Source organism: Bacillus sp. BS98 (assembly GCF_008432245.1).
GTDB lineage: Bacteria > Bacillota > Bacilli > Bacillales > Bacillaceae_G > Bacillus_A > Bacillus_A toyonensis.
The window spans coordinates 4214547-4445232 of the sequence record NZ_CP043830.1 but is presented as its reverse complement, the minus strand read 5'-3'; the positions used below and the strand labels follow the sequence as shown (position 1 = coordinate 4445232).

Below are 230686 nucleotides of genomic sequence, written 5' to 3'. Positions count from 1 at the left end.
TGGAATGTTACTTGCGCTACTTGGTGTTGTTTTTGTGCTTACACAAGGCTCGTTTACCGCACTACAACATTTATCATTTTCTAAAGGGGATTTTTATATTATACTAGGGAATATTTGTTGGGCGTTATACGGTGTACTAGGCAGAAGATTTATTAAAGCTGGTAGCCCAATACAAACGACGACATATACGATGACGATTGGTGCGCTTGCCTTTATTATGATATCTTCCACGCAAAAAAGTATAGTACCCGTTTCGGAGGTTCCTTTATTAGCTTGGGGAGCGATTCTCTTCATGGCAATGGGAATGAGTGTGCTTGGTTACTTATGGTGGAATAATGGAATTGTTCAAATTGGTGCAGCGAGAACATCTTTATTTTTTAATTTAGTGCCTGTTGTTACAATGCTTATTTCTTTTATAGAAGGAGTAAATATAACACCCGCACAATGTATAGGGATGATATTAGTTGTTACGGGAGTATTGTATTCTTCCGGTTTTATACAAATAAAATCAAAAGAAAGTGTGAATATTTAACATTTTTTATTTTGAGATGTTAGAATAATAAGAAAAATAAAAAGGGGTTAAAAAACATGTTCACACTCAGAGTAGATGATGAAATTGAACTACAACTATTAGAAAAACATCATAAAGAGGAATTATATGAATTATTAGATCAAAATCGTAACCATTTAAGAAGATGGCTCCCTTGGGTAGATGGAACGAAATCTGCTGATGCTTATGATGAGATTTTTCCGATGTGGTTAAAGAAATTTGCAGAGGGAAACGGTTTTGAAAGTGGTATACGTTACAAAGGAAAGCTCGTTGGAATGGTAGGAATTCATCCGGTAAGCTGGGGGAAGAAAGCGACGAGTCTTGGATATTATCTTACAGAAGATGCTGGTGGGAAAGGCATTATGACGCGTAGCGTAAAGGCTGTACTTCATTATGCATTTGAAAATTTAAAGCTGAATAAAGTTGAAATCAGGTGCGGTGTTGAAAATGTGAAAAGCCGCGCGATTCCAGAACGTTTAGGGTTTACATTAGATGGTATTTTAAGAGATGATGAATGGATATATGATCATTTTCATGATATCGCTGTATATAGTTTACTAGCTTCAGAATGGAAGGATATTCGATGAACGAGAAGATTCGTATTATTCCGTATGAAAGTACGTTTCAAGAGGAAGTAGTAGATCTTATCGTTCATATTCAGCAAAAAGAGTATAATGTTCCCATTACGAAAGAAGAGCAACCTGATTTACTTGAAATAGAAACATTCTATCAAAAGGATCACGGAAACTTTTGGGTAGCAATTTATGATGGTAAAGTAGTTGGAACAGTAGCTTTATTAGATATTGAGAATCATCAAGTAGCGCTAAGAAAAATGTTCGTACAAAAAGAGTTTCGTGGAAAAGAATGGGGCGCCTCACATATGTTGCTTCAAAAAGCAATTTCATGGGCTGAGGATAAAAAATTGAAGGATATTTACTTAGGAACAACAGTGAAATTTTTAGCTGCACATCGTTTTTATGAAAAGAATGGTTTTCAAAGTGTGAGTATAGACAAGTTGCCGAAAAACTTTCCAGTGTTACAGGTAGATAAGAAATTTTATAGGTACATTGTGAAAAAGGTCATGTAGAAATGGCCTTTTTTATGAACTAAAATGGAAAAAAATGTTATAATTTAAGTTAGGGGGTGCGTGTATGAACATTCCGATTCAAAGAAGTAAGTCGGTAGTAATTTTCGTTTGTCTCACGTTAGTTTTTATGTTCGTATATCCACTTGTCATGCTTTTCGCAAATAAAGAGCAGTGGATGTCAGCATTAATTGGGATGGGTTTATGCTTTATTGTAAATGTACCACTCGTTTGGGAAGTATTTATTAAAAAACATAAAGTAGAAAATGGCGTGCTAAAGTACGGTATTTTAAATGATGATATCGTATTGAAAGAGATAAGAATAATTCGTCAAGTTGGGAAGTCCCTTGAAATTACGACGAATGCATACAAAGTACATATGATTGCGATGCCGCAAGATATGACGCAGTTTGTATCACTTGTAGAAAAAGAAAATCCAAATGTGAAAATAGAAATGGTAGGGAAGAAATGAAATATGTAAAACCTTTGTTTTGCTTGGAAATTTTGTTCGTGATTGTTGGCTGCACTAGAGTATATATGAAATGGGATCTGCCTTTATATGTTCCGATATTGATTGGTACTATTGCAGTGGCGCTTTTGTATTATTTTCACTTCCAGCAAACAAAAAGGGAGAAAAGTAGCTCAATATAGAGTGAAGATAAAAAAACGCTCGGAAAAAATCCCGAGCGTTTTTATTATTATTTTAAGTTCTCAGGATTTAAAGCTTCTAGTTCAGATACAACGAAGCGTCCATCTTTACGGATTAGTACGTCGTCGAAGTAAATTTCGCCGCCGCCATATTCAGGGCGCTGGATGCATACTAAATCCCAGTGGATGTTAGAGTTGTTGCCGTTCCATGCATCGTCGTAAGCTTGTCCAGGAGTGAAATGGAAGCTACCATCGATTTTTTCATCGAATAGGATGTCTCCCATTGGATGTAAGATGTATGGGTTTACGCCAATTGCGAATTCACCAACGTAGCGTGCACCTTCGTCTGTATCAAAGATTTTGTTAATGCGCTCTGAATCGTTTGCAGTTGCTTCAACGATTTGGCCGTTCTCAAACTTAAGTTGTACATTTTCAAATGTATAACCGTTGTAAGGAGATGGTGTGTTGTAAGAAACTGTACCGTTAACAGAATCACGAACTGGTGCAGAGTATACTTCACCGTCTGGAATGTTTAAATGACCTGAGCATTTAATAGCTGGAATGTCTTTAATAGAGAATGTTAAGTCAGTTCCAGGACCAGTTAGGCGAACTTTATCTGTTTTATTCATTAATGTAACAAGGCTATCCATCGCCTTATCCATTTTACCGTAGTCTAAGTTACATACTTCGAAGTAGAAGTCTTCGAAAGCTTCTGTGCTCATTTTAGCAAGCTGTGCCATAGAAGCATTTGGGTAGCGAAGAACAACCCAGCGTGTTTTCGGAACACGGATGTCTCTATGAACTTTTTTACCAACTGTTTGACCGTGAACTTTCATGCGCTCACTTGGAACGTCAGCTTGTTCGTTAATGTTGTCGCCAGAGCGAAGCCCGATATAAGCGTCCATATCTTTCATTACGCTCGCTTCATATGCGGCGATTTGTTCAAAATGTTCTTCAGTAGCACCCATTAATAAAGAGCGATCTACTTGATGATCTTTTAAAGAAACGAATGGGAAACCACCAGCTGCATATGCTTCTTTTACAAGTGCAGTTACAAGTTCTTTTTGTAAGCCAAAGTTTTCAATTAATACTTTCTCGCCTTTTTGTAAGCGAATAGAGTAGTTAATTAAATTGTATGCTAACTTTTCAATGCGTGGATCTTTCATATGTAAAGCCTCCCTACTAATTATGTATCCTTTCTTATTGTAACCTACTTAGTGGAATTTGTTGAATCATTTATGTTAAAGTTAACGAATAAGTATGAAAATTCTAATGAAAAGATAGGGATTAGAATGAAACGGAAAATGATTGTATAATAGGATAAAGTATGAAAAAAGATAAAGGAAGTGATGAAATGCAAGTTCTTTTATATGTAAGTGCGGCTATTATCGCGGTTGCTTTTGCTGTGTTAGTAGTGTATGTATGTAGAACGTTGTTATCGGTTCAGAAGACGTTAGAAAACGTTGCGAGCACGTTAGAAGGTTTAGAAAAGCAAATGCAAGGAATTAGTGTAGAGACGGAGCAATTATTACATAAAACAAATGCGTTAGCTGATGATATTCAACAGAAGTCGCAATCATTAAATAAAGTGGTAGCAGGTGTAGATGGAATTGGAACAACAATCCATTCTTTAAATACGAAACTTCGTAATGTATCAGAGTCTGTTACGGACGAAATTGAAAATAATGCAGATAAAGTAGCGCAAGTTGTACAGTGGAGTAGTGCGGCGATTGAAGTATACAATCATTACCGTGCATCGAGACAAGAGAAGAAGGTTGAAAAAGAAGAGCGTAAATTAGAAAAAATTGAGAAAAAAGCTGAAAAGAACGAGAAGCGCTCTAGATTTCGTATGAGAGGTGAATCTTGATGAATATGACAAAACTTGAAACAATTGAAGAGCTTGAAGTCTTAGTAGAAAAGAACGAGCCTTATGTTCTTTTTAAACATAGTACGACATGTCCGATTAGTCATGGTGCATACACAGAGTTTCAAGCGTACTGCAATGAAGAAAGAGAAGTACCAGCGTATTACTTATACGTGCAAGATGCGAGAGATGTTTCGAATCGTGTTGCAGAACAGTACAGTATTAAGCACGAATCACCACAAGTGTTATACATAAAAGATGGGCTAGTAGTATGGAATACTTCTCATTGGAATATTAAAAAAGATGCTTTAGAAGAGAATATAAAGTAAAAAGAAGCAAGCTAAAGGTGCTTGCTTCTTTTTTTTGTTTTTGTTGAAATATATTTAATGGTACACTATGAATAGTTCAAACTAAATAATTAGATTGTTGAAAGTGGGTTTTAAGTAATGAAGAAAATGGCATTATCCTTCGCAGTCGTAAGCTTATTACTGGGAGCTTGTAGTAATAATACGATTAGCAAGAAGGATGAAGTTATACAAAAAGATACAAAAGAAAAAAGTATGATTCCGAGAACTGCTGTTTCTAAAGATTATTATAGAACTGTTATTCCTTTAAAAGAACAAAAGGTTATTAATACAGCTAATATAAAAACAAATTCTAAATTAGATTTAGCAGAGTATGAAAATGGTTTAATGAATATTGCAATGCAACAATTTGATACAGAAAATCACGTATTACAATTAAATCAGTATATTCCAGAGAAGTTAATTGATGAACTAGTCGCGAAAGTAGAAGCACCAGTTTTAACGAATATTATAGAACAAGACTATTTCGGGAAACAGAATTCAAATGAATTAAGTTTATCTGGTGTCATGATTGGTTTATCTATGTCTACAAGTGTATCAAATGAAGAAGCCATTTCTAAAGGTACTGAAGTTGCTAAACAACTTATAGAAGCTATTAATAAAAATGATAAATATAACAAATCTCCAATTACGTTTGCTATTTTTAAACAAGAAAGTACAAGTTCGTTAAAAAATGGTACGTATATTGCTAGTGCTACCGTTCAAAAAAATGATACGAACCTTGGAAGTTGGAATACAATCGATGAAAAAGCGTATTCATATCCTTCTGATGAATTTACACAAGCACATGGAGAAGATAATACAAAAATAAGTGAATTTGGTAAGGCAATAAAAGAGTTTTCTCCTGGAGATTTTATCCCAGTTAATGCTAAAGTTACTTATAAGAAAAATCAAATGGATACATTAAATATGAATATTGTTATTAAATATAATGGTAAAACAGAATTAATGGCTCTTACTCAAATGGCTGCTCAAGGTATGTTAGAGAAATTGCCTAAAGATGCGAAAGTACAATTACAAATAAAGTCCGAGAGTAAAATCGAGGCAGTTATTGTAAAAGAGAAAAACAGCGATAAACCGTTTGTTTCCTTCTTGTAAAAAAAGACAGTTTTAAACTGTCTTTTTTTATTGTGAGTGAAAATGTTCGATGTTTTTTTATAGTAATTCATTGCGGTATATCGTGTGATAATTGTATATGTACCAGCTATAATAAGTTGTCTTTATGTGAACAAGGTATTCGCACGTATGAAAGAGCGACGTGTAATACGCTTAATATCTCCGCTGTATCGATTTTAAAGAAAGAAACACATTTACCTATCGTTGTCGATGTTACGCATTCTACAGGGCAACGTGACCTTCTGCCACCAGCTGCAAAAGCAGCGATGGCAATTGGTGCAGATGCAGCGCAGTAAATGAATATCTCACAGTTCAATGACTTTATGAAAGAATTAAAAGTATTTGGAAGTAAATCACAAAAAAGAAATAAGCATTCCAAAAAACATTTTGGAACAGTTTCCTCTCTATTATATAGTGCCTGTTGTGTTCGATTTTTGTTGGTAAATCGATATGTTTAAAAAATTGTTCATATAATTTGAGTTGTAATCGATATATGCGAAAAATCGCTCATATAATTTGAGTTGTGGTCGAAATATGCGGATAATCGCCGATATAATTTGAGGTGTGGTCAATATATTTGAAAAATCGCTCATATCAATTTCATTTACTATCGTACGGTTTAAAATACGGTTTCTACTTATGAAACATCTATATTTTTACAAAAAATACCCTTTTTTTCATAAAAAATACGAAAATACGAGAAAAGAAGCGAATTTTTTCGAAACTTTTGCGGGAAAATATTGTATGAGCCTGCGTTTTTATCGTATCATTAGTAAAAGGAAGAACTCGGGACGATTGGTGGCATCTGCAAATAGAGTTGATGTCTTTTTTTCATTCAAGTAACCGATACATAAAAATAGATAACAAAAATAGAAGGAGTGTGCGATGAGATGAACGTAACAATCTATGATGTAGCGCGCGAAGCGAACGTTTCAATGGCTACCGTATCTCGCGTTGTGAACGGTAACCCAAATGTAAAGCCTACAACAAGAAAGAAAGTATTAGAAGCAATTGATCGTTTAGGATACCGCCCAAATGCGGTAGCACGTGGACTAGCAAGTAAGAAGACAACTACAGTGGGTGTTATTATTCCTGATATCTCAAATACGTTTTATGCAGAACTTGCTCGTGGAATTGAAGATATCGCAACAATGTACAAATATAACATCATTTTAAGTAACTCTGACCAAAACAAAGAGAAAGAGTTCCATTTATTAAATACGATGCTTGGAAAACAAGTAGACGGAATTGTTTTCATGGGTGAAGATATTACAGACATTCACATTGAAGAATTTAAAAAGTCTCCAGTACCGATTGTATTAGCAGCATCATTTGATGAGCAAAATGAAACGCCATCAGTAAATATTGATTATACACAAGCAGCTTACGATGCAATGAAGCACTTTATTGAGCAAGGACATAAACGTATCGGTTTCGTCTCTGGTCCTTTCATTGATAAAGCGGGAAGCGCTAAAAAGTTACAAGGTTATAAAAAAGCTTTAGAAGAAGCAAGTATTTCATATGATGAAAATCTTGTAATCGATGGAGATTACACATATGATTCAGGTATCGAAGCATTCGAAAAGCTTTGGAGTATGGATGAAAAGCCAACAGCTATCTTCGTATCTTCTGATGAAATGGCACTAGGTGTAATCCACGCAGCTCAAGATGCTGGATTAAACGTACCAACTGATATAGAAGTACTTGGTTTCGATAATACACGCCTTGCACTAATGGTACGCCCGCAGCTTTCAACAGTTGTACAGCCAATGTATGATATCGGTGCAGTAGCAATGCGTTTATTAACAAAGTATATGAACAAAGAAAAAGTGGAAGATCACACTGTTATCTTACCTCACCGTATCCAATTTAGAGATTCAACGAAGTAAGTATAAAAAAGCTCACAGCGATTGCTGTGAGCTTTTATTCATATTCAGGATAGTATTTTTTAACTACTGTATCTACAGTTTCATTTTTCTTAACGTGTAAAAATCTTGCGTACAATTCTTTTCCTGTTTCAAATGGCGTTTCATCTAACTCAAAAACATGAAGTACTTTTTGAAACTTCCATGTTACTTGTTGATCGTATACATTATCGTACGTATTTTCTGATTGTATAGCGATCTTTTTCCCTAGATCATGAGCTTCCTCTAAACTGTTCGCTTTAACGAGAATGATACTTTCTTCAAAAAGCGTATCGTGATTCTCTTCATAATGCTCATCTATCTTACTAGGATTAGGCTCACCTGAATGAACAGATTCAAACAATAATTTTACAGCGTACATTTGGGAAATCTCCTTATGCCGAATGTTTCACTTTATAAACAATACTTGCTACAAGTGAAGCTGGTATTGTAAATACGTTACTTTGATAATGGTAATGTACTTGGGATTCTTCATAAGACATTTTGTCGTATAGTTCATTTTGTGCGACATTCATTTTTTGCTGTTTTTCTTTGAACATCTTAATGTAGTTATACTGTATTGGGACGAGAATGATGAAATAGGCTAATACGATTAGTGAAATCCATATCATTATGAACACTCCCTTACAAAGAATATTTCTATATAACAATTATATCAACAAAAGGGAAAAACAACCATTTATTTGTAACGAAAATCGATTTTCTTCCTGCAATGTTATTCTAGGCTATAATATAGAATAGGATCCCTTGTTATATGTCACATAAGTGCAAATTCAACTATTATAGGGCAATGTCATGTATAATAGAAAGAAAAGGTTTGTGAGGGGGGAGAAAAGATGATCATTCTTTGGATAATTACGCTTTGCACGACTGCTTTTTTTGCATATATGACGTTAAAACAAAATGGCTTAAAGCGATTTGTTCCAGGAAGTATTCTTGCAGGAATTGCCCTTATCACGTATGTAATTTCTATTTTTACTGAAAGTGTATCAGTGGACATGAGCACAAGTTTAATGTTCATCGGTATTACACTATTTGCAGGTAGTATTATGGTACTTATGGTTGCTGGTATTATTTTATTTATTCATATGAATTCGGAAACGTTATAACATATAAAAAAGGCATGTCCCGAGAGGGGCATGCCTTTTTATCCGTTCAATTATGCTCTATCTTTAGAAGAATTTTGTTGTTTTAATAAGTCGCGAATTTCGCCAAGAAGTTCTTCTTCTTTTGTTGGTTCTGGAATTTCTTCTGTTTTTTCTTCTTCTCTTTTAGAAGTTAGTTTGTTGAATACTTTAACAAACATAAAGATAGCTGCTGCAATAATTAAGAAGTCAAAAATTGTTTGGATGAAGTTACCATACATAATAGATGACTTACCAAATGTGATTTTTAAATCTGTAAAGTCAACGCCACCTAATACCATACCAAGTAATGGTGTGATGATATCTTTTACTAAAGAACTAACGATTTTACCGAATGCAGCACCGATTACAACCCCGACAGCTAAATCAATTACATTCCCTTTGAAAGCGAACTTTTTAAACTCGTTCCACATGTGTTAATCCCATCCTTTCCACGTTTCATTATGAAATTTATAATTCCTATCAACATATTCTATAGAAATTTACGAGAGAAATAAAGGGGAAATGGGAATGAAAGTAAATTCTGAAAAATGTATCCGTTTTAATTTTTATTTACTTTGTCAAGTAGAGTTTGTAGCATTTGTTGCGTTTTTAATCCTTCTAATCCATCTACAACAGGCTTCGTATCTCCGTGTACACATTCAATAAAATGATGAACAGCATCTTCAAAACCACGCTGCTTTAACGTCGTTTCCCATGAGGGAGAACCGCTTTGTGAAACGGAATTTTCCTGTTCGATTTCAAATGTATTCATATTTTTTACGCGAATGATTTTTCCTGCTGTTACAAGTTCAATTTGTTCTAAATTTGTACCAGCATGGCGGTGCATTGCTGTTGAAAGTAATAGTCCGTTTGTTGTTGTATATGTATGATGGCCGTAAAGAAGTTCATTTTTCTCATTTATTTGCATCATATTATGAACGACGTTAAGGTCATCATTAGCTAACCAGCGAGCAGTATCTACAATATGCAAATAATCATCTAACATAGTAAAGTCGTACGTATTTGGCCCCACTTTATTTGTACGGTGTTTTTCAATTCGAATCCATGAAATAGCATTAGCCTGTTCTTTTGCAGCAACGTACATAGGAACGAAGCGGCGGTTAAATCCGACCATTAATTTTCGATTGTATTTTTCGCTCAATTCGACTAGTTTTTCAGCTTGTTCTACTGTAGCTGCTAACGGCTTATCTACATAAACATCGATTCCTTTTTTCAGAAGTTCAGAAACGATTTCATAATGTGTAGCAGTGGAACTATGAACGAAAACTGCATCACATTCTGAAGCTAACGTTTCAATAGAATGAAAGTCTTGAATACGGTATTGCTGACAAATTTGTTTTCTTTTTTCCGCGTTAGGTGTAAATGCCCCAACAAAATGCCAATCTAATTCTTTCGTAAGTGTTGGAAGATATGCCTTTTGTGCAATACTTCCAAGTCCAATCATCCCAATTTTAGGTTTATTCATTTGTATTCCCACCCTATCAATATTGATGTAACGGGTTAAATGTAGCATAGGGTGGGGGAGGAAGGCAAAAGTTAGCTTTTTACTTACGTCCTTCTACTAGAATCTTCTCTATCTCTTCAAAATTATGAGCACGAGCATGCTCTAGTGGGGTGACACCATCATTATCGGGAATGTTTACATCTGCGCCGTGTTCAATGAGCAGGCGAATGACTTGTTGTTGTGTTTCATCGCCGTTACTTAGTACGATAGCTTCCATTAAAGCTGTCCATCCGAGATTATTGACATGGTTTACATCGATATTTGTTCGCGTGAGGAGTTCTTTTATAACAGTAATATAGCCATGTTCTGAGGCTGGGATAAGAGCTGTTCCACCGTAACGATTCGTAAGTGCTGGATCCGCACCAGCATCAATTGTTAGTTTTAAAATGTCTAAGTAACCTTCCGCACCGGCGTATAGAAATGGATTGTTTTTTATATTATCTTGGATATTTACATCGGCGCCAGCATCGATAAGAGCTTTCGCGGTCTTTATATCATTTTTGTATGTGGCAATCATAAGCGGGGTGCGTCCTTGACTATCCGTTGCATTTATATTTGCTCCTTGTTTTAATAAAGATATAACAGTGTTCGTTTCGTTTTTTTCAGTAGCTGCTAGTAGTGCAGTCTCCATGTTTGTCATCTCCTTTTTTACTTCTTGTTCTTGCGAGCATCCTTGTAAAAAAATTACACAACATATCATGCTTAATGTTTTTTTGAACATGGAATTTCAACCTCCTAATTTCAACTGTAAAATAAGAACATTAAATTTTTATAAACTGACGCTAAAATTACTATAAAATCGCTTGAGTAATTGAACATATATTTTTATGCTTATGAATATGAAAGTTGAATCAATCGGGCGTTTACGGGTAGCCCGACTTTCATCTAACTTTTTGTTTTAACCGAATTTTGAGGTGGAAGTCTTACTGCCCACAAATAGCGTGATAAAGTGAGGATGTAAATGATGTCTATTAAAACAAGATTTTTATTTTCTTATATCGCTGTTATTCTCGTCTCCATTACGCTTATTTTAGTTGCGGGATTTTTAATTGTATTTTCCATAACAGGTGACTTGGAAGCAGTGAAAAATTTTTATAAAAGTTCTTATATTCAAAAGCCGCTGACTCCAGAAGAAGAGAATGCGTATCTTGAATTGAAAGGAGCGGCAAAGCAACATCAATATCAACTATTAGATGAATCGTTCGTTGCATCACTTGAAAAAGAAGGTGTGAAAATAGTTGTAAGAAAGGGAGAAACCATTTCTTATGCTACAAAGGGTTTTGAAAGTTCGACTGTAACAGAAGCCCTTCCGAAATTTGAAGCAGCAAATATTAATAGTCGTGGTACAACGGAACTAGGCGATACATTTTATCGGTATGTAAAATTTGATTTTTCTTTTCAAAATAATGAAGAAGGGAGTATATTTGTACTAAAAAAGCAAAGTTCGTTTGTAGATCTTACACAAAAATTATTTCCGATTTTGTTCGTAGCACTTTTACTGTTAGCCATTTTGCTCATTGGGTTAGTAAGCTATTTCGTCTCAAAAAGTGTGATAAAACCAATCTTTGTATTGAAAGATGCGACGGAGAGAATTAAAGAAGGGAATTTAGAATTTCAAATTCCAGTTACATCACATGATGAAATAGGTCAATTGAATCAAGGGTTTGAGGAAATGAGGAAGAAGTTAAAAGAGTCGATTGAAGTACAAACGCAGTATGAAGAAAATCGAAAAGAGCTCATTTCAAACATCTCCCATGATTTGAAAACACCGATTACATCTATTATCGGATATGTGGAAGGAATAAAGGACGGGGTAGCAAATACCCCGGAAAAAATGGATAAGTATTTAACAACGATTCATACGAAAGCAAAACATATGGATACACTCATTGATGAACTATTTTTATTTTCGAAGCTCGATTTGAATCGAGTCCCATTCCAGTTTGAAACGGTTGAATTAAATATGTTTATGCAGGAATTAATAGAAGAGATGCAGATGGATTTAAGTGAAGAAGGTATAGAAGTGTACTTACAATTACATCCATCACCACTATATGTAACGGCTGATTGCGAAAAGATAAATAGAGTGATATCAAATTTAATTCATAATAGTGTGAAATACATGGATAAAGAAGAGAAAAAAATTGCTGTAACAGTATCGAGTGATAACGATAAAGTTATTGTGAAAGTGATGGACAATGGATCAGGTATAGAATCTGATACACTTCCTTATATTTTTGAACGGTTTTATCGTGCAGAGCAATCTCGAAACTCTAGCACAGGTGGAAGTGGACTTGGTTTAGCGATTGCGAAGCAAATTGTGGAAGAACATGGCGGAGAAATTTGGGCGGAAAGTGAGCCTAGAGAAGGCACAAGCATTTTCTTCTCATTGGAAAAAGTAGAGAAATGTGGTGAGTAAATTGAAAAGAATCTTACTAATAGAAGATGAAGTAAGTATTGCAGAATTACAGCGAGATTATTTAGAAATTAGTGATTTTCAAGTTGATGTAGAGCATTCTGGAGAAATAGGCTTACAAATGGCTCTGCAAGAAGACTATGATTTAATTATTTTAGATATTATGCTTCCGAAAATGAATGGATTCGAAATTTGTAAACAAATACGTGCTATAAAAGATATTCCGATTTTACTTGTTTCAGCCAAAAAAGAAGATATAGATAAAATTCGCGGACTCGGATTAGGAGCGGATGATTATATAACGAAACCGTTTAGCCCAAGTGAATTAGTCGCAAGGGTAAAGGCACATATTTCTCGTTATGAAAGATTATCAGGAAATGTAAGTAAGCAACGTGATACGTTATATATTCATGGAATCTCTATCGATCAACGAGCGAGGAAAGTTTTTATAAACAATGAAGAAATCGCGTTTACAACGAAGGAATTTGATTTATTAACATTCTTTGTAACGCACCCAAACCAAGTATTAAATAAAGAACAGTTATTTGAACGTATTTGGGGATTAGATTCTGCTGGCGATTTAGCTACTGTTGTCGTTCACATTAGAAAGTTACGTGAAAAAATTGAAAGAGATCCTGCCCACCCGCAATATATTGAAACGGTATGGGGAGCTGGTTATCGTTTTAATGTGTAGTAAACCTGTCAAAGTGTTGACAGGTTTTTTATATGCGTAATAGTGTATTACACTTATGATTTGAATTTTAAAGGGAATATTAGGTAATTCGTGTTAAAATATAAAGAGAAATAAAACGCAGGATGGTTTGAGAGGAAGTGTTAGGTTTTGGGGGATGTACGAAAGAATATTAAATCAAACAAGGCTTTAAAGATTGGGACTAATATCATACTTATTTTATTAATTATTGGTGCAATACAAATGTTTTATGATAAAGATTATACAAATGACCATTTAGGTGGATTATTTTTGGTGGCTTTTTGGATGGTTAGAAGTATGTTTGGTATTACGATCAGCGTAAAAGAAGGAGATAAAAAGTCAGTATTTATTGATTTAGGTTTAGTCCTTTTTTCTTTTTATCTTTTATTTTATTATAGTATGAAGTTTTTCTTCTAAAAAATAAAGCTCAAAGTCATATAGAGACTTTGAGCTTTTATTAGTACATTAGTCTGTGAATTCATATGTTATTTATTTAGATTTTTTTAATAGTAACTGAACTCAAAACTGGATTTTCCCTGTTATAACGTTTTGTAAAATTCTTGTGTGATAGAAATAAAGTGGGTAGCCTCTTCTAAAAAAGGATAATGGTTACTGTCCTCAAATGGAATAAAGATAGAATTACGTATACCCTCATGCATCTCGATAGAATATTGAATTGGGCACTGCACATCGTGTCGTCCGCACATAATAAGTGTCTTTGTTTTAATAGAAGGTAAAGACTCTCTTAAATCAAATGAAGAATATTCATGAGCGAAAGCGTTCATGCGGCTGGTGGACATTGTTTTTTTGATCGGTCTACAAAAATAAAAGTTATAGTTTTCTGGTTTATACAATGATAATTTTGTTCTCTTAGTAGATAGTTCCTTTCGCTCTTCATTTGTAAGATGAGGGTTTTTCAAGTTCTCGATTAGTTCTTGCATATAATGAAATTGTGGATGGTAGGAATGGTAAATACAGTTTGATGTTTTCGTATAATCACTTGCTGCAGCTCCGGTTACGACTAATGATTGTAAGGAATTCGGATATGTAATCGCATACAAAATTCCAAGCATACCACCTGTTGAATGACCGGCGAAATGCCATGTTGGAAGTTGTAATGCTTCTCGTATTGCTTCTAAGTCGTGGATTGTCTCAATCATGCTTAATTTGTTTTCTGACTGGGCGGTTACAGAGCTACCGGCATCTCGTAAATTAATGAGAAATACACGATGCGTAGCAGTAAAAACATCCGCAAAGTAATCACCAGTTTCATTAAATTGTGAATAATGGTGTGTAACACAAAGCGGTTCACCATTCCCTTTTGTAAAGAGTTCAAATGTACCACGTTTCGTGCGGAGCATTTGTCGTTTCCACATAATATCACGACCTTTTCTCGTAAAAGTTGGGCCAGGCTGTTATGAAATGAAAATATATCAGCGATTATTAGAATATATCGGCGCAACTCGAAATATATCAGCGATTATTAAAATATATCGACTTACTGACAGAAACCGACAATAAATAAAAGGAGGCTATTAAAAAACGAGCCTCCTTTTCGTTTAGTACAAAGATTTTGTCATATTATTCCGAATAATTTCAAGGGATTTCGCTACAGTTAATGCATTCTTTTCTTCAATTTCTGGTTTACGGGGGATAGGTTTATACATGTTGTCTGGATCTTCCCATGTGAGGGGAAGTTCTGTTTCTGCTTGTCCTTTCCAAGCGTCAATCCATTCTGGAGGGAGATAACCTGAGATGTTTTGGATGTTGTTCATTTCGAGCCAAATGAGCGCCCACGCTCTTGGGACGACGCGCCAGTGGTCATAGCCACCGCCGCCGACAGCGATCCAGCGACCGTCGCAATATTCATTAGCGATTTCGCGAGCGAGCTTCGGTATTTCACGGTAAATATTCATCGTTGCACAAAGGTGTGTAAGTGGATCGTAATAATGCGCATCTGCACCGTTTTGCGTTAAAATAATATCCGGTTTAAAGTATGCGGCAACTTCTTTTACGACAGTTCGATATGATTCTAGAAACGATTCATCTTCTGTAAAAGCATCGAGTGGAACGTTAAAAGAATAACTATAGCCATTACCTTGTCCACGTTCATTTACAGCGCCAGTTCCAGGGAATAAATAACGTCCGGTTTCGTGTAATGAAATGGTGCATACGTTAGGATCATCGTAAAATGACCACTGTACACCATCACCGTGATGAGCATCTGTATCAATATATAAAACACGTAAACCGTATTTCTTTTGAATGTATTTCATTGCGATGGAACTATCGTTATAAATACAAAAACCAGATGCCTTGCCACGGAAGCCGTGATGTAAGCCGCCGCCTAAATTAAGTGCGTGTTTTACTTTTCCAGAAAGAACAGCATCGACAGCTGTTAACGTACCGCCAACGAGCAGTGCACTTGCCTCGTGCATATTTGGAAACATCGGTGTATCTTCTGTTCCGAGTCCATATGTCATCGCAATTGATTTTTCTAACTTTCCTTCTCCAGCACGTTTTACCGCATGTATGTACTCCTCTGTATGAACGTAGGCAATCTCTTCATCTGTAGCCATCCGTGGTGAGATGATTTGAGAGGGAGAGATGAAACCGCCCTTTTGTAATAAATCATACGTAAGTGTGACGCGCAGTTGGTTAAAAGGATGATCAGGGCTAAATGAATAGCCCCGAAAGTCATCCGAATAAATAAACGCGCTACTCATGCTTGCATCCCCATGATGTTTGGCCATAATACGCGGTAGCCTTCTGCTTCAAGTGCATCAATCACTTTTAGCGGATTCATCGTTTGAATGCGGAAAACAAGTACTTTATCATTCTCATCTTTTGCTGGATAGACGAGAACGCTCACGATATTTATTTGTAAATCACTAAAAATAGCAACGACTTTTCCAAGAATACCAGGTTCATTTTTTACTTGAATTTCAATTTGTGAACTTGGTTGATGTGCTCCTGTTAATTTTACTAACGTGTGCAGTACTGTAGATTCTGAGATGATACCAACTAACTTACCAGCCTTTGTAACAGGAAGGCAGCCAATTTTATTTTCAAAAAATAAAGTAGCAATTTCCTCAACGAAATCGAGAGGGTGGCAAGTCATTACAGGATGTTTCATAATAAGTTCGAGCGGTTGCTTCAGCATATCGAGTGAAACTTGTTCATCTAGAATAGACGGACTTGCATCTCTTACATCCCGATCAGAAATAATGCCTACGACGTGATTATTTTGATCGACAATTGGAATGTGCCGAATTCCTTTCGTGCGAATCGTTCGGATTGCTGTTTCGATTGTATCGTTTGGATGTAGCGTAACTACATTTTGATTCATAATTTCTTCTACAATCATTCCAGTTGCCCCCTTTATTAATACATAAAACGATTGTGAAAACGTAGACGGTCAAATGCTTGAATAGAATCCGTATCGACGCGATTACCGATGCGGACCATTAAACAGTTGGCAGGATGTGAACAAATTTCAGGATCATCTGTAGCCATCCATTGTAAACCACCAGCATTCATCATCTTTTCCATTACTTTTCGGTACTCCCAAACATTTAAACCTGTTTGTTTTAAATCCCAGTGCCAATAATATTCAGTCGTCAATATAATGTAATCTTCCATATAATCGTCCATCATAGACACTTCTAATAAGTTCTTTCCGACAGAGCACCCACGGAAGGCTGGGACGACTTCAATTGCCCCGAGCTCAATTAAGTTTTCCATTTTTCCTTCTGACCATCGTTCGAGCGGATCGGGATACAAATATGTAACATATCCAACAATCGTTTGGTCATGTCTAGCAATAATGAGACGTGCTTCTGGTAATTTAGAAATTTCGACAATTGCTTTATATTGCTGCTCGGCAGGACGAAACGCAATTAAATCTGGATGGAATTCATACATTTCAAGATTATGGGTAGAGACAGGACCTTCAATAATTAAAGTGCCTTTCGCTGTTTTCAAGTTTCTAGCATTATATATTTTTTTATGAATCAATGTATTGCTCACCACCTTGAGGGTTTGTGAATCTATTAATATCGTACTTTATAATATATGCGATGTGAATCGAATTTTGTCATTAAAAATTTGTCTAAAAATCAACAAATATACTGAAAATTTTAAATAATATCATTATAATAGATAATAGAATACATAGGAGGGGGATGTAAAGTATGAAAGTAGAAACGCTTCCTGTCATTAAAGGAGAAAATAATTTGCCGAATTATGAAGAGGCATACGCGAATTTTAACTGGGAAGAGGTTAATAAAAATTTTACTTGGAATGAGACAGGCCGAGTAAATATGGCGTATGAAGCAATTGATAAGCATGCGAAATCTGATCGAAAAAATAAAGTAGCCCTTTATTATCAAGATGGATCGCGAAAAGAGAAATATACATTTAAGGAAATGAAGGATTTTTCTAATAAAGCAGGAAACGTCCTAAAAAATTATGGCGATGTTGAAAAAGGCGATCGCGTTTTTATTTTTATGCCACGTTCTCCAGAATTATATTTCGCGCTTTTAGGTGCAGTGAAATTAGGAGCAATTGTTGGACCGCTATTTGAAGCATTTATGGAAGGCGCAGTTCGTGATCGTTTAGAAGATAGCGAAGCAAAGGTGTTAATTACAACTCCTGAATTGTTAGAGCGTATACCATTAAATGATTTACCAGCTTTAAAAACAGTCTTTCTTGTTGGAGATAATGTAGAAGAAGGCGGTAAAACAGTAGCGTTCAATCCTTTATTTGAACAAGCTTCAAAAGAATTACATATCGAATGGTTAGGCCGCGAAGACGGTTTAATTCTTCACTATACGTCTGGTTCTACTGGTAAGCCAAAAGGTGTTCTCCATGCGCAAAATGCAATGGTTCAGCACTATCAAACGGCGAAATGGGTATTAGATTTAAAAGAAGATGACGTATATTGGTGTACTGCTGACCCGGGCTGGGTAACGGGAACTGCTTACGGCATTTTTGCACCGTGGTTAGTCGGAGCATCAAATGTTATTTTAGGTGGACGATTTAGTCCAGATGCATGGTATGAAGCACTGCAAGATTACGGTGTAACAGTTTGGTATAGTGCACCGACAGCGTTCCGTATGTTAATGGGAGCTGGACAAGATGCAATTAAAAAATACGACTTATCACAAGTACGCCACGTATTAAGCGTAGGTGAGCCATTAAATCCAGAAGTAATTCGCTGGGGTATGAATGCATTTGGACTTCGTATTCATGATACGTGGTGGATGACAGAAACAGGTGGACAAGTTATTTGTAACTATCCTTGTATGGAAATCCGTCCAGGTTCAATGGGTAAACCAATTCCAGGTGTGAAAGCAGCGATTGTTGATAATGAAGGAAATGAAGTGCCTCCATACACAATGGGTAACTTAGCAATTGGTAAAGGTTGGCCAGCTATGATGCGTGGAATCTGGAATAACCAGCAAAAATATGAGTCATACTTTATGCCGGGAGACTGGTATGTATCAGGTGATTCAGCTTATATGGATGAAGACGGATACTTCTGGTTCCAAGGACGTATTGACGATGTAATTATGACGTCAGGTGAGCGAGTTGGACCGTTTGAAGTAGAAAGTAAACTAATCGAGCATGCTGCTGTTGCAGAAGCTGGTGTAATTGGTATTCCTGATCCGGTGCGCGGCGAAATTATTAAAGCGTTTATCGCGCTGCGTGCGGGATATGAACCATCTGATGAATTAAAAGAAGAGATTCGTCAATTTGTAAAAAAAGGCCTAGCAGCTCATGCAGCGCCAAGACAAATTGAATTTAGAGATAAATTACCGAAAACGAGAAGTGGTAAAATTATGCGCCGCGTATTAAAAGCGTGGGAGTTAAACTTACCAACAGGTGACTTATCAACGATGGAAGATTAAGAGAGAAAGGTCTGAACGAAAAATGTTCAGGCCTTTCTTTTTTATGATATCATGAACTTATATATATAAGTTGAAGGGGATAGTATGATGAAAACAGAAAAAGAAAAGATGATACTAGGAGAAATGTACATACCGGCTGATCCAGTTTTAGTACAAGAAAGAGAGCAAGCACGTATATTAACGAGAAAATTAAATGATACGCCAGAAGAGCAATTGAAAGAGCGTAGCGAAATCGTAAAAGAATTATTCGGAACGACAGGAGATAATATTCATCTTGAATCTTCTTTTAGATGTGATTACGGCTATAACATTCATATCGGCGAAAATTTTTACGCGAACTTTGACTGTACGATTTTAGACGTATGCCCAGTAACAATGGGAGTGAACTGTATGTTAGCTCCAGGTGTTCACATTTATACAGCAACGCACCCACTCGATCCAATTGAGCGTATAAGCGGATCAGAATACGGAAAACCAGTTACAATTGGCGATAACGTATGGATTGGCGGAAGAGCAATTATTAATCCAGGTGTAACAATTGGAGACAATGCGGTGATTGCATCTGGTGCTGTCGTAACGAAAGATGTGCCTAATAATGTAGTAGTTGGCGGGAATCCTGCAAAGATTATAAAAAAACTAAAATAATATTTGAACGAAGTGCCTTCCTCGTCTGTATACATTTATGAAAGAATAGATGAGGGAGGCTTTTATATGTCTAATAAATTACTTCTTGCTTTTGCTTTAATTGGAATTATAGTTGTATTTTCTTGTGGTCTTTTCTTACCGATACCAATTGGATATAGAGTATCAATGATTACAGCTGGAGTTATAATGGGTGTTCTGTTTTCAATCATTATTCCATTTGATAGAAAACATATAGTACGGAAAAATGGATATAAAATTGATTTTATAAAAACAAAAGTGTATTTTCGCTGGAATGTATTTGATACTATTTCTGTCTGCCTTGCGTTGTATGCATGCATATGTGTGCAAGCGTTAAATATTTTAGTTGCAATGGGATTTACGATTCAAAACCCATATGTTCAATTTTTTACAAATCAATCACAATTGTGGATTTTTATTGCGATTGCATATTTAATTTCCCGTATTTCATTAACGTTAAAAGGAATAAAGGAGATCAAAAATCATGGCGCAAATTGGGATTGAGGAGGAGCTCATGCTTGCGTATCAAAGTGGAGATAAACAAGCGGGAGAAAGACTATATGTTTTAATCAAACCAGCGCTATACACATTTTTATATCGATTTAACCGAGATGAACAATTAAGTATCGATCTTGTGCAAGATACGTTTTTGACGCTAGAGCGTAAGAAACATATGTATGAACTTGAAAAAGGTAAAATAAAAACGTATTTATTTCAAATTGGTTATCGTCTTATGATTAATAAATTAAATAGGAGAAAAAAGTGGCGTACGCTTTTGCCATTTTTAGTGCCGATTCCGGAAAAAGAATTTTCTCACGAAGATCGGCTCACAGTAAGAGAAGCAATTTTGAAAGTTCCAGAAGAGCAAAGAGCGGTCCTAATCCTTTCTTATTATCATGACATGCAGCAAAAAGAAATTGCAGAGATATTAAACATCCCGATTGGAACGGTGAAATCGAGACTTCATAACGGGATAAAGAAATTGAAACAATTGCTGGAGGTGGACGAAATTGAGCGAAAATCCCTTTAAGAGTGAATATAAGTTAAAGCAATATTTAGATAGTGATCATGTAGAAATACCAGACTTTCCAAAAACGGTAAGTCGATTCGATCGATTAATCGGGTTTCTTGGTTCCCCGGCGAAAGATCCTGTGGAGGCGACCATTGGGAATGATTTATCGGTTGTGTTTCATGTATCGTTATTAGTTGGAGTTCCAATTCTTTCTCTTATTACGATACTCTTTATGGCGTTGTAAAGGATTGACAAGAAGAGAAATCCTGCCCTTATTTGACACGCCTATATAAATGATGGTATAAAGAAAAGTATATGAATAATTGAGCGTGGAAAGGGAGAAGTAGTGATCATTTCCCTGTTTTAGAGAGCTGATGGTCGGTGGAAATCAGCACATAGATGATCGCGAATTACGCCCCTAGAGCATCTTTTTTCGATTGAATTGTATTCAAAAGGGAAAAGACGGTGCTAAGCCGTTATGTAAATAAGGTGGTAGGCTTTTTTGCCTGCAACTAGGGTGGTAACGCGATAATCAAAATCGTCCCTTATTTGAAGGGGCGATTTTTTTATGTTTTCAACCTTCACGCCAGTAATGAACTTAAAGGAGAGTATGTAGGATATGGGTATTTTACAAGATCTTGAATTTCGCGGTCTAATTAATCAGCAAACAGATGCTGAGGGCCTTGAGCAATTATTAGAAAAAGAAAGTGTTAAATTATACTGTGGTTTCGACCCGACAGCGGATAGCTTACACATCGGTCATATGTTACCAGTATTAATGTTACGTCGTTTCCAATTAGCTGGTCACCAACCAATCGCACTTGTTGGCGGTGGTACTGGTATGATCGGTGACCCCAGTGGTAAAAAAGCAGAGCGTACATTAAATACGAAAGATACAGTTGCTTACTACACAGAAAGCATTAAAAACCAACTTTCAAACTTCTTAGAGTTCGAAAACGTGGAAAACCCAGCAACAATGGCTAATAACTATGATTGGCTTGGTAACTTAGATGTAATTTCATTCTTACGCGATATCGGTAAAAACTTCGGTTTAAACTATATGTTAGCAAAAGATACAGTAGCATCTCGTTTAGAGACGGGTATTTCATTCACTGAGTTTAGTTACATGATCTTACAATCATACGACTTCTTAAACTTATACCAACACCATAATTGCCGCCTACAAATCGGTGGTAGTGACCAATGGGGTAACATTACAGCTGGTCTTGAATTAATCCGTAAATCAGAAGAAGATGCGAAAGCATTCGGTTTAACAATTCCACTTGTTACAAAATCTGACGGTACGAAGTTTGGTAAAACAGAAGGCGGCGCAATTTGGTTAGATCCAGAGAAAACAACTCCTTACGAGTTCTACCAATTCTGGATTAACACAGATGACCGCGACGTTGTTAAATACTTAAAATACTTCACATTCTTATCTCATGAAGAAATTCTTGAGCTTGAAAAGCAAGTAGCTGAAGCGCCAGAAAAACGTGCAGCACAAAAAGCGTTAGGTTCTGAAATGACAAAACTTGTTCACGGTGAAGAAGCATTAGAGCAAGCGATTAAAATTTCAGCTGCACTATTCAGCGGTTCTGTAGCAGAACTGACTGCAAATGAAATCGAACAAGGATTCAAAGACGTACCATCTGTAGAACGTACTGCAGAAGATACAGTATTAATCGACTTACTTGTAGAAAGCAAAATCTCTCCATCAAAACGTCAAGCACGTGAAGATGTAACGAACGGTGCAATCTACGTAAACGGTGAGCGTACACAAGCATTAGACTATGTTGTAACAGAAAACGACCGCATCGAAGGTAAATTCACAATCATTCGCCGCGGTAAGAAGAAATATTTCTTAATTCGTTACTAATCAGAAACGAATATAAACAAATAGTACCCCGGATTGTAGGCTGAAAGGTTTATGATTCGGGGTTTTTATGTATGAATTTAGATTACCTTACGAGTTCTTGTAAATAGAATATGAAGAATTAATACGAGCATATAAAGTAAGCTAATGAGCATAACAATAAATGCTGTTGGATAAAATTTTGCTGCATATATAAAGAAATCGATTTGATAAATATCTTGGTAATTTGAAACGGTGCCTTTAAAATAATTCGTAAACTTAGCGCTATATTTCCATTCATCAGGATAATCTATTAAATTACTCCCCTGATACCAACTCATAAGTGTTGAAGTAATAAAAAGCATACATGCACTGCCCAATTGAACCATTTGGTTTATCGTCAAAAGAAATCAACCTCCTATTTTATGGTTATTATAGCGTGCATTCGTATCCCTGTAACCTTTTTGTTGTAATCTCCTTTTCGAGTTCATACGGAAATCACATGTAAGCGGTATGATAAACGTATAACAAATAGAAAGGAGTGGTAAAACAAAATGTCACTAGAAGCGCTCATTATTTTTTCTTTGCTAAATGCGGGTCAGCTTGCAGAGAATTCGAAGGTTGATATACATAAAGAGCAAAAAGATGCTTATGTATATGTTCAAAAAGAGGAAAATAAATAATTTTATTTTATATATAAATGACAAAAAGCCAATCCAGAGGATTGGCTTTTTGTCATTGTGTTGGAAAAAGAGGGGAAATCCCTCTTTTTAAACATTAGCTAAAATTTGATCATAGCATGAAATAATAAGTGGTTCCAAATCTTTTAAATCATTAACATTATCAATGAAAATTCTACTTACTCCCTGTGATTTTGGGGCTTGCTCAACAACGAAATTAGGGCATAGCTGTTTAGTAGCTTCTAGATCTAGTCTTATAACTAAGGATTTTGCATCTCCATCAAGGAAGAGACGTATAAACCATTTTGTGATTACACGATTCATGATGCAAAAATAACTAATAGTATCTTTATATTTGAGGTCACTGATGTCTCTTTGATTTTCAGTTAATATTTCTTTAACAATGTTAAAGGCAGTCAGTTCATCTTCGGTAGTGAAAACTCTATCTGTTTTGTCTTCTTTGCTAATGTCTTCCATTATTTCGGCAGAAGCGGCTGCAACTAGGCTTGTTTCTATTTTCTCCGTTATTTTTGTTTCTTTTGGTGTTAAACCATCACTGATTATTTCTAATAGTGTTCGATTAATTGCTTTTTTAACAATTGGTCGGAACCGCTCTAAAACGTTATTTGTAATTCTAGTTGAGCTAAAGTCTTTAATTAGAAAACGAAGGAAGTCATCTGAAGGATTTTTAAATAACTCTTTAATTGTGGAGTTTAAATTGGTCATATAAATAAGTTCTTCGGCATATTTTACGATCTCTTCAGCTTCAAAATTCTCTTTTGTAAAAGTTTCAATCGTTTCAATATCTAAATTACTTAAATTATCCATACTGAATGTGAAGAAAGGTTTTTCATCCATTAAATTGTCATTTGTTAAATCAGTATAAAATTTGTATTCTATACCATTAGTTAGTACCCCTACTTTGACATCAGGTAAGGCATTGAAATACCTAGATAGTTGCGCATCGTGTTTAAGGAGGTTTTCTGTTACAGGTTTTGCCTCAATTAAAATAATTGGAACTCCATTTTTGAAAACCGCATAATCGACTTTTTCCCCCTTTTTAGTTCCAAAGTCTGCAATATACTCAGGTCTAACTTCTAAAGGGCTAAAAACGTCATAACCTAGCTTTTGAAGAAAAGGAATAATTAAGGATTGCTTGGTCATTTCTTCATTAGTTATGTACTCTTTTCGTTCTAAAATTTGGTTAGCTATTTTGTTTATGTCATTTCTGAATTCCATATCAACGTCTCCTCGTTATAAAGTTTAAACTTAATATTAATACTATTATTTAAAAATTCATAATATAACATAAGTTATGTATGGAAATAGGAAGGTTATTTTTATATTTGAATTTGATTAGATTAGATAAAAAATATTTGTTTTAGGTGGGAGTATAGAGTATTGGGATTTTTATGTTACGTGGGATATAAAAAATTATGGTGAGAATTGAAAAAAGCCAATCCAGAGGATTGGCTTTTTGTCATTAACGAGAGTAGAACTCTACGATTAATGCTTCGTTGATTTCAGCTGCTAACTCAGAACGCTCAGCGTGACGAGTGTAAGTAGCTTCTAATTTATCAGCATCGAAAGTTAAGTATTCTGGTACGAAGTTGTTAACTTCGATCGCTTCTTTAACAACAACAAGGCTGTTAGATTTTTCGCGAACGCTGATAGTTTGACCAGGTTTAACGCGGTAAGATGGGATATCTACGCGAGCGCCATCAACCATGATGTGACCGTGGTTTACTAATTGGCGAGCTGCACGACGAGTGCGAGCTAAGCCCATACGGTAAACTAAGTTGTCAAGACGAGCTTCAAGAAGGATCATGAAGTTTTCGCCGTGCTTACCAGGCATTTTACCTGCTTGGTCAAATGTGCGACGGAATTGACGCTCAGTCATGCCGTACATGTGACGAAGTTTTTGTTTCTCTTGTAATTGTAAACCGTATTCTGAAAGTTTCTTACGTTGGTTAGGACCGTGAGGACCTGGTGCGTAAGGGCGTTTTTCTAATTCTTTTCCTGTGCCGCTTAGAGAGATTCCAAGACGACGAGACAGTTTCCAAGCTGGACCTGTATAACGAGCCATAGTTGACTCCTCCTTTAAAAATGTTTTTATTTACGTAAAATAAAAACAGACGTAATCGATATTTACGGGCATTTTGTTTTCATGTACCTTCGCTCCAGCAGCAGGGAGTTACGAGATACACCTCCGTAGAGGAACAAAATACAAACGATAAACTCACATTACAAGGCTGCCTTTTTATTTTACACAAACGCTATTATATCTTTTACCCAGAGTTTCGTCAAGCGAGTACGTTTTTGTTTTATGCATATAAATTTTGGAAATTAATATAAGAAGGAATTTAAAACAATATAAAAGAAGAGATAGAAACACAAATGAAACGCTTACATAAAATGTAGTAAAAACATTCATCAGTTTTTTAATGGTGAATATGCGGGATAAAAACATAAAGGGGATGTTTTTATGAAAAAGAAGCATATGGAGACAGCGTTAATTCATCACGGTTATACATCTGAGGAACATAAAGGAAGTTTAACACCACCGTTATTTCAAACGTCTACATTTACATTTGAGACTGCGCAGCAAGGAGAGGCGAGTTTTGCGGGAGTAGATCCGTCTTATATTTACTCAAGACTTGGAAATCCAACTGTAAAATTATTTGAAGAGCGCATGGCTGTGTTAGAAGGGGGAGAAGAAGCACTTGCTTTCGGATCCGGAATGGCAGCTATTTCAGCAACGTTAATTGGCTTTCTAAAAGCTGGAGATCATATTATTTGTTCAAACGGATTATATGGGTGCACGTACGGATTTTTAGAAGTGTTAGAAGAGAAATTTATGATTACACATTCGTTTTGTGATATGGAGACAGAGACTGATATTGAAAATAAGATTCGCCCAAATACAAAGCTCATTTTCGTTGAAACACCGATTAATCCAACGATGAAATTAATCGATTTAAAACAAGTGATTCGAGTTGCGAAGCGAAATGGCCTACTCGTCATTGTTGATAATACGTTTTGTTCACCTTATTTACAAAGACCGCTTGAGCTTGGTTGTGATGCTGTTGTGCATAGTGCGACAAAATATATTGGTGGCCATGGTGATGTTGTAGCGGGTGTAACAATTTGTAAAACGAAAGTGTTAGCTGAAAAAATTCGTCCGATGCGAAAAGATATCGGCGGTATTATGGCGCCGTTTGATGCGTGGTTATTATTACGCGGATTAAAGACGTTAGCAGTAAGAATGGATCGTCATTGTGATAATGCAGAAAAAATTGTATCGTTCCTAAAAAATCATGATGTAGTAGAAGGGGTTTGGTACCCAGAAGGGGAGTTAGCATCTCGCCAAATGAAACGGGGCGGTGGCGTTATTTCTTTTTCTGTCAAAGGCGGGAAAGAGGAAACGCAAGCGTTTATCAATGACCTTCACTTTATTACGATCGCGGTAAGTTTAGGTGATACAGAAACGTTAATTCAGCATCCAGCAACGATGACGCATGCTGCGATTCCAGCGGAACTAAGAAAAGAAATGGGTATTTTCGATAATTTAATACGTTTATCTGTCGGTTTAGAATCGTGGGAGGATATCGTTTCTGATTTGGAGCAAGCGTTAAAGAAAATATCTACTGTTAGTAATCAATAAAAAAGAGTGAGCTATCGGTTTCGTACATTACGTACTTAATCGATAACTCACTCTTTTTCTTATATATGTTTTAACAGTGTTTCCACAAACTTTTCTAAATAGTGCTGATCTACTTCATCGAAACGATTTTTTTCAGGACTATCAATATCCAGTACACCAATGACATTTCCGTCTTTTATAATCGGTACAACGATTTCCGAATTAGAGGCACTATCGCAAGCGATATGTCCTGGGAATTGGTGAACGTCCGCTACAAGTTGCGTTGTTTTCGTTTCAGCTGCTACGCCGCAAACGCCGCGCCCAAATGGAATACGTACGCATGCTGGCATTCCTTGGAATGGCCCGAGAACGAGCTGATTTCCTTCTGTTACATAAAAGCCAACCCAATTAACGCGATCTAAAAATTGGTTTAATAATGCGGACGCATTTGATAAGTTTGCGACTACGTTTAATTCGCCAGTTAATAATGCATCCAGTTGTTTAATTACTGTCTCATACTGCTTTTCACGAGAACCTGCATAACTTTCTTTTGTAAACATGGAAACAACTCCCTTTTTATCGAGATGTGTAAAATATTAGCAAAATACGATGTATTTCACATGACTTTGTCGATAGAAAATTAAAGGAATTTGTCTTAAAAGTCAAGAAATTTAAACTATAGCTGTTCAGTGAGAGGAAGTGAGCGCATGAAGCAGACGAAACAAAAAGTAATTGATGCGGCAATATCGTTGTTTAATACGAAAGGTTATGACGGGACATCAGTGCGAGACATTGCAAAGCGAGCGGATGTGAATGTAGCGAATATTTCATACTATTTTGCTGGAAAGCAAGGCCTATTAGAGCAGCTTATTACTGATTTTTTAGAAGGATATATTCATGTGATTGAAACGTCCTTTGAACAGAGAGAGTATTTGTCGGCTAAAGATGTGATGGTGCAAATGGTGCGCGGGATTTTACGATATCAATTTGAAAATAGGGAACTGACACGTTTTTTTTATAGAGAGCTTTCGCTTGATACGACATTAATTCGTGAAGTGATGACCGTTTATTTTTCTAAAGAAAGATATTATATCGAACAAATCATTAGAGAAGGACAAATGAAGAAAGAGTTTCGAAAGGTATCTTTTACAATGTTTATGACGCAATTAAAAGGCATGATAAATATGCCGTTTTTATATCCACAGTATATATCAGAAGTATTACATTCTTTTCCATCCGAAACATTTTTCTTAGAAATGTATACGAAGGAAATTGAGCAATGGATGGAACAAGCATTATGTAAAACGAATATGTATCAGGAATGGCCAAGAGCTGTTCATATGTGAAAAATCCCCACCTAACGAACCGAGGTGGGGATTCTTGTAGTTTCTTTTCTTTGCCATAAATTGTTACATAATAGCGCAATAATTGTTAATGAGGCTCCGGCAATTTCGATTTTGTCGACCGTATAACCTCGAAATATGGAACCGATAAGTGCAAGGACAGGAACTAAATTCATAAATAATATGCCGTTAATAGATGAAATATAGCGATTCCCCATATTCCAGCAAAACACAGCGATAACACCTGCAATAATCGACATATAAAAGAGTTCAAAACGAACGCTCACAATTGTGCGTAATGATGGTACAGTAATGACGTTTGTGTAAGTTAATAAAGTGACAATAACGATGAGTGACATTGAACCGAACAAACAAGTTAACGTTGTATATCGAAGTGGTGACCAAGATTGAAAACGAGCACCGCCATTTGTATAAATGACCCAGCAAGTAACGCCGCATAACATCAATATATTCGTAGATAAGTGACTTGCAGCTCCAAATAATAAGTGAATATTTCCTTTTGAAATGACAAGCATAACACCGAGTAATGCAACGAACATACAAAGGAAAGTGTAGTTTTGTGGACGCTTATTTTTTGTTATCCATTGTAATGACAAGGCAATTAGTGGCATGAGAGACTGAATCATCGCTGCATGGATTGCTCCAGAAGGTCCGGCAAGTTGTTGTCCGTAGAAAACGAGAAAACCATATCCAGCGAAACCGACTGTTCCGTAAAAGAATAAAGAAAGTGTTCGTTTTTCTAAGCGGAGCGAATGTGTCCCTTCAGTGATCAATAGCAAAATAAGAAAAATAATAGCTGCAGATCCGTAGCGGATAGTTGTGAAAAAGAACGGATCGATAAATTGTAAGGCATTTGCCATTACAGGAAACATAAATCCCCAGGCAGTTACGGCAAGTAAGCATAGGAGGGATCCGAAGAGCATTTGTTTTTTGTTCAAGAGTACCATTCTCCTTTACATTTCGTTATAGTAAGTTGATGAAATAAGTATAAAGATTAATGATTTATAGAAGGAAATATCGATTTTTTATAACAGTTATAACTTTTTGTTAGAGGTGTATATGATGGATTTAGAGGCAGTACGATCGTTTATGGAAGTAAAGCATACGCGCAGTTTATCAAAGGCAAGTAAGCTTTTACATATTTCACAACCAGCGCTTAGTAAACAAATTCAAAGATTAGAAGCGGATTTAGAGGTTACTTTACTCAAGCGTTCTGCTCAAGGAGTGGAGTTAACAGAGGCTGGTGAGATATTTATAGCAAGAATGTTACCGATTTTGGAACGAATACATGAAGTGAAAACGGAAATGAAGAAATATCAAGAAAAACGGAAAATCTCTATAGGTATATTGCCAAGTTTAGCGGCGCGTTACATATCGGAATGCAAAGATATATTAAGTGATGGATTCGAAATAGAATGGAAAATTGAGCATACGAAAGTATTAATGGAATTGTTTAAAGAGCGGAAGATTGAAGCGATGTTCATTGATTCAGTAGTAGAAGGCGCTACATATATAAAAGAAATGCGGGAGGAAAAAATTGTTTGTGTAGTTTCAAATGATCATCCTTATAAAGAGAAAACAATAATCCGAATGGAAGGTTTGGAACATGAGAAATTAATTGTGTACCCAGAAATATGTGATGTAAGGAAAATGATTATGAAAATGTTTCAAGGTATAGGTGCGAAACCAATCATTGCGTTTGAAACTTCTTATGCAGAACCGATGCTTGCGATGGTCGGAGCTGGACTTGGTATCACTTTACTTCCAGAAATGTCAGTGGAGCAAGCGGTAAAGCAGGGGAATGTGCATGTGATTTCTGTTGAACCCCCACTCATGCGCAAAATCTATTTCGTATCTCATATGAAAGAGTGCCCGTTATGGCAATCATTTGAGGATAGGTAGTGAAGCGGGCGGAAGATTAAGAAAGATTACAATTGCATTTAAAGAAACATGAAATTTTAAAAAAAACTAGGTCAAAAACACGTCATTACATGGTATGATTAGTACATTGTTAGTTGTTAAATATAGGGGAATTCCCTTTTTATACATAATGCCTTCCATTTCATAAACGGAACGGACAAAAAAAGAGATATAACTAGGAGGCTTTTTTGCATGGATTCTATCCTGACGATCGTTATCATTGTAGTAAGCTCTATTCTAGTGCTGCTCATGATAGAGCTTGTGATAAGAAATCGTTCATATAAAGATATTGAAGCACTGGAGCAGTGGAAACAAGAAATAAAAGATAAACCTGTAGCAGATGAACTAAAGCGAGTAAAAGATTTGAACATGACAGGTCAAACAGAAGAACTGTTTGGTAAATGGCGTGAAGAGTGGGATGAAATCGTATCAACAACTCTTCCAAAAGCTGAAAAAGATTTAGGGCAAGCGCGAAAATTCGCCTCGCAATTCTCCTTCCGCAAAGCAAAGCATGCGATGAACGAATCCATAAGTGGTTTAGATGACGCTGATAATCGTATTACAGACATTTTAAATGAATTACAGCAACTGTTAGAAAGCCATGAAAAAAATAGCTCGGAAATTGAAGGGTTACGTGATACATATCGTAGTATGAAAAAGAGTGTTCTTGCCCATCGACACATGTATGGAGCAGCTGAGCAGAGAATTGAAGAGATGCTAGATGCCGAATCTAATAAATTTAATAGTTTTGAAGAAGCAACAAATAATGGCGACTATTTAAAAGCGAGAGAAATTGTTATTAGTTTGGAAGAAGGTTTAGCTAATTTAGAAATCATTATTCACCAAATTCCAGATTTATTGGTAGAGTGTCAAGCAACGTTACCAGTTCAACTGGAAGATTTATTACACGGACATAATGATATGGTAAGACAAGGTTATGTATTAGATTACCTGGAAATCCCTAAAGAAGTCCGCGATATGACGACACAACTACAAACATGTTTAATGGATATACAGGAGCTTCATATAACGGAAGCGGCTGAAAAAGTAGAAAAATTAAAAACTCGTTTAGACGGTTTTTATGATCAACTAGAACAAGAAGTGCATGCGAGACATTATGTAGAGCAAAAAACACTTTCTGTTTATGAAGATTTAGAAGAACTTCGTGAAGAAACAATTGAAACGAAAGCAGAAACGCAACTTGTGAAACAAAGCTATCAGTTACAAGATAAGGATATTGAGTCTCAAAAAGTAATTGAAAAGCAAATGCACATTTTAATGAAACGTTTTGAAGTGATGCAATTACGCGTTGCTGAACAAGATATTGCATTCTCTATAATTCGTGAGGAATTAGAAGAGGTTTATGAGCAATGTGAAACTTTAAAAGTACTTCATGCAGAATATAAAGAAATGCTACAAACGATGCGTAAAGAAGAATTTGAAGCGCGTGAGAAGTTGCAGGAAATGCGCAATACAATTTTTGAAACGAAACGCTTTATGCAAAAGTCGAATTTGCCAGGTCTTCCAGAGAGTATTATGGAAGATTTACAAAGAGGGCAAATGGCAATGCAAGCTGTATATGAGCAATTAGAAATAAAACCGTTAAATATGCATGCTGTAAATAGCAGTTTAGAAGAAGCATACACAACTGTTAACGGTGTAGCTGAAATGACAGAAGAGTTAATTGGACAAGCGTATTTAGTTGAAAAATTAATTCAATACGGAAACCGTTACCGCAGTCATGATGAAAATCTTGCAGAAAGCTTAAATTATGCAGAGAAATTATTCCGTGAATATCAATACGATGCAGCTTTAGAACAAGCGGCTTCTGTACTAGAGCAACTTGAACCTGGCGTTGTTCAAAAAATAGCTGAATATGTAGACAATGAACAAACCCTTTCATAAAGGGTTTGTTTTTTTGTGTAATTTTGAAGGCGATGTTGCTATAATGAATAGCGGAATACAGTAAGGTTATTCGTTTCAAAATAAAGTGAAACTGTAATCAGTGGGGGGGATTCATCCCCCACTGATTACTAGCCTTCACCAATCGGGATAAAACGGAACCTTTGTGTAGTCTTAGCGTAATTACACGTATTTATGATATGATTATATGATGTGATAGCGCTGAAAGGGGAAGAACGATGATCTATTTTGATAATAGTGCGACGACAAAGCCATATCCAGAAGCCCTTCAATCGTACGTAACGGTTGCTGGGAAATATTTTGGAAATCCTTCTTCTATTCATTCGCTTGGAGGAGAGGCAGAGCGTCTATTAACACAATCAAGAACGATTGCAGCGCAGCTTCTTCACGTAAAACCTTCTGAAATTATTTTCACATCGGGTGGAACGGAAGGGAATAACCTTGCGATTAAAGGGATAGCGATGAGGAATCGTTCGCGCGGCAAACATATCATTACAACAAATATTGAACACGCGTCTGTGTTTGAGGCATATAAGCAATTAGAAGAACTCGGGTTTGATGTAACATATTTACCGGTTAACGAGCATGGTGTTGTATCGGTAGAGGATGTGAAGCGAGTGCTTCGTGAAGATACAATTCTTGTTTCAATTATTCATGTGAACAACGAAACTGGAGCAATTCAGCCCGTTGCTGAAATTGGAACGTTATTATCGAATTATCCGAAAATAAGATTCCATGTGGACCATGTACAAGGGATAGGAAAAGTACCGCTTAATTTATATGCTTCGCATATTGACCTTTGCTCAATATCTGGACATAAATTCCACAGTGTAAAAGGAACAGGTCTTCTTTACGTGCGTGATGGCGTAAGATTAGATCCGATTTTATCAGGTGGTCAACAAGAGCTTAAGTATCGCTCTGGTACAGAGAACTTACCTGGCATTGTAGCGATGGTGAAAGCACTTCGCATGACAATGGAACAAGTGAAAGAAAAGATAGCTCATTTGCAAAGTTTACAAACAGAGCTTGTACGTTTCTTTAAAGAAATGGAAGATGTAACAATTAATACGTCGCTTGCATATGCAGCACCACACATTTTAAATGTGTCGTTTGTCGGTTTAAAACCGGAAGTGGTCGTTCATGCTTTAGAAGAACACGGTGTATATGTATCAACGAAGTCTGCTTGTTCTTCAAAAGCGAATGAAGTGAGCAGAGTGTTAGTGTCAATGGGAGTACCGCATGCAGCTGCTGCAAGCGCTATTCGTATTAGTCTAGCACCAGACAACACGATGGAAGAAGTAAAACAATTTGAAGGTATTGTAAAAGAGACAATGCCAAAATTATATGAAGTGATGAGGTAAAGAAATATGATGACATATGAATATATTTTAGTACGTTACGGAGAAATGACGACAAAAGGTAAGAACCGTTCTAAATTTGTAAGCACATTAAAAGATAACGTTAAGTTCAAACTGAAAAAATTCCCAAACATTAAAATCGATGCAACACATGACCGTATGTACATTCAGTTAAATGGCGAAGACCATGAAGCGATTGCTGAAAGATTGAAAGATGTATTTGGTATTCATAAGTTTAATTTAGCGATGAAAGTACCATCAGAATTAGAAGATATTAAAAAAGGTGCATTAGCAGCTTTCTTACAAGTAAAAGATGATGTGAAAACATTTAAAATTACAGTGCACCGTTCTGATAAACGTTTCCCAATGAAGACGATGGAGTTACTTCCAGAAATTGGCGGGCACATTTTAGAAAATACAGAGGATATCACAGTAGACGTCCATAATCCAGATGTGAATGTACGTGTAGAAATTCGCAGTGGTTACAGCTATATTATGTGTGGTGAGCACATGGGAGCTGGCGGTTTACCAGTTGGCGTTGGCGGAAAAGTAATGGTACTTCTTTCTGGTGGTATTGATAGCCCAGTAGCAGCGTACTTAACGATGAAACGCGGCGTATCTGTGGAGGCAGTTCACTTCCATAGTCCACCTTTTACAAGTGAGCGTGCGAAACAAAAAGTAATCGATTTAGCACAAGAGTTAACGAAATACTGTAAACGTGTAACACTTCACCTTGTTCCATTTACTGAAGTGCAAAAAACGATTAATAAAGAAATTCCATCTAGTTATTCTATGACAGTAATGCGTCGTATGATGATGCGTATTACAGAGCAGATTGCAGAGGAGCGTAATGCACTTGCAATTACGACTGGTGAAAGTCTTGGACAAGTAGCGAGCCAAACGTTAGATAGTATGCATACGATTAATGAAGTGACAAACTATCCTGTTATTCGTCCGCTTATTACGATGGATAAATTAGAAATTATTAAAATCGCTGAAGAAATCGGCACATATGATATCTCAATTCGTCCATACGAAGATTGCTGTACAGTATTCACACCAGCAAGCCCAGCGACGAAGCCGAAGCGTGAAAAAGCGAATCGTTTTGAAGCGAAATATGATTTCACACCATTAATCGAAGAAGCTGTAGCAAACAAAGAAACAATGGTATTACAAACGGTAGAAGTAGTAGCGGAAGAAGAAAAATTCGAAGAACTTTTCTAAAACCATAAATTACCATATCTAAAATGTGTATGAAGTCATGTTATTTATCACACTCTATACTCACAAGGAGGTGATATAACATGGCACGTAGCACAAATAAATTAGCGGTTCCTGGTGCTGAATCAGCATTAGACCAAATGAAATACGAAATCGCTCAAGAGTTTGGTGTTCAACTTGGAGCGGATGCAACATCTCGCGCTAACGGTTCTGTTGGTGGCGAAATTACGAAACGTCTAGTTTCACTAGCTGAGCAACAATTAGGCGGTTTCCAAAAATAATTCCATATACAATGGCTTAGAAAGAGCGGGTTCTCCCCGCTCTTTCTTTTTGTTGTTCGTATTAGTATAAATTCATTTCGACAAAAGCATAAAAAAATTGTCAAAAGAAGAGGGTTCAAAATTTACTGAAAATTCTTTATTATATAAGGGAGGCATAAAGAAAAAGGAGGATGTTTATGAAGAGAGAGGAATTGTTGGCACCACCATCTTATAATTTAGTTTCAGAAATAGAGAAATATACAGACGATAAAGAGAAGCTTGCTTTAATTTGGCAAGATGATAAAGGGAATAGACGAGAAGTTACATATTTTGAATTAATGCAAGGTGCAAATAAAATTGGAAACGCTTTTATAAAAAGTGGCTTACAAAAAGGGGACAAGCTCCTTATTATGATGCCGCGTTTAATTGAAGCTTACATGACGTATATCGCTGCGATTAAAGCAGGATTTGTCGTAATTCCGAGTTCGGAAATGTTGCGTAAAAAAGATATTGAATACCGCATTGGACACGGAGAAGTAAAAGCGATTGTAAGTTATGAACCATATATCGGACAGTTTGATAACATAGGGGCGATGGAATCTCTTCAAAAGTTCGTTCTGAGCGAGCAGTCAGTAGACGGATGGATCAATTTAAAAACAGCATTAGAAACAGAAAGTGACATGTTAGAAATGGCGAAAACAGATAAAGAAGATATGGTCTTTTTATCTTATACGTCAGGGACGACAGGAAACCCGAAAGGAGTTGTTCATACGCATGCGTGGGCATACGCTCATTTACGTACGAGCGCCCCAAATTGGCTCGGAATTGAAGAGAATGATGTTGTATGGGCAACGGCTAGCCCAGGGTGGCAAAAGTGGATTTGGAGCCCGTTTTTAGCCACTCTCGGTTCAGGGGCAACAGGATTTGTATACAACGGTAAGTTTGAACCGAAAACGTATTTAAATTTATTAGACGATAATAAGGTGAATGTGCTTTGTTGTACACCGACTGAGTATAGATTAATGGCAAAGGTAGAAGACTTGACTGAGTACAATTTAGAAGCGTTACATAGCGCTGTATCCGCAGGTGAGCCGTTAAATAGAGAAGTCATTGAAACGTTCCAAAAGCACTTTGATATTACAGTAAGAGATGGCTATGGGCAAACGGAAAATACATTACTTGTTGGCGTAATGAAAGGGATGGATATTAGACCGGGATCAATGGGGAAACCAACGCCAGGAAACCATGTTGATATCGTTAATGAAGAAGGAATCCCAGTGCAGGTAGGAGAAGTTGGCGATATTGCAGTTCATATTGAAACACCAGCCCTCTTTAAGCAATATTATAAAGATGATGAACGCACAGCGATGCAATTCCGTGGTGATTATTATATTACGGGTGATAAAGCGAAAAAAGATGAAGACGGCTATTTCTGGTTTGAAGGGCGCGGAGATGATATTATCATTAGCTCTGGTTACACAATCGGGCCGTTCGAAGTTGAAGATGCACTTGTAAAACATCCTTACGTAAGAGAATGTGCGGTTGTCGCAAGTCCGGATGAAATTCGAGGGAGTGTCGTGAAGGCATTTATCGTATTAAGAGAGAATATAGAAAAGAACGAAGAAACATTAATTCCAGTGCTCCAACAACACGTGAAAGAACTCACTGCACCATATAAATATCCTCGCAAAATTGAATTTGTAGATGAACTACCAAAAACGATTTCCGGAAAAATTCGTCGTATTGAACTTAGAAAACAAGAGATGGAGCTCCCTTCCAAATAATTTTGAAAATAGACAAGTAAATAGTTGAATGAAATGTAAAACGATGATATTATAAAAACGAACACAAGTTCGATTTTATAAACTAAAAAAAGAGGTGTCCGTATGATTTTAGGTATTAATCCGTACTTAGTTTTAGATGGTAGTGGGCAAGAAGCTGTACAGTTTTACAAAGAGGCATTAGACGCAAAAGTAGAAGTAATGCAAACTTTTGGTGACATGCCTGAAAATCCAGAATACCCGATTCCAGCTGAAGCGAAAGAGCGCGTTTTACATGCTACTTTAAAAGTTGGTAATACGGACCTTATGATTTCTGATACATTCCCAGGTCAAGGGCATGCAATCGGATCTCAAGTAACAATCGCAATTCAAATTAGTAATGCAGAAAAAGCAAAAGAAGTATTCGAAAAGTTACAAGAGGGTGGAGAAGTTATTATGCCACTTCAAGAAACGTTCTGGAGCCCAGCATACGGACAACTAAAAGATAAATTTAGCATTGAATGGCAAATTACAACGTCTACTACTGAACAAAAATAATTTTGGGAAAGCACCATTTTTAATTCAAATGGTGCTTTTTTTATACGGATTAATCTCGTAGACTAAAGGGAAAAAGGGGATGAGCATATGGGAGAAATTTGGTATGGCGGCACCATTTACACGATGCGAGAAGAGAATGAAAAAGTAGACGCTGTTTATGTTGAAAACGGTGTGATCGTTGATGTCGGGAGTAAAGAAGAGTTAGAAGACCGATATGCTACTACGGTTAAATTGCACGATTTAGAAGGCAAAACGATGATTCCAGGTCTCGTTGATAGTCATATGCATCTTATTGGGCATGGAGAGAGGTTACTCCGTCTAGATTTATCAAATTGTACATCTTATGGCGAAGTACTTACTCTTGTTCAGAAGCAAGTAGAAGACGCGCCAAAAGGTTGTTGGATTATCGGAGAAGGCTGGAATGAAAATAACTTTACAGATACGAAAGATGTTCACGCACGTGATTTAGATGCAATTTCGAAAGAACATCCCATTTTATTAAAACGAGTTTGTCGTCATGTTACATGGGTGAATTCATACATACTGCAAGAAGCGAACATAACAGAAGAGACGCAAGATCCGAAAGGCGGGAAAATTGGCCGGGATGCATCAAATAAGTTAACAGGGCTTTTATATGAACAAGGACAAGAATTAATGAAACACGTTCAGCCTGAAATTGATGAAGCTTATTTACAAAGAGCTTTGCAAACAGCGATTAAAGACTGCTGGCAATACGGAATCGTTGGTGGGCATACGGAAGATTTAAATTATTATGGTGGTTTTAGAAAAACGTATAATGCGTTTTCTTACGTTATAAAAGAAATGCCATTTAAAGCGCATTTACTCGTTCATCATGAAGTAGCAAATGAAAGAAAAGAATATGAAAATGAGCACTATATTGAATTTGGTGCGATGAAAATTTTCTCTGACGGTTCTTTTGGCGGAAGAACTGCTTTATTAAGTGAACCGTATGAAGATGCGAAGGAAACAAATGGAGTTGCGATTTTCTCACGTGAAGAGCTTGCATGTTTAGTGAAAAAAGCACGTGATTTACATATGTCAGTTGCCATTCATACTATAGGTGACTTATCGCTTGAATATGTCATTGATGCACTCGAATTATATCCACCAGCAGAAGGGGTGCGTGACCGTATTATTCATTGCCAGCTAGCTCGTGAAGAGTTGATTGAAAGAGTGAAACACTTGCCAGCTATTATTGATATTCAACCGGTCTTTGTTTCATCAGATTTTCCATCAGTCATTGAAAAACTAGGCGAGCGTCGTCTTCGTTACGCGTATGCTTGGAAGACGTTACTGGACGCAGGCTTACATTGCAACGGTGGTTCAGATGCTCCTATTGAACAAGTGAATCCGTTTTTAGGCATATATAGCGCTGTTACACGTAGAAGTTTTATTGACAGTGTATGCTATATGCCTGAGGAAAGATTAACGGCATATGAGGCTGTTTCTTTATTTACGACAGGAAGTGCTTATGCAATAGGAAAAGAAGCGAAGCGAGGACAAATTATAAAAGGATATGAAGCAGACTTTACGATATTAGATCGAAACATATTTGAAATAGAGGCAGAAGAAATAAAAGAAGTACAAGCGGAAATGACCGTCATTGATGGCCAGGTTGCCTATAGAAAAGATGCGTAAAAATATATCAGCGATTTTCGGAATATATCGACTTACCGACAAAAACTGACAAGAATAGCGACCGGATAGCGAGAGATTGTTGGCCGCGCCAATCGGGATAAATAAATAACCGCAAAATTATGGGATCCCCATAATTTTGCGGTTATTTTAATACTATAAAAATGTTCTCTGTACTTTTTCCCAGAAGGAATTGTTTTTTAATTTTACTGTTTTAATTTGTTTATCGCTTAAGCGTACAACAGCTTTTTCAACTTGTTTAATGCTAAGCGCTTCGTTATCCATGCCGATAACAGGATAATCGTTACCGTCTGGTTTAAGTTTTAAAGTTAGTGTACGTTCGTGGTTTAAGATGAACGGTGAACCGAGCGTACGGTATGTGTTGTTATTTAAAGATGCTAGTTCGCTTACTTGGAAACATGGGATAAGCGGATCGACAACGGCACCATGTAATGATTTATTGTAAGCTGTACTTCCTGTTGGGGTAGAAACAACTAAACCGTCACCTCTAAATGTTTCGAAATATAAATCATCAACGTGAACATCTACAACGAATGTTTTAATAATGCTAGAACGTAATGAGAATTCATTTAAACAATGGAAAGATGTACCGTGATCTACATCTACCTGAATTGTTGGATATTTTCGCACTTCAATTTCATTTTTTGTAATTTCTTGAAGGGCTGTATCAACGTGATCAATGTGGAAATCACAGTAGAAAGAAATTTCATCTTTCGTAGAAATCCCTGCGTATAAGCAATCTTCTCTAAAACCAGTTTTACGAACGGCTTGTAAGAAAGTTGCATCATCTCCAACACTGACGATAGCGTTTGCATTTTTTGGTTGATCTAATATGGTAAATCCATTCTCTTCTAAAATGCGATAGATTGGTTTCATCTTTTCAACGAGCGTTGCTTTGTCATCACCATAAAAGAAAAATAAATTGCGACGATCTGCCATTATGTATCCCTCCACTGCAGTTAAATTTTCTGTTTTTCGTGCTACATATCATTAGAGTCCGTTCCCTGATGATATGTTCAAATAATATATTTCGATATAAATTGTCAAAATACCTTTTTATTTTTAGAAAAATTTTTATATTCAATCTTACGGAACTCTGTTTAATGATGAATAAACTTGTCGATAATGGGTACGGAGTGAAAGGATGATACGTATGAAGTGGCTCGTAATTGGAATAATAATTCTTCTCCTTTTTATTTTGCTTATACTATTGTCGAAAATAAAGCTTAAAGTGACATTTTTATATTCAGAAATGGAAAAGCAATGTTTGTTTCAAGTGAAAATATGGATGATTCGATATACATTTGATGTGTTGGAAAGAATTGAAAAACAGCAGAAAAAGACAGGACAGAAAATCGAAAAAGCTGAGAAGGACGGCGGAATAGATAATAAAATTATGGCGCAACTTGACAGCATCGGGGAACTGATAAAAAGGCTTCAAAAAGTTCATACTATCGTTAAAGATTTTCTCAAACGAGTGAAAATCAATGGTTGGAAATGGCATACGCAAATTGGAGCAGGCGACGCAGCTAGTACTGGAATTGTCACTGGATATGCATGGGGGACAAAAGGAATGGCTGCTGGAGTTATAGGACAATATATGCATATTGTCGATGTACCAGAATTTGAAATTATCCCTGTTTTTCAAGGGAAGGGATTTGCATCAAGGTGCGAGTTAACAGCATCTTTTCGTATATTTCGTGCTATAAAAACAGGATTCAAATTACTCATGTTTATGAGAAAGCAAAAATCTGGTATGACAGAAAAATCTGTTCAAGCATAGGGGGGATATAGAGTGGACCATCCAATTCAAGGTTTAATGACAACCGCAATGCAGCATTTAAAACAAATGACTGATGTAAATACAATTGTTGGTGATCCAATTAAAGCAGCAGATGGAAGTGTAATTCTTACTGTTTCGAAAGTAAGCTTTGGTTTTGCTGCTGGTGGAAGTGAATTTGGTAAAGTAGAACATTCAGGTCGTCATCCATTTGGCGGGGGAAGTGGTGGAGGAGTTTCTATTAATCCTGTTGCCTTTCTTGTTATAAATGGAGATGGTGTGAAAGTATTACACTTAGATAAGCAGACACACGTCATTGATAAAATAATTGAATTAGCACCACAAGCTGTTGATAAAGTGAAAGAAATGATGGATAAACGAAAAGAAGATGATCCTGAATTTCAAATTTAACGAATAAAGAAGCTAATCAATGGATTAGCTTCTTTAATTTTTTTGTAAATAAAGCGATTTTATTTGCATTATCGATGGGGACAAACTATCATTTACATTGTACATATTTTGTTTAAATAAGGGAGGATTTTCAAGTGGCAAACGTAACTTTTAAAGGTAATCCAATGACTTTAGTTGGAACAGAAGTTAAAGTTGGCGATCAAGCGCCAAACTTCCAAGTATTAGCAAACGACTTATCTCCAGTAAGTTTAGAAACATACAAAGGCGAAGTAAAATTAATTAGTGTTGTACCTTCAATCGACACAGGTGTATGTGATGCACAAACACGTCGTTTTAACCAAGATGCAGCAGGTATTGAAAACGCGAAAGTATTAACAATTAGCGCTGACTTACCATTCGCTCAAAAACGCTGGTGTGCAGCAAACGGTTTAGAAAATGTTGTAACACTTTCTGATCACCGTGACCTTTCATTCGGTGAAGCTTACGGCTTAGTAATGAAAGAACTTCGTTTACTTGCTCGTGCAGTATTCGTAGTAGATAGCAATGACAAAGTAGTTTACGCAGAATACGTAAGCGAAGGTACAAGCCATCCAAACTATGAAGCAGCATTAGAAGCAGCTAAATCTGCAAAGTAATAGGAAGGAAATGACCTCTTATAAAGAGGTCGTTTTTTCTCATCTATTGCTGCGAATGGTAACGATAGATGAGAAAAAATGTTATATCATACATAACTTGAAAGGGAGCTCTTTACAGGAGGTCGCTTTTTCTTTTTGGAAAAAATCACTTTGTGGTATGATATAAGTTATGTGTAAAAGAGAGAAGGAGGAATGTACGTGAGTCAGACAGTGGAAACATTATTTTCTATTTTTGATTCTTCTACGGTAGTTTTACGTAAAGAATTAGATGTAACATATTTAGAGGCGCTTGTAGAAACAGGTGATAACTTGTTTGAAGGTGCGATTTTACAAGAGGAATTATCCGAATCAACAATTGAAAGGTTGAATCGTGAATATAGTACGTTTAATGAAGAAACATATAAAGGTGAAGAAATTCGTAAAGCATTTCAGCTAGCCATTTTAAAAGGAATGAAAGAGGGCGTACAAGCAAATCACGAAATGACGCCAGATGCAGTTGGAATGTTCATGAGCTACTTATTCCATAAATTTATGCAAGGCAAAACAGAAATTACTGTTTTAGATCCTGCAATTGGAACAGGTAATTTAATGACTACAGTATTTAATAGCGCTAAAGAAGAGCTAGCAATGAGTGGATTTGGTGTAGAAGTGGATGAAGTGCTAATTAAACTTGCTTTAGTAAATGCAAATTTACAAAAGCATGGAATCGAATTCTTCCATCAAGATGGACTAGCACCACTTTATATTGATCCAGTTGATGCAGTCGTTTCAGATTTACCAATTGGTTATTATCCAAACGAAATCAGTGCGAGTGAATATAAGTTAAAAGCAGATCAAGGAATGTCATATGCGCATCACTTATTTATTGAACAAAGTGTGAAACATACGAAAGAAGGCGGGTATTTATTCTTCTTAGTACCAAACTTTATTTTTGAAAGTGATCAAGCGCCGAAACTACATGCATTTATTAAAGAAACATGCTTTATTCAAGGTTTGTTACAGCTACCTGTTTCCATGTTTAAAAACGAGAAAAATGCAAAAAGTATATTTGTTCTCCAAAAGAAAGGCCAAGGTGTAACAATGCCGAAACAGGCACTACTAGTGGAATTACCTAAATTCTCTAATATGAAGGCTATGGAGAACATTATGGATCAATTAAATACTTGGTTTGCAACACAAAAGTAACACCATATATATGTAACAGGGTTAGTGATTAATGTAGTACAGTTGTATAGAATATGTCATATTTTTTAATATATACAAGATTTAACTGAATTTTTTTGAAATCTGTAATATATTTTTTTTCTTGGTGTTACAATTTTTTCACTTGAAATATATGTCGGACGATGTTTAAATTAAAATCGTGAGTATAAAATTTACTGATGATGAAACGTTTTCATAGTGAGTGAATTTAATTAGATAAAATCGAGCGGTTTGTGGAATGATCCACACAACTACCAAGAGAAAAAGGGGCGAAAGACTAGATGTCAAAAATCATCGCGATTAACGCAGGAAGCTCTTCCTTAAAATTCCAATTATTTGAAATGCCAAGTGAAACAGTATTAACAAAAGGTTTAGTAGAACGTATCGGTTTAGAAGATAGTATCTTCACTATTACTGTAGATGGCGAAAAACAAAAAGAAATTACAAACATCCCAGATCACGCAGTAGCAGTTAACATGCTTCTTAGCAAATTAACTGAAAATGGAATCGTAAAATCTCTTGATGAGATTGGCGGTATCGGTCACCGTGTTGTACACGGCGGCGAAAAATTTGCGGATTCTGTTTTAATTACTGATGAAGTATTAGCGGAAATCGAAGAATTAAGCGATTTAGCACCACTTCACAACCCAGCAAACCTTGTTGGTATTAAAGCATTCCAAGAAGTATTACCAAACGTACCAGCAGTAGCAGTATTCGATACAGCATTCCACCAAACAATGCCGGAATCTGCATTCCTATACAGCTTACCGTATGAGTACTATGAGAAATTTGGTATCCGTAAATACGGTTTCCACGGAACTTCTCATAAATACGTAACTGAGCGTGCGGCTGAATTATTAGGTCGTCCAATTGAAAGCTTAAGCCTACTTTCTTGTCACTTAGGTAACGGTGCAAGTATCGCAGCAGTAGAAGGCGGTAAGTCTATCGATACTTCTATGGGCTTCACTCCACTTGCTGGTGTAACAATGGGTACACGTTCTGGTAACATTGACCCTGCGTTAATTCCATACATCATGGAAAAAACAGGCCAAACTGTAGAAGAAGTAGTTAACGTATTAAACAAGAAGAGTGGTATGTTAGGTCTTACTGGTTACTCTAGTGACCTACGTGACATCATTGCGAAAGAAGAAGAAGGCGACCACCGTGCGAAAGTAGCACTTGACGTGTTCGTAAGCCGTATCCATAAATACATTGGTTCTTACACAGCTCGTATGAAAGGCGTTGACGCTATCATCTTTACAGCTGGTGTAGGTGAAAACAGTGCAATTATTCGTGAGCGCGTATTAGAAGGCCTTGAGTACATGGGCGTATACTTCGACGCAAAACGCAATAACGTATTCGGTGAAGAAGCATTCATCAGCTTCCCTCACTCTCCAGTAAAAATTATCGTAATTCCAACTGACGAAGAAGTTATGATTGCTCGTGACGTACTACGTCTTGGAGATATTGGTTAATATATGAAAAGAAAGACGAGATCCTATAGGATTTCGTCTTTTTTCTTTTTAATATATTTTAAAATTCCATCTGGATATAATAATTTTTCCTTCTGAATGAATGCAGTAATGGGAACCCATTTTGCATATGACGCCGTTTGCTCATCTTGTATATTCACTATTTCCATTTCATATAGTGATCTATCTAATAAACGCAAAGAATATAGTTGAATAATCTCATGACCAATTTCCTCATCTAGATGAAAGATGTTTTCTAAGCAACCTAAATAATCGATAATTTCTACTTCTGTATGAAGCTCTTCATTAAACTCTCGAATAACTGTTTCATCTGATTTTTCTCCGAGTTCAATTGATCCACCAAGAGGACGGTAATAGGTTTCATTGTCTATATTATATTCTTGTAGTAGAAGTCGATTGTGATGTATAACAATACCAAAGGATTTTGCACGTGGGTACATGAATATGATCGCTCCTTATTCATTTATATGTGGATAATTATAAGTTGAAATATAGAGAAAATCACCTTTTTATTTCACGTTGTTGAGCTAATTGTAATACCGTCTAATAGTTCTTTCCAAAATGCTTCATTGTACTGGTATATATCCATCACTGGGCATTTTATAACGCAAATGTTTTGTAATCCCCAATCTTCTTCAGTGATAGTTGGTACATCGGCAGGAAGTAATAAAAGGACGGAGAAGTTATGCTTGACCATTTGAGATAAAATTTGTTCAAGAAAAAGTGCTTCTTCATATGTTCCCCCGGTTCGAATAAACAATATGGATTCTTCCATTTCTACTGTAGTTAGAAAACGATTAATCCGATGCTCATAATTTAATTTAATATCTGTATAAGAAGGCCAAGAAGTTGGTGTATTTACATCTGTTTTAAAGTCATGGCAGGAGTCAATTTCATAAATGTTGTCTCGTAGTCTTAATTTCGCATCATCATCCCAAAATGAGATGAAGGACAAATTTTCTAATTCTAAAAAACGGTGAAAGCGATTTTGTAATAATAAATTTACTTTCTCTAATGAAGGACTTAGCATAAAATCAATAACGCCAAAAAATGGAGATAATCCTAGTTGATATAAAGCCCAAGCAGGCCAGCAGTTTTGTCCTAAGCTAAATACAGCATTATACTTTTGTTTTATATTGGATAGATTCATGTGATTCATCTCATCCTTTTTGCTAATATTTTATGTCATTAAAAAATGGTATGTGAATGGAGATAGACAAGCATATTTGCAAAGAATAAGCAGAAATATGTTACAATAGAAAAAAATCGAACGAGGTGGTTGTTACGATGCGATCGAAGCGAGAACAAGCCATTTTAGACAATATAAAGGAATGGGAAGCGCAATTAGTTGAGCAAGAAGCGACCGATTTTCAAAAAGTGTTTGATAAATGGTTACATACTACAGTTGCGAAATTACCTGAGAAAAAACGAAAAGAATTCTTTACGAAAGCAGATGGATGGCTTTTTCATTTGCATGCACTGATTCAAAGTTCACAATCACAATTAGATGCACGTAATCGTATTTTAGGAACATCAAGATTATTTAATGAATCAATTGAACAACTTGAAGATTTGAAAGCATTATCTATTGATCAGTTAACATACATAGCAGAGCAACAAACAGCACGTCATCGTCTATATTCATTCGTGCAAGGCGGAGCAACGGGTGCTGGAGGATTATTATTATTGACAGCTGATTTTCCGGTTATGATTGCGTTAAATGTGAAGGCTGTCCAACTTATTGCAACATCGTTTGGGCATGATGTGAACAAGCCTTATGAAATGATGCTGGCGTTAAAGGTGTTTCATGCGTCATTATTGCCAGGAAGACTTCAGCAATACGCTTGGTACAACTTGCTACGAGAGCTGGAGCAAGAAGATTCGTTCTTTTATGAAGGAGACGAAGCAGTGTTACAAACAGCCTCTACCGAAGTTTTGTTAAAGCAAATTTTGAAAACATTTTCAATTTATGCTCTTCGTCGTAAATTATTCCAAGGTATCCCAGTCATCGGAATGGCAATTGGATCTACAGTAAATTATCGTTTAACAAGAAATGTTACTGAATTTGCCAATCGATTTTATCAAGTGCGCCACATAATGGAGAAAGAAAAAAAATCATAAAAAAAGCGAGAGGCCGAAGCCTTTCGCTTTTTTAATTTGTTGCATGTTTTTTGGTCATTGGAATAGATACTGGTTGCTTTTCTGCTGCTTTTTCTGCTTTTGGATAATAAATTAAATCCAATGTTTTTGCCTGTACGGCAATTGAAAGAATAGTAAAAGCAATTTCTGTCCAATTTAAATAATATAATGAAAGCGCAAGAACAATCGCGTCAAAGACGAAGAAAATTTGCCCAATTGTAAAACGAGTTCGTTTACTTAATACAATTGTTAAAATATCGTCTCCACCGGTTGCACCGCCAAATCGCAATATAAAACCGAGTCCAATACCAGCTAAAGCACCGCCAACTATTGCAGCTATAAATAAATTGTTTGATAAATCTACCGTAAATGGAGAATAATTTTCCATAAGGGAATAAAATACTCCGAATGAAATTGAACCTAAAAATGAATAGCCAACCATTTTTTTACCTAAAAATGAAGCGCACAGTAAAATAATTGGGATATCCATTATTACAGTTGAAATAGATGGTGAAATATCATAAAAATTTTGGATGAATAGTGCAATACCTACAAATCCACCTTCTGTTAAGTGGTTTTGGAAGTGAATGTGATATAGCGCTGCCGCTAAAATAAATGAACCGATTAAAACCATAAAAACTTCTTTAATAATTTGTCGACTTTGGATGTTCCTCATCGTTATTCCTTCTTTCCGTAGTTAGTAGTCCTTTTTGTGTTGTAAACTAACTACGAGCTCACATGTAGCTTTCAGTTAGTTTACGAAAAAACTAACTACGCTATATGTCGCTGAAGAAATAACGAATAATCCTCTCGTCCATCAATTCTCCCTACCTTCGTTTTAGTTTAAGTCTTAAAACGACTAAACAAAACGTGGAGTAGGATTCGTCATTTAGCAATCCTGCTCTTCTTTGTTTTGTTTAGCTAATAACAATTAAGTCCTAAACAAAACGCTACGTGTAAGAAGAGTCTTTTTTTTGCCAAATTATCCTTCGGGCAATCATAATTTCCCCACTCTCGTATTTTTTTCGCTAGACTAAAGTATCTGAGCTGAAAAATACGCTACGTGTATGATTCGTCAATACGATGCCACATGCTCCTTCGAGCGATCATGATATCAAAATCCCTTCCTTCAAGATTTATATTATTATATCATACTTTCAAAAAATGTATGCGGATGGAAACCGACAATAAACGGAGGGAATCTACAAAAATTGTTATGTTTAAATATTTTTGTAGAAAAGCCTAAGTTATTTTGTAGGATTGGACAGTTTTTAGAAGTTTGTCCAATAAGTAAGCAAAGATGGTTTTTTATTCAGTTGTATTGTTTTCGTCACCTTTATCTTTAAAAAATGCATCCCAGCTAATCACACTTAAAAATGTTAAAGCGATAATAATGAAAGCTCGCATCATTTTGAGGCCTCCTTTTGTACATAGTATATGAATATCTTACTTTGTAATGTGTCATTTTTTTACATATTATATTAATATAGATAGATGAAAGGGAGAGTGGAGATATGCTAAAAGACATGTTTAAAAGAAGAGAATTAAAATGCGTTTCATGTCAGAAAAAGATTGAATATGAAGAAGAGCTAGTTGCTTTTGTGAAGTTGCCGAAAGAAAGAAGTATATTAGTAGGTCCGTTTGATGTATGTTTAGCAAAAACGGCGCAAGAAATATATTGCAAAGCTTGTTACGACAAAAAAGCATGACCCAAAGTGAATGAGGGGCATGCTTTTTTCATTGGTGTGCTTTTCCCTCAGATACATTTTGGGTGAGGCGATACCAAAGCCAAAGGTCGTTAATAATAGAGGCTAAATCAGCTATTTCAGAATTAAGCCTACAGGAAATTTCAAAATTATCTTCGTTATTTAAACGATGTTGTTTTTGATTAATGTAATGTTCAAGCTCTTTTATACGATCAGGTATTTTTCCGCGAATTTGCTCCCATTTTAATAAAATACCATGCTGTGTTTTTTCAGAGATGTCTTCCCATTCTTCTTGTATGTTTGGCACTGCAATTCCTAGATGTTCATTGTATATAAAATACTTTTCCATAGACACACCTCCAATTTCCTGCCTCTATTTTACATAAAAAAAGAAAGAAATTCGACGAAATTGTTTGAAAAAAATTATGAATTCCCCTTGATTCATTTTATGAAAGGTGTTAAAGTTTGAATTATTATAAGAAATAATGAATATTTATTCTTTAGGGGGATGTAAAATGGAGAAGAAAAAAGTTGTATTAGCATATTCCGGAGGTCTTGATACTTCCGTTGCAATTAAATGGTTACAAGAGAAGAATTATGATATTATCGCGCTTTGTTTAGATTTAGGGGAAGGAAAAGACTTAGCGTTTGTAAAAGAAAAAGCACTTTCAGTAGGTGCAATTAAATCGTATATGATTGATGTTCAAGAAGAATTCGCGAATGAATATGCATTGATGGCGATGCAAGCACACACGTTATACGAAGGGAAATATCCTCTTGTCTCTGCATTATCTCGTCCACTTATTGCGAAAAAATTAGTAGAAATCGCAGTACAAGAAGGCGCAACTGCAGTTGCACACGGATGTACAGGGAAAGGGAATGACCAAGTTCGTTTTGAAGTTTCTATTCAAGCATTGAATCCATATTTAGAAGTGATTGCGCCTGTACGTGAATGGAAGTGGTCACGTGAAGAAGAAATTGCATATGCAAAAGAAAACGATGTACCAATTCCAATTAATTTAGATAGCCCATTCTCAATCGATCAAAACTTATGGGGACGCAGCAACGAATGTGGAATTTTAGAAGATCCATGGGCAGCGCCGCCAGAAGATGCATACGAAATGACATTAGCATTAGAAGATACACCGAATAAACCAGAGTTTGTAGAAATTGGATTTGAAGCAGGAGTACCGACGACTTTAAATGGCACTTCATATTTACTGTCAGAACTAATTAAAACGTTAAATGCCCTTGCTGGAAAACATGGCGTTGGACGTATCGATCACGTAGAAAATCGTCTTGTCGGTATTAAATCTCGTGAAGTATACGAATGCCCAGCAGCAATGACGTTAATTACAGCGCATAAAGAGTTGGAAGATTTAACACACGTGAAAGAAGTAGCACATTTTAAACCGGTGATTGAACAGAAAATAACGGAACTTATTTATAATGGCTTATGGTTCTCTCCTTTAAAACAAGCGCTTCATGCATTTTTACAAGAAACGCAAAAGCATGTAACAGGTACAGTGCGTGTGAAATTATTTAAAGGTCATGCGATTGTAGAAGGGCGTAAATCTGAATACTCGTTATATGATGAGAAATTAGCTACGTATACTGCCCAGGATGAATTTAATCATGATGCAGCAGTTGGATTCATTTCATTATTCGGTTTACCGACGAAAGTATACAGTCAAGTGAATCAAAAGAAGGTGGAAGCGTGAGCAAACTTTGGGGCGGACGTTTTACAGAAGAAGCGGAAGCGTGGGTTGAAGAGTTTGGAGCGTCCATCTCCTTCGATCAACAATTAGTCAATCAAGATATAAATGGGAGTATTGCACACGTAACGATGCTAGCAAAGCAAGGGATCGTTACGAAAGAAGAAGCCGAGAAAATAAAGCTAGGTCTTCAATATTTATTAGAAGAAGCGAAACAAAATAAGTTACATTTCTCAGTTGAAGCTGAGGACATTCATTTAAACATTGAAAAGATGTTAATTGAAAAAATCGGTGAAGTGGGAGGGAAACTTCATACAGGCCGAAGCCGTAACGACCAAGTGGCAACAGATATGCATTTGTATATAAAAGAAAAGGTAGAAGATATTATAAAAGCTACAAAACAATTGCAAACTGTTCTTGTTCATCAAGCAGAAAATAATATTGAAACAATTATGCCTGGCTATACGCACTTGCAACGTGCGCAGCCTATATCATTTGCACATCATATTCTTGCTTACTTTTGGATGTTAGAGCGTGATGTGAATCGTTATGAAGATTCGTTAAAGCGTATTAACATTTCGCCATTAGGAGCAGGAGCGTTAGCTGGGACAACATTCCCGATTGATCGTGAATATAGTGCGGAGCTTCTTGGATTTAATGGAATCTATGAAAATAGTTTAGATGCAGTAAGCGATCGTGATTTCATATTGGAGTTCCTAAGTAACTCATCTATGCTCATGATGCACTTATCACGCTTTTGCGAAGAACTTATTTTATGGAGTAGCCAAGAGTTTCAATTTATTGAAATGAGCGATCAATACGCAACGGGAAGCAGTATTATGCCGCAAAAGAAAAATCCGGATATGGCGGAACTAATCCGCGGTAAAACAGGCAGAGTATACGGTAATTTATTCAGTTTACTTACAGTAATGAAAGGATTACCGCTCGCGTACAATAAAGACTTACAAGAAGATAAAGAAGGAATGTTTGATACAGTAAAAACAGTAGAAGGATGCCTTCATATTATGGCAGGCATGCTGGAAACGATGACTGTAAACAAAGAAAAAATGGGGCAAGCTGTGACCCAAGATTTCTCTAACGCAACAGAAATTGCGGACTACTTAGCGAACAAAGGACTACCATTCCGTCAAGCTCATGAAATTGTTGGGAAGTTAGTTCTACATTGCACACAAAAAGGAATTTATTTATTAGATGTCCCACTTGAAACATATAAAGAAATGAGCTCTTTATTTGAAGAAGATTTGTATGAAGTTCTTTCACCATATGCGGCTGTAAAGCGCCGTAATAGTGCTGGTGGGACAGGGTTTGAGCAAATCAAAAACGCTTTGGAGAAGGCGAAGGGGTTAACGAAAGAAGTTATTAAGAATTGAGTTGGGAAGTACGCCAGTCTATTAAAGTCTGGCGTACTTTATTTTTTACTAGCATTTAAGTTACAATGTAGTAAAAAATAACAATTTAGGGGGAATCTATGAAGAAATAGTGTTTATCATTGTATTGTTAATTAGCTTAATTGCAAATGCTAAAGTGTTTCTTTTGGACAAATATATGTATGTTGGTGAAAAAGAAAAGCGAGAAGAAGCAATTATCGCAATGATGTGGCATTTGCAAGATAAAGGATATAAAGAAAGTGATATTTTATATATAAAACCGGCCTTTTATAGCAAAATGGATTCGTATGGTATGAATGTGCAGTTTAAAGATGAACCAAATGAATCATATACATATAGAGTTTTAAAAGATGCGAAAACAAATAAACTAACTGTACACCAAGATAGCAATGAGCCAGGTGGTATGGGCGGGAAGCATCAAGAGCTTAAATAAAGAAAGAAAACGACTGATGGCATTCGCCTGCAGTCGTTTTTCTTTTAATCATACTTATGTCGATCTTCCGTAATTCGAATATACTCAATATCCATCAAATCTCGCAGTAATGCACCGTTACTTAGTTCAATTCCATGTGTCTCTTTAAAATGTGTACGAATCGTATCTAACATTTCGATTTCTTTCCCATTCACATCTAAAATAATACGTTCAGAATCATCCATGTAGCATCCTCCTTTTTTATATATATTTTGTCCGTCTATTTCTAAAAAATGTATGTTAACGTAATGTTAGGAAATAAGAAAGGGATGGAAAATGAGACGTATTTATTTTATAGGGCTAATTTTGTACACATTAATTGTATTACATGTTGCATTCCCAAATATCTTTTCATTTGAGGATGTAGAAACAGTACACGTTGTGATATTTATTTTTGCTCTATTTGTAGTAGATTGCTTTATTTCTATATGGCTTTCGAAAAGAAAAGATATACAAGGCAAAAAAGAAATGGAACGGAAAAAGAGAAAACGTTCATTTTGGATGATGACGTACTGTTTGTCTTTAGTGCTTACTGCTGCTTTTTTTAGTGAACATATTCCATTAGAAAGATTAAATATTGGATTTGGAGCGTTCGTATTCGCATATTATTTTTTTATGCACTTTCTTCCTTATATGAAAGAACAGCGAGGAGAAGAGGAAGTCCCGCTTGTAGAAGAAGTGAGAGAACAAGAGAGTAAGAAAATTGAAGGGGATATAAAGAAACTTGGAGAACAAAAGTGGTATTTAAAATCAAAAATCATATACGTTCTTTGCTTTATTACGCCGCCAATTGGCTATTTGTACGTTTTCTTACTTCGTAAAAAAATGACAGAAGATGCAAAGCAAGCGTACTTAACGATTGCGACAATCATGATGGCGTTATGGTCTTTGAAGTTTCTTCCGCCTTATGTGTTGGCAGTAGCTGTTGTAGTGGTTGTTTGTCTTGTATTTATAGTGAAGTATGTGAAATGAAGAAAAACAAGAGCCTATGTTATTAAACTAACAGATAGATTAAAGTAAGAAATGTTATACTATAATTTGCTTATTCAGTAATAATAGGAGGGATAATAATGGTTCAATCAATAGTTCATATCGCATTAGTAGTAAAAGACTACGATGAGGCAATAGAGTTCTATACAAAGAAACTAAATTTCACACTAGTCCAAGATATATATCAGCCAGAGCAAAACAAGAGATGGGTAGTGGTATCACCTCCTGGTTCAGTCGGCACCACAATATTACTGGCTAGAGCATCTAAACTGGAGCAAGATTCTTTTATTGGTAACCAGTCAGGCGGCAGAGTTTTTCTTTTCTTAAATACTGACGATTTTTGGAGAGATTATAATGAAATGATTTCAAGAGGAATAGAATTTGTAAGAGAGCCGAAAGAGCAAGAATATGGAATAGTTGCAGTATTCAAGGATTTATACGGGAATTTATGGGATTTGTTGCAACTAAAAGACGACCATCCAATTGCTCAAAGAATTAAGTAGAATACAGTGTAAACTTGATTAAACAATCAATTAAAAAATGAGGATTTTAAAATCCATGCAAGAATAGAGAAAAAACAGAGCAGACTTATTCCTATGAATAAAGGCATGTCGTGAAAAAAAAGGAGTGGATTACCCACTCCTTTTTCGTTTATTATCATTGTTTAACAACATGTATTTATTGTTCATTCGGGCCTCGAACTTAATTTTCCGTATCCTTCGGTAAAACATGTGGACTCGGTGTTTTATTTATGAATTAAAGATCACCTTGCTCCTCATCACCACGAACAACAAGGACATCGCATTTCGCATAGCGAATAATATGTTCAGAGACGCTACCGATTAAGAAACGCTCAACAGCATTTAAACCAGTCGCACCACACATAATTAAATCTACTTTATGGTTTGGAGCGATTTCTTTTGAAATTTTTGATTTAGGATTACCAAACTCTAATACAGTTTCAATATTTTCAAGACCAGCTTCAAGCGCAGTTTTTTTGTAGTCTTCTAATAAGTCTTCTGCAAATAGATTTGCACGTTCAGCAATTGCGCGGCTATAAGCTTCTACTGCTGAGTATGCTTTTACATCAACGATATGAGCAATTGTTAATGTTGCATTGTTTCGTTTTGCGACTTGAATTGCTTTTTTAAAGGCTTTTTCTGCTTCTTTAGAACCGTCCACCGCGATTAAAATATTTGTATATGTATTATTCATAGTAAATTCCTCCCAATCATTTTTATTACCTTTTACAACTTTATTATAAAACAAATTTTGGTGATGTGCTTGTCGGAAACGTTACAGAATTTTGAAAACTTTGTTTTAATTCATTTTAGTTGTAATTGGTGCGAGAACTTGTTACATATGAACTATAGCAATTTAAAAGGGGGCAGTTTTGTGAGACATGCGCTCATTACAGCCGGTACGAAAGGTTTAGGAAAGCAAGTAACAGAAAAATTATTGGCTAAAGGCTATTCAGTAACAGTAACATATCATAGCGATATAACGGCTATGGAAACGATGAAAGAAACATATAAAAATATGGAAGAGCGTCTACAATTCGTGCAAGCGGATGTCACGAAAAAGGAAGATTTACATAAAATAGTAGAAGAAGCGATGAGCCGTTTTGGCAAAATTGACTTTTTAATTAATAATGCTGGTCCATATGTATTTGAACGGAAAAAGTTAGTCGATTATGAAGAAGAAGAATGGAATGAAATGATTCAGGGCAATTTAACAGCGGTATTTCATTTATTAAAACTTGTCGTTCCGGTCATGAGAAAACAGAACTTTGGCCGTATTATTAATTACGGATTTCAAGGGGCAGATAGTGCACCGGGATGGATTTATCGCTCAGCTTTCGCGGCAGCAAAAGTAGGACTTGTTTCATTAACGAAAACAGTTGCTTACGAAGAAGCGGAATACGGTATTACTGCGAACATGGTATGTCCTGGTGATATTATTGGTGAAATGAAAGAGGCGACAATTCAAGAAGCACGCCAGCTGAAAAGTCATAACACACCAATTGGTAGATCTGGAACAGGTGAAGATATCGCAAGAACGATTTCGTTTTTATGTGAGGACGATTCCGATATGATTACCGGTACAATTATTGAAGTGACTGGTGCAGTGGATGTTATTCATAGACATCGATAGAACAAAATAAAATGGAGTTTTAAATAATTGGACAGTTTATCCTTCATACTGAGAGATGCGGATAATACTGTCCTTTCATGTAATATTAAATCTATCGGAAAACTTGTGTTATTTTTTTGTCAAATATTGAGATATTATGTTAGAATATAAGGGCGTAGAAAGCGCTTTAAAAAATGATTCAGGGGTCATTTCATAACTCAAGGGGGAACTAATAATGCGTATCGGTATTCCAACAGAAATTAAAAACAATGAAAACCGTGTGGCAATGACGCCAGCGGGAGCAGTACATTTAGTACAAAATGGTCATGAAGTTTTTGTTCAAAAAGGAGCAGGTTTAGGATCTGGCTTTACAGATGAAGAATATGTACAAGCTGGTGCGAAACTTGTTGAAACTGCTGAAGAAGCATGGAACCAAGATATGGTTATGAAGGTAAAAGAGCCAGTTGCAAGTGAATACGGTAATTTCCGCGAAGGTTTAATTTTATTCACATACTTACACTTAGCTCCAGAACCAGAATTAACGAAAGCATTAATTGATAACAAAGTGGTATCAATTGCATACGAAACAGTACAATTAGACAATCGTTCTTTACCATTACTTGCACCTATGAGTGAAGTAGCTGGTCGTATGTCTGCACAAATCGGTGCACAGTTCCTTGAGAAAAACAAAGGTGGTAAAGGTATTTTACTTGCAGGCGTTCCAGGGGTGAAACGCGGCAAAGTAACAGTTATCGGTGGTGGTCAAGCTGGTACAAACGCAGCGAAGATTGCAGTAGGTTTAGGTGCAGATGTAACAATCATCGACTTAAGTGCAGAACGTCTTCGTCAATTAGATGACATTTTCGGTAACCAAGTAAAAACTTTAATGTCTAATCCTTACAACATTGCAGAAGCAGTAAGAGAATCTGATCTTGTTATTGGTGCGGTATTAATTCCAGGTGCAAAAGCGCCAAAACTTGTAACAGAAGAAATGATTCAATCAATGGAACCAGGTTCTGTCGTTGTAGATATTGCGATTGACCAAGGTGGTATTTTCGAAACAACTGACCGTATTACAACTCATGACAACCCAACTTACGAAAAACATGGCGTTGTTCATTATGCAGTTGCAAATATGCCAGGTGCGGTTCCACGTACATCAACTCTTGCATTAACAAACGTAACAGTACCATATGCATTACAAATTGCTAACAAAGGCTATAAAGACGCTTGCTTAGGCAATTCTGCATTACTAAAAGGTATTAACACATTAGATGGATATGTAACATTCGAAGCAGTTGCAGAAGCACACGGCTTACAATACGCTGATGCAAAAGAGCTTCTTGAAAAAGCTCCTGCTTTATCATAATAGAGATACATTAGAGACCTTCCTCTTATGAGGAGGGTCTTTTTTTAGGGAATAATATGTAAAAAATTGTTACTTATTGATGTTAATAGATATTAGTTGTGATAATTTAGAATTATAAAATAAAAAGAGGGGATTCAATGGGGAGAAAAAATAAGAAGAAAAAGCAAGCTAAGAGACAAAAATATATAAAGAAAAAACAGGAACAGAACATTCCAACTTCAAAAAAAATAGTCATTATGATAGAAAAAACGTTTCGGTATGTTTGTATGGTTCTGTATGTGATTTTGTGTATGGGTTCATTTGGGGTGCTTTACAGTTTTGGGATAACCCCGAATATTATTGAGAGTATTTTAGAGGTTATACTTGCCGTAATAGAATTAGTTTTATTCGTTATATTCTTTGATACAGTATGGCCTAGTCATGAACGTAAGAGAGATAGGAAAAGAAAAAAGAGAAAGAAATCTTCATACGCTTCAAGTTCATCAAGTGGATTTGGTGACTACAGTAGCAACGATTGTAGCAGCTCAAGTGATGGTGGAGGAGATTGCGGAGGTGGAGGAGACTAAGTTGTTTTTTCAGAAGAACGACTAATGAAAGGATGAGACGAAAGATGGAAACTGTGAATTTAATCGAATTAACAAAGGGCATTCAAGATCAACATAAAAACTTCGTCGTTTCAAATGTAAATAGTCATTGCTTACGAATCGCTGTATTTACTGGTGAATATGATTGGCACTATCATTCTAATTCGGATGAGTTATTTATTGTGTTAGAGGGAGAATTACTTATCGATTTTCAAGACGGAGAAACAGCGGTTTTAAAGCCGAATGATTCTATCTTAATTCCAGCATGTACGATTCATAGAACGAGAGCATTCAAGAGAACTATAAATCTTTGTTTTGAAAATATAGAGGCTGATACGATTATAGTGGAGCAATTATGAGGGAATTATCTGTAGCCCAGTATAGAAAAATACTTTCGATTTTAGAAAGTAATACAAGAACCACAACTTTTGCTTATGCAGTATGTGATCAAACGATAGATGGTAGGGTTTTTGCAAACGAGGAGTTAACAGCAGGACTAATTATGACAGCTAATGGCATTTATTATTTATTTGGTAATACGCAAGAGAAAAGTTATAACGAAGATGTATTTTCGTATATAAAAACGGCCATTGAAAAAACAGAGAAGAGATTTACATTGTTCACTTCGAGTGAAGAATGGGAAATGATGTTAGAAGAGCGTTTTAGTAATGTGCTTCGGAAAATTCCGCGAATGAAATTTCAAAGAGTAACCTTTGAAGAGAGAAAGCGAGATTGTAACAAAAATACATATGAAGTGAAGCGTATTGATAGAAGAGATATAGAACGAAGTAATGAATTTACACAGGCGTATTATAAAGAATATTGGGGATCAAATGAAGCATTTTTGAATGATGGTTTTGGATTTTGTATAGAACAAAATGGGATGACTGTAGCGGAATGTGTTTCGATATTTAGTGGGAATGGATTTGCTGAAATTGATATCGTGACGCATGAAGCGTATCAAGGGAAAGGGTTAGCTCAAGCTGTCGCAACACGTTTCATTGAACATTGTATACAAAATGATATTACACCGTGTTGGGATTGTTATGTAGACAATATTCCTTCGCAAAAATTAGCTAGTAAATTAAGTTTTCATCATCCAATAGAATATGGTTTGTTTGTACGTAAGAGAATGGGGGAATGAAAATGAATGTGGAGTTAACGAGATTTAAAGTGAAACAAGGTAAAAGTCATCGTGTAGATGAATGGATGCAGCTTCTTAATGACAATATGAAAGAAGTGCTGTTGACACTAAACGACGAGAAAATGTACGTAGAGACAATTTTCCGGGAAATAAGAGATGGAGAAGAATACTTATATTGGTATTCTGTGCAAGGAGAAGGCGGGGCTCTTGTCGAAAATTCTCATCATGAAATTGATAAAAAGCATGTAGCGTTTTGGTATGAGTGTATTGATGAAGAAGCACCGTCTGTTGATATGAAAACAGAAGTTGTTATGATTCAAGATGTTGTGAAGGAAGCGATTAAATAATAGAATAGTGTTTTTTGGAGAAGCACATTAAAATAGATGTGCTTTTTATTATGCAAAATTTTAAAAAAGAAAAGCTGTATTTAGATATTTTTAAGTGAAAATAAAGGGGGATTTCAAGAGCATTTTAGGACAAACTATAATGAAAAGACCTACCAATATACGGTGTAGTCGTAACAGGAAAAATAGAGGATTTACAAAGTTTACAAGGGTTACCGTATATTAAGGTTGCTGTTAGAGGTGTAACAGTTGAGAAATATTGATTACGAGTAATTAATGTGAATAATCAGAAAATTTATGTTATAATATGGGAAAAGGAGGTTTATATGAGGCAAATACATGGAGCAATTTATATTTACATAACAATGTTTTTCGTGGCGATATCCTATGGATTGGGGCACGTGTATTCGCATCCTATACTAACTTTTTTAAGCGGAGCATGTATGGCGTTTGCGCTTCTTGTCCACCTTTTCTCAGTTTGGATCGTAAAATTTCAATTAAATATTAGTGAAATAGAAGAAGGCACTTTTTAAAGGGCCTTCTTTTTTAGTAATATTGGCGAAGTCCTTGTAGTAATTTTTCAATTTCGTATTCAGTTTCCTTACATATAGATATTGTACGTAATCTGAAAAATAAGCTACGTAAGAAAGCTTTTATATTTCCGTATAGAAATTCGTATGATTCAATATGTAGTGTTGATTTTTGAACTTGTAATTGAGTTGCTAAATCACGAAGGGCTAATATGAGTACTTCTTCCTTTAGGCCATTTTGCAGCATTGCGACAATTGGATAAACGAGACGCTCATCTTCTTCGTATTTGTAATAGATGGAATGAACACAAACTTTGTTTAATAAAGTTTGTAATATTTCTTCGTAATATAAATTTTCCAGTTTAGGACTATTCACAAGCGCTTCAAATGTATCGGAAGCATGAGCGACACTATGCGCCCAGCCACGTTCTTGGACATAGCCTCGTAAGTCGTGCTCTTTGTTCATATATAAAATTAATTGATCTTTTACATTTAATATATCAGTCTGTGATAAGAAATTATGATTTGTATCCGCATCAATAATGAGCGCAATTAATAATGTCGTAAATGCACGGGTAAATACCGCATCTTCGTCATCCGAATGAATCTTATACAATAAATATTTATCACTGATGCTTTCTAATAATAGTTTCTGCAAGTGTGAGTGTGAAATATAGCCCTTCTTGATGAGATGATAAAAAGTAGAGTAAATAAGTTTATCCCTTAAATAACTATCAGTAACACCGATATGTTCAAGCATATTGGAACTTAAAGAATCAATATGAATTGTGTTGTCCAGTATGTAATTATTATTACGAATTTCTTCTAACTGTTGTTGTAACATATAAACCTCCTATTTTAGAAAATTCTGCATTTTAATAATATAATAAAAGGAAGAAATAGACAATAAAGTGAAGCTTTAATCAGTGGGGGGGTCATCCCCCAACTAACTTCTTTGCTTTCACCGAATTTTGAGGTTGGGGTCTTACTGCCCGTTACTGCGGGATAAATAAGTGCTTTTGAATGGAGGGCATTATGAAGAGAACATTATTCTTTTTTATAAATATTTTCTTTTTAGGAAGTTGTTCGATTTCGTATGTTACTTTTTCTAGCGAGAGCAAAAGTTGGACGGGGCAATATAAAGGGCATATTAAGGATGACAGTGAAGATGGAATATTTACGTTTCAGTATAAGGGCGGAGATGGAAATACAGAATTTAAAAATTTGGAGATTTCTATTCATGGGACCTTTAGTACAATGACAGAAACGTCAGAAGTTCATAAAGGAGCAAGGATTGAAATGAAATCTTTTTGTGTAAGTTGTGCGCCTCTATCTAAAGATGAACCGATAGAGATTGTGATTAAATGGGATGATAAGTATGAAGAGAAGATGGTTTTAAAGCGGAAATAGCAAACATAGAGTGAGGGATAAAAATGAGTAGGAATATGAGAGTTTCTATGTATATATTTTTTAGTGTATTTCTAATCATATTATCAGCGTGTACTACAAAACAAGTAGAGGTAAAAAAAGTACCTGAAGAAGGGTATGTCATAGTAAGAAATGAAACGGTATTTTTTGCCGATGATAAAACGTTTGAAACAAAAGTAGAGTTACAAAATTATAAACAACAAATGAATAAAGAACATCCATCAGATATAGTGTTGAGCTTTCAGGAGAAAAACGCATCTAATCAATTAAAAACAGGAGATAAAATAAAAGTATGGTCTTCTCACATACTTGAAAGTTACCCAGGACAAATGATTGTAGAGAAATTTAAAGTAGTAGAAAAATAGAAAAAGGCAGCAATTAAGCTGCCTTTTTCTTATTTTACAAATTGTAATTCTTTCGGGAATTTCGTTAAAATTTCTGATCCGTCTTTTGTGATGTAAATATCATCTTCAATACGAACGCCACCTACGTTTGGTACGTAAATACCTGGTTCGATTGTGAAGACCATACCTTCTTTTAATAGAGAATCGTTGCCTTCTTTTACATCTGGATATTCGTGAACGCTAATTCCAAGTCCGTGACCAAGTCGGTGCGGGAAGAAGTCTCCGTAACCTGCATCCGCGATAACAGAACGAGCAGCATTATCAATTGCGCCAAGTGTAACGCCTGGTTTACATGCTTCAACTGCTTGTAGTTGTCCAGCAAGTACAGTGTTGTAAATGCGAGTTTGTTCTTCAGAAAGTTCACCGAATGCTACTGTACGTGTAATATCAGAGCAATAACCGTCAATAATTACGCCTAAATCAAATAGTACGAAATCGCCGCGCTTCATTTTGTTAGCACCTGGAATACCGTGTGGAAGAGCAGAGTTAGCACCTGCTAATACCATCGTATCAAATGACATTTTATGTATGCCTTTTGTTTTTAATTCGTGTTCAATAATTGCTAATACTTCTAGTTCGCTACGGTTTTCTTTAATTGCATTTACCCCAACTTCAACAGCATAGTCTGCCATTTTAGCTGCTTCACGTAAAATAGAAAGTTCTTTTTCATCCTTAATTAAACGAAGCTCGCGAACTTTTTCCTCTGCTGATTTGAAAGCTGCATTTGGGAATAATTTTGTTAATTCTTCGTAACGTTCTACGTTTAAATGTTCTTTTTCAATTGCAACTGCATTTGCATTGATGCCACGGTCTTTAATTGCTTTTGCAATCATATCCCATGGTCTGTCAGTATCAGTGAATCCGATAATTTCATGTGCCCATCCAGCGTTACGTGCTTGGCCTTCTTCCATTTTAGGGCAAATTAAAATAGGCTCTTTTTCTTGGAATACAAACATACCAAGTAGTCTTTCGTGTGGTTCACAGTGGAAGTTTGTCATGTAGAAAACGTTTGGTGTAGAAGTTAAGAACGCGGCTTCTACGTTTTTTTCTTTTAGCCATTGCATTAAATTTTCTAATCTAGCATTCATCGATTGGCACCCCCGAGATATTTAATTACAAATATAACTTTACCTCGGAAGAAAGCGTTATGACAAGTAAATAGATGTTAGAAAAGACAGGGAATTGAAAAATCATGTAGAATAAAAAGTGAGAATGTGAATAGGGGAGGAATGTAATAATGAAAGTATCTTATCATGGGCATTCAGTTGTAAGGATTGAAACGAATGGAAAAGTGATTTTAATTGATCCATTTTTAACGGGAAATCCGAAAACAGATTTAAAGGCTGAAGATGTAAAAGTAGATGCAATTCTTTTATCGCACGGTCATGGTGATCATGTTGGAGATACAGTAGAGCTTGCGAAGAAAAATAATGCAGTTGTTGTGGCGCCATTTGAACTAGCGACATTTTTAAGTTGGCAAGGTGTAGAAACACATCCGATGCATATTGGTGGTTCACATGAATTTGACTTCGGAAAAGTGAAGTTTACACAAGCATTCCACGGCTCTAGTTATATTGATGAAGAAAATAAGACGATTACATATACAGGTATGCCAGCGGGTATTTTATTTACAGCAGAAGAGAAAACGGTTTACCATGCAGGGGATACGGCTCTATTCTCTGATATGAAGTTAATTGGGGAACTGAATGATATAGATATAGCGTTTTTACCAATTGGTGATAATTTCACAATGGGACCAGAAGATGCTGTTTTAGCAGCAAAATGGATTCATGCGAAAACTGTTGTACCGATGCATTACAATACGTTCCCAGTTATTGAACAGGATCCATATCAATTTGTAGAAAAACTACAAAATTGTACAGGGAAAGTATTAGAAGTTGGAGAAAGTATTACGCTATAAAACAGATACCCTTCATTTGAAAAGACAAGTGAAGGGCTTTTTATGCGTGTAGTACAGCTTTTAAAGTCTGTATTTGTTTAGTTGACTCTTCTCTTTTTGAACGCGGCTGTTCAGGAGTTTCATTCAAATCCATTGCAACTTTTTTCCCATCTAAACAAGCTAAAAATACTGCGCCTATAACCTCTAAAATTTTTTTCATCATGTATTCGCTCCTTTGTTTCATTTCTTGTCTTAATTGTATATGGAAGTGTGTGGACGAACTATCGAACGAGATGACAATAGCATTACATTGTTGTAATGGAATGACTAGTGGAATGCAAGGGTCATTTTGTTATAAAAAAAATAGTACAGATATACAAAGAGAGAGTGTAACAGTTTTGAAAATATAGTATACTGGGAATACAACACATGAAGAATTTAGGGAAAAGAAAGTATGGTGAAACCATTTGGCTACCAAACATAATCAAATTTTAGAACATATTAATAGCCTACCGGTAGGGCATAAAATTTCTGTAAGGCAAATTGCGAAAGATTTGAGTGTAAGTGAAGGGACAGCTTACCGTGCGATTAAAGATGCAGAAAATAAAGGATATGTTAGTACAATTGAACGTGTCGGAACAATTCGAATTGAACAAAAGAAGAAAGAGAATATCGAAAAACTAACATATGCAGAAGTCGTTAACATTGTTGATGGTCAAGTACTTGGAGGCAGAGAAGGACTACATAAAACATTAAATAAATTCGTAATCGGGGCTATGAAATTAGAAGCGATGATGCGCTATACAGAAGCGGGGAACTTGCTTATCATCGGGAACCGTACGAATGCACATCAATTAGCATTAGAAACAGGGGCCGCTGTATTAATTACAGGTGGATTTGATACAGAAGAGCATGTGAAAAAGTTAGCAGACGAATTGAAGTTGCCGATTATTTCCAGTAGCTATGATACATTTACGGTCGCAACGTTAATTAACCGCGCGATTTATGATCAACTTATTAAGAAAGAAATTGTACTCGTTGAAGATATTTTAACACCGATTGAAGAAACACTATATTTAAAGCCTAGTGATATCGTGCAGAAATGGCATGAGTACAATGAAGAGACGATGCATGGACGTTATCCAATTGTGGATGAAAATAAAAAGGTGTTAGGTATCGTAACTTCGAAAGATATGATTGGTGTTGCGAAAGATACACCAATTGATAAAGTGATGACGAAACACCCTATTACGGTAAATGGAAAGATGTCTGTCGCAGCTGCAGCGCGTATGATGGTATGGGAAGGTATTGAATTACTTCCTGTTGTGGAAGATGGAAATAAATTGCAAGGTATCATTAGTCGTCAAGATGTACTTCAGGCATTACAGATGATTCAGCGTCAACCACAAGTTGGTGAAACGATTGATGATATTGTAACGAATCAATTTATGACGCCGAAAGAAGCAAAAAATGAGCATTTGTATCAATTTTCAGTGACACCACAAATGACGAATTCAATCGGAACATTATCTTACGGTGTATTTACAACAATTGTGACAGAAGCAACAAACCGTGTCATTCGTGCTCAGAAGAAGAGTGATTCAATTGTTGAGAACTTAACAATTTATTTTGTAAAGCCGGTTCAGATTGATAATGTTGTATCCGTTCATCCGAAAGTATTAGAAATTGGCCGTAAATTTGGTAAGGTTGATGTAGAAGTACACCATGAAGGTAATGTTGTTGGAAAAGCATTACTTATGGTGCAATTGATTGATAAATAAAAAGATGGAACAAATCGTTTTGATTTGTTCCATCTTTTTTTTTTTTGTAGAGAGTGATTTATATAATGTTAAATGACAGAATATTAATTTATTTAGATGGTAGACTATGTTACAATTATATTGTAAGAAAATGGATTTTGAGGAGGCGGTATGCAATATGTCATCAGAAATAATCTTCTTTGGTGGTATCGCACTATTTTACTTTCTTGTAATGATACCGATCCAATATTTATATTTACAAGGTTTACATGAAAAAAGGAAACGTACAGGATTATCTCAGCGAGAACTATATGAAAAAATGTCTTTTGAAGAGGAACAATTACATTTTCATGTGCAAGGCAACCTATTTAATATACCTTCTGCGTTTGTTGCATATATGATTTTAAAAAGTAGAGGACGTAAAAAAGCATCACAATGGTGATGCTTTTTTACGTTGCTTCATATGCTTCTGCTTCTTTAACTGCTAATGGAAAGAAATGTTTATATTGGCGAAATCCATTAAATGCACTCGCACTACCAAATAGAACGAATAAAACACCGACGATCATACGAGCGGTTGAAAGTTCTAAAAAGAATTGGTTTATCCCGAAGAATAAGACGAATGAACCGAGTGCCATTGCGGATTTTCCTGAGAGCCAACCTTTTTCCATTGGGCGGTTTGTACGAAAGTATTTTGTTTTGTAGAAGAGGTACAACATAAATGAGACGATAATACAGAAGACTAATACTGGCATAATGCACACTCCCATCGCTTTGTGAAAATTATAGTGAAGAAAAAAGAAATATCTAAACTTTCTAATTTTTATTATAAAGCAATTGTTCGCATGTATGAAATACTTTCCGTTATAATGGAGGATAAAGTGAAGAAGTTGAATAAAAAGGAGATTATACATATGCATGAGCAAATTTTAGGAGTAATTAAAGAATTTGAGACAATTATTATTCATCGTCATGTGCGTCCGGATCCAGATGCGTTAGGTTCACAAGGCGGTCTTGGTACGATTTTGCAAGAATCGTTTCCAGAGAAAAATATTTATACGGTTGGGTACAATGAACCGTCACTAGCATACTTACGAGTAATGGATAATATTGAAGATAGCGTATACGAAAATGCACTTGTTATCGTTTGTGATACTGCGAACCAAGAACGTGTTGACGATCAACGCTATACAAAAGGGAAGATGTTAATCAAAATTGATCATCATCCAAATGAAGATCCGTACGGAGATATTACGTGGGTAGATACGACAGCAAGTTCTACAAGTGAAATGATTTATGAGTTTTATAACTATGGAAAAGATAAAGGATTAAAAATAACAAAAGAAGCAGCTCGCCTTATTTTAGCAGGGATTGTTGGAGATACAGGTCGTTTCTTATTCCCGAATACAACAGCAAAAACACTCCTTTACGTAAGTGAGCTTGTTGATATGGGTGTGAAATTCACAGATTTATACAATGAAATGTATAAGACAAAAGAAAAAATCGCTCGTTTAAACGGTTATATTTTACAAAACTTTACGATGGTAGAAGAAGGAGCAGCTTACATTAAATTAACGAAAGAAGTATTAGAAGAATTTGATGTACTTCCTTCTGAAGCATCTGGTGTTGTTGGAGCGCTTGGTAATATTGACGGATTAAAGGCATGGGTTCTATTTTTAGAGGAAGACGATGTAATTCGTGTTCGCCTTCGTTCAAAAGGGCCAGTTATAAATAAATTAGCAATGCAATATAACGGCGGAGGACATCCGATGGCTTCTGGTGCAAAAGCATCTTCTTGGGAAGAAGCGGATCGTCTGTTTGCTGATTTACGTGATATTTGTAAATAAGAGAGTATATGTTAAAACGAAAAGAAGGAGCGGCACTTAAGCCCTCCTTCTTTATTTTTCTTTCTCTATATCAATACTAATTTCAAGTACAGTATCAAAAGAAATTGTATCGACTTTAAAGCGGTATATACGATCGTAATGTTTGTACGTTTTGTTTTCGATTGCTTTTTTGAGTAGGTCTTTATTTTTTGCGATACTTTGAATGTTTTTCGTTAAAAGATGTTGGAGGTCATTATGGATAGAAGTGGTCATATTTTCGAGTGTTAGATTGTCTAAATCATATTTTTCTCGATTTATTATTTTTATTTTAATCTCTTGAATTGTTAAGAGGCGTTTATTTTCTGTGTTCAACTTTTCTTGATCTTCGAGAAGGACGTGGAGCTTTGCTTCTTGTTTTTCTATAATTTCTCGTTGCTCTGCTATTTTACTAGATTGTTCTTCTTGAAAAACACCGTATATGTACAAAAAAATAAACCAGCTCAACACGCCTCCAACAGCAGCGCCAGCTAAAACTAAGTACCATCTTTTTGCTGTATTGGCACTTGGCACTCTCATACATGTTCCTGCGTTAGCCATTTAATAATAATAAGACCTGTTTGCATACCGCCAGTTGCGAAAAAAATAAGGAGAATTTGTTTTACGATATCTTTCATATCTCCGCCAAAGAAGCTTCTTTCAAAGCTATAAAAGGTATCAAATGTTCCGCCGATTGCTGCAACGAGTGCCCAAATTCTTAAATTTTGGGCGAATTGATTAATGTAAGTTAGAGCTGGTTTTCCGATAAGAAACGCACCAAATCCACCAATTAATGAACCGCCAAGTATAACCCCAAAGGCAATAAAATAACTAATAATAAGCAGAGAGAAAAAAGTATGTTCTCTTACATCCATCGTCATTCCCCTTTCTTCTTCATATATATGGACAAAGTATGAGAAGTATGTTTTGATTTCCGCTTTCCTCATCACCTATAATGAAAGTAGTCAAATAGGTAAAGAGAGGGTACAACAGTGAAGTTTGTGCATTTACAATGTCAAACCGTTTTTAGTTTATTAAAAAGTGCTTGTAAAATTGATGAGCTTGTAGTCAGGGCGAAAGAGCTTGGTTTTTCATCGTTGGCTATTACGGATGAAAATGTTATGTATGGCGTTATTCCGTTTTATAAAGCATGTAAGAAACATGGTATACAGCCTATTATCGGCTTAACAGCTTCTATTTTTAGTGAAGAAGAAGAGAAGTCTTATCCGCTCGTCTTACTTGCTGAAGATGAAATAGGCTATCAAAATTTATTAAAGATTTCTAGTAGCATTATGACGAAGTCAAAAGAGGGTATTCCGAAGAAGTGGCTTGCGCATTATGCGAAAGGATTAATTGCTATTTCACCAGGTAAAGATGGGGAAATTGAACAATTATTATTAGAAGACAAAGAGGATCAGGCGGAAGAAGTAGCTTGTACATATCAAAATATGTTCGATAATTTTTATATGAGTTTGCAGCATCATGCGATTCAAGATGAACTGCTCCTGCAAGAAAAATTACCTGAATTTATTAGTAAGGTAAATGTCCCAGTCGTTGCAACAAATGATGTGCGCTATATCAATCAAAGTGACGCGCTCGTTCACGAATGTTTACTATCAGTTGAAAGTGGAACGAAAATGACTGATCCAGACAGGCCAAGGCTCAAAACGGATCAATATTATTTAAAGTCATCGGATGAAATGGAAGCACTATTTTCTCACACGGAAGAGGCGATTTACAACACTGTAAAAATTGCAGAACGTTGTAAAGTAGAAATACCGTTTCATGTAAATCAATTACCGAAATTTCCTGTTCCATCTAACGAGACGAATGATACTTACTTACGCCGTGCTTGTGAAGAAGGCTTGCATAAACGTTATGGTACGCCAAAAGAAGTGCATATAAAGCGTTTGAATCATGAACTAAACGTCATTTCTAGTATGGGATTTAGTGATTATTTTCTCATCGTATGGGACTTTATGAAGTATGCACATGAAAATCATATTTTAACAGGACCAGGCCGTGGATCGGCAGCTGGCTCACTCGTTTCGTACGTATTAGAAATTACAGATATTGATCCGATTGAATACGATTTGTTATTTGAAAGATTTTTAAATCCCGAACGTGTGACCCTTCCGGACATTGATATCGATTTTCCAGATATAAGACGTGATGAGATGATCCGATATGTGAAAGATAAGTATGGTCAGCTCCGCGTGGCGCAAATTGTAACGTTTGGGACGCTTGCAGCGAAAGCAGCAATTAGAGATATTGCTCGTGTAATGGGACTTCCGCCGCGAGACATTGACATATTTTCAAAACTTATTCCATCAAAGCTTGGTATAACGTTAAAAGATGCATATGAAGAATCACAATCACTCCGTGAGTTTATACAAGGGAATCTTCTTCATGAGCGTGTGTTTGAAATTGCAAAACGTGTAGAAGGCTTACCTCGTCATACGTCTATTCATGCCGCTGGCGTTATTATGAGTCAAGAACCGTTAACGGGTAGTGTAGCAATTCAAGAAGGACATAACGATGTTTATGTTACGCAATATCCTGCTGATGCATTAGAAGAACTCGGGTTGCTCAAGATGGACTTTTTAGGCTTACGTAATTTAACGTTACTTGAAAATATTATAAAGTTCATTGTGAAAAAAACGGGGAAAGAAATTGATATAAGGAATTTACCTCTCCAAGATGAAAAGACGTTCCAATTGCTAGGGAGAGGGGATACAACGGGGGTATTCCAGCTTGAATCAGGTGGTATGCGAAATGTACTTCGCGGATTAAAACCGAATGAGTTTGAAGACATTGTCGCTGTTAACTCGTTATACAGACCAGGACCGATGGAGCAAATCCCAACCTTTATTGAATCGAAGCACGGAAAAAGAAAAATTGAATATTTACATCCGGATTTAAAGCCGATTTTAGAAAGAACATACGGTGTAATTGTATACCAAGAACAAATTATGCAAATTGCATCGAAGTTAGCAGGATTTTCGCTCGGAGAAGCGGATTTATTACGCCGAGCAGTGAGTAAAAAAAATCGTGATATTTTAGATCAGGAACGTCAGCATTTCGTGCAAGGTTGTTTGCGAAACGGATACGATGAGACATCAGCAGATAAAATTTACGATTTGATTGTAAGATTTGCGAATTACGGTTTTAACCGAAGTCACGCTGTAGCTTACAGTATGATCGGATATCAGCTTGCCTACTTAAAAGCGAATTATACGTTGGAATTTATGACAGCATTATTATCAAGTGCAATTGGAAATGAAGATAAGATTGTGCAGTATATACGAGAAACGAAGCGGAAAGGTTTCCACGTTTTGCCACCGTCACTTCAGAAGAGTGGTTACAACTTCCAAATAGAAGGGAATGCGATACGTTACAGCTTACTTTCAATTCGAAATATCGGAATGGCTACAGTGACGGCATTGTTAGAAGAACGAGAGAGCAAAATGTTTGAGGATTTATTTGAATTTTGTCTTCGTATGCCAGCGAAGTTTGTAACAGAACGAAATTTAGAGGCGTTCGTCTGGTCGGGATGTTTTGACGATTTTGGTATTTCGAGAACGAATTTATGGAAAAGCCTTAAAGGAGCGTTAGAGTACGCAAATCTTGCCCGTGATTTAGGGGATGCTGTTCCAAAATCAAAATATGTACAAGGAGAAGAGCTCTCTTTTATTGAACAGTTAAATAAAGAAAAGGAAGCACTTGGCTTTTATTTATCAAGCTATCCGACAGCGCAGTATGTGAAGTTAGCAAAAGAATTAGAAATTCCATCTCTCGCTCAGGCGATGCGAAATAAGAAAAAAGTACAAAGGGCTATCGTGTATATAACAAGTGTGAGAGTCATTCGTACGAAAAAATTGCAAAAGATGGCGTTTATTACATTCTGTGATCAAAATGATGAAATGGAAGCGGTTGTTTTCCCGGACACGTATATACATTTCTCAGACAAGTTACAAGAAGGGGCAATTGTTTTAGTTGACGGTACGATTGAGCTAAGAAATCATAAGCTGCAATGGATTGTAAACGGACTATATCCGTTAGAAGAAATGGATGTTTATGAAGAAAAGAAAGATGCATCTGTTTACGTGAAATTGCCGTCTCAGTATGAAAAAAAGCTTTTGAATCAGGTTACAAAAATATTGTTTGACTATTCGGGTTTTGCGAAAGTACTAATTTATTATGAAAAGGAACATAAAATGGTACAATTATCTCGAAGTTTATCGATTCATCCAAGTGAAAAATGCTTAGGAACACTTCGTGAAATTGTCGGGGAAGAGAATGTAGTTGTGAAAATATAATGGACAATTTCCCTACACTTCGATTATTATAGTAGTAGTGTTCGTGGTCAGACCACTTGGAGAAATTGATACCAGCTAGAATAATTTGAGGAGAGTGGATAGTTTGTCAACACTTCGTGAAGAAGCACTTCACATGCATAAAGTGCATCAAGGAAAATTAGAAACTGTATCAAAAGTAAAAGTAGAAAATGCAAAAGATTTAAGTCTTGCATATTCTCCAGGGGTTGCAGAGCCTTGTAAAGAAATTTATGACGATAAAAGTAAGGTATATGAATATACGATGAAGGGAAATATGGTAGCAGTTGTGACGGATGGAACGGCTGTACTTGGTCTTGGTAACATTGGACCTGAAGCATCTCTTCCAGTAATGGAAGGTAAAGCTGTATTATTCAAGAGCTTTGCTGGTGTAGATGCATTCCCAATCGCCTTAAATACAAACGATGTAGATAAAATTGTTGAAACTGTAAAATTAATGGAGCCAACTTTTGGCGGCGTTAACTTAGAAGATATCGCAGCACCAAACTGCTTCATTATTGAAGAACGTTTGAAGAAAGAAACAAATATTCCTATCTTCCATGATGATCAACACGGAACAGCTATCGTAACAGTAGCGGGCCTTGTGAATGCGCTGAAATTAGTTGGAAAGAAAATGTCTGACATTAAAGTTGTCGCAAATGGCGCAGGTGCAGCAGGTATTGCAATTATTAAACTTTTATATCGCTATGGAGTACGCGACATTATTATGTGTGACCGTAAAGGTGCAATCTATGATGGTCGTCCTACTGGTATGAATCCAGTGAAAGATGAAGTTGCAAAATATACAAATAAGAATCGTATAGAAGGTTCTTTAGCTGATGTTGTACAAGGTGCGGACGTATTCATTGGTGTATCTGCAGAAGGTGCATTAACAGAAGAGATGGTTCGTACAATGAATGACAATGCGATTATTTTTGCAATGGCGAATCCGGTTCCGGAAATTATGCCAGAATTGGCAAAAGCAGCGGGCGCAGCTGTTGTTGGAACAGGTCGTTCTGACTTCCCGAACCAAGTAAATAATGTACTAGCGTTCCCTGGTATTTTCCGCGGTGCACTTGACGTACATGCGACACAAATTAACGAAGAAATGAAGATGGCAGCTGTACAGGCTATTGCTGAGCTTGTAGCAGAAGATGAGTTGAATGCAGACTATATCATTCCGGCACCGTTTGACGCGCGTGTAGCGCCTCGAGTGGCAGCTTACGTTGCGAAAGCAGCAATGGAGACAGGAGTAGCTCGTCGTCAAGTAGATCCAAATGAAGTTGCTGAGAAAACAAAACAATTAGCGCTGATTGGTAAAGAATAAGCGAGGAATTTCCATTGACATCATCAAATACAAAAGTATATCTCGAAATTGTAAAAAAAATCCGTTCCATTATGGAAGAGGATGGATTGGTAGCAGGGGATCGTTTGCCGTCTGAGCGGGAGCTAAGTTCACGCTTAAACGTAGGACGCTCATCTGTAAGAGAAGCATTGCGTGCTTTAGAACTGGTAGGGTTAATTGAAACGAGACGGGGTGAAGGGACGTTTATTCGAAACTTTTACGATAACGGTCTTGTACAACTAATTGCTCCGTTTCTATTGCAAGATGAGAAAACAATTCGTGATTTATTACAAACAAAACGATTGCTTGAGAAAGATATGATTCGAATTGTATGTAATTTACCGAAAGAAACATTTTCTAAAGTGCTAAGTAGATTACAGAAAGTGCTTGAAGAAAATGAAAGTTCGATTCCAATGCTTCACCAAACGTTCTTTAAAACACTAATTGAACAAGTCGATAATTATTTACTATATCGCATTTGGATGATCGTAAATGATTACGTAGCAACTCTTTCTTGTAAAGTTTCAGGAGATTCTATCGATATGTATAGAAAGCTTTATGCTACTTTGGAAGAAAAACAAGAAAATGATGCACTAAAAATTTACGATGAATTAGTAGAGAATATACAGTTTCACTCGTAATGTATAAAATTTGTCGAAATGACCATGACACGTTATGACAAACATTCTACCGCATAGCGGTTAAAGTTAAACGTAAAGAGAGAGGTTATTAGACAGATTGAGAAGATAAGGCTAACATCAAACATTGGTGTTAGCCCCATTTTCTTCTTACGCTAACCTTAGCTCTCAACGAAGGGGGTCAAATTGTGCTAAGAGATTTATTCGTGAAAAAGAAAAAGTATGCTGCAATACCTTCAGAACAAGTACGAAAAGATGTACCAGATGGCGTTATGACAAAATGTCCGAAATGTAAAAAAATCATGTATACGAAAGAACTTCTGAAAAATTTAAAAGTATGTGTGAACTGTGGATATCATCATCCTATGAATGCATGGGAGCGCCTTGATAGTATATTGGACGAAGGGTCATTCCGTGAGTATGACAAAGAAATGGTTTCATTAAATCCACTCGAGTTTCCGGGATATGAAGAGAAATTAGAGAACGATCGTAAGAAGACTGAATTGAATGAAGCGGTTGTAACTGGTGAAGGAACAATTGATGACATGCTTGTTGTTGTTGCAGTAATGGATTCTCGTTTTCGAATGGGGAGCATGGGCTCTGTTGTAGGAGAAAAAATTGCCCGTGCGGTTGAAAAGGCATACGACTTACAAGTTCCATTTATTATCTTTACTGCTTCGGGTGGTGCCCGTATGCAAGAAGGTATATTAAGTTTAATGCAAATGGCAAAAACAAGCGTAGCTTTGAAAAAGCATAGTAATGCAGGAGGGTTATTTATTTCTGTTATGACTCACCCAACGACGGGCGGGGTTTCAGCGAGTTTTGCTTCACTTGGTGATTATAATCTTGCAGAGCCAGGTGCACTTATCGGATTTGCTGGTAGACGTGTAATTGAACAAACAGTGCGTGAGAAACTACCGGAAGATTTCCAAACGGCAGAATTTTTACTAGACCATGGTCAATTAGATGCGGTTGTGCATCGTGATGATATGAAAGAATCACTTCGTAAGATTTTAGAAGTTCATCAAGGAGGGGAAATGGCTGTATGGCAGAGCTAGAATTTGAAAAACCAGTTGTTGAGCTAAGAAATAAGATCCGTGAACTGAAAGACTATACGAAAAACAGCCAGATGGACTTCAGTGAGGAGATTCGTATTTTGGAAGACAAGCTAGAAAATTTAGAGGAAGATATATACGGCAATATGAAAGTATGGGACCGTGTGCAAATTGCTCGTCATGCAGAACGACCGACAACGCTCGATTATATTGAGCACTTATTTACTGATTTTTTTGAATGTCATGGAGATCGCCTATTTGGCGATGATGCAGCGATTGTCGGCGGCATTGCGAAATATAAGGGGATGCCTGTAACTGTAATTGGGCATCAGCGCGGAAAAGATACGAAAGAAAATATTCGTCGTAATTTTGGGATGCCTCATCCAGAAGGATATCGAAAAGCACTGCGTCTCATGAAACAAGCGGAAAAGTTTAATCGTCCTATTATTTGTTTCATCGATACGAAGGGAGCTTATCCTGGTAAAGCAGCTGAAGAACGTGGACAAAGTGAAGCTATTGCCCGCAATCTATTTGAGATGGCAGGTTTAACGGTACCAGTTATTTGTATCGTTATCGGTGAAGGCGGTAGTGGTGGTGCGCTAGGTCTTGGAGTAGGAGATTACATTCATATGCTAGAAAATTCCACTTATTCTGTTATTACACCAGAGGGTGCAGCGGCAATTCTTTGGAAAGATGCAGGAAAAGCGAAGGAAGCTGCAGAAGCAATGAAAATTACAGCAGCAGATTTGAAAGAATTAGGTGTAATTGATGAAATTATTCCAGAGGCAAAAGGTGGAGCTCACCGTAATCTTTTAAAACAGTCAGAAAATATAGACTTAATGATTAGAAAAACTTTTGAACAATTAAACGGAATTTCGAAAGATGAATTAATCGAAAAACGTTATGAAAAATATATGAAAATTGGGCAAGTTTCGTTTTCAAACGCTTCCATTGGGATAAAATAAGAAAAGCGTGCGTTCCTCTTCGCGAATGCACGTTTTTATTATGAAAAGACACATCTTCTCCATTGTGTTTTTATATTTTTTCGTGTTATTTTATTATAAGGCAAATAATCTTTATGAGGTGAGTACAAATGAAACGTATTGGTGTATTAACAAGTGGTGGAGATTCACCTGGTATGAATGCTGCCATTCGTGCAGTTGTTCGTAAAGCGATTTTCCATGATATTGAAGTATATGGTATTTACCATGGATACGCTGGATTAATTTCTGGTCACATTGAAAAATTAGAACTTGGTTCTGTTGGCGATATTATCCACCGCGGTGGTACGAAATTATATACAGCAAGATGTCCTGAGTTTAAAGACCCAGAAGTACGACTAAAAGGTATCGAGCAATTAAAGAAACACGGTATCGAAGGACTTGTTGTTATTGGTGGAGATGGCTCTTACCAAGGTGCTAAAAAATTAACTGAACAAGGATTCCCATGTGTTGGTGTACCAGGTACAATCGACAATGATATTCCTGGAACAGACTTCACAATTGGTTTCGATACAGCTTTAAATACTGTTATTGATGCAATTGATAAAATCCGTGACACAGCTACATCTCATGAACGTACATATGTTATCGAAGTAATGGGACGTCATGCTGGAGACATCGCATTATGGGCTGGTTTAGCTGATGGTGCAGAAACGATCTTAATTCCAGAAGAAGAGTATGACATGGATGATGTAATCGCTCGTCTAAAACGCGGTAGCGAACGTGGGAAAAAACACAGTATTATCATTGTAGCTGAAGGTGTTGGAAGTGCAATTGACATCGGTAAGCATATTGAAGAAGCAACAAACTTTGATACTCGTGTAACTGTATTAGGTCACGTACAACGTGGTGGATCACCAAGTGCACAAGACCGTGTATTAGCAAGTCGTCTTGGCGCAAGAGCAGTTGAGTTGTTAATTGCTGGTAAAGGTGGACGCTGTGTAGGTATTCAAGATAATAAACTTGTTGATCATGACATTATCGAAGCGTTAGCTCAAAAGCATACAATCGATAAAGATATGTATCAATTATCTAAAGAATTATCCATCTAATCGGCGTAATGTCGGATATTTGGGAACGGTTTCATAATTTTCGGAGGTGCAATATGCGTAAAACTAAAATTGTATGTACAATAGGTCCTGCTAGTGAAAGTATTGAGAAATTAGAACAATTAATGGAAGCGGGTATGAACGTTGCTCGTTTAAACTTCTCTCATGGTAGCCATGAAGAGCACGGCGCTCGTATTAAAAACATTCGTGAAGCTTCAAAGAAAACTGGTAAAACAGTTGGTATCTTACTTGATACAAAAGGTCCAGAAATCCGTACTCACGACTTCGTAGACGGACAAGCTGAACTTGTAACAGGTGCAGAAGTAGTTCTTTCTACTGAACAAGTATTAGGTACTGCAGAGAAGTTCTCTGTATCTTATGCTGGTCTTTATGATGATGTAGACCCAGGTTCTCGCATTCTAATCGATGACGGTCTTATCGAGCTAGAAGTAATCGAAAAAGCTGACGGGAATATCCGTACAAAAGTTTTAAACAGTGGAACTGTAAAAAATAAAAAAGGTGTTAACGTACCAAACGTAAGCATTAAGCTTCCTGGTATCACTGAAAAAGACGTAAAAGATATCATCTTTGGTATCGAGCAAAAAGTTGATTTCATCGCAGCATCTTTCGTTCGTAAAGCATCTGACGTATTAGAAATCCGTGAATTACTAGAAGAGCATAATGCTCAATACATCCAAATCGTACCGAAAATCGAAAACCAAGAAGGTATCGACAATATCGATTCAATCTTAGAAGTTTCTGACGGTTTAATGGTAGCTCGTGGTGATATGGGTGTGGAAATTCCACCAGAAGAAGTACCTTTAGTGCAAAAACGTTTAATCAAAAAATGTAACGTATTAGGTAAACCAGTTATTACTGCAACGCAAATGTTAGATTCTATGCAACGTAACCCACGTCCAACTCGTGCGGAAGCAAGTGACGTAGCTAACGCAATCTTCGATGGTACGGATGCAATCATGCTTTCAGGTGAAACTGCTGCTGGTCAATATCCAGTAGAAGCGGTAACAATGATGGCTAACATTGCAGTACGTGTTGAAAAATCATTACAATACGAAGATATGTTCAAAAAACGTATTAAAGAGTTCACTCCAACAATTACAGATGCAATTAGCCAATCTGTTGCGCATACAGCACTTGCTCTTGATGTAGCTGCGATCGTAGCTCCAACAGAAAGTGGACATACTGCGAAAATGATCTCTAAATATCGTCCGAAATCTCCAATCGTAGCTGTAACATCTGACGAGCAAGTAGGACGTCGTCTTGCACTTGTTTGGGGTGTACAAGCATTTATGGCTGGGAAACGTGCAGCGTCTACTGACGAAATGTTAGATACTGCGATTCAAACAGGTATGGATGCAGGTCTAATCGGACTTGGAGACACTGTAGTAATCACTGCGGGTGTTCCAGTTGCTGAAACTGGTACAACAAACTTAATGAAAATCCATGTTGTTGGTGAAGAAGTTGCTAAAGGACAAGGAATCGGTCGTAAAGCTGCAAAAGGTAAAGTAGTTGTAGCGAAAACAGCTGCTGAAGCTGTAGCGAACGTAAACGAAGGTGATATCCTTGTTACAATAAGCACTGATAAAGATATGATTTCTGCAATCGAAAAAGCTGCTGCTTTAGTTGTAGAAGAAGGTGGCTTAACTAGCCATGCAGCTGTTGTAGGCGTATCAATCGGTATTCCTGTTATCGTTGGTGTAAACGGCGTAACAGCAACTTTAAAAAATGGCCAAGAAGTAACAGTTGATGCGGCACGCGGAATTGTTTATAATGGACATGCGGAAGTGCTATAAGAAGTAATACGGAGAGAAGGAGCGGAGTCCTTCTCTTTTTTTTACACAAAAACATGATAGAACTATTTTAAAACGTCTAAATTTGCTTTTACAAGCTGCTTGTTATGAAGTTTAATGTGAATGGATGTCTTACTTCTGTTTAGTCTATATGAGCGTTTTAGGGGTCTTTAAAGCGATTTGTGAAAGGGGTGCAGAACTGTGAAATGGTTGTTATTCTTGTTGATTTTAATACCGGCGGTTGAGATTACGGTATTAATTGGGTCGAGTCATGTAATAGGGTTATGGTCTACGTTCGCTATGATTGTATTTACTGGTGTTGTAGGTGTATATTTGGCGAAAAGGCAAGGGTTTAAAGTGCTTAGAGAGATTCAATCTAAGTTGAATAGAGGAGAAATGCCAGGCGAGGCAGTACTAGATGGTATTTTTGTATTTGTAGGAGGTATTTTTTTAGTGCTTCCTGGATATGTGACGGATGTAATGGGGTTTATTTTTGTTGTCCCTTTTACTAGGGCTTTATTGAAGCCGCTTGTTATGAAGTGGATGGAATGGAAGTTTAGAAAGAGATCTACTATTATTATTCAGAAGTAGTGCTTAGATTATAGCGATCTAAGCACTACTTTTTTATTCTGCAAAAAGCCTGATTGGTACGGGTTAATAATTAGTGGGGGATGAACAAAACCTGATTGATTAAAGTTTCACTTTATTGTGTAGGATATATATTTCTGATTGAACATGTAAATTGGATACTATTTGTTCTTAATGAATAGGATGTAGAAAAAATCCGCTATATTGAAGTTTTATTTTTGTGTATGAAGGATCGAGGAACGTAATGAAATCTGATAAAAGCAGGGGAATCGTTAGTTGAAGCCTTATCTTATACTGATTTGTATATTTATTCATTTACATAAAAAGTAATAAATGTAAGTAATAATTATAAAATAAATAGAATAAAAATGTATTTTAGGTTGAAAAATCCGTTTTTATATGCAAAAAAACAAGAGAATTATCCTTTTTTGGGCAATTCTCTTTTTGCATGTAGTTAGTATGAAAAAGAAGTACAAGGAATAATGAGTGGGAAATTGCACTCATTATTCCTTAAGTTTTTTGTGTGAATTAGAAATTATTGTTTTGAAGAGGGTGAACCTTTAATGTATTTCCACAAGTCATGGAAGACATGAGCTTTGTGTAATGTATTAAGTAGTACTAATGTGACTGGACCGATGATTAATCCTAAGAAACCGAAGAGCTTAAAGCCGATAAATAGAGCGACTAGTGTCGCTAATGGATCAAGACCAATATTAGATGAAAGTACTTTAGGTTCCATAATTTGTCTTTGGACAATCACGACGATGTATAGAATGAGAAGACCGATGGCGAATGCGGTGTCGCCAGTGAAAAATACGTATATAACCCAAGGGACGAAGACGGCTCCGGTCCCTAAGTATGGGAGTAAATCTACAACACCTGTAATAATCGCGATAGTAATGGCGTATGGTACGCGTAATATTAAAAGTCCGATTAGTACAATAACGGTTGTCATAGATACGAGTGTAAGTTGCGCTTTAACAAAACCGAACAAAGCTTTTCTTAAATCGACAAAAATAGTTTTTCCGTAGCCATGTACACGATTCGGTAGAAGTTTTCTTGCTTTTTGAGCAAGACGGTGCCAATCGTAACTAATGAAGAAAGTGGCTAATAAAATGAATACAAGAACAGTTAGAGTTGTTGGTAATGCACTAATGAAATTTGTTAATCCACTTATAATAGCTGTTAAAAGTTCTTTCATTTGTGTTGTTGCTTCAGTTCCTAAGTTTTGGATGTTTTGTGTAATTGTATAACGCTGCGGTTCTCCAAGATGATTAAATTTAGAAATTAAATCGTCATAGAGAGGCATAATATGATTAAGTGCAAATTGCTCTGCGAATTTAACGATATCCGGAAACTTTACTGTAACAAGTTGTAGTAAGTATGTTGTGGCAGATATTGCTTCTGTTACAAGGTATGTAACAAGCCCGACGATAGCTCCGAATACGAGAATTAAGCTAACGAGTACTGCTAGTGCGCGAGGGAATTGTAGTTTTTGATTAAGGAAATTGACGACAGGATTAATCAAATAAGCAAATGCAAAAGCGATAATAAAAGGATAGATAAGTCCTGACATGTATAGTAATACATAGAACCCAGCTACCGTTGCTACAATGACAAATATGAGTCGCAATATCATATATAGTAAGTTTCGGTTCAAAGATGTATACCTCCCATTCCAATTTGTATTAGCCTAATTCGTTCAACTTATAACGAGTAGCATTCACTGATTAAAGTTTCACTTTTATGTTATAGTGGAATGATGGATTTTCCCTGCTTTTTCAGTACATGAACGACTGTAAAAGCTTGTTGATGATGCTTCTACTATATGGTAAAAACTTCATTTTCTCTTCTTTTTATTTTACCTGTTTCTTGTTAGAAAAGAAAGGAGAGACCATCGTTTTCAAAAATGTATATATGCTTTGATTTTTTTGGGTTACAGTCTCGTTTTGTAAGTTAAAAATGCATACAAAAATGAAATTGTTGGCTTATTCTCATTGGCAAATAGACATCGATATGACATGTATAACGATAGGTTTAAAGGTATTTTTGTTTGGAAGCGAGTTCATTATTTTCAGAAAGGAAGTGCAAACATGATTAGTCAGTCAACGTTATTTTTATTCATACTACTTATTATAGGACTGATTGCTAAAAACCAATCGCTTACTGTAGCCATTGGAGTGTTATTCTTATTGAAGTTTACGTTTTTAGGAGATAAAGTCTTTCCTTATTTACAAACGAAAGGGATTAACCTTGGTGTAACAGTCATTACAATAGCAGTGCTCGTACCGATTGCGACAGGGGAAATAGGCTTTAAACAACTCGGAGAAGCAGCGAAATCATATTATGCATGGATTGCTTTAGCCTCAGGTGTGGCGGTCGCTTTGTTAGCGAAAGGCGGCGTACAATTATTGACGACGGACCCTCATATTACAACTGCGCTTGTTTTTGGGACGATTATAGCGGTTGCCTTATTTAATGGGGTGGCTGTAGGCCCGTTAATTGGGGCTGGAATTGCCTATGCAGTTATGAGTATTATACAAATGTTTAAATAAGGAATTTTATAGTAATATAAAATTTTTGAATTCTTTCTGTTCACAAAAGTCAGATAATTGTTTATAATAGAATTAGAAACTTTGAAAAGTTACATAACAGCAGAGACTTTACACCAGATAAAATAAAAACAACATAAAACAATTTTATAATGATATTGTTTTATGTTGTTTTTATCATAAAACTCTTCGGAATTCATTTTCCTCACTAACTTGTTGTTCTGAGCGTGAGGATTCGGGGAGACATTCACGCTCATGCTTTCCATGTAAGCAATGGACATTAAGAGGGGAACATCGCAACAAATGTGCATGATCGTGCATTTTGCTTGCCTAAAGAGTGAACGGGCGTTCATAATTCATAAGGGGAGCAAATAGATATAAGGAGCAAGGTTGGGAGAATTTTTCAGGAAAAGGAGAGAATGTCATGACTGTTATTCGAGGTTTAGAAGGGGTAGTAGCAACAACATCATCTGTGAGCTCTATTATTGATGATACATTAACTTATGTTGGGTATAATATTGATGATTTAGCTGAGAATGCTACATTTGAAGAAGTAGTGTACTTATTATGGCACCGTAAGCTTCCTAACGAACAAGAACTAGCGGAATTTAATGAAACTGTATCAGAATACTATAAAGTGCCAGGTGAAATTTTAACATATTTGAAACAAGTAGATTTAAAGATCGCACATCCTATGTCTGTTTTACGAACTGCAATTTCCATGCTATCATTATACGATGAGAGCGCTGAAATTATGGATGAAAAGTCCAATTATTTGAAAGCGGTTAAATTACAAGCTCAAGTGGGAACTTTAATTGCCGCTTATGCAAGAATCCGTAAAGGTTTAGATATTGTTGAACCGAGAAAAGATTTATCATTAGCTGCAAACTTCTTGTACATGTTAAATGATCGTGAGCCAAATGAAGTTGAAATTGAAGCTTTTGATAAGGCGCTTGTACTTCATGCAGATCATGAGTTAAACGCTTCTACATTTACTGCACGTGTTTGCGTAGCTACACTTTCAGATGTATATTCTGGTATTACTGCAGCAATCGGTGCGTTAAAAGGTCCTCTTCACGGCGGGGCAAATGAAAATGTAATGAAGATGTTAACTGAAATTGGCGAAGAAGCAAATGTAGAATCATATATTCATAATGCTCTTCAAAATAAAGTGAAAATCATGGGCTTTGGTCATCGTGTGTATGAGCAAGGTGATCCACGTGCAAAACATTTACGTGAAATGTCTAAGAGATTATGCGTGCTTTTAGGAGAAGAGAAATGGTATAATATGTCTATCAAAATTGAAGACATTGTAACAAAAGAAAAAGGTCTTCCACCAAATGTTGATTTCTATTCAGCTTCTGTATACCATTGTTTAGGAATTGACCATGACTTATTTACACCTATCTTTGCAATTAGCCGTATGTCAGGCTGGTTAGCTCATATTCTAGAACAATATGAAAACAACCGTTTAATCCGTCCGCGTGCTGATTATAATGGACCAACACATCAAGTATATGTTCCAATTGCACAACGATAAGCGAAAAACACTATTTCGATAGTAAAAATACGCTTTCAAAAGTCTGATTTTTTTGGGAAGATGTAATGATTAGAATATTTTAATTTGACTAACGGTTTGAACTGAGGGGTTATTCCCTCAGTTTCATACATATGAAATTTCAAACATGGGGGTTATCACATTGACGACAGGTGAAAAAATTACTGTAACTAATGGTGTTATGAATGTACCAAACAATCCGATTATTCCATTTATCGAAGGAGATGGAATTGGTCCTGATATTTGGGAAGCTGCATCTCGCGTACTAGAAGCAGCAGTAGAAAAAGCTTATGATGGTGAGAAGAAAATCGTTTGGAAAGAAGTGCTTGCAGGGGAAAAAGCATTCAACCAAACAGGCGAGTGGTTACCAGAAGAGACTTTAAATTTAATCCGTGAATATTTAATCGCAATTAAAGGTCCACTTACAACTCCAGTTGGCGGTGGTATTCGTTCTCTAAACGTAGCGCTTCGTCAAGAATTAGATTTATACGTATGTCTACGTCCAGTTCGTTATTTTGAAGGTGTTCCTTCACCTGTAAAACGTCCGGAAGATACTGATATGGTTATTTTCCGTGAAAATACAGAAGACATCTATGCTGGAATTGAATATGCACAAGGATCTCCAGAAGCAGAAAAAGTTCTTGCTTTCTTAAAAGAAGCAATGGGTGTTAATAAAATCCGCTTCCCAGAAACATCTGGTATTGGTATTAAACCAATTTCAGAAGAAGGGACAAAGCGTCTTGTTCGTGCTGCAATTCAATATGCAATTAACGAAAAACGCTCTTCTGTTACATTAGTTCATAAAGGAAACATTATGAAATTTACAGAAGGTGCTTTCAAAAACTGGGGTTATGAAGTTGCGGAACAAGAATTTGGCGATAAAGTATTTACTTGGGCTGAATATGATCGCATCGTTGAAAAAGATGGCAAAGATGCAGCGAATAAAGCGATGGCAGACGCAGAAGTGGCTGGAAAAATCATCGTAAAAGATTCTATTGCAGATATCTTCTTACAACAAATTTTAACTCGTCCACGTGAGTTCGATGTTGTTGCAACAATGAACTTAAATGGTGACTATATCTCTGATGCACTTGCTGCACAAGTAGGTGGAATTGGTATTGCACCTGGTGCAAACATTAACTATGTGACTGGACATGCTATCTTTGAAGCTACACATGGTACAGCTCCAAAATATGCAGGTTTAGACAAAGTAAACCCATCTTCTGTTCTTCTTTCTGGTGTATTATTACTAGAACATTTAGGATGGAATGAAGCTGCGAAATTAGTAACTGATTCAGTTGAGAAAACAATTGCATCAAAAGTAGTAACATACGACTTCGCTCGTCTAATGGAAGGCGCAACAGAAGTGAAATGTTCTGAATTTGCTAATGAGCTTATTAAAAACATGGATGTAGCGATAATCAAAAACGCATAATTAAAGTGGGGGGTAAATTATGACAATCAAACGCAAGAAAGTTTCAGTCATCGGTGCAGGATTTACAGGAGCAACAACAGCATTCTTATTAGCACAAAAAGAACTTGCAGATGTTGTATTAGTGGACATTCCACAACTGGAAAATCCAACAAAAGGGAAAGCGTTAGATATGTTAGAAGCGAGCCCAGTACAAGGTTTTGATGCTAACATTATTGGAACATCTGATTACGCAGATACTGCTGATTCTGACGTTGTCGTTATTACAGCAGGTATTGCACGTAAGCCTGGTATGAGCCGTGATGACTTAGTAGCAACAAACTCTAAAATTATGAAAAGTATTACGCGCGACATTGCAAAACATTCACCAAATGCGATTATTGTTGTATTAACAAATCCAGTTGATGCAATGACATATTCTGTATTTAAAGAAGCAGGATTCCCGAAAGAGCGTGTTATCGGGCAATCGGGCGTATTAGATACAGCTCGTTTCCGTACATTCATTGCACAAGAATTAAATTTTTCTGTGAAAGACATTACAGGATTTGTTCTTGGTGGACACGGTGACGACATGGTACCTCTTGTACGTTATTCCTATGCGGGTGGCATTCCGTTAGAAACGTTAATTCCGAAAGAGCGTTTAGAGGCAATTGTAGAACGTACACGTAAGGGTGGCGGAGAGATTGTAGGCTTATTAGGAAACGGTAGTGCATATTACGCACCAGCGGCTTCTTTAGTTGAAATGACAGAAGCAATCTTAAAAGATCAACGCCGTGTATTACCGGCTATTGCGTATCTTGAAGGTGAATATGGTTATAGTGACCTTTACTTAGGGGTACCAGTAATTCTAGGTGGTAACGGAATTGAAAAAATTATTGAATTAGAACTTCTTGCAGAGGAAAAAGAAGCGTTAGATCGCTCTGTAGAATCTGTACGTAACGTTATGAAAGTTCTTGTTTAATAATTAAATATAAGCGGAAAAAGATTCGGGGCCCCGAATCTTTTTCTACTATTTAATGAAATGTTTTTTTGGAATAATATGAAAACGCTATCATTTGTAGTATCCTATAATGAAACTGTAGATTTATACTATACATTGCCCTCATCATAGTAAATTTCGGATAAGGTATCGCTTTTAGTAGGATAATAAGGTGAAAAAATCGGAGGGGGTTGTAACATGTTAAAGAAAAAAGTTCAAATTGGTCGTAAAATGGATGAAATTACAGTAGGAGAGAAACTATCTATCACTGAAAAAATTGAGGATAAAGATTTGTTATTGTATTTAGGGCTAACGAATGATGCCAATCCATTATATATTCAGCATGATTACGCATCCCAAACTCCGTATGAAAAGCCGATTGTACCAAGCATTATGCTAACGGGAATGATTACAACGGCGGTTACGAAATATTTACCAGGTCCAGGTAGTCATATTATTAGGAAGGACCTTACGTTCGTGAAGCATGTTCACCATTATGAAACGTTACAAATCCACTTTGAAGTTGTGGCTGTTTCTGAGGAGGCACATACAATTGATATGCTTGTATCTGCTCATGATGAAAAAGGAGAAACGGTTGTTAAAGGTTCATTAACGGTAACGCCACCTTTTAAATCTGTTTCCATTATGGAAAAAGCATTAGATAATTTTTAAAACATGAAAATATGAATAGCGCTAGCATACCTTTAATAAGGGAGCTAGCGCTATTTTTAGTTGAAGAATCCTTCAGCGAACCCTGCAGCAAAATCTGAACAACCCGTTTTAATCGTATCCCAGCTTGGAGCGTTAAAAGTAAGAATACATGTTACTACTAAAGTTAGAATAGGTAGTACTAGTCGCATAATAGAACCTCCGTATATATAACATTCATATATATTAATTATTATATGAAATTATCACATACTTTAATAACTGAAGTCAATTGAAGGAGGGATTTTTTAAGTGAGATGGAAAAGGGAAGACGTTATTTTTGAAACGATAAGAGAAGCTGAAGTGTGGGCAGACGGGATCGCGAATGAAATATACGGAAGGGTATTTGATGGATATGAAACACCGGACTATAAAATAGCGTATGTTCTATCTTTTTTCTTAGCACAAAATCGAGAATTCAATGTTCATACGGAAGTAGAATGTAATGAGAATATAGAATTGTATAAAGTGTGGATAGTAACACGTTAATTGAGCCGAGTGTAATTGTTTTTAGAGATAACGAGGGCATAATCTGAATCCATGAATAGACAATTATATTGAGGGGGGACCTGTTTTCTAGTATGATGAGAATAACGGGGAAAATACTAGGATGAAGAAGGTTTCAAGTCTATAACTTGGAGGAAAAGAATGAACAATCGTATTTTAGTAGTTGATGATGAGGAATTTATCTTAACTTTAATTGAATTTAATTTACAACAAGCTGGTTTTGAAGTTATAACAGCGATGGATGGAGAAATGGCGCTTCAAAAAGCGACAACAGAACGTCCGGATTTAATTATATTAGATTTAATGCTTCCAAAAATGGATGGTATGGAAGTTTGTAAAGAATTACGATTGCAGCGTGTTATGACGCCGATTTTAATGTTAACAGCAAAAGATGATGAATTTGATAAGGTGCTAGGTCTTGAACTTGGGGCGGATGATTATATGACGAAGCCATTTAGTCCAAGGGAAGTTGTTGCTCGTGTGAAGGCGATTTTACGTCGTACGAAATTACAGCAAGAAGAGCAAGTTGCAGAAGCGCCAGATGAAGATAGCATCCTAATTGCAGACCTTAAAATTTTACCGGAGTTTTATGAGGCTTATTTCCAAGGAAGAAAGCTTGAATTAACCCCAAAAGAATTTGAACTACTTGTTTATCTTGCGAAAAATAAAAGTCGCGTGTTGACGCGTGATCAATTATTAAGTGCTGTATGGAATTATGATTTTGCTGGTGATACACGAATTGTTGATGTTCATATTAGCCACTTGCGCGATAAAATTGAAAAAAATACGAAAAAACCGACGTACATTAAAACGATACGTGGTTTAGGATATAAATTAGAGGAGCCAAAAGGGGATGAATAAATTTCGTTCCAGGCTTCTTTTTACATTTGTTTCTCTTATTGTGTTTATTTTAGTTGGACTAGGTTTACTGTTAGAAACCGTGTTTGAAAACTATTATATAGATCATGCGAAAGAGAGAATGGTAAAAGAAACAGGATATGTTGCGGTATTAGCAGAAGAACAAGGTTTTGAGGATGTTTTAAAAAGGCCGTATGTATTTGAAAAGTTAGAAGAAAAAATACCAGCTTCTATTATATTTGTAGATGAAAAAAAGAAAGTTCAATATGGCAAAGGGCAACAATCTGCATTTAGTCAAGAGATGATTAAAGAACTTTCTGCCGAAACAGCGAAACAACGAAATAAAGTCATTACGAAAGAAACGGATCAGAAGAATGAATTTTATCATGCGGTGTTCGTTCAAGATGTAACAGGGAAACAAGGATACATTTTGGTGAAAAGTACAATTGAGCCTTTGAAAGATGTTCATCAAAAAACGTGGGGATTATTAATTATCGGATTTGTTATCGCTTGTCTTGTAGTCGTGTTTTTAGGTATGAAAATTACAGGGCAATATATTAGGCCAATTGAATCAGTTACGAAAGTTGCGATTGAATTAGCGAAGGGAAATTATAAAGCACGTGCTTATGAAAGTCATTCGGATGAAACAGGAATGCTGAGTAAAGCGATTAATATTTTAGCTCGTAATTTACAAGAGATGACACTCGAACAAGAAATGCAACAAGATCGTCTGCATACGTTAATCGAAAATATGGGAAGTGGAATGATTTTAATTGATAGCCGCGGTTATATAAACCTTGTAAACCGTTCTTATAAAGAGACTTTCCACGTAACAGATGAAGAGTATTTAGATCGCTTATATTATGAATCGTTCCATCATACAGAAATTATTGAGCTTGTGGAAGAAATCTTTATGACAGAAGTGAAAGTGCGTAAACAAATGCTATTGCCACTTGGAATTGAGCGAAAGCATTTCGAAGTATATGGAGCGCCGATTATCGGGACGAACCATGAATGGAAAGGGATTGTTCTCGTATTCCATGACATAACAGAGTTAAAGAGATTAGAACAAATGAGAAAAGACTTTTTAGCCAATGTTTCTCATGAACTAAAGACGCCAATTACTTCTATTAAAGGTTTTTCAGAAACGCTCTTGGATGGAGCGATGGATAATAAGAAATTCTGCGAACATTTCTTACACATTATTTTAAAAGAAAGTGAACGCATGCAAGGGTTAATTGAAGATTTATTAGATTTGTCAAAGATCGAGCAACAAGGGTTTAAATTAAATATGGAAACCGTTGATATGAAGGGAATTCTTGAAGATATTCATATGGTGCTTGACAATAAAGCAGGCGAAAAAGAAATCTCTTTACAAGTGAATGTATTAAAACGTGTCTCTGTCATTGGAGATCCTGGTCGTTTGAAACAAATCTTTATTAATTTAATTAATAATGCAATCGTATATACACCGGCTGGAGGCGTTGTTTCTGTTGAATTAGCAGAAGATAAATACAATGCTTATATAAAAGTATCTGATACTGGAATTGGCATTAGTAAAGATGAAATCCCACGTATTTTTGAACGTTTTTACCGAGTGGATAAAGCGAGAAGTAGAAATACTGGTGGTACAGGTCTTGGATTATCGATTGTAAAGCATTTAGTTGAGGCACATCACGGTACAATTACTGTGGATAGTGAAGTTGGGGAAGGGACAACATTTACAGTTGTTTTACCGAAATCGGCAACTGAAAAATAGGATGAAGGATATTTACAATATATTAACAATGGCTTAATTAAATATTAATAAAGCTCTGTTAATATAATACATGAAAACCCCTTCATCCAAGGAGTAATTTTGGACGAGAATAGTTATGCTGTTCTCGTCACTTCCCTTTATGCCAATATAAGTTTGATATATATGAAAGAAAAAACCGTTATTTTTCTTCTCTCTATTAGTCATGTTAATATAGAGAGAGGAAAGGAACGGTTTTTTTCTATGTGAAAATCGTTTCAAATTTGTATGGGGAGGTTTCTATTGTGGAAAAAAAAGTCGTATTAGTAGATGGTAATAATATCGCGTATCGTGCTTTCTTTGCACTACCGCTTTTAAATAACGACAAAGGTATACATACGAACGCAATTTACGGTTTTACAATGATGTTAATGAGAATATTAGAGGAAGAAAAGCCAACGCATATGCTTGTTGCGTTTGATGCAGGAAAAACGACATTCCGTCATAAAACGTATAGCGAGTATAAAGGAGGACGTCAAAAGACTCCACCTGAGTTATCAGAACAATTCCCGTTTATTCGTGAGATGCTTGATGCATTTAATGTACCGCGTTATGAACTAGAAAATTATGAAGCGGATGACATTATGGGGACGTTAGCGAAAGAAGCGAGTGAGCAAGGGTTTCATGTTAAGGTTATTTCAGGAGATAAAGATTTACTTCAACTTGTTTCTGATAATACGCTTGTATGTATACCTCGAAAAGGGATTACAGAAGTAGATGAATATACGAAAGAAGCTTTATTTGAGAAATACAGTTTATCACCAAAGCAAATTATCGATATGAAAGGTTTAATGGGGGACCAGTCAGATAATATTCCGGGTGTACCAGGAGTTGGTGAAAAAACTGCAATTAAATTGTTAACGCAATTTGAAACGGTTGAAGCAGTGTATGAAAATATCGATCAAGTAAGCGGGAAGAAATTAAAAGAAAAACTAGAAGCGAATAAAGAACAAGCTCTTATGAGTAAAGATCTTGCAACTATTATTACAGATGCGCCGATTACAGTGCATGTGGATGATATGGAGTATAAAGGATATGAAGCAAGTGATGTGATTCCAATGTTCGAGAATTTAGGATTTACATCTCTTTTGAATAAATTAGGTGTTACGCCAGAAGAAACAGCTCCAGCTGAATTAGATGATATTACATTTGATATTGTGGAAGAAGTTACAGAAGAAATACTTCAGCAAGATAGTGCACTTATTGTAGAAGTACAAGAAGATAACTATCATAAAGCGGACATTCAAGGTTTTGGTATTCAAAATGAAAATGGTTGCTACTTTATTCAGACAGACATAGCTCTTGCATCCGAGGCTTTCAAAGCATGGCTTGCAAATGGAGAAATGAGAAAGCATACATTTGATGCGAAGCGAGCTATCGTTGCACTCAAATGGAAGGGTATAGATATTCAAGGAATCGACTTTGATTTATTAATTGCTGCTTATTTACTTGATCCAGCTGATACGGATAAAGATTTCCGTACTGTAGCGAAAATGAAAGAAACGCATGCCGTGAAATCGGATGAAGAAGTTTATGGAAAAGGTGCGAAGCGTGCTGTTCCAGAGCTAGAAGTAGTAGCGGAGCATGTAGCTCGAAAAGTGCATGTATTATATGATGTAAAGCAAACGTTCTTGGAAGAATTAAAAAAGAACGAGCAATATGAATTGTTTACAGAGTTAGAATTACCACTTGCACGTGTACTAGCTGATATGGAAGTAAAAGGTGTAAAAGTTGATACGGAGCGCCTTCGTAATATGGGAGAAGAACTTGCGGGTAGATTAAAGGAAATGGAACAGGAAATTTATAAGCTTGCGGGAACAGAATTTAATATTAATTCACCGAAGCAACTTGGGGTTATTCTGTTTGAGAATTTAAACTTACCAGTTATTAAAAAGACGAAAACAGGTTATTCTACGTCAGCTGATGTACTAGATAAACTTATGAATCATCATGAAATTATTCCAAACATTTTACATTATCGTCAGTTAGGGAAATTAAATTCAACTTACATTGAAGGTTTACTAAAAGTTGTACATGAAGATTCATCGAAAATTCATACTCGCTTTAATCAAGTTTTAACACAAACAGGTCGATTAAGTTCAACAGATCCGAACTTGCAAAATATACCGATTCGATTAGAAGAAGGAAGAAAGATTCGTCAGGCATTTGTTCCATCAGAAGAAGGATGGATTATGTATGCGGCCGATTATTCACAAATTGAACTTCGTGTATTAGCTCATATTGCAAATGATAAAGGGCTAGTTGAAGCGTTCCAACATGATATGGATATTCATACGAAAACAGCTATGGACGTATTCGGTGTTGGAAAAGATGAAGTAACTTCGAATATGAGACGACAAGCGAAAGCTGTTAACTTCGGAATTGTGTATGGTATTAGTGATTACGGTCTTTCACAAAACTTAGGAATTACAAGAAAAGCAGCAGCGGAATTTATTGAAAAGTATTTAGAAAGTTTCCCTGGTGTACAAGAATATATGGATGACATCGTAAAAGATGCGAAACAAAAAGGGTATGTGGCTACCTTATTAAATCGTCGCCGTTACATTCCGGAAATTACGAGTCGTAATTTCAATTTACGTAGCTTTGCTGAGCGTACAGCTATGAATACACCAATTCAAGGTAGTGCTGCAGATATTATAAAGATAGCTATGATTATTATGGCAGATCGTTTAGAAGAAGAAGGATTACAAGCGCGTCTTCTTCTGCAAGTACACGATGAATTAATCTTTGAAGCACCAAAAGAAGAAATTGAAAAATTAGAGAAGCTTGTACCAGAAGTAATGGAGCATGCAATTGAACTCGCAGTTCCACTGAAAGTTGATTATTCTTACGGTCCAACTTGGTACGACGCAAAATAAGGAAGTGATGAAATGCCTGAATTACCAGAGGTTGAAAATGTCAGACGGACACTCGAAAATCTTGTAACAGGAAAAACGATTGAAGATGTTATTGTTACGTATCCAAAAATAGTAAAACGACCAGATGATGCGGAAATCTTTAAAGAAATGCTCAGAGGCGAGAAAATTGAAACGATAAAGCGAAGAGGTAAGTTTTTGCTTTTATATGTAACGAATTATGTTATCGTTTCACATTTGCGTATGGAAGGAAAGTTTTTACTGCATCAAGAGGATGAGCCAATTGATAAGCATACGCACGTCCGTTTCTTATTTACAGATGGAACTGAATTACATTATAAAGATGTGAGAAAGTTTGGTACGATGCATCTCTTTAAAAAAGGTGAAGAGTTAAATCAAATGCCTCTTGTTGACTTAGGTCCAGAGCCATTTGATGCTGAATTGACACCACAGTATTTACAAGAAAAATTGCAAAAGACAAATCGTAAAATAAAAGTCGTATTATTAGATCAGCGTCTTTTAGTAGGGCTTGGAAATATATATGTAGATGAAGTTTTATTCCGTTCTCATATCCATCCAGAGCGAGAAGCTGCATCTTTAACGCAAGAAGAAATCGAAAGAATTTACGAAGCAATTGTTACAACGCTAGGCGAAGCAGTGAAGCGAGGCGGAAGCACAATTAGAACGTATATGAATTCGCAAGGGCAAATTGGTTCATTCCAAGAACTTTTAAATGTATATGGGAAAAAGGGAGAACCATGTGTAACTTGTGGCACGATATTAGAAAAAACAGTTGTTGGCGGAAGAGGGACGCATTATTGCCCAATTTGTCAGCCTAGAATATAGAAAAGAGATAACATCGGATAGGCATTTGTCATATACATACAGCAGAGCTATGTATAAGGGAGGAGCTTACCGATGTACCTTTATTTATCTCTTATTTTATTAGCTTTTACATTAAGCTTAGATAGCTGTAGTGTAGGGCTGACATATGGTTTGAGAAGCGTAAGAATTCCACTAAGATCAATTATAATTATCGGAATCTGTTCAGCGGCTGTTATGCTTGTTTCAATGGGAATTGGACATATGATTGCGAAAATATTTTCACCTGTTATCGCAACGCGTATCGGTGGGCTTGTTCTTATTGGAATAGGGATTTGGGTATTATATCAATTTTTTCGGAGTGATAAAAAGGAAGAACCGAAGCAAGAAGAGAAGGTTTGGAAACTAGAAATTGCTTCACTTGGGTTAGTAATTCAAATTTTACGGAAACCGACTGTTGCAGATTTTGATAAATCGGGAACTATTTCTGCAGGAGAAGCGCTACTTCTTGGTATCGCACTTTCCGTGGATTCGTTTGGTGCTGGAATTGGTGCATCTTTATTAGGTTATGCACCCGCTATGATGGCAATATTAGTTGCAGTTATGAGTTCTTTATTTTTGTTTATTGGAATGAAGCTGGGTACAGTTTTATCGAATATGAAATGGTTACAAAAATTTACATTCCTGCCTGGGGTATTACTCATTATTATTGGAATTTGGAAAATGTAAGTATGGGCGTGGAACATTAGTTTCGCGCCTTTTATTATGAGGAGGAGAAGTATTATGACAGTGGTAATTGGATTAACGGGAGGAATTGCAAGCGGAAAAAGTACGGTATCAGAAATGTTTCGTGGGCTAAGTATACCGGTTATTGACGCAGATGTTATTGCAAGAGAAGTTGTAGAACGAGGAAAACCAGCATATAACAAAATAGTAGAAGTATTTGGAACGGAAGTGTTACAAAAAGATGGAGAACTGGATCGGCCGAAATTAGGAAATGTTGTTTTCTATAATGAAGAAAAACGATTGCAGTTAAATAAAATTGTTCATCCTGCAGTACGTGAGGAAATGAATGCACAAAAGGAAATGTACATAAAAGAAAGTATGCAAGCGGTTGTGTTAGATATCCCTCTTTTGTTTGAAAGTAAATTAACAAGTCTCGTTGACCGCGTTTTAGTTGTAGCTGTCACGCCTGATACGCAATTAAAACGTTTAATGGAGCGAAATAATTTTTCGGAAGAAGAAGCAAAAGCACGTATACAATCGCAAATGCCGTTAGAAGAAAAAGTGAAGCATGCGGATGAAGTAATAAATAATGATGGCACAATTATGGGAACGAAAACACAATTACAGGGAATTTTAAAGAAATGGAACATTATTGACTAAAAAATTGTGAAATTAATGAAAATGCTTAGTGACATATCCCCTTTTTGTGTTATACTATTATTGGGATTGGAGATAAATAGTATAACGCATTCAAGGGGGATAACATATTATGACTCGTGTGGCAATTAATGGATTTGGACGTATTGGGAGAATGGTATTTCGTCAGGCAATAAAAGAAAGCGCATTCGAAATTGTAGCAATCAATGCAAGCTATCCATCTGAAACGTTAGCACATTTAATTAAATATGATACAGTTCACGGCAAGTTTGACGGAACAGTAGAAGCATTTGAAGATCACTTATTAGTTGATGGGAAAATGATTCGCCTTTTAAACAACCGCGATCCAAAGGAATTGCCTTGGACAGATCTAGGTGTTGAAGTTGTAATTGAAGCAACTGGTAAATTTAATTCAAAAGAAAAAGCAATTCTTCACGTTGAAGCTGGAGCGAAAAAAGTTATTTTAACAGCGCCTGGTAAAAATGAAGATGTAACAATTGTAGTTGGTGTGAACGAAGACCAATTAGATATTACAAAACATACCGTTATTTCAAATGCATCTTGTACAACAAACTGTTTAGCGCCTGTTGTGAAGGTGTTAGATGAGCAGTTTGGAATTGAAAACGGTTTAATGACGACTGTTCACGCTTATACAAATGACCAAAAAAATATTGATAATCCACATAAAGATTTAAGAAGAGCACGTGCTTGCGGACAATCAATCATTCCGACAACGACAGGTGCTGCGAAAGCGCTAGCAAAAGTTCTTCCGCATTTAAACGGAAAACTTCATGGTATGGCACTTCGTGTACCAACACCAAACGTGTCTCTTGTTGACTTAGTAGTAGATGTAAAACGTGATGTGACAGTTGAAGCTATTAACGATGCATTCAAAACTGTAGCAAACGGTGCGTTAAAAGGTATTGTAGAATTTAGCGAAGAGCCTTTAGTATCTATTGACTTTAATACAAATACACACTCAGCTATTATTGATGGCTTATCTACAATGGTAATGGGTGATCGTAAAGTAAAAGTACTTGCTTGGTATGATAACGAGTGGGGCTACTCTCGTCGTGTTGTAGATCTTGTAACGTTAGTTGTTGACGAATTAGCGAAACAAAAAAATGTGCAACATATTTAAGTGAATAGGGGAGAGGGCAAGTGAATATTGCCCTCTCTTTTTTTATTTTTTTCTGAAAAGGAAAAAAATTATATGAGAATATTTTGGAAAGTGGACATACCACGAAGCGTTGTTATTACTGTATTTGTGAATCATTTCTTTTTTTTAGGGAAAAGTAAAGAGGAAAATATGACAGAAAATCGAAAAAACTGTTGTTGCAAAATGAAAATAAACAAAGTATACTAACACTCGTAAACTTAAGAGCTGAGGTACGTAGTCACTACTTAAAGGGTTAGGACCTCTCTGGACTAACTTTCCCCCGTGGTAGTGGAGCAAGCCAAATTGCAAATTAGTTTTCAATTCGAACAGTTAGAATAAATTTACAAGGGGGAACTGTAGAATGGATACTATGGATACGATGGGTCGTCACGTGATCGCTGAACTTTGGGATTGCGATTTCGACAAGCTTAATGACATGCCGTATATTGAACAATTATTTGTGGATGCAGCACTAAGAGCTGGTGCTGAAGTGCGTGAGGTTGCTTTCCATAAATTTGCACCACAAGGTGTAAGTGGAGTAGTAATTATCTCGGAATCACATTTAACAATTCATAGCTTTCCGGAGCACGGTTACGCAAGTATTGATGTTTATACTTGTGGGGATCGTATTGATCCAAATGTTGCTGCAGAATATATTGCAGAAGGTTTAAACGCGAAAACGCGTGAGAGTATCGAGCTTCCTCGAGGCACTGGTAGCTTCGAAATTAAGCAGAGAGAAACAAAAGCTCTTTAAAAAAGAACATAATTGATTTAAAATGTAAAGAGGTGTGTAATGCACCTCTTTTTTAGTTTATAAAAAAGGAAAAACATAACGTGTTCATTAGTTAGTTAAATGGAGCTCTCACACATAAGTTAGTGCTACATCTACCATCTTATTTTGTTGGGAAAATAGATGATGAAATCATGTATTTAAACTTAGAGTGGTAAGAGCATTAGAATGAGTTATATAATATTGTATATATATTTTTACGTGAATGAAGTAGAGAAAAATAAAAATCAAATTGTAAGGGAGTGAATGAATTGCGTTGTCCATCCTGTTCTCATAATGGCACAAGAGTGTTAGATTCGCGTCCGGTAGACGAAGGGCGCTCTATTCGAAGAAGGAGAGAGTGTGAAAGTTGTTTAAGTCGCTTTACGACATTTGAAAGAGTAGAAGAGTCACCTCTGATCGTTGTTAAAAAAGAAGGCACACGAGAAGAGTTTAATAAAGAAAAGATTTTACGCGGTTTAATTAAAGCATGTGAGAAAAGACCAGTATCTTTAAGACAATTAGAGGAAGTAACACAAAGTGTGGAACGTGAACTTCGTAATTTAGGTATATCAGAAGTGAAAAGTGATATGATTGGTGAAATTGTTATGGAAGAACTTCGTGATATCGATGATGTTGCTTACGTACGCTTTGCTTCTGTATATCGTCAATTTAAAGATTTAAATGTATTTATTGAAGAATTAAAAGATATACTGCAAAAAGAAAGAGAATAGAAGCTGTATTCAATTCTCTTTACATACTGTAAGTAATGAGGTAAGAGAGCTAGAAGCGTAAGCTAATAGCTCTTTTTCGCTAATAATCATTGGGGATTTTGTTCATCCCAAAATGATTATTAGCCTTCACCAATCGGGCATTTACGGGAAGGTATCTCCTGCCAAACTTCCGTGCATTCGCCGAATTTTGATGCGGGAGTCTTACTGCCCGCAAATAGCGAGATAAAATATATAATGAAGATAGAACGAATGAATTAGAGGATAGATTGGATGAGAGAAAGGAAAAGCAAGAATGCAAAAACAGTCATGGATGGAGCTATTGCCGATTGATCGTTATAAAGTAAGTACGAAAGGACTACTACATAATTACGACCGAAAAGTGTTAACGATGTTGTATCAGCCGTTAATAGGTAGTAGAGCTTTTAGCTTGTACATGACGCTATGGGGGGCATTAGAGCAAGATCGTGTATTTGGAAAAGAGAATACACATCATTCCCTTATGGTGACCATGCAAATGCAACTTCCCGAAATATATGAGGAACGAGTAAAGCTAGAGGCAATTGGGCTTTTAAAGGTATATATTAAGAAAGAAAAAGATATTCGAATGTTTATATACGAATTGCAACCACCTTTATCTCCAAAGCAGTTTTTTGATGATATTGTTTTAAGTATCTTTTTATACAATCGATTGAGTCGGACAAAATATAATCAAGTAAAACAATATTTCTTAGAAGAAGAATTTGATTTTGCTTCTTATGAAAATATTACACGTTCTTTTAATGAGGTGTTTGATTCGTTTAATCCAGGACAGCTTGAGCATGCGCAAGAAGAACTCCGTATTCCAAAAGCGACAATGATGCCAAATAATGAAAAGGGAGATGCTCCTAAAGTTTGGAACGATTTCTTTGATTTCTCCTTATTTGTAGACGGATTGTCCGCTCTTGTTCCTAAAAAGGCGATTACAGATCAAGTGCGAGAATGTGTCATTACACTTGCTTACGTGTATGGTGTGGATGTGTTATCGATGCAAAATATCGTTCTTGGTGCGGTGACAGAGATGCAAACAATTGATATGGAAAGGCTTAGAAAAGGAGCGCGCGATTGGTACCAATTCGAAAATGGTCAAGCGTTACCAATATTAAGTGAAAGAGTACAGCCACACGCTGCACGTACGATGAAAGAGAAAGAGCCTTCATCGCAAGAAGAGATGCTTATAAAACAATTAGAAGAAATCTCACCAAAACAACTATTGAAAGAGATTTCTGGTGGTGCAGAGGCGACGAAAGCGGACTTGCAAATTGTTGAGGATGTTATGATCAATCAAAAATTAACGCCAGGAGTTGTGAATGTACTTATTTATTACGTTATGCTACGCTCAGATATGAAACTTGCGAAAACGTATGTGGAGAAGATTGCTGGGCATTGGGCTCGTAAAAAGGTCGGTACAGTAGCTGAAGCAATGGCGCTAGCAAAAGAAGAAAACCGTCAATACCAAGAATGGGCTGAGACGAAGAAAAAAGGTCGTACAGCGAAGAAAACAGTACGAAAAGAAATGGTACCAGATTGGTTGAAAGAAGAGCCGAAAGAAAAAGAAACTGTGAAAAATGATGTAGGTGCGGAAAAAGATACAAGTACGTTAGAAGATGAACGAAAACGACTAGAAGAAGTGTTGAAAAAATATAAGCGTGATTAATAGAAGAGAATGAACGCTCTTTGAGGTGAGAAAATGGAGCATATTCAAAATTCATTTACAAAATTAATGGAAAATGAAAATTTTAAAAACAGATATGAAGTATTAAAGGCGGAAGTGATGGCACATCCGCGTGTGAAAGAATTTATAGACGAGCATAAAGGCGAAGTAACGACTTCTATGATTGAGCGCAGTCTTGTGAAGCTATATGAATATATTGGACAATGTGTAGGTTGTTCAGATTGTCCGGATCTAGGGACATGTAAAAATATGCTGCAAGGATATGAACCGAAGCTCGTTATCCAAGGTAAGATGATTGATATTCAATACGATCGTTGCATTAGAAAAGTAGCATATGATGAGAGAAAAAAATATGAAAAACTCGTTCAAAGTGTATATATGCCAACGGATATTTTACAGGCGACTATGGAAAATTTAGACCCTTCAGAGTTAAATGCACGTATTGATGCAATTGGTGCAGCGAATGAATTTTTAAGCACATATGAACCGGGTAAAAAAGTACAGGGGCTATATCTTTACGGTAAATTTGGTGTAGGGAAAACATATCTTTTAGGGGCGATTGCGAATGAGCTTGCTCGAAAGAAAATAAGTTCCATGCTCGTATACTTCCCAGAATTTTTACGTGAAATTAAAAGTTCGATTCAAGATAATTCAATTGGAGAAAAGATTGATGCGGTTAAACGGGTACAAGTTTTAATGTTAGATGATATCGGAGCGGAAGCGATGTCTAGTTTCGTACGTGACGATGTACTCGGTGCAATCTTACAATTCCGTATGCTAGAAAACTTACCAACGTTCTTTACGTCTAATTTTGATTTCAAACAGTTGGAACATCACTTAACGTATACACAGCGCGGTGAAGCAGAAGAAATGAAAGCGGCCCGTATTATGGAACGAATTAAATATTTAGCGAAACCAATTACAATCGGTGGGAAAAACCGCCGTCATAAGTAAAGAGCAAGCTGAGAAGCTTGTTCTTTTTTTGTTTTGAATGCTTTTCAGCGTAGTCGAATTGTAAAACGAACAGTTCTTATGGAAAATTCATAGTAGCTTGTATCATTTTTTTCTCCCTCCCTTAATATATATAAAATTAGCAAGCCATATCGAGTGGATTTTCTAACGAAAGGAAATGCAATTCTACTAAGAGTGAACTTCCACGGGCCAAACTCTTATAGGATTTGTAACGTATAGATACAATCCTTTAGAGCGGGGATAAAAGGGGGGACAAAAGTGATTGAAATTTGCTTCGAAGAAAAAAATGATGCTATGCACGTATATAAACAACTACTGAAAAGGGCGGAAGTGTTATATAAAGAAACGAGTGTATATTTACAGGAACAAAAAGTTGTAATTCACATACCAGTATGTGAATCACACTATATTGAAAAGATTTTATTGCCAGTCATGGTATATTTCATTGTGAATGTGAAACAAAATGAGTGGATTTATACAATTTTAAAAGAAAAGTTTTTTTATGAAGAACAAGAAGAGTGTCATCAAATATTGCATATAGCACAAGAAGTTTTAAAGGGAAGAAGAAAAGGGGTTGCTCGTGAGTTAACACGTTACACATTTGAATCGTATATTAAGTCTTCTTTAAATAATTGGCTTTGTGATCCGCTCTCATTCTCGTTTTCATCATATGTTCGTTTTCGTCTTCGTACATATAGGGAAATGGTAGCTAAGCTTACTGAAGTGGCAATTGATGAGTATAAGATGGAACAAGAATATCAAATGTTCATTGAGACGCTCCGGCAACAAGTTAGTAATCGAAAGTCACGTTTGTCCTGTATGCATCTTATTTTTGATGAAAGTTTTATTTTCTATGATGATAAAGGTAGACGTTTAAAACAGGAGAAATTGGTCCAATATATAGATGAAGATTTGCTAAAGCAAAAAGATGTATATATTGATACAAAAGTAATTGCACCACTTCTTTCTATTTCACCGAAAAAAATCTATTTGTATACGAAAGAACAAGACCATAATATGATTATTACTTTGCGAAACGTATTTCAAGAACGGATACAAATACACGGATTACATGAGTTTGAACGCAATGTGAAAAATTTAAAAAATAAAGGTAACGCCCTTGATTTTCTAAGTTTTTGAGCATATAATTACCTACATAAATGAAATATATTGAAATGTCATGATGAGGACATGAGTAGTTTTCTACGATTTTCAGAGAGGGAAGCCTTAGGGTGTGAGCTTCCTAGTACGGGATTATTACTTACCACCTCTAAACTTTAGCAGTGAACGATTTTTTTAGTAATTGCTAACGGACAACACCGTTATGTTGAACTTGAGCAATTAACAATCATGTTAATTAGAACAAGGGTGGAACCACGAATTCAACACTCGTCCCTTTTTACGGGATGAGTGTTTTTTATTTTGAGAAAAAGAGGAGTGACCAGTGATGGCAGATGTAGTTAAAATTACTTTCCCTGATGGAGCTGTGAAGGAGTTTCCAAAAGGCGTAACAACTGAAGAAATCGCAGCTTCTATTAGCCCAGGCTTAAAGAAAAAAGCTGTGGCTGGAAAATTAAACGATGAGATGATTGATCTTGTTACACCAATCGAAGAAGATGGTGCAGTTTCTATTATTACATTAGATTCTGAAGATGGCTTATACATTTTACGCCATTCAACAGCCCACCTTTTAGCACAAGCGTTAAAACGTTTATATAAAGATGTTAAACTTGAGCTTGGCATTGGCCCAGTAATCGAAAATGGCTTCTACTACGATATTGATATGGAAGAAGCAATTACAGTTGAAGACTTCAAGAAAATCGAAAAAGAAATGCAAAAAATCGTGAACGAGAACTTAGAAATCGTTCGTCATGAAGTACCACGTGCAGAAGCACTTCGTCGCTTGGAAGAAATCGGCGATGAGTTAAAATTAGATTTAATTAACGATCTTCCAGAAGATGCAGTTATTTCAATCTATGAGCAAGGCGAATTCTTCGACCTTTGCCGCGGTGTTCACCTTCCATCTACAGGGAAAATTAAAGTGTTTAAATTATTAAGCGTTGCAGGTGCTTACTGGCGCGGCGATAGCAATAATAAAATGCTACAACGTATTTACGGTACTGCATTTGTTAAGAAAGCAGAATTAGATGAGCATTTACGTATGCTTGAAGAAGCGAAAGAGCGCGATCACCGTAAATTAGGTAAAGAATTAAAACTATTTACTAATAGCCAAAAAGTAGGACAAGGTTTACCACTTTGGTTACCAAAAGGTGCAACGATCCGTCGTATTATCGAGCGTTACATCGTTGATAAAGAAGCAAGCTTAGGCTATGATCACGTATACACTCCAGTACTAGGAAGCAGAGAGCTATATGAAACTTCTGGTCACTGGAATCACTACCGTGATGGTATGTTCCCATCAATGGAAATGGATAATGAAGAGTTAGTTCTTCGTCCAATGAACTGCCCTCACCACATGATGGTTTATAAAAACGATATTCACAGCTACCGTGAATTACCAATCCGTATTGCGGAACTTGGAACAATGCACCGCTATGAAATGTCAGGTGCGTTATCTGGATTACAACGTGTACGCGGAATGACTTTAAACGATGCGCACATTTTCGTACGCCCAGATCAAATTAAAGAAGAGTTAAAACGTGTTGTAAACTTAACTCTAGAAGTGTACAAAGATTTTGGTTTAGAGAACTATTCATTCCGTCTATCTTATCGTGACCCAGCAGATACTAAAAAGTACTATGCTGATGATGAGATGTGGGAAAAAGCACAAGGTATGTTAAAAGAAGCTATGGATGAAATGGGTCTTGATTACTACGAAGCTGAAGGTGAAGCGGCGTTCTACGGTCCAAAACTTGACGTTCAAGTTCGTACTGCTCTTGGAAAAGACGAAACACTTTCAACTGTACAATTAGACTTCTTACTTCCAGAACGCTTTGAATTAGCTTACGTTGGTGAAGATGGAAAACAACATCGTCCAGTTGTAATTCACCGTGGTGTTGTATCAACTATGGAACGTTTCGTAGCATTCTTAATTGAAGAATACAAAGGTGCATTCCCAACTTGGTTAGCTCCAGTTCAAGCGCAAGTAATTCCAGTTTCTCCGCAAGTGCATTTAGACTATGCGAAGAAAGTACAAGATGAATTGCGCCGTGCTGGTATTCGTGTTGAATTAGATACTCGCGAAGAGAAAATTGGTTACAAAATCCGTGAAGCACAAATGCAAAAAATTCCGTACATGCTTGTAGTAGGTGACAATGAAGTAACTGAAAATGGCGTAAACGTACGTAAATATGGTGAACAAAAATCAGAAACAATCGCATTAGATGCTTTTGTTGACATGATTAAAGTAGAAGGAAAAAGATAAGAAAGAGCCGCGGTATACCGCGGCTTTTCTTTTTAATATAAAAGAGAAAAACTAGAAAAAATAACCATGTAACTCTTATCATAAAAAAGTATTGCATGTATGCTAGTTGTTTGTTACAATATTTCTTGTTGTTAGTAAAACACATCGCGTCTTCTTGACAGACGTCATGTCCTATGATAAACTCATCAAGGATAATAGAATATTGTTTTGTGGAACAAGTAGAAGCACCCGCTTCTCACCTGATGGACGCATTCGCAGTTAGCAGGTAAATGTATTTCTTACTTAAGATTTTACAAGTGTGGGTGTCGTATGCCCGCACTTTTTTTGTCGGGTTCTATGACTACAAAATATGTTCTGAGAAAACCTTGGAGGTGGCTTACTATTAGCAAGGATATGATGATTAACGAGCAAATTCGTGCACGTGAAGTACGTTTAGTTGGCGCAAATGGCGATCAACTTGGAATCAAGTCTCGTAATGACGCTTTAGACTTAGCTGCAAATCTTAATCTTGATTTAGTATTAGTTGCTCCAAATGCGAAACCGCCAGTATGCCGCATTATGGACTACGGTAAATTCCGCTTTGAGCAACAGAAGAAAGAAAAAGAACAGCGCAAAAATCAAAAAGTAATTAGCATGAAAGAAGTTCGTTTAAGTCCAACAATTGATGAACACGACTTTAACACAAAACTTCGTAATGCTATCAAGTTTTTAGAGAAAGGCGACAAGGTTAAAGCGTCAATTCGCTTTAAAGGACGTGCCATTACTCATAAAGAAATCGGTCAACGTGTTTTAGATCGCTTCTCAGAAGCTTGTGCTGAAGTTAGTACAATTGAATCTAAGCCTAAAATGGAAGGACGTAGTATGTTCTTAGTTTTAGCACCGAAAAACGATAAGTAATAGATAGAGGAGGAAATACCTATGCCTAAACAAAAAACTCATCGCGGCGCTGCAAAGCGTTTCAAAAAGACTGGATCAGGTAAACTGAAACGTTCTCACGCTTACACAAGCCATTTATTCGCTAACAAATCTACAAAAGCTAAACGTAAACTACGTAAAGCTGGTGTAGTAAGCGCTGGTGACTTCAAACGCATTCGTCAAATGCTTGACAACTTAAAATAAGTTCGGCTGATATATAGAACAATTAGGAGGTAATATTATGCCAAGAGTAAAAGGTGGTACAGTTACTCGTCAACGTCGTAAAAAAGTTATAAAATTAGCAAAAGGTTACTACGGTTCTAAAAATACATTATTCAAGGTTGCTAACCAACAGGTTATGAAATCTCTAATGTATGCATTCCGTGACCGTCGTCAAAAGAAACGTGACTTCCGTAAATTATGGATCACACGTATCAACGCAGCAGCTCGTATGAATGGTCTTTCTTACAGCCGCTTAATGCACGGTTTAAAAAATGCTGGCATCGAAGTTAACCGCAAGATGCTTGCTGACTTAGCTGTTCATGACGAAAAAGCTTTCGCTGAATTAGCAACAGTTGCAAAAAACAACATTAACTAATTAATTAGTTGAAACCTTAGAAGAATTTTCTTCTAAGGTTTTTTGTTTGTTTTCAAAGAGAAGTTTGAAGTGAATGAAGCTCTAAAGATTTATGGACGCATCGTTATCGATATGACAAAATCAACATAAAAACTATAGCGATATAGAAGAATATGCATATGAAGTCAGGAGAATTCTCCTGGCTTTTTTCAATTATGCTCGTTTGGAAAGAAGAGTATCTTTCCTAGCCGAAACGACACTGCTATAATGGAAAGATGATATGGAACTTTCATCAGATGAACAATATACGAGCGATGACTGAAACGTATTTGTAAATTAAGGACAAGCTATTTTATAAAGAGGTAGATAGCTGACTTATTCATAAGAACTGAAACATAATAATGAACTTTGAGATGAAACAACATTGTTGCATAAAATGCGATGTTGGAGGAGGACAATAGAATGGACTTACTACAACTATTTAAATTACAAAAAGAATTAGATGACCGTATTGCAAAAGAACATGACTTACAACCGAAAAAGTTGTTAAAAGAAAAAATGCTAGCTCTTCTTGTAGAAATTGGAGAACTTGCAAATGAAACACGCTGTTTTAAATATTGGAGCAATAAACCAGCATCAGAACGTGAAGTAATATTAGAAGAATACGTAGATGGTTTGCATTTTATTTTATCAATCGGAATCGATTTAGGTATTGATAAAAACTTCTTATTCTATAAATGTGCACAAACGAATAAAACACAAGTGGAAATTTTCTTAGACACATATGCGAAAGTAATTCGTTTTACAGATCAACCATCTATCACGAACTATATTGAATTATTTACAAGCTATCTTCGACTTGGACAAGCACTTGAATTTGAACAAGAAGAAATTGAAAAAGCGTATTTAGATAAAAATGAAGTAAATCATCAGCGTCAAACACAAGGATACTAATTTAATTTTTGAATATTTCAATTTCCTTTTGTATAATAAGGTGACTGAAGAAAAAGGAGGGTGTTGGCAATGACAAAATTAGACGCGACATTGACAATGCTAAAAGAGTTAACAGATGCACGTGGTATTGCTGGTAACGAGCGTGAACCACGTGAAGTAATGAAGAAATATATTGAGCCGTTTGCGGACGAACTTTCTACTGATAATTTAGGAAGTTTAGTTGCGAAAAAAGTTGGGGAAGAAAACGGCCCGAAAATTATGGTTGCAGGTCATTTAGATGAAGTTGGCTTTATGATTACGCAAATTGATGACAAAGGCTTCCTTCGTTTTCAAACAGTTGGTGGCTGGTGGTCACAAGTTATGCTTGCACAGCGCGTGACAATTGTAACGCGTAAAGGAGATGTAACAGGTGTAATTGGTTCAAAACCACCACACATTTTACCTCCAGAAGCTCGTAAAAAGCCAGTTGATATTAAAGACATGTTTATCGATATTGGTGCTTCTAGCCAAGAAGAGGCAATGGAGTGGGGCGTACGACCAGGAGATCAAGTTGTACCTTACTTTGAATTCCAAGTGATGAAGAATGAAAAAATGTTACTCGCAAAAGCATGGGATAACCGAATCGGCTGTGCGATTGCAATTGACGTATTAAAACAATTAAAAGATGAAAAACATCCAAACGTTGTATACGGCGTTGGAACTGTACAAGAAGAGGTTGGTCTTCGTGGTGCAAAAACATCTGCGAATTATATCAAACCAGATATCGCGTTCGCAGTAGATGTTGGTATCGCTGGAGATACACCGGGTGTAACGTCAAAAGAGGCGCAAAGTAAAATGGGCGATGGACCGCAGATTATTTTATATGATGCTTCTGTTATTGGACATACAGGTTTACGTGATTTCGTAGTTGATGTTGCTGACGAACTACAAATTCCATACCAATATGATTCAGTAGCTGGCGGGGGAACAGATGCAGGTGCGATTCACATTTCTGTAAATGGTATTCCGTCTATGGCAATTACGATTGCGACACGCTACATCCATTCGCATGCGGCAATGTTACACCGTGATGATTATGAAAATGCAGTGAAGTTAATTGTAGAAGTTATTAAACGTCTTGATAAAGAGGCTGTACATAACATTACATTTAATTAATAGAAAAAAGCGAAGGAGAATCTCCTTCGCTTTTTTATGTGTTAAAAAGGTCTTTCTAATCCTGCGGCAGTATGGGCCCCTAAAATAATTAAACGAGTTAATTGCATGGCCATAAAATGCGGGGTATATATCATCCCCCTTTTTAACCATGACATAATCATCCCGATGTGAGCCCCTGTCACATAACTAATTAGAATATCACGAGGAACCATAAGATCTTTATCATCTGGTTGTGAAATTGATAAGCTTAATGTTAAATGCGTTTGTATTGTTTTCATCATTTTATAAGAGTAGTTTCCTGCAGCTTTATCCCCGAGCATAACATTATAGAAGTTCACGTTTTCTGCGATGTGTTCGAACAGAGCCAAAAATGTTGGATGTGGTGAATCGAATGTAAGTTGAAAATCCTCTTTATTTTTATTTTTCGGTTTGATTACTTCTGCTAGCTTCTCTAACATTTCTTCAATGCTTTTGTCTAATAAGTCGTATTTATCATGGTAATGGCTATAAAATGTAGCGCGATTTACAGGAGCGCGTTCTGCGATATGTTGAACAGTTACATTTTCAAACCCTTTTTCGCCTACTAAAGCGACAAAAGCATCCTGTATGAGTTGTCTCGTCCGCTTTACACGTGGATCATTTGTATTTTTAATAGACATTTTACTTCTCCTCGTTTCATTTTATACACTTAAACAACAAATCGTTATTATATTGTTGTTTAAGCGACATTTCATACTTAAATTGTCGGTTGTAGATTCGAAATAATTATTTATAATTATAAACGATAGTCCTTTAGAAATCAGCACCACTCGCAGGTAGACGAAATCCGGTTTATGCTGCTGAAGGTGTGCTTTTTTTGTTTAAAGGTTAATATAATTAACAATTAAACTGTATAAACAATAAGGATGTAAATAGTTTAGAAAAAAATTATATGCGATATAAGGAGAGGAATGCAATGAATCAGTTTCGAAGAATGGTGATTATCAACATTATCACATTAATTGTACTAGTTGGCGGCGGCATTGGCGGTTATTACTATTACAATCAAGCGGAAAACTATTTAAAAACAGAAAATGCGAAAATTGATGGAAAGGTAATTCCAATTGCTTCACCAGCAGCAGGTAAATTGACTGACTGGAAAGCTGAAGTAGGAAAAAACTACAATGAGAACGATAAATTAGGTGCTGTCACTGTAGCTGGAGCAAATGGGGAGCAAACAGTAGACGTAACAATTCCGCAAAACGCGACAGTTGTACAATCAAACGCAACGACAAATGCTTTCGTTGGAGCTGGTAGCCCAATTGCTTATGCATTTGATATGAACAATTTATGGGTAACAGCAAATATTGAAGAAACAGATGTTGACGATGTGCAAAAAGGTCAAGATGTAGACGTGTATGTAGATGCATACCCAGACACGACGTTATCAGGAAAAGTAGAGCAAGTTGGATTAACAACAGCGAATACATTCTCTATGTTACCATCAAGCAACGCAACAGCGAACTATACGAAAGTAACACAAGTGGTACCAGTTAAAATTTCTTTAGATCATAGTAAATCAGTAAATATTGTTCCTGGCATGAATGTGACAGTTCGTATTCATAAGTAAGGGGGAGATGAGATGTCCTCAATTGCAATTGCAGGATATGCACTATTTTGTATAATCGTCTTCTTCCTTGTAAATCGTCTTTTACGAAAGAAAAAAACGAACGTGGGAGAAGAACAAGTCCCAGCCGTAAGTAAAATAGAAGTAAGTAAGGTAGAAACAGAAGAAAAAGAAATTGAACGAAAGCAAGAAACAGAAATTTCTAATGTAGTTGAGTTAGAAACAGGTAAGCAAGAAGAAGTAAAACAAGAAAAAGAAATGCCGAAAAAACAAACGTCTATGCCTATAGAGAATGTGAACGTAAAAGCAGTTGTAACAGTATTAATTCTCGGGATGTTCGTTTCTATTTTAAACCAAACGATCATTAACGTTGCATTGCCTCCGTTAATGAATGAATTTAATGTATCAACTTCAACAGCACAATGGTTAATTACAGGCTTCATGCTCGTAAATGGTATTTTAGTACCGATTAGTGCCTTTTTAGTTTCACGATTTACGTATCGTAAATTGTTCGTAGCGGCAATGTTATTCTTCACGGTAGGATCTATCATTTGTGCTACTTCAGGAAACTTTACAATGATGATGACGGGCCGAGTGATTCAAGCGGTTGGAGCGGGTATTTTAATGCCGGTTGGTATGAATATTTTCATGACATTATTCCCGCCTCATAAGCGAGGAGCAGCTATGGGATTACTAGGGGTAGCGATGATTTTAGCACCAGCTATCGGACCAACTGTAACAGGATGGGTAATTGAAAACTATAGCTGGAACTTAATGTTCTACGGAATGTTTGTGATTGGTTTAATTATTACTTTCCTATCTTTAAAATTCTTTACACTAGCTCAGCCGGTATCTAACACAAAGCTAGATGTATTCGGTGTTATTAGTTCAAGTATTGGACTAGGTAGCTTATTGTATGGATTTAGTGAAGCGGGAAATAATAGCTGGACTAGTGCAGAGGTTGTGATATCACTTATCATTGGTGTAGTAGGTATTGCAGTATTTATTTGGAGAGAGCTAACAACGGACAATAAAATGCTTGATTTACAAGTGTTTAAATATCCAGTATTTACTTTTACTTTAGTAATTAACGCAATCGTAACGATGGCATTATTCGGAGGTATGTTATTACTTCCAGTATATCTACAAAATATTCGTGGCTTTACGCCAATTGAATCTGGTTTACTACTTCTTCCAGGATCATTAATTATGGGGATCATGGGACCAGTAGCAGGTAAATTATTCGATAAATATGGCATTCGTCCATTAGCGATAATTGGATTGGCAATTACAACTTATGCGACATATGAATTTACAAAATTATCGATGGATACACCGTATAGCGTTATTATGACGGATTATATTATACGTTCAATTGGTATGTCATTCATTATGATGCCAATTATGACAGCTGGTATGAACGCGCTGCCGATGAAATTAATTTCTCACGGTACAGCAACGCAAAATACGTCAAGACAAGTAGCTGGTTCAATTGGAACAGCGATCTTAATCACACTTATGACGCAACAAACGACTGCTCACGTAGCGGATTATGGCAACATGTTAACAACGTCAAATCCAATTTTAGTTGATAAAGTACATGGTATGGGCCAAAGCTTAGCGGCTTTAGCTGGATCAGCTCAAGCGGGAGATGCGATGAGCACGCAACTATTATTCGGACAAATCTCAAAGCTATCTGCAATTAACGGTATTAACGATGCCTTCTTAATTGCAACAATACTCGCAGGTATTGCTTGGGTGTTATCGTTCTTCTTGCCATCAGGCAATAAACCAAATAGAAAAGCAGGGAATTAATTTCCCTGCTTTTTTGTGTTTTTTATGTAGTTAGATATAAAAGATGATAACTAGTTACAGAGCATAATCCTGTTATAACCAAAATCGTCCCCATAGAACGAATACTTGATATTTGTCTGCCACTTATAATAGCTACTAGTCCAGCTAATGAGAAGAAGCACCAATATAAAGTTCCCGAAATTGGAACCATTCCCTCTAAATCTATTCCATAACCTATACAAATGATAGGAACAACGATAAGTGATATGCTAATTAAACCAGTTATAACGATAAGTGATTTTCGATATTTAATTCCGGCAGCAATTAAATAAATGCCAACGATGCCTTCACATAATAACAAAATAGGGGCTAAGATAAGCCAAATAAATAAACCAGTAGATTCCATATGTAATAACTCCTTAATGAATAAAATATGAATCAGGCATGGACAATAGCTGCAAACAGTCCTATTGAGAAAATAATGAGTCCCATGTTGCGTATACTCTTAATTTTTGAATGTACCCCATTCAATCCTGCTAATAAACCAGCTAGAGAGAAAAGCATCCAATATAGGACAGGTGGAATGTGGAGAACGTTCTCTCCATTGATACCTTTGTTTAAAAAAAGTAAAAGGCATTATAACGAATGAAAAGCAAATAATCCCCATTAAGGTAACAAGTAATTTCCGATGTTTAATTTCTGTTACCATTAAAAAATACCACCAGCAATCCCGCATAGTAAGAGAAGTGGCGTAAAAAGCATCCAAATAATACTGAACATATGTAAACTCTTTTATGTGAATTAAGTTATATTTTACTACATGAGGTTTATTTTGGATATTATTAATAAAATCGAAAAATAGTTATTGGCGATTTGAAAAGCTAGAGGATAGTGTAACAAAAATTATACTGACGCCTGTCCTAACTTCTGGTGAAGAAGGAGAAAAGAAAACGAATTATCGAAAAGTGCTAACGGAAGAAGAGTTTGAAGTTGTTATAAAAGAGTAAAAAGAGGTATCGCGATGATACCTCTTTTTAACTTAAGAATGCTAACATATTATTCATAATATGAAATAACATAGCTGGAATAATGGATTTTGTTTTCTTGCATAAAATAGCCATTAATAATCCCGTGAAGAAAGTAATTACCATTACTCCGAGTGAGTATGTATGAGCGATACCAAAGAAGAAACTTGTTAAGACTGCTGCAATCCAAAATGGAAAGCGTTCAGAGAAAAAGTGGAGTAAAAAACCACGGAAAATAAGTTCTTCAAAAATTGGGGTGAGTATCGCAAAGCCGATAAGTAATAATATTTGATACTGTTCAAATACGTCTAAGTTTAGTGCAGAAGCTTGTTGCTTTGTTGCGTCTTGGAACACATATTTTAAAAAGATATAATTGAGCACGATGCTTATAGCGAAGAAAAGAAGTAAGTATAAGTATGTGCGCCATTCTTTCAGTGCTTTAAAATTAAAAGATTTTAATAGTAAATTTTTTGCGGGTTCGAATTTAAAAATGAAGAATAACAACACGGTTAGTTGTAATCCGATACTTGCAGTATTTGCAATAGATTCATACAGGGCAATTTGTTTTTTATTTTCGAGTCCGGCTGTATAAATTGTTAAGGGCATTGCGAGGAACACAGTAATGAGTCCAGTTCCGAAAAAAGCAAATAAAACGGAGCTAATGAATTGTCCCCATGACATAGAGTATTTCTGTTCATAAGGAAGTTGTGTAGTGGGTTGCATATGTAGAATCACCTCTTTATATTTATATATTTAATTATAAAGTGTTTTATTTTTATATGTAACATTTAAATATTACATATAAAGGTGTATTTTCCATAAAATAATAAAAGAGGTATCACCCTATAGTGATGCCTCTTTCTCATTGATAACTATGTTCTGCCTTGTTATTTGATTTTGATTGCTCTATTTGCAATTCACGCTCTACCAATCGATCTAACTGCTGAATTGCTTTTAGTGCTTTTTCATAAGAGATAGTTCGATAGTGGTGTGCGCCGCCTGGTTCTTCGTCTGCTTCATCTGCCCACTTAATAGTGTTTTGTAGAGGTGTTCTTTCAAGTGATTGTTCTACTAGGAAAGAATCAGTATGCAATAGAATTGCAACAGAAATTTCTTTGGCTTGCTTCGGATGTTCGCCTAATCGGATTAATAACTTATGAGCTCTTTCCGCTCCTTTAATTGCATGTATATCATTCTTTTTATATAAGTCATAGTCCCATTCGCCGCCTGTGTACCATGTATGATGTCCGATATCGTGAAGGAAACCGGCTTTTGTCGCAGCATCGACTGAGGCGTGATGCTTTTTGGCTAAGTGAAACGCATGGTAAGCGACAGCAATCGCGTGGACCATTCCAGAACGGTTCACATATTTTTGGGTAATGTGGTGTTTAAAAACTTGTTCAAGCGTAATACGTTGCATAAAACATTCACTCCTTTTATCTAATGATGTATATGAAGAAAAATCGATCGGTTTAAATGTATTTTGAACATTGTACTCCATCAATCAGCGTTAGTAAAGTAGAAATGTTTAGGAGAAGAAAAATTTTATAGACATAAAAGGTCACCTTAGTTTTTTCTAAGGTGACCTTTTATTGTTTATTTTTTTAATCCTTGTTCTAGTGTTTCTAACATTTCGTGTTTTTCATTTTCATCAGCGTTTTTCCAAATGACTTCGAATAAAACACCAAGACCTGGAAGCATTTTTTCTTCACCGCTTTGAATTGCATCGACAATCGTTTCTTGTAATTGATCTTGTGAATTTCCAGATACATTTGCTAATACAGCACCACGTAAATTAAAACTCATTGCTTTCACCTCTTCTTCAGAATTGAAACTGACGTTAGTTTTTGTTCTTTTTTATGTAAATATGTATGAAAAATAGGCTATAATGATAAGACAAGAAGAGAGGGAAATACATATTATGAAAAACATTGATTCAGTACAAAATCCGCGTGTGAAGCAGTGGAAAAAGCTGCAAACGAAAAAAGAACGCGATAAAAAAGGGTTGTTCTTTGTTGAAGGATTCCACTTAGTGGAGGAAGCTTTAAAGGCAGGAGTTGTAACAGAACTTATCGTTTCAGATCAAACAGACCTTCCGAAAGATTGGACAGTGAATGATGTTGAAATGTATATCGTGCCTGAAGCGATTGTAAAAATACTTCGTGAAACAGAAACGACACAAGGTGTATTTGCTGTCTGTGAAAAGCATGAGAAAGAAGTAGCTCTTACTGATGGGAAATTTCTTTTATTAGACGGCCTTCAAGACCCAGGTAATTTAGGAACGATTATTCGTACAGCTGATGCAGCTGGTATTCATGCCGTTGTGCTTGGAGAAGGTTGTGTTGATGTTTACAATAGTAAAGTACTGCGCTCTACACAAGGTTCTATTTTCCACTTACCGATTGTAAAAGGGAATTTAGAAGAATGGGTAGACAAGTTAAAAGAAAATAGTGTTCCTGTATATGGAACAGCTCTTGAAAATGGAGCTCCTTACGGTGAAGTAACACCAGCCGGAAGTTTTGCATTAATTGTAGGGAATGAAGGAAGCGGCGTACGCCAAGAAATTCTTGCGAAAACGGATCAAAACTTGTATATTCCGATTTATGGCGGGGCAGAATCATTAAATGTTGCGGTTGCAGCAGGGATTTTAACGTATTATTTACAAAGCCCGGTTGCGAACAAATAAAAAACTTCTTATAATAAGTTGAAGTACATGTTCGTAATGAACATATAATAAAAGTTAAATAACGAAAAACGTTGATAGAGAAGAGTAGCTGACAAAATCGCCATATAGGGAGAGAATGCCGTAGACTGAAAGCATTCTTATGGTAGACGGAAGTGAATTCACCTCTGGAGTTGACGCCAGGACCATGTATATGTAAAGGCGTTCCGGTCAGAATTGATCGTTATAACTAATGAGTGGGCAGACTTGTTCTGTCAATTTAGGGTGGTACCGCGAATTTACCTCGTCCCTTTTTGGGAGCGAGGTTTTTTTATTTTTAAAATTAGGAGGGTTCCAAATGGAAGCACGTTTAAAAGAGCTAAAGCAAAAAGCGTTAGAGCTTATTGAAGAAGCGAAAGAGCTAAAGGGCTTAAATGACGTACGCGTAGCGTATTTAGGGAAAAAAGGCCCAATTACAGAAGTATTACGCGGCATGGGAAAATTATCAGCGGAAGAGCGTCCACGTATGGGAGCATTAGTAAATGAAGTACGTGAAGCGATTCAAACGCGTTTAGATGACAAAATTGGTAACTTAGAAAAAGCAGTAATTGAAGCGAAATTAGCTACTGAAACAATTGATGTTACCTTGCCAGGTCGTCCTGTTGAAACAGGTTGTCACCATCCGTTAACAGCTGTTGTTGAACAAATTGAAGATGTATTCATCGGTATGGGTTACGAAGTAGCTGAAGGAACAGAAGTAGAAAAAGACTACTACAACTTCGAAGCATTAAACTTACCGAAAGATCATCCAGCGCGTGATATGCAAGATACATTCTACATTACAGAAGAAACGTTACTACGTACGCATACATCTTCTGTGCAAGCACGCACGATGGAAAATAACAAAGAAAAAGGCCCAATCAAAATTATTTGTCCTGGTAAAGTGTATCGCCGCGATGACGATGATGCGACGCATTCACACCAATTCATGCAAATTGAAGGTCTTGTAATTGATAAAAACATTCGTATGAGTGACTTAAAAGGTACACTGCAAGTATTCGTGAAAAAGATGTTCGGTGAAGACCGTGAAATCCGTCTTCGTCCAAGTTTCTTCCCATTCACAGAGCCATCTGTAGAGATGGATATTTCGTGTATGATGTGTCACGGTAAAGGTTGTGGCACTTGTAAAGGAACTGGCTGGATTGAAATTTTAGGCGCAGGTATGGTTCACCCGAACGTACTTGAAATGGCTGGTTATGATTCAAAAGAATATCAAGGTTTCGCATTCGGTATGGGCGCAGAACGTATCGCAATGTTGAAATACGGCGTAGATGACATTCGTCATTTCTATACAAATGACGTACGTTTCTTACAACAATTCAAACGAGCGTAAGGGAAGGAGAGGATAAATATGTTCGTATCATATCGTTGGTTACAAGAGTATGTAGATATTAAAGATGTAACAGCACAAGAACTAGCAGACAAAATCACGAAAAGTGGTATTGAAGTAGAAGGTGTTGAAGTATTAAATAAAGGTGTAAAAGGTGTTGTAGTTGGTCACGTATTAGAGTGTGAAAAACACCCAGAAGCTGATAAGTTAAGCAAATGCTTAATCGATATCGGTGAAGAAGAACCAGTTCAAATTATTTGTGGTGCTGCTAACATTGCAAAAGGTTTAAAAGTACCAGTTGCAAAAGTTGGCGCTGTACTTCCTGGTAACTTCAAAATTAAAAAAGCAAAACTACGCGGTGAAGCTTCTCATGGTATGGTTTGTGCTCTTCAAGAGCTTGGCATTGATGGAAAGTTAGTTTCAAAAGAATACGCAGATGGTATCTTCATCTTCCCAAGTGACGCTGAAGTTGGTGCAGATGCACTTGAAATTTTAAACTTACATGATGAAGTACTTGAGCTTGGTTTAACACCAAACCGTGCAGATTGCTTAAACATGTTAGGTGTTGCATATGAAGTAGCTGCTATTTACGGCCGTGAAGTAAAACTTCCAGCTATCGACTTACAAGAAACAGCAGAAAAAACTTCTGACTACATTTCTGTAAGTGTAGAAGCGAAAGAAGAAAACCCATTATATATTGCAAAAATGGTGAAGAACGTAAAGATTGGTCCATCACCAATGTGGATGCAAACGCGCCTTATGGCAGCTGGCATTCGTCCAATTAGCAATGTAGTTGATATTACAAACTACATTTTAATGGAATACGGTCAACCGTTACATGCATTCGATTACGATAAATTAGGTTCAAAAGAAATCGTTGTTCGTCTTGCAAAAGAAGGCGAAAAAATTGAAACGTTAGATGATCAAGAGCGTACGTTACAAGAACATCATCTTGTAATTACAAACGGCACAAAAGCTTTAGCGGTTGCTGGTGTAATGGGCGGAGCTGATTCTGAAGTTACAAATGAGACGGTAAACGTTTTAATCGAGTCTGCATACTTTGCAGGTCAAACAGTGCGCCGTACATCAAAAGACTTAGGTCTTCGCAGTGAATCAAGTGCACGTTTTGAAAAAGGAATTGATCCAACACGTACGTTTGAAGCAATTCAACACGCAGCTGCTTTAATGGCGAAATATGCTGGCGGAGAAGCACTTGAAGGTGTAGTAGAAGCTGATAACTTACAAGTACAAGAGCGTACAGTATCTGTTACGGCTGAAAAAGTAAACCGTGTATTAGGTACAGATATTTCTGCAAGTGAAATGGGTACAATGTTCACAAACTTGAAATTCCCATTCACAGAAGTAGAAGGAACATTCCATGTAAATGTACCAGCACGTCGTCCTGATATTACAATTTCAGAAGACCTAGTAGAAGAAGTGGGTCGTCTGTATGGGTATGATCACATTCCAGTTACATTACCTTCTGGAACGATGACACGTGGTAAATTAACATCAGCACAAACGAAACGTCGTAAAGTACGTCGCTTCTTAGAAGGTGCTGGTTTATATGAAGCAATCACATATTCATTAACAAGCGCTGACAAAGCGAAACAATATATGGTTGAGCCGAACGAAAAAGCTCCTGTAAATCTTGCGCTTCCAATGAGTGAAGAGCGTAGTCAACTTCGTTTAAGCTTAGTGCCACAATTGTTAGAAGCAGTTTCATACAATGTTGCACGTAAAAACGACAGTGTTGCTCTATACGAAGTAGGTTCTATCTTCTTACCGACAGAAGCAGGAGAACTTCCGAAAGAAGAACAACATCTTGCGGGTGTTATGACAGGTCTTGCTCTTCACCATGCATGGCAAGGCGAGAAGAAAGTAGTAGACTTCTTCGTTATGAAAGGTGTGCTAGAAGGATTATTCGACGTACTTGGCGTTGCAAACCAAATCGCATATGCACCAGCAAAACGTGAAGGTATGCACCCAGGCCGTACAGCTGACATTGTATTAGATGGCGAAGTAATTGGATTCATCGGTCAATTGCATCCAGAATCGCAAAAACAATTGGATGTGAAAGATACATTCGTATTCGAACTATCTCTTGTAAAAGTATTCGGTGCAGACGTGGAAGAAACTTACTACTTACCAATCCCACGTTTCCCATCGATGACACGTGATATGGCTGTTGTTGTAACGAAAGAAACAAAAGCTGGCGGAATGAAGCAAGTCATTGCTGAAGCTGGTGGAGAACTTCTGAAAGACGTAACACTATTCGACTTATACGAAGGTGAAAAAATGGAAGAAGGCAAGAAATCACTTGCATTCTCTATGACTTACTTCGATGCAGAACGTACGTTAACAGACGAAGAAGTAACAGAAGCACATAACCGTGTATTAACAACGGTAGAAGAGAAATTTGGTGCGGAGTTACGTAAGTAATAAGAAATTGCCGGATCTATTCCGGCAATTTTTTTTATGATGCGATTGTCGATATATTATAAAAATTGCCGATATATTTGAAGTTACGGTCGATATATTGCGAAAATCGCTGATATATTTTCTGGTGTCTTGCATCTTTCCCTCGAATGTAGTACATTAATTTTAGTTTAACAAAATGAAAGACGATGATAAGGAAAAGTAGTATATACTATAATCCATAGCGAGTCAGGGACGGTGAGAGCCTGATGAGGCGGTATATGTGAAGAACACCTTGGAGTTGCTAACCGAAATTGAATCTTGTATTCAAGAGTAGACTTAGACGGGAATCCGGCCTGTTACAAACCGGGAAGTATGTATTACATACGAGTTAAAGTTGGTCTTTATGACAAATTGGGTGGTACCGCGAAGTTTAACCTTTCGTCCCTTTATGGATGAAAGGTTTTTTTGTATTTAAATATATCAGCAAAGGAGAATTTCACTATGGAAAACACATTAGTAAAAAGTCTGTATAGAGATACAGAAAAGTATGCAGATCAAACAGTACAAGTATCAGGGTGGATTCGTAACTTACGTGATTCAAAAGCATTTGGTTTCATCGAATTAAACGACGGTAGCTTCTTCAAAAGCGTTCAAATCGTTTTCGATACAGAATTAGAGAACTTCAAAGAAATTGCAAAACTTCCACTTAGCTCTTCAGTTAAAGTAGAAGGTAAAGTAATTGCAACGCCTGGAGCGAAGCAACCATTTGAAATTAAAGCAGAAAAAATTGATATCGAGGGCTTATCAGATTCTGATTACCCACTTCAAAAGAAGCGTCATACGTTTGAATACTTACGTACAATCGCTCACTTACGCCCAAGAACAAATGCATTCTCTGCAACGTTCCGCGTACGTTCTATCGCAGCATTTGCGATTCACCAATTCTTCCAAGAGCGTGGATTCGTACATGTTCACACACCGATCATTACTGGTAGTGATACAGAAGGTGCTGGCGAAATGTTCCGTGTAACAACGCAAGATTTAAACAACGTATCAAAAGGTGAAGACGGACAAGTTGATGAATCAAAAGACTTCTTCGGTAAAGAAACAAACTTAACAGTAAGTGGACAGCTGAACGCTGAAGCTTATGCATTAGCATTCCGTGATGTATACACATTCGGACCTACATTCCGTGCGGAGAACTCAAACACAACTCGCCATGCAGCTGAGTTCTGGATGGTTGAGCCTGAGATTGCATTTGCTGAATTAGGCGATGTAATGGATCTTACAGAAGATATGCTGAAATATGCAATGAAATATGTATTAGAACATGCACCAGAAGAAATGGACTTCTTCAACAGCTTCGTTGATAAAACAGTTCTAGAGCGCATGAACAATGTGATTAACTCTGACTTCGGTCGTATCACTTATACAGAAGCAATTAAAGTACTTCAAGAATCAGGTGCTGACTTTAAATACCCAGTAGAATGGGGTATTGACTTACAAACAGAGCATGAAAGATACTTATCAGAAGAAATCTTCAAACGCCCTGTATTCGTAACAGACTATCCAAAAGACATTAAAGCGTTCTATATGCGTATGAATGAAGACGGTAAAACAGTAGCTGCTACTGACCTTCTAGTTCCTGGCATCGGCGAATTAATTGGCGGAAGTCAACGTGAAGAAAGAATGGACGTTTTAGTAGAAAGAATTAAAGAACTAGGCATGAACGAAGAGGACTACTGGTGGTACTTAGAACTTAGAAAATACGGCGGTACAAAACACGCTGGATTCGGTCTAGGTTTCGAGCGCTTCCTAATGTACATTACTGGTATGGCTAACATCCGTGACGTAATTCCATTCCCAAGAACTCCAGGTTCTTCTGAGTTTTAAGATATAAAAAAAGCGAGAGCAACTGCTCTCGCTTTTTTTATTGAGAAAGGTTGTAATTGCAACCTGAACTTTATAAAGTATTTCACGACTAGAAAAGATGTTATTCATAGTTCAATTCCCACTTCATATATAAGTAAAACGAATGCGACATTTATATAGGGAAGGGGTTTTTATACAATGGGGGAAATTCCAAGTCATACAAAGTGGACATTGCGTGACAAGTATATAGTAATCACTGGTGCAACAAGTGGTATTGGATTAGCGGCAGCTAAGGTGTTTGCAAAAAGCGGTGCTAAGCTAGGAATCATTGCACGTAATGAAGCAAAAGCGAATGATGTTATGACTCAACTTGAAAATATAACGGATGGGAATGCAGTGGTAGATATATTTTTCGCTGATATGTCTTCCCAACAATCTATACGCCAGGTAGCTACCAATATTTTAGAAAGATGTCCGAGAATTGATATATTAGTAAATAATGCGGGTGCTTTATTTCAAACAAGGCAAATTACAGAAGACGGTTTGGAGATGACCTGGGCGGTAAACCATTTAGGTCCATTCTTACTTACAGATTTGTTGTTGGAGCGTTTAAAAGAAAGTGCTCCTGCTCGCGTCATTACCACTGCATCTCACGGTCACAAAATGGCTAAAAAGGGAATTGATTTCGATGATCTAGATGCAGAACAACTGTATCGCGGTATTAAGAAGTTCATGGGCGGTCCTACAATGCGTTATGCACAAACAAAACTAGCTAACATTTTATTCACCTCTGAATTGGCACAGCGGTTGGAGGGAACGGGTGTTAGTGCTTATAGCTTTGACCCGGGGCTAGTGAATACGAATTTTAACCAGGATAATGGTCTAGCTGCTCGCTTAACTATGGCAGCAATGAAACCTTTCTCCCGTACGCCGGAGAAAGGTGCTGAAACTTTAGTATGGCTAGCAGAATCAACTGGATTTACTAATCAGAGTGGTTATTACTATGCCGATAAACAAGTAGGGGAAATGTCTGAAGCTGCCTTGGATAAGGATGCAGCAAAGCGTCTATGGGACATAAGCGAAAACCAAACACGAGAGTAAAAGAGTAGCGAGTATATGTTCAGATTATTATGTTGAATAGTTTTTTACCCTTAAGTAAAAAGTAACCTTGGGGGTGAGTGCAATGAGTAAAAAAGTGAAAAAAGACCATTCAAGATCAATCCTAGGTTCTCCAGAAGTGGAAGGGCAAGGGACAACAACACATGAAACTGGTTCTCATAAAGTATCTTCATCAAATAAGAAGCAGAAACGAAGCTAATATAAAAAAGGGAGAGTCTTGGCGGCTCTCCTTTTTTATAGGGGAATTACTAAAAATGAGTTAATTTAGCGATATAGTTAGGAGAGGAAAATAGTAAATGCAATTACATTGAATCGAGAACACATGAAACAAAAAACAGGAGTTTGTAAGCCCCTGTTTTTGTCGATACTATTTCAATAAGCGAAACGCTTTCTCTGTATTAGCAAAATGCAGTTTTACAAACTCAGGTAATCTTTCTTTACCTACTTTTTGAATTAATTTAGCAGCGGCAATATCAACTTGTTTACCAGCACCTTTTGGAAGTAGCATACCAGCTTTTTTACTTAGTTCATCAAATTGTTTTACGAATGAGTAACGAGCTAAAATGGAAGCGGCGGCAACAGCTAAATGAACACTTTCACCTTTCGTAGCGAAGTAAACATTTTCACGCTGTACCTGTTTTTGTTTTGCTAAATACTTATAGTATGTATCAGGTTGCGTAAATTGGTCGATTAAGATGCCTTCTGGTGTTGTAGGAGCAATTTTCGCTAATAAGTTTGTAATGGCTTTATTGTGTAGTAAAGCTTTTAGCTTACCTTGATTATTTCCTTTATCAAATAGCTCGTTATATTTTTCATTATGAAGAACGAGAGAGCTGTAAGGAACAACGTGAAGTAGTTGTTTTGCAATAGCGGTAATTTGAGCATCGTTTAAGTTTTTGGAGTCTTTTACACCAAGTTCTTTTAAAAGTGGAATTTGTTTTGCGTCCACATATACAGCAACTACTGTCATCGGTCCGAAGTAATCACCAGTACCTACTTCATCTGATCCTGCTATAGACATTGTACCGATGGAAGCAGGCGGTGCAAAACGATGAGAATCGACCGATTTTTTTACAGTTGTTTTCGGTGTTTGAGAGACAGTTTGCCAACGAGAAGCTTCTGCTTCAGCACGTCCACCTTGGAACATTACTTTTCCAGATTTATATGCTGTAATCGTGCAAGATGGCACCTTTGCCATAAAGATACCGCCTTGCGGAATTTTTGAGCTAAGTGCTTGTTTATATTGTTGTTTCATGTCTTCAATTACTGTAGAACTTGTTTGTATTACGATAGAATTTGACAAAATGGTCGCTCCTTTTTTATATTGTTATTTTTATCATATCGGATTGTTCTTTCTGTTTCCATATTATGATGGTTCATGGTATGATAAACTTTAGGATTCTGTACGTGATTGGAGGCCGGTGAGTTGTCACAACAAAAGGGAAATAAAAGTCGAATTAATGTAGAAATATATGGCCAACAGTATTCAGTTGTTGGCGATGAAAGTACAAGTCATATCCGCATGGTAGCAGCGATTGTGGATGATAAAATGCGCGAACTCAATGCCAAGAATCCTTCGCTTGATACGAGTAGACTAGCGGTATTGACGGCGGTAAACGTCATACACGATTACATAAAATTAAAAGAAGAACATGAGAAGTTGAAAGAAAGTATGACAAAAAAAGGAATGGAATAAACATGATTGATATTATTATCATTTTACTGCTTGTTATGGGATTTTTCCTCGGATTACGCAGAGGTTTTATCTTACAACTTGTAAAGTTAACAAGCTTTATTATCGCATACCTTGTTGCATACTGGTACTGTAAAGATTTAGCGCCAGCACTTGCGAAATTTATTCCGTATCCATTTGATAAAAATGTATCTGTTCCAGAATGGATTGATGCAAATAATATTGAGACAGTATTTTATCAAGCAATTGCGTTTATCGTATTATTTATTATTACAAAAATCGCACTTTCATTACTTGGTAATTTGTTAAATATGTTTGCAGAAATACCGGTGTTAAAGCAAGTAAATGCGTTTGCGGGGGCAATCCTCGGATTTTTAGAAGTATATATTATTTTGTTTGTTTTAATTATTGTTGGAAATATTCTTCCGATTGAACAAATACAAACACCATTACAAAAATCATCAATTAGCAAAATAATTGTAGACGATACACCGATTCTCTCTGAAAAGGTGAAGGAGCTATGGCAGACAGGTAGCAGAGTATAACTTCTCTTTTTTCGGAAAGAGAAGTTTTTTTCTATGAAAGAAAGGCGGGGCAATGATGAAAGTAAATAAAAAACAAGTTATTAAATTACTAAAGACAATCGGGCTTTTTATGGAATTAAAGGGTGCGAATCCATTTAAAATATCTGCATTTCGTAAAGCAGCAGCAGCACTAGAAAGTGATGATCGTAGTCTTTCTGAAATTGAAGATTTCACAAAGATTCCAGGTATCGGAAAAGGAACGGCAGCAGTTATTCAAGAATATATAGAATCGGGAACATCTGAAGTATTACAAGAACTTGAAAAAGAAGTGCCAAGCAGTTTGTTACCTTTATTAAAACTTCCGGGCCTTGGTGGTAAAAAGGTAGCTAAGTTATACAAAGAACTTGGTGTTGTGGATATGGAATCGTTAAAAGCTGTTTGTGAGGAAAATAAAGTACAAGCTTTAGCAGGTTTCGGTAAGAAAACAGAAGAGAAGATATTAGAAGCAATTGATCAAGTAGGATCTCGTCCAGAACGTTTACCGATTGCGATGATATTACCTATTGCCGGGGAAATAGAGGAGAAGTTGTCGAATATTACCGAAGTAATTCGTTTTTCTCGCGCTGGTAGCTTACGCCGTGTTCGTGAGACAGTGAAGGATTTAGATTTCATTATTGCAACGACAGAACCAGCAGCAGTACGTGAACATTTATTGCAATTCGATAATATGATTGAAGTAATTGCAAGTGGAGATACGAAAGTTTCTGTTCGTCTTCAATACGAATATGATATTTCAATCGATTTCCGTTTAGTAAAACCAGAAGAGTTTATTACAACGCTTCATCATTTCACAGGATCAAAAGACCATAACGTAAAAATGCGCCAAATTGCAAAAGATAAAGGCGAAAAAATTAGTGAGTACGGTGTAGAGAAATTGGAAACAGGTGAAGTAAAAACATTCGAGACTGAGGAAGAATTTTTTGCTCATTTCGGTCTTCCATTTATCCCACCAGAAGTGCGTGAAGATGGAAAAGAAATTGAATTAATTAAAGAGTATCCAAACTTAATTCAGTTTTCTGATATACAAGGTGATTTACATATGCATACAACGTGGAGTGACGGTGCTTTTTCTATTGAAGAAATGGTACAGGCATGTCGTGCCCGTGGATATAAGTTTATGGCGATTACTGATCACTCACAATACTTGAAAGTAGCGAACGGTTTAACGAAAGAGCGTCTTCGTGAACAAGCGAAAGAAATTGAACGCATGAATGAAAAGTATTCAGACATTACAATTTTACGCGGAATTGAAATGGACATTTTACCGGATGCATCACTTGATTTTGATGATGAAGTATTAGCAGAATTAGATTATGTTATTGGAGCTATCCACTCTAGCTTCTCACAAGACCGTGAAACGATTATGAAGCGTCTTCGCGCTGCACTTGAGAATAAACATGTTACAATGATTGCTCACCCGACAGGACGCCTTCTTGGACGTCGCGAGGGTTACGATGTAGACACAGATTTATTAATTGAACTCGCAAAAGAAACAAATACAGTTTTAGAATTAAATGCAAATCCAAACCGTCTAGATTTAAGCGCGAAATTATTAAAACAAGCACAAGATGCTGGTGTAAAAGTAGCGATTAATACGGATGCTCATACACTTGAAATGTTAGAAGACATGGAAACAGGTGTAGCAGCAGCACGTAAAGGTTGGATTCAAAAAGATAACGTGATTAACACGTGGGATATTGAACGTTTATTAGACTATATTAAACGTAATAAGTAACACAAGGGGGACCTGCAACATGTTAGAAAGAACGTTGCGTGTATTAGAATACAATAAAGTAAAAGAACAATTACTTGAACATACAGCCTCTTCACTTGGTCGTGACAAAGTGAAGAATTTAGTACCGAGCACTGATTTTGAAGAAATTGTAGAACTACAAGATACGACGGATGAAGCGGCGAAAGTCATTCGTTTAAAAGGGAGTGCGCCATTAGGTGGTATTACTGATGTTCGCTCAAATGTGAAGCGTGCAAAAATCGGAAGTATGTTAAGCCCAAATGAACTACTTGATATTGCAAATACGATGTATGGTAGTCGCAATATGAAACGTTTTATCGAAGATATGGTTGATAATGGTGTCGAGCTTCCGATTTTAGAAACTCACGTCGCTCAAATTGTATCTTTATATGACTTAGAAAAGAAAATTACAAATTGTATCGGTGATGGCGGTGAAGTAGTCGATAGCGCAAGTGATAAACTACGTGGTATTCGTAACCAAATTCGTACTGCGGAAAGCCGTATTCGTGAAAAGTTAGAGAATATGACGCGTTCTTCAAACGCACAAAAGATGTTATCTGATGCGATTGTAACGATCCGTAACGAACGTTACGTAATCCCGGTAAAACAAGAATACCGCGGTGTATATGGTGGTATTGTTCACGATCAATCTGCTTCTGGACAAACGTTATTTATTGAACCACAAGTAATTGTAGAATTAAATAACGCACTTCAAGAAGCACGTGTGAAAGAAAAACAAGAAATCGAACGCATCTTATTAATGTTAACAGAAGAAGTGGCAGTAGAAGCTGATATTGTTTTGTCTAACGTAGAAGTAGTTGCAAATCTTGACTTCATTTTTGCAAAAGCTTTTTATGCGAAGCGAATTAAAGCAACGAAGCCAATCGTAAATAACGAGCGCTACATGGATTTAAGACAAGCGCGTCATCCGCTTATTGATCCGGAAATTATTGTGCCAAATAACATTATGCTCGGTAAAGATTTCACAACAATTGTAATTACAGGACCGAATACAGGTGGTAAAACAGTTACGCTGAAAACGGTTGGTATTTGTGTATTAATGGCGCAATCTGGTCTTCATATTCCAGTAATGGATGAGTCAGAGATTTGTGTATTTAAAAATATTTTCGCTGATATCGGTGATGAGCAATCGATTGAACAAAGTTTAAGTACGTTCTCCTCACATATGGTGAACATTGTAGATATTTTAGAAAAAGCTGATTTTGAAAGCTTAGTTTTATTCGATGAATTAGGTGCTGGAACAGACCCGCAAGAAGGGGCTGCACTAGCAATTTCAATTTTAGATGAAGTATGTAATCGTGGTGCTCGCGTTGTTGCAACGACGCATTACCCGGAATTAAAAGCATACGGATATAACCGTGAGCAAGTTATTAATGCGAGTGTTGAGTTCGATGTGAACACATTAAGCCCAACGTATAAATTATTAATCGGTGTACCAGGACGTAGTAACGCCTTTGAAATTTCGAAGCGCCTTGGATTATCTGATCGCGTTATTGATCAAGCGCGTAACCATATTAGTACGGATACAAATAAAATTGAAAATATGATTGCGAAGTTAGAAGAAAGTCAAAAGAACGCAGAGCGTGACTGGAACGAAGCAGAAGCGCTTCGTAAGCAATCTGAAAAACTTCATCGTGAATTACAGCGTCAAATTATTGAATTTAACGAAGAGCGTGATGAAAAATTATTAAAAGCGCAAAAAGAAGGGGAAGAAAAAGTCGAAGCTGCGAAGAAAGAAGCAGAGGGCATTATTCACGAACTTCGTCAATTGCGCAAAGCGCAGCTTGTAAACGTGAAAGATCACGAGCTTATTGAAGCGAAGAGCCGCCTAGAAGGTGCAGCGCCAGAGCTTGTGAAAAAACAAAAAGTGAATGTGAAAAACACAGCGCCAAAACAACAATTACGTGCAGGCGATGAAGTAAAAGTATTAACGTTCGGTCAAAAAGGTCAATTACTTGAAAAAGTAAGTGATACAGAGTGGAGCGTACAAATTGGTATTCTGAAGATGAAAGTGAAAGAATCCAATATGGAATACATTAATACACCGAAGCAAACAGAGAAAAAAGCAGTCGCAAGTGTGAAGGGTAGAGATTATCACGTGTCGTTAGAGCTTGACCTTCGCGGTGAGCGTTACGAAGATGCAATGATGCGCGTTGAAAAATATTTAGACGATGCACAGCTTGCAAGCTATCCTCGTGTGTCAATCATTCACGGTAAAGGAACAGGAGCGCTTCGCCAAGGTGTACAAGATTACTTGAAAAAACATCGCGGCGTGAAAAACTACCGTTACGGTGACATGGGCGAGGGAGGCCTAGGCGTAACAGTTGTCGAATTAAAATAGCAAACAACGAAACGAAGGGGAAACCATTATATGTTTATGGACAAACTTGCAAAAGCATTGTTAGCTTGTTGTGGAATATTTTTGGTGATTGGGGTTATTTATTTAGTTGTTTTTGCGAAGTGAAGGAGCGTCAATCGTGGCATAATGATATTGCCATAGATTGACGCTTTTAATATACGAAAAGGAACAAAATATGAAAATCAACCAATACATAAGCGAAGCAAAATCCTGCTCAAGACGCGAAACAGATCGTCTTATTAAAGCTGGATGCGTGGCTATTAACGGCGAAATTTGTACGCACGGTGCTCTCGTGAGCGATGATGATGTTGTAACGATTGATGGGCAGGTTATTGCAAAAGAAGAGAAAGAAAAGGTGTATATCGCTTTTCATAAACCAGTTGGAATTACTTGTACAGCAGCCGATCATATTGAAGATAATATTATTGATTATATCAATTACCCAGAGCGAATCTTTCCCGTTGGACGATTAGATAAAGCATCGGAAGGACTTATTTTATTAACGAATGATGGCGCGATTGCGAATCAAATTTTACACGGAGATCACGAGCATGAGAAAGAATACGTTGTGACGGTAGATAAACCTTTTACAGATTGGTTTATTGATGAGATGTCCAGCGGTGTAAAGATTAAAGATGGAATGACGAAGCCATGCAAAGTGACGAGAGTCGGCCAATCTACATTTCGCATCGTTTTAACACAAGGAATGAACAGGCAAATTCGTAGAATGAGCCGTGCTTTCGGGTTTACTGTAACAAAGCTAAAGCGAGTGCGCATTATGAATATAGAATTACATGAGCTTGAAGTGGGAAAGTGGCGGAGCGTTACAGCTGAAGAGTTAGAAATTTTAATAGGGCAGTTATAGGGAGGAAAAATTTTCTCCCTATATTTTTTTGTCAGAAAAAATAAAACTATTGATTTTTTAAAAAATAGCCCATATAATAAAAAACAACAAGTTTCGACAAGATATTTTATAAAAGTAATGATGAGGACATGAGTTGTTTTCTACGATTCTCAGAGAGGGAAGCCTTAGGCTGTGAGCTTCCTAATACGAAAAGACAATCTTACCACCTCTAAACTTCAAGAGTGAACTGCATGCATGATGCATTGTAATTCTTGGCGGATAAAACCGTTATCAATTTACACGAGCTATAAAATGAGCTTATTTCGTTATAAATTCATTTTATTAGAATAAGGGTGGAACCACGATTTCAACACTCGTCCCTTTGTTAGGGACGGGTGTTTTTTGCGTTCTTTTACGGGGAAGTATGCTTGAAAGAGGAGATTTGACGGATTTTAATTCAGAATATTTTGTCAATTAATTATTTAGGAGGTTAGTAGAAATGAAATCATCTTTAAAATTTTCTGAGATGTTTGCAATAAGTTTAATGTTATTTGCACTATTTTTCGGTGCAGGTAATATGATTTTTCCACCAGCGTTAGGACAAGGTGCTGGAACAGATGTATGGATCGCGTTATTTGGTTTTATCGTAACAGGTGTTGGATTGCCTTTATTAGGGGTAATCGTTATAGCTCTAAAGGGAGATATTAATGAGCTAGCAGGACGTGTGCATCCTATCTTCGCACTTGTTTTTATCACTGCAATTTATTTATGCTTAGGCGTATTCGTAAGCGTTCCGCGTACAGGGACAGTTGCTTATGAAATGAGTGTTGCACCATTTTTACCAAGTGAGATAGCTAGCCAATCCTATCCACTTGTTATCTTTACATTTATTTTCTTTGCGGTAACTTTCTATTTAGCTTTAAATCCTTCAAAATTAGTGGGACGCATCGGTAAAGTGTTAACTCCAATTTTATTAGCTGTTATTGCAATTATTGTAGGTAAAGCACTTATTACACCAATTGGAGAATTTGGTTCACCGACAGAAGCGTATAGTGCTCCTCTTTTCAAAGGTTTTATTGACGGATATTTAACTTTAGATGGACTGGCAGCACTTGTTTTCGGAAATGTTGTCATTAATGCTTTAAAAGCAAAAGGTGTTACAAATAAGAATAGCATTGCGAAAGTAACAATCTTTGCAGGATTTATTGCAGCACTTGGTTTACTACTTGTGTATTTAGCGCTTGCGTATCTTGGAGCTTCTAGTGTATCGCTTGGAATGGGCGCAAACGGAGGCATTATTTTAACAAACGTTGTAAATCATTTATTTGGTAGTTACGGAACATTATTACTAGGTATCGCAATTACAGCAGCATGTTTAACAACTTCTGTAGGTATTGTTGCAGCTTGTGGAGAATATTTCTCTTCCTTATTACCAAAGCTTTCATATCAAAAAGTCGTTTTCATTTTCTGTGTACTAGCATTTATGGTAGCCAATCTTGGTTTAACGCAGTTAAACGCATTAGCATTACCAATCTTAATCGCCATTTATCCAATTGGAATCGTTCTTATCGTATTATCACTTGTTGAAAACTACGTTCGTCTTCCATTAGCGATGTATGTGGGTGGTATTGTAGGAGCGTTCGCAATTAGTTTCTTTGATGGATTACACAATGCAAACCTTCAAATTGCAGCATTAGCACCTATTTTAGATAAAATTCCATTATATAGTGTAGGAATTGGTTGGTTAGTTCCAGGCATAATCGGTATAGGATTTGGTTATATAGTTTCTAAGTTTCAAAAGCAGGAAATTGCTGTAGAAAAATAGAGAAAAGAGGCTTTCTATAATAGAAAGTCTCTTTTTTTTGTAGAAAAAGCCACATATAGAGAAATTCAGATATTAAAAATTTTATACGTAATATAGTTGACAAAAAATTTATGAGTAGGCTAAGATTGACTTAGTTGTGGAAATATTGGAAGGGAAGTGAAGGAAAGGGGTTTCTATAACTATAGTGTTGTTATGGGAAGAGGTGAAAGAAGAGGAAAAGGGATAGTTTATTTTTTTTGATTTATATTGAGAATGATAATCAATGAATAAGTTTTATAATTTTTTCTCAGTTTCTATGCCTTCGTATAAGGAATAGGGTGAGATATTATTTTTAATATTCAATGAGAATGATAATCAATAATACTTATGTTACATAAAAGAATGCTAATTAAATATAGGTGGAAAAGGTTATTTTTTTCTTATAAATTGAGAATAATTATCATTTTTAAAAAGTGAAATGCAAGATAAACAAGGAGGAAACAAGAAAAATGAAAAAGTTTTCTGTATTACCCGCTTTTATTATGACATTTGTATGTATGCTAGCTTTTCTTGTAGTGCCGTTCGGACAAGCTTCAGCAAAATTAGCTGACGGTACGTATGATATTAACTACGTAATACAAAAAGCGGAAAACGAGTCAGCTTCAATGGCAAATGATTATTTTGAAAAGCCAGCTAAGTTAGTTGTAAAAAATGGTGAGATGAAAGTTCAAGTTCCAATGAACCATAGTGCTTGGATTACAGAATTTAAAGCACCGGAGAATGGAAATTTTGTTGATGCAAAAGTAGTGAGTAAGGACGAAGGGGCTGATAAAAGAACGGTTGAATTTAAAGTTGATGATCTATCAAAGCCGTTGGGAGTAAAAATTCATGTTGTTGTACCAAGTGCAAACTATGACCACCACTATACAATTCGTTTTGCGTTTGATGCAAATGTAAAAGCTGTAGGTGGCGATAACGGTGTAGTTGCTGCAACAAAAAATAATGACCAAGCGAAAACAGATACACAAGTAAAAGAAGAAAAAACGAAAGTAGAGAATAAAGAAGCGAATAAAGAAACAAATGAGAGTGGAAAAGCTGAAAAAACAGATAATCCAAAAACGGGAGACGAAGCACGTATCGGATTCTTTGCAGCGTTACTTCTTGTTTCAGGTGTTTTCTTAATTCGTAAAGCGAAGCTAAACAAATAAATATTTCGAAGGGTGATGAATATATGTTTAAACAATTTAAAATGATTATTGCCGTATTTGCTGTTTTATTTACGTTTATCGCAACACTAGGTTCACAAGATGCAAAGGCTGCTACAAAACTAGCTGATGGGAAATATAATATTGCTTTTACTGTATGGAAAGGCGATAAAGATGAATCATCTAGAATGAATAGTTATTTTGAAAGCCCAGCAACATTAACAGTTAAAAATGGAAAACAATATGTTTCATTTAAAGTGAAAGATAGTTCTTCTATTAAAAGTTTCCAAGTAGAAAAAGATGGTCAATTTATAGAAACAACCGTGTTAAGTGAAAACAAAACAGATAATACTAGAGTTGTAGAATTTGAAGTTGCTGACTTGTCAAAAAAACTAAACGGCAAGGTGAAAATTAATATCCCAATTATTAATTACAATGCTTCATATGATATTCGCTTTGTATTTGATGGGAACAGTGTTAAATAATTAATTTTTTATAAAGGAGCGTTATTTCATTGAACAAGTATCTTAAGATTGTTGTTGCAATGTGTCTAATGATATTTACATTTGTATCAACATTACAACCACTTGCAGTTCAAGCAGCTACCAAGTTAGCTGACGGTGAATATTCAATTGGCTTCAAAGTTTTAAAAGATACATCAGATGAAGAATCGATGATGAATCAATATTCAGTAAGCCCGGGAACTTTAAAAGTGAAGGATGGGAAAAAGAAAGTATCCTTTACATTAACGAATAGTTCATGGATTACGAAGTTTGAAACAGAAAAAGCAGGCCAACTTGTTGAGACAAATGTAATTAGTGAAGATAAAGAAAAAGATACAAGAGTAGTAGAATTTGATGTGGAAGATGTAGAGAAGGTATTAAATGCAAAAGTAAAAGTAGATATTGATTTTTTAAATTATCATCATGACTATGATGTACGCATTGTCTTTGATCAAAATAGTATTAAACCCGTTCATGTAGAAAAGCCAAATGAAAAAGAGGACCCAGCTAATAAGCCAGATCCAAATGAAAAACCTGATCCGAGTCAGAAGCCCGACCAAAAGCCTGACCCAGATCAACAACCAAATTCTAACACAATTACAGATGGTGAGTACAGCATTCCATTTAAAGTGTTCAAAGATCAAACAGATGAAGAATCCAAGATGAATAGTTACATGGTAAATCCAGGAGTATTAAAAGTAGAAAATGGTAAGAAAAAAGCCGTTATAACACTAAAAAGTAGCTCATTAATTAAAAATTTCCAAACGGAAAAAGATGGTGCATTTGTTGATGCAAAAGTAGTGAGTGAGGATAAGGAAAAAGATACAAGAGTAGTAGAGTTTGAAGTAAACGATTTATCTAAAAAACTAAATACAAAAGTATTTATCGAAATGGCATCAAAAAATTATAAGCAAACGCATGATGTACAACTTTTATTTGAACAAGATAAACTTGAAAAAATTAAAAATGAAGAGAAAAAACCAGAAGTAGAAAAACCAGAAGTAGAAAAACCAGACGATAATAAAAATCCAGATGCTGAAACAATTAAAGATGGTGAATACAGCATCAATTTTAAAACATTAAAAGATCAAACAGAAGAAATTTCAATGATGAACACATATACAAAAAGTCCAGGTGTGTTAAAAGTAAAAGATGGTAAGAAGTATGTATCCTTTACGTTAACGAATAGTGCTTGGATTACAAAGTTTGAATTTGAGAAAAATAGTTCGTTTGTTGATGCAAATGTAATAAGTGAAGATAAAAAAGCTGATACACGCGTAGTGGAAGTAGAAGTACCGGATTTATCGGAAAAGTTAAATGCAAAAGTAAAAGTAGATATCGATTCAATGAATTATCACCATTTTTACGATATTCAATTTGCATTTGATAAAGGTAGCATTAAGCCGTTAAATAACCAAGGCGGAAACGACAACCAAGGCGGAAACGACAAGCAAGGCGGAAACGACAACCAAGGCGGAAACGACAAGCAAGGCGGAAACGACAACCAAGGCGGAAACAATAACCAAGGTGGAAACGACAAGCAAGGCGGAAACAATAACCAAGGTGGAAACGACAAGCAAGGCGGAAACGACAACCAAGGTGGAAACAATAACCAAGGCGGAAACAACAACCAAGATAATAACACAACAATTGATCCAAAAGCTCTTAAAGATGGTGAATACAGCATTGGCTTTAAAGTGTTAAAAAATCAAACAGATGAAATCTCAATGATGAACACATACACAAAAAGTCCAGGTGTATTAAAAGTAAAAGATGGTAAGAAATATGTATCGTTTACATTAACAAATAGTACATGGATTACGAAATTTGAATTTGAGAAGAATGGTTCTTTCGTTAATACAAAAGTGTTAAGTGAAAATAAAGAACAAAATACAAGAGTAGTAGAAGTAGAAGTAAACGATTTGTCTAAAAAATTAAATGCAAAAGTAAAAGTAGATATTGATTCAATGAATTATCACCATGTCTACGATGTTCAATTTGTATTTGATCAAGATAGTATTAAAGCTTTAGGGAATCAAGGTGGAAGCGACAAGCAAGGCGGAAACAACAACCAAGGCGGAAACAATAACCAAGGTGGAAACGACAAGCAAGGCGGAAATGATAACCAAGGTGGAAATAATAAACCGAAAGTAATAGTTGATCCGAAAAATTTAGTAGACGGTCAATATGATATTACATTTAAAGTATTAAAAGATAAAACAGATGAGATTTCAAAGATGCATGACTATGTTGTAAATCCAGCGAAATTAATCGTAAAAGATGGTAAAAAATACATTGAGATGACGCTGAAAAATAGCGTGTGGATTACGAAATTCCAAACGGAAAACAATGAGCTATTCGCTGATGCGAAAGTAATAAGCGAAGATAAAAATGCAAATACGCGAGTAGTACAGTTTGAAGTAGAAGATCTATTTAAAAAATTAAACGCAAAAGTAAAGGTAGACATCGATGAGATGAACTACCATCATTTCTACGATGTACAAATTCAATTTGATACAAATAATATCGGTGCGTTAGGAACTATTAAAGAGGATCCAAAAAATGAACCAAAAAATCCAGTGACTACACCGAAAGTAGATAATGTAAAAACAGTAGGTAATCCTGATTTTAATCGAAATGCAGATGATAAGAAGAAAAACAACGCTACAGATAATGATGCAAAAAAAGAGAAAAACTCAAAAACTGCAGATACAGCACAACTTGGTTTATACATGGTGTTACTGCTAGGTTCACTTGCTTTACTAGTTCGTAAATATAGAGCGGGTAGATTGTAATTTTTGGAGTCTTGATGCATGTTCGCGTGCATCAAGACTTGTTTCATATTGTATGGAAAGGAGTGGTGATTGAGAGTGAAGAAAATTGCAAGTGTACTAATGGCTATCATTTTGTTAATGAGTATAGCCGGGTGCTCATCACCAAAAAAAGAAACAGCAAAGCAGGTAAAGAGTGAGAGTAAAGAGCGCATTGTTGCAACAACAGTGGCTGTTACTGAAATTATGGATGCGTTAGAAGTAGATTTAGTCGGCGTTCCAACAAGTTCTAAAACTTTACCAAAGCGATATAAAGGTTTACCTGAAGTTGGGAATCCAATGAGTCCAGATATGGAAAAGGTAAAATCATTAAAGCCGTCAGAAGTATTATCTGTGACAACACTTGAATATGAATTAAAGCCAGTTTTTGATGGTGTGGGTATGAAAGCAAACTTTTTAGATTTAACAAGCTTGAAAAATATGCAAAATTCTATTAGCGATTTAGGTAAGAAATATGGACGTGAAAAGCAGGCTGAAGAAGTTGTAACTAAGTTAGATAAAAAGGTTGCTAGCATTCAAAAAGAAGTAAAAGGAAAGAAAGAACCGACAGTACTTATTTTGTTAGGTGTGCCAGGAAGTTATTTAGTAGCAACAGAGCATTCTTATATTGGAGATTTAGTGAAACAACTAGGTGGTAAAAACATTGTACAAGGTGAACGAGTAGAGTATTTAGCTTCTAATACAGAGTACTTAAAGAAAGCTGATCCAGATATTATTTTACGAGCAGCTCATGGTATGCCTGATGAAGTTGTAAAAATGTTCGATAAAGAATTTAAAACGAATGACATTTGGAAGCACTTCGCTGCAGTTAAAAATACCCGTGTTTACGATTTAGAAGAGCGTTTATTTGGAACGACAGGCAATTTAGCAGCAATTGAAGCGTTAGATGAATTGAAAAAAATTATGTATCCGTGATGCATTTTAATATAAAGGAAGAGTGGAATGAATAAAAAAACTTGGAGTTTCCTCATTGTTACTGCATTGCTTATTGTTATGACATCATTGTCAGCGATGAAAGGGAGTTTAGAAGTAGGTATTGTTGAGCTTGTACAAGGGATATTTACAGGGGGAAATGAAGATGTTGAAGTGATTAAAGATTTACGTTTCCCACGTATTATTATTGCACTATTTACTGGAGCAGCTCTGGCTGTTTCAGGTGTGCTTTTTCAAGCTGTTATGAAAAATCCACTTGCTGATGCTGGTGTAATCGGGATATCTTCTGGAGCAAGTTTTATGACACTCGTTATTATTACGTTGTTTCCACAATTCTTTTTCTGGACACCAGTATTCGCATTTTTAGGCGGTGCGCTTGCGTGTTATCTCGTTTACTCTTTTTCATGGAAGTCTGGATTAAGTCCACTCCGCATTATTTTAATTGGTATTGCTATTAATGCAATGTTTACTGGATTAAATGAATCATTCGTTACGATTTGTGGATATTTTATTAAGAGTATTAAGCAAACGACGACTTCTAACATAACAATGAAGACGTGGGGCGATGTAGAAATAATGGTGACTTATGGAACGATTGGTCTTATTCTTGCTCTGTTCGTAGGAGCTTGGTGTAACTTATTATCGCTACAAGATAAGACTGCGAAAAACTTAGGCTTGCACGTGACGAGAGTTCGTCTTATTATTTCTGCCATTGCAGTACTCTTAGCGGCAGTATCAACAGCGATTGCAGGTGTTATTGCTTTTGTAGGATTACTCGTTCCGCATATTTCAAGACAATTAGTCGGTTCAGACCATAAAGTATTAATTCCATTTTCTGCTCTTGCAGGGGCGTTATTAATTTTGACGGCAGATACAATTGGAAGGTTAATTGTGCCACCTAATGAAATTCCAGCAGCAACAATTATGGCAGTTATTGGTGGTCCATTCTTAATATTCTTGCTTAGAAAGAGTGATAAAGTTCATGGAAATTAAAAATGTAACCTTTTCATACGATAACGTAACAAATCGTTTAAAGTCTGTTAGTAGTGAAATAGAAATTGGGAAAATTACAACAATTATTGGCCCAAATGGATGTGGGAAATCAACATTACTTAGTGTTATGTCTAGAAATCACGCTCCTAGCAGTGGAGAAGTAATACTTGATGGGAAAGCGATTAGTGAATATAAACCGAAAGAGTTTGCTAGAAAGTTAGCTGTTGTCCATCAACAAAATGAGGCTCCAGCAGATATTACAGTGGAAAATCTAATAAGCTTTGGGCGTATGCCATATAAAAATATTTTCTCTCCGCAAACAGATGAAGATAGAGAAGCAATTGAGCGTGCACTAGTATGTACGAATTTACAAAGTAAGCGTGATAAGCCAATTTATGCTTTATCAGGCGGAGAGAGACAGCGAGTTTGGATTGCAATGACATTAGCTCAAAATACACCAATGCTTTTCTTAGATGAGCCGACAACATATTTAGATATTTATTATCAGATAGAAATATTAGAGTTAGTGAAAGAGTTAAATGAAGTGTATGGACTAACGATTGTAATGGTATTACATGATATTAATCAAGCCATTCGTTACAGTGATCATATTATCGTTATGAAAGATGGAGAGATTGTTACGAAAGGTAATCCTAATGATGTAATAACAGAAGAAATGGTTAAAGCAATATATGGTGTAGATGTCGTTGTAAAGCAGGATGAAGATACAGGACTATACATGGTACCAATGGGAATCTAAAGGCTGAGCATAATCCGTTTTGAGGTGATAATTTGAATAGTAAGAAAGAACGGAAAAAGAATTCATTTTTTCAACGCATACTTACCATTGTGTTTTTAGGAATCTTTTTCTATTCAATGTATGAATTGGGTGGGATTTTCATGGATTATTATGAAAATCGTAAAGTAATGGCTGAAGCGCAACATATTTATAAGAGAAGTCCAATGGAAGAAAAATCAGAGGGTGGGGAAGTACGTAAGCAGTTTCAAGCTCTCCAAAAAATTAATCCGGAGATAGTTGGATGGATTACGATGGATGATACACAAATTAATTATCCAATCGTTCAAGCAAAGGATAATGATTACTATTTATTTCGTAATTACAAAGGTGAAGATATGAGAGCAGGAAGCATTTTTATGGACCATCGTAATGATGTGAAATCTCAAAATCGAAATACGATTTTATATGGCCATCGTATGAAAGACGGTTCTATGTTTGGTAGTTTAAAAAAAATGTTGGATGAAGAATTCTTCATGTCCCATCGTAAATTATATTACGATACATTATTTGAAGGATACGATGTTGAAGTTTTTTCAGTATATACGACAACAACGGACTTTTATTACATTGAAACGGATTTTGAAAATGATGCAGCATATACATCGTTCTTAAAGGAAATTCAAGAAAAATCACTGTACAAAACGGATACGGAATTGACGGCTAATGATGAAATTGTAACACTTTCTACATGTGACTATGCGCTTGATCCAGAGGCTGGAAGGCTAGTTGTACATGCAAAATTAGTGAAAAGAAATTAAAGAAAAAGTATAGAATATGAGAAGTGATAGCGCTCCTCATATTCTATACTTAAAAAATAACTGTTTTTACTGTGCTGCAGCCATTGGCATACGTACAACTTTTACATCATAGTAAGCAATTTTATTATCAAGAATATATTCTGGCATTCCGCCTTGATGTGAGTGAGCATCTTTAAATGCTGAGCTCTTTGTCCAACCTTGGAAATCTTCTTTTGCATTCCAGCGAGTGCTAATTGTTACTTCATCATAATCAACTGTATTTTGCGTTAAAAGAACTTCTAATCCTAAAAATCCTGGCATCGTTTCAACTTTACCTACTTTATTAAAACGCTCAATTAATTTATGTCCATTTCCCTTTGTAATTTTAGCTGTATTTGTAACAATAATCATGTGTATTCCTCCTATAAATCTAGCTATATTTTCAAGAACTCATATACATTAAATGATAATGAAAATCATTATCATTGTCAATGGCAATAATGAAATATATAAATTTTTTTTGAAAGTATGATGTTTATTTCATAAGTTAGTAAATATATTGCGATTAGGTGTAAGGCTGAGCGGGTTGTACTAGCAAAGCGATAATATGGTATAGTGAAACGAGGCTGTTTTTCGGCCTCGTTTTTTACATGCTTCCTACTAATAGAAAGCATTCAAATGGAAAGGAAGACATTACATGCGATCTGAAGTAACTATAAAAATAAAACCGAAATTTATAAAAGAAATTAAAAGTGGATATCCGCTTATTTTAAAAGATGCAATTCAAAATTTAAACGATATTCGTGAAGAAGGGACAATCATCAAAGTAGTAGATGAGAAGAACCAATTTATCGGAAAAGGCTATTATGGAAAACAAAATAAAGGATACGGCTGGATTTTAACGAGAAAAGAGAGTGAACAAATTAATCAATCTTTCTTTGAAAGTAAAATCAAATCTGCCTTACATAAACGAAAACAGTTTTACAAATCAAATGATACGACAGCATTCCGTGTCCTAAATGGTGAAGGTGATGGTCTTGGCGGCTTAATCATCGATTATTATGACGGTTATTACGTAGTGAGCTGGTATAGTGAAGGGATTTATACTTTTAGAGATGAAATCATAGCGGCACTTCAAAAAGTAGCAAACTTTAAAGGTATTTATGAGAAAAAGCGTTTTGATACGAAAGGGAAATACATTGAAGGCGATGATTTCGTAGCAGGAGAGCGCGGTGAGTTCCCACTTATCGTAAAAGAGAATGGTGTGAACTTTGCGGTTTATTTAAATGACGGAGCAATGGTTGGTGTATTTTTAGATCAGCGTAACGTTCGAAAACAAATTCGTGATACATATGCACAAGGAAGAACTGTGTTAAATATGTTCTCTTATACAGGTGCTTTCTCTGTATTTGCAGCACTTGGTGGAGCGACTAAAACAACGAGTGTGGACCTTGCAAATCGTAGTTTAAGTAAAACGATTGAACAATTTAGTGTCAACGAAATTGATTACGAAGCACAAGATATTATTGTAGAAGATGTATTCCTTTACTTTAAATATGCTGCGAAGAAAAAAATGAAGTTCGATATGGTTGTATTAGATCCTCCAAGCTTTGCACGTTCTAAAAAGTATACATTTAGCGCAGCGAAAGATTATAAAAACTTATTAAAAGAAACGATCGCGATTACAGAAAATAACGGTATTATCGTTGCTTCTACAAATTGTAGCGCATTTGATATGAAAAAGTTTAAAGGCTTTATCGATACTGCATTTAAAGAAATGAACGGTAAATACAAAATATTAGAAGAACATTCTTTACCAGAAGATTTTCGTACAATTGATCAATTTAAAGAGGGAGACTACTTAAAAGTAGTTTTCATCGAAAAAATTAAAGGCTAATAAAGAAAAAGGAGCTCGGGTTTACTTGAGCTCCTTTTCTTATTGAACGATATTTTGTACTCTACCGACTTGCCCGTCCTGCAATCGCACTTTAATGCCATGCGGATGGGAAGGGGAGTTTGTTAAAATATCTTTTACAATTCCACGTGTTAATTTGCCTGTTCGTTGATCTTGTTTTAATACAATATCAACTTCAAGACCGGGTGCGATATTAGAACGTTTTTGTCCGTTCATTTATACACCTGTACGTCTACGTTGGTTGTTTGTTTTTTTCGTTTGTTGGTTTTGTAATTTTTTCGTTTCTTGGCTTTGACTTTTTGCATTTTGGCCATTTCCATTTCCTTGCTTTTTCTTAGCAAGTTGTTCGCGCATTAAATCAGCTAAGCTTACTTTTTTATTCTCTGACATGATAAGTCTCCTTTATATAAAGTTAATTATGAACAATCGTAGTGAATTTCATCATATCATTGTTAAGGAAGGAAGGGAAGTTGGTTTGAAAATTCATATAATTGTTTCCAGTCTGTAGTAGTTACGATACAATTGAATTGTTAACGTTTGTAAAAAGGGGATAGAAATATGTCACATCATATTTTATTAGTTGAAGATGATATCTCAATTCAAGAGATGGTGGAAAAGTATTTAATAAAAGAGGGCTTTCAAGTTACAATCGCGTCTGATGGAGAAGAGGGAGTAAATACATATTTAAAAGGTTCATTTGATTTGATTATCCTCGACATTATGATGCCAAAGCTAGATGGCTTAGAGGTTGTACGAATCATTCGAGAAAAAAGTGCCGTTCCAATTTTAATGATGTCAGCAAAAGATACAGATGTTGATAAAGCTGTTGGATTAGGACTTGGGGCAGATGATTACATTTGTAAGCCATTTTCTATGATTGAATTAGCTGCACGTGTAAAAGCGGGTATTCGGAGGTTTACAAAATATTCGACTACGGAAACAACAGAAAAGATGATTCAGATTGGTGATTTAACAATCGATCCAATTAATTTTACTGTAGAAAAAAACGGGAACCCTCTCAAACTTACTTTAAAAGAATTTGAGATTTTAAAACTGTTCGTAAAGAATCAAAATCGTGTATTTACAAAAGCACAAATCTATACGTTAGTTTGGAATGAAGAGTATTACGGTGATGATAACGTTATTAATGTTCATATGAGAAGATTGCGTGAGAAAATTGAAAGTGATCCATCTAATCCAGAATATATTAAAACGTTATGGGGCATCGGCTATAAGTTGGAAGTGATGTAATATGACCAATCTGTTAATGGGCATTATTTTTATATTGTTATGTATCATTTACATACAATATAAGATGAGAAAAAATAGTAGCAAAAACTTAAGATACACATATGAAAAATTAGAAAGTATTGTAAATGAAAAAACAGGCGAGACGTTACTCGTTATGACAGATGATCTAGAATTGCAAAAATTATTAGTGGCAATTAATCAATTATTAGATGCAAAACAGAAAACGAATGCAGATCATGCAAAAGTAGAAATTTCGATGAGAAAAATGCTTTCAAATATTTCGCATGACTTGAAAACACCACTAACAGTTATTCTTGGATATACAGAAATGTTAAATGAGGATAAAACGATAAATGAAGAAGAACAGAAAATATTACTTGAAAAGGTTCATATAAAAACGCTGGAAGTGATGGAACTAATTCATAAGTTCTTTGATTTAGCAAAATTAGAATCTGGTGACAAGGCAATAGAGATAACAAAAGTAAATATGAATGAAGTTTGCCGTGAGAAGATTTTATCTTTTTATGATTTAGTGACGACGAAAGGATTTCATGTTCATATTGATATACCTGAAAGAAATATATATGCACTTGGAAATACAGAAGTATTAGGCAGAGTGTTAAATAATTTAATATCAAATGCAATTACATATGGAGAGGCTGGAAAAACACTCGGTATGACGCTAAGAGATGATGAAACGAGTGTGTATATAGACGTATGGGATAAAGGAAAAGGAATTGATGAATCTCATATTGATAAAGTGTTTGAGCGTATGTATACACTTGAAGACTCAAGAAATAAATTGTACCAAGGAAGCGGCCTGGGATTAACGATTACGAAAAGGCTTGTGGAAGCGATGGATGGAAAGATTCATCTTTCTAGTAAGCCATATGAAAAAACGATTTTTACAGTTGTATTAACAAAGATGAAGTTTTAGCTTGTAGAGAAGTAAATTCTACAAGCTTTTTTTTCAGCGTAAGGAATTTGTAAGGAACGAGTAAGAAAAAAGAGATTTCCGTTGTCTATTATAGAAATATAGAGCAGCGCGAAAGGGGAAAATGACATGACATATATATTAAAAACGAACCAGTTAACGAAAGTGTTTAAAGGAAAAGAAGTTATTTCTAGCGTTAACATGCATGTGAAAAAAGGAGAGATATACGGTTTCTTAGGACCGAATGGTGCTGGTAAAACAACAATTATGAAAATGATTGCAAATTTAATAAAACCGACGAGCGGCGATATTGAAATTTTCGGTGAGAAGTTAACAGACACATCTTATGAAGTATTAAAAAGAATGGGAACAATTATCGAATATCCAATCTTTTATGATAAATTAACGGCGAAGGAAAACCTAGAATTACATTGTGAATATATGGGCTATTACGATAAAAACGGCATTGATCATGCTTTACATTTAGTGAAACTACACGGCATAGACAATAAAAAAATAAAAGATTTTTCATTAGGGATGAAACAACGACTCGGTATTGCAAGGGCAATCGTGACAAAGCCAGAATTGCTCATTTTAGATGAACCAATTAACGGTTTAGATCCAATTGGTATTAAAGAGTTACGAGACTTATTTAAAATGCTCTGCAAAGAATATGGCATTACATTATTAGTTTCTAGTCATATTTTAGGTGAGATGGAACTAATGGCGGATACAATTGGTGTAATTCAAAATGGAAAACTAATAAAAGAAGTTTCAATGAAGAGTATTAACGGAAAACAAACAGAGTATATTGAAATCACTGTTCCTGATGTGAAACGTGCAGCTTATATTTTAGAAGATAAACTTGGTATAAAAAACTACAAAATAATGAGTGGAAATATGGTTCGTGTGTATGAATTGAAGGTGACGCAGCAAGCCATTTCAAAAGCACTTATTATGAACGATGTGGAAATTGAAAGTATTAATAAGAAACATAGTTCCTTAGAGGAATATTTCTTAAATGTAATGGATGGAGAGGGCATTCATGCTTAATGAATTGTGGCTGAACCTGGTAAGTGGATTAATCGTAATGTTTATAAGTGGAATTTTATATTATAGGAAACCAGAGCGGAAATGGTTGTTAATTCTACTAGTGATAGGAATGTTAAGCGTAGTTACTGCTGGAATTAGAATGTTAGCAGTGTAGAGACAGGTATATAAAGAATGGAGGCGTGGTTTATATGTTTAAATTAATGAAGCTCGAATGGAAGAAACATCAATTATCTAGTTACTTTAAAAGTGTAGCAATTTGTATTATAGCAATTTTCGCTGCAGTAAGCCTTATGGCATTGGGAATGAAAGCCGAGGGAGACGTGCTCTTCTCTGACTTCACACAGAACATGGCTTTAGCAAATATTTTTATTAGGATAACATTCATTATTTTTAGTTCGGTCATTTTATCACGTTTAGTAATTGATGAGTATAAGAACAAAACGATACAACTATCATTTATGTATCCGCTACAAAGGAAAATGCTAATGAGTGCGAAATTAACAATTGTTTTTTGTTTTTGTTTTGTGAGCACGATTATCGCGACTTTCATTATTAGTTTGCTCGTATATTTTGTGAGTCCAATGATGGGACTGATTGAAACACCTGCTACGATAGGTGAAATAATAGCTATCGTTCCAGGTACTATTATAAGTGCATTTATGATATCTGGGATAAGTTTAATTCCTTTGTTTTTTGGAATGAGAAAGAAATCGACACCGACAACGATTACTTCGGCAGTAATAATTGGTATGCTGATTAGTGGTAACTTTGGTTCTGGAAACGGTCAAGTAAGTATGTTTGATTTTATAGCTATCCCAATCGTGCTCTGTTTATTAGGAATTTTCATTAGTTATCTATCGTTTCGTAAAATCGACAAGATCGATGTGGCGTGAAGCAAGCCTAAAACAAAAAACGAACTGGGGTATGAATGGTGAAAAAAATAATAGTAATTGCAATATTATTCATTACAATTGCTAGTATAGTTTTTGGTATTAAGGTATTTCAGGGGAAAGATTTTAAGAAAGAAAAGTCTTTTGAAATCAATAATATAAAAGAAATAGAAGTAGACAATGAAAACTGGGATATTGAATTCAAAAGTACAGACGCTAATAAAATAGTAATTTCCGCTCAAGGTGAACAAGCAGATAAAGAGATAGATCCCGTCAAAATAGAAAATGATGAAAATAAACTTGTGATTAAGCAAAAACAAAAGGTGAACAGATTTTTTTATGGTTTTACGTTTAGGAAGAAAAATAGTATATCTATAGCTATTCCGAAGAAAGAAATAGATAAAATTGTATTAAATAATAAATCGGGTGATGTGAAAATAAACGATATAGTAGTAAAAAGCATCGTGACAAGAGGCAAATCTGGAGATGGAATGATTACAGGACTATCGGCAGAGAAGGGTGAATTTACATCCGAAAGCGGGGATTTAATGTTAAAAGATAGTTCATTACAAGAAGTAAATATAACTTCCACTACTGGTGATAATTATGTAAAAAATGTAAAAAACGAAAATATGAACATCACTTCAACATCTGGGGAAGTATTACTGAAAGATATGACAGAAGGAAAATCATTATTTGTAGAAACAAAATCAGGGGATATTGGCGTACGGTATAAAGGTGTCCCGGCATCATTGAAGCTTATGGCTAAAAGTAATTCGGCTGACGTAATAGTGGATTTAAAAGGATTTAAGAAAGATAAAAGTACAGAAAAAATAAAAGAAGGAACTATTGGTGAGGCAAAAAATGAAGCGAAGATTTTAAATGAAACAGGAGTCATTTATATTGATTAAATCTTAGGAGGAAGGAGGATACTATCATGCTACATTTAATGAAGCTAGAATTGAAAAAGTTTAAGCTTGGTTGGTACGTGAAGAGAGCAATTATTGCAAATATTGTTATACTGGCATTAATGATCTTTGTGAGCATCATCGCTCAAGTAGAAGGTGATGCAGAAATAAGGAATCCAGAGACGATATTGTTAATGGCTAGCACAATAGTAAGAGCAACGTTTATTGTTTTTGGTAGTGTATTAATCGCAAGGCTAATAATTGGTGAATATAAAAATAAAACAATACTACTTATGTTTTCTTATCCTATTAATCGGAAGAAATTGATGATTAGTAAGTTGGCTATTGCAGCAATAGTAACATTTATAACAGTTATTGTATCTAACATTTTAGTAGTAGGAGTTTTCTTTGGTATAGATAGTTATTTTTCAATTCTTCCTAATTCATTTACAGTAGATCAATTGATGCAAGAAGGAATAAAACTGGTTCCTTTAGCCGTTGCAACTGCGGGAATGAGTTTAATCCCATTATATTTTGGAATGCGTAAACGTTCAGTGCCAACTACAATTGTTTCATCTCTTATCGTTGTATCAATTGCAATGAATGGCAACCCAATGTTTCCTATAGCAACTTTTCTTCCCCTTCAACTAGCACTCGCAGCAATTGGAGTTGTGATTGCATATTACGGAATTAAAAATATAGAGAAGGAAGATATAACTGTATGACAAGAATAAGAAAAAAGAGTTGGCGTTACACCAACTCTTTTTTGTATATGTATGCTTCGTTACTACTCTGTAAATTTAGAGTGTGTGCTTAAATACTCTTGCACTCCTGGAGAAATGTTAAAGTTATTAGGACTTTTATATTCGACAGTAAACTCTCCGTCGGTACTTGTTTCAAAGGAGATTGCATAGCTATTCATTTTAGCATCGTAAGAAGTATTTTTGACTTCTGCATCTAGATTAAAATATTTTGTAATATATTCTTTTGATTCCGTAATTGCTGCTTGTTTTCCCCAAGGGGTACCATAATAGGTGAAATAAAGAGATACACTAATCACTCCAATAATAGAAGTTAGTAAAATAGTTCCCATAGCTATTTTTTTATTTTTTGTATTCAATTTGGTTACTCCTCTTCGTAATATGTATTCATTTTAATCTATCTTTTCCATAAAACAACCATTTAGAAAAAATAGTTTCACATGAAACAAGTTACAGAAAAAGACAAGATGTGTAAATACCTTGTCTTTTTTTGTTTTTACATTTTAGGAACTTCCATTCCAGCGGCAGCCCATTCTTCTTTTGCAGGACCATATACGCCAGGAACTGTTAAGCCAGCTTGCCTCATTAAAACCGTCATTTGTCCGCGGTGGTGATTTTGATGATTAATAAGTGTCATTAAAAATATAGAATTCGGCATAGGACGACCAAAGAAATCATTAATAGTTGCTAAATCTTTATCATTCCATTCGCTTTGAAGTGCTTCAACGAAAGCTGCATTCACTTTATGGTATTCATTTGCAATTTTTTTTGCAGAAGTTGGAACAGGATAATCTTTCGTTTCTCCTTCAAACTTTAGGCCTGTGCCAGATAGTATAACAGGAATTGCCGTTACGATATGCCAAGCAACTCTTCCTAATGTCCAATGCCCAGGCGCAATTTCTTGTGATAAAGATGCATCGGTTAATGAATTAAGCATTTTCTGAGTAGACTCTGCTTCGTATGTCCATGATTGAAAGAAGCCTTCAATTGTTTGGTACATTGTTATCCCTCCTATTTTTGTTCATAGATTAAATTCGTGAGAGATAATATAATCCCTGTTCCACAAGAAATAATTAATTAAGTATTTGCTACAATATGAAAATAATTAGAAAATATTTGTAAAAGTGTCAGGAAACGAATGTGTTCATTCGTATATATAATGAATAAAGAATGGGATAAAGAGTGGTGATAAGGGTGAAGGATATAGAAATAGTAGAAGGTCTTCGAAAACAAGACATGTTAGCATTACATACAGCAATTGATCGATATGGGGATTTAATTTATAAGGTGGTTCATAGTGTTTTAGATACGGCACAGAGCAAGGTATTAGTGGACGAATGTGTTGACGATATTTTATTAATCGTTTGGTACAACATTAGTAGTTATGATGAAAATCGTGGGAAGTTTAGAAACTGGCTTATATCTGTCGCTAAGTTTAAAGCTATTGATTATAAACGAAAAAGTAATAAGGCTTATCAATTACAAGAGCTTCAGCAAGAAATATATGAAGATAGAAAAAATGTCAATTTAACAAAAGAAGAGCGAGATTATAATTTTTACGTTTTAATTAAAGAATTGAATGAAGAAGATAAGGAAATTTTTATAAAAAGGTATTTAGATGAATATAGCGTACAAGAAATAGCGCTTGAATTCGGTATGACACGAGATACGGTATATAGCAGGCTTTCAAGAGGGAGAAAGAAATTGAAGAAGCTGTTGGGGGGGGGAAAGAAATGAATAAAGAAAAGTTACTTCAGGAATTAAATAACTTGCAGTATAGCGATAATTTTGTAGATGATTATAGAAATGATGAGAAAATAGATAAAAAGAAAATAAATCGTACAAAAGAAGTTGTAACAAAAACAATTTTAATGAAACGTTGTTATGAGGTTGTACAAGAAGAGTTACAGGGAAGCGAAGAGATTTTATATAGTATGCTTGTCGAAAATTCTCGTGTGAAAAATTGGCAGACAGGCACAGCCATGACATTAGGGGTAGGCGTTCTTGCGATGAACTTCGGTATTAATAATGTGCTAATCGTTACAAATAAACGGTTGTATGTATTTTTTGTGGATCGTTATTATAATGAAGTTGATATAAAAGTATGTGTATTAAATGAAATAGCTTCTATGAGAACAATATTAGACCGTAAAGGTGGGAGTGAATTTCTACATATAAAGTATAAAAATGATAAGGAGTACGTATTATTGGGAAATGCTGATGATTACAGAGAGTTATTTCAAATAGTAGGTAGACTGAAAGTAGCAAATGGAATAGAACTAAAATTACAGGATAAGAAATTAAAGAGAAAGTTAACTTTAAAACGAAGTGTATTCAATATAATCATGTATGCACTTGTTATATATATTCTGTACAAAGCTTATATTAATTTTATGCCATAATAGGAAAAGACGGCTTCATATATATGAAGCCGTCTTTTAATTAACATTCTCCCCACTCTTCCTCATCAACCATAAGAAATAAGGTGCCCCAAGTACAGCAACGACAAGGCCAGAGGGAATTTCTTTCGGATATGCGATTGTACGTCCAAGTAAGTCAGCAACAGAAAGAAGGATTGCTCCAAACAGAGCGGAACAAACGAATAATCTTTGATGATTCATACCAACAACAATTCTTGCTAAGTGAGGAGCGACAAGGCCTAAAAAGGCGATTGTACCGACAGCCGCGATATTTATAGATGCAAGAAGTGTCGCTAGTACAATTAGAGCAAGACGCGTTTTATTTACAGGCTGTCCGAGTCCAGTTGCTAAATCGTCTCCAAGTACAAGGACATCAAGTTGTTTCATTAAGAAAAAGATAATTGGTATAAGAATAAGTGATGGATATAGAATGATATTTTCTAAGTGATTCCATCCTCTTGCATACGTACTGCCTGATAGCCATGTTAAAGCAGCAGCAACATTCAAATTCGCTCTAACGATAAAGATTTGAATAACTGCTGAGCCGAGAGCCGAAATACCAATCCCTATTAAAGCAAGAGCTGTTGGACTAAATCCTGCTTTCCATGAGAAGAAGAGGACAATTCCAACTGCAAGTAGTCCGCCGATAAATGCACCAATTGGTAGGAAGAAACCTGGAAGTGCAGGGAAAACATACATAATAGTTAAAGCACCGACACCTGCTCCAGACGAAATACCAATAATCGAAGGGTCGGCAAGTGGGTTTCGTAATATTCCTTGGAAGACAAGCCCACTTATTGCAAGGCATGCGCCAGCAATAGCGGCAACGAGCATTCTTGGTAAACGAAGGTTCATCATCATATTTTTATCAAATTGCGTTAATTGCCCTGTTATAACATTTGTAATGCTTTCGATATAAGCATTACTACCGATTGTAACACCAAGAGCAATCGTCACAATACAAAGCGTGATAGATATGATGATTACCTTTTTATAAGAGTAATAGCGGGAACTAGCTCCAGCTGCATTCGCACCGTTATCATTCATATATTGTTTCGACTTCATCATACGATACACTAAATAAATAAGCCAAGGTGACCCAATCATTGCTGTGACTGCTCCAACAGGAAGTTCTGCACCAGTTGGATCTATTAATCTACCGACGACATCTGCCCCCAGTAATAATACTGCTCCCCATAAGAATGAGGAAAGAAGAAGAGTAAAGTGTTGCCGGTAACCAATAAGGCGCATTAAGTGTGGTGCAACTAAGCCAACAAACCCAATCGGTCCAACGACAGTGACAATTACTGCTGTTAAAAAGATTGCAGCAATGAAGGTGATAAGACGTGTTACTGCTGTTTTTTCACCAAGAGAAACAGCAACATCGTCACCAAGTAAGAGGATGTTGAGTTTACGAGACATAAATAGTAAAACTAGGAAAGAAATAATGATAAATGGAAAAGCAAATTGAACGCCATCCCAGTTATTTTGGATAAGAGAGCCAGCTCCCCATAAAAATAAACCAGCCGTTTCATTTTCATAGAAAAGCTGCATCGTTCCAGTAAAAGCAGAAAGCATTAATGTAACGACCATCCCAGCTAGTGCCATTCTAAGTGGGGTTCCCTTTTTCCCACCAGAAATACGGTATACAAATAAAGCAGTAATAGCACCACCGATAAATGTGAAAAGAAGTGAGTTAATTTGCAGACCTTTCGGTAAGAAAATTGTAGCCGCTACTAGAAAGAAATATGCGCCAGAGTGAATTCCCATTGTACTTGATTCAGCAAGTGGGTTTTTTGTTAATGTTTGCAAAATGACCCCAGATGCAGCAAGAGCACCTCCAGCTAAAATAGCAATTACGGCTCTAGGTAATCGAAGCATGATTAAAGTTTGGTGCTCTAGTGATTGGTTCGGTGAGATAAGAGCATCGATAATCATACTATAGGAAATATTTGCTTGACCTTGTCCGATATGAATAAAGAAAAGGAGGAGCAAGAGAGCTGCTCCTCCTCCGAATACAAGACTTGCTCGAAGTGTATGTTGTAAGCTATTCATCGTGTAATCACTTCTTCGCTGTCATTACATCTGCTACTTGTGTTGCTAAAGATTTTGCAGACTCAGGACCACCGAAAATCCAAGTGTCGCCTTTTAATTTATACATTTTGTTTTCTTTTTTGAACTTTAATTCTTCCCAAGCAGGATTGCCTTTTAGTTGAGTGTCAAAAATGTTATCTTCATCCGCTACAATGTAAATGAAGTTTGAATCTTGTACACTTTGTAATGATTCTACAGTTGTTTGTTTGAAACCATCTGCCTCTGATTTACCTGCTTCAAAAGTGTTTGTTAAACCTAATTTTTTTGTAACTTGTAAAGCTGTAGAATTGTCAGTTAAGATGCGGAATGTTGGCACGTTTTTAGCAGTAAATGCTTGTGCCATTGCGATGTTTTTATCTTTTAAGCCTGCTTTGTCAATTTTTGCTTTTGCATCAGCAAATGTTTTATCCATATCAGCTAATACTTTTTTACCTTCTTCTTCTTTTCCAACAGCTTTTGCAATTTGTTTAAATGTTTCTGTCATTTCAGCAAAGTGATCGTTGTTGCTAGTTGATGGATCAAACATAACTGTAGGAGCAATTTGCTCTAATTCGTTTTTAATTGCTTTACCACGGAATGATGCTGTGATAATTAAATCTGGTTTTAGACGGCTAATTTCTTCTAAGTTTGGTTGTTGACGTGTCCCTACATCTACAACATCTTTACTCGGTTTTGTTTTTGTATTTACCCATTTATTATAATTCTTAATGTCTGCCATCCCTACTGGCTGAACACCAAGTGCTAACAAGTCTTCTGAATATACCCACTCAAGTACAACAACTTTTTTCGCTGGTTTATCTAACTTCGTTTCCCCTTCAGCGTGTTTAATTGTTATAGTTTGATTTTTATTGTCCGCTTTTGTTTCCTTTTTCTCCTCTTTTTGCTGTCCGCATCCAACAGCGAATAGAAGAATTACTATGAAAATACTGAGAATTTTCTTCATCTTCTGCCCCCAAATAAATTATTTAATTTGTAATGTACGATATTGAAAATCGTTATCAATTACAACATCCAAATCATACTATGATGATATTTTAAGTGTCAATATATTTTTAAAATTTTGACGAAAAATAACGAATTATACAGATTTCAATATATGAGGTTGAAATCTATATGTATATGAAAATGCAGAAAAGGAATTTCGTTTAAGCAGGAAGGCGAATGTACAAGCAAAAGGGAAGGGTGTCGCATGTAATAATTATTAGAATGTACGGAATAAAGTATTTCTTTATTATTGGATAGTTGTTTTATAATTCGTTGTTTGTACTGAAAAGATTGAATTTGAAGGAAGGGATCAACATGTCTTCATGGCTCAATAATACAAATGGATATTGTGGGTGTAATAATCAAAATGGTGTACATGTTGATTCATGTTGTTTTAGTTGCGATGGGACAGTACCTAAGCTTGGTCCAACAGGTCCAACGGGGGCAACCGGTGATACAGGCCCAACAGGAGCAACGGGAGCAACAGGAGCGACAGGAATAACGGGAGCAACAGGTCCAACGGGGGCAACCGGTGATACAGGCCCAACAGGAGCAACGGGAGCAACAGGAGCGACAGGAATAACGGGAGCAACAGGTCCAACGGGGGCAACCGGTGATACAGGCCCAACGGGAGCAACAGGAATAACAGGAGCGACAGGAATAACAGGAGCAACAGGTCCAACGGGGGCAACAGGAGCGACGGGTTCAACAGGAGCGACGGGTCCAACAGGAGCGACAGGTTCAACAGGAGCGACGGGTCCAACAGGAGCGACAGGGATAACAGGAGCAACAGGAGCAACAGGTCCAACGGGGGCAACAGGAGCAACGGGTCCGACGGGAGCAACCGGTGATACAGGCTCAACAGGAGCAACGGGAGCGACAGGGATAACAGGAGCAACAGGAGCAACAGGAGCAACAGGTCCAACGGGGGCAACCGGTGATACAGGCCCAACAGGAGCAACCGGCACAAGTATAACGGCAACATACGCATTTGCAAATAATACGTCGGGTACAGCAATATCGGTATTACTTGGTGGAACAAATGTCCCGCTTCCAAACAATCAGAATATCGGTCCAGGTATTACAGTGTCTGGGGGGAACACAGTATTTACGGCTGCAAATGCAGGGAATTATTATATTTCATATTCGATTAATATAACGGCTTCATTATTAGTCAGTTCGCGAATTACAATTAATGGGGCACCGCTTGCTGGGACGATCAATTCCCCTGCATTAGCAACCACATCGTTTAGTGCAACAATTATTACGACTCTTGCGGTGGGGAGTGCAATTAGTTTGCAATTATTTGGCTTGTTAGCTGTTGCGACGTTATCAACGACTACTCCAGGAGCGGTATTAACAATTATAAGACTAAGTTAAATAATAACTCTCTTACTCTTTTAAGAGTAAGAGAGTTTGTACATATAATAAGAAGTTAATGAGATAAAGCATAGTTATATAAAAGTCAGAATATTATGATTGTAACGTTGTTATGACTATAATATAATGAAAACAACCATCATGAATGAACATTCATTTATTTTTTATGTATTTGAAGGGGGAATGAAGGTGGAAAAACCTTGGTTGAAAAGTTATCCAGAGGAAATTCCTAGTACTATTTCTTATGATATTCAGCCACTTCATGGATATTTAGAGAAAATAGCTTCTCGTTATCCAGAAAAGAAAGCGCTTCATTTTTTAGGTAAAGATGTTACATTTTCAGATTTCCATGACAAGGTAAAGAAGTTTGCGAATTATCTGCAAAGGCTTGGTGTTGAAAAGGGAGATAGAGTTGCGATTATGTTGCCGAATTGTCCGCAATCTGTAATCGGTTATTATGGTACTTTGCTTGCGGGGGGGATTGTCGTACAAACGAATCCTCTTTATACAGAAAGAGAGCTTGAGTACCAACTTCATGACTCTGGGGCAAAAGTCATTCTTTGCCTTGATTTAGTGTTTCCGAGAGTTACTAATGTTCAAAATGCCACAAAGCTGGAGCACATTATCGTAACTCGTATTGCAGATTTCTTACCATTCCCTAAAAATTTACTTTATCCATTTGTACAAAAAAAGCAGGCGAATCTTGTTGTGAATGTGTCGGAAAGCGAAACGATTCATCTATGGAAATCAGTAGAAAGGGAAAGTACTGCTGATGTTGAGGTTCCCTGTGATCCTGAAAATGATCTAGCTCTTTTGCAGTATACGGGGGGAACGACAGGATTTCCAAAAGGGGTTATGCTGACGCATAAAAACCTCGTTTCGAACACTTTAATGGGAGCACATTGGTTATATAATTGTAAAGAGGGAGAAGAAGTGATCCTTGGTGTCCTTCCGTTTTTTCATGTATACGGAATGACAGCTGTAATGAATTTAAGTATTATGCAAGGGTATAAAATGGTGCTTATTCCGAAGTTTGATATGAAAATGGTTTTTGAAGCAATTAAAAAACATAAAGTTACACTATTTCCAGGAGCGCCGACCATTTATATTGCTCTATTAAATAGCCCTCTTTTAAAAGAATATGATATTTCTTCTATTCAGGCTTGTATTAGTGGCTCTGCACCGCTTCCTGTAGAAGTACAGGAGGAGTTTGAGAGCGTTACAGGTGGTAAACTGGTAGAAGGTTATGGATTAACGGAGTCATCACCCGTTACACATGGGAATTTCTTGTGGGAAAAACGTGTGCCAGGAAGTATTGGGGTACCGTGGCCAGATACGGAGTCAATCATCATGTCACTTGAAACAGGAGAGGCATTACCTCCAGGTGAAATCGGTGAAATAGTTGTTAAAGGCCCACAAATTATGAAAGGGTATTGGAATAAGCCAGAAGAAACGGCGGCTGTATTGCAAGATGGCTGGCTTCATACAGGTGATGTAGGATACATGGATGAGGATGGCTTTTTCTATGTGAAAGATCGTAAGAAAGATATGATTGTTGCTAGCGGTTTTAACGTATATCCTCGTGAAGTAGAAGAAGTGTTATATGAACACGAAAAGGTGCAAGAAGTAGTGACGATCGGTGTTCCTGATCCGTACAGAGGGGAAACTGTAAAAGCATTTGTTGTTTTGAAAGAAGGCGCTGAATGTTCTGAAGAGGAATTAGATCAGTTTGCACGTAAATATTTAGCGGCTTATAAAGTACCGAAAGTATACGAGTTTAGAGATGAATTGCCGAAAACGACAGTAGGGAAAATTTTGCGCCGCGTCCTAATAGATGAAGAGAAGAGAAAGAATGAGGATGAGCAAACGGGCTAAGGCCCTTTCTTTTTGAAAAAATAGGATTGACACTTTTCTAAATAGTCAGTATTATAAGAATATGAATGACTATTCATTCAGTCATCTTCTTGAAGGGGACAGTAAAGTGAAGAAAAATAGACCGAAATACAATCAAATTATTGATGCGGCAGTCATTGTGATTGCAGAGAATGGATACCATCAAGCGCAAGTTTCTAAAATTGCAAAGCAAGCTGGGGTAGCTGATGGCACGATTTATTTATATTTTAAAAATAAAGAAGATATATTAATATCCTTATTCCAAGAGAAGATGGGAGAATTTGTTGAAACAATTCGTCAAAAAACAGCAGGAATTGAAAGCGCTGTAGCGAAGTTATTCATGTTGGTAGAAACGCACTTCTTGCTGTTATCACAAAATGATCCTCTTGCTATCGTTACGCAATTAGAGCTAAGACAGTCCAATCAAGACTTGCGCCTTAAAATAAATGAAGTATTAAAAGGCTACTTACAAGTTATGGATGAAATTTTAGAGACAGGTATAAAGCAAGGTGAGTTTCAGGCGGACTTAAATGTTCGTGTGGCAAGACAAATGATCTTTGGAACAGTAGATGAAGTTGTGACCAATTGGGTAATGAGCGATCATAAGTATGATCTGGTCGCACTTTCAAAAACGGTACATGGGCTACTTATTGCGGCTTGTGGTTATCGTCAATAATGGGAGGGATCATGTTGAAATTCCTATCTGTAAGAGTTGAAGACCATATTGCGGTGGCGACGTTAAATCACGGGCCAGCGAATGCGATGTCTTCACAAGTTATGCATGACGTTACTGAGTTAATTGATCAAGTGGAGAAGGATGATAACATTCGTGTTGTTGTTATTCACGGTGAAGGGCGCTTCTTCTCAGCTGGAGCAGATATTAAAGAATTTACATCTGTTACTGAAGCGAAGCAAGCGACAGAATTAGCACAGCTTGGACAAGTTACATTTGAGCGTGTTGAAAAATGTTCAAAACCAGTTATCGCGGCAATTCATGGAGCGGCACTTGGCGGCGGCCTTGAGTTTGCTATGTCTTGCCACATGCGCTTTGTAACTGAAAGTGCAAAACTTGGTTTACCTGAATTAACACTTGGATTAATTCCTGGTTTTGCAGGTACACAGCGCTTACCACGTTATGTTGGGAAAGCGAAAGCTTGTGAAATGATGTTAACGAGTACACCAATTACTGGTGCAGAAGCATTAAAATGGGGACTTGTTAACGGAGTGTTTTCTGAAGAAACACTTTTAGACGATACACTTAAAGTTGCAAAACAAATTGCTGGAAAAAGTCTAGCAACAACTCGTGCTGTGTTAGAGTTATTGCAAACGACAAAATCGTCTCATTATTACGAAGGTGTACAGCGCGAAGCTCAAATCTTCGGTGAAGTATTTACGAGTGAAGATGGAAGAGAAGGTGTAGCAGCGTTTTTAGAAAAACGTAAGCCTTCGTTTAGTGGTAGGTAGTTCAATTATTTTTTTAATATAAATTAACAGAATTTTAAAATTGATAGAATCTTTCTGAAAAAATAAGGGGGTAAATGGAATGAACATCTACGTACTCATGAAACGAACATTTGATACAGAAGAAAAAATCGTAATTAAAAACGGTGCAATTTACGATGGCGAAGCGGAATTCATCATCAACCCTTACGATGAATATGCGATTGAAGAAGCAATTCAAGTAAGAGACGCACAAGGTGGAGAAGTTACTGTCGTAACAGTTGGTGGCGAAGATAGTGAGAAAGAACTTCGTACAGCATTAGCGATGGGCTGTGATAAAGCGGTATTAATTAATATTGAAGATGATGTTGAAAATGGCGATCAGTTTACAACAGCAAAAGTACTTGCTGAATATTTAAAAGATAAAGATGCAGATTTAATTTTAGGCGGAAACGTTGCGATTGACGGTGCATCTGGACAAGTTGGTCCACGCGTAGCTGAAGCGCTAAATATTCCGTACGTAACGACAATTACAAAACTTGAGATTGATGGTACAAACGTGAAGATTGAGCGTGACGTTGAAGGTGATACAGAAGTTATTGAAACGTCATTACCAGTTTTAGTAACAGCACAACAAGGTTTAAACGAACCGCGTTATCCATCGCTTCCGGGTATTATGAAAGCGAAGAAAAAGCCACTGGAAGAAGTAGAATTAGATGATTTAGATTTAGAAGAAGATGATGTGGAAGCAAAGACAAAAACAATTGAAATCTATTTGCCTCCTAAGAAAGATGCAGGAAAAGTGTTACAAGGCGAGCTGCAAGATCAAGTAAAAGAACTTGTATCGTTGCTCCATACAGAAGCGAAAGTAATCTAATAAAATACGAAATTATATATGCAGGAGGGAAAATCTATGGCTCGTAAAGTATTAGTAATGGGTGAAGTTCGTGACGGATCGCTACGTAACGTTTCGTTTGAAGCGGTAGCAGCAGCAAAAACAATTGCAGAAGGCGGTGAAGTGGTAGGTCTTCTAGTTGGAGACAGCGTTGCCTCTTTTGCAAATGAATTGATTCATTACGGTGCAGATCGCGTTGTGACAGTTGAAAATGATAAATTAAAATCATATACATCTGATGGTTACGCACAAGCGTTTTTAGCTGTATATGCTGAAGAAAAGCCAGAAGGTATCGTATTTGGACATACAGCACTTGGTAAAGATTTATCACCAAAATTAGCAGCGAAGCTTGAAGCTGGTCTAATTTCTGACGTAACTGCTTTAGAAGTTGAAGGTGGAAATGTTATCTTCACTCGCCCGATTTACTCTGGTAAAGCGTTTGAGAAGAAGATTGTAACAGATGGTATCTTATTTGCGACAGTGCGTCCAAATAACATTGCAACTCTTGAAAAAGACGAGTCTCGCACAGGTGACGTGTCTTCTATTACAGTAGATGTGAAAGATTTACGTACAATTATTCAAGATGTTGTCCGTAAAACTGCAGAAGGCGTTGATCTTTCAGAAGCGAAAGTTATTATCGCTGGCGGACGTGGTGTGAAGAGTGAAGATGGATTTAAGCCATTAAAAGAGTTAGCTGATGTACTAGGCGGCGCTGTTGGAGCATCTCGTGGTGCTTGTGACGCTGAGTATTGCGATTACTCATTACAAATTGGTCAAACGGGTAAAGTCGTTACGCCAGATCTATACATTGCATGCGGTATTTCTGGTGCGATTCAGCATTTAGCTGGTATGTCTAACTCAAAAATAATCGTTGCAATTAATAAAGATCCAGAAGCAAGTATTTTCAAAGTAGCTGACTATGGTATTGTTGGTGACTTATTCGAAGTTTTACCTCTTTTAACAGAAGAGTTTAAAAAGTTAAAAGTACATTCATGATTTGAGTACCCTTGAGTTCCAAGTGAAGTACCCCTATATATAGAAAAAGGTGAGGGATCCCCTGTCCCTCACCTTTTTAGTATTTCATCCATATTTTTATATAGTATAAAGGAACATTTTTTTGTTACAATACATAACGATACATATTATTCGCCACGTATATAAGTTAATGATATACTCTTGGTAGAATATACTTGAAGGAGGAAATAAAATGGCAATTATAAACGCAAATGACCAAAGCTTCGCAGCTGAAACTAGCGAAGGTGTTGTATTATTAGATTTCTGGGCACCTTGGTGTGGACCTTGTAAAATGATCGCTCCTGTATTAGAGGAAATCGATTCAGAATTAGGTGAAAAAGTAAAAGTAGTAAAAGTAGACGTTGATGAAAACCAAGAAACTGCTCGTCAATTTGAAGTAATGAGCATTCCAGCTCTTTTCGTATTAAAAGACGGTAAAGTAGTTGATCAAGCGTTAGGTTACAAACCGAAAGAAGCGTTAGTAGAATTAGTTTCTAAACACTTCTAAAAGAAAGAAGCTACCATTTGGTAGCTTTTTTTATTTTCCTTTTTTAAACCTTTCCGTTACAATAAAAGAACGTATGTTGGGTGTTTTGTCATTGTATGTTTTTATTTTGAATTTGCAATGATAAGCATGTAGAAATGGAGGTAGGCGAGTGCACGAACATTTGAAAGAGAAATTGGCTATTTTACCAGATCAACCTGGTTGTTATTTAATGAAAGATAAGCAAGGAACGGTTATATATGTCGGGAAGGCAAAAGTGTTAAAAAATCGTGTGCGCTCGTACTTTACTGGTTCGCATGATGGGAAAACACTTCGGCTTGTAGGAGAAATTGTAGATTTTGAATATATCGTAACCTCTTCAAATTTGGAGGCTCTTATTTTAGAGTTAAATTTAATAAAAAAGTATGATCCAAAATATAATATTCAATTAAAAGATGATAAAACATATCCTTTTATTAAAATTACCGCTGAAAAACAGCCGCGCTTACTCATTACGCGTAACGTAAAAAAGGATAAAGGAAAGTATTTTGGCCCTTATCCGAATGCACAATCAGCTCATGAAACGAAAAAACTATTAGATCGCATGTATCCGCTTCGCAAATGCTCAAACATGCCCGATAAAGTGTGTTTATATTATCATATGGGCCAATGTTTAGCACCTTGTGTGAAAGAAGTGACGGAAGAACAAAATAAAGAAATTGTGGATGAAATTATTAAGTTTTTAAATGGTGGACATAAAGAAATTCGTTCAGAATTAGAAATAAAGATGTATGAGGCTTCAGAGAAACTAGAATTTGAACGTGCGAAAGAATTGCGAGATCAAATTGCTCATATAGATGCAATTATGGAAAAACAAAAGATGATTATGAGTGACTTAGTGGACCGTGATGTATTTGGATATGCAGTTGATAAAGGATGGATGTGCGTTCAAGTTTTCTTCGTTCGAAAAGGAAAGCTAATTGAACGTGATGTTTCTATGTTTCCAATCTATGATGAACCAGAAGAGGGATTTTTAACGTTTATCGGTCAATTTTATGAAAACAGCAGTCATTTTAAACCGAAAGAAATTGTTGTTCCAGGAAGTATAGACTCAGAATTAGTAGAGCGCTTTTTAGAAGTTGAAGCGACGCAGCCGAAACGTGGTAAGAAAAAAGATCTTGTAGAATTAGCAAATAAAAATGCGAAAATTGCACTTGAAGAGAAATTCTACTTAATTGAACGTGATGAAGAGCGAACGATTAAAGCTGTAGATCAGTTAGGAAAGCAGCTCGGGATTGAAACACCGTATCGTATTGAAGCGTTTGATAACTCAAATATTCAAGGAACAAATCCCGTTTCTGCAATGATTGCTTTTATCGATGGGAAACCAGCGAAGAAAGAGTACAGGAAATATAAAATTAAAACGGTTCAAGGACCAGATGATTATGAGTCTATGAGAGAAGTTGTGAGGCGCCGTTATACAAGGGCGCTTAAAGAGAATTTACCATTACCAGATTTAATCATTATTGACGGGGGAAAAGGTCATCTGGCAGCTGTAAGTGATGTTCTAGAAAATGAGCTTGGGTTATATATTCCGATGGCAGGCCTTGTAAAAGATGACAAACATAAAACATCCCATTTAATTATTGGGGATCCACCTGAACCGGTGATACTTGAGAGGAATAGCCAAGAATTTTATTTATTGCAGCGCATTCAAGATGAAGTGCATCGATTTGCGATTACATTCCATCGTCAATTACACGGGAAATCTGTCATTCAATCAGCACTGGACGATATTCCAGGAATCGGTGATAAACGGAAAAAGGTATTGTTAAAACATTTTGGTTCATTAAAGAAGATGAAAGAAGCTTCTTTAGCAGAATTTGTCGAAGCGGGTATGCCGAAAAATGTCGCAGAAACAATTTATACGTATTTAACAGATAAGAAGACGTTGTAGTTTACAACGTCTTCTGTTTTTTGGTATAATTTCTGAAGATTTAAAATAAACGCATCTGAATGAAAATACAAAAAAGTCAACTAAACTTATATGTCTAGTTGACTGTAGGTAAGGCTACACTTCAATGAGATCTTTTATATCCCATTTCACAAGAAATGTAATAGAGTCTGAACGTTTTTTCTTTTCTTCGTATGACTCTGCTACGACGTTTCGTTGCTTCTGAATTTGCTCAGCAATGAATCCAGCTTCTAATTGATAAGAAGAATGTCTGTTTTGTTTTTGACGTTCAGCAATGAGAGTGCCTTTAAGTTGGAACTGCATTTCACGACGTTTATGCTCAATAATACTTAAAGTGCCCCAACCAGCTTTTTCAAAGAACTGAATGACTTCTTCAATTGTTTCTAGCGGATATTTTCTTGCAAGGTTTCTACCGGACCAGTATAAAATACCATCTAAATCGTTACCAATTAAATCAGGTAGTAATTCTTCACGTAGCAATTCATAAGCGAAGGCGTTCAATGAAACATCTTCTAAAGATGTTATATCGATTGTATTTTTGCTCACAATATTCCCCTCTTTCTATAGGGCTTATTATATAACATTTCTCATTTATAAAAACAGATTTTTCTTTAGGAAAATCTGAATATATAAGAAGAAAAAAAGAATTGGCAAATTATATGCAAATTATGTATACGTTTTCTTGACGCTTCGACAAAAATAGGAGTAAAATGAACTTGGTATCAAATTATGCTGAAATATTTCGAATAATTTTTTCAGTTTTTCTTATGCCAATAGTGAAAAAACATTATTGTTGTAAATTAATCTGAAAACAGCAGTCAAACATTCAAGGGGGTAATGGGGACATGAAAGGCCGCGAGTATACGTTTCGTAAGTGGCACTCATTAATGGGGGTCATCCCGGTTGGTGTCTTTTTGACGCAACATCTAATTGTAAACAACTTTGCAACAAGAGGAGCAGAGGCTTTTAACAAAGCTGCAGGCTTTATGGAGCTCCTTCCATTCCGGTATGCGCTAGAAATTTTCATCATCTTTTTACCTATACTGTACCATGCTATATATGGCTTATATATTGCATTTACAGCTAAGAACAATGCGGTATCTTACGGTTATTTCCGTAACTGGATGTTCGTCTTCCAACGAATTTCAGGTATCGTTACGCTGATCTTCATTTCTTGGCATGTCTGGGAAACTCGTATTCAAGCAATGTTAGGTAAAGAGGTAAACTACGATATGATGGCAGATATTTTAAACAATCCAGCTATGTTTGCATTCTATTTAGTTGGTGTTGTTTCAACAATTTTCCACTTTGCAAATGGACTATGGACATTCTGCATTAGCTGGGGAATTACAGTGTCTCCACGTTCACAAAGAATCTCTACTTATGTAACATTAGCTATTTTCTTAGGTCTATCTTATGTAGGTGTGAGTGCATTATTAGCGTTCATCGATCCACAGCTAGCAAACCAGTAAGGAGTGGGAGAGCATGAAAGGGAAACTTATAGTAGTCGGCGGTGGCTTGGCTGGCTTAATGGCAACGATTAAAGCGGCAGAAGCAGGAGTAAATGTTGAACTGTTTTCATTAGTACCAGTAAAACGTTCACATTCTGTATGTGCTCAGGGCGGAATTAATGGTGCCGTAAATACGAAAGGTGAAGGGGATTCTCCATGGATCCACTTTGACGATACAATTTATGGTGGGGATTTCTTAGCGAACCAACCACCAGTTAAAGCAATGTGTGAAGCAGCACCTGGTATTATTCATTTAATGGACCGTATGGGTGTTATGTTCAACCGTACGGAAGAAGGACTTCTTGATTTCCGTCGTTTTGGTGGAACACAACATCACCGTACAGCATTTGCTGGTGCAACAACTGGACAGCAATTACTATACGCATTAGATGAGCAAGTACGTCGTCACGAAGTAGCAGGACTTGTAACGAAATATGAAGGTTGGGATTTCTTACGAGCTGTTGTTGATGATGAAGGTGTGTGCCGAGGAATCGTTGCACAAGACTTACAAACTATGGAGATTAAAAGTTTCCAAGCTGATGCCGTGATTATGGCAACAGGGGGCCCTGGTATCATCTTTGGAAAATCAACTAACTCTATTATCAATACAGGTACAGCAGCGTCTGCTGTATATCAACAAGGTGCATATTATGCGAACGGTGAGTTTATTCAAATCCATCCAACGGCAATTCCTGGAGACGATAAGTTACGTCTTATGAGTGAATCTGCACGTGGTGAAGGTGGGCGTGTTTGGACATATAAAGATGGTAAGCCATGGTACTTCTTAGAAGAGAAATATCCTGCTTACGGAAACCTTGTACCTCGTGATATTGCAACGCGTGAAATCTTTGATGTTTGCGTAGAGCAAAAACTAGGTATTAACGGTGAAAACATGGTGTACCTAGATCTTTCTCATAAAGATCCGAAAGAACTAGATATTAAACTTGGTGGAATTATTGAAATCTATGAGAAGTTTACAGGAGATGATCCTCGTAAACTACCAATGAAAATCTTCCCAGCGGTTCACTATTCAATGGGCGGGCTATGGGTTGATTATAAGCAAATGACAAGCATTCCAGGTTTATTTGCAGCAGGTGAGTGCGATTATTCTATGCACGGTGGTAACCGCCTTGGTGCGAACTCACTATTATCAGCAATTTACGGTGGTATGGTAGCAGGACCGAACGCAATTGAGTATATGAAAGGTCTTTCTAAATCATCTGATGCTGTTTCTTCTAGTGTATATGAGCAAAATGAATTAATCGAAACAGAGAAATTTAACAATATTTTAACGCTTGATGGTAACGAAAATGCATATGTTCTTCACAAAGAGCTGGGAGAATGGATGACAGATAACGTTACAGTAGTTCGTGAAAATAAAAAGTTATTAGAAACAGATGCAAAAATTGAAGAGTTAATGGCGCGTTACAAACGCATTAACATTAACGATACAGCAAGATGGAGTAACCAGGGTGCTTCATTTACACGTCAACTTGCAAATATGTTTGAGCTAGCTCGTGTTATTACAATTGGGGCATATAACCGTAATGAAAGCCGCGGAGCGCATTACAAACCGGAATTCCCAAATCGTGATGATGCAAACTTCTTAAAAACTACAATGGCAAAATTTGAGGGAGAAGGAAATGCACCAGCATTCCATTACGAAGAAGTGGATGTTTCATTAATTAAACCACGTAAACGTGACTATTCTTCAAAACATGATGTAGCTGCTAAGGGTGAAGAGAAGGGGGATAAGCAACATGTCTGAGAAAACAATCCGCCTCATCATTACGAGACAAGATGGACCAGATGCACAAGAGTTTGACCAAGAGTTTGAAATTCCATATCGTCCAAATATGAATATTATTTCGGCACTTATGGAAATTCGCCGTAATCCTGTTGATTCAAAAGGGAACCAAACAACTCCGATTGCATGGGATATGAACTGTTTAGAGGAAGTATGTGGCGCTTGCTCGATGGTTATTAACGGAAAACCACGTCAATCATGTACAGCGCTTATTGATCAATTAGAACAGCCAATTCGCTTAAAACCGATGAAGACATTCCCGGTTGTACGTGATTTACAAGTTGACCGTAGTCGTATGTTTAACGCATTAAAACGCGTTAAGGCTTGGATTCCAATCGATGGTACGTATGACCTAGGTCCAGGACCAAGAATGCCGGAGAAGAAACGTCAATGGGCTTATGAGCTTTCAAAATGTATGACATGTGGTGTTTGCTTAGAATCATGTCCAAACGTAAACAGTAAATCTGACTTTATTGGACCAGCACCGTTATCACAAGCTCGTTTATTCAACTCGCATCCAACAGGTGAAATGCACAAAGCAGATCGCTTACGTGCAATTATGGGAGATGGAGGGCTTGCAAACTGTGGTAACTCTCAAAACTGTGTGCAATCATGTCCGAAAGGTATTCCATTAACAACTTCAATCGCAGCATTAAACCGTGATACAACAATTCAATCGTTCAAAGATTTCTTTGGTAGCGATAATAACTATTAATAAATATGCCTCTTCATTTGAAGGGGCAATATTTATAAGATTATTTTTCAGTTTATTCTGTATATTAGTAATTGAAAAGGAGAGAAAACGATGAAGAGAATTTCTTATATTGAAGACTTTAAGAAATGGGAAAGTGGTTTTTCGTTTTACAATCCTGTAAAAGTTCGTTTCGGTGAAGTAGATATGTTTGGACATGTAAATAATGTCATTGCTTTTACATATTTTGAAGAAGCACGTATCGCATTGTTTAAAGAACTTGGATTTATGCAAGAATGGACAAATGAATCATCAGAAACGATGATCGTTGTTGCAGATTTACAATGTAATTTCATCAAACAAATATATTTTGATGAGCAGTTGAAAGTATATGTAAAGGCAGAAACAGTTGGGAATTCTTCTTTAGATTTGCACTATATGGTCAAAAATGCAGAAGGGGAAGTTTGTTTAGTTGGACGCGGTATGATGGTACAAGCATCGAAAAAAACAGGAAGAGGCGAGCCATGGCCTGAAGAATGGAAGATGAAATTACTAAAATAATAGAAGAGAATACAAAAATAAGAGAGCGAATCGCTCTCTTATTTTTTATCCTTCATTGCCTCTTCTAATGTTAGATGGTGTTTATATATGTATGTGGCATATGGATTACCAACGTAGCGTAAGTGCCATGGTTCGTATGCGTACTCTGTTGTTTCTGTTTTATCTTCTAAATAACGAATGACAAATCCAAACTCATGGGCGTGTTTTGCAACCCATTTCCCTTCTGTTGTCTCGCCAAAGATTGGTTCTAATTGGAATTTAGCAGATTTTGAGCTAATATCCATTGCTAGACCAGTTTGATGCTCACTTGTTCCTGGAATTGCACTTACCGAATTAGCCTCAGTTTTTCCTTGGCGCTTAATATAGGTATTATGTAATGACTGTTGACGTTTGTAAGAACGGTAACCTGAAACTGCTGTAAGTTCTATCCCCTCGTTTTTCGCTGCTTGGAACATTTTCTCAAGCGCATCTGCAGCATCTTTACGAAGTAATGTTTTCTCTTTATCTTTTGGACTAGTAAATGGTACGTTCGGTTTCTTTAAATCTTCTGGAATATACCCATCTGGTAATTTACGATGTTTATTGACTAATACAAGAGCAGAATCCGGATTTGTTACAACGGAAAAATTATCATCTAGTTTTTTTTCATTATGATCAGCTTTTGGAAAAGCAGGAATCTCTTCTTTTGGATGATTACTATGTTTTTGACTTTCGACAGCTTTCGCCCCATTTTGTAATGGTGATTCAGAACTGAAATAAGCGAAAGATGTGATACCGATTACAATAGTAGCGGCAGAAATAATTATTATTTTTTTCATGATGCCTTGTAATCACAGTCCTTTCTTAATAAAATATGTATTGTTTTTATTATAAGTTTAGTTTGTTGAAAAAGAAATATAAGAGCCGTAACGTAATGAAAATGCAAAGAAAATGTCAGAAAATGTGTGAAATTGTAGTATTTTTTCATATAATTCATTTCTTATCTTTCATGAATTGAATTTTTTATGTAATATATATACATAAGAAGATGTAGCGATTATCGAGAATAAAGAACTTCTTGTATAGACTAGGAGTGAATGGGAATGGATTTTGCAACAATTATTGGACTCATTTTAGGATTTGTAGCGGTAGTAGTAGGGATGGTCGTCAAGGGCGCTGACGTAACAGCCTTATTGAATCCTGCCGCAGCATTAATTATTTTCATCGGTACATTTGCCGCAGTTTGTATTGCATTTCCGATGAATCAACTAAAAAGGGTTCCAAAATTATTTAAAGTTCTTTTTGGTTCAAATAAAAAGGATTTAAGTTATGAACAGTTGCTAGAATTATTTGTTCATTGGACATCTGAAAGTAGAAAATACGGTATTTTGTCTTTAGAGCAACAATTAGACAAAATTCAAGATGAATTTCTTTTACGTGGTATGAAATTTGTGATTGATGGCGTATCCGCAGAAGATTTAGAGCAGATTTTAGAAGCTGAATTAGAAGCAATTGAAGAAAGGCATGCAAAAGGAGCGGCGATTTTTTCACAAGCTGGTACGTATGCACCGACATTAGGGGTTTTAGGTGCTGTTATTGGTCTTGTAGCTGCGCTTGGTAATTTAACTGATATTGACAAGTTAGGACATGCTATTTCAGGTGCGTTTATTGCAACGATTTTTGGTATTTTTTCAGGTTATGTACTATGGCATCCATTTGCAAATAAGTTAAAGCAAAAATCTGCAGCTGAAATCGAGAAAAAACGTTTAATTATTGATTGTTTATTAATGTTACAAGAAGGTACATATCCGTTTATTATGAAGAACCGTATTTTAGGTGCACTTTCTGCAACTGAGCGTAAAAAGCTAGAAATAGGAGCAGAAAAAAATGCGGAGTAAAAAAAATAGAAGAGGTAAAAAGAAAAAACATGATGAGCATATCGATGAAACGTGGTTAATTCCGTATTCTGATATGTTAACGTTGTTATTTGCATTATTCATCGTATTATTCGCAATGAGTAGTATAGATGCTGCGAAGTTTAAACAGATGGCAGTAGCTTTTCGGAGTGAACTAGCAGGTGGAACAGGAAATAAAGAGTTTTTAAGTGACCAGAAGCCGAATGAAGAGAAAGAGTTGTCAGCAAATAGTTTAGAATCTGAGCAGATTAAAAAGAATGCTGAGGCTGAAGTAAAGCAGCAAGAAATGAATGAATTAAAAGCGGTACAAAAAGGTATTGATAAATATATTGAGGAAAAGCAATTATCGTCTTCTTTTAAAACCGATTTAACTGAAAAAGGATTAATGGTAACAATATTAGAAAATGTACTATTCGACTCGGGGAAAGCAGATGTGAAATTAGAATCGTTAGGGATTGCAAAAGAGATGTCTAACCTGCTTGTTTCCGCATCACCTCGTGAGATTACAGTATCTGGTCATACAGATACTGTTCCTATCGCAAATGCTCAGTTTGCATCAAACTGGGAGTTAAGTACACAGCGTGCCGTTAATTTTATGCAGGTATTACTTCAAAATAAAGATTTGCAACCAGGAAAATTTAGTGCAATTGGTTATGGAGAATACCGTTCGATTGCACAAAATGATACACCGGAAGGAAAAGCAAAAAATAGACGTGTAGAAGTGTTTATTTTACCTTTAACGAGAAATATGCAATAAAGAAAGAGGATGGCAAATGCCATCCTCTTTTATTTTGCTTCAAATGATTTTAAGTTGTCACGACGGACTTTATCTTTTTCCGTATCTGATTTTTTGAAATCATAGTCATACAAAGCGCCTTCCCAATCACCGTACATTGGATTAGGGAAAATGATGAATTTCTCACCAAATTGTGCTTTTGAATCTGCAACTGTTTGATTGCGATCTTTTACCGATTTACCATCAAAACCAGTGAAATCAGATAAGTTATCACCGAAGAATAAGACAATATCATGTGTTTGAGAAACGAGTTCACGGCGTTTCTCTTTCCCTTTTTCTTTCGGATCTTGTAATAATATATGTTCTTTCGTTGCTTGAGGAGCACCTACGCGCTCAAGATTTTTAATAGTTGCATCTAGTTGGTTCGTTTTACGATTTGAGATGTAGTAAATATCTACACCGTTAGACTCTGTATATTTTAAGAAATCAATTGCGCCTGGAAGGGCTTCAGCTTCAGCCTTATTAATCCAATCATCCCATTTGTAAGGATAGCCTTTTCCTGTCTTTACACTCATTGCTTGATGAGGACTGTTGTCTAAAACAGTTTCATCTAAATCAAGTACGATAGCAGGTTTTTTTGCTGTCCCTTTTGCAAGAGCTGCATCCAGCTTCAATTGACCGATATTGTACCCTTGGTAGTAAAGTGCTTTCGTTTCGCCAGCTGTTTGATACCATAAATCAGCCATTAATTGCTGTTCTGTTAATTTTACTTTTTCTTCTTTGGACGCTGTTTTCTCTGTCGTTCCTGAACATGCTACAAGCGATGTAGATAGAACCGCTACAGATAATAAAGTGGTAATGCCCCTCTTCATCTTCATATGTATCCTCCTTGATGTTAGAAAATCATCTTATATTATATATTAAAATATAAAAATTTTTTATGAACATTTGCATATTGTCTTTTGTATATATAGTAGTGTGTCCTATATTAGAAAGATGAGCAAAATAATGATAGTCATTTTGACAGGTTTTATTGTCGTAATGACAATTATAATTGACAAATAAACCTTTATTATTTACAATTTTAACTAAATAGAACAAATGATGGATTAAAGGTAATGTTATATATAAGAGGATGAAGCGTAGTGCTATATTTTATCCTAAATAAACATAATCTTTGAAAGAGAGTACGAATGATAATAAAGGGGAGGCTTTATACTTTGAGTTTACAAATTCAAAACTTAACGAAACTATTTGGGGAATCAAAAGCAGTTAACGGTTTGCAAATTTCGTTACCAAAAGGTGAAGTGCTAGGATTACTTGGACGAAATGGTGCAGGGAAAACAACTACAATCAAAATGCTTCTCGGATTATTAACGCCTAATGAAGGCTCTATTACATGGGATGGAAAATCATTTGGGACTAGTGGGGTAACGATTGGTTATTTACCAGAAGAAAGAGGTTTATATACAAAAAGTAGAGTAATAGACCAGCTGCGATATTTTGGTAGATTAGAAGGAATGACGAAAAAAGAAGTAGATCTTGCCATTGACCACTGGTTAGAGCGATTAGTAATTCCAGAATACAAATTTAAAACGGCAGGAGAGCTTTCAAAAGGGAATCAGCAAAAAATTCAATTAATTGCTGCTCTTCTTCATAATCCTGAACTTCTCATCTTAGATGAACCGTTTAGCGGACTTGACCCAGTCAATGCTGGGATGTTAGCTAGCATTATTGAAGAACAAGTACAGAGCGGGAAGACAATTATTTTATCCAGTCATCGTATGGAACAAGTAGAAGCTTTTTGCCAACATGTATGTATTTTGAAAAAAGGCGAAGCAGTTGTCAAAGGACAGTTAAGTGATATTAAGAAAGAATATGGTTTCCGTAATTTAACGATTGAAGATACAGCAGAGAATGAAAAGGGATTAGAAGCTATACATGTTTCATATGAAAAACAACAAGGCCTTCTTTATATAAAAGTACAAGACGATGCAGAAGCTCTAAAGATTTTACAACAATTGCAAGAACAAGGTGTTACCTTGCGCCAATTTAAAATGTTAGAGCCGACGTTAAATGAAATCTTTGTAGAGAGGGCGAAATAACGATGCGTAAATTTTCTCATGTATTTTCATTTTATTTTAGAGAAGCGTTTTTATCTAAAAAATCATTAATTACGAGTGCTATATTATTTTTAGTTGTATTTGGGATTTTTGCATTTAATCATTTTACTTCAGGGAATGATAAAAGTAAGGATAAAGATAAAATTGCAGTTGTAACAGAAAGTTCCACATACAACGTAAAAAAAGAAGAGTTAACTAAGCTATTACCATCAGCAAAAATAACGGTTGGTTCAAAAGCAGATTTTGATAAACTGCATAAACAAGTAGAAGACGGTGAGCTGGATGGCTTGTTTCATGTAATAGAAAAGAATGGAGCTCCAGAGGTTACGTATATGTATAATGGATTTCCTAGCCAAGCAACTTCTGCAATCATGGCAAGTTATTTCAAACAACAATATACAATGGTGACAATTGCAAAGCATAATGTTTCACCAAAAATTGCACAGCAATTGCAAACTGAAATTTCAGTGAAACAAGAAGCAATAAAAGATCGCTCTTCTTCTTTCGGAATTGCCTATTTCTTTACATTTGCTTTATATATGTTTATTGTCGCGTTCGGAAATACAATTGCAATGAATATTGCATCAGAAAAGGCGTCACGTGTAATGGAAGTCATGCTGCCGAAAGTAAAACCGCTTACGATGATGTATGCGAAAATATTAGCAGTTGTTTCAACAGCTTTATTACAACTGGTCATATTAGCGTGCGGTTATCTTATTCCTTATTTGTTAGGGTGGGTCGATTTAGAAAACGCCTCATTATTTGGAATTCCAATTGACTTTACAAAATTAGATGCAAAAGTTATAAGTATGTTCCTTGTTTATTTCATTACGGGATATTTACTTTATGCGATGATGTACGCTGCAGCTGGCGCTGTTGTTTCTAAGACGGAGGATTTACAAGCTGTATCTTTCCCGATAATGATTTTAATTATGGCTGCATTCTTCATTAGTATTAAATCATTAAGTGATCCGAATAGTACTATCGTTGTTGTAAGTTCTTACGTTTCGTTCTTTACACCGATGGTTACCTTCTCACGTATTGTAGCCGGTGAAGCAGGCATGTTAGAAATTACGATAACATTAGTAGTCTTATTGGCGACGATTGGTATATTAAACGCTGTTACAAGTCGTATCTATGTAAATGGTGTAATGAATTACTCAGACAAAGTGAAATTTAAAGATTTAGCAAAATTTATTAAGCGTCAATAATGAGAGAAAAGCATGATTTTCTATTGAAATCATGCTTTTTCTTTATGTATAAATTAAAAATAGTATATAATAGTAAGAGTTGTCTTTTAATAGAATGAATACAAAGGAGGGTGTGCAGATGGGAATTAGTAGTCGTTTTACAGTAGGTGTTCATATGTTGACTTTACTTGCGATAGATCGAAACTCTCGCTGTACCTCTGAATGGATTGCTGGTAGTGTGAATACAAATCCAGTTGTGATTCGTCGCATTACAGGAATGTTGAAGAGAGCAGGACTTGTTGATGTACAAGCCGGTAAAGGTGGTACGACACTTGCTCGTGATTTAGAAGAAATTACATTACTTGATGTATATAAAGCAGTGGAAGTTGTAGAAGAAGGACATCTATTTTCCTTCCATGAAAATCCCAACATTGAATGTCCAGTAGGAGCTAATATTCAATCAGTATTAGAAATTATTTTAATGCAAGCGCAAGAAGCGATGGAAAACGTACTTGCAAATGTAACGGTAGAGCAATTAGTTACAAATTTAAAGTCTAAAATAAAAGAATAAAAAAGCGAGCTTCCTCATAATGAGGGCTCGCCTTTTTTTATTCAGAAATATTGAAAATTCTATTTTTCAGTATTTAAAATGAATTTACCTACGATAGCTGCTACGATACCACCAAGAATTGGTGCTACGATGAATACCCATAGTTGAGAAAGTGCTTCTCCACCAACAAATAAAGCTGGTGCGATACTACGAGCAGGGTTAACAGATGTTCCAGTTAAAGGAATTCCTAATAAGTGAATTAAAACTAATGTGAAACCAATTACTAGTCCCGCTAAAGAAGAACTTCCTTTTTTACCTGTTACAGCCATGATAACTAAAATAAATACGAAAGTTAAAACGAACTCAACTAAAAATGCTCCAGATAAACCAAGAGTTCCGAAACCATTTTGTCCTAAATTATCTAAAGGTGTTTTAGCAGAGCGTAAAATCGTTACTAACGTTGCAGTTCCTAATAAACCACCTAAAATTTGAGCTAATACATAATAACAAAGTTCCATAGCGTTCATTCTTTTGTTAATGAACATAGCTACCGATACTGCTGGGTTAATGTGACATCCAGAAATTGTTCCAATGCTATATGCCATAGCTACAATAGATAGACCGAAAGCCATAGCGATTCCTAATGTTCCAATTCCTTCAATTCCGCCGCCAGTGACAGCTACTCCAGTTCCGAATAATACAAGTACAAATGTACCAATAAATTCAGCGATTGCTTTTTTTAACATAATTTACCTCCTATTAATGCGCATGAAACGTATTATAACATAGGTTTTCGTATAAACAGCCAATGAAATACTATTCTGATAAGGCGAAATAGGGGGACAATAAAAAAGATATGGTTCTATGAAGAAGAACCATATCTTTTGTTATGCTGACTTTTTCTGTTTAATGACTGGAACAGAACGGTTTAAAATACTATTTGCAACCATTCCTAACATAATAATAATCATTCCAAATAGGGAAAGGCCACCAGGGAATGAACCGTTCAAGAACACAATTTCACCAAGTACTGTAAAGACCATCGTTCCAGCTTGTGTTGCTTCAACGGCACCAAGTAAAGCGAGGTTGTCTTTTGCTAAGTCAGTGGCAAAGAAAAATGTCATCGTCGCAATGACGCCGGAACATAAAGCTAACAAAAATCCTTGCAGCATTTGGCTGGATGTTGGAATACCAGTAGTAGAAAATCCGTATATACCAAGTAAAATTGTAATAGGAAGACTGCCTATTGCCATTCCTAATACACGCTGGAATGTATCAAGACGTCCCCCCACAAGTTCCATCATTTTTCGGTTGCCGAACGGATATAAAAAAGCAGCTAATACGACAGGTAAAAACCCTGAAATGAACTGAGTTATTGTAATGTGTCCAGCTGCAGTTGTTTGCATACAAATTACACCTAGTAAAATAAATAATGCTACATATAAACTACGAAGCGGAATTTTTCCGCGTACAAGTTTTGTACCTGACTTCGTTTCTATTTTTACGAAAAATAGTGGTGATAAAAGTAAACCTGCTAATATCGTAACTTGCCAAGTTCCGGCAACGAGCCAAGCCGGAGAGAAGACAGCTGCGAAACTTAATAAAGAATAGAAACCAATCCCTGCAACGGAACCCCATCCGATCCATGCGAATGGATGTTTTTTTAACTCTGCCCATAACCCACCTAAGTTTTTGCGAAATAAAACGATAAGGAATAAAATAGGGAGAGCGAATAAAAAGCGGAAGGAAGCTGTCCAAGCCCAGCTCGTTCCAGATACATTCATTGCTCTATTAATAATAAAAGTTGCAGAAAAAAAGGCTGATGATAAGAGGCCTAATAATATTGCACGCATGAAATATAACACTCCTTTTGGAAATAAATAATTATGTATAGTATAATATACTTTAAGATAATAAAAGTAAACTATTTTATACTTTAAGGTGGTTTTATAGATGAAAGAACATGAAGATATGCAAACGAAAGAAGTCATTCAGCAAGTAGGTCAGCTATTAAGACAAATTCGAAATGAACAAAAATTAAGTTTAGAAGAATTAGCCCAAAAAACAGGAGTTAGTAAATTAACATTAGGGAAAATTGAGAGAGGTGAAACGAATCCAACGTTAGCTGTCATTTGGAAAATAACGAAAGGGTTATCGATACCTTTATCGAGATTAATGGTTGTTGGAGAACCTGTAGCTGTTGCGCGCTGCGGAGAAGGATTTGCAGTAGATGTAGGACAAGCATGGCATTTAGAAACGATGTTCCGTTACACGAAAGAAACAGGGATGGAAATGCACCGTGCTTGTTTAAGAGCGAATAGTATATATGAACCGGAAGCTCATCATGAAGGTGCTATTGAGCTTGTAACGGTAATGAAAGGGAAAGTATCCATTCAAGTGGAGAATGATGTATACGAATTAAACGAGTTTGACTCCATTCAATTTGAAGCGAATAAGAAACATAGCTATAAAAATGAAGAAGATGAAGTGGCTGTATTACATTTAACGATGAAATACTCTTCATGAAAAAATCACCTATAGAATTCTATAGGTGATTTTTTATATGCTCTTCTTAAGTATAGGAAGTGATGCCATTAGTACGAACGTGGCATAAGTAATAAACAAATAAAGTAAACTAAAAATCCCGTTCCAAAACATAAAATAGCAATGACCCAAAGGATACGAATGAGAGTAGAACTAATATCAAAATATTCTCCTAAACCACCACATATACCAAATAGCATTTTATCAGTTTCGGATTTACATAATTTTTTTGACATATAACGATCAACTCCTTTTTTATATGAAGCTATATACTTCTATTCTATATGGAAATTTATGAGAAGACTATGAGGTTGTATTACATTTTTTTAGAGAAACGATCATATTAATTGTCTTAATTTTCAGCGGATATTAAACTTATAGTAAGAGGTATGAGGCGATTTTTAATAAAGGGTGGGGAAATAGAAATGACAGTATATTGGTTGACTAATGTAATGCTTGAATCAAGGTATACATATGAAGAAGGGGCAATTTCACGAACAGAAACAGAATTATGTAGTTTACTCATTGAAGATGGACGAATTAAAAAAATTATAGAAGGGATTGTTCAAGAGGAAGGGATAGTAACTCTTGATGTGAATCGCTTATTAATTTTGCCGTCTTTCGAAGAGATGCATATTCATATTGATAAAACATATTATAGTGGGCCTTGGAAAGCTTGTATGCCAGCAGACAGTATTTTTACACGTTTTAATGAGGAAGAGAAGATTTTGCCAAAGCAAGTAATAACTGCTCAAGACAGGGCGGAAAATATGCTAGAGTTACTACTTCGAAATGGTACAACGAATATTAGAACGCATTGTAATGTTGATCCAATTATTGGACTTCATAATTTGGAGGCGACGTTAGCTGCATTAGAAACATATAAAAATCGGATGTCTGGTAGAATCGTTGCTTTTCCGCAACATGGATTATTGCGCAGTAATTCTGTACAACTTGTGAAAGATGCGATGCGTATGGGTGCGAATCTAGTCGGTGGAGTGGATCCAGCTACAGTGGATAATGATATCGAAAAATCATTACATACGATTATGGATATCGCAGTAGAATTTAATGCAGATGTTGATATTCATTTGCATGATGCGAATAATCTAGGAACGTTTACGATGAAGAGGTTGGCAAGCTTAACAGAAGAAGCAGGGTGGCAAGGTCGTGTAACGATTAGTCATGCGCTTGGACTTGGTGGTGTTACTGATAAAGAAGCTGAAGAAGTGGCAGAAAGACTAGCAGCTTTAAGTATTGATATTACTTCAACGGTGCCAATTGGTAAACAAGTAATTCCAATTCCGTTATTAGATAAAAAAGGTGTTAAAGTTTCATTAGGAAATGATAGTATTACAGATCATTGGTCGCCGTTTGGAACTGGCGATATGCTTCAAAAGGCAAATCGATTAGCAGAGCGTTTTGGGTGGAGTGACGAAAGGTCTTTAGGAAAAGCACTTCGCTTTATTACGGGAGGAAAAGAAACGTTAAACAAGGAAGGGAAACGAGCTTGGCCAAATGTAGGAGATGAAGCGAGCTTTGTTTTAACGAATGCAACATGTACTGCTGAAGCGGTAGCGCGTCAAACAGAAAAGCGTTTAGTCGTGTATAAAGGGGATATTGTTGTTGGAAGTTTAAATGAGGTGGAATTAAATAATCTTGTGTAGAAGAATCGTTTAAATAATTTGAGGAGGGTTCTAATTGAGAATATAGAACTCTTCTTTTTTATTCTTACAATATATTTCGTATAGGAAAGCTAGAAGGGATGAAAAATTTGGACAATCAACATAACCAAAATCATATTATGGGAACTTTGCAATGGTTTATATTTTTATTAGCGAATTCAATCGCACTACCAATTGTCGTTGGTGGGTTATTTCATCTTACGACGGAAGAAATATTTTATTTAATGCAGCGTACGTTTTTTGTAGTTGGTATATCTTCTTTTTTACAAGGATGGATTGGACATAGACTACCAATTGCGGATGGGCCAGCTGGATCTTGGGTTGGTGTATTTACCGTACTTGCTTATGCAACGGCCGGACAGGATCAATTACATAGTACACTGCAAATTTTGGAATTAGGAATGATCATTTCCGGTGTTATTTTAATAGGATTAGGAGTAACTGGTTTTATTGGACGTATTTTATTTTTATTTACGCCGGTTGTGACAGGGACGTTTTTACTTTTATTATGTTTACAATTAAGTGGTGTATTTTTAAAAGGAATGCTAGGAATTACAGCTACTATTTCTCAAATTGATGGATTTACAGCAATAATCGCGTTTAGTATATTTCTGTTCGTTATTATACTATCTAATTTTGGAAAAGGTTTCGTTAAAAGTTATGCCGTTTTAATAGGATTAATTAGTGGGTGGATTATTTTTCTCATTGCAGGGAAAGTGACAATCCCATCTCAAGTAACTCATTTTGTGCAACTTCCACAAATATTTGCTTGGGGTCTTCCAAAGTGGAATACAGGGATGGCTGTATCGAGTTTCGTTATGGTATGTATTTTAGTTTCAAATACAGTGGCAGCTATTATAGCGATTAATCAAGCTACGATTCATAAAGCGACTATTGAACAAAAACAGTTGAACGATGGTACGTGGGTTGGAGGGATTTCACATATCATTTCGTCCGTATTTTCAACTGTAGGTGTCGTGCCGCTACCGGCGACAGCGGGATTTATACGTTTAACAAAACAAAAGTATATACGATCGTTCTTACTAGCATGTATATTACTAGTCGTAATGTCGCTGTTTCCGAGTATTATTCGTTACTTAGCATCGTTGCCATCCGCTGTCGCATCTGCAGTGTTAATGGCTTCGTTCGTACAGTTAATTGGAATTGGATTTAATAATATAAAACAAGTGCCGATGAGTGAAAGGAATATAATGATTTTAGGCGTTGCAGTATTATTTGGCAGCGGCGTTATGTTTTTACCGTCTAGAGCACTCCAATCATTGCCGTCTGTTATGCAATATATATTCGGGAATGGTTTATTTGTAGGTACAGTTGTAAGTATATTGCTAGAACAAATATGGCGTACTGGAAAGTAAGTGGATAAAAAGAGTGTCCGCACTGTATAAAAGTCTAAAATAACATAGGAAATAAAGCCCATTTTTATTCACCACCTGCACATTTCGTTCATACAATATCTTGACTAAATAAACACCCAACTTACACATACACAGCTCTGGCTTAAGCAAGGAGGGTTATACCAGTTGAAGGAAAAAGCGTATCAATCTAAACCTTTACTCACAAAGAGAGAGAGAGAAGTATTTGAATTACTGGTTCAAGATAAAACAACGAAAGAAATTGCAGGTGAACTTTTTATAAGTGAAAAGACAGTTCGCAACCACATCTCAAACGCAATGCAAAAGCTAGGGGTTAAAGGACGTTCACAAGCAGTTGTTGAGCTTCTTCGCATGGGAGAGCTCGAACTATAAGAAAGCAGCCGACTTTTATATGAAAGGTCGGCTATTTTTCTGTTTGTTTCACGTGCTATATGAATGATAAAAACGTTTCATACATAAATAGGTAATAAGGAGGGGATATGTTGAAAAGGATACTGTTAGTTTCAACAAGTGCTCATGATATGAATGGACACCCGACTGGTTTGTGGCTGGAAGAGCTCGCAGCTCCTTATCTTTTATTTAAAAAAGCTAAGTTCGATGTTGATATTGTTTCTATAAAAGGCGGAAGAGTGCCGATTGATAGAGTATCTATTCCGAATGGCATACCTCGTGAATTTAAGCATGTCGCTTCTTTATTGCAAAATACGAGGGCGATTTCAACTGTCCATTCTTCAGAGTATGATGCGGTATTATTTGGTGGTGGACACGGGGCGATTGTAGATTTTCCAGGTAATCCATATGTAGCAAATTTAATTGAGAATATGTATAACAATAACCGGATTGTAGCGGCTGTTTGTCACGGGGTAAGTTCTTTAGTTGGTGTGAAAAATAAAGATGGTTCGTTTTTTGTTGCCGGTAAGCGTATAACAGGTTATACAAACGATGAAGAAAAAGCTGTACATTTAGAAAAGCGAGTTCCATTTTTGCTAGAAAGTAAATTGAAAGAAGAAGGGGCTTTGTTTTATGTCGCTCCTAATTTTACGCCACATGTTGTAGTGGATGGTCGTTTAATTACAGGGCAAAATCTGCAGTCTAGCGTGGAAATAGGTAAGGCTATAAAAAGGGCTGTAAATAAATTATCGTCCTTTTAATTTCTGCTCATTTCTTCTTATTAATAGGAATGTCTTCTTTCCAAAAAAAAGATGGAGCAATAAAGTGAAACTTTAATTAGTGGGGGTCTTACTGCCCGGCAAATAGCGAGGTAAATATGCACTTTATATAGAAGAAACCGACTTTCGTATAGAAGGTCGGTTATTTTTCTGTCTTGCAAATTATGAAAAAAAGGAGCAAAATAAAAAAGGTCCTAGTCTATACAGGTACAAATGAAAATTTTCATACAGAAGCAGTTTAAGTGAGCGAACTTAAAGTGTGTAAAATATAATGATAAAATAAGATGATGAATGAGAAAACGGGTGATGAAGTTGAATAGAGCAATCGGTGTTATCGATTCAGGAGTTGGTGGTTTAACTGTAGCGAAGGAATTAATTCGTCAGTTGCCGAAAGAGCGTATTATATATTTAGGGGATACAGCGCGTTGCCCTTATGGTCCACGTTCTCGAGAAGAAGTGCGTCAATTTACGTGGGAAATGACGGAGCATTTACTAGATTTAAATATCAAGATGTTAGTTATTGCGTGTAATACAGCAACTGCGGTTGTATTAGAAGAAATGCAGAAACAATTACCAATTCCGGTAGTGGGAGTTATTCACCCAGGATCACGTACAGCTTTAAAAGTGACAAATACGTATCATGTTGGGATTATTGGTACGATTGGAACGGTGAAAAGTGGTGCATACGAAGAAGCGTTAAAGTCTATTAATAACCGTGTTATGGTAGAAAGTTTAGCATGTCCGCCTTTCGTCGAACTTGTAGAAAGTGGGAATTTCGAAAGTGAAATGGCGTATGAAGTTGTAAGAGAAACATTGCAACCGCTGAAAAATACCGATATTGATACACTTATTTTAGGTTGTACACATTATCCAATTTTAGGTCCTGTTATTAAAAAGGTAATGGGAGATAAAGTGCAACTAATTAGTTCTGGTGATGAAACAGCGCGTGAAGTAAGTACAATTTTATATCATAGTAAAATGTTGAATGAGGGAGAGGAACAAAGTGATCATCTCTTCTTAACAACAGGGAAAATAGGCCTATTTAAAGAAATTGCATCAAAATGGTTCGGTCAGCCGATTGAAAATGTGAAGCATATTCATTTAGAAGAATAATAATAGAATTCATATAAGTGAACCCCTGAGATATTAGGGGTTTTTTGTTTATCCCGCTATTTGCCGGGCAGTAAGACCCTGCTGATTAAAGTTTCACTTTATAAGAAGCACAGCTTGTTCTAAAACGTGAAATAGCTCGTATACATAATAGTACAAACTTAGTTTTTAGGGGGGAAAGGCATGCCTAAATCCACTTTTAAATGGGTTATTGGTGCTACGGTAAGTGCTGTTTTATTAACAGGGTGCGGCTTCATAAATCAGGAGAAAGCGACCGAACAAATTGATCCACCAAAAAAAGTTACGTATACAGATGGTGAAAAGAAAGGGACGGCTAAAAATAAACAAGGGCAAACGATAAATAGAGAAATATACTTAGTTGATAAAAATGGATATGTTGTACCGCAAACAATCGCAATGCCTACTCCGAAAGCGAATGAAGTAATACAGCAAACGCTAGAATACCTTGTGAAAGATGGGCCGGTAACTGATTTATTACCGAATGGGTTCCGTGCAGTCATTCCAGCAAATACATCGATGACTCTAGATTTGAAAAAAGATGGGACAGCAGTAATTGATTTCTCTAAAGAAATGAAAAACTATGCAAAAGAAGAAGAGCGTCAAATTGTTGAGTCAGTAGCGTGGACTTTGACTCAATTTAAAGAAATAAAACAAGTGCAGTTTCAGATAAATGGTGAAAAGTTAGCGAAGATGCCTGTCGCGGGTACACCGCTTGGAGAAGGGGTGAGTCGTGCGAATGGTATTAACTTTGATGATGAACAAGTGGCAGATGTAACAAATACAAAACCAGTTACGCTTTACTTTATGGCGCAAAATAATGATAAGCAGCAATATTATGTACCGGTAACACGCCGCGTTGTAGAGGGAAAAGAAAATGATTATGCAACCATTATAGATGAACTTGTAAAAGGACCGATTCATCAATCGCTCCTGAATGATTTTAACCCAGGAGTTAAGCTTATTACGAATCCAAAATTGCAAGACGGAAATCTTACATTAAACTTTAATGAAAATATATTTGTAAACCCAGATAAAAATATGGTTTCAAATTACGTATTGAAGTCGTTAGTTTTATCTTTGACAGAAAAGAAAGGCGTAAAAAGTGTTTCTATTGAGGTAAATGGTAAAGCAAATCTTATAGATGAAAAGGGCGGAAAGTTAATAAAACCTGTAGATCGTCCAGAAAACGTGAATACAGGTAGTTTTTAATCGTGGATAATTTGATATACTTAAGTAAGAAAGGGGAATTGCTTTTTGGGTTCCCCTTCTTTTATTGTATACATATCATACATTTAAGTTTGGCTATACTAACAAGTAGTTATGAGGAGGTTATTTTTATGCGAGTAGATGGTAGAGAGAAAACAGAATTACGCCATATACATATTCATACGAATTATTTAAAACACCCAGAAGGATCAGTATTAATTGAAGTTGGGGATACAAAGGTAATTTGCTCAGCGACAATTGAAGAGCGTGTCCCACCGTTTATGCGCGGGGAAGGAAAGGGCTGGGTAACAGCTGAATACGCGATGATTCCGCGTGCAACAGAACAACGTACAATCAGGGAGTCAAGTAAAGGGAAAGTAACTGGACGTACAATGGAAATCCAGCGTTTAATTGGACGAGCATTACGTGCGGTAGTTGACTTAGAAGCACTTGGCGAGAGAACAGTTTGGATTGACTGTGATGTTATTCAAGCAGATGGTGGAACGAGAACAGCTTCTATTACAGGTGCATATGTAGCGATGGTATTAGCGTTTGAGAAGTTATTACAAGCAGAAAAAGTATCTAAAATTCCAGTAAAAGATTATTTAGCAGCAACGTCAGTGGGAATTGTGGAAGAGCAAGGTGTTGTTTTAGATTTAAACTATGCAGAAGATTCTAAAGCGGACGTTGATATGAACGTGATTATGACTGGAAAAGGTCAGTTTGTCGAAGTGCAAGGAACTGGAGAAGAAGCGACGTTTAGCAGAACACAGTTAAATGAACTACTTGATGCTGCGGAACAAGGCATTTTCCAACTAATTGACATGCAAAAAGAAGCGTTAGGTGACATCGTATCTCATATAGAGTAGAGGTGGAAAATATGAAACAAGTTGTTGTTGCGACAAAAAATATGGGGAAAGTGCGTGAGTTTGCTGAGTTATTTGAGCGCTTTGATTTAGAAGTGAAATCATTACACGATTTTCCTCATATTGAAGAAGTCGAAGAAACTGGTGAAACGTTTGAAGAAAATGCAATCTTAAAAGCAGATAGTTTGAGTAGACAGTTGGATTCTATCGTAATTGCGGATGATTCAGGTCTGATCGTAGATGCTTTAAACGGAAAACCAGGCGTGTATTCAGCTCGGTTTGCAGGAGAGCCGAAAGACGATCAAGCGAACATGGATAAAGTGTTACAAGAATTAAATGGAATTGACTTTGAAAAACGTAAAGCGCGTTTCTACTGTGCATTAGCAGTTGCATTCCCAGAAGCGGATAAAGAACCGGTCATTGTGAATGGAACGTGTGAAGGGTACATTTTAGAACAGCGCCGCGGGGAAAACGGCTTTGGATATGATCCAATCTTTTATGTAGAAGAATATAAAAAAGCGATGGCAGAACTAAGTTCAGATGAGAAAAATGCCATTAGTCACCGCGGACGTGCTCTTCGTAAGTTAGAAGAAAAAATTCCGGAATGGTTTTTAGGAGAATGAGGGAGAGAGATTGATGAAAGCTTTAATCGTAAGCGATAGTCATAGCTCTGTGAAGGAATTACAGCAGTTAAAAGAGAAATATGAAGGGAAAGTAGATGTCATGATCCATTGTGGTGATTCGGAGTTAACGCCTGCTCATGAAGAACTGCAAGGTTTCCATGTTGTAAAAGGAAATTGTGATTATGCTAACTTTCAAGATGAAATTGTAACTGACGTAGATGGCATTCGCTTCTTAGTTGTGCATGGACATCGTCATAACGTGAAAATGACTTTACAAACGTTAGCGTACTATGCAGAAGAAGTGGGGGCACAAGTTGCATGCTTCGGACATTCTCACGTATTAGGTGCGGAATTTATTGATGGAGTTTTATTTATCAATCCCGGAAGTATTTTATTACCACGTCAGCGTGTAGAAAAGACATTTGCCTTATTAGAAATGAATGAAAAACATATAGATGTTCGCTTTGAAACATTAGACGGACAACTAGTTGAACAAGCAGTTTTTAAAAGAGGATAAGAAAAATTATCCTCTTTTAAAAAAGGTGTTGACTTTATGTATGGATATACATATAATAAATATTGTCGATAGGGCAACAGCGCTAACGAAGAAAAATAAAATAACATATGCGGGTGTAGTTTAGTGGTAAAACAAGAGCCTTCCAAGCTCTGGTCGAGAGTTCGATTCTCTTCACCCGCTCCATGTCCCAGTAGCTCAGCCGGATAGAGCATACGCCTTCTAAGCGTACGGTCGGGAGTTCGAATCTCTCCTGGGACGCTAAGAAAACCTTGTTATCTTTTGATAACAAGGTTTTTTGTTTGTCTAAAAATTGATGTATGTGCAAGAGGTGTAAAAAATATAACGTAACATATAATAATTATTATATACAACAGATTAAAGTGCATTAAGAAAAGAGCGCCATTTATGCGCTCTATTTCTCTTGTTTAATTTAAAGAATCAATAGGCTTATGATGGAACTTAAATCCATATCTATATTATCCCAATTGTTCACTTAGAGTGTTATAAAACTTTTTATCATTCTAGTACGATTGAGCACCCGTTATCGAAACTTATCCCCGACAGTGTGTTACAATTAATAGAAGCGGAAAACGAGAATCTCCAATTGACTGGACGTGTGATTGGTTGGACAGTTTAAGAAGGTTGTATAAAAAAGGGAGATGGCGCAAAGATGGCGAGAGCAAAAGAGAATGATTTAACGGAGAAATTGGCAGAAGGTCAACGGAAATATGGTGACGGCAACTTTACAATACAGAACATCGGTGATGAAACTAACCCGAATTGGACTGTCGTAAAAAATGTGAGGAAGGGATCGGCAGGCATTCGCGAAGAGGAAGATATATTAAGACTGCGATCAAAATATATAAAATAGTACGGAAATGAGCGGGCCGAGAGTTCGAATCTCTCCTGGGACGCTAAAAAAACCTTGTTATCTTTTGATAACAAGGTTTTTTGTTTAGTTATTAATAAACTTCTCAAAGACAAAACCATAATCTTTCACATTATATTGTTTCTTCGTATCAACGAGCCAGTTAAAGGCGATTTCATTCATCTCTTTAAATTGCTCTGCTAAATTTACTTGTGCATTTGAAATACGGCTAAAAGTGTTAGATGCCATATCTAGACTTTTATGTGCATACTGCAATGTAATATCGTTGTCGTATGAAATTTCTTCTATTTTAAGTAAAGCCTTATATAAATCTTTTAATTCTTCAATGTGTTTTTTATGAACATCAATTGAATAATGCTCATCTCCCATTTGAAACTTAATTTCTACATCTAAATCAATCGTTCCGGCAGTTTCAAGTGCTACGTTTTTAATTTGATATTTACTATAGCTAAAGCGGCGTAGTGTACGTTTTTTACTTGTTGCGCTTGTGCCATCTAGGTGGATTAATCCTTTGTTTGTGAAACAATATTCATCTGATTTTGATTTAATTAGAAAATAAATTTTCTCTCCATCTTCATGCATCACGTAATCATCAGCATCAACCTTATCGTAATCTTTCGGTGTAATGACAGACCCTACATCGCTTAGTCCTAATACATCTGCAGCCATTTTTTTAAACATATATAATCCCCCTTTTAAATTCTTAATTATACAAAAATATATTAACATGATTTTAACAAAATGTTTTCTTGTAAGGCGAAAATATTTGAAGGTAAGTTAAGAAAAATAACGAATATTATTTCGATCCTAAATTATTTAATAAATCCATTAGTTTGAGAGTTGATTCTCCGAAAAATTATCAAGAGAAAAAGTTAATATTGCAAGTGATTATAGAGAAATTCCATGAAAGCACCTCAAGCGATAGGAGGTGTTTTTCTAACCCTTTTGAAATCTTACAATTCTGTAAGGTAACTGTAAGGTAGTTCGATGGTAAGAAATTGCTAATCTTTTATAATGAAGGTAACAACGATAAAACGAGGAGGAAGAAATGATGAAGGGATTAGTTGTAACAGGCTTAACAGTTGCTTTTGGATTTGTAGCGTATGAGAAATTAACGTATGTAGTTGATGTTGTAAAACATTTAATCGCTTAGTAAAAAAACTACCATGAGAGGGAAAGGGAATGAGTGAATGAATGGAATGGTTATTTGGAATTATAGGTACTTGTAGTGTAGTGTTATTGTTCTTTGTCCCGAGTGGTATACTTAGTTCGACAACGAGTTTGTTTTTCTTAAGTTTGTTTGCTTGCACGATGCTTATTATTATGTTTTTAATGAAGCGAAGTAAGCCAATCTTCTATTTTAGCATGATTGTTATGGCAATTATTGTTCTCCAAATTATTACCCTTGTAATATACCCCACAATTATAAAAGCTTTCCATTAATGATGAATCCTCTGCGTCTGTTGCTGAGGATTTTTATTTGTATAATTTTGATTTTTTAATAAAGATTTAGCTGTATTGAAATATAAAAATAGAATATTTTTATATTTCAAACAAAAGGTTTTAGATTGTTGTGTTCTTATTACGCATTTGATATATTTACTTTGAAGATCATTAAAATCTAGAAAAAGAGGCGGACGTATGGATAAAAAAGAAAATACGGTCGTATTGTTTCCGCAACTATCAGAACGCTATATTGATGAAGGTTTTTTAGCACTGAAAGAGCGGGAATTCGAAGATGCATTGCGCTGCTTTGAAATATTACGCCAGTATAATGCAGAAACGGAACAAACGGAATTAGCTTCCGTTATTTGTTTGCTGGAATTAAAACGTATGGAAGAAGCGAAAGACAAATGTGAACAGCTGCTTGAAACAGGAGCTGTCTTATTTGGTGATATTCTTGAAACGTATGTGACGATTTTAGTTCAAACAAATGATTATGAAGGCGTTATTGAAACTGTTGAAAAAGTTTTGCGAACGAAAGATATAATGCCTGAGCAAAAGGAAAAATTAGCGCAACTCGCTTTATTTGCAGAAGGTATGCTAAATGAAGAAGACACGTCGCTAATTGATTCAAATTTCGAATTGGATGAATTTACTAAGGAGATTTTTGGAGAAAACTTTGGGCAAAAGCTGAGAGCGATTCAACAGATTTCGTTAAAAGACTTGGATCTTGCATTACCTGTTTTAAAGAAATTTTTAATAGACGAAAAGCAACATCCTTATTTGAAAACTTCTATTTTGTATAAAATGATAGAAAATCAAGTAGAAGAAGAGATAGAAGTAGAAAAATTTGGAAATAGGGTTAAAGTGATTCCAGCATTTACAGGTCATAATGAGGAGCAATCCGATAACATTATACATACATTATCAAGCCGATTGGAGCAAAATTATCCAGATATATTTAGTGCGATGGTTGCATATTGGAAAGAATTACAAATTAGCGTTTTCCCATTTGCACTATTAATGGATAAAGTAGAGATTTGGGCTGCTGTTTTAGAGAGAATTGGAAGAAAACGTTTCGGATTGGCTATTGATGAAGAAGAACTTATGACAGCATATAATATTGAATTAGAAGAGTTTCATATTGCCTATCAATGGTTATTGCGTGTTGAAAGAGAAGGATATTTGCCCGTATAATTATGAAAAAGAATCGTTCAGTTCTTGAAACGAGCATATTCTATGTTATAATGTAAGGGTTGCAAAAGGCAGAAATCTGCCTGTTTGTAAGAGAAGAGAAGTGTAATTCTCTTACTTAATATGTTTCATATTAGTCTCGAACAAAATATACCGTAGTTGTCTTTTAGACAACTAGTAGATTGGAACATTATATCTGAAAGCATTTGCTAGAGGATTATTTGTACATTTATTATTTCGAAAGAGAGATAATGAATATTTTGATCTATAGAGGTATGTGCATACATTATTATAGTTGGAGGGAAAGAATAAATGGCTGCAAAATGGGAAAAATTAGAAGGTAACGTAGGCGTTTTAACAATTGAAGTTGATGCTAAAGAAGTAAACAACTCTATCGACGCTGCGTTCAAAAAAGTAGTAAAAACAATCAACGTACCAGGTTTCCGTAAAGGAAAAATGCCTCGTCCGTTATTCGAACAACGCTTTGGTATCGAATCTTTATACCAAGATGCTTTAGATATCATCTTACCAAAAGCATACGGTGAAGCAATCGATGAAGCTGGTATCTTCCCAGTTGCTCATCCTGAAATCGATATTGAGAAGTTCGAAAAAAATGCTAACCTTATCTTCACTGCAAAAGTTACAGTGAAACCTGAAGTTAAATTAGGTGAGTACAAAGGTTTAGCAGTAGAAAAAGTTGAAACAACTGTAACTGACGAAGATGTAGAGAATGAAGTAAAAGCTTTACAAGAGCGTCAAGCTGAACTAGTTGTTAAAGAAGAAGGAACTATTGAAAATGGTGATACAGCTGTAATCGACTTCGAAGGTTTCGTTGATGGCGAAGCATTTGAAGGCGGAAAAGGCGAAAACTATTCTCTTGCAATCGGTTCTGGTACTTTCATCCCAGGTTTCGAAGAGCAAGTAATTGGTCTTAAATCTGGTGAGTCTAAAGACGTTGAAGTATCATTCCCAGAAGAGTACCATGCTGCTGAATTAGCTGGCAAACCAGCAACATTCAAAGTAACAATTCACGAAATCAAAACAAAAGAACTTCCTGAGTTAAACGACGAGTTCGCTAAAGAGGCTGACGAAGAAGTTGCAACTCTTGATGAATTAAAAACAAAACTTCGTACAAACTTAGAAGAAGGCAAAAAGCACGAAGCTGAGCACAAAGTACGTGACGAAGTAGTAGAATTAGCTGCTGCTAACGCTGAAATCGATATTCCAGAAGCTATGATCGACACTGAGTTAGATCGTATGGTTCGTGAATTCGAGCAACGTTTAAGCCAACAAGGTATGAACCTTGAGCTTTACTACCAATTCACAGGTACTGATGCTGACAAATTAAAAGAGCAAATGAAAGAGGATGCACAAAAACGTGTAAGAATCAATCTTGTTCTTGAAGCTATCATTGAAGCTGAAAACATCGAAGTTACTGAAGAAGAAGTAACTGCAGAAGTTGAAAAAATGGCTGAAATGTACGGTATGCCAGTAGACGCTATCAAGCAAGCTCTTGGAAGCGCAGACGCTTTATCTGAAGATCTTAAAGTGCGTAAAGCTGTAGACTTCTTAGTAGAAAACGCTGCATAATAAAATAACAAGGCGCGATTTTAATCGTGCCTTGTTTTATAAATATAGAAATATATTTATAAAACTTTTCGATGAAGAAGGAAAAGTTCCTTTATAAGTCGAATATACATATTTCAAAAGTTTTAAAAACTTTTTATTTGTACATAACTAGTCATATTATTTGTATTTCTCGCTACGTAGTGACATAATATGTATTTACATACGATACATTTATCGTGTACATACGAAGGCAAGAGGTTAGCACTTTGTAAGGGGTGTGAAAATATGTTTAAATTTAATGATGAAAAAGGGCAATTAAAATGTTCTTTCTGTGGTAAAACACAAACGCAAGTTCGAAAGTTAGTTGCAGGTCCAGGTGTTTACATTTGTGACGAGTGTATCGAGCTTTGTACTGAAATTGTACAAGAGGAGCTTGCGAAGGACGAAGAAGTAGAATTCAAAGATGTACCGAAACCGGTAGAAATTCGTGAAATCTTAGATGAGTATGTCATCGGACAAGATAACGCGAAAAAAGCACTAGCGGTAGCGGTATATAACCATTACAAACGTATTAATTCTAACAGCAAAATTGATGATGTAGAATTAGCGAAGAGTAATATTTCACTTATTGGGCCAACAGGTAGTGGTAAAACATTATTGGCACAAACATTAGCGCGTATTTTAAATGTTCCATTTGCAATCGCGGACGCAACATCTTTAACAGAAGCTGGATACGTTGGGGAAGATGTAGAAAACATTTTACTAAAACTAATTCAAGCGGCTGATTATGATGTAGAAAAAGCGGAAAAAGGAATTATTTATATTGATGAGATTGATAAAGTGGCACGTAAGTCCGAAAATCCATCAATTACACGTGATGTATCTGGTGAAGGTGTACAGCAGGCACTTCTGAAAATTTTAGAAGGTACTGTAGCAAGCGTTCCACCTCAAGGTGGTCGTAAGCATCCGCATCAAGAATTCATTCAAATTGATACAACGAATATCCTATTCATTTGTGGTGGAGCGTTTGATGGCATTGAGCCAATTATTAAACGTCGCCTTGGTGAAAAAGTAATTGGATTTGGTTCAGAGAAGAAAAATGCTGATGTAAATGAAAAGCATGTTCTATCTCACGTATTACCAGAGGACCTTTTAAGATTTGGTTTAATTCCAGAGTTTATCGGTCGTCTTCCAGTTATTGCGAACCTAGAGCCACTTGATGAAGATGCTCTTGTTGATATTTTAACGAAACCGAAAAATGCACTTGTTAAGCAATTCCAAAAACTGTTGGAGCTTGACGATGTTGAGTTAGAGTTTGAAGAAGGCGCACTGATTGAGATTGCGAAAAAAGCAATTGAACGTAAAACAGGTGCTCGTGGACTTCGTTCTATTATTGAAGGCTTAATGCTTGATGTAATGTTTGAACTTCCATCTCGCAAAGATATCGAGAAGTGTATTCTTACGAAAGAAACAGTAGCTGATAATGAGCCACCGAAATTGGTGCTACAAGACGGTACTGTACTTGATACAAAAACATCTGCATAATGCGAAAGAGAAACAGCAATTTTTATAATTGCTGTTTTTCTTTATGTTTAGCTACGTTCTTCCGCGGAAATACTAAATGATAAAACATTGCGGGAGGAAATAAATGATGAGCTGGACAAATATATTTTTACTTGTTCAACTTGTTTTTGGTGTAATTGTCGGATTATATTTTTGGCACTTACTTCGAAATCAGCGAACACAAAAAGTTTCAATTGATCGAGAATCAAAAAAAGAATTAGAACAACTTCGTAAAATGCGTGAAATTTCTCTAACAGAGCCGCTTGCGGAAAAGGTGCGCCCTACATCCTTTTTAGATATTGTAGGGCAAGAAGACGGGATTAAGTCGTTAAAAGCGGCTCTTTGTGGTCCGAATCCGCAACATGTAATCATATATGGCCCGCCAGGTGTCGGAAAGACAGCGGCAGCGCGTCTTGTATTAGAAGAGGCGAAACGAAATCCGAAATCTCCATTTCGTACGAATGCAACATTTATCGAACTTGATGCGACGACAGCTCGGTTTGATGAACGTGGTATTGCAGATCCTTTAATTGGCTCGGTTCATGATCCGATTTATCAAGGTGCTGGTGCGATGGGGCAAGCAGGTATTCCACAACCGAAAAAAGGCGCAGTAACAGATGCACATGGTGGTATTTTGTTTATTGATGAAATTGGTGAACTACATCCGATTCAAATGAACAAAATGTTAAAGGTGTTAGAAGATCGAAAAGTATTTTTAGAAAGTGCGTACTATAGTGAAGAGAATACGATGATTCCAACGTATATACATGATATTTTTCAAAAAGGTTTACCAGCAGATTTCCGCTTAGTTGGAGCGACAACACGTTCACCAGAGGAAATTCCACCTGCTATTCGGTCTCGTTGCTTAGAGGTATTTTTCCGTGAGCTAGATACAGAAGAAATTCAAAAAGTAGCGAAGAATGCAGCCGACAAAGTGGAAATGCAAATCGGTGAGAACGGTATTGAAATGATTGGTATGTATGCAAGGAATGGACGAGAAGCAATTAATCTCGTGCAAATCTCTGCTGGTATGGCGATAAATGAAGAACGTTCTTTCATTAAAGATGAAGATATAGAGTGGGTTGTTCATTCTAGTCAGCTGACACCGAAATATGAAAAACGTATTTACCCTATTCCGAGGATCGGTCTTGTAAACGGACTTGCTGTATACGGACCGAATACAGGAGCGTTATTAGAAATAGAAGTAACAGCAATCACGGCGAAAGGTAAAGGGTCGGTAAATGTTACCGGTATTGTAGAAGAGGAAAGTATTGGTAGCCAAACGAAATCAATTCGTCGTAAAAGTATGGCGAAAGGTTCTGTAGATAATGTATTAACAGTACTTCGTTCTTTAGATGTGTTGCCAGAAGGGTACGATATACATATTAATTTTCCAGGTGGTATCCCGATCGATGGTCCTTCTGCAGGGATTGCTATGGCAACGGGTGTTTACTCAGCCGTGCATCGTACATACGTGAATAATGAAGTGGCGATGACAGGTGAAATAAGTATACATGGAGAAGTGAAGCCTATTGGTGGTGTGTACGCAAAAATAAAGGCTGCGAAAAAAGCAGGAGCTAAGAAAGTCATTATTCCTGCTGAAAACATGCAACCGTTTTTGTACACAATAAAGGGAATTGAAATCATTCCTGTTCGTAAGTTAAAAGAAGTATTTGAGCTAACATTTATGCAGGAAAATATGCATCGAGAGCTTGATGTACATACTACTGTAGACGAAACAGATGCACAATCCATGTGAGAATGAATGATAATAAAATTTGCCAGACTTCGTTTAAGTTTGTATGCTTAAGCGGAGTCTTTTTTTCTTTTCATAAGGGAGAAAAAACAAGGGATTTACAATTGCTCAGAATCTCTGCAATTGCATCTAGATGTATTGTAATATAAAATAGTTGAACAGGAGTTTAATTTATTATGGAGGTGCTATGTCTAGTATGAATACGAATGAAAGAATCGTACCCCTCCTACCATTAAGAGGCGTTCTCGTATATCCAACGATGGTTCTGCATCTTGATGTAGGACGTGATAAATCGATACAGGCACTAGAGCAGGCGGCAATGGATGAAAATATCATCTTTTTAGCGATGCAAAAAGAAATGAATATCGATGATCCGAAAGAAGATGACATATATAGTGTAGGTACAGTGGCGAAAGTAAAGCAAATGTTAAAATTGCCGAACGGTACGCTTCGTGTCCTTGTAGAAGGTTTACATAGAGCAGAAGTAGTAGAGTTTATCGAAGAAGAAAATGTAGTACAAGTTTCTATTAAAACGGTAACTGAAGAAGTGGAAGATGATTTAGAAGAGAAAGCTCTTATGCGTACGTTACTGGAGCATTTCGAACAATATATTAAAGTTTCGAAAAAAGTATCAAATGAAACATTTGCAACGGTAGCTGATGTAGAAGAACCAGGAAGACTAGCTGATTTAATTGCTTCTCACTTGCCAATTAAAACGAAACAGAAACAAGAAATTTTAGAGATTGTATCTGTGAAAGAACGATTACATACACTTATTTCAATTATTCAAGATGAACAAGAGTTACTTAGTTTAGAAAAGAAAATTGGACAAAAAGTGAAACGTTCAATGGAACGCACGCAAAAAGAATATTTCTTACGTGAGCAAATGAAGGCGATTCAAACTGAACTTGGCGATAAAGAAGGTAAGGGCGGGGAAGTTGAAGAACTTCGTGAGAAAATTGAACAGTCAGGAATGCCTGAAGAAACAACGAAGGCTGCACTGAAAGAATTAGATCGTTATGAAAAGCTACCAGCAAGTTCTGCGGAGAGCGGTGTTATTCGCAATTATATTGATTGGTTATTAGCACTTCCGTGGACAGAAGCGACAGAGGATATGATTGATCTTGTTCATTCTGAAGAGATTTTAAACAAAGATCATTACGGTCTTGAAAAAGTAAAAGAGCGAGTGCTTGAATATTTAGCTGTACAAAAATTGACGAACTCATTAAAAGGACCTATCCTTTGTTTAGTAGGCCCTCCAGGGGTCGGGAAAACTTCGTTAGCTCGTTCAATTGCGACATCATTAAATCGTAATTTTGTCCGTGTATCCCTTGGTGGTGTGCGTGATGAATCTGAAATTCGTGGTCACCGTCGTACATACGTTGGAGCAATGCCGGGACGCATTATTCAAGGTATGAAAAAGGCGAAAACAGTTAATCCAGTCTTCTTATTAGATGAGATTGATAAAATGTCTAACGATTTCCGTGGTGATCCATCAGCAGCATTACTTGAAGTGTTAGATCCAGAACAAAATCATAACTTCAGTGATCATTACATTGAAGAACCATATGATCTATCGAAAGTTATGTTTGTAGCAACCGCTAATACACTTTCAAGTATTCCGGGTCCATTACTTGACCGTATGGAAATTATTTCGATTGCTGGGTATACAGAACTGGAAAAGGTGCACATTGCTCGAGAGCATTTATTGCCGAAACAATTAAAAGAGCATGGCTTGCGAAAAGGTAATTTACAAGTACGTGATGAAGCGCTTCTTGAAATTATTCGTTATTATACACGTGAGGCTGGTGTTCGTACGCTAGAGCGCCAAATTGCAAAAGTTTGTCGTAAAGCAGCGAAAATTATCGTTACAGCGGAACGTAAACGTATTGTTGTGACAGAGAAAAATATTGTAGATTTACTTGGTAAACACATATTCCGTTATGGGCAAGCAGAGAAAACGGACCAAGTCGGAATGGCAACCGGGTTAGCGTATACAGCAGCGGGCGGCGATACACTTGCAATTGAAGTGTCTGTAGCGCCAGGTAAAGGGAAATTAATTTTAACAGGGAAACTTGGGGATGTTATGAAAGAATCAGCACAAGCTGCGTTTAGCTATATTCGTTCTCGTGCCGAAGAGCTTCATATCGATCCAAATTTCCATGAGAAAAATGATATTCATATTCACGTTCCAGAAGGAGCAGTTCCAAAAGATGGACCGTCAGCGGGTATTACGATGGCAACGGCACTTATTTCTGCACTAACAGGTATTCCTGTAAGTAAAGAAGTTGGTATGACAGGTGAAATTACACTTCGTGGCCGTGTATTACCAATTGGTGGATTGAAAGAAAAAACATTAAGTGCTCATCGCGCAGGCTTAACAAAAATTATTTTGCCAGCAGAGAACGAGAAAGATTTAGATGATATTCCAGAAAGCGTAAAAGAAAATCTTACGTTTGTGCTTGCATCTCATTTAGACGAAGTATTGGAGCACGCATTAGTAGGAGTGAAACAATGAAAGTAACAAAAGCAGATATTGTAATTAGTGCTGTTAAACCAGAACAATATCCAGACAGTGATTTACCAGAAATTGCATTAGCAGGTCGTTCAAATGTCGGGAAGTCTTCCTTTATTAATAAAATTTTAAATCGTAAAAAGTTAGTACGTATTTCTTCTAAACCAGGAAAAACGCAAACGCTGAACTTTTTCTTAATCAATGAAATGATGCATTTTGTTGACGTTCCAGGTTATGGATATGCGAAAGTATCTAAAACGGAACGTGCAGCATGGGGCAAGATGATTGAAACGTACTTTACAACACGTGAGCAATTAGATGCAGCTGTATTAGTAGTAGATTTACGTCACCAACCAACAAACGATGATGTGATGATGTATGATTTCTTAAAGCATTATGAAATTCCAACAATTATTATTGCGACGAAAGCCGATAAAATTCCGAAAGGGAAATGGCAAAAGCATTTAAAAGTTGTAAAAGAAACGCTTGCTGTTGAAATTGGCGATGAAATCGTTCTATTCTCTTCTGAAACAGGACTTGGAAAAGAAGAAGCGTGGAAGGCAATTCATAAAATGACAAAAACAAAAAACGCGTGACGAATGTCGCGCGTTTTTTTGTTTGTATAAATTTTTAGCGTACGTTTAATGTTACTTCAATATTCCCTCGTGTTGCTTTAGAGTACGGACATACACCGTGAGCGGCTTCTACAAGTTCTTGTGCTTCGGCATGAGAAACGCCAGCGACATGTACGTCAAGTACAGCAGATAGTCCAAAACCACCATCTGTATCTTTTCCGATAGAAACGTGAGCAGTTACTTCTGTACTTTCCACTTTCACTCGTTTTGTACGAATGACAAGTTGCAATGCACTATCAAAACAAGCGGCATAACCAGCGGCAAATAGTTGCTCAGGGTTTGTTGCTTCCCCGCCAGCACCACCTAATGCTTTCGGCATTTTTACATCAAGATTTAATATGCCATCATCTGAAACTACTTTCCCGTTTCTTCCACCTGTTGCTGTTACTGAAGCCGTATATAATTTATCCATGTTTATTCCCCTTTTCTATCATTTATTGTTTTCATTGTTTCAATTAGTTTATTTAATTGGATTAATAAAGAACGATACTCTTGCTCTGTAATTCCTAAATTTGTAGCCATCGTTTTCGGTAATGAACAAGCCTTTTCTTTTAAATCTTTACCTTGTTCTGTTAATTCAATACAAACTTTTCGCTCATCTTCTTTTGAACGAACACGTTTTACAAGGTTTAATGATTCCATCCGTTTTAACATAGGTGTTAATGTGCCGGAATCTAGAAATAGACGTTCTCCAATTTCTTTTACTGTTAGTCCGTCTTGTTCCCATAGTACGAGTAAAGTAATGTACTGAGGGTACGTAATACCCATTTCGTCTAAATACGGTCGATAAAAACGTGTAACCTCTCTAGAACAGGCGTAAATAGAAAAACAAAGTTGGTTATCTAGATGCAAAGAATCTTCTATCATGAATAACTCCTTTCTTTTTTAATTGTGCACAATTTAATTTTGTAAAACCAATATAACGAAAAATAAATACAATGTCAAATACATTGTATTGAGAAAGTGTGTGCTACATTTTGGAACAATCATACATATTTTCCTTCATGATGAAAGAAGATAGGAAAGATGATGTTATAATTTATATGGAATAGTTTCCATCACTTGATTATGAGGACTTTTTTTGGTAACGTACAAATAGAGTTATTAATTTATAATCATTATAAAGTAGGGAGCTTTTTATTAGTTTTACTGAATCTCCTTTATTACATACGGAGAATATATAAAAAATAATCGGTTGTTCACACGATTGTCAGATTCATAAGAGGAAAGTTGTATTATGATAGTAGATAAAGTGATAAAACGGGTGAAGGGGGACATGCTGCGTGCATATTCTTGTTGTTAGTGTAAATTATCGAACAGCCCCTGTAGAATTTCGTGAGAAACTCACATTTCAGGCAGCAGAGCTAGAACAAGCAATGACTACATTACAAAGTCAAAAGAGCGTGTTAGAAAATGTCATTGTATCAACTTGTAATCGCACTGAGATTTATGCTGTTGTCGATCAATTACACACGGGACGGTATTATATTAAGAAGTTTTTAGCTGATTGGTTTCAGCTTGAAATAGAAGAAGTCGCACCATATTTAACTATTTTTGAACAAGATGGTGCAATAGATCATTTATTCCGCGTAACATGCGGTTTAGATTCTATGGTAGTTGGAGAAACGCAGATTTTAGGTCAAATAAAAGATAGCTTTTTAGAAGCGCAACAAGTAAAAGCGACAGGTACAATTTTTAATGAATTGTTTAAGCAAGTCATTACGTTAGCAAAACGTGCTCACTCAGAAACAACAATTGGTGAGAGTGCAATGTCTGTTAGTTATGCTGCTGTTGAACTTGGAAAGAAAATATTTGGTGAGTTAACAGATTGTCATGTACTTATTCTTGGTGCTGGTAAAATGGGAGAACTTGCATTACAAAATTTATACGGAAGCGGTGCTCGTAAAGTAACGGTTATGAATAGAACGCTTTCAAAAGCGGAAGTAATGGCTGAGAAATATATGGGACATGCAAAGTCTTTAAGTGAATTACAATGTGCATTATTAGAAGCGGACATTTTAATTAGTTCCACTGGTGCATCAGAGTATGTCATTACGAAAGAGATGATGACAAAGGTAGAGAAAATGCGCTCTGGTCGTCCTTTATTTATGGTTGATATTGCAGTGCCACGTGATATTGATCCAGCAATTGATGAGTTAGAAGGTTCTTTCTTATATGACATTGATGATCTGCAAGGAGTAGTGGAAGCAAATCGTGCTGAGCGTTTGAAAGAAGCAGAGAAAATTCAATTTATGATTGAAGAGGAAATTGTTCTATTTAAAACGTGGTTAAGTACACTTGGTGTTGTTCCGTTAATAGCAGCTCTTCGTGATAAGGCACTTGTAATTCAAAGCGAAACGATGGAAAGTCTTGAACGAAAAATACCAAATCTTAGTGATCGTGAGAAAAAAGTAATTAGTAAGCATACGAAAAGTATTATTAACCAATTATTAAAAGACCCAATTTTAGTAGCAAAAGAAATAGCTGCTGAAGAGGGAGCGGGCGAAAAATTAGCGTTATTTGCAAAGATTTTTGATTTAGAAACGGAAGAAGTAGAGAGTCGTGCGGAAGAAGTAGAACATAAAAGAGTGTGGACACCATCCGTTCCATCTTTATAATTTGGAAGGATGATCGGATGAGTTTTTTAAATAACAGTATTATTTATCATATTGCAATTATTTTATATGCTTGTAGCATTAGTTTATATTTTATAGATTATTTCCAAAGTAACCGAAAGGCGAACCGATTTGCTTTTTGGTTACTTTCGATTGTATGGGTATTGCAGTCTATTTTTATGTTGCTTAGGGCGACAGATTCAGAAACGAATCCCATTTTAACTTTATTATCAGGGATTTATTTTTATGTTTGGTTATTGATTACGATGTCGTTAGTCATAAATCGATTTATGCGCGTTGACTTTTTAGTCTTCTTTACAAATGTTGTAGCATTTGGCGTAAGCGCTTTTTCTATTTTTACACCGCTCGGAAAGATGTCGCCAGTACTTGCAGAGCAATTAGTTTCAGAACTTGTATACGTGCATGTTGGAATGGCGATTATTTCTTATGCAACGTTTACGGTATCGTTTATTTTTTCTATTATGTATTTACTGCAATATCGCCTATTAAAAAAGAAAAAGTGGAATGCGAGATTAAGAAGGTTAGGGAATTTGCCGAAGCTTGAATCTACGTCTTACGGGTTAAATTTATTTTCTGTTCCCTTTTTCTTACTAGCAATTTTATTAGGATGCATATGGGGATATACAAAATTGGACAATTTTCATTGGTATGATACGAAAGTAATCGGTTCGTTTGTCGTTCTATTTGTATATTGTACGGGCTTGTATTTACGAGCGGCAGATGTGTTGCAAGGGAAGAAAATTGTAATGTGGAATGTAGGGGCCTTTCTCGTAATGCTAGTTAACATTTTTCTATTAAGTAGTTTATCTAATTTCCACTTTTGGTATTTATAATGAGGAGAGAGAATTATGCGCAAAATTATTGTAGGTTCACGAAAGAGTAAGCTAGCATTGACGCAAACAAACTGGTTTATTGATCAGTTAAAAGCACTTGGTTTACCATATGAATTTGAAGTGAAAGAAATTGTCACTAAAGGTGATGTGATTTTAGATGTTACTCTTTCAAAAGTAGGCGGAAAAGGTTTGTTCGTTAAAGAAATTGAACATGCGTTACTTACGAAAGAAATCGATATGGCTGTACATAGTATGAAAGATATGCCAGCCGTACTTCCAGAAGGATTAATGATTGGCTGTACACCAAAGCGTGTTGACCCTCGTGATGCTTTTATTTCTAAAAGCGGAGAATCATTTAAAGATTTAGCAGAAGGTGCGATTTTAGGAACGAGTAGTTTAAGACGTAGTGCACAGTTATTAGCTGCGAGACCAGATTTACAAGTGAAATGGATTCGCGGAAATATCGATACACGTTTACGTAAATTAAAAGAAGAAGATTATGATGCAATTATTTTAGCTACAGCTGGATTACAAAGAATGGGCTGGGATGATGAAGTGATTACAGAACATTTAGATGAAACGTTATGTGTACCAGCTGTAGGACAAGGTGCATTAGCGATTGAATGTCGTGAGGACGATAACGATTTATTACAGTTGTTATCGCATATGAATGATGCTGTAACAGAGAGAACAGTGGCAGCGGAGCGAGTATTTCTTCATAAACTTGAAGGTGGATGCCAAGTTCCGATCGCTGGATATGCAACTCTTACAAAGGATGATGCAATCGAATTAACAGCTCTTGTCGGTTCTATGGACGGCTCTGTTTTATTAAAAGAGACAGTGGTAGGCGTTGAACCAAAGGAAGTAGGGCTAGAGGCTGCGGACCGTTTAATTAAACAAGGCGCAAAAGAACTCATTCTTGCTGCAAATAAGGGACAACAATAAATATGAATGCTCTTGCTGGCAAAACAGTATTGATTACACGTGCCCAGCATCAAGCGAAACAAATGAGTGTAGCAGTGAAAGAACGGAGCGGAATTCCATTGGAAATTCCGCTTTTGCGTATGGAAGGCACATCTCATAGGCGAATTCACCATACAGCAAGGCAGCTACATTCGTATGACTGGGTTATTTTTACGAGTAAAAATGGTGTAACTTTTTTTCTAGATGGTTTAGAAAAGAAACTACCATTAACTATTAAAATCGCTGCGGTAGGCGTGAAAACAAAATTAGAGTTAGAAAAAAGGGGTTATCAAGTTCATTTTGTTCCAACCTCATTTGTTGCAGAAGTGTTTGCAGAAGAGTTTCTAAAAGAATTAAGTGGAAACGAGCGTATTTTATTTCCGAAAGGGAATTTAGCGAGAGATGTAATTCCAGTTAAACTTCGGGGAATTGGTGTTTCTCTAGATGAGCTAATCGTATACGGTACGAAAGTAAATGTAGAGAAAAAACAAGAACTTATAACAGCATTGAAAGTAAGGAAAGTAAATATTATTACATTTACGAGTCCTTCAACTGTTGATAGTTTTGTTCGTTTACTGGAGGGCACAAACTGGAGAGAATGGACAAAAAAATGTACAATTGCTTGTATAGGGCCTATTACGGAAAAAGAAGCGAACCTTTATTTTCCGCATGTTATTGTGCCGAAAGAGTACACTGTAGAAGCATTACTACAATGCATTTGTGAATCTATAAAGTGAAATTTTAATTAGTGGGAGGTTCATTTCGCACTAATTATTAGCCCTCACCAATTGGGTGTTTATGGGCAGTTGATTTCCCATCTAACTTCTTTGCTCTAGCCGAATTTTGAGATGGAAGTCTTACTGCCCGTTAACGCGGGACAAAATAAAAGAATGGGGATAGAAATTTATGAACTCTTTACAATTTAATCGTCATCGTCGCTTAAGACAAAGCGGGGGCATGCGTGCGCTTGTGCGTGAAACGTTTTTACATACGGAAGATTTTATTTACCCTATTTTTGTATTAGAAGGAGAGAATGTTCGTAATGAAGTTCCTTCTATGCCGGGCGTATATCAAATCTCTTTAGATTTATTGCAAGCTGAAATGCAAGAGGTTGTTGATTTAGGTATTCGTTCTGTTATTGTATTTGGTTTACCTGCTGAAAAGGATGAAGTTGGATCATCAGCATATTGTGATCATGGAATTGTACAGCGTGCCATTAAGCAAATTAAAGGTGAGTTCCCTGAGTTAGTAGTAGTTGCAGATACATGTTTATGTCAATTCACAAGCCATGGTCATTGCGGTGTAATTGAAGATGGTATTATTTTGAATGACGAGTCTCTTGCAGTACTTGCGAAAATAGCTGTAAGCCAAGCGAAAGCAGGAGCGGACATTATTGCACCATCAAACATGATGGACGGATTCGTAACAGCAATTCGCCATGCGTTAGATGAGAATGGTTTTGGACACGTACCGGTTATGTCGTACGCTGTGAAATATTCATCAGCATTTTATGGACCGTTCCGTGATGCTGCACACGGCGCGCCGCAATTTGGTGACCGTAAAACATATCAAATGGACCCAGCGAACCGTATGGAGGCATTCCGTGAAGCAGAATCAGATGTAATGGAAGGTGCTGATTTCTTAATTGTAAAGCCAGCTCTTTCTTACTTAGATATCATTCGTGATGTGAAAAATAACTTTAATTTACCAATCGTTGCTTACAACGTAAGTGGTGAATATTCAATGATTAAAGCGGCAGCGCAAAATGGTTGGATTAATGAAAAAGAAGTTGTGCTTGAAAAATTAATTAGCATGAAACGTGCAGGAGCAGACTTAATTATTACGTATCATGCAAAAGATGCAGCAAAATGGTTACAAGAAGGAGGCGCTAAATAATGAAAAAGTTTGATAAATCGATTGCGGCGTTTGAAGAGGCACAAGACTTAATGCCTGGTGGCGTAAATAGCCCTGTTCGTGCCTTTAAATCTGTTGGTATGAATCCATTGTTTATGGAGCGTGGAAAAGGCTCTAAAGTATATGATATTGATGGGAATGAATACATCGATTACGTATTATCATGGGGTCCTTTAATTCATGGTCATGCAAATGATCGTGTTGTTGAAGCGTTAAAATCTGTTGCTGAAAGAGGTACAAGCTTCGGTGCGCCGACAGAAATCGAAAATAAATTAGCGAAACTTGTTATTGAGCGTGTACCATCGATTGAAATTGTCCGCATGGTTAACTCTGGAACAGAAGCGACAATGAGTGCACTACGTTTAGCTCGTGGTTATACAGGCCGTAACAAAATTTTAAAATTTATTGGTTGTTACCACGGTCATGGTGATTCGTTATTAATTAAAGCTGGTTCTGGTGTGGCGACTCTAGGTTTACCAGATAGTCCTGGCGTACCAGAAGGTGTAGCGAAAAATACGATTACAGTAGCTTATAATGATTTAGAAAGTGTGAAGTACGCTTTTGAACAATTCGGTGATGATATTGCTTGTGTAATTGTAGAACCAGTAGCAGGGAATATGGGGGTTGTTCCTCCGCAACCAGGATTTTTAGAAGGGCTTCGTGAAGTAACAGAACAAAACGGTGCACTGCTTATTTTTGATGAAGTAATGACAGGATTCCGTGTTGCTTATAACTGTGGACAAGGTTACTACGGTGTAACACCTGATTTAACTTGTTTAGGTAAAGTAATTGGTGGTGGCTTACCAGTAGGGGCGTACGGTGGTAAAGCAGAAATTATGCGTCAAGTTGCGCCGAGCGGACCGATTTATCAAGCTGGTACTTTATCAGGTAACCCACTTGCAATGGCAGCAGGTTATGAAACGTTAGTACAATTAACGCCAGAATCATATGTAGAGTTTGAGCGTAAAGCAGAAATGTTAGAAGCGGGACTACGTAAAGCGGCTGAAAAACATGGTATTCCTCATCATATTAACCGTGCAGGCTCTATGATTGGTATTTTCTTTACAGATGAGCCGGTTATTAATTACGATACAGCGAAATCTTCAAACTTAGAATTCTTCGCGGCTTACTATCGTGAAATGGTAGAACAAGGTGTATTCTTGCCACCATCTCAATTTGAAGGTTTGTTCTTATCGACAGCACATAGTGATGCAGATATTGAAGCGACGATTGCAGCGGCTGAAATTGCAATGTCAAAGTTACAAGCATAATATATTAGAGAAAATCGCTCTCCATAAGGGGAGCGATTTTTTTTATTCATAAAGTGGGCTTTACATACATAAATCTGTAATGACATATAGTTTGGGAGGGGGAAAAGAAGTGACAACAGATCATTCGTTACGATTTTCATTAAAAGAATCTGTTTGGTTCCAAAAAGGACAGGAAGTCGAAGAACTTTTGTCAATTTCGTTAGATCCAGACGTTGAGATAGAAGAGCTTGATCATGAAGTTATCGTGAGAGGGCAGTTAGATTTAACGGGGGAGTATGTTGCAAGGCAAGATGATTCGGCCTATTCATTAAGAGAACTATCGCCAGCAAAGTCAATTGATTATGTAGAAACAAGGGAAGATGGGGTGAATGAACTTGTTCATTCCTTTCCACTTGAAATATCAATTCCAAGAAATCGAGTGAAAGTAATTGAAGAATTATATGTATCAATTGAGGAATTTGATTATGAATTGAAGGAAAATGGTTGCTTACAATTATTAGCGGATATATCTATTACAGGTTTATGTGATGAGGAAAGAATCGAGGATGAAGAGGAAGAAACGGCGTATGCTGAGTTAGAAGATGATTCAGCTGAAGAGGATGAAAATAGACCCGCGCCGCATGTAGCGGAACCAACCTATAAAGAATCGGATGAATGGGAAGATTACGCATTTGAACCGTTCCAGCTAGAAGAAAGAAAAGAGCAAGAAGAAGCGGAAGAGGAATTGGCAGAACATGAATTTGCGGAGCGTGAAGAGGAGCAAGAAACGACGCTGCAATTTGAATTGTTTGGACGAAAAGATTATCAAAAAGAAAAGGCGAAAAAGCAGGAAGAGCAAGAAGAAGCATACTCACAGCGAGATGAAAATGCGCTTTATTTAACACAATTATTTACGAAAGAACCGGAAGAAGAATTTACGAAGTTAAGAATGTATTTCGTGCAAGAAGGGGATACAATTGAATCTGTTGCAGAACGTTATGACACGTCTGTACAAAACTTATACCGTGTTAATCAAACAGAAGATATATATTTAACTACGGGACAAATTATTTATATTCCCGTTTCAAAAGCAAAGGCGAAATAAGGGGGTGAGTGCTTTCACTCCCCTATTGTCCTAGAGGCTATGTTTTGAATAGAAAGGGTTATTCGTATGGATATTGAATTACGAAATCGCTATGAACCCATTGTAAGGCAATATAGATTGGATACGCAGCATATGGAAGAGCACGGAAGTGTAACGAAAATTTACACGAATCAAGGTCCATATGCGCTAAAGAAAATAGAAGATAGAAAGTTAGAGCGGAATAACTTTCTACATCATATTCAATATTTGAAGGAGAAAGGTTTTTCAAATTATGTACCTATATACCATGCGACGGATGGGAATTATATTTTAAGTGACGGGACTTATAATTATTATTTAATGCCTTGGTTAGAACGTGCGGAAGGAAACGGCGAGGATAATGATCAATACCATAAAATGTTTCAAACACTTGGAACGTTGCACCAAAAAACGGTGAAAGAAGAAACATATACAGAAGAGGATTTAGAAAAACATTACACAAGTATATCCGATCGTTGGGAAAATGATGGTGAGATGTTAGAAGAGTTTCTTGTAGAATCTGAAGCGAAGTGGTATATGTCTCCGTTTGAATTACAATATTGTACGTACTATCATCATGTAATGAGGGCGCGTGAATTTGCAACGAAGCAATTAAATGAGTGGAACGATGCGATGAAAGAAAAAGATAAAACACGCATTACTTTTGTGCATGGTAACGTGTCACTTAATCATTTTTTATTTGACTATGAACGGAATGGCTATTTTATTAGTTTAGAAAAATCGAAGTTTGCAACGCCTGTGCAAGATATTGTAGGGTTTTATTCGCGGTCTTTAAACACATATCCAATTGCGCGAAGTGATCGTTTTGAATGGTATCAAATGTACCAAAAAAACTTCCCGTTTACGAAAGAAGAGCAACTGCTTATGTATGCTTACATGACTTATCCATCGCAATTTATTCGGCAAATTGAGTCTTATAAAAAAAGAAGGCAGAGTCGCAATAAGGAAAATGAGATTCGCGGAGTAAAGAGCTTGCAACAATCACATTGGCTCGTTAGCAATGTAGAATATTTCCTGTCACAATTACAAGCTGCCCAGCAAGGGAACGGATAAAGTGAAACTTTAATCAGTGGCGGGGGTATTACCGCCCGTAAATAGAGGGGTAAAGAAGATAAGTGGAGGATGCTACTTATCTTTTTTATATTCGCCCGGAAAGTGATAGTCTTAAATTTATCTTGACGAATAAGGTTTCGTTTTTTACACTATTGTATATAATAATTAACAATCATATAAATGCCTTGAAGGGGAAGAGTATAACATGAAACGTCTTCAGAGAGGAGAATCATTAGCTGGGAGATTCTCTAGATAGTTATGTTAGAAGGTAGCCCTGGAGCATCTTTTCTGAACGGAATAGTTCTCATTAGGAAAAGACGGATTTGTCCGTTATCAAATTAAGAGTATAAGCAAATTCTGAATTTGTTTGTAAATAAAGGTGGTACCGCGATGTCCCTCGTCCTTTTTTGGATGAGGGGCATTTTTTATTTTAAGGAGGGAAAATAATGTCAAACACGGAAAAGAATTTACCAACTAAATATGATCATATGTCCGTTGAAGAAGGCCTTTATCAATGGTGGCTTGAAGGCAAATATTTCGAAGCAACAGGAGACGAGAAGAAACAACCGTATACAATTGTAATTCCACCTCCGAACGTAACTGGTAAGTTACACTTAGGTCATGCTTGGGATACAACTCTTCAAGATATTTTAACTCGTACGAAGCGTATGCAAGGATACGATGTATTATGGCTTCCAGGAATGGACCATGCGGGTATCGCAACACAAGCGAAAGTAGAAGGAAAACTTCGTGAAGAAGGTATTTCACGTTACGATCTTGGCCGTGAGAAATTCCTTGAAAAAGCTTGGGAGTGGAAAGAAGAGTACGCTTCTCACATTCGTCAACAATGGGGGAAAGTTGGTTTAGGACTAGATTATTCTCGTGAACGTTTCACATTAGACGAAGGTTTATCTGATGCAGTTAATAAAGTATTCGTTCAATTATACGAAAAAGGCTTAATTTACCGCGGTGAATATATTATTAACTGGGACCCAGCAACACGTACAGCTCTTTCTGATATCGAAGTAATTCATAAAGAGGTTCAAGGTGCATTCTACCATATGAACTATCCGTTAACAGATGGTTCTGGTCACATTCGTCTTGCAACTACTCGTCCAGAAACGATGCTTGGTGATACAGCTGTAGCAGTTCATCCAGAAGACGATCGTTACAAACATTTAATCGGAAAAACAGTTACCCTTCCAATCGTAGGCCGTGAGATTCCGATTATTGCCGATGAGTACGTAGAAAAAGACTTTGGAACAGGCGTTGTAAAAATTACACCAGCTCATGACCCGAATGACTTTGAAGTAGGTAACCGTCATGACTTACCACGCATCTTAGTAATGAACGAAGATGGAACGATGAACGAAAAAGCTGGTACGTATAACGGTATGGACCGTTTCGAATGCCGTAAAGCGTTAGTGAAAGACTTACAAGAAGCGGACGTATTAGTAGAGATTGAGCCTCATATGCATTCAGTAGGTCATAGTGAGCGTAGCGGTGCAGTTGTTGAGCCTTATTTATCAACACAATGGTTCGTAAAAATGGCTCCACTTGCAGAAAAAGCAGTAGCACTTCAACAAAAAGAAGAAGAAAAAGTAACGTTCGTACCAGAGCGTTTTGAAAACACATACTTACGCTGGATGGAAAACATTCATGACTGGTGTATTTCTCGTCAATTATGGTGGGGACACCGCATTCCAGCTTGGTATCATAAAGAAACTGGTGAAGTATACGTAGGTACTGAAGCGCCAGCGGATATTGAAAACTGGAATCAAGATAACGACGTACTTGATACATGGTTTAGCTCAGCGTTATGGCCGTTCTCAACACTTGGTTGGCCAAATGAAGAGGCAATAGACTTTAAAAAGTTCTATTCAACAGATGCTTTAGTAACTGGTTATGACATCATCTTCTTCTGGGTATCTCGTATGATTTTCCAAGGTTTAGAGTTTACAGGAGAGCGTCCATTTAAAGATGTATTAATTCACGGTTTAGTTCGTGATGAACAGGGACGTAAAATGAGTAAATCTCTTGGTAACGGTATCGACCCGATGGATGTTATCGAGAAGTACGGTGCAGATGCAATGCGTTACTTCTTATCAACAGGAAGTGCACCAGGCCAAGATTTACGTTTCAGCATGGAAAAAGTAGAATCTACTTGGAACTTCATTAATAAAATTTGGAACGCATCACGTTTCGTATTAATGAACATGGATGATATGAAGTATGAAGAAATCGATTTAACTGGTGAAAAATCAGTTGCAGATAAGTGGATTTTAACTCGCTTAAACGAAACGATCGAAAGTGTAACACGTAACATGGATAAATATGAGTTCGGTGAAGCTGGTCGTTCATTATACAACTTCATTTGGGATGATTTCTGTGACTGGTACATTGAGATGGCGAAACTTCCACTATACGGTGAAGATGAAGCAGCTAAGAAAACAACTCGTTCTATTTTAGCTTACGTATTAGACCAAACGATGCGTCTATTACACCCATTCATGCCGTTCGTAACAGAGAAGATTTGGCAACATTTACCGCATGAAGGCGAGTCTATTACAGTAGCGGCTTGGCCAACAGTTCGCGAAGATTTACAAGATAAAGAAGCGGCAGCAGAAATGCACCTTCTAGTTGATATCATTCGCTCTGTTCGTAACATCCGTGCAGAAGTAAATACGCCAATGAGCAAAAAAGTTCAAATGCAAATTAAAGCAAAAGATGAGGCTATCCTTGCTCAACTTACGAAAAACAGCTCTTACATTGAGCGTTTCTGTAACCCAAGTGAATTAACAATTCAAACGAATTTACAAGCGCCAGAAAAAGCGATGACTGCAATCGTATCAGGTGCAGAGTTATTCTTACCGTTAGCTGATCTTATCAACCTTGACGAAGAGAGAGCACGTCTTGAAAAAGAACTTGAGAAGTTCGATAAAGAGGTAGAACGTGTACAGAAGAAACTTTCAAACCAAGGCTTCGTAGCGAAAGCTCCTGCGGCAGTTATTGACGGAGAGCGTGCGAAAGAGCAAGATTACCTAGAAAAACGCGAAGCAGTTCGCCAACGTCTAGCAGATCTTGAGAAATAAAGTGTATTTTAGAGACTCACTATATTGGTGAGTCTCTTTTCTTTGCGTATAATAGAATGATGAAGGTTGTCTTTTGAAAGGGGAAAACATACGTGATACATACATACGAAGAAGCGATAGGGTGGATTCATAGTCGATTGAAGTTTGGTATTAAACCAGGATTAGAAAGAATGAGCTGGATGCTAGAAGAACTCGGAAATCCAGAGCGTCATATAAAATGTGTTCATCTTGCTGGTACAAATGGAAAAGGTTCAACTTTAACGTATATGCGCTACATGCTAGAAGGCGCAAAATATAAGGTTGGAACATTTACCTCTCCTTACATTGAAACATTTAATGAGCGTATTAGTGTGAACGGAACACCAATTGCAGATGAAGAGATTGCGGAACTTGTAAACATGGTAAAGCCAGTCGTTGAAAAACTAGACGAGACGGATTTAGGGGAAGCGACTGAGTTTGAGATTATTACTGTTATGGCAATTTGTTATTTCGGTAAAATCAATTTCTGTGATGTTGTTTTATTTGAAACAGGGCTTGGAGGGCGCTTTGACTCTACGAATGTGATTCATCCTATTCTCACAATTATTACAAATATCGGCCACGATCATATGCATATTTTAGGGGATACACTAGGAGAAATTGCGTATGAGAAGGCAGGAATTATTAAGTCGGGTGTTCCGGTTATTACAGGCGTGCAAGATGATGAAGCATTGCAGGTCATTCAAAAGGTTGCAAAGGAAAATCATGCAAACTTATATGAACTGGGCAAACATTTTACAGCGTTACATAAACAGTCTAACGAAGATGGGGAACGTTTTGATTTTGCTTGTCCTTTCGCATCTTTTGAAGATGTTCGAATGTCAATGAAAGGTGTTCACCAAGTAGGAAATGCCTCACTAGCACTTATGGCAATTATGTATTTAAAAACATATGTATCATTTTTAATTGAGGAAGAGGAAATAAGAGCTGGATTACATGAAGCGTATTGGATTGGCCGATTTGAAAAGCTGAAAAGTAATCCTGATATTATAATAGATGGTGCTCATAATCCAGAAGGTATTGAGAGTCTTGTAAAAACAGTAGAGGCACATTATAAAGATAAAAATATAATAGTTTTATTTACTGCGCTTGGTGATAAACAGTTGCATAACATGGTAGGTCAATTAGAAACAATTGCCGATGAAATTATTTTTACAACATTCGCCTTTGATCGTGCCATTTCCGCTGACAAACTTGCAGCGCATTCGCAAAAAAAATCAAAAATAGTCTTTGAAGATTGGAAAGAGGCAATTGATACAAAGGTTGAAATGATAGGGGGAAATGATGTCTTTATCATAACGGGTTCTCTATATTTCATTTCTGAAGTTAGAAAATATATTCGCGAGAAAAACTAGATAGCCTTTGCTATCTAGTTTTTTGTTCTACAAATGAAGTCAAATGCATACATATAAGATAATTATATAGGGTTATTTGGCGAATTCCTCTGACAAATATCTCGTTTTTTTGTGAAATGAATATGATATGATGCGGACAACGACAAGAGGTGAGGTGTGAGTGTATGGACAAGCAATCACGAACGATCTCAGTGAAAGTAAATGGAACAGAAGCGAAGTATGAAGAGAAGAAGAAAGATGAGTTTGAATGGATGGTAGTGGAAAGTGAAAGACCGAAAAACGTTGTTCCGTTTCAAAAAAAGAAATCAGCGCCCATGGAAAAATACAGAAAGAAGTGGAGTAATACATTAATTGTAATTGTTGCAACTGCAATTATAATTGGTACGGCGTTTGGAATGGGAATGCTGCAGTTACTTACAGGACAAGGGACAACAGGGGAAAGTACGGTAACGGCTTCGAAGCAGACTGGAAATGAAGAATCAAAGGTGGATGGAACGGCAGAACAAACACCAGTATCAAAAGAGGAAAAACAAAAAGCCCAGACAGGAACGTCATTAGAGCCAATGAAATTATTTTTTGTTCAAGGTGGGCTTTATTCTTCCAAAGAAACGGGACAGGCCGCTCTTGAAGAATGGAAAGGTAACGGAGGGGTCGCTGCTTTGAAACCGAACGGTGATAAGTATGCACTAATTGTTGGTATTGCTAGCGATGAACAGGCTATAAATCAATTAATGACGCAGTATAAAAATGATGATGTCTCCGTTTTAAAAAAGAACTGGGATATTACGGATAAAGCGTTGCTTAAAGATGATAAAGAAATAGGAGCGTTCTTAACAAAAGTACAGCCATTATATACTCATTTAGCAAAATATGCTTCTAGCGTACAAGCTGGTGGGAAAAGTAATGCAAAAGATATAGAAGTAATTGAGAAAGAATGGAAAGCAATTGAAAAAGTAGGGAAAAGTATGAAGCAGGAGGAGGTAAAAAAGCTGTATATGTATACGTCAATAGCTGTGCAAACAGTGAAGGACGGAAAGAGCGATAAAGAATCTTTGGCGAAATTAAATCAAGTTGTTATTGATGGTATACTTTCGTATGAAAAAATTGTTTCACAAAAAGTGAAATGATAAGATAATGAAATGACGAAGAAAGAAGTATAGATACTTCTTTCTTTTCTTTTAAATTTAGAGCAAAGTGCTTTCTCTATAGCTGGAATATAATCGTATGCAGTAAAGAAATATTATTTTGTTTAGAGAAAATAATATTTCTTTCATTTGTGGATAAACTATTCCTTTGATACGATTGATGTAAATTGTTCTGCTTCATGTGAGAAAGGAAGGAGAAAATATGAGAAAAATTATTTTAGCTTCAGGATCACCTCGGAGGAAGGAATTGCTGGAGTTAGCTGGCGTACCATTTGAAATCGTTGTAAGTGAAGTAGAAGAAACGATTGGTGCGTATTCATCACCTCCTGATATTGTTATGTCCCTTGCCTTGCAAAAAGCATCTGCGGTAGCAGAAAATAATAGTGATCACATTGTGTTAGGTGCAGACACAATCGTTACATATGAGTCGCGTATTCTTGGAAAGCCTTCTAATGAGGTTGAGGCGAAAGAAATGTTACAATTATTATCAGGAAAAACACACGAAGTATATACAGGTGTGGCAATTATATCGAAAGAAAAAACGGTCACTTTTTATGAGCGTACAGAAGTTACGTTTTGGGAATTAACAGAAGAGGAAATTGACGTATATGTTGCATCGAAAGAACCTCTTGATAAAGCAGGAAGTTATGGTATTCAAGGAAAAGGGTCTATTTTTGTTCAACATATTCAAGGAGATTACTACAGTGTAGTCGGCTTACCAATTGCACGTCTTGTTCGGGAATTAAAACAATTTGATATTGATGTAACCCATGCGTAAAATTGCATGGGGTTTTCTTTGAGAGAACAGGTAAAAGGGGTGGAGAGATGAACGGTATTCGTGATGTTGTCAGAGAAGAACAGCCACGGGAGCGTTTATTATTAGAAGGAACAGGGAGTTTATCAAATCGGGAGCTTCTTGCAGTGTTACTCAGAACAGGTTCTAAAGAAGAGACAGTTTTAAAGTTGTCAGATAAAATTTTACATCACTTTGATGGTTTACGTATGTTGAAAGATGCAACGTTAGAAGAATTAATTAGTATTCATGGTGTTGGGATTGCAAAGGCATCTCAGCTTATGGCTGCTTTTGAACTAGGTAGAAGAATGGTACGTTTAGAGTATCAAAATCGATATAGCATTCGAAGCCCAGAAGATTGTGCGAAATACATGATGGAAGAACTGCGCTTTTTACAACAAGAGCATTTTGTTTGTTTATATTTAAATACAAAAAATCAAGTTATACATAGGCAAACGATATTCATTGGAAGTCTAAACACGTCAATTGTACACCCAAGAGAAGTCTTTAAAGAAGCGTTCCGCCGTGCAGCAGCCTCTATCATATGTCTTCATAACCATCCCTCAGGAGATCCTACGCCGAGCCGAGAAGATATTGAAGTAACAAAACGTTTAGTAGAATGCGGCCAGATTATCGGAATTGAAGTGCTTGATCATATTATAATAGGTGACCATAAATTCGTGAGTTTAAAGGAAAAAGGTCATATTTAAGACTATGCTTTTTACTTATTTTGTTTTATAATGTGATTTATGAGTTTTTTGTAGAAAATTATCTGCAAAAAGGATATAGATATAAAAAACGTACTGTTTTTATAATATAAAATAAGAAAAAAATGAGTCCGTGAAAACAAGAAAGGAAGATAAAAAATATGTTTGGATTTGGTGGCTTTACTCGCGATCTTGGAATAGATTTAGGAACTGCGAACACGCTTGTATATGTAAAAGGAAAAGGTGTAGTTTTACGTGAACCTTCAGTAGTAGCATTACAAACTGATACGAAACAAATCGTTGCTGTAGGTAGCGATGCAAAACAAATGATTGGTCGTACACCAGGAAACGTAGTAGCACTTCGTCCGATGAAAGATGGTGTAATTGCTGATTACGAAACAACAGCAACAATGATGAAATATTACATTCAACAAGCTCAAAAATCAAACGGCTTCTTCTCACGTAAACCGTATGTAATGGTATGTGTACCGTCTGGTATTACAGCTGTTGAAAGACGTGCAGTAATTGATGCGACTCGTCAAGCGGGTGCTCGTGATGCATATCCAATCGAAGAACCATTTGCAGCAGCAATTGGTGCGAACTTACCTGTTTGGGAACCAACTGGTAGTATGGTTGTTGATATCGGTGGTGGTACAACAGAAGTTGCAATCATCTCATTAGGTGGTATCGTAACAAGTCAATCAGTTCGTGTTGCTGGTGATGATATGGATGATTCAATCATTCAGTACATTAAGAAAAGCTATAACTTAATGATTGGTGAAAGAACAGCAGAGGCATTAAAATTAGAAATCGGTTCTGCAGGCGAGCCAGAAGGTATCGAGCCTATGGAAATTCGTGGTCGTGATTTAGTAAGTGGTTTACCAAAAACAGTACTAATTCAACCAGAAGAAATTGCGGATGCATTAAAGGATACAGTAGATGCAATTGTAGAATCAGTTAAAAATACGTTGGAAAAAACTCCACCTGAATTAGCGGCAGATATTATGGACCGCGGTATTGTATTAACAGGCGGTGGTGCATTACTACGTAACTTAGATAAAGTGATTAGTGAAGAAACAAATATGCCAGTTCTTGTTGCAGAAGATCCATTAGATTGCGTAGCAATTGGAACAGGAAAAGCATTAGATAATATCGATCTTTTCAAAACGGCTGCTCGATAATATTGCAAAATAAAAATCAATGGAATTAAGAGGGTGTGAACGTGCCACAGTTTTTCTTAAACAAAAGATTAATTGTTTTGTTAGTTAGTATTATTCTTCTCGTGGCATTGATTGGAATCTCATTGAAAGAACGGAACAGTTTAACATGGCCAGAGCAGTTTGTTAAAGACACTGTCGGTGTTGTAGAACGTGTATTCCAAAAGCCAGCGAAATATGTAGCTGGATTCTTTGAAAATGTAGAGGATGTAAAGCGCACGTATGAAGAGAATAAAGAATTAAAAGCAAAAATAGATAACTATGCGAGTTTATCAGTTAAAATGAAGCAATTAGAGGACGACAACAATAAATTAAGACAGCTAACTGAAAAAAAAGAGTTGCCGAGCGATTTTTCTGAAATTCCAGCTACTGTTGTTTCTCGCAATCCAGATAAATGGTACGATTTAATTGGAATTGATAAAGGAGCACAACAAGGGATTAAAAAGGATATGGCTGTTATGACTTCAAAAGGTTTAGTTGGACGCGTGAAAAGTGTATCTCAGTTTACATCATCAGTAGAGTTGTTAAGTTCTATGAGTCGAACAAATCGTGTTTCTGCTGTTGTACATGGAAATGAAAATATCTTCGGATTAATCGAAGGTTATGACAAAGAAAAAAAATTGTTACTTTTCACAAAGATTGGTTCTGATGCACCAGTAGCTAAAGGTCAAATGGTTGTAACGTCTGGACTTGGTGGGGAGATTTTCCCGAAAGGTCTTGAGATTGGGGAAATCGTTGATGTTCAACCAGATGCATACGGCTTAACAAAAACAGCTTATGTAAAACCTGCCGCTGATTTAAATGACGTAGAGCATATTATAGTAGCTAAACGTGATATGAAATCAGCGCCATTAGAATAGGAGGAGGAGAAGAGATGATGAAGATTTTAAAAAGAGCAGCTCTTCCTCTTTTGCTCCTTTTTGTTTTTCTGTTTGAAAATATGTTTGCTACTATTGTTCCAACAGAAGTTTTTTGGAAAGACAGTATAGCAGCGCCGCATTTCTTTATCATTGTGTTATGTTTTGTTACTGTGTACTATGGTCCGGTCCAAGGGATTTATTACGGGCTATTATTTGGTTTCTTATTTGATACCGTATACACAGAACTTGTCGGTATATATATATTTGCTTATCCGATTTTAGCTTATTTAGTTTATAGTGTGATGAAGGTACTACAATTGAATTTATTCATTGTTGTGTCTATCGTATTAGCTAGCATTGCAGCATTAGAATATTATGTGTATGGATTTTTAACTTTGTTAGGACGTACTCATATGTCGGCGTATGTCTTTTTCACGGATCGTCTCCTTTCTACTTTATTGCTGAATGGAATTTTCATATTGATAGCTTGTTTCCCACTGAGACGATATTTAGTGCGTCTTTCAAGAGCGATGGAAGAAAAAGAAAAAAGGATTTTCTAATTTTATGTCGAATTGAATCGGTGGGGTGAACTTTAGTGGAAGAAAAAAAGCAACAAAATGTAACGATAAAAGGGACAAAAGACGGGATAACGCTTCATTTAGATGACTGCTGTTCATTCTCTGAATTACTGAAAGAATTGGACGAAAAACTATCTACACATTACTATGATGGCGATGGGCGTTCTTTAATTGAAGTGCATGTGAAAGTGGGAAATCGTTATTTAACAGAAGTCCACCAAGAAGAGCTTCGTACGTTAATTCGTAATAAAAAGAATCTTGTTGTGGATTCAATTGAAAGTGATGTTATAACTAAATCGGAAGCAATAGCATGGAAAGAAGAAACAGAGATTGTCCCTATTTCCAAAATTGTTCGCTCTGGACAGGTTTTACATGTAAAAGGAAATTTATTGTTAATTGGAGATGTTAATCCAGGCGGAACGGTTATCGCTGGGGGGAATATTTTTGTCGTAGGATCATTAAGAGGGATTGCACATGCTGGGTATTATGGGGATTCAGAGGCTGTAATCGCTGCATCTGTTATGAACCCGATGCAACTTCGAATTAGTGATGTGGCAATGCGGGCTCCGGAAGAGAAAGAAGACGGAGCGGAGACGGCAGAATGTGCGTATATTAATGAGGACAATCACATTGTTGTCGATCGCCTGCAACTTCTCACTCATCTTAGACCTAATTTAACAAAGTTAGAAAGGGGAATTGTATAGCTGTGGGAGAGGCAATAGTAATTACATCTGGAAAGGGCGGAGTAGGTAAAACTACAACGTCTGCGAACATTGGTACAGCCCTAGCCTTATCTGGAAAGAAAGTGTGCTTAATTGACACAGATATTGGTCTTCGAAATTTAGACGTAGTAATGGGGCTGGAAAATCGTATTGTATTTGATCTTGTTGATGTCGTTGAAGGGCGTTGTCGTTTACCTCAGGCTCTTATTAAAGATAAACGTTTTGATGATCTTTATTTATTACCTGCAGCACAAACGAGTGATAAATCAGCGGTAACACCTGAACAAATGGATGAATTAATACAAGTATTACGTCAAGATTATGATTACATATTAATTGATTGTCCTGCGGGGATTGAGCAGGGATTTAAAAATGCGGTAGCTGGTGCGGATAAAGCAATCGTTGTTACGACGCCAGAAGTATCCTCAATGCGTGATGCAGATCGTATTATTGGGCTTTTAGAAAAAGAGGATATTGAACCACCGAAACTTGTTATTAACCGTGTGCGTAGTCATATGCTTCATGAACAGGATATGTTAGATGTTGATGAAATCGTACGTACATTATCAATCGAGCTTCTTGGTGTTGTTGAAGACGATGATGAAGTTATTCGTGCTACAAATACAGGTGAACCTGTAGCGTTGCAACCTAGTGGAAAAGCAGCGTTAGCTTATCGTAATATTGCAAGACGCTTGTTGGGTGAGAATGTACCATTACAAGCATTTGAACAAGAAAAGGTATCGGTATTTACAAAGATGAAAAACTTCTTTGGCATCCGTTAAGAGCACTTCGCACATATGCGAAGTGCTTTCTTTTTTTCTTCATACGAATATCTTTCTTTCCTAGCTCATACATATGTACAAACTGTATACAACTGTTTCTATTTAAATAAGGTTAGCGAAAGAAGGGAGACAGTATGAAGAATAGAAGTGTAGAAGAAATTAAAAAGCGGATTGCGAAAAGGAAGGCAGAGCAAGAAAGAATGGAGGAAGAGCAGTATTTTGCCGGGGGGAATTTTGATAGTGAAGGGGTATTTATTGAAGAGGGAGAAAAGGAAATTCATCCTTTGTTTCGAAAGGAAGTCTTTTTTTTCAAAGTTTTATTATCAGCAATCTTAGTTCTTTCAATTGCTATTTTGTATAAGAATGCGCCCTCTTCTTTCGATGGTGCTAAAGCTGTTACAGAAAAAGTGATGAAAGAGGAGTTTCAGTTTGCTACTGTAGCGAAATGGTATGAAAAACAGTTTGGAAAACCTCTCGTCTTCTATTCGCCTAACGAGAAAAAGGAAGGGACTATTCAGCAAAAAGACTATGCAATTCCTGCTTCAGGAAAGGTAATGCAAGGATTTCAAAAAAATGGCCAAGGTGTATTTGTCCAAACGGCTACAAATGCAACAGTTGAGTCAGTAAATGAAGGATTAGTTGTTTTTGCGGGTAAGAAAGAGGAACTTGGAAATACAGTTCAAATTCAACATGCAGATGGCACGGAGTCGTGGTATGCAAATTTAAATGATATGTCAGTAAAGTTATATGATTACGTTTCAAAGAAACAAAAAATTGGAACGGTGAGTAATGATGCAAATAATAAAAATGGGAAATTTTATTTCGCAATAAAAAAGAATGAAAAATTTGTTGATCCGATTCAGGTGATTTCATTTGATTAAATATAAGGAAGTTTTAACGAAAATTTCAGTGCATCCGTTGTTTTGGATTATTATAGTTATTGGTATTTTTACGGCGCGTTTTAAAGAGTTACTATTGTTGTTTTGTATCGTACTCATTCATGAACTCGGTCACGCTTTTGCAGCAGCGCATTATAATTGGCGTATTAAAAAAATTCAACTGTTACCGTTTGGTGGTGTGGCTGAGCTTGAGGAACATGGAAATAAATCATTGAAAGAGGAACTTGTTGTCGTAATTGCAGGACCTATTCAACATATTTGGATGATGCTAGTAGGGTATATATTGTTTGAGATTGGCTGGCTGAATGCGGAATTATATTATTTTTTTATGTGGAATAATATAATTATTTTAGCCTTTAATTTACTCCCTATTTGGCCACTTGATGGCGGGAAAGTGTTGTTTAATGTATTATCATATCGTTTTCCTTATTTACAAGCACATGAAAAAATGATGCAATTGTCATGTGTTTTTTTTAGTGTCATATTAGGATGGCAGTTACTTTGGAATAGTAACAATATTATGATGTGGGTACTACTCATATTTTTAGCAATATCGTTATATCAAGAATGGAAGCAAAGACGTTATGCGTTTATGCGCTTTTTATTAGAGCGTTATTACGGAAATAAAAGAGGGATTGAAAAGATTGCACCTATAGAGGTGCAATCAGAAGATCGTTTATATACGATTTTCACCAAATTTCGTAGAGGATATAAGCATTCTATTATCGTCCATGGAGAATATAAAGAGCATTACACATTGGATGAAAATGAATTACTCTATGCGTATTTTACTGAAAAACGAACAACTTCATCTGTTGAAGAATTAATCGGTTAGTGTTGACGATAGCACTAACCTTTTATTATTGTAAAAACAAAGAAGATTATAAAGTGAGGAAAGAAATTTGAAAACCTTATACATGAACTATGCTGGATCGGAAAAGCGCGTTGCAATTGAAGAGAAGAACAAAATTGTTGAATTTTTATGGAAACGTAATGAAGAACAAGAGATTGTTGGGCATATTTACGTTGGACGTATCGTAAGAACAATTGCTGGAATGAATGCAGCATTTGTAAACATCGGTTTAGAAAAACATGCGTACCTTTCATATGATGATGTACCGTCTTCTTATCGTATACATGAAGGACAAGCAGTACTCGTACAAGTTGTGAAAGAGGCAATTGATACGAAAGGACCGAAATTAACAGCGAATATAGAATTTACCGGGAAATATGTCGTTTATATGCCATATGATGAAATGCGCGCTGTTTCTCGGAAAATAAAAAATAATAAAAGAAGACAGCAGTTACTCGAAATTGAAGTAGAAGGGACAGGAGGGTATATTTTCCGCTCCGCTTCTGAAAAAGGAGAAATTGAAGAAATACAAACTGAAATGCAAAGGTTACAGCAGTTATATGAAGAGTTAAAAAGAAAAGAGGGTCAAGGAAAGGCACCGCTATTACTTCATCGACCAGCGACTTTTTTAGATCGTGTATTTCAAGAGAATCCAATTGAAACGATCGAAAAAATAGTTGTAGATACAAGAAGTGTAGTAAAAGAATTAGAAGACAAGGTCGGAAAAGAAAAAGTATCTTTTTATAATGAAAAATCTTCGATGTTTAATCATTTCGGAATAGAGCGAGAAATTGAAAAAGCACTTCAAAAAATTGTGTGGCTCCAAAACGGTGCTTATTTGATTGTGGAACAAATGGAGACGATGACTGTAATAGATGTGAATACGGGGAAGTTTACTGGAAAACAAAATTTACAAGATACAGTACTTCGTACAAATGAAATGGCCGCTGACGAAATCGCTCGCCAATTAAGACTTCGTGATATTGGTGGAATGATATTAATCGACTTTATTAATATGAAAAAACGAGAAGATAAAGAAAAGGTAAGAGAACGTCTCATAGCTGCTATGCAAAATGATCGCACTTATACAAGAGTACTTGGGTTTACTGAGTTAGGGATTTTGGAGATGACACGTAAACGTAAAAAACATTCTTTACGTGACGTATTGCTAGAAGAGTGTGTACCGTGTAAGGCGACGGGGTATGTAATGTCGTATGAAACGATTGCTTATGAGTTAGAGCGAGAACTCATTACATATGGCAATATAGAGGATGAAGCAGTATTAATTGCTGCACCTCAAGATCTGCAAAAACAATTTTTACAAAAAGAATTACAAAAAAATATTCCATTTGAAATTTATTTCAAAGATGATACTATCGAAAAGTACACTATTATAAGATTTGGAAGTAAAAAAGAAATTGTAGAACGGAAAAAATAGTTAGCAGAACATTTATTGACAACCGTCTATGATTCATGATAACATCTTTATGTTATAGTTTATAGCACCTAAACGGCTATATGCTACAACCGCACAAGACAGGTTCCCTAAAGGCATTTATGTCTACCTCGTTTTTGGCGAGTCTTAGTAATTAAGAGGAGGTGCAAGTATGTACGCAATTATCGAAACAGGTGGAAAACAAATTAAAGTTGAAGCTGGTCAAGCAATCTACATTGAAAAATTAGATGTTGAAGCTGGTGAAACTGTTACTTTTGACAAAGTTCTTTTCGTTGGTGGCGAAAACGTTAAAGTTGGTAGCCCAGTTGTAGAAGGCGCAACAGTGACTGCTAAAGTTGAAAAACAAGGTCGCGCTAAGAAAATCATCGTTTTCAAATACAAAGCGAAAAAGAACAATCGTAAGAAACAAGGTCATCGTCAACCTTACACTAAGCTAGTTGTTGAAGCTATCAACGCTTAATTCAGGTTAACATGATTAAAATTACGATAAGTCGCACGAAATTAGGAAGTATCCAATCATTTAAAATGACTGGACATGCCGATTATGCGCCACATGGACAAGACCTTGTCTGTGCTGGAACTACAGCGGTTGTGTTTGGTTCTATAAATGCAGTGGAAGAGCTTTGTAATGTGCAGGCAACTATTGAACTCGGAAGCGATGGTGGATTCTTAACGTATGAATTGCCTAATGATTTAGACGTTCATGCAGCAGAAAAAGCTCAAACGCTTTTAGAAGGATTAGTTGTTTCGCTAAAGACGATCGAACTTGATTACGGAAAGTATATCCGTTTAATAGAAAAAGTGCAGGAGGTGTAACGTATGTTAAGATTAGATCTTCAGTTTTTCGCATCTAAGAAAGGTGTAGGTAGTACAAAGAACGGTCGTGACTCTCAGTCAAAACGTCTTGGTGCTAAACGCGCAGATGGTCAAACGGTTTCAGGTGGTTCAATTCTTTACCGTCAACGCGGTACAAAAATTTATCCAGGTGTTAACGTTGGTCGTGGTGGCGATGACACTTTATACGCGAAAGTTGACGGCGTAGTACGCTTCGAGCGTCTTGGCCGTGACCGCAAACAAGTGAGCGTATATCCTGTTGCTCAAGAAGCATAAGAACTCACGGAAAACTCTAACCTGAGTGCAGGTTAGAGTTTTTCTATATTAAGGGGTATCTAAATGAATGAAAAATGGACAATTATAGATGCGTTGCGTCATTCAAGACATGATTGGCTCAATCGTATGCAGATGGTTAAAGGAAACCTTTCCCTTGGAAAAGTGGAAGAGATTCATCGGCTCATCGATCGTTTTGTCCAAGAAGCGAGACAAGAATCCAATCTGATGGGGTTATCAATGCCTTTATTTTCAGAGTGGATTTTAACATATAATTGGAAACAGCAGCCGTGCTTATTGGAGTACGAAGTATTAGGAGAATTACATAACTTATCTCACTTAGATGAGACTGTATGTACATGGGCGAATCAATTCTTCTCAATGCTTCAGCATAGTTTAGACGTATATGTTGAAAATTATGTTTGTATCACAATTGAATGTGACGCGGAGAATGCTCGTTTCTTTTTTGATTTTCGTGGTAAGCTAACGAGTGTAGAAGAACTACAGAATTGGCTTGCGAACCAAAACAATAAATGGTATTCCATTTCTTATACAGTACGAGACGAAGAAGTCTCAGTTATATTACAACCAATCGAAAAAAGTGTGGTGAAATAATGTTTGTAGATCAGGTCAAGATATATGTAAAAGGCGGCGACGGTGGTAACGGAATGGTTGCGTATCGTCGTGAGAAGTATGTTCCAAAAGGTGGCCCAGCAGGTGGCGACGGTGGTAAAGGCGCAGATGTTGTTTTCGTTGTTGAGGAAGGCTTACGTACATTAATGGACTTCCGCTACCAGCGTCATTTCAAAGCTGATCGTGGTCAGCACGGAATGAGTAAAGGTCAGCACGGACGTAAATCTGAAGATTTAATCGTAAAGGTTCCACCAGGAACAATAGTAAAAGATGAAAAAACAGGTCAAATTCTTGCCGATTTAGTAACGCATGAACAAACAGCTGTAATCGCAAGAGGTGGCCGTGGTGGCCGTGGTAACTCACGTTTCGCAACAGCTACGAATCCAGCACCTGAAATCGCTGAGAACGGAGAACCAGGTCAAGAACGTGATGTCATTCTAGAACTTAAAGTGCTAGCAGACGTTGGACTTGTTGGATTCCCAAGTGTAGGTAAATCTACATTATTATCTGTTGTATCATCAGCGCGTCCGAAAATTGCAGAGTATCACTTTACAACAATCGTTCCTAATCTTGGTGTTGTTGAAACTGGTGATAACCGCAGCTTCGTTATGGCTGACCTTCCTGGACTAATTGAAGGCGCACATGCTGGCGTCGGACTTGGACACCAATTCTTACGTCATATCGAACGTACACGTGTAATTGTACATGTTATCGATATGTCTGGTTTAGAAGGCCGTGAGCCATATGAAGATTATGTCACAATTAATAATGAATTAAAAGAATATAATATGCGTTTAACAGAGCGTCCACAAGTTGTTGTAGCAAACAAAATGGATATGCCAGATGCAGAAGAAAACTTACAAGCATTTAAAGAGAAAGTGGGAGACGAAGTAAAAATCTTCCCAATCTCAGCTGTAACGAAACAAGGTGTTCGTGATTTACTATTTGAAGTAGCGAACTTATTAGAAACAACACCAGAATTCCCAATGTACGATGTTGTCGAAGAGTCTGAAGCGAGTGTAATGTATAAATTTGATGCTGAAAGTCTTAAATTTGAAATTACACGTGAAAGTGACGGCACGTTTGTTATTTCTGGTTATGATATCGAGAAGACATTCAAAATGACAGACTTCTCACGTGATGAATCTATACGTCGTTTCGCTCGCCAAATGCGCGGAATGGGTATTGATGAAGCGCTTCGTGCACGTGGTGCAAAAGACGGAGATATTGTAAAAATTCTTGAATATGAATTTGAATTTATCGATTAAGACTGCCAAAGTATGGCGGTCTTTTTTTTATTCTGCTATTTGCAAGTAGTAAGATTCCCGCCTCAAAATTCAGCTGAAGCAAAGAAGTTAGCTGTGAATCAGGCTGCTAGTTAAAAATTACGAAGATAGGAAAAAATCCCCACTAATTAAATTTTCAATTTATAATAGAAAAAGAAGTAATTTTAGAAGAATATTTATGGGGAGAAAGAGAACATGTATAAAATATTAATTGTAGAAGACGATGAGAAAATTGCGGGAATATTAGAGGAGCATTTAGAAAGGTATGGCTATCAATCATTTAGAGCAATTGATTTACGTCATATAAAAGATGAATTCGTAAAAGTGAATCCACATCTCGTATTACTGGATATCAATTTACCATATTTTGATGGTTTCTATTGGTGTCGTCAAATCCGCACTGTATCGAATGCGCCGATTATTTTTGTTTCTGCAAGAACAGGGGAAATGGATCAAGTAATGGCAATTGAAAATGGCGGAGATGATTACATTACAAAGCCATTCCATTTAGATATTGTCATGGCTAAGGTGAAAAGTGCACTTCGACGTGGGTATGGTGAGTATGCTTCTGCGGCAGAAAGTGACTGTTTAGGTGTGAATGGACTTTTGTTATTCCCGTCCCAACACGTTGTTGAGTGGCAAGGGCAACAAACAGAGCTGACAAAAAATGAATTTTACTTATTAGAGTGTTTAATGAAACAAGCGAATCAATATGTAACGCGTGAAGAATTGTTAGAAGCTCTGTGGGATGAAGTAGCTTTTGTTGATGATAATACACTGACTGTGAATGTAAAGCGCGTAAGGAAGAAACTAGAGGAGCTAGGTATTAAAAATGCGATTGTAACGAAACGTGGATACGGTTATGCGCTTCTTACAGAGTGGAGTGAAGGGCATGCAGGTTAAAAGTTACCTCATAGACCGCTTTGCTTTACTTCTTTCTTATGTTGTAAGTCTTTGTTTATTTGGACTCGTATTGCAGTTGCAAAGTCTTTTAGAAAAAAGATCAATTGATTGGAGTACGTGGTTATACGGACTTTTATTAGGGACAGTTGTGTTTACTGTATACCTCATTTACGATTACCGAAAAAGAAGTGTTTTTTTAAAGAGAATCGAAAAATATGTTGCTGATGGAAATACATTACATGATTCTTTACTTATTGATACTTCGTATACGACAGAACAAGAGATGATCGTTGAATCTTTTACTCTATTAAGACAGCAATATATGAATGAGGTTCATAAACAGCATGCGAAAGAGCAACAGCAAATGATATTTATGAACCAATGGATTCATCAAATGAAGACACCAGTATCTGTTATTGAATTGTTATTGCAGAAATTTGGTAAAGAGCATCGTGAAGCGAGAGCGACAGTTGAAAGTATTCGTGAAGAAAATAACCGCATACTAAATGGTTTAGATTTAGCGTTACATATGGCAAGGCTAGAGCAGTTTGCGAAAGATTATAAAGTAGAAGTAGTAAATGTGATAGATGTCGTACGAGGGATTATTAATGAAAATAGAAAATCTTTCATTCAATCTTCTGTATTTCCGAAAGTGATGTTTGAAGAAGAGGCGTGTATGGTTGCATCCGATACAAAATGGCTAAGTATTGCTATAGGTCAAATTGTTGTAAATGCAATTAAGTATACAAAAATTTCAGAGGAAGAGAAAAAAGAAATTCAATTTCAAATTGAAGAGAAAGATCAAAAGGTGTTATTACATATTAAGGACAATGGAATTGGTATTCCTGAGCAAGATATAAAACGTATATTTGATCCATTCTTTACGGGGATAAACGGCCGTAAAACGAGAGAAGCGACTGGAATGGGTTTATATATTACGAAGGAAATTTGCGATAATTTACACCATGGAATGTATGTTCAATCGGCTGAAGGAGAAGGAACGATATTCACATTCCAATTTGCAAAAGATGAAGAATATCATACATTGATGAGAAAAATGACAAAACTGTAAGATAACAAAACGTTTTGTAAGGGAAATCACTCGTTTCTTTTTCTTATTTTTCTTATAGTAAATGTAAGAAGAAAACACATAGGGGGATTAGAAATGAGTGTTCTTGAAGTAAAAGGATTAACGAAGGTGTACCAATCGAAAGGTTCAGTAGCGACGACTGCTTTAAACGATATAAATTTTAAAATAGAAGAAGGCGAATTTGTAGGAATTATGGGTCCTTCAGGAAGCGGAAAAACAACGCTTTTAAATTTATTAGCAACAATAGATAAGCAAACTTCAGGTCATGTGCTTGTAAATGGTGAAGAAATTAATCAAATGCGTGCTGCAAAATTAGCAGAGTTTCGCCGTACACATTTAGGATTCATCTTCCAAGATTTTAACTTACTTGATACGTTATCGATTAAAGAAAATATTATTTTACCGCTTGTAATGGCGAAAAAATCTGTAAATGAAATCGATGCGAAAGTACTGGAAATTGCGAAGTTTTTAAACATCGAAGAAATATTAAATAAAAAGGTATATGAAGTATCAGGCGGACAACAACAACGTGCAGCAGCTGCGAGAGCGATCATTCATGAACCGACGTTAATTTTAGCAGATGAGCCAACGGGGAATTTAGACTCGAAGTCAGCGAAATCATTAATGGGTGCATTGCAAGATTTACATGAGCAAAAGAAAGTAACAATTGCAATGGTAACGCACGATCCAGTAGCTGCTAGTTATTGTGAACGCATTCTCTTCATACGTGATGGAGAAATTTTCTCAGAAATACATAAAGGGAGAACGAAACAAGCCTTTTTCCAAGAAATTTTGGACGTACTTGCGATGCTAGGAGGGGAATATCATGAACTTTCGCCAGCTCGCGCTTAATAACGTAAAAGGAAATTGGCGTAATTATAAAGCGTTTCTTATTAGTAGTTGTTTATCGATTGTCGTATTTTTCATGTATGCTTCCTTCATTTATCATCCAGATGTCGTAAGCGGTAATATTAGTATGAAGACGATGATTTCAAAAGGGTTAGAATCGATGAATTATATTGTAGTCATCTTCTCAGCGCTCTTTATTTTATATGCAAATTCAACATTTTTACGAGCAAGAAAAAAAGAGTTTGGTCTATTAACATTAATAGGCGGAACGAAATATCAACTTGGCCGAATGATTATATTAGAACAACTGATGTTAGGTAGTATTGCAATTGTAGTAGGTATTGGACTTGGTATGCTTTGTTCAAAATTATTTTTCCAAGCATTAAGCGTAATATTGAAAATAGATAAAACACTTCCACTCGTATGGAATAGTAAAGCAGTTTTTATTACAGCGGGTGTATACTTTATTCTATTTTTAATCCTATCATTGTTTAGCGTTTGGACAGTAGGACGCTTGCAAATTATTGATTTATTAAGAGAAGCAAGAAAACAAAAAGTAGAACCTTTTGCATTTACATCGTTATGTGTAGCAGGAATAGGATGTATTATTGCCGCATATGTGCTTAGCTTCCAAGTGACATTTATGAATTTTATCATGCTGTTTTTACCGATTGTAGGGCTGACGATAGGCGGAACATATTTACTGTTTACACAAGGTAGTACAGTCGTATTAAAGGCGTTGCAAAAACGAAAAAAATCTTTTTATACATATCCAAACATGTTCGTACTTAGCAATCTTATTTATAAAATGAAAGATAATGCTCGCTTTCTATTTGTAATTTCTATTATTACGGCGGTTGTATCTTCAGCAGTCGGTACACTGTACGTATTTTTTGAGGATATGAGTTATAAGACAGTAACTAGTACCCCGCATGCTATTTCGTATGAGGAAAAGGGAATCAATACGCATAATGTTATAAAAGAAGGAAAAACAAAAGAATTAATAAAAAAACACGGATTTGAAGAAGCGCGAGAAGTAACGTATGTAAAACTTCCTGCAACTCAAAAGGTAACGATGTTTAACGGTGAACATGAGATGCCTTTAGGGATTATATCTGAAAAGGAATATAATAAAGAAGCGCGTAAACAGAACGTGCCAGAAGTGCAAAATAAGCCGGGAAGTGCAACGATGGTTGTAATTGATATGATGAATGATATTGTCAAGCCGGATCTTACGAAGCCATTTGAATTTACATTGAACGGACAAAAACAGTATATTAAGCTAAATGATCCAGTATCAAAGTCTGTTTTTAATGATGATAGTTATTTAATTGTGAATGATGAGGATTTTGTAAAATATTCACAGCTCACAGCAGATGAAGAAAAGACGAAATATTATGGGTATTATATTGAAGATTGGAAAGAAACAGAAAATCTTGTACTAGACTTAAAGAAAGAAATTGTGCAAGAACAACAACAGAATTTCCACAATTCCATCCTTGCGTATAAAGCGATAAAAGAGCAAGGAGCAATTACAATGTTCATAGGCTTCTTTGTAGCTGTACTGTTCTTCTTCTTCGCTTGTAGTATGACATACTTTAAATGGTTTAACGATAAAGAACAAGATCGTATTCAATTTAAATCGTTAAAGAGAATCGGTATGACAGATAAAGAAATTCGTAAAATTGCAATTCGACAAATGGGCGTTATCTTCTTTATCCCAATTGTAATCGGTGCAATCCATAGTGGATTTGCTCTTCATACGTTAGGAAAAATGCTTTATATTGATTTATGGAAATCAGGTGCGATTGTAATTGGAACATACGTTATAGCTTCTGCGATTTACTTTATGATTGCACAAAGAGGATATTTGAAACACGTGCAAAGCTAGAGAAACCTCTAGCTTTTTGCTTATGTAGTAAGTTATAGGGGGACGATAGATGAACATTCGGCAACTAGCGCTGCAAAATATAAAAGGAAATTGGCGTAATTATAAAGTGTTTTTCTTAAGCAGTTGTTTTGCGATATTTGCGTCTTTTGCATACATGTCTGTCATTGTACATCCGTATATGCAGGAGACGATGTGGTATCAAAACGTACGCTGGGGACTTATTATATGTAATGTTATAGTCATTTCTTTTTTCGTCATATTTATTTTGTACTCTACTTCTATTTTCATAGAGGCACGTAAGAAAGAATTAGGGTTATATATGTTAATGGGAGCGACGAAGTCTAACGTAATAGGAGTGATAATGACCGAGCAAATATTAATCGGGATTTTCGCGAATATTTTCGGGGTTGGGCTTGGTATGATCTTTTTGAAACTCTTTTTTATGGTATTTAGTATGTTACTGGGCCTTCCGAAAGAACTCCCTGTCATATTTGATGTGAGAGCAATTGGGGTAACGTTTGTTACATATATGGTCGTTTTTATTGTCTTATCTTTTATAAGTGCTTTACGCATATGGAATATAAAAATCATTCGGTTATTGAAAGAATTTCGAACAGATAAAAAAGAGAAGAAAACATCAATGTGGCTTTGTATATTCGGTTTTATTTGTTTAGGTATAGGATATGCGTTAGCGTTACAAGCGACGATGCCAACGATAGCATTCTATTTTTTTCCTGTGTCTATACTTGTCTTTTTCGGAACTTATTTTTCTTTTACACACGGAACTGCTCAAATATTAGAAATAATAAAACGAAATAAAAAGATTATGTATACATATCCGTATTTATTTATAGTAAACCAATTGTCACATCGAATGAAAGAAAATGGTCGCTTTTTCTTTCTGATGTCTATGGCAACGACGTTTGTAGTTACGGCAACAGGTACGGTGTTCTTATATTTTTCTAGCATGCAAGATATGTGGCGAACTGGAGGGGTACACTCGTTTTCATACATAGAAAAAGGTATTTCTACTCATGAAGTCTTTGAGGAAGGTGCGGTTGAAAAATTACTGAATCAATACGGGTATGATGATTTTCAATATATGAGTTTTGTTGGAGTGTATGCATCCTTTCGGTCTAATAAAGGAGAAACAACAATAGCACCGCTTATAAAGGAAAGTGAATATAACCAAGAAGCGAGGAAACAAAAAAAGAAAATGTATCGTCCTAAAAAAGGTACAGTGACACTCGTTTATTATAATAAATACAATAATTCGAATGTATATAATCAAAAAGAGATTCAATTGCAAGTAATGAGTCAACCATATTCATTCGTATTTAACGGTCAGAAAGAAGGGGTTCAATTTAACTATCACCCTTCGTACATTAATGGTCTGTTCTTCGTTATGAATGATGAAGATTTTGACAGTATAGCAAATCAGGTTCTCGATTCTGAAAAAATGATATATAGAGGCTACACATTACCAAATATCGAAAAGACGAAGAAATTAAATGAAGATTTACGGAAACATATGAAACAAGATAATAATAATGCGTTTCGAAGTAATATGGAGTTATATGTAAATATGAAAGAAGGCGGCGATATTACTCTATTTGTAGGCTCATTCATTAGTATATTATTCTTTCTTACTTCATGTAGTATCGTATATTTTAAATGGTTTCATAATATTGCATCGGACCGAAAGCATTATGGTGCACTCTCTAAACTTGGAATGACGAAGGAAGAAGTATGGGAAATTTCTCGCTGGCAATTATGTATGCTATTTTTTGCGCCAATTATAGTAGGGAGTATGCATAGTGCAGTTGCGTTATATACGTTTCATAATACTTTCTTTATGGATGGATCATTAGGAAAAGTAGGCTTGTTTATTCTGTATTATATCGCTGCATGCATCGTTTATTTCTTCTTCGCTCAAAGAGAATATAAGAAACATTTAGACTAGCGGATGCTAGTCTTTTTTTAATATTCGAAATTTACATAGAAGAATATAAAAAAGTATGGTATAACAGTAAGAAAACGAAAAAGAGGGGAAAAGACGATGATTCGAGTAGGATATTTAGGACCAGAAGCAACATTTACAAATATGGCGGTGAGTCGTTTTTTTCCGGAAGCAGAGCATGTACCGTATCGAACGATTCCGGATTGTATAGATGCAGCCGCAAATGAAAGTGTAGATTTCGCAGTCGTACCGTTAGAAAACGCAATAGAAGGTTCAGTAAATATAACGGTCGATTACCTCGTGCATGAGCGACCACTTTCTATTGTAGGAGAAATTACAGTACCAATTCAGCAACATTTACTCGTACATCCGCAGTATGCAGAAGTGTGGGGAGAAGTATATGCAGTGCATTCACATCCGCATGCTATCGCACAATGTCATAAGTTTTTAAATGAAGAATTAAAAGGGGTAACTGTTCGAGACATGACATCAACAAGTGCTGCTGCACAATATGTGAAAGAACATCCTGAAGAAAAAATCGCTGCCATTGCAAATGAAGCAGCCGCAGAAAAATACGGATTAACAATTGTAAGACGTGACATTCATACGCATAAAAACAATCATACACGCTTCCTAGTGCTCCATAAGAAAAAGAAAGTAATACTCTCAAATAACGGAGAAAACCGCGGGGAGAAAACGACGCTTATGATAACGTTACCTGCAGATTATGCAGGGGCACTATATCAAGTGTTATCAGCTTTTGCATGGAGAAAATTAAATTTATCAAAAATCGAATCGCGCCCGATGAAAACAGGACTCGGAAATTACTTTTTCTTAATCGATGTCGATAAAGCATACGATGACGTATTATTGCCAGGCGTAACGATGGAACTTGAAGCGCTCGGTTTTTCTGTTACTGTGCTGGGGAGCTATTCTTCTTATTGGTTGTAAAGGGTAAGGGAGAGTATTTGTCGTATTTTGTAGTTAAATCGATATAATTTCAGTCGATAATATACCGTCTGATAGATAAATAAAATCCCACCATTTATAGGTGGGATTCTTTACTTTAACTTAGCAAGACGATCCTCTAACTGACCACGCCAAATATTGGCTAGTTCAGGAACAGCAAGAATCTTTTCAATGCCATCTTTATTTTTTCTATTATGAAAATAAATTTCGTTAGAAAACAAAACAGATACATTGTTTGATGGACGTTTTAGCAATGTGATTTTAGAATCTTTACGTACAGTACCTTCTTGAAGAACGCGGCATAGGTAGCCAGTAAATCCAGTTGCTACAATGCGCGGCAGTATGCCAGGAATACCGAGGCGTTTTGAAATAGTGCTACAAGGTACTCTTGCTTGTGTCACTTGAATGATTGCTTCACCAAGCTGATATGTATCTCCGATGCAAACATCACGCTCTAACATATTTGTTACGGTAATGTTTTCGCCAAATGTGGAAGCTGGAAGCGTAGTTTGAAATTCCTCTTCCCATAGTGCGTAATGCTCGTGTGGGTACACACAAACAGCGCGATCAGGACCGCCGTGATGTTTTAAATCCGCTACGTCATCACCACGAAATCCGTCTTTTGAGAGAAAGGCCTCTTCTGTAGGATCTTTACATATACCTGTTATCATTTCTTTATCTTCGCCATATTTCATTTGTTTCGGTTTACCAGTACTAAAGTGAACGAGTTCAATTCCCATATTCGATCTCCTTTACGATTGATTACAATATTATAGCATTAAAAAAGCACAGAGAATTATAAAAACTCTGTGCTTTACATTAATAAACGAGAAATCCTGCTTTATCTAAAGCCTCGCAAGCAGCGTCTAATTTTTCTTTAGAATCTGCTTCAATTGTATGTAAGTGAATACCATCTGTTAGTTGCGAAAGATAGGAAGCATTTGTATTTTCGATTTTTTGTAAATATTGCTCTACATCAAATCGATTACTTACCATAATTGATGCTGTTAAGTCGCCGTATACAGGGTGCTCAACTTTTACGTCTTTAATCGTAACGCCATGATCAACAAGCATTGTAAGTTCTTGACGTACTTCTGCTGGTTTATGTTGGCATACAATCACGCGTTCAAAAGCCTGTTGCTTCTCCTGTGGTTTTAAATATAAATAGCCTTGAGCAGTTGCGATAATTGGCTCGTTTCTTGCTTTTAGTAAGGAGATATCTTGCACAATAACTTGTCTACTTACGTTTGTCTTCTTAGATAGTTCGTTTCCAGATAACGGTTCATTTGCAGCAAGTAGCCACTGAAGGATAAGTTGTCGTCTTTCTTCACCTAAAATTTTTTTTTGTTCATTTTGTTTCATTATGATTTAACACCTCTATAAAATTGATTTCCAATTGTGTGTAGTGCATGAATAGTAGTATCAATTTGTTCTTTCGTTGTTTGTTGTCCGAAAGAGAAGCGGACATATTGTTTAGCCTCTTCATACGTTCTTCCAATTGCAAGCATTGTTTTCGAAGGTTCTTGTTTACCAACTTGGCAAGCACTTCCGGTCGAGATGGCAATACCGCGGCGGTTGCATTCTAGCATTGTATATTGACCTTCTATTCCTTTTATTGTAACCCCAATAATATGTGGTAAACAAGAAGTAGAATGACCTTCTACTTCAATTTCTAGCGGAAGTGTTTGTAATTCCTCTAAAAAGTAGGATCGTAACTCTTTAAAACGTAAACTTTCTACCTGTTGATTTTTCAATATATTTTCAGCAGCTGTTAAAAAAGATGCGATGCCAGGAACGTTCACTGTGCCTGGGCGAAATCCTTTTTCGTGAGAAGTTCCCGGGAATATTTGTGCCCAGCGAACTTGCGGATTTATATAGCAAGCGCCGACACCTTTTGGACCGTATATTTTGTGTGCTGAAACAGAAAGACTATCAATTCCCATCTCAAAAACATGGATAGGCAGTTTACCAAACGTTTGCACACAATCCGTATGAAATAAAATATTATATGTTTTTAAAAGGGCCCCAATTTCTGCTATGTTTTGAACAGTCCCAATTTCAGAGTTACCATGCTGTATACTTGCTAGCACAGTATCTTCTGTAATAGCTGCCTCTAAATCTACTAAACAAATGAGTCCGCTTTTATCAACAGGAATTTCAGTGATCGTATAGCCTTTTGATTTTAGAGATTGAAAATAACTTCGAATGGATGCATGTTCCATAGGTGTCGTAATAATATGCTTCTTATTTCGGGCACTTAGAAGTGATTGAATCGCAAGATAGTTCGATTCCGATCCACAGCTTGTGAAAAATACTCCTTGTTCTTTGCCTCCAATCATTTCCGCAAATGTTTTTCGGCAAACTTGTAATAAAGAAGAAGCCGTTCCTCCAATATCATGTAAACTTTGTTCATTTCCGAAGTATTGCGAAGCTGCTTTCATATATGTTTGTAACGCTTCCTCGCTCATAGGTGTAGTAGCTGCATAGTCAAGATATATCATCATGTAAGTTCCTCTCTCTAGTAAGAGTTACATTTC

Annotated in this window: 241 protein-coding genes, 2 tRNA genes, 2 pseudogenes and 8 other annotated features (1 of these 253 running past the window's edge); of the genes and pseudogenes, 189 read left to right on the top strand and 56 right to left on the bottom strand. The window is 36.3% G+C overall.

All coding sequences use genetic code 11. The features are described from left to right. The 5 genes from F0362_RS23090 to F0362_RS23070 form a co-directional block, all read left to right on the top strand. A protein-coding gene (locus F0362_RS23090; protein WP_000792466.1) for a DMT family transporter crosses the window boundary here: on the top strand, positions 1-532 show its 3' portion. It extends 374 nt beyond the left edge of the window; 532 of the gene's 906 nt are visible here — the last part of the coding sequence; its start codon lies off the left edge, out of view; its stop codon occupies positions 530-532. Positions 533-588: 56 nt separating this feature from the next. Beyond that, complete coding sequence (locus tag F0362_RS23085; protein ID WP_000494651.1) at positions 589-1137, top strand: GNAT family N-acetyltransferase; 549 nt, start codon at positions 589-591, stop codon at positions 1135-1137. Further along, positions 1134-1637: a GNAT family N-acetyltransferase gene (locus F0362_RS23080; RefSeq protein ID WP_001003144.1), complete on the top strand. Its 504-nt coding sequence runs from the start codon at positions 1134-1136 to the stop codon at positions 1635-1637. Before F0362_RS23085 ends, F0362_RS23080 begins: the two co-directional genes overlap by 4 nt. A 64-nt stretch (positions 1638-1701) precedes the next feature. Beyond that, entirely contained in the window at positions 1702-2106 is a 405-nt protein-coding gene (locus tag F0362_RS23075) for a PH domain-containing protein (protein ID WP_001025038.1), read from the top strand. Further along, the gene (locus F0362_RS23070; RefSeq protein ID WP_044810179.1) at positions 2103-2285 is read left to right on the top strand and encodes a hypothetical protein; all 183 of its coding nucleotides are present in this window, start codon (positions 2103-2105) and stop codon (positions 2283-2285) included. Before F0362_RS23075 ends, F0362_RS23070 begins: the two co-directional genes overlap by 4 nt. A gap of 47 nt (positions 2286-2332) precedes the next feature. On the opposite strand, the gene F0362_RS23065 is transcribed toward F0362_RS23070, so the two are convergent. Further along, a complete protein-coding gene (locus F0362_RS23065; protein WP_000654730.1) occupies positions 2333-3448 on the bottom strand; it encodes an aminopeptidase in 1116 nt (371 codons plus the stop codon). Between the two features lie 188 nt (positions 3449-3636). Here F0362_RS23065 and F0362_RS23060 point away from each other — a divergent pair, with 188 nt between their 5' ends. From F0362_RS23060 to ccpA, 5 genes are all read left to right on the top strand, one after another. Beyond that, the gene (locus F0362_RS23060) at positions 3637-4149 is read left to right on the top strand and encodes a DUF948 domain-containing protein (RefSeq protein ID WP_033657337.1); all 513 of its coding nucleotides are present in this window, start codon (positions 3637-3639) and stop codon (positions 4147-4149) included. Next, complete coding sequence (gene ytxJ / locus F0362_RS23055) at positions 4149-4475, top strand: bacillithiol system redox-active protein YtxJ (protein WP_001057464.1); 327 nt, start codon at positions 4149-4151, stop codon at positions 4473-4475. The genes F0362_RS23060 and ytxJ overlap by 1 nt, the downstream gene beginning before the upstream one ends. A gap of 117 nt (positions 4476-4592) precedes the next feature. After that, positions 4593-5609: a CamS family sex pheromone protein gene (locus tag F0362_RS23050; protein ID WP_000738035.1), complete on the top strand. Its 1017-nt coding sequence runs from the start codon at positions 4593-4595 to the stop codon at positions 5607-5609. Between the two features lie 32 nt (positions 5610-5641). Further along, positions 5642-5923: a hypothetical protein gene (locus tag F0362_RS23045; RefSeq protein ID WP_327924273.1), complete on the top strand. Its 282-nt coding sequence runs from the start codon at positions 5642-5644 to the stop codon at positions 5921-5923. 594 nt (positions 5924-6517) lie between these two features. Next, the gene (gene ccpA, locus F0362_RS23035) at positions 6518-7516 is read left to right on the top strand and encodes a catabolite control protein A (RefSeq protein WP_001103299.1); all 999 of its coding nucleotides are present in this window, start codon (positions 6518-6520) and stop codon (positions 7514-7516) included. Positions 7517-7550: 34 nt separating this feature from the next. Here ccpA and F0362_RS23030 read toward each other — a convergent pair whose 3' ends face one another. Beyond that, entirely contained in the window at positions 7551-7913 is a 363-nt protein-coding gene (locus F0362_RS23030; RefSeq protein WP_000271416.1) for a DUF4288 domain-containing protein, read from the bottom strand. Positions 7914-7926: 13 nt separating this feature from the next. Then, on the bottom strand, positions 7927-8163 hold the full coding sequence (locus tag F0362_RS23025; RefSeq protein ID WP_000637896.1) for a DUF3949 domain-containing protein: 237 nt from the start codon (positions 8161-8163) through the stop codon (positions 7927-7929). A gap of 225 nt (positions 8164-8388) precedes the next feature. On the opposite strand from F0362_RS23025, the gene F0362_RS23020 reads away from it, so the two are divergent. Continuing rightward, positions 8389-8661, top strand: a complete 273-nt coding sequence (locus F0362_RS23020) for a DUF3917 domain-containing protein (protein WP_000585028.1) — start codon at positions 8389-8391, stop codon at positions 8659-8661. Between the two features lie 50 nt (positions 8662-8711). Here F0362_RS23020 and mscL read toward each other — a convergent pair whose 3' ends face one another. From mscL to F0362_RS23005, 3 genes are all read right to left on the bottom strand, one after another. After that, positions 8712-9110 (bottom strand): large-conductance mechanosensitive channel protein MscL, encoded by a 399-nt coding sequence (mscL, locus tag F0362_RS23015; protein ID WP_000267005.1) that lies wholly within the window; start codon positions 9108-9110, stop codon positions 8712-8714. Between the two features lie 128 nt (positions 9111-9238). Beyond that, positions 9239-10165 (bottom strand): Gfo/Idh/MocA family protein, encoded by a 927-nt coding sequence (locus F0362_RS23010; RefSeq protein ID WP_001039683.1) that lies wholly within the window; start codon positions 10163-10165, stop codon positions 9239-9241. 79 nt (positions 10166-10244) lie between these two features. Next, entirely contained in the window at positions 10245-10925 is a 681-nt protein-coding gene (locus tag F0362_RS23005) for an ankyrin repeat domain-containing protein (protein ID WP_000475135.1), read from the bottom strand. 243 nt (positions 10926-11168) lie between these two features. Between F0362_RS23005 and F0362_RS23000 the strand changes: the two genes are divergently transcribed. The 3 genes from F0362_RS23000 to F0362_RS22990 all read left to right on the top strand — a co-directional run bounded on the left by F0362_RS23000 (position 11169) and on the right by F0362_RS22990 (position 13749). Next, entirely contained in the window at positions 11169-12623 is a 1455-nt protein-coding gene (locus tag F0362_RS23000) for a sensor histidine kinase (RefSeq protein ID WP_000023853.1), read from the top strand. 1 nt (position 12624) lies between these two features. Further along, positions 12625-13314, top strand: a complete 690-nt coding sequence (locus F0362_RS22995; RefSeq protein WP_002039721.1) for a response regulator transcription factor — start codon at positions 12625-12627, stop codon at positions 13312-13314. 147 nt (positions 13315-13461) lie between these two features. Beyond that, positions 13462-13749, top strand: a complete 288-nt coding sequence (locus F0362_RS22990) for a hypothetical protein (protein ID WP_000503083.1) — start codon at positions 13462-13464, stop codon at positions 13747-13749. Positions 13750-13871: 122 nt separating this feature from the next. Here the strand turns inward: F0362_RS22990 and F0362_RS22985 are convergent, their stop codons facing one another. The 4 genes from F0362_RS22985 to acuA all read right to left on the bottom strand — a co-directional run bounded on the left by F0362_RS22985 (position 13872) and on the right by acuA (position 17349). Then, a complete protein-coding gene (locus F0362_RS22985) occupies positions 13872-14693 on the bottom strand; it encodes an alpha/beta fold hydrolase (RefSeq protein ID WP_002093169.1) in 822 nt (273 codons plus the stop codon). A gap of 198 nt (positions 14694-14891) precedes the next feature. Then, on the bottom strand, positions 14892-16058 hold the full coding sequence (gene acuC / locus F0362_RS22980; protein WP_000092814.1) for an acetoin utilization protein AcuC: 1167 nt from the start codon (positions 16056-16058) through the stop codon (positions 14892-14894). Beyond that, entirely contained in the window at positions 16055-16699 is a 645-nt protein-coding gene (locus F0362_RS22975; protein WP_002123078.1) for an acetoin utilization AcuB family protein, read from the bottom strand. Before F0362_RS22975 ends, acuC begins: the two co-directional genes overlap by 4 nt. 17 nt (positions 16700-16716) lie before the next feature. Continuing rightward, on the bottom strand, positions 16717-17349 hold the full coding sequence (acuA, locus tag F0362_RS22970; protein WP_000581385.1) for an acetoin utilization protein acetyltransferase AcuA: 633 nt from the start codon (positions 17347-17349) through the stop codon (positions 16717-16719). 176 nt (positions 17350-17525) lie between these two features. Here acuA and acsA point away from each other — a divergent pair, with 176 nt between their 5' ends. From acsA to tyrS, 6 genes are all read left to right on the top strand, one after another. Further along, the gene (gene acsA / locus F0362_RS22965) at positions 17526-19244 is read left to right on the top strand and encodes an acetate--CoA ligase (RefSeq protein ID WP_000862062.1); all 1719 of its coding nucleotides are present in this window, start codon (positions 17526-17528) and stop codon (positions 19242-19244) included. A gap of 84 nt (positions 19245-19328) precedes the next feature. Then, positions 19329-19889, top strand: coding sequence for a maltose acetyltransferase domain-containing protein (locus F0362_RS22960; RefSeq protein WP_061529692.1), 561 nt, complete (start codon positions 19329-19331; stop codon positions 19887-19889). Between the two features lie 66 nt (positions 19890-19955). Further along, complete coding sequence (locus F0362_RS22955; protein ID WP_000066426.1) at positions 19956-20411, top strand: hypothetical protein; 456 nt, start codon at positions 19956-19958, stop codon at positions 20409-20411. Further along, the gene (locus tag F0362_RS22950; protein WP_000057201.1) at positions 20392-20937 is read left to right on the top strand and encodes an RNA polymerase sigma factor; all 546 of its coding nucleotides are present in this window, start codon (positions 20392-20394) and stop codon (positions 20935-20937) included. Before F0362_RS22955 ends, F0362_RS22950 begins: the two co-directional genes overlap by 20 nt. Further along, positions 20918-21163 carry a hypothetical protein gene (locus F0362_RS22945; RefSeq protein ID WP_001293798.1) on the top strand — a complete coding sequence of 82 codons (246 nt, stop codon included), beginning with the start codon at positions 20918-20920 and terminating at the stop codon, positions 21161-21163. Before F0362_RS22950 ends, F0362_RS22945 begins: the two co-directional genes overlap by 20 nt. A gap of 77 nt (positions 21164-21240) precedes the next feature. After that, positions 21241-21468, top strand: a binding site (T-box leader). 70 nt (positions 21469-21538) lie between these two features. Continuing rightward, positions 21539-22795, top strand: coding sequence for a tyrosine--tRNA ligase (tyrS, locus tag F0362_RS22940; protein ID WP_000512098.1), 1257 nt, complete (start codon positions 21539-21541; stop codon positions 22793-22795). Positions 22796-22872: 77 nt separating this feature from the next. On the opposite strand, the gene F0362_RS22935 is transcribed toward tyrS, so the two are convergent. After that, complete coding sequence (locus F0362_RS22935) at positions 22873-23175, bottom strand: YjdJ family protein (protein ID WP_000154645.1); 303 nt, start codon at positions 23173-23175, stop codon at positions 22873-22875. A 150-nt stretch (positions 23176-23325) separates the two neighbouring features. Between F0362_RS22935 and F0362_RS22930 the strand changes: the two genes are divergently transcribed. Beyond that, complete coding sequence (locus F0362_RS22930) at positions 23326-23454, top strand: hypothetical protein (RefSeq protein WP_000050940.1); 129 nt, start codon at positions 23326-23328, stop codon at positions 23452-23454. 87 nt (positions 23455-23541) lie between these two features. Here F0362_RS22930 and F0362_RS22925 read toward each other — a convergent pair whose 3' ends face one another. Together F0362_RS22925 and rpsD are read right to left on the bottom strand one after the other, a co-directional pair. After that, positions 23542-24690, bottom strand: coding sequence for a type I restriction endonuclease (locus tag F0362_RS22925; protein WP_149889980.1), 1149 nt, complete (start codon positions 24688-24690; stop codon positions 23542-23544). Positions 24691-24934: 244 nt separating this feature from the next. Then, positions 24935-25537: a 30S ribosomal protein S4 gene (rpsD, locus tag F0362_RS22920; RefSeq protein ID WP_000135316.1), complete on the bottom strand. Its 603-nt coding sequence runs from the start codon at positions 25535-25537 to the stop codon at positions 24935-24937. A 399-nt stretch (positions 25538-25936) separates the two neighbouring features. Between rpsD and megL the strand changes: the two genes are divergently transcribed. Beyond that, on the top strand, positions 25937-27115 hold the full coding sequence (megL, locus tag F0362_RS22915; RefSeq protein ID WP_000726604.1) for a methionine gamma-lyase: 1179 nt from the start codon (positions 25937-25939) through the stop codon (positions 27113-27115). Between the two features lie 59 nt (positions 27116-27174). Here megL and F0362_RS22910 read toward each other — a convergent pair whose 3' ends face one another. Further along, entirely contained in the window at positions 27175-27654 is a 480-nt protein-coding gene (locus F0362_RS22910; RefSeq protein WP_000494323.1) for a GAF domain-containing protein, read from the bottom strand. A gap of 147 nt (positions 27655-27801) precedes the next feature. On the opposite strand from F0362_RS22910, the gene refZ reads away from it, so the two are divergent. Continuing rightward, complete coding sequence (gene refZ / locus F0362_RS22905; protein WP_000814925.1) at positions 27802-28440, top strand: forespore capture DNA-binding protein RefZ; 639 nt, start codon at positions 27802-27804, stop codon at positions 28438-28440. Between the two features lie 11 nt (positions 28441-28451). On the opposite strand, the gene F0362_RS22900 is transcribed toward refZ, so the two are convergent. Then, positions 28452-29396 carry a DMT family transporter gene (locus tag F0362_RS22900; RefSeq protein WP_001036045.1) on the bottom strand — a complete coding sequence of 315 codons (945 nt, stop codon included), beginning with the start codon at positions 29394-29396 and terminating at the stop codon, positions 28452-28454. Positions 29397-29520: 124 nt separating this feature from the next. On the opposite strand from F0362_RS22900, the gene F0362_RS22895 reads away from it, so the two are divergent. The 8 genes from F0362_RS22895 (at position 29521) to F0362_RS22860 (ending at position 39117) form a co-directional block, all read left to right on the top strand. Then, a complete protein-coding gene (locus tag F0362_RS22895; RefSeq protein WP_000362577.1) occupies positions 29521-30360 on the top strand; it encodes a LysR family transcriptional regulator in 840 nt (279 codons plus the stop codon). A 210-nt stretch (positions 30361-30570) separates the two neighbouring features. Then, the gene (gene ezrA / locus F0362_RS22890; RefSeq protein WP_000377321.1) at positions 30571-32283 is read left to right on the top strand and encodes a septation ring formation regulator EzrA; all 1713 of its coding nucleotides are present in this window, start codon (positions 30571-30573) and stop codon (positions 32281-32283) included. Positions 32284-32519: 236 nt separating this feature from the next. After that, a complete protein-coding gene (locus tag F0362_RS22885; RefSeq protein WP_000638978.1) occupies positions 32520-33662 on the top strand; it encodes a cysteine desulfurase family protein in 1143 nt (380 codons plus the stop codon). A 6-nt stretch (positions 33663-33668) separates the two neighbouring features. Next, on the top strand, positions 33669-34883 hold the full coding sequence (gene thiI / locus F0362_RS22880) for a tRNA uracil 4-sulfurtransferase ThiI (RefSeq protein ID WP_000989269.1): 1215 nt from the start codon (positions 33669-33671) through the stop codon (positions 34881-34883). Between the two features lie 80 nt (positions 34884-34963). Then, complete coding sequence (locus F0362_RS22875; RefSeq protein WP_000124490.1) at positions 34964-35161, top strand: alpha/beta-type small acid-soluble spore protein; 198 nt, start codon at positions 34964-34966, stop codon at positions 35159-35161. Positions 35162-35337: 176 nt separating this feature from the next. Further along, positions 35338-36924, top strand: coding sequence for an acyl-CoA synthetase MbcS (locus tag F0362_RS22870; protein ID WP_000817731.1), 1587 nt, complete (start codon positions 35338-35340; stop codon positions 36922-36924). Between the two features lie 102 nt (positions 36925-37026). After that, positions 37027-37458, top strand: coding sequence for a VOC family protein (locus F0362_RS22865; protein ID WP_000600354.1), 432 nt, complete (start codon positions 37027-37029; stop codon positions 37456-37458). An 87-nt stretch (positions 37459-37545) separates the two neighbouring features. Then, a complete protein-coding gene (locus F0362_RS22860) occupies positions 37546-39117 on the top strand; it encodes an amidohydrolase (RefSeq protein ID WP_000504002.1) in 1572 nt (523 codons plus the stop codon). A gap of 153 nt (positions 39118-39270) precedes the next feature. On the opposite strand, the gene F0362_RS22855 is transcribed toward F0362_RS22860, so the two are convergent. Further along, positions 39271-40074 carry an NAD kinase gene (locus tag F0362_RS22855; RefSeq protein ID WP_000785189.1) on the bottom strand — a complete coding sequence of 268 codons (804 nt, stop codon included), beginning with the start codon at positions 40072-40074 and terminating at the stop codon, positions 39271-39273. A gap of 205 nt (positions 40075-40279) precedes the next feature. Between F0362_RS22855 and F0362_RS22850 the strand changes: the two genes are divergently transcribed. The 5 genes from F0362_RS22850 (at position 40280) to ackA (ending at position 44639) form a co-directional block, all read left to right on the top strand. Then, positions 40280-40918 (top strand): DUF2953 domain-containing protein, encoded by a 639-nt coding sequence (locus F0362_RS22850; RefSeq protein ID WP_002093186.1) that lies wholly within the window; start codon positions 40280-40282, stop codon positions 40916-40918. Positions 40919-40930: 12 nt separating this feature from the next. After that, the gene (ytfJ, locus tag F0362_RS22845) at positions 40931-41326 is read left to right on the top strand and encodes a GerW family sporulation protein (RefSeq protein ID WP_000350003.1); all 396 of its coding nucleotides are present in this window, start codon (positions 40931-40933) and stop codon (positions 41324-41326) included. 134 nt (positions 41327-41460) lie between these two features. Further along, positions 41461-41961, top strand: coding sequence for a thiol peroxidase (tpx, locus tag F0362_RS22840; RefSeq protein WP_000024525.1), 501 nt, complete (start codon positions 41461-41463; stop codon positions 41959-41961). Between the two features lie 198 nt (positions 41962-42159). Continuing rightward, complete coding sequence (locus F0362_RS22835; RefSeq protein WP_000084373.1) at positions 42160-43146, top strand: class I SAM-dependent methyltransferase; 987 nt, start codon at positions 42160-42162, stop codon at positions 43144-43146. A 299-nt stretch (positions 43147-43445) separates the two neighbouring features. Further along, a complete protein-coding gene (gene ackA, locus F0362_RS22830) occupies positions 43446-44639 on the top strand; it encodes an acetate kinase (RefSeq protein ID WP_000034585.1) in 1194 nt (397 codons plus the stop codon). Between the two features lie 23 nt (positions 44640-44662). On the opposite strand, the gene F0362_RS22825 is transcribed toward ackA, so the two are convergent. Together F0362_RS22825 and F0362_RS22820 are read right to left on the bottom strand one after the other, a co-directional pair. After that, positions 44663-45097, bottom strand: coding sequence for an NUDIX hydrolase (locus F0362_RS22825; protein ID WP_000283516.1), 435 nt, complete (start codon positions 45095-45097; stop codon positions 44663-44665). 74 nt (positions 45098-45171) lie between these two features. Next, positions 45172-45807, bottom strand: a complete 636-nt coding sequence (locus F0362_RS22820) for a DUF1796 family putative cysteine peptidase (RefSeq protein WP_001054281.1) — start codon at positions 45805-45807, stop codon at positions 45172-45174. Positions 45808-45944: 137 nt separating this feature from the next. Between F0362_RS22820 and F0362_RS22815 the strand changes: the two genes are divergently transcribed. Further along, positions 45945-46778: an EcsC family protein gene (locus F0362_RS22815; RefSeq protein WP_001256857.1), complete on the top strand. Its 834-nt coding sequence runs from the start codon at positions 45945-45947 to the stop codon at positions 46776-46778. 31 nt (positions 46779-46809) lie between these two features. Here the strand turns inward: F0362_RS22815 and F0362_RS22810 are convergent, their stop codons facing one another. After that, positions 46810-47472 carry a YitT family protein gene (locus tag F0362_RS22810; protein ID WP_001244520.1) on the bottom strand — a complete coding sequence of 221 codons (663 nt, stop codon included), beginning with the start codon at positions 47470-47472 and terminating at the stop codon, positions 46810-46812. Positions 47473-48310: 838 nt separating this feature from the next. On the opposite strand from F0362_RS22810, the gene F0362_RS22805 reads away from it, so the two are divergent. Then, positions 48311-48505, top strand: coding sequence for a hypothetical protein (locus tag F0362_RS22805; RefSeq protein WP_000910296.1), 195 nt, complete (start codon positions 48311-48313; stop codon positions 48503-48505). A 28-nt stretch (positions 48506-48533) separates the two neighbouring features. Here F0362_RS22805 and F0362_RS22800 read toward each other — a convergent pair whose 3' ends face one another. Continuing rightward, positions 48534-48851, bottom strand: coding sequence for a hypothetical protein (locus F0362_RS22800; RefSeq protein WP_000417202.1), 318 nt, complete (start codon positions 48849-48851; stop codon positions 48534-48536). A 166-nt stretch (positions 48852-49017) separates the two neighbouring features. Here F0362_RS22800 and F0362_RS22795 point away from each other — a divergent pair, with 166 nt between their 5' ends. The 3 genes from F0362_RS22795 (at position 49018) to F0362_RS22785 (ending at position 52059) form a co-directional block, all read left to right on the top strand. Continuing rightward, positions 49018-50223 carry an argininosuccinate synthase gene (locus tag F0362_RS22795; RefSeq protein ID WP_000412333.1) on the top strand — a complete coding sequence of 402 codons (1206 nt, stop codon included), beginning with the start codon at positions 49018-49020 and terminating at the stop codon, positions 50221-50223. After that, positions 50220-51608 (top strand): argininosuccinate lyase, encoded by a 1389-nt coding sequence (gene argH / locus F0362_RS22790; protein ID WP_000041284.1) that lies wholly within the window; start codon positions 50220-50222, stop codon positions 51606-51608. The genes F0362_RS22795 and argH overlap by 4 nt, the downstream gene beginning before the upstream one ends. A gap of 94 nt (positions 51609-51702) precedes the next feature. Then, the gene (locus tag F0362_RS22785) at positions 51703-52059 is read left to right on the top strand and encodes a DUF3139 domain-containing protein (protein ID WP_033657292.1); all 357 of its coding nucleotides are present in this window, start codon (positions 51703-51705) and stop codon (positions 52057-52059) included. 44 nt (positions 52060-52103) lie between these two features. Here the strand turns inward: F0362_RS22785 and F0362_RS22780 are convergent, their stop codons facing one another. Then, complete coding sequence (locus tag F0362_RS22780) at positions 52104-52283, bottom strand: hypothetical protein (RefSeq protein WP_000342762.1); 180 nt, start codon at positions 52281-52283, stop codon at positions 52104-52106. A gap of 91 nt (positions 52284-52374) precedes the next feature. Here F0362_RS22780 and F0362_RS22775 point away from each other — a divergent pair, with 91 nt between their 5' ends. Beyond that, entirely contained in the window at positions 52375-53070 is a 696-nt protein-coding gene (locus tag F0362_RS22775; protein ID WP_149889979.1) for a hypothetical protein, read from the top strand. Between the two features lie 98 nt (positions 53071-53168). Next, the gene (locus tag F0362_RS22770) at positions 53169-53591 is read left to right on the top strand and encodes a VOC family protein (protein WP_149889978.1); all 423 of its coding nucleotides are present in this window, start codon (positions 53169-53171) and stop codon (positions 53589-53591) included. A 253-nt stretch (positions 53592-53844) separates the two neighbouring features. Here the strand turns inward: F0362_RS22770 and F0362_RS22765 are convergent, their stop codons facing one another. After that, entirely contained in the window at positions 53845-54303 is a 459-nt protein-coding gene (locus tag F0362_RS22765) for a universal stress protein (RefSeq protein ID WP_001066677.1), read from the bottom strand. Positions 54304-54450: 147 nt separating this feature from the next. Here F0362_RS22765 and F0362_RS22760 point away from each other — a divergent pair, with 147 nt between their 5' ends. The 7 genes from F0362_RS22760 (at position 54451) to F0362_RS22730 (ending at position 59195) form a co-directional block, all read left to right on the top strand. Beyond that, a complete protein-coding gene (locus F0362_RS22760; protein ID WP_002039744.1) occupies positions 54451-55242 on the top strand; it encodes an SDR family oxidoreductase in 792 nt (263 codons plus the stop codon). 214 nt (positions 55243-55456) lie between these two features. Beyond that, positions 55457-56590, top strand: coding sequence for an alanine dehydrogenase (gene ald, locus F0362_RS22755; RefSeq protein ID WP_001219394.1), 1134 nt, complete (start codon positions 55457-55459; stop codon positions 56588-56590). A gap of 137 nt (positions 56591-56727) precedes the next feature. Further along, entirely contained in the window at positions 56728-57156 is a 429-nt protein-coding gene (locus F0362_RS22750; RefSeq protein WP_000532798.1) for a hypothetical protein, read from the top strand. A 44-nt stretch (positions 57157-57200) separates the two neighbouring features. Then, positions 57201-57533, top strand: coding sequence for a cupin domain-containing protein (locus tag F0362_RS22745; RefSeq protein ID WP_000450948.1), 333 nt, complete (start codon positions 57201-57203; stop codon positions 57531-57533). Then, complete coding sequence (locus F0362_RS22740) at positions 57530-58318, top strand: GNAT family N-acetyltransferase (RefSeq protein WP_001208750.1); 789 nt, start codon at positions 57530-57532, stop codon at positions 58316-58318. Before F0362_RS22745 ends, F0362_RS22740 begins: the two co-directional genes overlap by 4 nt. 2 nt (positions 58319-58320) lie before the next feature. Continuing rightward, on the top strand, positions 58321-58665 hold the full coding sequence (locus F0362_RS22735; RefSeq protein ID WP_002049183.1) for a DUF6176 family protein: 345 nt from the start codon (positions 58321-58323) through the stop codon (positions 58663-58665). A 323-nt stretch (positions 58666-58988) separates the two neighbouring features. Beyond that, a complete protein-coding gene (locus tag F0362_RS22730) occupies positions 58989-59195 on the top strand; it encodes a hypothetical protein (RefSeq protein WP_001248905.1) in 207 nt (68 codons plus the stop codon). 13 nt (positions 59196-59208) lie between these two features. Here F0362_RS22730 and F0362_RS22725 read toward each other — a convergent pair whose 3' ends face one another. After that, positions 59209-60036 carry a DUF2785 domain-containing protein gene (locus tag F0362_RS22725; RefSeq protein WP_000941466.1) on the bottom strand — a complete coding sequence of 276 codons (828 nt, stop codon included), beginning with the start codon at positions 60034-60036 and terminating at the stop codon, positions 59209-59211. A 191-nt stretch (positions 60037-60227) separates the two neighbouring features. Here F0362_RS22725 and F0362_RS22720 point away from each other — a divergent pair, with 191 nt between their 5' ends. Continuing rightward, a complete protein-coding gene (locus F0362_RS22720; RefSeq protein ID WP_000831580.1) occupies positions 60228-60602 on the top strand; it encodes a hypothetical protein in 375 nt (124 codons plus the stop codon). 23 nt (positions 60603-60625) lie between these two features. Beyond that, entirely contained in the window at positions 60626-60985 is a 360-nt protein-coding gene (locus tag F0362_RS22715; RefSeq protein WP_149889977.1) for a DUF3221 domain-containing protein, read from the top strand. Positions 60986-61014: 29 nt separating this feature from the next. On the opposite strand, the gene pepQ is transcribed toward F0362_RS22715, so the two are convergent. After that, positions 61015-62112 carry a Xaa-Pro dipeptidase gene (pepQ, locus tag F0362_RS22710; protein ID WP_000994035.1) on the bottom strand — a complete coding sequence of 366 codons (1098 nt, stop codon included), beginning with the start codon at positions 62110-62112 and terminating at the stop codon, positions 61015-61017. A 149-nt stretch (positions 62113-62261) separates the two neighbouring features. On the opposite strand from pepQ, the gene F0362_RS22705 reads away from it, so the two are divergent. Then, positions 62262-62945, top strand: coding sequence for a metal-dependent hydrolase (locus F0362_RS22705; RefSeq protein ID WP_149889976.1), 684 nt, complete (start codon positions 62262-62264; stop codon positions 62943-62945). A gap of 40 nt (positions 62946-62985) precedes the next feature. Here F0362_RS22705 and F0362_RS30630 read toward each other — a convergent pair whose 3' ends face one another. Further along, positions 62986-63147 (bottom strand): hypothetical protein, encoded by a 162-nt coding sequence (locus F0362_RS30630; protein WP_053445934.1) that lies wholly within the window; start codon positions 63145-63147, stop codon positions 62986-62988. A gap of 244 nt (positions 63148-63391) precedes the next feature. Between F0362_RS30630 and F0362_RS22700 the strand changes: the two genes are divergently transcribed. Then, a complete protein-coding gene (locus tag F0362_RS22700) occupies positions 63392-64705 on the top strand; it encodes a DRTGG domain-containing protein (protein ID WP_000201581.1) in 1314 nt (437 codons plus the stop codon). A 157-nt stretch (positions 64706-64862) separates the two neighbouring features. Further along, positions 64863-65126, top strand: a complete 264-nt coding sequence (locus F0362_RS22695) for a DUF3949 domain-containing protein (RefSeq protein WP_000093555.1) — start codon at positions 64863-64865, stop codon at positions 65124-65126. 7 nt (positions 65127-65133) lie between these two features. On the opposite strand, the gene F0362_RS22690 is transcribed toward F0362_RS22695, so the two are convergent. Next, the gene (locus F0362_RS22690) at positions 65134-65439 is read right to left on the bottom strand and encodes a YtpI family protein (RefSeq protein WP_001144779.1); all 306 of its coding nucleotides are present in this window, start codon (positions 65437-65439) and stop codon (positions 65134-65136) included. A 159-nt stretch (positions 65440-65598) separates the two neighbouring features. On the opposite strand from F0362_RS22690, the gene F0362_RS22685 reads away from it, so the two are divergent. After that, positions 65599-66531 carry a DHH family phosphoesterase gene (locus tag F0362_RS22685; RefSeq protein ID WP_000545156.1) on the top strand — a complete coding sequence of 311 codons (933 nt, stop codon included), beginning with the start codon at positions 65599-65601 and terminating at the stop codon, positions 66529-66531. Between the two features lie 51 nt (positions 66532-66582). Here F0362_RS22685 and ytrI read toward each other — a convergent pair whose 3' ends face one another. Both ytrI and F0362_RS22675 read right to left on the bottom strand, forming a co-directional pair. Beyond that, the gene (gene ytrI, locus F0362_RS22680; protein ID WP_001265738.1) at positions 66583-67086 is read right to left on the bottom strand and encodes a sporulation membrane protein YtrI; all 504 of its coding nucleotides are present in this window, start codon (positions 67084-67086) and stop codon (positions 66583-66585) included. Further along, the gene (locus F0362_RS22675; RefSeq protein WP_002034291.1) at positions 67083-67496 is read right to left on the bottom strand and encodes a YtrH family sporulation protein; all 414 of its coding nucleotides are present in this window, start codon (positions 67494-67496) and stop codon (positions 67083-67085) included. Before F0362_RS22675 ends, ytrI begins: the two co-directional genes overlap by 4 nt. Before the next feature lie 42 nt (positions 67497-67538). On the opposite strand from F0362_RS22675, the gene dnaE reads away from it, so the two are divergent. The 8 genes from dnaE to F0362_RS22635 all read left to right on the top strand — a co-directional run bounded on the left by dnaE (position 67539) and on the right by F0362_RS22635 (position 78370). Further along, complete coding sequence (gene dnaE, locus F0362_RS22670; RefSeq protein ID WP_000673710.1) at positions 67539-70865, top strand: DNA polymerase III subunit alpha; 3327 nt, start codon at positions 67539-67541, stop codon at positions 70863-70865. A gap of 133 nt (positions 70866-70998) precedes the next feature. Further along, on the top strand, positions 70999-72207 hold the full coding sequence (locus F0362_RS22665; RefSeq protein WP_162148121.1) for an NADP-dependent malic enzyme: 1209 nt from the start codon (positions 70999-71001) through the stop codon (positions 72205-72207). A 14-nt stretch (positions 72208-72221) separates the two neighbouring features. Continuing rightward, positions 72222-72866, top strand: a complete 645-nt coding sequence (locus F0362_RS22660) for a FadR/GntR family transcriptional regulator (RefSeq protein ID WP_000204451.1) — start codon at positions 72222-72224, stop codon at positions 72864-72866. A gap of 185 nt (positions 72867-73051) precedes the next feature. Beyond that, positions 73052-73921, top strand: coding sequence for an acetyl-CoA carboxylase, carboxyltransferase subunit beta (gene accD, locus F0362_RS22655; protein ID WP_000942864.1), 870 nt, complete (start codon positions 73052-73054; stop codon positions 73919-73921). Continuing rightward, positions 73909-74883, top strand: a complete 975-nt coding sequence (gene accA, locus F0362_RS22650; protein WP_000818790.1) for an acetyl-CoA carboxylase carboxyl transferase subunit alpha — start codon at positions 73909-73911, stop codon at positions 74881-74883. Before accD ends, accA begins: the two co-directional genes overlap by 13 nt. A gap of 128 nt (positions 74884-75011) precedes the next feature. Continuing rightward, entirely contained in the window at positions 75012-75971 is a 960-nt protein-coding gene (gene pfkA / locus F0362_RS22645) for a 6-phosphofructokinase (protein ID WP_000821156.1), read from the top strand. 53 nt (positions 75972-76024) lie between these two features. Continuing rightward, positions 76025-77782: a pyruvate kinase gene (gene pyk, locus F0362_RS22640; protein WP_149889975.1), complete on the top strand. Its 1758-nt coding sequence runs from the start codon at positions 76025-76027 to the stop codon at positions 77780-77782. A 198-nt stretch (positions 77783-77980) separates the two neighbouring features. Beyond that, entirely contained in the window at positions 77981-78370 is a 390-nt protein-coding gene (locus tag F0362_RS22635; RefSeq protein ID WP_000871647.1) for an FxsA family protein, read from the top strand. 532 nt (positions 78371-78902) lie between these two features. Here the strand turns inward: F0362_RS22635 and ytvI are convergent. Further along, complete coding sequence (ytvI, locus tag F0362_RS22630) at positions 78903-80027, bottom strand: sporulation integral membrane protein YtvI (RefSeq protein ID WP_001081386.1); 1125 nt, start codon at positions 80025-80027, stop codon at positions 78903-78905. Between the two features lie 433 nt (positions 80028-80460). On the opposite strand from ytvI, the gene F0362_RS22625 reads away from it, so the two are divergent. The 5 genes from F0362_RS22625 to F0362_RS22600 all read left to right on the top strand — a co-directional run bounded on the left by F0362_RS22625 (position 80461) and on the right by F0362_RS22600 (position 85560). Then, positions 80461-80922: a DUF441 domain-containing protein gene (locus F0362_RS22625; RefSeq protein ID WP_000625507.1), complete on the top strand. Its 462-nt coding sequence runs from the start codon at positions 80461-80463 to the stop codon at positions 80920-80922. Between the two features lie 421 nt (positions 80923-81343). After that, the gene (gene citZ / locus F0362_RS22615; RefSeq protein ID WP_149889974.1) at positions 81344-82459 is read left to right on the top strand and encodes a citrate synthase; all 1116 of its coding nucleotides are present in this window, start codon (positions 81344-81346) and stop codon (positions 82457-82459) included. 160 nt (positions 82460-82619) lie between these two features. After that, positions 82620-83912, top strand: coding sequence for an NADP-dependent isocitrate dehydrogenase (gene icd, locus F0362_RS22610; protein WP_000206907.1), 1293 nt, complete (start codon positions 82620-82622; stop codon positions 83910-83912). A gap of 19 nt (positions 83913-83931) precedes the next feature. Further along, positions 83932-84870, top strand: a complete 939-nt coding sequence (mdh, locus tag F0362_RS22605; protein WP_000153227.1) for a malate dehydrogenase — start codon at positions 83932-83934, stop codon at positions 84868-84870. A gap of 216 nt (positions 84871-85086) precedes the next feature. Further along, the gene (locus tag F0362_RS22600) at positions 85087-85560 is read left to right on the top strand and encodes a MaoC family dehydratase (RefSeq protein ID WP_000914174.1); all 474 of its coding nucleotides are present in this window, start codon (positions 85087-85089) and stop codon (positions 85558-85560) included. Positions 85561-85616: 56 nt separating this feature from the next. Here the strand turns inward: F0362_RS22600 and F0362_RS31265 are convergent, their stop codons facing one another. Further along, positions 85617-85748, bottom strand: a complete 132-nt coding sequence (locus F0362_RS31265) for a hypothetical protein (RefSeq protein ID WP_001241584.1) — start codon at positions 85746-85748, stop codon at positions 85617-85619. Positions 85749-85848: 100 nt separating this feature from the next. On the opposite strand from F0362_RS31265, the gene F0362_RS22595 reads away from it, so the two are divergent. From F0362_RS22595 to F0362_RS22500, 19 genes are all read left to right on the top strand, one after another. Continuing rightward, on the top strand, positions 85849-86085 hold the full coding sequence (locus F0362_RS22595; RefSeq protein ID WP_001267375.1) for a hypothetical protein: 237 nt from the start codon (positions 85849-85851) through the stop codon (positions 86083-86085). A 159-nt stretch (positions 86086-86244) separates the two neighbouring features. Then, positions 86245-86964 carry a two-component system response regulator PhoP gene (phoP, locus tag F0362_RS22590; protein WP_001065218.1) on the top strand — a complete coding sequence of 240 codons (720 nt, stop codon included), beginning with the start codon at positions 86245-86247 and terminating at the stop codon, positions 86962-86964. After that, positions 86957-88720, top strand: a complete 1764-nt coding sequence (gene phoR, locus F0362_RS22585; RefSeq protein ID WP_001032137.1) for a sensory box histidine kinase PhoR — start codon at positions 86957-86959, stop codon at positions 88718-88720. The genes phoP and phoR overlap by 8 nt, the downstream gene beginning before the upstream one ends. A gap of 281 nt (positions 88721-89001) precedes the next feature. Continuing rightward, positions 89002-91635 carry a DNA polymerase I gene (polA, locus tag F0362_RS22580; RefSeq protein WP_000412836.1) on the top strand — a complete coding sequence of 878 codons (2634 nt, stop codon included), beginning with the start codon at positions 89002-89004 and terminating at the stop codon, positions 91633-91635. Between the two features lie 12 nt (positions 91636-91647). Beyond that, on the top strand, positions 91648-92478 hold the full coding sequence (gene mutM / locus F0362_RS22575; protein ID WP_001114492.1) for a DNA-formamidopyrimidine glycosylase: 831 nt from the start codon (positions 91648-91650) through the stop codon (positions 92476-92478). Between the two features lie 72 nt (positions 92479-92550). Continuing rightward, positions 92551-93183, top strand: coding sequence for a sporulation membrane protein YtaF (gene ytaF / locus F0362_RS22570; RefSeq protein WP_000281731.1), 633 nt, complete (start codon positions 92551-92553; stop codon positions 93181-93183). Between the two features lie 54 nt (positions 93184-93237). After that, on the top strand, positions 93238-93840 hold the full coding sequence (gene coaE, locus F0362_RS22565; RefSeq protein ID WP_000219291.1) for a dephospho-CoA kinase: 603 nt from the start codon (positions 93238-93240) through the stop codon (positions 93838-93840). Positions 93841-93949: 109 nt separating this feature from the next. Continuing rightward, complete coding sequence (locus F0362_RS22560; protein WP_000198973.1) at positions 93950-94978, top strand: glyceraldehyde-3-phosphate dehydrogenase; 1029 nt, start codon at positions 93950-93952, stop codon at positions 94976-94978. 388 nt (positions 94979-95366) lie between these two features. Then, positions 95367-95750, top strand: a complete 384-nt coding sequence (gene speD / locus F0362_RS22555; RefSeq protein ID WP_002003660.1) for an adenosylmethionine decarboxylase — start codon at positions 95367-95369, stop codon at positions 95748-95750. Positions 95751-96037: 287 nt separating this feature from the next. Further along, entirely contained in the window at positions 96038-96499 is a 462-nt protein-coding gene (gene nrdR / locus F0362_RS22550; RefSeq protein WP_001203687.1) for a transcriptional regulator NrdR, read from the top strand. A gap of 292 nt (positions 96500-96791) precedes the next feature. After that, positions 96792-98192, top strand: coding sequence for a replication initiation and membrane attachment family protein (locus tag F0362_RS22540; RefSeq protein ID WP_001171837.1), 1401 nt, complete (start codon positions 96792-96794; stop codon positions 98190-98192). Between the two features lie 33 nt (positions 98193-98225). Beyond that, positions 98226-99164 carry a primosomal protein DnaI gene (dnaI, locus tag F0362_RS22535; protein ID WP_000400118.1) on the top strand — a complete coding sequence of 313 codons (939 nt, stop codon included), beginning with the start codon at positions 98226-98228 and terminating at the stop codon, positions 99162-99164. Between the two features lie 276 nt (positions 99165-99440). Further along, positions 99441-100322 (top strand): putative sporulation protein YtxC, encoded by an 882-nt coding sequence (ytxC, locus tag F0362_RS22530; protein ID WP_000569605.1) that lies wholly within the window; start codon positions 99441-99443, stop codon positions 100320-100322. 31 nt (positions 100323-100353) lie between these two features. After that, positions 100354-100582 (top strand) — a binding site (T-box leader). A 47-nt stretch (positions 100583-100629) separates the two neighbouring features. Next, the gene (gene thrS / locus F0362_RS22525; protein ID WP_149889973.1) at positions 100630-102567 is read left to right on the top strand and encodes a threonine--tRNA ligase; all 1938 of its coding nucleotides are present in this window, start codon (positions 100630-100632) and stop codon (positions 102565-102567) included. Between the two features lie 210 nt (positions 102568-102777). Then, positions 102778-102898: a sequence feature (ribosomal protein L20 leader region), on the top strand. 62 nt (positions 102899-102960) lie between these two features. Beyond that, positions 102961-103464 carry a translation initiation factor IF-3 gene (infC, locus tag F0362_RS22520; RefSeq protein ID WP_000973214.1) on the top strand — a complete coding sequence of 168 codons (504 nt, stop codon included), beginning with the start codon at positions 102961-102963 and terminating at the stop codon, positions 103462-103464. 21 nt (positions 103465-103485) lie between these two features. Continuing rightward, positions 103486-103686: a 50S ribosomal protein L35 gene (rpmI, locus tag F0362_RS22515; RefSeq protein WP_001125945.1), complete on the top strand. Its 201-nt coding sequence runs from the start codon at positions 103486-103488 to the stop codon at positions 103684-103686. Positions 103687-103723: 37 nt separating this feature from the next. Further along, the gene (gene rplT, locus F0362_RS22510) at positions 103724-104080 is read left to right on the top strand and encodes a 50S ribosomal protein L20 (RefSeq protein ID WP_001138362.1); all 357 of its coding nucleotides are present in this window, start codon (positions 103724-103726) and stop codon (positions 104078-104080) included. A gap of 441 nt (positions 104081-104521) precedes the next feature. Continuing rightward, positions 104522-105013, top strand: coding sequence for a dUTP diphosphatase (locus F0362_RS22505; RefSeq protein ID WP_000365050.1), 492 nt, complete (start codon positions 104522-104524; stop codon positions 105011-105013). A gap of 69 nt (positions 105014-105082) precedes the next feature. Beyond that, entirely contained in the window at positions 105083-106168 is a 1086-nt protein-coding gene (locus F0362_RS22500; protein WP_000163548.1) for a M42 family metallopeptidase, read from the top strand. 41 nt (positions 106169-106209) lie between these two features. Here the strand turns inward: F0362_RS22500 and F0362_RS22495 are convergent, their stop codons facing one another. Beyond that, positions 106210-106827 carry a TetR/AcrR family transcriptional regulator gene (locus tag F0362_RS22495; protein ID WP_000023657.1) on the bottom strand — a complete coding sequence of 206 codons (618 nt, stop codon included), beginning with the start codon at positions 106825-106827 and terminating at the stop codon, positions 106210-106212. A gap of 296 nt (positions 106828-107123) precedes the next feature. On the opposite strand from F0362_RS22495, the gene F0362_RS22490 reads away from it, so the two are divergent. Together F0362_RS22490 and F0362_RS22485 are read left to right on the top strand one after the other, a co-directional pair. Further along, positions 107124-107777 carry an HlyD family secretion protein gene (locus F0362_RS22490; protein ID WP_001071409.1) on the top strand — a complete coding sequence of 218 codons (654 nt, stop codon included), beginning with the start codon at positions 107124-107126 and terminating at the stop codon, positions 107775-107777. 12 nt (positions 107778-107789) lie between these two features. Further along, positions 107790-109589, top strand: a complete 1800-nt coding sequence (locus F0362_RS22485) for a DHA2 family efflux MFS transporter permease subunit (RefSeq protein WP_000094770.1) — start codon at positions 107790-107792, stop codon at positions 109587-109589. 22 nt (positions 109590-109611) lie between these two features. On the opposite strand, the gene F0362_RS22480 is transcribed toward F0362_RS22485, so the two are convergent. Next, positions 109612-109974 (bottom strand): hypothetical protein, encoded by a 363-nt coding sequence (locus F0362_RS22480; protein ID WP_000446231.1) that lies wholly within the window; start codon positions 109972-109974, stop codon positions 109612-109614. A 13-nt stretch (positions 109975-109987) separates the two neighbouring features. Further along, positions 109988-110348 (bottom strand): annotated as a pseudogene (locus F0362_RS22475) (ammonia permease). A 71-nt stretch (positions 110349-110419) separates the two neighbouring features. Here F0362_RS22475 and F0362_RS31455 point away from each other — a divergent pair. After that, a pseudogene (locus F0362_RS31455) lies at positions 110420-110575 on the top strand (DUF4179 domain-containing protein); the annotation flags it as partial. A 27-nt stretch (positions 110576-110602) separates the two neighbouring features. Here the strand turns inward: F0362_RS31455 and F0362_RS22465 are convergent. The 3 genes from F0362_RS22465 to sspI form a co-directional block, all read right to left on the bottom strand. Continuing rightward, the gene (locus tag F0362_RS22465) at positions 110603-111316 is read right to left on the bottom strand and encodes a CPBP family intramembrane glutamic endopeptidase (RefSeq protein WP_061529679.1); all 714 of its coding nucleotides are present in this window, start codon (positions 111314-111316) and stop codon (positions 110603-110605) included. 139 nt (positions 111317-111455) lie between these two features. Continuing rightward, positions 111456-112013, bottom strand: coding sequence for an HD domain-containing protein (locus tag F0362_RS22460; RefSeq protein ID WP_001189005.1), 558 nt, complete (start codon positions 112011-112013; stop codon positions 111456-111458). Between the two features lie 176 nt (positions 112014-112189). Further along, positions 112190-112399: a small acid-soluble spore protein SspI gene (gene sspI, locus F0362_RS22455; protein ID WP_000009509.1), complete on the bottom strand. Its 210-nt coding sequence runs from the start codon at positions 112397-112399 to the stop codon at positions 112190-112192. Positions 112400-112481: 82 nt separating this feature from the next. Here sspI and F0362_RS22450 point away from each other — a divergent pair, with 82 nt between their 5' ends. From F0362_RS22450 to F0362_RS22425, 6 genes are all read left to right on the top strand, one after another. Further along, the gene (locus F0362_RS22450; protein ID WP_002039772.1) at positions 112482-113279 is read left to right on the top strand and encodes a TrmH family RNA methyltransferase; all 798 of its coding nucleotides are present in this window, start codon (positions 112482-112484) and stop codon (positions 113277-113279) included. Between the two features lie 62 nt (positions 113280-113341). Then, positions 113342-113570, top strand: a binding site (T-box leader). A gap of 43 nt (positions 113571-113613) precedes the next feature. Then, positions 113614-114648 (top strand): phenylalanine--tRNA ligase subunit alpha, encoded by a 1035-nt coding sequence (gene pheS, locus F0362_RS22445; protein ID WP_000388217.1) that lies wholly within the window; start codon positions 113614-113616, stop codon positions 114646-114648. 18 nt (positions 114649-114666) lie between these two features. Next, a complete protein-coding gene (gene pheT, locus F0362_RS22440; protein WP_000498175.1) occupies positions 114667-117087 on the top strand; it encodes a phenylalanine--tRNA ligase subunit beta in 2421 nt (806 codons plus the stop codon). A gap of 176 nt (positions 117088-117263) precedes the next feature. Next, positions 117264-117515, top strand: a binding site (T-box leader). A 52-nt stretch (positions 117516-117567) separates the two neighbouring features. Further along, on the top strand, positions 117568-118959 hold the full coding sequence (asnS, locus tag F0362_RS22435; RefSeq protein WP_000432186.1) for an asparagine--tRNA ligase: 1392 nt from the start codon (positions 117568-117570) through the stop codon (positions 118957-118959). A gap of 177 nt (positions 118960-119136) precedes the next feature. After that, a complete protein-coding gene (locus tag F0362_RS22430; protein WP_000503915.1) occupies positions 119137-120039 on the top strand; it encodes an SDR family oxidoreductase in 903 nt (300 codons plus the stop codon). A gap of 82 nt (positions 120040-120121) precedes the next feature. Next, complete coding sequence (locus F0362_RS22425) at positions 120122-120256, top strand: YuzL family protein (protein ID WP_000039591.1); 135 nt, start codon at positions 120122-120124, stop codon at positions 120254-120256. Positions 120257-120424: 168 nt separating this feature from the next. On the opposite strand, the gene rnhC is transcribed toward F0362_RS22425, so the two are convergent. Further along, positions 120425-121360, bottom strand: a complete 936-nt coding sequence (gene rnhC, locus F0362_RS22420) for a ribonuclease HIII (RefSeq protein ID WP_000071617.1) — start codon at positions 121358-121360, stop codon at positions 120425-120427. Between the two features lie 123 nt (positions 121361-121483). On the opposite strand from rnhC, the gene zapA reads away from it, so the two are divergent. From zapA to srtB, 13 genes are all read left to right on the top strand, one after another. Further along, entirely contained in the window at positions 121484-121753 is a 270-nt protein-coding gene (zapA, locus tag F0362_RS22415; RefSeq protein WP_000082703.1) for a cell division protein ZapA, read from the top strand. A gap of 2 nt (positions 121754-121755) precedes the next feature. Next, the gene (locus tag F0362_RS22410) at positions 121756-122295 is read left to right on the top strand and encodes a CvpA family protein (RefSeq protein WP_000565405.1); all 540 of its coding nucleotides are present in this window, start codon (positions 121756-121758) and stop codon (positions 122293-122295) included. A gap of 55 nt (positions 122296-122350) precedes the next feature. Then, positions 122351-124069 carry a DNA polymerase/3'-5' exonuclease PolX gene (polX, locus tag F0362_RS22405; protein ID WP_149889972.1) on the top strand — a complete coding sequence of 573 codons (1719 nt, stop codon included), beginning with the start codon at positions 122351-122353 and terminating at the stop codon, positions 124067-124069. Positions 124070-124088: 19 nt separating this feature from the next. Then, complete coding sequence (locus F0362_RS22400) at positions 124089-126449, top strand: endonuclease MutS2 (RefSeq protein WP_000893740.1); 2361 nt, start codon at positions 124089-124091, stop codon at positions 126447-126449. Between the two features lie 193 nt (positions 126450-126642). Continuing rightward, a complete protein-coding gene (locus F0362_RS22395; protein WP_149889971.1) occupies positions 126643-127332 on the top strand; it encodes a 23S rRNA pseudouridine(2604) synthase RluF in 690 nt (229 codons plus the stop codon). 108 nt (positions 127333-127440) lie between these two features. After that, positions 127441-127696: a binding site (T-box leader), on the top strand. Between the two features lie 114 nt (positions 127697-127810). Next, positions 127811-129136: a branched-chain amino acid transport system II carrier protein BrnQ6 gene (gene brnQ / locus F0362_RS22390; protein ID WP_000842656.1), complete on the top strand. Its 1326-nt coding sequence runs from the start codon at positions 127811-127813 to the stop codon at positions 129134-129136. Positions 129137-129624: 488 nt separating this feature from the next. Then, positions 129625-130323, top strand: a complete 699-nt coding sequence (isdC, locus tag F0362_RS22385) for a heme uptake protein IsdC (protein ID WP_000714743.1) — start codon at positions 129625-129627, stop codon at positions 130321-130323. A gap of 23 nt (positions 130324-130346) precedes the next feature. Then, positions 130347-130805, top strand: a complete 459-nt coding sequence (locus tag F0362_RS22380; RefSeq protein WP_000476174.1) for an NEAT domain-containing protein — start codon at positions 130347-130349, stop codon at positions 130803-130805. A gap of 29 nt (positions 130806-130834) precedes the next feature. Next, complete coding sequence (locus F0362_RS22375; RefSeq protein ID WP_149889970.1) at positions 130835-133618, top strand: NEAT domain-containing protein; 2784 nt, start codon at positions 130835-130837, stop codon at positions 133616-133618. Positions 133619-133687: 69 nt separating this feature from the next. Continuing rightward, positions 133688-134569 (top strand): heme ABC transporter substrate-binding protein IsdE, encoded by an 882-nt coding sequence (gene isdE, locus F0362_RS22370; RefSeq protein ID WP_149889969.1) that lies wholly within the window; start codon positions 133688-133690, stop codon positions 134567-134569. A 27-nt stretch (positions 134570-134596) separates the two neighbouring features. Beyond that, complete coding sequence (locus tag F0362_RS22365) at positions 134597-135580, top strand: FecCD family ABC transporter permease (protein WP_001036848.1); 984 nt, start codon at positions 134597-134599, stop codon at positions 135578-135580. After that, a complete protein-coding gene (locus F0362_RS22360) occupies positions 135570-136340 on the top strand; it encodes an ABC transporter ATP-binding protein (protein ID WP_000403763.1) in 771 nt (256 codons plus the stop codon). The genes F0362_RS22365 and F0362_RS22360 overlap by 11 nt, the downstream gene beginning before the upstream one ends. A 32-nt stretch (positions 136341-136372) precedes the next feature. Continuing rightward, positions 136373-137137, top strand: coding sequence for a class B sortase (srtB, locus tag F0362_RS22355; protein ID WP_002093213.1), 765 nt, complete (start codon positions 136373-136375; stop codon positions 137135-137137). Between the two features lie 66 nt (positions 137138-137203). Here srtB and isdG read toward each other — a convergent pair whose 3' ends face one another. Then, positions 137204-137527: a heme oxygenase gene (gene isdG, locus F0362_RS22350; RefSeq protein WP_000587821.1), complete on the bottom strand. Its 324-nt coding sequence runs from the start codon at positions 137525-137527 to the stop codon at positions 137204-137206. Positions 137528-137813: 286 nt separating this feature from the next. Between isdG and F0362_RS22345 the strand changes: the two genes are divergently transcribed. Next, positions 137814-139013 (top strand): class I SAM-dependent rRNA methyltransferase, encoded by a 1200-nt coding sequence (locus F0362_RS22345; protein WP_001255942.1) that lies wholly within the window; start codon positions 137814-137816, stop codon positions 139011-139013. Between the two features lie 39 nt (positions 139014-139052). Here the strand turns inward: F0362_RS22345 and F0362_RS22340 are convergent, their stop codons facing one another. Further along, complete coding sequence (locus F0362_RS22340) at positions 139053-139247, bottom strand: YwbE family protein (protein WP_001014310.1); 195 nt, start codon at positions 139245-139247, stop codon at positions 139053-139055. Continuing rightward, on the bottom strand, positions 139248-139421 hold the full coding sequence (locus tag F0362_RS30625) for a hypothetical protein (RefSeq protein WP_001293579.1): 174 nt from the start codon (positions 139419-139421) through the stop codon (positions 139248-139250). Positions 139422-139589: 168 nt separating this feature from the next. Between F0362_RS30625 and F0362_RS22335 the strand changes: the two genes are divergently transcribed. The 7 genes from F0362_RS22335 (at position 139590) to F0362_RS22310 (ending at position 144792) form a co-directional block, all read left to right on the top strand. Continuing rightward, a complete protein-coding gene (locus F0362_RS22335; protein ID WP_053445942.1) occupies positions 139590-140282 on the top strand; it encodes a response regulator transcription factor in 693 nt (230 codons plus the stop codon). A 1-nt stretch (position 140283) separates the two neighbouring features. After that, positions 140284-141219, top strand: coding sequence for a HAMP domain-containing histidine kinase (locus tag F0362_RS22330; RefSeq protein WP_000183219.1), 936 nt, complete (start codon positions 140284-140286; stop codon positions 141217-141219). A 126-nt stretch (positions 141220-141345) separates the two neighbouring features. Continuing rightward, complete coding sequence (locus tag F0362_RS22325; protein WP_016109160.1) at positions 141346-142269, top strand: ABC transporter ATP-binding protein; 924 nt, start codon at positions 141346-141348, stop codon at positions 142267-142269. After that, entirely contained in the window at positions 142262-142423 is a 162-nt protein-coding gene (locus F0362_RS30620) for a hypothetical protein (RefSeq protein ID WP_000931273.1), read from the top strand. The genes F0362_RS22325 and F0362_RS30620 overlap by 8 nt, the downstream gene beginning before the upstream one ends. Positions 142424-142457: 34 nt before the next feature. Further along, a complete protein-coding gene (locus F0362_RS22320; RefSeq protein WP_149889968.1) occupies positions 142458-143162 on the top strand; it encodes an ABC transporter permease in 705 nt (234 codons plus the stop codon). Positions 143163-143197: 35 nt separating this feature from the next. Then, positions 143198-144070: a DUF4097 family beta strand repeat-containing protein gene (locus tag F0362_RS22315; protein ID WP_061529673.1), complete on the top strand. Its 873-nt coding sequence runs from the start codon at positions 143198-143200 to the stop codon at positions 144068-144070. Positions 144071-144096: 26 nt separating this feature from the next. Further along, positions 144097-144792 carry an ABC transporter permease gene (locus F0362_RS22310; RefSeq protein WP_000902921.1) on the top strand — a complete coding sequence of 232 codons (696 nt, stop codon included), beginning with the start codon at positions 144097-144099 and terminating at the stop codon, positions 144790-144792. Positions 144793-144854: 62 nt separating this feature from the next. Here the strand turns inward: F0362_RS22310 and F0362_RS22305 are convergent, their stop codons facing one another. Together F0362_RS22305 and F0362_RS22300 are read right to left on the bottom strand one after the other, a co-directional pair. Next, a complete protein-coding gene (locus tag F0362_RS22305; protein WP_149889967.1) occupies positions 144855-145187 on the bottom strand; it encodes a YfjL-like protein in 333 nt (110 codons plus the stop codon). A 137-nt stretch (positions 145188-145324) separates the two neighbouring features. Beyond that, positions 145325-145828: a DinB family protein gene (locus F0362_RS22300; protein ID WP_000284958.1), complete on the bottom strand. Its 504-nt coding sequence runs from the start codon at positions 145826-145828 to the stop codon at positions 145325-145327. 185 nt (positions 145829-146013) lie between these two features. On the opposite strand from F0362_RS22300, the gene F0362_RS22295 reads away from it, so the two are divergent. Both F0362_RS22295 and F0362_RS22290 read left to right on the top strand, forming a co-directional pair. Then, positions 146014-146565, top strand: a complete 552-nt coding sequence (locus F0362_RS22295) for a sigma-70 family RNA polymerase sigma factor (protein ID WP_002104560.1) — start codon at positions 146014-146016, stop codon at positions 146563-146565. Further along, positions 146562-147230 carry a hypothetical protein gene (locus F0362_RS22290; RefSeq protein ID WP_001031135.1) on the top strand — a complete coding sequence of 223 codons (669 nt, stop codon included), beginning with the start codon at positions 146562-146564 and terminating at the stop codon, positions 147228-147230. Before F0362_RS22295 ends, F0362_RS22290 begins: the two co-directional genes overlap by 4 nt. A gap of 36 nt (positions 147231-147266) precedes the next feature. On the opposite strand, the gene fhuB is transcribed toward F0362_RS22290, so the two are convergent. Together fhuB and F0362_RS22280 are read right to left on the bottom strand one after the other, a co-directional pair. Continuing rightward, positions 147267-149303, bottom strand: coding sequence for a Fe(3+)-hydroxamate ABC transporter permease FhuB (gene fhuB / locus F0362_RS22285; protein ID WP_097880413.1), 2037 nt, complete (start codon positions 149301-149303; stop codon positions 147267-147269). A 7-nt stretch (positions 149304-149310) separates the two neighbouring features. Next, positions 149311-150285 carry an ABC transporter substrate-binding protein gene (locus F0362_RS22280; RefSeq protein ID WP_097880415.1) on the bottom strand — a complete coding sequence of 325 codons (975 nt, stop codon included), beginning with the start codon at positions 150283-150285 and terminating at the stop codon, positions 149311-149313. A gap of 356 nt (positions 150286-150641) precedes the next feature. On the opposite strand from F0362_RS22280, the gene F0362_RS22275 reads away from it, so the two are divergent. The 8 genes from F0362_RS22275 (at position 150642) to uvrC (ending at position 159389) form a co-directional block, all read left to right on the top strand. After that, positions 150642-151706 (top strand): collagen-like protein, encoded by a 1065-nt coding sequence (locus tag F0362_RS22275; RefSeq protein ID WP_149889966.1) that lies wholly within the window; start codon positions 150642-150644, stop codon positions 151704-151706. 189 nt (positions 151707-151895) lie between these two features. Further along, complete coding sequence (locus tag F0362_RS22270) at positions 151896-153581, top strand: long-chain-fatty-acid--CoA ligase (protein ID WP_000414725.1); 1686 nt, start codon at positions 151896-151898, stop codon at positions 153579-153581. A 61-nt stretch (positions 153582-153642) separates the two neighbouring features. After that, entirely contained in the window at positions 153643-154275 is a 633-nt protein-coding gene (locus F0362_RS22265) for a fatty acid metabolism transcriptional regulator FadR (protein ID WP_002039688.1), read from the top strand. Positions 154276-154286: 11 nt separating this feature from the next. Then, a complete protein-coding gene (locus tag F0362_RS22260) occupies positions 154287-155063 on the top strand; it encodes an enoyl-CoA hydratase (protein ID WP_000911298.1) in 777 nt (258 codons plus the stop codon). Between the two features lie 79 nt (positions 155064-155142). Beyond that, positions 155143-155916, top strand: coding sequence for an electron transfer flavoprotein subunit beta (etfB, locus tag F0362_RS22255; RefSeq protein ID WP_001029031.1), 774 nt, complete (start codon positions 155143-155145; stop codon positions 155914-155916). Between the two features lie 36 nt (positions 155917-155952). Further along, positions 155953-156930, top strand: coding sequence for an electron transfer flavoprotein subunit alpha (etfA, locus tag F0362_RS22250; protein WP_000101960.1), 978 nt, complete (start codon positions 155953-155955; stop codon positions 156928-156930). Positions 156931-157141: 211 nt separating this feature from the next. Further along, on the top strand, positions 157142-157456 hold the full coding sequence (gene trxA, locus F0362_RS22245; RefSeq protein ID WP_000974757.1) for a thioredoxin: 315 nt from the start codon (positions 157142-157144) through the stop codon (positions 157454-157456). 148 nt (positions 157457-157604) lie between these two features. Then, a complete protein-coding gene (gene uvrC, locus F0362_RS22240) occupies positions 157605-159389 on the top strand; it encodes an excinuclease ABC subunit C (protein ID WP_149889965.1) in 1785 nt (594 codons plus the stop codon). A 114-nt stretch (positions 159390-159503) separates the two neighbouring features. On the opposite strand, the gene F0362_RS22235 is transcribed toward uvrC, so the two are convergent. After that, positions 159504-159953: a YslB family protein gene (locus tag F0362_RS22235; protein ID WP_000042215.1), complete on the bottom strand. Its 450-nt coding sequence runs from the start codon at positions 159951-159953 to the stop codon at positions 159504-159506. Between the two features lie 299 nt (positions 159954-160252). Between F0362_RS22235 and sdhC the strand changes: the two genes are divergently transcribed. The 4 genes from sdhC to F0362_RS22215 all read left to right on the top strand — a co-directional run bounded on the left by sdhC (position 160253) and on the right by F0362_RS22215 (position 163977). After that, entirely contained in the window at positions 160253-160879 is a 627-nt protein-coding gene (gene sdhC, locus F0362_RS22230) for a succinate dehydrogenase cytochrome B558 (RefSeq protein WP_000678354.1), read from the top strand. A 13-nt stretch (positions 160880-160892) separates the two neighbouring features. Further along, positions 160893-162686 (top strand): succinate dehydrogenase flavoprotein subunit, encoded by a 1794-nt coding sequence (gene sdhA / locus F0362_RS22225; protein ID WP_000676745.1) that lies wholly within the window; start codon positions 160893-160895, stop codon positions 162684-162686. Then, positions 162679-163440 (top strand): succinate dehydrogenase iron-sulfur subunit, encoded by a 762-nt coding sequence (gene sdhB / locus F0362_RS22220; RefSeq protein ID WP_001291830.1) that lies wholly within the window; start codon positions 162679-162681, stop codon positions 163438-163440. Before sdhA ends, sdhB begins: the two co-directional genes overlap by 8 nt. A 90-nt stretch (positions 163441-163530) precedes the next feature. Further along, the gene (locus F0362_RS22215; RefSeq protein ID WP_000822752.1) at positions 163531-163977 is read left to right on the top strand and encodes an acyl-CoA thioesterase; all 447 of its coding nucleotides are present in this window, start codon (positions 163531-163533) and stop codon (positions 163975-163977) included. Between the two features lie 38 nt (positions 163978-164015). Here F0362_RS22215 and F0362_RS22210 read toward each other — a convergent pair whose 3' ends face one another. Beyond that, entirely contained in the window at positions 164016-164795 is a 780-nt protein-coding gene (locus F0362_RS22210) for a M15 family metallopeptidase (RefSeq protein ID WP_000720189.1), read from the bottom strand. Positions 164796-165059: 264 nt separating this feature from the next. On the opposite strand from F0362_RS22210, the gene motA reads away from it, so the two are divergent. Both motA and motB read left to right on the top strand, forming a co-directional pair. Continuing rightward, positions 165060-165854 carry a flagellar motor stator protein MotA gene (gene motA / locus F0362_RS22205; protein ID WP_000344856.1) on the top strand — a complete coding sequence of 265 codons (795 nt, stop codon included), beginning with the start codon at positions 165060-165062 and terminating at the stop codon, positions 165852-165854. Next, complete coding sequence (motB, locus tag F0362_RS22200) at positions 165844-166629, top strand: flagellar motor protein MotB (protein ID WP_001256739.1); 786 nt, start codon at positions 165844-165846, stop codon at positions 166627-166629. The genes motA and motB overlap by 11 nt, the downstream gene beginning before the upstream one ends. Before the next feature lie 29 nt (positions 166630-166658). Here motB and F0362_RS22195 read toward each other — a convergent pair whose 3' ends face one another. Then, positions 166659-167486, bottom strand: a complete 828-nt coding sequence (locus F0362_RS22195) for a 5'-nucleotidase, lipoprotein e(P4) family (protein ID WP_149889964.1) — start codon at positions 167484-167486, stop codon at positions 166659-166661. 342 nt (positions 167487-167828) lie between these two features. Between F0362_RS22195 and F0362_RS22190 the strand changes: the two genes are divergently transcribed. The 3 genes from F0362_RS22190 to F0362_RS22180 all read left to right on the top strand — a co-directional run bounded on the left by F0362_RS22190 (position 167829) and on the right by F0362_RS22180 (position 170492). Beyond that, on the top strand, positions 167829-168713 hold the full coding sequence (locus F0362_RS22190; RefSeq protein WP_149889963.1) for an ABC transporter ATP-binding protein: 885 nt from the start codon (positions 167829-167831) through the stop codon (positions 168711-168713). 2 nt (positions 168714-168715) lie between these two features. Beyond that, positions 168716-169942 (top strand): ABC transporter permease, encoded by a 1227-nt coding sequence (locus tag F0362_RS22185; protein ID WP_149889962.1) that lies wholly within the window; start codon positions 168716-168718, stop codon positions 169940-169942. Positions 169943-170060: 118 nt separating this feature from the next. After that, complete coding sequence (locus tag F0362_RS22180; RefSeq protein ID WP_000512996.1) at positions 170061-170492, top strand: Rrf2 family transcriptional regulator; 432 nt, start codon at positions 170061-170063, stop codon at positions 170490-170492. 59 nt (positions 170493-170551) lie between these two features. Here F0362_RS22180 and F0362_RS22175 read toward each other — a convergent pair whose 3' ends face one another. Together F0362_RS22175 and F0362_RS22170 are read right to left on the bottom strand one after the other, a co-directional pair. Next, positions 170552-171217: an aquaporin gene (locus F0362_RS22175; RefSeq protein ID WP_000913214.1), complete on the bottom strand. Its 666-nt coding sequence runs from the start codon at positions 171215-171217 to the stop codon at positions 170552-170554. A gap of 141 nt (positions 171218-171358) precedes the next feature. Beyond that, positions 171359-172324 carry a DMT family transporter gene (locus tag F0362_RS22170; protein ID WP_001201643.1) on the bottom strand — a complete coding sequence of 322 codons (966 nt, stop codon included), beginning with the start codon at positions 172322-172324 and terminating at the stop codon, positions 171359-171361. A 100-nt stretch (positions 172325-172424) separates the two neighbouring features. Here F0362_RS22170 and F0362_RS22165 point away from each other — a divergent pair, with 100 nt between their 5' ends. Beyond that, a complete protein-coding gene (locus tag F0362_RS22165) occupies positions 172425-172997 on the top strand; it encodes a helix-turn-helix domain-containing protein (protein WP_000658048.1) in 573 nt (190 codons plus the stop codon). Positions 172998-173065: 68 nt separating this feature from the next. Here the strand turns inward: F0362_RS22165 and F0362_RS22160 are convergent, their stop codons facing one another. Continuing rightward, on the bottom strand, positions 173066-173251 hold the full coding sequence (locus tag F0362_RS22160) for a PspC domain-containing protein (RefSeq protein ID WP_000038412.1): 186 nt from the start codon (positions 173249-173251) through the stop codon (positions 173066-173068). 189 nt (positions 173252-173440) lie between these two features. Here F0362_RS22160 and F0362_RS22155 point away from each other — a divergent pair, with 189 nt between their 5' ends. The 12 genes from F0362_RS22155 (at position 173441) to F0362_RS22100 (ending at position 182477) form a co-directional block, all read left to right on the top strand. Then, entirely contained in the window at positions 173441-174682 is a 1242-nt protein-coding gene (locus tag F0362_RS22155; RefSeq protein ID WP_000219583.1) for an amidohydrolase family protein, read from the top strand. Between the two features lie 98 nt (positions 174683-174780). Continuing rightward, positions 174781-176076 carry a purine/pyrimidine permease gene (locus tag F0362_RS22150; protein WP_149889961.1) on the top strand — a complete coding sequence of 432 codons (1296 nt, stop codon included), beginning with the start codon at positions 174781-174783 and terminating at the stop codon, positions 176074-176076. Between the two features lie 165 nt (positions 176077-176241). Further along, a complete protein-coding gene (gene gerE, locus F0362_RS22145) occupies positions 176242-176466 on the top strand; it encodes a spore germination transcription factor GerE (RefSeq protein ID WP_000659484.1) in 225 nt (74 codons plus the stop codon). Between the two features lie 107 nt (positions 176467-176573). Continuing rightward, the gene (locus F0362_RS22140; protein WP_149889960.1) at positions 176574-177245 is read left to right on the top strand and encodes a type 1 glutamine amidotransferase domain-containing protein; all 672 of its coding nucleotides are present in this window, start codon (positions 176574-176576) and stop codon (positions 177243-177245) included. Positions 177246-177569: 324 nt separating this feature from the next. Next, complete coding sequence (racE, locus tag F0362_RS22135; RefSeq protein ID WP_000773999.1) at positions 177570-178376, top strand: glutamate racemase; 807 nt, start codon at positions 177570-177572, stop codon at positions 178374-178376. Between the two features lie 180 nt (positions 178377-178556). Then, positions 178557-179603: a GerMN domain-containing protein gene (locus F0362_RS22130; RefSeq protein WP_001126732.1), complete on the top strand. Its 1047-nt coding sequence runs from the start codon at positions 178557-178559 to the stop codon at positions 179601-179603. A gap of 128 nt (positions 179604-179731) precedes the next feature. Beyond that, positions 179732-180469 carry a ribonuclease PH gene (gene rph / locus F0362_RS22125; protein WP_001261767.1) on the top strand — a complete coding sequence of 246 codons (738 nt, stop codon included), beginning with the start codon at positions 179732-179734 and terminating at the stop codon, positions 180467-180469. Positions 180470-180480: 11 nt separating this feature from the next. Further along, positions 180481-181089, top strand: coding sequence for an XTP/dITP diphosphatase (locus F0362_RS22120; protein WP_000815932.1), 609 nt, complete (start codon positions 180481-180483; stop codon positions 181087-181089). A gap of 13 nt (positions 181090-181102) precedes the next feature. After that, entirely contained in the window at positions 181103-181606 is a 504-nt protein-coding gene (locus F0362_RS22115) for a metallophosphoesterase (RefSeq protein ID WP_000645514.1), read from the top strand. A 109-nt stretch (positions 181607-181715) separates the two neighbouring features. Continuing rightward, positions 181716-181789 (top strand) — tRNA-Gly (locus F0362_RS22110). Position 181790: 1 nt separating this feature from the next. Next, positions 181791-181864, top strand: a tRNA-Arg gene (locus F0362_RS22105). 412 nt (positions 181865-182276) lie between these two features. Then, the gene (locus tag F0362_RS22100) at positions 182277-182477 is read left to right on the top strand and encodes a hypothetical protein (protein WP_000090056.1); all 201 of its coding nucleotides are present in this window, start codon (positions 182277-182279) and stop codon (positions 182475-182477) included. A gap of 84 nt (positions 182478-182561) precedes the next feature. Here the strand turns inward: F0362_RS22100 and F0362_RS22095 are convergent, their stop codons facing one another. After that, complete coding sequence (locus tag F0362_RS22095) at positions 182562-183176, bottom strand: PH domain-containing protein (protein ID WP_000473870.1); 615 nt, start codon at positions 183174-183176, stop codon at positions 182562-182564. A 513-nt stretch (positions 183177-183689) separates the two neighbouring features. Here F0362_RS22095 and F0362_RS22090 point away from each other — a divergent pair. From F0362_RS22090 to ysxC, 7 genes are all read left to right on the top strand, one after another. Further along, a complete protein-coding gene (locus F0362_RS22090; RefSeq protein WP_001983650.1) occupies positions 183690-183938 on the top strand; it encodes a hypothetical protein in 249 nt (82 codons plus the stop codon). 198 nt (positions 183939-184136) lie between these two features. Then, on the top strand, positions 184137-185135 hold the full coding sequence (locus F0362_RS22085; RefSeq protein WP_000358250.1) for a hypothetical protein: 999 nt from the start codon (positions 184137-184139) through the stop codon (positions 185133-185135). A gap of 309 nt (positions 185136-185444) precedes the next feature. Next, entirely contained in the window at positions 185445-186722 is a 1278-nt protein-coding gene (gene tig, locus F0362_RS22080) for a trigger factor (RefSeq protein WP_000729257.1), read from the top strand. Positions 186723-186986: 264 nt separating this feature from the next. Beyond that, positions 186987-188246 carry an ATP-dependent protease ATP-binding subunit ClpX gene (gene clpX / locus F0362_RS22075; protein WP_000472286.1) on the top strand — a complete coding sequence of 420 codons (1260 nt, stop codon included), beginning with the start codon at positions 186987-186989 and terminating at the stop codon, positions 188244-188246. Positions 188247-188352: 106 nt separating this feature from the next. After that, positions 188353-190023: an ATP-dependent protease LonB gene (gene lonB / locus F0362_RS22070; protein ID WP_149889959.1), complete on the top strand. Its 1671-nt coding sequence runs from the start codon at positions 188353-188355 to the stop codon at positions 190021-190023. A 184-nt stretch (positions 190024-190207) separates the two neighbouring features. Continuing rightward, on the top strand, positions 190208-192538 hold the full coding sequence (gene lon / locus F0362_RS22065) for an endopeptidase La (RefSeq protein ID WP_000097313.1): 2331 nt from the start codon (positions 190208-190210) through the stop codon (positions 192536-192538). Next, positions 192535-193131 (top strand): ribosome biogenesis GTP-binding protein YsxC, encoded by a 597-nt coding sequence (gene ysxC / locus F0362_RS22060; RefSeq protein ID WP_000869123.1) that lies wholly within the window; start codon positions 192535-192537, stop codon positions 193129-193131. Before lon ends, ysxC begins: the two co-directional genes overlap by 4 nt. A 34-nt stretch (positions 193132-193165) precedes the next feature. Here the strand turns inward: ysxC and F0362_RS22055 are convergent, their stop codons facing one another. Both F0362_RS22055 and F0362_RS22050 read right to left on the bottom strand, forming a co-directional pair. Further along, positions 193166-193582 (bottom strand): organic hydroperoxide resistance protein, encoded by a 417-nt coding sequence (locus F0362_RS22055; RefSeq protein ID WP_000359777.1) that lies wholly within the window; start codon positions 193580-193582, stop codon positions 193166-193168. A gap of 2 nt (positions 193583-193584) precedes the next feature. Next, positions 193585-194037, bottom strand: a complete 453-nt coding sequence (locus tag F0362_RS22050) for a MarR family winged helix-turn-helix transcriptional regulator (protein WP_000568749.1) — start codon at positions 194035-194037, stop codon at positions 193585-193587. 416 nt (positions 194038-194453) lie between these two features. Between F0362_RS22050 and hemA the strand changes: the two genes are divergently transcribed. From hemA to pheA, 32 genes are all read left to right on the top strand, one after another. Beyond that, complete coding sequence (gene hemA, locus F0362_RS22045; protein ID WP_000547854.1) at positions 194454-195788, top strand: glutamyl-tRNA reductase; 1335 nt, start codon at positions 194454-194456, stop codon at positions 195786-195788. A gap of 17 nt (positions 195789-195805) precedes the next feature. Beyond that, positions 195806-196639 (top strand): cytochrome c biogenesis protein, encoded by an 834-nt coding sequence (locus F0362_RS22040; protein WP_000009004.1) that lies wholly within the window; start codon positions 195806-195808, stop codon positions 196637-196639. 15 nt (positions 196640-196654) lie between these two features. Further along, entirely contained in the window at positions 196655-197584 is a 930-nt protein-coding gene (hemC, locus tag F0362_RS22035; protein ID WP_001226434.1) for a hydroxymethylbilane synthase, read from the top strand. A 2-nt stretch (positions 197585-197586) separates the two neighbouring features. Then, positions 197587-198339, top strand: a complete 753-nt coding sequence (gene hemD / locus F0362_RS22030; protein ID WP_000992363.1) for a uroporphyrinogen-III synthase — start codon at positions 197587-197589, stop codon at positions 198337-198339. A 169-nt stretch (positions 198340-198508) separates the two neighbouring features. After that, a complete protein-coding gene (gene hemB, locus F0362_RS22025) occupies positions 198509-199498 on the top strand; it encodes a porphobilinogen synthase (RefSeq protein WP_001087053.1) in 990 nt (329 codons plus the stop codon). Further along, the gene (gene hemL / locus F0362_RS22020) at positions 199498-200787 is read left to right on the top strand and encodes a glutamate-1-semialdehyde 2,1-aminomutase (protein WP_000712944.1); all 1290 of its coding nucleotides are present in this window, start codon (positions 199498-199500) and stop codon (positions 200785-200787) included. Before hemB ends, hemL begins: the two co-directional genes overlap by 1 nt. 79 nt (positions 200788-200866) lie before the next feature. Then, complete coding sequence (gene spoVID / locus F0362_RS22015; protein ID WP_002045157.1) at positions 200867-201871, top strand: stage VI sporulation protein D; 1005 nt, start codon at positions 200867-200869, stop codon at positions 201869-201871. Between the two features lie 66 nt (positions 201872-201937). After that, positions 201938-202963 (top strand): spore coat protein YsxE, encoded by a 1026-nt coding sequence (gene ysxE, locus F0362_RS22010; RefSeq protein WP_000350668.1) that lies wholly within the window; start codon positions 201938-201940, stop codon positions 202961-202963. A gap of 176 nt (positions 202964-203139) precedes the next feature. After that, positions 203140-203371: a binding site (T-box leader), on the top strand. Positions 203372-203409: 38 nt separating this feature from the next. Next, the gene (locus F0362_RS22005; protein ID WP_149889958.1) at positions 203410-206055 is read left to right on the top strand and encodes a valine--tRNA ligase; all 2646 of its coding nucleotides are present in this window, start codon (positions 203410-203412) and stop codon (positions 206053-206055) included. A gap of 92 nt (positions 206056-206147) precedes the next feature. Continuing rightward, the gene (locus F0362_RS22000) at positions 206148-207449 is read left to right on the top strand and encodes a bifunctional folylpolyglutamate synthase/dihydrofolate synthase (protein WP_000582087.1); all 1302 of its coding nucleotides are present in this window, start codon (positions 206148-206150) and stop codon (positions 207447-207449) included. Between the two features lie 164 nt (positions 207450-207613). Beyond that, positions 207614-208576: a stage II sporulation protein B gene (locus F0362_RS21995; RefSeq protein ID WP_144467180.1), complete on the top strand. Its 963-nt coding sequence runs from the start codon at positions 207614-207616 to the stop codon at positions 208574-208576. 220 nt (positions 208577-208796) lie between these two features. Continuing rightward, positions 208797-209372: a Maf family protein gene (locus F0362_RS21985; RefSeq protein WP_001226282.1), complete on the top strand. Its 576-nt coding sequence runs from the start codon at positions 208797-208799 to the stop codon at positions 209370-209372. Positions 209373-209419: 47 nt separating this feature from the next. Beyond that, the gene (gene radC, locus F0362_RS21980; RefSeq protein WP_001013401.1) at positions 209420-210097 is read left to right on the top strand and encodes a DNA repair protein RadC; all 678 of its coding nucleotides are present in this window, start codon (positions 209420-209422) and stop codon (positions 210095-210097) included. Between the two features lie 158 nt (positions 210098-210255). Beyond that, on the top strand, positions 210256-211275 hold the full coding sequence (gene mreB / locus F0362_RS21975; RefSeq protein WP_000466737.1) for a cell shape-determining protein MreB: 1020 nt from the start codon (positions 210256-210258) through the stop codon (positions 211273-211275). A 41-nt stretch (positions 211276-211316) separates the two neighbouring features. Beyond that, positions 211317-212171 carry a rod shape-determining protein MreC gene (gene mreC, locus F0362_RS21970; protein WP_001135474.1) on the top strand — a complete coding sequence of 285 codons (855 nt, stop codon included), beginning with the start codon at positions 211317-211319 and terminating at the stop codon, positions 212169-212171. Between the two features lie 14 nt (positions 212172-212185). Continuing rightward, positions 212186-212731, top strand: a complete 546-nt coding sequence (gene mreD, locus F0362_RS21965) for a rod shape-determining protein MreD (protein WP_149889957.1) — start codon at positions 212186-212188, stop codon at positions 212729-212731. A 35-nt stretch (positions 212732-212766) separates the two neighbouring features. Further along, the gene (minC, locus tag F0362_RS21960) at positions 212767-213453 is read left to right on the top strand and encodes a septum site-determining protein MinC (protein ID WP_000391516.1); all 687 of its coding nucleotides are present in this window, start codon (positions 212767-212769) and stop codon (positions 213451-213453) included. 2 nt (positions 213454-213455) lie between these two features. Next, entirely contained in the window at positions 213456-214253 is a 798-nt protein-coding gene (minD, locus tag F0362_RS21955; RefSeq protein ID WP_000503310.1) for a septum site-determining protein MinD, read from the top strand. A gap of 134 nt (positions 214254-214387) precedes the next feature. Continuing rightward, positions 214388-215134 (top strand): stage IV sporulation protein SpoIVFA, encoded by a 747-nt coding sequence (gene spoIVFA, locus F0362_RS21950; RefSeq protein ID WP_000797540.1) that lies wholly within the window; start codon positions 214388-214390, stop codon positions 215132-215134. Further along, entirely contained in the window at positions 215127-215987 is an 861-nt protein-coding gene (gene spoIVFB, locus F0362_RS21945; protein ID WP_149889956.1) for a stage IV sporulation intramembrane metalloprotease SpoIVFB, read from the top strand. Before spoIVFA ends, spoIVFB begins: the two co-directional genes overlap by 8 nt. 67 nt (positions 215988-216054) lie before the next feature. Beyond that, positions 216055-217443 (top strand): Rne/Rng family ribonuclease, encoded by a 1389-nt coding sequence (locus F0362_RS21940; RefSeq protein WP_000855443.1) that lies wholly within the window; start codon positions 216055-216057, stop codon positions 217441-217443. A 77-nt stretch (positions 217444-217520) separates the two neighbouring features. Further along, positions 217521-217598 (top strand) — a sequence feature (ribosomal protein L21 leader region). 14 nt (positions 217599-217612) lie between these two features. Next, complete coding sequence (gene rplU / locus F0362_RS21935) at positions 217613-217921, top strand: 50S ribosomal protein L21 (protein ID WP_000270907.1); 309 nt, start codon at positions 217613-217615, stop codon at positions 217919-217921. Between the two features lie 11 nt (positions 217922-217932). Continuing rightward, positions 217933-218277: a ribosomal-processing cysteine protease Prp gene (locus F0362_RS21930; RefSeq protein WP_001973720.1), complete on the top strand. Its 345-nt coding sequence runs from the start codon at positions 217933-217935 to the stop codon at positions 218275-218277. 3 nt (positions 218278-218280) lie between these two features. Next, complete coding sequence (rpmA, locus tag F0362_RS21925; protein WP_000944957.1) at positions 218281-218571, top strand: 50S ribosomal protein L27; 291 nt, start codon at positions 218281-218283, stop codon at positions 218569-218571. 63 nt (positions 218572-218634) lie between these two features. Further along, the gene (locus tag F0362_RS21920) at positions 218635-219183 is read left to right on the top strand and encodes a sporulation initiation phosphotransferase B (protein WP_001003572.1); all 549 of its coding nucleotides are present in this window, start codon (positions 218635-218637) and stop codon (positions 219181-219183) included. After that, positions 219183-220469: a GTPase ObgE gene (gene obgE / locus F0362_RS21915; RefSeq protein ID WP_000497121.1), complete on the top strand. Its 1287-nt coding sequence runs from the start codon at positions 219183-219185 to the stop codon at positions 220467-220469. The genes F0362_RS21920 and obgE overlap by 1 nt, the downstream gene beginning before the upstream one ends. Before the next feature lie 213 nt (positions 220470-220682). Further along, positions 220683-221390 carry a response regulator transcription factor gene (locus tag F0362_RS21910; protein WP_000276708.1) on the top strand — a complete coding sequence of 236 codons (708 nt, stop codon included), beginning with the start codon at positions 220683-220685 and terminating at the stop codon, positions 221388-221390. After that, the gene (locus F0362_RS21905; protein WP_001197403.1) at positions 221380-222462 is read left to right on the top strand and encodes a HAMP domain-containing histidine kinase; all 1083 of its coding nucleotides are present in this window, start codon (positions 221380-221382) and stop codon (positions 222460-222462) included. Before F0362_RS21910 ends, F0362_RS21905 begins: the two co-directional genes overlap by 11 nt. A gap of 93 nt (positions 222463-222555) precedes the next feature. Beyond that, positions 222556-223332 carry an ABC transporter ATP-binding protein gene (locus tag F0362_RS21900; RefSeq protein ID WP_000114529.1) on the top strand — a complete coding sequence of 259 codons (777 nt, stop codon included), beginning with the start codon at positions 222556-222558 and terminating at the stop codon, positions 223330-223332. Further along, on the top strand, positions 223307-225220 hold the full coding sequence (locus tag F0362_RS21895) for an ABC transporter permease (RefSeq protein WP_149889955.1): 1914 nt from the start codon (positions 223307-223309) through the stop codon (positions 225218-225220). The genes F0362_RS21900 and F0362_RS21895 overlap by 26 nt, the downstream gene beginning before the upstream one ends. Positions 225221-225269: 49 nt before the next feature. Beyond that, positions 225270-227183: an ABC transporter permease gene (locus F0362_RS21890; RefSeq protein ID WP_001026357.1), complete on the top strand. Its 1914-nt coding sequence runs from the start codon at positions 225270-225272 to the stop codon at positions 227181-227183. Positions 227184-227279: 96 nt separating this feature from the next. Continuing rightward, positions 227280-228131, top strand: coding sequence for a prephenate dehydratase (gene pheA / locus F0362_RS21885; RefSeq protein WP_000621713.1), 852 nt, complete (start codon positions 227280-227282; stop codon positions 228129-228131). A gap of 110 nt (positions 228132-228241) precedes the next feature. Here pheA and F0362_RS21880 read toward each other — a convergent pair whose 3' ends face one another. The 3 genes from F0362_RS21880 to F0362_RS21870 all read right to left on the bottom strand — a co-directional run bounded on the left by F0362_RS21880 (position 228242) and on the right by F0362_RS21870 (position 230653). Continuing rightward, positions 228242-228889: an MOSC domain-containing protein gene (locus tag F0362_RS21880; RefSeq protein ID WP_000510706.1), complete on the bottom strand. Its 648-nt coding sequence runs from the start codon at positions 228887-228889 to the stop codon at positions 228242-228244. A gap of 79 nt (positions 228890-228968) precedes the next feature. Next, a complete protein-coding gene (locus F0362_RS21875; RefSeq protein ID WP_000812272.1) occupies positions 228969-229511 on the bottom strand; it encodes a transcription repressor NadR in 543 nt (180 codons plus the stop codon). Beyond that, positions 229511-230653 carry an IscS subfamily cysteine desulfurase gene (locus tag F0362_RS21870; protein ID WP_000973768.1) on the bottom strand — a complete coding sequence of 381 codons (1143 nt, stop codon included), beginning with the start codon at positions 230651-230653 and terminating at the stop codon, positions 229511-229513. Before F0362_RS21870 ends, F0362_RS21875 begins: the two co-directional genes overlap by 1 nt. Between the last annotated feature and the right edge of the window lie 33 nt (positions 230654-230686).

Bases quoted from the DNA above. Each gene is read 5' to 3' on its own strand.
- F0362_RS23085 (WP_000494651.1), top strand. From the start codon at position 589: ATGTTCACACTCAGAGTAGATGATGAAATTGAACTACAACTATTAGAA.
- F0362_RS23080 (WP_001003144.1), top strand. From the start codon at position 1,134: ATGAACGAGAAGATTCGTATTATTCCGTATGAAAGTACGTTTCAAGAG.
- F0362_RS23075 (WP_001025038.1), top strand. From the start codon at position 1,702: ATGAACATTCCGATTCAAAGAAGTAAGTCGGTAGTAATTTTCGTTTGT.
- F0362_RS23070 (WP_044810179.1), top strand. From the start codon at position 2,103: ATGAAATATGTAAAACCTTTGTTTTGCTTGGAAATTTTGTTCGTGATT.
- F0362_RS23065 (WP_000654730.1), bottom strand. From the start codon at position 3,448: ATGAAAGATCCACGCATTGAAAAGTTAGCATACAATTTAATTAACTAC.
- F0362_RS23060 (WP_033657337.1), top strand. From the start codon at position 3,637: ATGCAAGTTCTTTTATATGTAAGTGCGGCTATTATCGCGGTTGCTTTT.
- ytxJ (WP_001057464.1), top strand. From the start codon at position 4,149: ATGAATATGACAAAACTTGAAACAATTGAAGAGCTTGAAGTCTTAGTA.
- F0362_RS23050 (WP_000738035.1), top strand. From the start codon at position 4,593: ATGAAGAAAATGGCATTATCCTTCGCAGTCGTAAGCTTATTACTGGGA.
- ccpA (WP_001103299.1), top strand. From the start codon at position 6,518: ATGAACGTAACAATCTATGATGTAGCGCGCGAAGCGAACGTTTCAATG.
- F0362_RS23030 (WP_000271416.1), bottom strand. From the start codon at position 7,913: ATGTACGCTGTAAAATTATTGTTTGAATCTGTTCATTCAGGTGAGCCT.
- F0362_RS23025 (WP_000637896.1), bottom strand. From the start codon at position 8,163: ATGATATGGATTTCACTAATCGTATTAGCCTATTTCATCATTCTCGTC.
- F0362_RS23020 (WP_000585028.1), top strand. From the start codon at position 8,389: ATGATCATTCTTTGGATAATTACGCTTTGCACGACTGCTTTTTTTGCA.
- mscL (WP_000267005.1), bottom strand. From the start codon at position 9,110: ATGTGGAACGAGTTTAAAAAGTTCGCTTTCAAAGGGAATGTAATTGAT.
- F0362_RS23010 (WP_001039683.1), bottom strand. From the start codon at position 10,165: ATGAATAAACCTAAAATTGGGATGATTGGACTTGGAAGTATTGCACAA.
- F0362_RS23005 (WP_000475135.1), bottom strand. From the start codon at position 10,925: ATGTTCAAAAAAACATTAAGCATGATATGTTGTGTAATTTTTTTACAA.
- F0362_RS23000 (WP_000023853.1), top strand. From the start codon at position 11,169: ATGTCTATTAAAACAAGATTTTTATTTTCTTATATCGCTGTTATTCTC.
- F0362_RS22985 (WP_002093169.1), bottom strand. From the start codon at position 14,693: ATGCTCCGCACGAAACGTGGTACATTTGAACTCTTTACAAAAGGGAAT.
- acuC (WP_000092814.1), bottom strand. From the start codon at position 16,058: ATGAGTAGCGCGTTTATTTATTCGGATGACTTTCGGGGCTATTCATTT.
- F0362_RS22975 (WP_002123078.1), bottom strand. From the start codon at position 16,699: ATGATTGTAGAAGAAATTATGAATCAAAATGTAGTTACGCTACATCCA.
- acsA (WP_000862062.1), top strand. From the start codon at position 17,526: ATGAAAGTAGAAACGCTTCCTGTCATTAAAGGAGAAAATAATTTGCCG.
- F0362_RS22960 (WP_061529692.1), top strand. From the start codon at position 19,329: ATGATGAAAACAGAAAAAGAAAAGATGATACTAGGAGAAATGTACATA.
- F0362_RS22955 (WP_000066426.1), top strand. From the start codon at position 19,956: ATGTCTAATAAATTACTTCTTGCTTTTGCTTTAATTGGAATTATAGTT.
- F0362_RS22950 (WP_000057201.1), top strand. From the start codon at position 20,392: ATGGCGCAAATTGGGATTGAGGAGGAGCTCATGCTTGCGTATCAAAGT.
- tyrS (WP_000512098.1), top strand. From the start codon at position 21,539: ATGGGTATTTTACAAGATCTTGAATTTCGCGGTCTAATTAATCAGCAA.
- F0362_RS22930 (WP_000050940.1), top strand. From the start codon at position 23,326: ATGTCACTAGAAGCGCTCATTATTTTTTCTTTGCTAAATGCGGGTCAG.
- F0362_RS22925 (WP_149889980.1), bottom strand. From the start codon at position 24,690: ATGGAATTCAGAAATGACATAAACAAAATAGCTAACCAAATTTTAGAA.
- rpsD (WP_000135316.1), bottom strand. From the start codon at position 25,537: ATGGCTCGTTATACAGGTCCAGCTTGGAAACTGTCTCGTCGTCTTGGA.
- megL (WP_000726604.1), top strand. From the start codon at position 25,937: ATGAAAAAGAAGCATATGGAGACAGCGTTAATTCATCACGGTTATACA.
- F0362_RS22910 (WP_000494323.1), bottom strand. From the start codon at position 27,654: ATGTTTACAAAAGAAAGTTATGCAGGTTCTCGTGAAAAGCAGTATGAG.
- refZ (WP_000814925.1), top strand. From the start codon at position 27,802: ATGAAGCAGACGAAACAAAAAGTAATTGATGCGGCAATATCGTTGTTT.
- F0362_RS22895 (WP_000362577.1), top strand. From the start codon at position 29,521: ATGGATTTAGAGGCAGTACGATCGTTTATGGAAGTAAAGCATACGCGC.
- ezrA (WP_000377321.1), top strand. From the start codon at position 30,571: ATGGATTCTATCCTGACGATCGTTATCATTGTAGTAAGCTCTATTCTA.
- F0362_RS22885 (WP_000638978.1), top strand. From the start codon at position 32,520: ATGATCTATTTTGATAATAGTGCGACGACAAAGCCATATCCAGAAGCC.
- thiI (WP_000989269.1), top strand. From the start codon at position 33,669: ATGATGACATATGAATATATTTTAGTACGTTACGGAGAAATGACGACA.
- F0362_RS22875 (WP_000124490.1), top strand. From the start codon at position 34,964: ATGGCACGTAGCACAAATAAATTAGCGGTTCCTGGTGCTGAATCAGCA.
- F0362_RS22870 (WP_000817731.1), top strand. From the start codon at position 35,338: ATGAAGAGAGAGGAATTGTTGGCACCACCATCTTATAATTTAGTTTCA.
- F0362_RS22865 (WP_000600354.1), top strand. From the start codon at position 37,027: ATGATTTTAGGTATTAATCCGTACTTAGTTTTAGATGGTAGTGGGCAA.
- F0362_RS22860 (WP_000504002.1), top strand. From the start codon at position 37,546: ATGGGAGAAATTTGGTATGGCGGCACCATTTACACGATGCGAGAAGAG.
- F0362_RS22855 (WP_000785189.1), bottom strand. From the start codon at position 40,074: ATGGCAGATCGTCGCAATTTATTTTTCTTTTATGGTGATGACAAAGCA.
- F0362_RS22850 (WP_002093186.1), top strand. From the start codon at position 40,280: ATGATACGTATGAAGTGGCTCGTAATTGGAATAATAATTCTTCTCCTT.
- ackA (WP_000034585.1), top strand. From the start codon at position 43,446: ATGTCAAAAATCATCGCGATTAACGCAGGAAGCTCTTCCTTAAAATTC.
- F0362_RS22825 (WP_000283516.1), bottom strand. From the start codon at position 45,097: ATGTACCCACGTGCAAAATCCTTTGGTATTGTTATACATCACAATCGA.
- F0362_RS22820 (WP_001054281.1), bottom strand. From the start codon at position 45,807: ATGAATCTATCCAATATAAAACAAAAGTATAATGCTGTATTTAGCTTA.
- F0362_RS22815 (WP_001256857.1), top strand. From the start codon at position 45,945: ATGCGATCGAAGCGAGAACAAGCCATTTTAGACAATATAAAGGAATGG.
- F0362_RS22810 (WP_001244520.1), bottom strand. From the start codon at position 47,472: ATGAGGAACATCCAAAGTCGACAAATTATTAAAGAAGTTTTTATGGTT.
- F0362_RS22805 (WP_000910296.1), top strand. From the start codon at position 48,311: ATGCTAAAAGACATGTTTAAAAGAAGAGAATTAAAATGCGTTTCATGT.
- F0362_RS22800 (WP_000417202.1), bottom strand. From the start codon at position 48,851: ATGGAAAAGTATTTTATATACAATGAACATCTAGGAATTGCAGTGCCA.
- F0362_RS22795 (WP_000412333.1), top strand. From the start codon at position 49,018: ATGGAGAAGAAAAAAGTTGTATTAGCATATTCCGGAGGTCTTGATACT.
- F0362_RS22780 (WP_000342762.1), bottom strand. From the start codon at position 52,283: ATGGATGATTCTGAACGTATTATTTTAGATGTGAATGGGAAAGAAATC.
- F0362_RS22775 (WP_149889979.1), top strand. From the start codon at position 52,375: ATGAGACGTATTTATTTTATAGGGCTAATTTTGTACACATTAATTGTA.
- F0362_RS22770 (WP_149889978.1), top strand. From the start codon at position 53,169: ATGGTTCAATCAATAGTTCATATCGCATTAGTAGTAAAAGACTACGAT.
- F0362_RS22765 (WP_001066677.1), bottom strand. From the start codon at position 54,303: ATGAATAATACATATACAAATATTTTAATCGCGGTGGACGGTTCTAAA.
- F0362_RS22760 (WP_002039744.1), top strand. From the start codon at position 54,451: ATGAACTATAGCAATTTAAAAGGGGGCAGTTTTGTGAGACATGCGCTC.
- ald (WP_001219394.1), top strand. From the start codon at position 55,457: ATGCGTATCGGTATTCCAACAGAAATTAAAAACAATGAAAACCGTGTG.
- F0362_RS22750 (WP_000532798.1), top strand. From the start codon at position 56,728: ATGGGGAGAAAAAATAAGAAGAAAAAGCAAGCTAAGAGACAAAAATAT.
- F0362_RS22745 (WP_000450948.1), top strand. From the start codon at position 57,201: ATGGAAACTGTGAATTTAATCGAATTAACAAAGGGCATTCAAGATCAA.
- F0362_RS22740 (WP_001208750.1), top strand. From the start codon at position 57,530: ATGAGGGAATTATCTGTAGCCCAGTATAGAAAAATACTTTCGATTTTA.
- F0362_RS22735 (WP_002049183.1), top strand. From the start codon at position 58,321: ATGAATGTGGAGTTAACGAGATTTAAAGTGAAACAAGGTAAAAGTCAT.
- F0362_RS22730 (WP_001248905.1), top strand. From the start codon at position 58,989: ATGAGGCAAATACATGGAGCAATTTATATTTACATAACAATGTTTTTC.
- F0362_RS22725 (WP_000941466.1), bottom strand. From the start codon at position 60,036: ATGTTACAACAACAGTTAGAAGAAATTCGTAATAATAATTACATACTG.
- F0362_RS22720 (WP_000831580.1), top strand. From the start codon at position 60,228: ATGAAGAGAACATTATTCTTTTTTATAAATATTTTCTTTTTAGGAAGT.
- F0362_RS22715 (WP_149889977.1), top strand. From the start codon at position 60,626: ATGAGTAGGAATATGAGAGTTTCTATGTATATATTTTTTAGTGTATTT.
- pepQ (WP_000994035.1), bottom strand. From the start codon at position 62,112: ATGAATGCTAGATTAGAAAATTTAATGCAATGGCTAAAAGAAAAAAAC.
- F0362_RS22705 (WP_149889976.1), top strand. From the start codon at position 62,262: ATGAAAGTATCTTATCATGGGCATTCAGTTGTAAGGATTGAAACGAAT.
- F0362_RS30630 (WP_053445934.1), bottom strand. From the start codon at position 63,147: ATGATGAAAAAAATTTTAGAGGTTATAGGCGCAGTATTTTTAGCTTGT.
- F0362_RS22695 (WP_000093555.1), top strand. From the start codon at position 64,863: ATGTCATCAGAAATAATCTTCTTTGGTGGTATCGCACTATTTTACTTT.
- F0362_RS22690 (WP_001144779.1), bottom strand. From the start codon at position 65,439: ATGCCAGTATTAGTCTTCTGTATTATCGTCTCATTTATGTTGTACCTC.
- F0362_RS22685 (WP_000545156.1), top strand. From the start codon at position 65,599: ATGCATGAGCAAATTTTAGGAGTAATTAAAGAATTTGAGACAATTATT.
- ytrI (WP_001265738.1), bottom strand. From the start codon at position 67,086: ATGAGAGTGCCAAGTGCCAATACAGCAAAAAGATGGTACTTAGTTTTA.
- F0362_RS22665 (WP_162148121.1), top strand. From the start codon at position 70,999: ATGCATAAAGTGCATCAAGGAAAATTAGAAACTGTATCAAAAGTAAAA.
- accA (WP_000818790.1), top strand. From the start codon at position 73,909: ATGGCAGAGCTAGAATTTGAAAAACCAGTTGTTGAGCTAAGAAATAAG.
- pfkA (WP_000821156.1), top strand. From the start codon at position 75,012: ATGAAACGTATTGGTGTATTAACAAGTGGTGGAGATTCACCTGGTATG.
- pyk (WP_149889975.1), top strand. From the start codon at position 76,025: ATGCGTAAAACTAAAATTGTATGTACAATAGGTCCTGCTAGTGAAAGT.
- F0362_RS22625 (WP_000625507.1), top strand. From the start codon at position 80,461: ATGATTAGTCAGTCAACGTTATTTTTATTCATACTACTTATTATAGGA.
- citZ (WP_149889974.1), top strand. From the start codon at position 81,344: ATGACTGTTATTCGAGGTTTAGAAGGGGTAGTAGCAACAACATCATCT.
- mdh (WP_000153227.1), top strand. From the start codon at position 83,932: ATGACAATCAAACGCAAGAAAGTTTCAGTCATCGGTGCAGGATTTACA.
- F0362_RS22600 (WP_000914174.1), top strand. From the start codon at position 85,087: ATGTTAAAGAAAAAAGTTCAAATTGGTCGTAAAATGGATGAAATTACA.
- F0362_RS31265 (WP_001241584.1), bottom strand. From the start codon at position 85,748: ATGCGACTAGTACTACCTATTCTAACTTTAGTAGTAACATGTATTCTT.
- phoP (WP_001065218.1), top strand. From the start codon at position 86,245: ATGAACAATCGTATTTTAGTAGTTGATGATGAGGAATTTATCTTAACT.
- phoR (WP_001032137.1), top strand. From the start codon at position 86,957: ATGAATAAATTTCGTTCCAGGCTTCTTTTTACATTTGTTTCTCTTATT.
- mutM (WP_001114492.1), top strand. From the start codon at position 91,648: ATGCCTGAATTACCAGAGGTTGAAAATGTCAGACGGACACTCGAAAAT.
- ytaF (WP_000281731.1), top strand. From the start codon at position 92,551: ATGTACCTTTATTTATCTCTTATTTTATTAGCTTTTACATTAAGCTTA.
- coaE (WP_000219291.1), top strand. From the start codon at position 93,238: ATGACAGTGGTAATTGGATTAACGGGAGGAATTGCAAGCGGAAAAAGT.
- F0362_RS22560 (WP_000198973.1), top strand. From the start codon at position 93,950: ATGACTCGTGTGGCAATTAATGGATTTGGACGTATTGGGAGAATGGTA.
- speD (WP_002003660.1), top strand. From the start codon at position 95,367: ATGGATACGATGGGTCGTCACGTGATCGCTGAACTTTGGGATTGCGAT.
- F0362_RS22540 (WP_001171837.1), top strand. From the start codon at position 96,792: ATGCAAAAACAGTCATGGATGGAGCTATTGCCGATTGATCGTTATAAA.
- dnaI (WP_000400118.1), top strand. From the start codon at position 98,226: ATGGAGCATATTCAAAATTCATTTACAAAATTAATGGAAAATGAAAAT.
- thrS (WP_149889973.1), top strand. From the start codon at position 100,630: ATGGCAGATGTAGTTAAAATTACTTTCCCTGATGGAGCTGTGAAGGAG.
- infC (WP_000973214.1), top strand. From the start codon at position 102,961: ATGATGATTAACGAGCAAATTCGTGCACGTGAAGTACGTTTAGTTGGC.
- rpmI (WP_001125945.1), top strand. From the start codon at position 103,486: ATGCCTAAACAAAAAACTCATCGCGGCGCTGCAAAGCGTTTCAAAAAG.
- rplT (WP_001138362.1), top strand. From the start codon at position 103,724: ATGCCAAGAGTAAAAGGTGGTACAGTTACTCGTCAACGTCGTAAAAAA.
- F0362_RS22505 (WP_000365050.1), top strand. From the start codon at position 104,522: ATGGACTTACTACAACTATTTAAATTACAAAAAGAATTAGATGACCGT.
- F0362_RS22500 (WP_000163548.1), top strand. From the start codon at position 105,083: ATGACAAAATTAGACGCGACATTGACAATGCTAAAAGAGTTAACAGAT.
- F0362_RS22495 (WP_000023657.1), bottom strand. From the start codon at position 106,827: ATGTCTATTAAAAATACAAATGATCCACGTGTAAAGCGGACGAGACAA.
- F0362_RS22490 (WP_001071409.1), top strand. From the start codon at position 107,124: ATGAATCAGTTTCGAAGAATGGTGATTATCAACATTATCACATTAATT.
- F0362_RS22485 (WP_000094770.1), top strand. From the start codon at position 107,790: ATGTCCTCAATTGCAATTGCAGGATATGCACTATTTTGTATAATCGTC.
- F0362_RS22480 (WP_000446231.1), bottom strand. From the start codon at position 109,974: ATGGAATCTACTGGTTTATTTATTTGGCTTATCTTAGCCCCTATTTTG.
- F0362_RS22465 (WP_061529679.1), bottom strand. From the start codon at position 111,316: ATGCAACCCACTACACAACTTCCTTATGAACAGAAATACTCTATGTCA.
- F0362_RS22460 (WP_001189005.1), bottom strand. From the start codon at position 112,013: ATGCAACGTATTACGCTTGAACAAGTTTTTAAACACCACATTACCCAA.
- sspI (WP_000009509.1), bottom strand. From the start codon at position 112,399: ATGAGTTTTAATTTACGTGGTGCTGTATTAGCAAATGTATCTGGAAAT.
- F0362_RS22450 (WP_002039772.1), top strand. From the start codon at position 112,482: ATGATAAGACAAGAAGAGAGGGAAATACATATTATGAAAAACATTGAT.
- pheS (WP_000388217.1), top strand. From the start codon at position 113,614: ATGGAAGCACGTTTAAAAGAGCTAAAGCAAAAAGCGTTAGAGCTTATT.
- pheT (WP_000498175.1), top strand. From the start codon at position 114,667: ATGTTCGTATCATATCGTTGGTTACAAGAGTATGTAGATATTAAAGAT.
- asnS (WP_000432186.1), top strand. From the start codon at position 117,568: ATGGAAAACACATTAGTAAAAAGTCTGTATAGAGATACAGAAAAGTAT.
- F0362_RS22430 (WP_000503915.1), top strand. From the start codon at position 119,137: ATGGGGGAAATTCCAAGTCATACAAAGTGGACATTGCGTGACAAGTAT.
- F0362_RS22425 (WP_000039591.1), top strand. From the start codon at position 120,122: ATGAGTAAAAAAGTGAAAAAAGACCATTCAAGATCAATCCTAGGTTCT.
- F0362_RS22410 (WP_000565405.1), top strand. From the start codon at position 121,756: ATGATTGATATTATTATCATTTTACTGCTTGTTATGGGATTTTTCCTC.
- polX (WP_149889972.1), top strand. From the start codon at position 122,351: ATGAAAGTAAATAAAAAACAAGTTATTAAATTACTAAAGACAATCGGG.
- F0362_RS22400 (WP_000893740.1), top strand. From the start codon at position 124,089: ATGTTAGAAAGAACGTTGCGTGTATTAGAATACAATAAAGTAAAAGAA.
- F0362_RS22395 (WP_149889971.1), top strand. From the start codon at position 126,643: ATGAAAATCAACCAATACATAAGCGAAGCAAAATCCTGCTCAAGACGC.
- brnQ (WP_000842656.1), top strand. From the start codon at position 127,811: ATGAAATCATCTTTAAAATTTTCTGAGATGTTTGCAATAAGTTTAATG.
- isdC (WP_000714743.1), top strand. From the start codon at position 129,625: ATGAAAAAGTTTTCTGTATTACCCGCTTTTATTATGACATTTGTATGT.
- F0362_RS22380 (WP_000476174.1), top strand. From the start codon at position 130,347: ATGTTTAAACAATTTAAAATGATTATTGCCGTATTTGCTGTTTTATTT.
- F0362_RS22365 (WP_001036848.1), top strand. From the start codon at position 134,597: ATGAATAAAAAAACTTGGAGTTTCCTCATTGTTACTGCATTGCTTATT.
- F0362_RS22360 (WP_000403763.1), top strand. From the start codon at position 135,570: ATGGAAATTAAAAATGTAACCTTTTCATACGATAACGTAACAAATCGT.
- isdG (WP_000587821.1), bottom strand. From the start codon at position 137,527: ATGATTATTGTTACAAATACAGCTAAAATTACAAAGGGAAATGGACAT.
- F0362_RS22345 (WP_001255942.1), top strand. From the start codon at position 137,814: ATGCGATCTGAAGTAACTATAAAAATAAAACCGAAATTTATAAAAGAA.
- F0362_RS22340 (WP_001014310.1), bottom strand. From the start codon at position 139,247: ATGAACGGACAAAAACGTTCTAATATCGCACCCGGTCTTGAAGTTGAT.
- F0362_RS30625 (WP_001293579.1), bottom strand. From the start codon at position 139,421: ATGTCAGAGAATAAAAAAGTAAGCTTAGCTGATTTAATGCGCGAACAA.
- F0362_RS22335 (WP_053445942.1), top strand. From the start codon at position 139,590: ATGTCACATCATATTTTATTAGTTGAAGATGATATCTCAATTCAAGAG.
- F0362_RS22330 (WP_000183219.1), top strand. From the start codon at position 140,284: ATGACCAATCTGTTAATGGGCATTATTTTTATATTGTTATGTATCATT.
- F0362_RS22325 (WP_016109160.1), top strand. From the start codon at position 141,346: ATGACATATATATTAAAAACGAACCAGTTAACGAAAGTGTTTAAAGGA.
- F0362_RS30620 (WP_000931273.1), top strand. From the start codon at position 142,262: ATGCTTAATGAATTGTGGCTGAACCTGGTAAGTGGATTAATCGTAATG.
- F0362_RS22320 (WP_149889968.1), top strand. From the start codon at position 142,458: ATGTTTAAATTAATGAAGCTCGAATGGAAGAAACATCAATTATCTAGT.
- F0362_RS22315 (WP_061529673.1), top strand. From the start codon at position 143,198: ATGGTGAAAAAAATAATAGTAATTGCAATATTATTCATTACAATTGCT.
- F0362_RS22310 (WP_000902921.1), top strand. From the start codon at position 144,097: ATGCTACATTTAATGAAGCTAGAATTGAAAAAGTTTAAGCTTGGTTGG.
- F0362_RS22300 (WP_000284958.1), bottom strand. From the start codon at position 145,828: ATGTACCAAACAATTGAAGGCTTCTTTCAATCATGGACATACGAAGCA.
- F0362_RS22290 (WP_001031135.1), top strand. From the start codon at position 146,562: ATGAATAAAGAAAAGTTACTTCAGGAATTAAATAACTTGCAGTATAGC.
- fhuB (WP_097880413.1), bottom strand. From the start codon at position 149,303: ATGAATAGCTTACAACATACACTTCGAGCAAGTCTTGTATTCGGAGGA.
- F0362_RS22280 (WP_097880415.1), bottom strand. From the start codon at position 150,285: ATGAAGAAAATTCTCAGTATTTTCATAGTAATTCTTCTATTCGCTGTT.
- F0362_RS22275 (WP_149889966.1), top strand. From the start codon at position 150,642: ATGTCTTCATGGCTCAATAATACAAATGGATATTGTGGGTGTAATAAT.
- F0362_RS22265 (WP_002039688.1), top strand. From the start codon at position 153,643: ATGAATGACTATTCATTCAGTCATCTTCTTGAAGGGGACAGTAAAGTG.
- F0362_RS22260 (WP_000911298.1), top strand. From the start codon at position 154,287: ATGTTGAAATTCCTATCTGTAAGAGTTGAAGACCATATTGCGGTGGCG.
- etfB (WP_001029031.1), top strand. From the start codon at position 155,143: ATGAACATCTACGTACTCATGAAACGAACATTTGATACAGAAGAAAAA.
- etfA (WP_000101960.1), top strand. From the start codon at position 155,953: ATGGCTCGTAAAGTATTAGTAATGGGTGAAGTTCGTGACGGATCGCTA.
- trxA (WP_000974757.1), top strand. From the start codon at position 157,142: ATGGCAATTATAAACGCAAATGACCAAAGCTTCGCAGCTGAAACTAGC.
- sdhC (WP_000678354.1), top strand. From the start codon at position 160,253: ATGAAAGGCCGCGAGTATACGTTTCGTAAGTGGCACTCATTAATGGGG.
- sdhA (WP_000676745.1), top strand. From the start codon at position 160,893: ATGAAAGGGAAACTTATAGTAGTCGGCGGTGGCTTGGCTGGCTTAATG.
- sdhB (WP_001291830.1), top strand. From the start codon at position 162,679: ATGTCTGAGAAAACAATCCGCCTCATCATTACGAGACAAGATGGACCA.
- F0362_RS22215 (WP_000822752.1), top strand. From the start codon at position 163,531: ATGAAGAGAATTTCTTATATTGAAGACTTTAAGAAATGGGAAAGTGGT.
- F0362_RS22210 (WP_000720189.1), bottom strand. From the start codon at position 164,795: ATGAAAAAAATAATAATTATTTCTGCCGCTACTATTGTAATCGGTATC.
- motA (WP_000344856.1), top strand. From the start codon at position 165,060: ATGGATTTTGCAACAATTATTGGACTCATTTTAGGATTTGTAGCGGTA.
- motB (WP_001256739.1), top strand. From the start codon at position 165,844: ATGCGGAGTAAAAAAAATAGAAGAGGTAAAAAGAAAAAACATGATGAG.
- F0362_RS22195 (WP_149889964.1), bottom strand. From the start codon at position 167,486: ATGAAGATGAAGAGGGGCATTACCACTTTATTATCTGTAGCGGTTCTA.
- F0362_RS22185 (WP_149889962.1), top strand. From the start codon at position 168,716: ATGCGTAAATTTTCTCATGTATTTTCATTTTATTTTAGAGAAGCGTTT.
- F0362_RS22180 (WP_000512996.1), top strand. From the start codon at position 170,061: ATGGGAATTAGTAGTCGTTTTACAGTAGGTGTTCATATGTTGACTTTA.
- F0362_RS22175 (WP_000913214.1), bottom strand. From the start codon at position 171,217: ATGTTAAAAAAAGCAATCGCTGAATTTATTGGTACATTTGTACTTGTA.
- F0362_RS22170 (WP_001201643.1), bottom strand. From the start codon at position 172,324: ATGCGTGCAATATTATTAGGCCTCTTATCATCAGCCTTTTTTTCTGCA.
- F0362_RS22165 (WP_000658048.1), top strand. From the start codon at position 172,425: ATGAAAGAACATGAAGATATGCAAACGAAAGAAGTCATTCAGCAAGTA.
- F0362_RS22160 (WP_000038412.1), bottom strand. From the start codon at position 173,251: ATGTCAAAAAAATTATGTAAATCCGAAACTGATAAAATGCTATTTGGT.
- F0362_RS22155 (WP_000219583.1), top strand. From the start codon at position 173,441: ATGACAGTATATTGGTTGACTAATGTAATGCTTGAATCAAGGTATACA.
- F0362_RS22150 (WP_149889961.1), top strand. From the start codon at position 174,781: ATGAAAAATTTGGACAATCAACATAACCAAAATCATATTATGGGAACT.
- F0362_RS22140 (WP_149889960.1), top strand. From the start codon at position 176,574: ATGTTGAAAAGGATACTGTTAGTTTCAACAAGTGCTCATGATATGAAT.
- racE (WP_000773999.1), top strand. From the start codon at position 177,570: ATGAAGTTGAATAGAGCAATCGGTGTTATCGATTCAGGAGTTGGTGGT.
- F0362_RS22130 (WP_001126732.1), top strand. From the start codon at position 178,557: ATGCCTAAATCCACTTTTAAATGGGTTATTGGTGCTACGGTAAGTGCT.
- rph (WP_001261767.1), top strand. From the start codon at position 179,732: ATGCGAGTAGATGGTAGAGAGAAAACAGAATTACGCCATATACATATT.
- F0362_RS22120 (WP_000815932.1), top strand. From the start codon at position 180,481: ATGAAACAAGTTGTTGTTGCGACAAAAAATATGGGGAAAGTGCGTGAG.
- F0362_RS22115 (WP_000645514.1), top strand. From the start codon at position 181,103: ATGAAAGCTTTAATCGTAAGCGATAGTCATAGCTCTGTGAAGGAATTA.
- F0362_RS22100 (WP_000090056.1), top strand. From the start codon at position 182,277: ATGGCGAGAGCAAAAGAGAATGATTTAACGGAGAAATTGGCAGAAGGT.
- F0362_RS22095 (WP_000473870.1), bottom strand. From the start codon at position 183,176: ATGTTTAAAAAAATGGCTGCAGATGTATTAGGACTAAGCGATGTAGGG.
- F0362_RS22090 (WP_001983650.1), top strand. From the start codon at position 183,690: ATGGAATGGTTATTTGGAATTATAGGTACTTGTAGTGTAGTGTTATTG.
- F0362_RS22085 (WP_000358250.1), top strand. From the start codon at position 184,137: ATGGATAAAAAAGAAAATACGGTCGTATTGTTTCCGCAACTATCAGAA.
- tig (WP_000729257.1), top strand. From the start codon at position 185,445: ATGGCTGCAAAATGGGAAAAATTAGAAGGTAACGTAGGCGTTTTAACA.
- clpX (WP_000472286.1), top strand. From the start codon at position 186,987: ATGTTTAAATTTAATGATGAAAAAGGGCAATTAAAATGTTCTTTCTGT.
- lonB (WP_149889959.1), top strand. From the start codon at position 188,353: ATGAGCTGGACAAATATATTTTTACTTGTTCAACTTGTTTTTGGTGTA.
- lon (WP_000097313.1), top strand. From the start codon at position 190,208: ATGTCTAGTATGAATACGAATGAAAGAATCGTACCCCTCCTACCATTA.
- ysxC (WP_000869123.1), top strand. From the start codon at position 192,535: ATGAAAGTAACAAAAGCAGATATTGTAATTAGTGCTGTTAAACCAGAA.
- F0362_RS22055 (WP_000359777.1), bottom strand. From the start codon at position 193,582: ATGGATAAATTATATACGGCTTCAGTAACAGCAACAGGTGGAAGAAAC.
- F0362_RS22050 (WP_000568749.1), bottom strand. From the start codon at position 194,037: ATGATAGAAGATTCTTTGCATCTAGATAACCAACTTTGTTTTTCTATT.
- F0362_RS22040 (WP_000009004.1), top strand. From the start codon at position 195,806: ATGAGTTTTTTAAATAACAGTATTATTTATCATATTGCAATTATTTTA.
- hemC (WP_001226434.1), top strand. From the start codon at position 196,655: ATGCGCAAAATTATTGTAGGTTCACGAAAGAGTAAGCTAGCATTGACG.
- hemD (WP_000992363.1), top strand. From the start codon at position 197,587: ATGAATGCTCTTGCTGGCAAAACAGTATTGATTACACGTGCCCAGCAT.
- hemB (WP_001087053.1), top strand. From the start codon at position 198,509: ATGAACTCTTTACAATTTAATCGTCATCGTCGCTTAAGACAAAGCGGG.
- hemL (WP_000712944.1), top strand. From the start codon at position 199,498: ATGAAAAAGTTTGATAAATCGATTGCGGCGTTTGAAGAGGCACAAGAC.
- spoVID (WP_002045157.1), top strand. From the start codon at position 200,867: ATGACATATAGTTTGGGAGGGGGAAAAGAAGTGACAACAGATCATTCG.
- ysxE (WP_000350668.1), top strand. From the start codon at position 201,938: ATGGATATTGAATTACGAAATCGCTATGAACCCATTGTAAGGCAATAT.
- F0362_RS22005 (WP_149889958.1), top strand. From the start codon at position 203,410: ATGTCAAACACGGAAAAGAATTTACCAACTAAATATGATCATATGTCC.
- F0362_RS21995 (WP_144467180.1), top strand. From the start codon at position 207,614: ATGGACAAGCAATCACGAACGATCTCAGTGAAAGTAAATGGAACAGAA.
- F0362_RS21985 (WP_001226282.1), top strand. From the start codon at position 208,797: ATGAGAAAAATTATTTTAGCTTCAGGATCACCTCGGAGGAAGGAATTG.
- radC (WP_001013401.1), top strand. From the start codon at position 209,420: ATGAACGGTATTCGTGATGTTGTCAGAGAAGAACAGCCACGGGAGCGT.
- mreB (WP_000466737.1), top strand. From the start codon at position 210,256: ATGTTTGGATTTGGTGGCTTTACTCGCGATCTTGGAATAGATTTAGGA.
- mreD (WP_149889957.1), top strand. From the start codon at position 212,186: ATGATGAAGATTTTAAAAAGAGCAGCTCTTCCTCTTTTGCTCCTTTTT.
- spoIVFA (WP_000797540.1), top strand. From the start codon at position 214,388: ATGAAGAATAGAAGTGTAGAAGAAATTAAAAAGCGGATTGCGAAAAGG.
- rplU (WP_000270907.1), top strand. From the start codon at position 217,613: ATGTACGCAATTATCGAAACAGGTGGAAAACAAATTAAAGTTGAAGCT.
- F0362_RS21930 (WP_001973720.1), top strand. From the start codon at position 217,933: ATGATTAAAATTACGATAAGTCGCACGAAATTAGGAAGTATCCAATCA.
- rpmA (WP_000944957.1), top strand. From the start codon at position 218,281: ATGTTAAGATTAGATCTTCAGTTTTTCGCATCTAAGAAAGGTGTAGGT.
- F0362_RS21920 (WP_001003572.1), top strand. From the start codon at position 218,635: ATGAATGAAAAATGGACAATTATAGATGCGTTGCGTCATTCAAGACAT.
- obgE (WP_000497121.1), top strand. From the start codon at position 219,183: ATGTTTGTAGATCAGGTCAAGATATATGTAAAAGGCGGCGACGGTGGT.
- F0362_RS21910 (WP_000276708.1), top strand. From the start codon at position 220,683: ATGTATAAAATATTAATTGTAGAAGACGATGAGAAAATTGCGGGAATA.
- F0362_RS21905 (WP_001197403.1), top strand. From the start codon at position 221,380: ATGCAGGTTAAAAGTTACCTCATAGACCGCTTTGCTTTACTTCTTTCT.
- F0362_RS21900 (WP_000114529.1), top strand. From the start codon at position 222,556: ATGAGTGTTCTTGAAGTAAAAGGATTAACGAAGGTGTACCAATCGAAA.
- F0362_RS21895 (WP_149889955.1), top strand. From the start codon at position 223,307: ATGAACTTTCGCCAGCTCGCGCTTAATAACGTAAAAGGAAATTGGCGT.
- F0362_RS21890 (WP_001026357.1), top strand. From the start codon at position 225,270: ATGAACATTCGGCAACTAGCGCTGCAAAATATAAAAGGAAATTGGCGT.
- pheA (WP_000621713.1), top strand. From the start codon at position 227,280: ATGATTCGAGTAGGATATTTAGGACCAGAAGCAACATTTACAAATATG.
- F0362_RS21880 (WP_000510706.1), bottom strand. From the start codon at position 228,889: ATGGGAATTGAACTCGTTCACTTTAGTACTGGTAAACCGAAACAAATG.
- F0362_RS21875 (WP_000812272.1), bottom strand. From the start codon at position 229,511: ATGAAACAAAATGAACAAAAAAAAATTTTAGGTGAAGAAAGACGACAA.
- F0362_RS21870 (WP_000973768.1), bottom strand. From the start codon at position 230,653: ATGATGATATATCTTGACTATGCAGCTACTACACCTATGAGCGAGGAA.